This window comes from Streptomyces roseoverticillatus (assembly GCF_000719265.1).
Lineage (GTDB): Bacteria > Actinomycetota > Actinomycetes > Streptomycetales > Streptomycetaceae > Streptomyces > Streptomyces roseoverticillatus.
The window spans coordinates 56264-282680 of sequence record NZ_JOFL01000002.1; the positions used below are offsets into that span (position 1 = coordinate 56264).

Genomic DNA, 226417 nt, shown 5'->3' on the forward strand with positions numbered 1-226417 from the left:
ACGTTCGTGACGCCCTCCCGCACGACCCAGCCCAGCAGGGCCGCGCTCTGCGGCGGCAGCGGGGGCCCGGACTGGCGGATGTCCGGCGTGATGCCGGAGGCCTCCAGGAGGGAGCGGGCGCGGTCGAGTTCGGTGGTGAGGGTGGACTCGCGGTAGCCGGTGACGGCCTCGCGGATCTCGGTGAGCGCCTGCCGGCCCACGGCCTCGATGTCGGCGGCCTGACCTATCGCCGCGTCCAGGTCGCGCGGGGCGAGCCGACGCACGGCCTCCGCCTTCACGACGATGACGGACATGGTGTGCCCGAGCAGGTCGTGCAGGTCGCGCGAGAACCGCAGCCGTTCGCGCTCCACGGCGCTGCGGGCCAGTTCCTCGCGGGTGGCGCGCAGTTGGGCGACCGTCTCGAAGAGGCTGAGGATCGCGGCGGCGATGAAGCCGGAGAGCAGGGTCCCGTAAGCGACGGTCAGGGTCTCCGACGGGCCGCCCCGCATGCCCGCGATCACCCCGGCCGAGCCGGCGAAGGTGAGGACGACGATGCCCAGCCGGCGCCCGCTCTCGGTCAGCCCCCGCCGCAGCACGATACCGGCGGCCAGCGACAGCAGCGGGAAGCACAGCAGCCAGTCGCCGCCGTAACCGATGGTCAGCGCGTACGTGACGACGGCCATTCCGGCGAGCGAGAGGTACGGGGTGCGGGTCGCCCGGTACCGCTGGTCGAGGCCGGTGAAGACCGCGAGGGTGTACAGCACGACGAAGGCCAGCACGCCCGCCCCGCCGAGCCAGGGCAAGGGCACCTCACCCCGGAACAGCCCCTCGACGTCTCCGGTGAGCATGAAGAGCCAGGGGAGGAAGGCCATCTTCCCCGGCGGTTTTTGCCGCTTGATCGCGGCCCTGGCCTTGGCCCTGCGGACGGCCCTGTGCCAGGCCTTGCTCTCAGTCATGGCTCGAACTCTAAGGAACACCGCCCTGAGCTGGGCAGATGCAAGTGTGGGCGGTCACCCGTGACATTTGTCCCGGGCCCGGCTATACATGGGGTCCATCGGATCGGCTAGAACGCGTTCTAGGAAGGTTCCCGATGCCCATCGACGCACGCCAGGCCGTCGCCGCCGCACCCCGCCGCACCTCCCTGACCTGGGACCACAAAGACGTCCTGCTCTACCACCTCGGCATCGGCGCCGGCACCCCGGCCACCGACCCGGACGAGCTCCGCTACACCCTCGAAAGCCGGCTGCACGTCCTCCCGAGCTTCGTCACCGTCGCCGGCGGCGGCATGGCCCAGGCCGGCGGCCTCGCCGCGCCCGGCATCGACATCAACCTCGCCGCCGTGCTCCACGGCGGGCAGTCCGTCGAGGTCCACCGGCCCCTCCCCGCCGGCGGCTCCGTCTCGCACACCTCCCGCGTCACCGCCGTCCACGACAAGGGCAAGGCCGCCGTCATCGTGCTGCGCGCGGAAGCAGCCGACGCCGAAGGGCCGCTGTGGACGAGCGAGAGCGAGATCTTCGTCAAGGGCGAAGGCGGCTTCGGCGGCGAACGCGGCAGCTCCACCCGCCTGGAGCAGCCCGTCCGCACCCCCGACCACACCGTGGAGCGCCCTGTCCGCGAGGACCAGGCCCTCCTCTACCGCCTCAACGGCGACTGGAACCCCCTGCACGCCGACCCCGAGTTCGCCAAGCGCGCGGGCTTCGACCGGCCCATCCTGCACGGCCTGTGCTCGTACGGCATCGCCCTCAAGGCCGTCGTCGACACCGCGCTCGCCGGGGACGTCACCCGCGTCCGCGCCTACCGCACCCGCTTCGCCGGCGTCGCCTACCCCGGCGAGACGCTGCGCGTACGGATGTGGCGCGAGACCCCGGCGCCCGGCCGGATCCAGGTGACCGTGACCGCAGTGGAGCGCGACGACGCGCCCGTGCTCGCGGACACGGTCGTCACGCACGGGTGAGCCCGCGGCCCGCCCGGAGGACGTCCACCGGGTGCGGCCCCGCACGGCCCCGCCGGCACTCCGCGCCGTCCCCGCCCGCCGCCGCCGGCGAGGCGCCATGACGGCGAGCCGCCACGGCGGCGGGGGCCCGGCCCATTCCGCAGCCACCGCAACCGACACGCATCCCGCGTCAGAGGAGTGGTCATGCGCGCAGCCGTACAGCACGAGACAGGACGGCCCGAGCTCGACGTCCGCGACGACGTCGAGGCGGTGGGCTTCGGCCCCGGCAAGGTCCGGCTGCGCATGCGGGCCACCGGGCTCTGCCACTCCGACCTCTCCGCCATGAGCGGGGTGCTGCCCCAGCTCGTCCCCTTCGTCCCCGGCCACGAGGGCGCCGGCGAGGTCGTCGACGTCGGTGACGGCGTCACCGGGCTGCGGGCCGGCGACCGCGTCCTCGTCTGCTGGCTGCCGTCCTGCGGCGGCTGTCCCGCCTGCAAGCGCGGCCAGACCCAGCTGTGCCTGGCCGGCCTCATGTCGGCCGGCACGCCCAACTTCCGCCTGGGCGGCTCCGGCTCCGACCTGTTCGGCTTCGCCGGCACCGGCACCTTCGCCGAGGAGGCCGTCGTGGGCGCGGGCTGCGCCGTGCCCATCCCGGACGACCTGCCCTACGACATCGCCGCCCTCATCGGCTGCGGCGTCACCACCGGCCTCGGCGCCGCCCTCAACACCGCCGACGTGGCCGCCGGTTCCTCCGTCGCCGTCATCGGCTGCGGCGGCGTCGGGATCTGCGCGGTCCAGGGCGCGCGGGCCGCGGGCGCCGCGCAGATCGTCGCCGTCGACCCGGTCGCCTCCCGGCGCGAGGCCGCGCTGCGCTTCGGCGCCACCGAGGCCGTGGCGCCCGACGGGCTCGCCGACGCCCGGGCGCGCGTCACCGGTGGCGAGGGCTTCGACTACGCCTTCGAGGTCGTCGGCACCTCCGCCACCGCCCGCGCCGCCTACGACGCCACGCGGCGCGGCGGCACGCTCTGCGTCGTCGGGGCGGGCGCCATGGACGACCTCTTCCAGGTCAACATGTTCGAGCTGTTCTTCGACGAGAAGAAGATCCTGCCGTCCCTGTACGGCGGCGGCGACGTCCGGCGCTCCTACGAACGGGCCATCAGCCTGTGGCGGGCAGGCCGCATCGACCTCGCGGGCCTCATCACGCACCGGGTCCCGCTCTCCGGCGTCAACGACGCGCTCGCCCAGATGCGGACGGGCGAGGCGCTGCGCACGTGCATAGAGATCTGAGAGGGGACGCGGCATGGTGTCCTTGCGAGGCAGGACCGCGATCGTCACCGGCGCGGGGCGCGGCCTCGGTCGCGCCGAGGCCCTCGAACTGGGCCGGCTCGGCGCCCACGTCGTCGTCAACGACTACGGGCAGCCCGGCCCGGACGGCTCCGGCGAGGCGTCCGCCGGGCCCGCCGAGGCCGTCGCCGCCGAGATCCGGGCGGCGGGCGGCCTGGCCACCGCCCACGCCGGCGACGTCGCCGACTTCGGGCAGGCCCGCGACCTCGTGCGGCTCGCCGTCGAGGCCGGCGGCGGCTCGCTCGACATCCTCGTCAACAACGCGGGCATCCTGCGCGACCGCATGCTCTTCTCCATGGCCGAGGACGAGTGGGACGCCGTGATCCGCGTCCACCTCAAGGGCCACTTCAACACCCTGCGCTTCGCGGCCGCGCACTGGCGGGAGCGGGCGAAGGCGTCCGGGCGGCCGGTGTACGGACGGGTCGTCAACACCTCCTCCGAGGCCTTCCTCATCGGCTCGCCCGGCCAGCCCAACTACGCGGCGGCCAAGGGCGGCATCGTCGGCCTCACCACGTCGACGGCGGAGGCCCTGCGCAAGTACGGGGTGACGGCGAACGCCATCTGCCCGCGGGCCCGCACCCGGATGACGGAGCAGGTCTTCGCCGGCATCGGCGCGCCGGAGGCCGGCGGGCCCGACCCGCTGGACCCCGGGCACGTCGCGCCGCTCGTCGGCTACCTCGCCGCGCCGTCCGCGGCGGGGGTGACCGGGCAGGTGTTCCTCGTGCACGGCGGGATGGTCGCCGTGATGGAGCGGCCGAAGGTCGCGGCGCGGTTCGGCACGGCGAAGGACGTCTTCACCGCGGAGGAACTGGACGGCCTCCTCACCCCGCACTTCGCCGGCCGCCCGCCGGGCGAGACGTTCGCGGCGCCGGAGGTGTGGCGGCTCGGCCCCGGCTGACGGGGCCCCGGAGCCCGGAAACGCCTCGGGCGCCGGGGGTCTCCGCGGAGCGGGACCACCCGGCGCCCGAGGGCTGACCGGAGCCGTGGGCGGCCGCGGTCAGCGGCCTTCCGGCGTACGGCGGTGCTTGCCGTGGGCGGGCGCGCTGTTCTCGTCGGGGGAGGCGGGGCCGCGGTGCCTGCCGGAGCCGGCGGCTGCGGCCTGGGCGGACGCCTCAAGGGGGCGCGCCTCGGTCGTGTCGGTTCGGGCGTCGGGCATGGGGAAAGTCACTCCGTCGGATGGGGATGCGTGCTGTGCGCGTAGGGGGCTGCCACGGCAGTGGCGCACGGCGTCGGTGGACGCCGACACGCCCTCCGCGCACGGCCGTTCGGCTCACGAAACGGTGTCCGCCCGGTACAGCCACGCAACCCCCGCCCGGATTCTAACGGGACCTTGATCGCCGAGGCCACCCGGCCGGGCGGCGAGTCGGCTCCCGCTCCATGCGCCTTCCGGGGCGCCTCGCGGCGCGCCGCTCAGGCCCGGGGCCCCCGGCCCAGCGGGGCCTGCTGCAGGGGCACGGGCCTGGACGCGGCCGCCGACCACGCGCCCGGCATGGCCGCTCCGGGGAGGCCGGAGACGCCGGCGGGGTCCACGGCGGTCCAGACCGAAGCCGGCGACTCGGCGCGCGCCGGGGCGTCGGCCGGGGGCATGGACACGGGCCCTTGCGGACCCGTCTGCGGCACGCCGGGTGACAGCCCCTCATGCGGCCGCTCCAGCAGCGGGCCGTCCTGCGGCGGGGCGGAAACGCGGAGCAACGGCACCTGTGGCGGTGCGGCGGGGGGTGCGTGCTCTGCATAGGCCGGGGGGCCCGACTGCGGCGGCGTGTCCGCCCGGGGCACTTCCCGCACCGGCGGAAGCTGCGGCCCGGGGCACGGCGCGGGGGTGGTCATCGGGCGGGGCACTTCTTGCAGCAGCGGCGCGGGCTGCGGCGGCGTGGCGGGGGCCGGCTCGGGCCGGGACGGCGGTGACACCGGCTGCGGGGCCTCATGCGGCAACGGTGACTGCGGCGGTACGGCGGTGCTCGCCGCGGGGCGGGGCAGTGGCGATGATGCGGCCCGCGGGGCCTCATGCGGCAACGGCGGCTCCGACACCGCGGGAGACATCTGCGGCGGCACGGGCCGCAGGGCCTCACCCGCCGACGGCGGCTGCAGCGCCCCGGAGGAGAACTGCTCCGGCCGAGCCGCCCGCAGCGGCTCAGGTTGCGGGGCCTCACGCAGCAACGGCGCTTGCGGCGACCCGGGGGGCCTCTGTTCCGGCCGGGCCCCGGCGAGGGCCGGCTCCGGCGGCTCGGGCTGCGGGACCTTGTGCAGCGGCGGCGCGCCGAGGGGCGCCCGGCCCGGTGCCGGCTGCGGCATCCCGGGCGCCGCGCGGGGCAGCCCTTGCAGCAGCGGAACTTGCTGCGCGGCAGGCGCGCTGGGCGGCACCGCCGGCTCCGGCTCCGGGCGACGCCCGTCGTGCTGCGTCTGTGCCTGCGGCTGCACTTGCGGCTGCACCCCGGGCGAGGCCGGCTCCGGCCGCGGTGCGTGCGGCGGCTCCGGCCGCGGAACCTCCTGCAGCAACGGCTGCTCCTGGCCGGCCCCCGGACGGGGCACTTGCAGCGACGGCGCCGGCCGCGTCGCCTGGGGCGCCGTTCGGGGCGCTTCTTGCAGGAGCGGAACTTGCTGCGCGGCAGCTTCCTGCGCCGGCGGCTGCTCCTGGCCGGGCCCCGGACGGGGCACCTGCAGCGACGGCTGCGACGCGGGCCGCGAGGCCTCCCGCGGCACCCCCTGCAGCAACGGCTGCGGCGCGGAAGGCGCCCCGGGCGGCTCCGCCGCGCCCCCCGCCCCGGACGGGGCCCCGCCGCGCCCGCCGGTATCCCGTGTTTCCCCCCGCTCGGCTTCCGGCAGCCGCAGGCGGGCCAGGCCGCAGCGCACGTAAGGCGTCACGAACGGCAGCCGCAGTTCGCCGCCGCTGGTCCACAGGCCCGCGCCGACGAGCCAGCCGGCGGGCGCCGGGAACTGCTGGAGCTGTTTGCCCGAGGGGCGCCAGACGCCCACCCAGCTGCCGGTCGCGCCCTCGACCCGGAAGGCGACCGCGCACCCTTCGGGGGTGAGCTCCTGCCCGGGCTGGGTGGCGAAGGGGGTGAGCACGGCGCCCGCGGGGCGCAGGCACTCGGGGAAACGGACGGGCCGGGCGGAGCCGAGCACGCCCCAGCCGAGCCGGTCCTGCCCGGGGGCGTCGGAGCGGACGAGGAGGAGGCCGCTGTACGGGTCGGCGAGGAGCAGCCGGTCGTTGCTGTCCTCGGTGATCTGGAGGAGCGGGCTGGTCTCGCCGCCGCGCTCCAGGTCCACCACGACGGTCTTGGTGCGGCCGTCCAGCTCGCGGTCGAGGGCGAGAAGCCGGCCCGTGCGGTCGAGCCAGGCGCCGCCCGTGCAGCGGCCGGGCACGTCGACGACCCGCTCGGGCCCGAACGCGCCGCCGTGCAGCCGCCACAGCGCGGTCGCGCGCTCGGTGTGGACGAGCCCGTAGACGGAGGCGCCGCCCGGCGCGGGGGGCAGCAGGGACAGCCGGGCGCACTCGACGGCGCCGACCGGCAGCTCCCCGGTGCCGGGGCCGGTGGGGTAGAGCAGCGAGAGCGTGTGCCGCTCGGCGACCCGGCGGCGGATGAGGACCCGCCCGTCGGCGAGCGGCTGGACCTCGCTGTCGGGCTCCTCGGGCTGGCTGCCGGGCAGCGGCACGGCGTACGGCTCGGGGCCGTCGAGGGTCCAGCGCTCGGGGAACCAGCCGCCCGTGGCGCCGTCGAGGGCCAGCCGGGCGGCGTACGAGCCGTTCGCCGTGACCGTGAACGCCGGGCGCCTCATGTCCGTCGAGCCACTCCGCGGGGTGCTCTGCGGGGTGCTCTGGGGGGCACAGACCGTCATGAGAAACGTCACCTCCGGCACAGAACGTAGTTATCGCACTTCCTGCCGAACAATGAGAGTCGGCCCGCTTCACGCGTAAGGGTGGCTCTTGTCCGATTCGCCTGAGGGGTGCGAGGAGGGTGTGCTTCGCGCGTTCCATGCCGTCACGTAAGGTAAGGCGAGCCTAAGTAGTCGCGGGGGGTGGCTGAAGAGGCCCCCTTGACCCACCCGCCGGCCACGACGGCCGGCCGGCCGGACCCGACCCTGGAGTACGTGATGTCCCTTCGCCGCCGCGGCACCGCCGCAGTCGCCCTGTCCGCAGCAGCCGCGCTCTCCCTCGCGGCCTGCGGCTCATCGGACGGCGGGGACGGCAAGGACAACGGCAGCGGCTCGAAGGCCGTGTCGGAGAGCGGCAAGGACTTCGGCAGGGCCGGCGAGCAGACGGCGAAGATGGGCACGGACGCCGCGCCCGGTCAGTTCCCGCGCACCATCAAGCACGCCCTCGGCACGACCGAGCTCAAGGAGCGCCCCAAGCGCGTCGTCGTCCTCGACGTCGGCGAGCTCGACAACGTGGTCTCGCTCGGCATCCAGCCCGTCGGCTGGGCCCCCAGCGAGGGCAGCCAGGAGCTCCCGGAGTACCTGAAGAAGGACGCCGGCGACCCGGAGAACGTCGGCACGATCAACAACCTCAACCTCGAGGCCATCAACGAGCTCCACCCGGACCTGATCCTCGGCAGCAAGCTGCGCGCGGAGAAGAACTACAAGGACCTCGCAAAGATCGCCCCGACCGTCTTCTCCGTCCGCCCGGGCTTCACGTGGAAGGAGAACTACCTCCTCAACGCGGCCGCGCTGGACAAGACCGCCGAGGCGAAGAAGAACCTCGACGCGTACACGGCCAAGGCGAAGAAGCTCGGCGAGGACCTCGGGGAGAAGAAGCCCACGATCTCGATGGTCCGCTACCTGCCGCAGTTCACGCGCCTGTACGCCGGCCAGTCCTTCATCGGCACGATCCTCAAGGACGCGGGCCTGCCGCGCCCGAAGAACCAGCAGGCCGACAAGCTCGCCGTGGAGATCAGCCCGGAGCAGATCGACCAGGCCGACGCCGACTGGATCTTCACCGGCGTCTACGGCGCCCCGGACAAGACCAAGCGCGACACCGTCCAGGACAACCCGCTGTGGAAGAACCTGAACGCGGTCAAGGAAGGCCGCGCCAAGGACGTCGAGGACGAGACCTGGTACCTGGGCCTGGGCGTCACCGCCGCGAACAAGGTCCTCGACGACCTGCGGGGCTTCCTCGTGAAGTGACGCCCGGGATCGGGCGGAGCCCGCGCGGGCACGGCGGACAGGTAGCCTTTCCTCCGTGCCCGCACTGTCTGAAGTCATCGCCGCCCTCGACGCCCTCTGGCCCCCGGAGCAGGCCGAGCAGTGGGACGCCGTCGGCACGGTCTGCGGCGACCCCGCGGCCCCGGTCGGCCGGGTGCTGTTCGCCGTCGACCCCGTCCAGGAGGTCGTCGACGAGGCCGTGGCGCTCGGTGCCGACCTGCTGGTCACCCACCACCCGCTCTACCTGCGCGGGACCACGACCGTCGCGGCCTCGACCTTCAAGGGCCGCGTCGTGCACACCCTGATCAAGCACGACATCGCCCTGCACGTCGCGCACACCAACGCCGACCGCGCCGACCCCGGCGTCTCCGACGCCCTCGCCGGCGCGCTCGACCTGCGCGTCACCGGCCCCCTCGTGCCCGACCCGACGGACCCGGCGGGCCGCCGCGGCCTCGGCCGCGTCTGCGAGGTCGACCCGCCCATGAGCCTGGCCGCGTTCGCCGAGCGCGCCGCCAAGCGGCTGCCCGGCACGGCACAGGGCATCCGGGTCGCCGGCGACCCCGACCGCACCATCCGCACCGTGGCCGTGTGCGGCGGTTCCGGCGACTCCCTCTTCGACGAGGTGCGGGCCGCCGGCGTCGACGCCTACGTCACCGCCGACCTGCGCCACCACCCCGCGTCCGAGGCCCAGCAGCACAGCCCGCTGGCGCTCGTCGACGCGGCCCACTGGGCCACCGAATGGCCCTGGGCGGAGCAGGCCGCCGCCCAGCTGGACGAGATCTCCGACCGGCACGGCTGGGGCCTGCGCACGCACGTCTCGAAGCACGTCACCGACCCCTGGACCGCCCACGCGGCGTCCGCCACGCACGATCACTAACACAGGAGCCCCCAACTGAACGCCGCGCCCGCAGACCAGATCCGCCTCCTCGACCTCCAGGCGCTGGACACCCGCCTCGGTCAGCTCGCCCACAAGCGCCGGAGCCTGCCCGAGCACGCCGAGATCGCCTCCCTCGAGGCCGACCTCATCCAGCACCGCGACCTCCTCGTCGCCGCGCAGACCGAGGAGAGCGACACCGCCCGCGAGCAGACCAAGGCCGAGCAGGACGTCGACCAGGTCCGCCAGCGTGCCGCCCGTGACCAGCAGCGCCTGGACACCGGCATCGGCATGTCCGCGAAGGACCTGGAGAACCTGCAGCGCGAGGTGGCCTCGCTCGCCAAGCGCCAGGGCGACCTGGAGGACGTCGTCCTGGAGGTCATGGAGCGCCGCGAGTCCGCGCAGGAGCGCGTCACCGAGCTGACCGGCCGCGTCAGCTCCGTCCAGGCCAAGGTCGACGACGCCGTCGCGCGCCGCGACGCCGCCGTCGCCGAGATCGACGCCGAGGACGCCTCGGTCACCAAGGAGCGCGAGATCGTCGCCGCCTCCGTCCCGGCCGACCTGCTGAAGCTCTACGACCGGCTGCGGGAGAAGCAGGGCGGCACCGGCGCGGCGCGCCTGAACCAGCGCCGCTGCGAGGGCTGCCGCCTGGAGCTGGACATCACCGAGCTCAACGAGATCCGCGCCGCCGCGCCGGACCAGGTCGTCCGCTGCGAGAACTGCAGCCGCATCCTGGTCCGCACCAACGAGTCGGGCCTGTAAGGCCGATGGCTCCTCGCTTCATCGTCGAGGCGGACGGCGGTTCCCGGGGCAACCCGGGCCCCGCCGGCTACGGCGCCGTCGTCCTGGACGCGGCGACCGGCGAGGCGCTCGCCGAGGCCGCCGAGTACATCGGCACCGCCACGAACAACGTGGCGGAGTACCGGGGCCTCATCGCCGGCCTGGAGGCCGCGAAGGCCCTCGACCCCGCGGCCGAGGTCCAGGTCCGGATGGACTCCAAGCTCGTCGTGGAGCAGATGTCGGGCCGCTGGAAGATCAAGCACCCGGACATGCGGCCGCTGGCCGCCCGGGCGCGGGCGCTCTTCCCCGCGGGGCAGGTCGCCTACGAGTGGATCCCGCGCGAGGAGAACAAGCACGCGGACCGGCTCGCCAACGAGGCGATGGACGCGGGCAAGGCGGGCCGGCAGTGGGACGCGGGCGCCTCCGCGGCGGCGCTCGCCGAGCGGACGGCCGCCCGGAAGGCCGTGCGGGCGGCGGAGCCCGTGGCCGAGCCGCTCGCGGAGCCCAAGGCCGCTCCCGTCGGCTGGGCCGCCCCGGCCGACCTCGGGCCGCCGACCACGTTCGTCCTGCTGCGGCACGGCGAGACGGCCCTCACGCCGCAGAAGCGATTCTCCGGAAGCGGCGGCAGCGATCCGGAGCTGTCGCCCGTGGGCCTGCACCAGGCCGAGCGCGCCGGTGCCGCGCTCGCCGCCCGCGGCACCATCCAGGCCGTCGTCTCCTCGCCGATGCGGCGCTGCCGCGAGACGGCCGCGGCCGTGGCCGTGCGCCTCGGCCTGGAGGTCCGCGTCGAAGACGGCCTGCGCGAGGCCGACTTCGGCGCCTGGGAAGGCCTGACCTTCGCCGAGGTCCGCGAGCGCTGGCCCGACGACCTCGACGCCTGGCTCGCCTCCTCCAAGGCCGCCCCGACCGGCGGCGGCGAGAGCTTCGCCGCGGTCGCCCGCCGGATGTCCCTCACACGGGACAAGCTCCTCGCCCGGTACGCGGGCCGTACGGTCCTGCTGGTCACGCACGTGACGCCGGTCAAGACGCTCGTACGGCTGGCCCTCGGCGCCCCGCCGGAGTCCCTGTTCCGCATGGAACTGTCAGCGGCCTCGGTCTCGGCCGTGGCTTATTACGCGGACGGCAACGCGTCGCTGCGACTGCTCAACGACACGGGGCACCTGCGGTAGGCGGACGGGATTCGGCCCGGGCCGGGCACGGTCCGGCACCGCCGACCACGTACGGGGTGGTCTCTCGCCGCTGCGGCGGAAGAAAATGCCGGCCGCAGCGACGGCTCGGCGCCGCGCACGGCCCGCGGCCGAACGACCGCGCGTCAGTTCAATCCGCGCCCGCCCGCAGGGCCATCGCCTCCTCCAGCGCGGCAACGGCCACAAGCCGCTGCCGCTCCCGCTCCTCGATGTCCTGTGCACTCTCACCGGTCGCCGCGACCCGCGGGCACCGGGGGCACTGCCACCGGTCCGGCGCCCCGAGCGCCGGCGGAGTCATGGCCACCTTGCAATGGGGACAGTTCACGGTCACTCCTTCGACGTGGCCGCACGACGCGCAGACCCACACGGGCCCCTCCGCGTCCTGCTGCCGCCACGCAGTCCTCAGGCACTGCGCGCATCCGGTGGTGACGATCCCGGCCCGGCTCATGACAGGCGGCTCCGGGGTGGTGTCCGCGTACTCGATGATCCGTGCCCTGACCCGGTCGTCCGTGGTGTTGGCCATCCGGAGCAGGTGTGCGACGCGCGAGCGTGCTTCGTCAACGAAATCGTTCATGGCGGCAGCAGGCTACGGCGCGGGGAGCCGCGCCCGGGGGCGGCAGCGCACACGATCACCCTTGCGAGTTCCACCGCCGTGGGTCGAACTGACCGAGCGGCGGGCGCAGCATGAGGCGGCGGACGAGTCGGCCTATAAGCCGGGTTCTGTCTCCCGGGGGCCTTGCGGCCCTCGGGGAGGCGGCCATCCATCTAGGCCTGCCGTTGCCGGCAGGCTCGTGCGGTCTACCCGCGGACTCGGGCGGGCAGCCCTCGAACGTCCGCGCAGGGCCGCCGTGAAGCGGCCCCTCTTGACCTTGCTCCGGGTGGGGTTTACCTAGCCGCCTGAGTCACCTCAGGCGCTGGTGGTCTCTTACACCACCGTTTCACCCTTACCGGAAGCCTTGCGGCCCCCGGCGGTTTGTTTTCTGTGGCACTGTCCCGCGGGTCACCCCGGGTGGGTGTTACCCACCACCCTGCCGTATGGAGCCCGGACGTTCCTCGGGAGATCCGAAGATCCCACGCGGCCGCCCGGCCGGCTCGTCCGCCGTGCTGACCATGCTACCTGGCGGGGGCTGCCACGATCGCCGCCCGGTCTCCGGCCCGGTCCTTGACCTTGCCGCAGCGTCAACGTCTCTACTGGTTCCATGACGGTGATCGCATGAGGATCGGAGAGCTCGCCGCGCCGGCCGGGGTCAGTACCCGGACCGTACGCTGCGCCGGGCGATCCGCATCGTCACGGGAGAGGAGCCGGCCGTATGAGCCTCGCGAGGGCGTTTGCCGTGCATGAGGCCCGCGTCTGGGCCGGGCTCGTGCTGTGGTTCACCCGCCGCCGCGACGGCGTCGGCGACGGCGTCCGGGCACTGCCCTACGCCCGGGCCCAGGCGTCCACGATGTACGCGTTCCTGTTCGTGTGCGTCGTGGAGACGGTGGGGATGTCCTTCTTCACCGCCGCGTACCCCGTCCTGCACTGGGTGGTCCTGGCCCTCGACGTCTACACCGTCCTGCTCGTCCTCGGTTTCCACGCCGGCAGCGTCGTCCGCCCGCACACGGCCGGCCCCGAGGGGCTGCGGATCCGCCAGGGCGCCACCTTGGACCTGCACATCCCGGCGGCGCTCATCGGCGCCGTCCGCCGCGATCTGTTCTTTCCCGGGAGCGACACCCCGGACGGCACCCTTGAGGTGCCCGTCGCCTCCCAGACCTCCGTCACCGTCGAGCTCACCGCCCCCGTCACCGTGGCCCGGCTCTTCCGGCGGCCCCGCGAGGTCCGTACGGTCCGTTTCCACGCCGATGAGCCGCACGCCGCCGTCGAGGCGATACGGGGGATCCTGGCCGCCGAGCCCGCCCGCTAGGCCGGCGTGAACCACACCTTGTCGCGGCCCGGGTCCGCCTCGATCACCCGCACCCGCATCCGGTGCCCCGGCGCCAGCAGCGGCCCGTCCCTGTCCCCCTCGACGTGGCCGATCACGGCGGGCTCGTAGAGGTGGACGGTGCCGGCGGTCGGCCGGTCCTCCTGGACGTCCACCACGTACGCGTCGAAGACCTGGCCGATCCGGTCGCGCAGCAGCGCCGCCTCGACCAGGTCCACGCACTCCCGCTCCACCTGGCCCGCGCGCCGCGCCCCCGTCTCCATCTCGCCGGGCAGGGCGTCGAGGGCGGCCCGCACCCACTCGGGCGGTCCGGCGCCCTGGACGGCGGCGAGGCACAGCTCGCCGGTGTAGCGGTCGACGAGGCGGCGCAGGGGAGCGGTGCAGTGGGCGTACGGGGCGGCGAGGGCGGCGTGGCCCGGATCGGCCGGCACCGGGTGTCCGGTGGGGCGTTCGCGGTCGAAGACGGCGTAGCCGGCGCCCCGCAACAGCGCCGTGCACTCCTGCAGGAAGGCCGCGTGCTGAGGACGGGACGGGTCGAGCGCGCGGATCACCTCTCCGTACGGCATGTCCTCCGGCCAGGTGACGCCGAGGGCGCGGGCCACGCGCCGCAGCCGGCCGACCGCGTGCTCGGACGCGGTGGGGAGCGTGCGCAGGACGCCGGTGCCCGAGCGCAGCATGAGGCCGGCCGCGGCCATGCCGGTCATCAGGGACACCTGGGCGTTCCAGCCTTCCGCCGGCAGGGGAGTGCGATAGGCGAGCGCGTAGTGGCCGTCGCGGCGCACGATCTCCTGCTCGGGCACGTTGAGCGAGATCCCGCCCCGGGCGCGCTCCAGCGCCTCCCGGAGCGGCCCGATCTCGCGCAGCAGGGCCAGCGGCTCCTCGGCGATGCCGGTGTCGATCGCGTGCTGGACGCCCGCGTAGTCGAGCCGGGCCCGGCTGCGGACGAGCGCGCGCCGTAGGTCCGTCCCCGCCACCCGGCCGTCCGCGTCGAGGTCGAAGCGCCACAGCAGGGCCGGCCGGTCGTGGTCGGGGAGGAGGCTGGCGGCGCCTTCGCCGAGGACGTCCGGGTGCAGGGGGACACGCCCGTCGGGGTAGTAGAGGGTCATGACGCGGCGGTGCGTCTCGGCGTCGAGGGCCTGCCCGGGGCGGACGAACGCGGCGACGTCGGCGATCGCGTAGTGGACGCGGAAGCCGCCGCCCGCGCGCCGCTCCAGGTACATGGCCTGGTCGAGGTCCTTCGCGCCCGGCGGGTCGATGGTGAAGAGCGGCAGGCCGGTGGCGTCGTGCGCCGGGAGGCGGGGGTGCCGCGCGGCCTGCTCGGCCTCCGCGAGGACGGCCGCCGGGAAGTCCTCGGTCACGCCGGTGTCCTCACGCAGCCTGCGCAGAGCGGCCCGCAGGGGACTGCCGTCCGCGTCGGTCACGTGCATCTTGCGGCGGGGCATGGGACGAGCGTATTTCCGGTGCGGGCGCGGGGCACGGCGAGCGGCGTGGCGGCGCCGGGCGGGCGGGTGACGGTTGCGGCGTCAGGGATCCGTGAGAAGGAATTAGGCTCGTCGGGGCGTGCGAGGAGCCGTGCCGCCGGTGCCGAGGCCCGTGCGACCCGTGTCCGTAGTGACGCGACCCGTATCCGTACCGATGGGAGAAGACACCGTGCTCGTGCTGTTGCCGCCGTCCGAGGGGAAGGCCGCCGCCGTCGGAACCGGCGCCGGGGCCGTACTGGAGGTCGGTGCGCTGTCGCTGCCGGGGCTGACCGGGGCGCGGGAGGCCGTGCTGACGGAGCTCGTGGAGCTGTGCGCGGGCGACGAGGACAAGGCGGCGGAGGTGCTCGGCCTGTCCCCGGGGCTGCGGGGCGAGATCGCCAAGAACGCGGCGCTGCGGACCGCGGGCACCCGCCCGGCGGGGGAGGTCTACACGGGCGTGCTCTACGACGCGCTGGGCCTGGCCTCGCTGGACGCCGCGGCGCGGGAGCGGGCGGAGCGGTCCCTGCTGGTCTTCTCGGGGCTGTGGGGCGCGGTCCGCGTCGGTGACGCGATCCCCTCGTACCGCTGCTCGATGGGCGTGAAGCTGCCGGGCCTGGGCGCGCTGGGCGCCCACTGGCGCGGGGTCATGGACGCCCACCTGCCGCAGGAGGCAGGCGACGGGATGGTCCTCGACCTCAGGTCGGCGGCGTACGCCGCCGCGTGGAAGCCGAAGGGCGAGGTCGCGGAGCGGACGGCGACGGTCCGGGTGCTGCAGTCGAAGGTCGTGGACGGGGTCGAGAAGCGGTCCGTCGTCAGCCACTTCAACAAGGCCACCAAGGGGCGGCTGGTCCGGGACCTGCTGACGGCGGGCGCGGAGCCCGGCGGGCCCGCGGAGCTCGCGGAGGCGCTGCGCGACCTCGGGTACGCGGTGGAGGGGAGCGCCCCGGCGAAGGGCGGGCGGCCGTGGGCGCTGGACGTGGTCGTGACGGAGCTCTGACGAAGTAGAAGAAGTCCTGAAGCGCGGGGCTGCAGCAGGGGCGGGGCTGCAGCGCCCTGTTGCGCATGATGCAACGCTCGTTGCGCCAGCCGTAACGGGGGGAACAGGATGGCGGCGTGACAGCCTCTGTCCTCGGCCTCGCCCCCGTCCTCCCCGTCGCCGTCCTCTCCGACGCGGCCGACGCCGTGCCCCTCGCCCGCGCGCTCGTCGCGGGCGGGCTCCCGGCGATCGAGGTGACGCTGCGGACGGACGCGGCCCTGGACGCGATACGGGCCGTCGCCGCGGAGGTGCCGGAGGCGACCGTGGGCGCGGGCACGGTCCTCTCCCCGGCCCGGGCCGCCGCGGCCGTACGGGCCGGGGCCCGCTTCCTGGTGAGCCCCGGCTGGACGGACCCGCTGCTCGCGGCGCTGCGGGAGGCGGGGGTGCCGTTCCTGCCCGGCGTCTCGACGGTGTCGGAGGTCATGGCCCTGCTGGAGCGCGGGGTGCGCGAGATGAAGTTCTTCCCCGCGCAGGCGGCGGGCGGCGCCCCGTACCTCGCCTCCCTGGCTTCGCCGCTGCCCGAGGCCCGCTTCTGCCCCACGGGCGGCATCGGTCCGGCCACGGCCCCCGCGTACCTCTCCCTGCCGAACGTCGGCTGCGTGGGCGGCTCGTGGATGCTCCCCGGGGACGTCCTCGCGCGCCGCGACTGGGGGCGGGTGGCGGAACTGGCCCGGGAGGCCGCGGGGTTGCGGCACGGCACGGCCCCGGCCTGACGGGGATCACTCCTGGCGCACCGCCAACTCCCGCCCGTGCGGCACCCCTTCACAGTCACGCCACCCGCGCGCAGTCTGAACGCATGACCCCCCTCTCCGGAAATCCGTTCACCCTCGGAGTGGCCTCCGGCGATCCCCTGCCGGACTCCGTGGTGCTGTGGACCCGGCTCGCCCCCGCGCCCCACGAGCCGGGCAACGGGCTGCCCGCCGACGGCAGCATCGCCGTCCAGTGGGAGCTCTCCGAGGACGACACCTTCCGCCGCGTCGTGCAGAGCGGCACCGCCGCCGCGCCCGCCGCCGACAGCCACACCGTCCACGTGGACCTGCGCGGCCTCGGACCCGACCGCGTGTACTGGTACCGCTTCCGCGCCGACCGCTGGATCAGCCCCGTGGGCCGCACCCGCACCGCGCCCCGGCCCGACGCGGCCGTCGCCACGGCCCGCTTCGGCCTGCTCTCCTGCCAGCAGTTCGACGAGGGCTACTACACGGCCCTCGGCCACCTCGCCCGCGAGGACCTCGACGCGGTGTTCTTCGTCGGCGACTACATCTACGAGAACGCCATCAACGCCCAGGGCGGCGCCCGCCGCCTGGCGGACCCGCTCCCGTCCTTCTACGACCACTGGACGCTCACCCTGGAGGACTACCGGCAGCGCTACGCCCTCTACAAGTCCGACCCCGAGCTCCAGGCCGCGCACGCCGCCCACCCCTGGTACGTCACCTGGGACGACCACGAGGTCGCGAACAACTACGCGGGCGACATCTCGCAGGACAACGACCCCGTCGACCAGTTCCGCGCCCGCCGCGCCGCCGCCTACCGCGCCTACTGGGAGAACATGCCGCTGCGAAGACCGCAGCGCCCCGACGGGCCGGACATGAACCTGTACCGCCGCTTCTCCTACGGGCGGCTCGCCCAGTTCGACATCCTCGACACCCGCCAGTACCGCTCCGACCAGGCCTACGGGGACGGCTGGCACGCCCCCGGGCCCGAGACGCGGGACCCCGCCCGCACGATCACCGGCGACGCGCAGGAGCGCTGGCTCCTCGACGGCTTCCGCGCCTCCACCGCCACCTGGAACGTCGTCGCCCAGCAGGTGGCCTTCTCCCAGCACAAGGAGACGCCGGACGACGACGCCCGGGTCAGCATGGACACCTGGGACGGCTACTCCGCCTCCCGCGGCCGCGTCCTGGCCGGCGTCGGACAGGCCGGCATCCAGAACCTGGTGGTCCTCACCGGCGACGACCACGTCCACTTCGCGTACGACGTGAAGAAGGACTTCGACGACCCGGACTCGGCGACGCTCGGCGTGGAGCTCCTCGGCACCTCCGTCTCCAGCGGCTTCGACGGCGACGAGCGGCTCCCGGACTGGGAGACGACGCTCGCCGCCAACCCGCACCTGAAGTACTACGACGGACGGCGCGGGTACGTGGTGGTGACGCTCGACCCGCAGCGGGTGCGGGGCGACTTCCGTACGATCGCGAAGGTCACGACGCCGGGCGCGCCCATCGCGACCGCCGCGTCGTTCGTCTCGGAAGTGGGCGCGCCGGGGCTCCACCGGGCGTGATGCGCCCCGGAACCAGTGCATCCCGTCACACCAGCCCCCTGAATAACATGTAAGCCCCAAGTATTGGCCGCGGTCATGACACCATGGTTGAACGGACGACAACCCATGGAGCGCGACGCATGACGGATCCCGGCCAGGACACGGCCGAGCAGCAGCAGCAGCAGCCCGCCCGGCCCGCCGAACGGGACCCCGCGGGCCCCGGCATATCCGGGGCCCGCGCCACGAGCCTGATCGTCACCCTCGTCCTCGGCGGCCTGACCGCGCTGCCACCGCTCTCCATGGACATGTACCTCCCGGCCCTCCCGGAGGTCACCGGCGCGCTCCACAGCCCCGCCGCCACCGTCCAGCTCACCCTCACCGCCTGCCTCATGGGCATGGCGCTCGGCCAGCTCGTCGTCGGCCCCATGAGCGACAAGTGGGGGCGCCGCCGCCCCCTCCTCGCCGGCATGGTCGTCTACGTCCTGGCCACCGCCGCGTGCGCCCTCGCCCCCACCGCCGGGCTGCTGATCGGCTGCCGCCTCGTCCAGGGCCTCGCCGGCGCCGCCGGCATCGTCATCGCCCGGGCCGTCGTGCGCGACCTCTACGACGGCGTCGCCATGGCCCGCTTCTTCTCCACCCTCATGCTGATCTCCGGCGTGGCCCCCGTAGTCGCACCCCTCATCGGCGGCCAGATCCTGCGCCTGACCGACTGGCGCGGCGTCTTCGTCGTCCTCACTGCCGTCGGCGTGCTGCTCACCCTCGCCGTGTGGCGCTTCCTCCACGAGACCCTCCCGCCCGAGAAGCGCCAGACCGGCGGCCTCGGCGCCGCCCTGCGCGCCATGGGTGCCCTCCTCGCGGACCGCGTCTTCACCGGCTACATGCTCGCGGGCGGCTTCGCCTTCGCCGCGCTCTTCGCCTACATCTCGGCGTCGCCGTTCGTCGTCCAGGACATCTACGGGGCCTCCCCGCAGACCTTCAGCCTCCTCTTCGGCCTCAACTCCATCGGCCTCGTGCTGGTCGGCCAGATCAACGGCAAGCTGCTCGTCGGCCGGGTGAGCCTCGACAAGGCCCTCACCGTGGGCCTTGTCGTGATCGCCCTGGCCGCCACGGCCCTGTTGCTGATGGCCTCCGGCGTCTTCGGCAAGGCGGGCCTCGCGCCGATCGCGGGCGGGCTGTTCGTCCTGATGTCCGCGATGGGCCTCGCCATGCCCAACACCAACGCCCAGGCCCTGATGCGCTCCCGCGACGCCGCGGGCTCCGCCTCCGCGCTGCTCGGCACGTCCACGTTCCTGCTGGGCGCGCTGGTCTCCCCGCTCGTGGGCATCGCGGGGGAGGGCACGGCGGTGCCGATGGCGACGGTGCAGCTGGTGTGCGCGCTCGCGGCCATTGCCTGCTTCGCGGGGCTGTGCCGCCCCTGGCAGCGGACCGGCTGAGCCGCTCCGGCGGCGCCCACCGTCCCCCGGTCCGGCACCGCCGGTCACGTACGTGGTGGTTTTCCGCCGCTGCGGCGGAGGAATCTTCCGAGGCGGCAGCCTCAACGATCCGCCACGACGTCGCGGCCTGGCCCTGCCCGGGCGGGCGGCCGATGCGCTGAGGCCGCGGCCGTCACATTCTTCCGCCGCCGCGGCGAGTCACCGCGACGGCGGAGTCCGGCGGTGCCGGCCAAGCGGTCTGCCGTGGGTCTTCGCCGTGCGGCCGATACGCAGAGGCTGCCGCCCCGGCAGTTTCCTCCGCCGCGACGGCGAGCCGCCACGACGTCGCGGCCCGGCGGTGCCGGGCCTGTCGTTCGCCGTGGCCTCGGCGGAGCCGCCCCCGGGCCCGCATAGACTCCATCAAATGCACGCCCCCCATTTCCCCCGGTCCGGCGAGGAACTGCGCTCCGCGCTCGCCGGTCTCCTCGACGGTCTGCCGCCCCGCCAGGCCGCACAGGCCGTCGAGCGGCTGATCGCCAGCTACCGGGGGCTGACCCCCACCGACGCCCCCGTGCTGCGCGACCGCTCCGACGTGGCCGCGTACGCCGCCTACCGCATGCCGGCGACGTTCGAGGCCGTCCGCTCCGCGCTGGAGGCCTTCCGCGACCGGCTGCCGGCCTTCGTCCCCGCCTCGCACGTCGACGTGGGCGGCGGCACGGGTGCGGCGACGTGGGCCGTGGCGTCCGCCTGGGAGGGCGAGAGCCGGGAGACGACCGTCCTGGACTGGGCCGCCCCCGCCCTCGCCCTCGGCTCCGAACTCGCCGGGACGGCCTCCGACCCGGCCCTGCGCGCGGCCCGCTGGGAGCGGGGGATCATCGGCGACGGCCTGCGGGTGCTGGACGGCACGGACCTCGTCACCGTCTCGTACGTCCTGAAGGAGCTGACCGACGCCGGCCGGGCCGCGGTCGTCGCCGAGGCCGCCCGCGCCGCGCAGGCAGTCGTGATCGTCGAGCCGGGCACGCCGGACGGCTACCTGCGGATCATCGAGGCGCGCGACCGGCTGATCGCCGCCGGCCTCCGCGTCGTCGCGCCCTGCCCGCACAGCGGGGCGTGCCCCATAGAGCCGGGCAAGGACTGGTGCCACTTCTCGGCCCGGGTGAGCCGCTCCTCGCTGCACCGGCAGGTCAAGGGCGGCTCGCTGGCGTACGAGGACGAGAAGTTCGCGTACGTGGCGGCCGTGCGGGGTGACCTGCCGTCGGCTTCCGCGTCCGTGCCCGCGCGTATCGTCCGTAAGCCGCAGATCCGCAAGGGCCAGGTCCTCCTCGAACTGTGCACGGCCGAGGACGGCCTGACCCGTGAGACGGTGACGAAGCGGCATGGCGACGCGTACAAGGTGGCGCGCGACGCGGACTGGGGTGACGAGTGGTCCGCCCCCGACCGGGGTGTGAGCTGAGCGCTCTGCCGGCTGCGGGCCGTGCGCGGCTGATCGCGCCCATGGCCTCCGTTGCGGCGGGCAGTCTTCTTCCGCCGCAACGGCGTTGAACCACGACGCCGGAGTCCGGCGGTGCCGAACCCGCCGCAACCTCGGCGAAGTTCCGCAGGCCGGGCGCTAGCCGCGTAGCTCCTGCGTGCAGCACTTCACGCTGCCGCCGCCCTTGAGGAGTTCGCCGAGGTCCATGCCGATCGGCTCGTAGCCCCGGGCCCGCAGCGGGTCGAAGAGGCCGACCGCCGCCTGCGGCAGCAGCACGTGGCGGCCGTCGGAGACGGCGTTGAGGCCCAGCGCCGCCGCGTCCTCCTCGCTCGCGACGAGGGCGTCGGGGAAGAGCCGTCTCAGCACTTCCCGGCTGCCCGCGGAGAACGCGCCGGGGTAGTACATGATCTCGTCGTCGGTGGAGTCGTCGAGGACGCACAGCGCGGTGTCGAGGTGGTAGTAGCGGGGGTCGACGAGGTCGAGGCCGATCACCGGCCGGCCGAAGAACTCCTGGGCCTCGGGGTGGGAGAGCGGGCTGCTGCGGAAGCCGCGCCCGGCGAGCAGCCAGGAGGCGGTGACGGCGAAGTCGCCCTCGCCCTCGTTGATGTGCTCGGGTTCGAGCACGTCGGCGTAGCCCTGCGCGCGGAACCAGGCCGCGTGGAGCGCGGCTTCCTCGGCCCGCTCGGGGTGGGCGAAGCGCGCGCCGAGCACCCGGCCGTCCACGACGGTCGCGCCGTTGGCGGCGTAGACCATGTCGGGCAGCTCGCGCCGGGGTTCGAGCTCCTCGACGGTGTGCCCGAGGGCCAGGTAGCGGTCCCTGAGGTCCTCCCACTGCGCGAGGGCGAGGGGGATATCGACCGGCTTGCCCGGATCCATCCAGGGGTTGATGGAGTAGGTGACCCTGAAGTGGGCCGGGGGGCACATCAGATAGCGCCGCGGAGTGGCTGCGCGTGGAGCTGTACTACGCAAGGAGTGCTCCTCACGGTGGTGTCGGGCACGCACGGGATCGTCGTGCGTGCCCAAATAGTCCACGCTGCAAGGGCTTTGGCGCATGAACCGTACGGGTGGTTTACCGCTGGCTCACTCACGCGCCGGAAGTTCCGCTTCGCCCTTCCCGCAACTTCCGCAGCAGTTCCCGCTTCTGGGCCGCCGCGTCGACGCCGCCGCCCGCGCGCCCGCCCCGGCCGCCGCCGCGCAGGGCGCTGCGGGAGAGGTTGCTGCGGGTGCCGCCGACTCCGAGCATGCTGCCCGCACCGCTTCGGCTCATGGGGTTCTCCCTTCATCGGGCGAGACGTTCCGTCTCGCGTTGAGGTGCCAGCATTCAACGAGACGTTGCGTCTTGTCAAGACGATACGTCTCGCTTCAGCGTCGCTAGGATGCCGCCATGACCGACGTCCCCACCCCGACGCCCAAGGCCCCCGACGCCTCCCGCCGCAGCGAGCGCTCCCGCCGTGCGATCCTCGACGCCGCCCTGGAGCTCGTCGGCGAGTCCGGCTTCGCGAAGCTCACCATCGAGGCCATCGCCGCCCGCGCCGGCGTCGGCAAGCAGACCATCTACCGCTGGTGGCCCTCCAAGGCCGCGGTCCTCTTCGAGGCCTGCGTCCCCGAGGGCATCGACCCCGCCTCCATCGAGCTCCCCGACACCGGCGACATCGCCGCCGACCTGAAGACCGTGCTGCGCGCCACCGTCGACGATCTCAACGACGCGCGCCTCGACGCCCCCACCCGCGCCCTGACCGCCGAGACCGCCAACGACCCCGAGCTCGGCCGCGCCCTCACCGAGAAGGTCCTCGAACCCCAGCTCCAGGCCTACGTCCGGCGGCTGCGCGCCGCCCAGGAAGCGGGCCAGGTCGACCCGGACACCGACGTCCGCATCGCCCTGGAACTGCTGGTCGGCCCGCTCTTCCACCGCTGGCAGACCCGCACCCTGCCGCTCACCCACGCCTACGCCGACACCGTCGTCGACCTGGCCCTGCGCGGCATGGCCCCGCGGCTCCCCTAGCCCCTGCCCGGTCCGTCACTCGTCCGGAGGAGCCGCCCGGGGCGGCGGGGAGAAGGGCGGCCCCGCCCGCGCGAGCGGCCGGTCTCACACCCCCTGGATACGTCCGACGGTCACACCAGGCGCAGGATGGTGGCAGCATTGACCGGAGACCGCGGTCGAAGTGAGGGGATAGATGGAACGCAAGAGCAGGTTCTCCCAGTGGCTGCGCCGCCCCAGGAGCGGAGCGGGCGGCGGTACGGGTACCGGTGCGGCGGACAGCGCCGCCCGCGAGGAACTGCTCCTGGCCGCGGCGGCCGCAGGCTTCCCGCTGGCCCCGGCCGCCTACCCGTCCGGGTACGGCTGTTCCTGCGAGCGCATCGGCTGTCCCACCCCGGGCCGCCACCCGGTCTCCTTCGCCTGGCAGACGCTGGCCACCACCGACGCCGAGAAGGTCACGGCATGGCTGCGCGGCCAGCCCGAGGCCAACTTCGTCACCGCCACCGGCATCGCCCACGACGTCCTCGACGTGCCCGTGGATGCCGGCCGGCAGGCCCTGGAGCGGCTGCAGAAAGCCGGCGTCGAGACGGGCCCCGTGGCCACCGTCGCCCCCGACCGCATGCTCTTCTTCACCGCCACCCGCGGCACCCCGGACGACGAGGACGAGTGGTGGCCCTGCGAGCTCGACTGCCATCCCGAGACGATGGACGAACATCCCGGCCTGCGCTGGCACTGCCGCGGGAGCTATGTACTGCTGCCCCCCTCGCGCCTGCCGGAGGACGCCGGAGTCGCCTGGCTGCAGGGCCCCGAGCGGCCCCTGCCGGATCCGCTGACGCTCCTGGAGACCCTCACGGACGCCTGCGCCCAGTACGCGGGGGACCGCCCCGACCACGAGGCGGCCTGGCCCATCGGCCGCTGAGCCGCCGGGACCGCCTGCCCGGCGCTGCGAAGGACCGCTTCTGCCCGGCGCTGCGAAGGACCCGCTTCCGCCCGGCCGCTTCTGGCCGGACTGCTTCCTTCCGGATACTGCCCGGCCGCTTCGGCTCCGCCCGGCCGCTTCCGCCTCTATGCGCCGGCCGCGAGGCTACTCGCCCTGCGCCGCCGTCATCGTGTCGATCCGGTTGAGGAAGTTGATCATCCCGCCGTCCGCGTCCCGCGGAGGCACCTCGACCGCCGCCTCCGAGACCCGCGTGTACGTCACCGAGCGCTTGAGGTCGCCCTTCAGCAGCGCCTTCGTCCGCGGGTCGGTGACCGCGGGCCGCAGCCCCTCGGCCATCGTCCGCTTCTCCCGGTGGTGCGCGGTGAAGAACACCAGCGCGCCGCCGCCCTTGACCCGCAGCGCCGGGGCGGGGAAGGCGGGGGCCTGCTCCGGGGTGTCGATGAACTCCGTCCAGAACGTGGTCGTACGGCGCACCTTGTCGCGCTCTTCCCGCAGCCCCGTCGTGCGCGGCCCCGGCACGAAGTCCCTGCCCCGGCCGGTGCGGAGGAAGTCGGTGTAGGCGGCGCTCACCTTGCCGGGGTCGGCCGTCAGGCCGTGGTCCTTGCCCTTGGCCGCGGGGACGGCCTCCGCGTAACCGTCCTTGTCCGTCACGAACTCCGGGACCTTGCCCGGGTTCACGATCGACAGGTAGGCGGCCTTCCACGGCTCCTTCACCCCGTACCGCGTGAAGACCACGAGCCAGCGGTTGCCGTCGCGGTTGCTGCGCGTGTCGGCGAGGAAGAACTTCGGCCAGCCGGCCTGCTTCGGGACGGTGAACCGGGCGTCGTCCAGGACCAGGGCGGGGTAATCGGGATTGCCGCCGGGCGTCTGCGCGCTCTGCGCCGCCAGGTCGGACCTGCCTATCTCGGCCAGGGCACCGGTCTCGACCCGGGCGATGACGCCCGGGTCGAGCTTGCGGTAACCCTCGTTGTAGCCGCCGGTGAAGGCCTTGAGGGCCTTGGCGGCCTCAGCCTTGTCCACCGACGGGACGATCTCCCGTTCGCCGTGCACCGTCATGCACCCGGTCGCCGTCAGCAGCAGCGCCGCCGCCGTCACGGCCGTTCGCGTCGTGCGCGGTCTGCCGGCCCGCCGTCGTCTCATCGGGCTTCGACTCCTTGGTGGCTGCTCGGTTCGGCGCCACCCTACCCGGGGCGAAGAACACCAGGAGGGTGGGGACCAGATACAGCGCCCACACCGCCACCTGCAGCCAGGTCGGGTCCGGCTGGAAGTTGAACACGCCCTTGAGCAGGGTGCCGTACCAGCTGTCGACCGGGATCTGCTCGCTGATGTCGAAGGCCTTGTCGCCCAGGCCCGGCAGGACGTCGGCCTCCTGCAGGTCGTGGAAGCCGTAGGCGAGCACGCCCGCCGCGACCACGATCAGCATGGCGCCGGTCCACGTGAAGAACTTCGCCAGGTTGATCTTGAGCGCGCCGCGGTAGAACAGCCAGCCCAGCACCACGGCGGTCAGCAGCCCGAGCAGCGCGCCGACCAGCGGCCGGACGCCGTCGTCGGTGGCCTGCACAGCCGTCCAGATGAACAGCGCGGTCTCCAGGCCCTCCCGGCCCACGGCCAGGAAGGCGGTGACGACGAGCGCGGTCGTGCCCATCGCGAGCGCGGCGTCCAGCTTGCCGTGCAGCTCCTTCTTCAGGTGCCGCGCGGTGCGCCGCATCCAGAAGACCATCCACGTCACCAGGCCGACGGCGATGACCGACAGAGAGCCGCCGAGCATCTCCTGGGCCTCGAAGGTCATCGTCTGCGAGCCGTACTGGAGCAGTGCGCCGAAGCCCATGCTGAGCAGCACGGCCACGGCGATGCCGGCCCACACCGGGCGCAGGGCGTCCCGGCGCTTGGTCTTGACCAGGTAGGCGACGAGGATGCACACGACCAGGCTGGCCTCCAGGCCCTCGCGCAGGCCGATCAGGTAGTTGCCGAACATGCGGCACCTCCGTTCAGGAAGGACAGTCGGGTCACGCGAACAGGGCCTTGGCCCACCAGTCGCCCTTGTCGCGGACGCCCGGCGGCACGGCGAAGACCGCCGAACCCACGTGCTGGATGTACTCGTTGAGGGCGTCGTTGCGCGCCAGGTTCGTCTGCAGCGGCACGAAGCCGTCGCGGACGTCCTTCTGGTAGGCGATGAAGAACAGCCCGGCGTCCAGCCGGCCCAGTCCGTCGGTGCCGTCCGTGAAGGAGTAGCCGCGGCGCAGGATCGTCACCCCGTTGTTGCTGTCCGGGTGGGCGAGGCGCACGTGCGCGTCGGGCTTCATGGCCTTCAGCAGCGGCTCGTCGTGCTCGCGCTGCTTGCCGACGGGCGCGCCCTCGGCCTTGTCGCGGCCGAAGACGTCCTCCTGCTCGGCGAGCGAGGTGCGGTCCCAGGTCTCGATGTGCATCCGGATGCGGCGCGCGACCAGGTAGGAGCCGCCGACCATCCAGTCCGGGCCCTCCTTCCCGCCGACCCACACGTGCTTGCCGAGGCGGTCGGTCTCGGTGCCCGCGATGTTCCGGGTGCCGTCCTTGAAGCCCATCATGTTGCGCGGTGTCTGGGCGTCCGGCGTCGTCGAGGACGTCTTGCCGAAGCCGAGCTGCGACCAGCGGATCGCGACCTTGCCCATGCCGATGCGGGCCAGGTTGCGGATCGCGTGCACCGCGACCTGCGGGTCGTCGGCGCAGGCCTGGACGCACAGGTCGCCGCCGCTGCGGGCCGCGTCGAGGTTGTCGCCGGGGAAGGCCGGCAGGTCGATCAGGGCCTTGGGGCGGCGGTCCCTGATGCCGAAGCGGTCCTTGCCGTCCTTCTCGAACAGGCCGGGGCCGACGCCGAAGGTGAGGGTCAGCCGGGACGGCTTGAGGCCGAGGGCCTCGCCGGTGTCGTCCGGCGGCAGCTCGTCGTTGTCCTGGACGGCGCCCTCGCCCACCTCGTGGCCCGCGGTCATCCGCGCGGCGGCGGCCGTCCACTCCTGCAGCATCTTCACCAGGGCGGCGCGGTCGGTCGTCGTCACGTCGAAGGCGGCGAAGTGCAGCCGGTCCTGGACCGGGGTGGCGATGCCGGCCTGGTGCTCGCCGAGGAAGGGCACCGCGTCGCCGGCCGAGGCGGCCGGGGCGGCGTCCTCGCCGAGGCGCAGCGCGGTGGCGGTGCCGCCCGCGACCGCGGCGCCGAGCGCGAGGCCGGCACCGCCCCAGCCGAGGACGGAGCGGCGGGAGGGCTTGGCGGCTGCGGGCGCGCTCTCCGGGGAGTCCGCGGCGGTGGTGCCGGTGCTGCCGGTCGGGTCCGTCGGGTCCGTCGTGTTCGTCTTGCTCGTCTTGTCCGTCATCGGAAGTTCCCCCGTTACTTCGCGACGGCGCCGGCGAGCTTGGACAGGGGCTCCGCGAGGGCGTTCACGGCGTCGGACAGCTTCTTGCGGTCGTCCTTGCCGACGCTGTCGTACGCCTTGAAGGAGTCGCCGTCGCGGTACTCGCCGAGCAGCGTCTTCAGGGCGGCGAACTGCTTGTCGAGCTCCGTGACGAGCGCGGCGTCGCTCTTGGCGGCGACGGGCTTCAGCAGCTCGTAGGACTTCTCGGCGCCCTCGACGTTGGCCTGGAAGTCGACGAGGTCGGTGTGGCTGTAGCGCTCCTCCTCACCGGTGACCTTGCCGGTCGCCACCTCGTCGAGCAGCTCCTTGGCGCCGTTGGCCATGCTGGTCGGGGTGATCTCGGCGGTGCCGACGCGCTTCTGCCAGTCCTTGAGGTCCGTCATCAGCTGGTCGGCCAGCTTCTTGTCGTCCTCGTCGATCTTCTTCTCGTCCCAGAGCGACTTCTCCAGCTTGTGCCAGCCGGTCCACTTCTGGTCCTTCTCCAGGCCGTCCTCGCGGACGTCGACCTTCGGGTCGATGTCACCGAAGGACTCCGCGACCGGCTCGGTGCGCTCCCAGCCGATGCGGGAGACCGCGTAGAGCTTCTTCGCCTCGTCGACGTCGCCGCTCTTGACCGCGTCGGCGAACTTCTGCGCCGCCGGGATCGTCTCGTCGGCCTGCGCCTGGGCGTACTTGCGGTACTCGGCGACCGCCTTGTCCAGCTCCGGGTTCGCCTTCTCCGCCTTGCCGCCGCCGGTCACCGTGATCTTCTGGCGGATGCCGTCGCCCTTCATACCGGGCTTGCAGGCGATTTCGTAGTCGCCCGACTTCTTGATCGTCGCGGTGATCTCGGCCTTGGTCTTCGGGCCTATGTTCTCCCGCTCCGTCACGATCCGGTCGCCCGCGGCGTACACGTAGACCTCGGTGACCTTCGAGCCGGCGTTCTCGATGTTGATCTTTATATGCCCGGCGGGGAACGAGGTCTTCGAGACCTCGCACTTGTCGTCGGAGGCGGTGACCTTGATCGCGTCCGAGTCCTTGCTGTCCGACTTCTCGGCGCAGCCGGACACGGCGGTCAGGGCCGCGGCCGCGGCGACGGCGGCTATGGCGGAGGAGCGGAAGGCGCGCATAGGGGCTCCAGGCGTGCTCGGAGAGGACGGAAAGGACGTACACGCCATAAACGGCATGGCTGAAATGCAGCTGGCCGAATAAGGCCGCCCTAACTTATCTGAGGCTTGCCTACCCTGTTCCCGGAACGGTGCGTGATTCTGCTCTCACGAGGCAAAATCTCGTCCCGCGCGCCACGGGATCACCAATGGTTCACCGGTACGCGGATGATCAATTACCTCCACCGGCTGCAAATAGACACGAGTGAGCAACTCCGCTTCGAGTACGCGGGCCGGCGGGCCCTCCGCCGCGACCTGCCCCCCGTGCAGCACCGCCACCCGGTCCGCGTAGGCGCCCGCGAGCCCGAGATCGTGCAGCACGACCACGACGGCCGCTCCGGCTGCCGCCCGCTCGCGGCAGATCCGCAGCACCAGCTCCTGGTGCCGCAGGTCCAGCGCGGCGGTCGGCTCGTCCAGCAACAGGAGCGGGGTGCGCTGCGCGAGGACGCGCGCCAGCGCGACCCTCGCCCGTTCGCCGCCCGAGAGCGCGGCGAACGGGCGGGAGGCGAATCCGGTCACCTCCGCGGCGGCCATCGCCTCCCCCACGGCCGCGTCGTCCTCGCCCTCGGCGGGCGTCCCGGCCCAGGGCGCGCGGCCCATCCGCACGACCTCCTCCACCGGGAACGGGAACGACAGCTCGGCCGACTGCGGCAGGACGGCCCGGCGCAGGGCGAGTTCGGCGGCCGACCAGGCGGCGGCCGGCTCGCCGTCGATCCGCACCTCGCCGGCCGCGGCGGGCAGGTCGTGCGCGAGCGCGGCCAGGAGCGTGGACTTGCCGGCGCCGTTGGGGCCGACGAGGGCGAGCACCTCGCCCGCGGCGACGCCCAGATCGACGCCGTCGAGGACGGCACGCCCGCCGAGCCGCACGCAGAGCGAACGGGCTTCGGCGAGCACGGTGCCGAGGGGGACGGGGGCGGGAAGCCGCCGCCTCCGGGCTCGCCCGCCGAACAGCGCGAGGGTCATGCGCGGTCTCCTTGCCTGTGCCGGGCGCGCTTGAGCGGCGAGCCGTGCTCTTCCGAGGGCCCTGCGGCCGGTTGCGACTCCTTCGCGAACCGGGCCTCCGGCCCGACGCCCGCCGGCGCCGGACGCCGGTCCCGAGTGCGTGCGCTCACGCCCATCCCCCCTGCTTCCGCCGGGTCCTGCGCAGCAGCCAGCTGTGTCTTCCCGGGGGGGGCAACCCCCGGACCCCCGGCCGAAGCCCGTGCGGCTCACGCCCATCCCCCCTGCTTCCGCCGCGTCCTCCGCAGCAGCCAGCTGTGTCTTCCCGGGGGGCAACCCCCGGACCCCCGGCCGGAACCCGTGCGGCTCACGCCCATCCCCCCTGCTTCCGCCGCGTCCGCCGCAGCAGCCAGAAGAAGAACGGGCTCCCGAAGAGGGCCGTCAGGACGCCCAGCGGCAGTTCCGCCGGCTGGGCGGCCGTGCGGGCCGCGAGGTCCGCCGCGACGAGGACCAGCGCCCCGCCCAGCGCACTGCCCGGCACCAGGAACCGGTGCCCGGGGCCCGCGGCCATCCGCAGCAGGTGCGGCACCAGCAGCCCCACGAACGTGATGACCCCCGCCACGGCCACCGCCGCCGCCGTCAGCAGCGCCACCACCAGGACCATCACCAGCCGCAACCGCTCCACGTCCACGCCCAGGTGGCGCGCGGGCCGCTCGCCGAGCGCGAGGAGGTCCAGCTTCCGCCCGTACAGCGGCGCGACGGCCAGCCCCACGAGGGCGCACGGCAGGACGGCGAGCACCTTCGGCCAGGTCGCCTGCGCGAGCGAACCGAGCTGCCAGAACGTGATCTGGGTGACCTGGGCGTTGTCGGCGAGGAAGACGCCGAGGCCGACGAGCGCGCCGCCGAACGCGTTCACCGCGATGCCGGTGAGGATGAGCGTGATCACTTCCGTACGGCCGCCCGAGCGCGAGAGCGTGTAGACGAGCAGGACGGTCACGAGCCCGGCGGCGAACGCGCAGGCGGTGACGGTCCAGTTGCCGAGGAAGGTGAGCCCCAGGGAGATCGCGGCGACCGCCCCGACCGCCGAGCCCATCGAGATGCCGATGACGCCGGGTTCGGCGAGCGGATTGCCGAACACGCCCTGCATCAGCGCGCCCGCGCAGCCGAGCGACGCCCCCACGAGCAGGGCCAGGGCGACGCGCGGCAGCCGTACGTTCCACAGCACGCTCTCGGGAACCCGGTCCAGCTCGGCCCCGCCGAGCCCCGCCCGGTGCAGCAGCGAGCCCAGGACGTCGCCGAGCGGGATCTCGTACGCGCCGAGCCCGGCGGAGAGCAGGCACGCCAGCAGCAGGGCCGCGGCCAGGCCGGCGGTGAGGAGGGCGGTGGTGCGGCGGCGCGGGCCGGGCGGCGGCTCGTCGCCGGGCCCGGCGGGGGCGGACACGGGGGAGGAGCCCGTGGTCTTCAGGAGGCTCACGTCACTTCCCGCCGTGGATCTGCTCGACGAGGGAGGCGAGGACGGTGTCCGTGCGCGGGCCGAAGTTCAGCAGGATGCCGTCGTCCACGGAGGCGACGCGGCGGTCCAGGCCGGCCGGCGTCTGCCCGACGCCGGGGATCTTCACCAGGCCGTCCACGCCGCCGACGGAGGCGAGGCCCTTGCTCATGACGAGGATGACGTCGGGCGCGGCCTTGGCGAGGGCCTCGCTCGTGAGGGGCGTGAAGTCCTTCTTCAGCCCGGACTCCTTGCCCGCGTCCACCCCGCCCGCGGCCTCGATGAGCGAGTCCGCGCCGGACCCGGCCCCGCCGAGGAGGTAGACGGAGGCCGTGCCGCGCAGGTAGAGGAAGGCGACGCGGGGCTTCTTGCCGCCGTCGTGCGGGACGGCCTGCGCGGCCTTCTCCAGCCGCTGCCGCGTACGGCGGTCGAGCGCGTCGCCGGCTGCGGGGACGCCGAGGGCGGCGGCGACCTTGCCGATACGGGGCCCGACGTCGGCGAGCTTGCGGGCCGGGTCGAGGACGACGAGGGGGACCCCGGCGGCGCGGATCTGCTCGACGGCCTCCGCGGGCCCGGTCGTGGTCTCGGCCAGCACGAGCGTGGGCTTGAGCGAGAGCACGCTCTCGGCCGAGACGTCGTGGGCGCGGGTCACCACGGGCAGCTTCGCCGCCTGCTCGAAGGTGGCGGTGATGTCACGGGCGACGACCCGGTCGCCGAGGCCGAGGCTGAAGACGATCTCGGACAGCGCACCAGTGAGCGGAACGATCCGGTCCGTGCTGCTGACGGTGACGTCGTGGCCGTCCGCGGACCGTACGGTCGCGGGCAGTTGAGCCCTGGGGGTGCCACCTGCGAGTGGCTCGATACGGTCGGCCGCCGGAGCCTTGGCCGCTGCCGCGGACGCTCCTGAGCTGCTCGAACTCCCCGAGGAGCCGCAGCCGGTGAGGGTCAGGGTGAGCAAAGTGAGCCAAGTGAGCAGTGCGGCGAGTAGGCCGGTGTGGCGCGGGGAACGTATCGGAGGGCCCGCCGACTGCCGTTGAAGCACGGTTCTGTCTGCCTTTCGCTCCGGCCGGGGGTTTCCGACCTGATGGGACGTAGCTTAGGTTAGCCTTACCTAAGTCGCCATAGCGCGACGCCTGCTGTCCCGCCCGGAAGGGGCCTCTCGATGCTGCCGCCGCCCAGACCTGCCCGCGCCTCTGTCGTCGCCCTGCTGGCGGCGGTGCTGGCGGGGTTGGCGCCGGGGGCGGTCGCCCGTGCCGACGGGGACTCCGGCCCGGCGAGGACGGTCTCCGGCGGCCGCCTGGACTGGGGCGTGAAGTCCTCCTTCCAGAGCTACGTCACCGGCCCCGTCGCCCAGGGACGCTGGGACCTGCAGGGCGGCGCCGCCACCATCGGCGGCAGCCGCTTCCGCTTCCACTCCGCCAAGGGCAGCTACGACGCGGGCAGCGGAGCCTTCGAGGCCGGCTTCTCGGGCGGCGTGCACTTCACGGGCCACAAGAAGCCCGACGGCTCGTACGAACTCGACCTCACCCTCAGCCGCCCCACCGTCCGCATCGCGGGCGCGAGCGGCACGCTCTACGCCGACATGGTCAGCAAGGCCAAGGGCACGGGCGAGGTCACCCGCGCCTCGCAAGTGCCGCTGGCCGCACTCGATCTGAAGGGCGTGAACATGCGCGGCGCGGGGGCGGCTGTGACGTTGGCCAATGTCCCCGCGACGCTCACGTCCGACGGCGCGAAGGCCTTCGCCGGCTACTACACGGCCGGCACGGCACTGGACCCGGTCGCGCTGTCGGCGGACGTCCTGGCCGGGGCGGGGCCGTCGCCCGGCCCGAGCACTCCCGAACAGCCTGAGAAAAAGGACGCCCCCAAGGGCGAGTTCACCGGCGCCGCCGTCGACTGGGGCGTGCGCCGCACCTTCCGCGAATACGTCACCGGCTCCATCGCCCAGGGCTCCTGGAAGCTGACCGACGGCGCCCAGGACGGCGGCGCGCTCTTCCGCTTCCCGGCAGGCAAGGGCACCTACGACGAGGCCGCGCGCACCCTCGACGCCGCGTTCACCGGCACGGTCCGCTTCACCGGCAACCACCTCGACCTGGCCTTGAGCGCGGTCAAGGTGACGGCCAAGGACGGCAAGGGAACGCTGGCGGCGGACGTCGCGAGCGGCGGCGGCGAGCCGCGTAAGGCCGTTCCGCTCGTCACCTTCGACGCGTCCGGCCTGAAGGAGAAGGACGGCCTCGCCGCCGTCACCGAAGCCCCGGCCGAGCTCACGGCGGAAGGAGCGGAGGCGTTCGCCGGCATGTACCGCAAGGGAGAGGCCATGGACCCCGTCTCCCTCGCCGTTCCTCTGGACGCGAAGGCCGAGCTGCCGCCGCTGCCGGACCTCGGCAAGGCTTCGGCGCCTGCCGAGGATGATCCGACGGCAGGTCAAAAAGCGGATTCCGGCCGTAAAGTGGCCACAAAAAGTGCAACCGACACCTCATCCTCCTCGTCCTTCCCGGTGCTTCCGGTAGTCGCGGGTGCCGTGGGCGTCGTCGTGGTGGCCGCGGCCGCCCTCGTCGTCCTACGCCGCCGCCGGTCCGCCGGCTGAGGCCGTTCACGGCCCCGCGCCGACTGCGGCGCGCTCTTTCTTCTCTTGCTCTAGCTAAGGAGACACCGACGATGACCGTCACCTCCCGCCGGGCGCTTGCCGCGCTCGCCACGGCGACCGTGCTGGGCGCTACGGCGCTGACCGTGCCCGCGTTTGCGGCGGATGCGCCCGGGAAGGCCGGCGAGGCGCCGAAGACGGTGCTCAAGGAGGGCACGCTGGAGTGGGGTGTGAAGGAATCCTTCCGGAAGTACCTCACGTTGCCGTTCGTCCACGGCGAGACCAAGGTTGCCGACGGCGCCAAGCAGGCGGAGAAGAACGGCGTATTCACCTTCACCGGAGGTGAGGGCAAGCAGGATTCCGCCTCGCAGTCGATATCCGCCGCCTTCAAGGGCAGTGTCCACTTCCTCGGCCACCCCAAGCGGGGCAGCGCGGGCTTCGACCTCGACATCACGCTCGCCGACGTGCACGTCACCGCCGACGCGAAGAGCGGCGGCAAGAAGGGCAGCATCACCGCGGACGTCACGACGGGCGACGGCAAGAAGCAGGACGACGTGCGGATCGCCGCGCTCGACCTGTCGGGCGTCAAGCCCGTTGATGGCGCGGACGGCGTGAAGACCTACGCGAAGATACCGGTGAAGCTCACGGCGGAGGGCTCGAAGGTCTTCACCTACGAGGGAAACCCGTTCTACAAGGAGGGTGAGGATCTCGACCCGGCCACGCTCTCGGTGAAGGAGTCCGCCGAAGAACCCTCGAAGAAGGACGAGGGAACGCAGACGGACGACGGCTCGGCCTCGGACAAGGGCACGCAGACCGACGGGGGCACGCAGACTTCCGGGGGCTCGCAGACGGACGGGGGGAAGCAGACTTCCGGGGGTTCGACGGCGGACAAGGGTTCCAAGGCGGACGAGGGGTCGAAGGCGGAGAACGCGGCCGGCACGGACATCGCCGACGGCAACCTCGACTGGGGCGTGAAGAAGTCCTTCCTGGAGTACCTCGCGAAGCCGATGGCCGGCGGCAAGGCGGAGGCAGGGGACGGCGCCCGGAAGTCGGGCAACAACTTCCGCTTCGTCAAGGGCCAGGGCAAGTACGACGCCGCGGCGGGCACGCTCACTGCGGCCTTCACCGGTTCGGTGCACTTCACCGCTCACAAAGGCGAGCTGGACCTGAAGTTCAGCGGCCTCAAGGTCGAAGCGTCGTCCAAGGGCGGCACCCTCAGCGCGGACGTGACGTCCAAGGACTTGGCGGGCAAGACGAGCTCCAGCCGCATCGACCTCGCGAAGCTGCAGCTCACGGCGGACGCCCTCAAGGCCAAGGGCGGCGTCGTGCTGCTGTCCAAGGTCCCGGCGTCGCTGACCGATGAGGGCGCCAAGGCCTTTTCGTACAAGGACAAGCAGGGCAATTCGACGACGTACTACACGCCGGGCACCGCCCTCGACCCCGTGACGGTCGCGGTCGCATTCGACAAGGACGCCAAGCTGCCGGACGACACGTCCGGAACCGGAACCGGCGGCACCGGCACCACTGGTAGCACCGGCACCGGCACCGGCGGTACCGCCACAACCACCGGCACCGCCAACACCACCGGCGCCACCACCGGTGACACCACCTCCCTCGCCAGCACCGGCGCCAGCACCCCCACCGCCCCCCTCCTCGGCGCCGCCGGCGCCCTCGTGCTCGCCGGCAGCGGTGCCGTCTTCGCCACGCGCCGCCGCGGCCGCGGCGGCGCGCAGGGCTGACGCCCCGCGCCCCACAGACCGGCGTCCCCTGCCTCCACTGGCCCCGGCAGGGGGCGCCGTCGTCCGCGGCGGCAACCGGGGCCGAACTGCCGTTCATTCGCGCCCCGTTGGGGTGTAGCCTCGTGGTCCCGCACGTCACGTGAGGCGCGAGAGGGGCAGTGAGGGCGCAGTGAAGGCAACGCTGACGGTCACCAGCCCGGGCACCGGCCCCGGCGGCGGCGCCGTGAACGATCTCCGCCGGTGGCTGCAACGCCATCCGGAGCTGCGGGCGCACATCAGGCAGGAGCCCGCCCCCGAGCCCGCGCCCGGCACCATGGGCGCGGCGTCGGAGCTCCTCACTCTCGTGCTCGCGCCCGGCGGGCTGACGGTCGCCCTGTCGGCCGCGGTCGTCGCCTGGCTGCAGAACCGCCGCGGCAACCAGACGGTCACCATCACCCTGCCCGACGGCGCGCAGGTCACCGTCACCACGGAGAACGTGCGCGATCTGAACGCCCGGGACAGCGGCGAGTTGGCCCAGCGCGTGGCCGAGGCCCTCCATCAGGGCCGGCCCCCGGCAGACGGGGCCTGACCTCCGTGGACGAGGGGCGCGGAAGGGGCCTGACCGGCCCCGACTGCCACGCCCTCGTGGTGGGTACGGGCCGGCACCCCGACGGCGCAGGGCTCGCCGGCCTGCCGAGCGCCACCCGCTCCGCCACGGCCCTCGCCGAGGCTCTCCGCACGGTCGGCGGCATGGCGGACGACCGCGGCGACCGCGTCACCCTGATCACCGACCCGCCCGCGCCGTCGGCCGTCCTGGCCGCCATGAGGGCCGTCACCGACCGGGCGGAGGGCGGCGTCGTCCTCTTCTGCTTCGTCGGCCACGGCCTCCTCGGCCCGGCCGAGCAGCTCTACCTCGCCACCGCGGCCACCGACTCCGCGCAGGACACCGCCGACGCCGTCCCGTACGCCGAGATCAGGAACCTGCTCGGCGAGTCCTCCGCCCGCCCCGTGGTGATCCTGGACTGCTGCTTCTCCGGGCTCGCGGAGGCCGTCCAGCAGGGGCCGCGCCGCGACCCGTACGTCTCGGCCCGCCCCCGCGGCAGCTTCCTCCTCGCCTCGGCGACGCACTACGCCGCGGCCTTCGCCCCGGAGGGCGAGGAGCACACGCTGTTCAGCGGCGAACTCCTGCGCCTGCTGCGCGAGGGCGACGCGGGCGGCCCGAAGTGGTTCACGCTCGCCGGCCTCTACCGCCACCTCGACCGCCGCCTCCAGGGCGCGCCCGCCCGGCCCCACTCCGGCAGCGAGGGCCGGGTCGGCGACCTGGTCGTCGCCCCCAACTCCCGCTACGCGCCCGCGGCCCCGCCCGGTGCGGAGCCGCCGTCCGAGGGCGAGTGCCCGTACCCCGGCATGCGCCCCTTCCTGCCCGAGCAGCACGGCGTCTTCTTCGGCCGCGAGAAGCTCACCAAGGCCCTGGTGGACCGGGTGACAGCTGCCGGACCCTGCGGCCCCGTCGTCCTCGTGGGCCCCTCCGGCGTCGGCAAGTCCTCGCTCCTGCGGGCGGGGCTCGGCGCCGCCCTGGACGGTGGGGGACACGGCTCCGTGCTGCTCGTGCCCGCGCCCGGCGCCCGGCCCTTCCGTACGCTCACGGCGGCCTGGGCGGACGCCACGGGCCGGCCCTTCGGCGACGTCGAACGGGACCTGGGCGCGGGGCGCTTCGGCGGGCCCGCGGACGGCAGGAGGCAGCCCGGCGTCCTGATCGTCGACCAGCTCGAAGAGATCTTCACGCACTGCGAGGACGCCGAGGAGCGCGAGCTGTTCGTCCGCGCCCTCACCGGCGCGGAACCGGCCCCCGGCCCCCGCGTCGTCCTCGGCCTGCGCGCCGACTACTTCGGCCACTGCCTGCGCGACCCCAGACTCGCCCGCCTCGTACGGAACGGCCAGTTCACCGTGCCCCCGATGGCAGGCGGCGAACTGCGCGCGGCCATCGAGAAGCCGGCTGTGCTCGCCGGACTGAGCCTGGAGGACGGTCTGGCCGAGCACCTGCTGCGCGAGCTGGAGGACGAGGACGCCGGTGCGCGCGGAGCCATCGCCCTGCCCTTCCTCGCCCACGCGCTGCAGGAGACCTGGGCCCGCCGCGACGGCAACCGGCTGACCTTCGCCGGCTACCAGGCCACCGGCGGCATCCGCACCTCCGTCGGCACCGCCGCCGAGCGCATCCACGACTCCCTCGACGCCGACGGCCGCCGCGCCCTGCGGGACGTGCTGCTGCGCATGGTCCGGCTGGTGGACGGCGACGGCAGGGCCGTACGGCGCCGCGTCCGCACAGACGAACTCGGCGACCACGCGGCGCTGCTGAAACGCCTCACCGACGCCCGCCTGGTCGTCATCGACGATGACGGCCAAGCCCAGCTGTGCCACGACTCGCTGCTCCACGCATGGCCCCGGCTCCGCGCCTGGATCAACGAAGACCTCGACGGGCTGCTGGTGCGCCGCAGGCTGGGCGACGCCGCCGACGCCTGGGCAGAGGCCGGGCGCCCGCCCAGCGGCCTGTACGCGGGCAAGCACCTGGCGGCGGCCCGTTCCCTGACGGCCGGCGGAGGGCGCGAGCACCTGCCGATGCGCCCGGTGGAACAGGACTTCCTGGCGGCGAGCGGGCGCGCCGAGCGGCGCCGGAAGCGCTTCCTGCGGGCGGGGCTCGCGATCGTCGTCGTCCTCGCGGTCCTCGCGTCCACGCTCGCCGTCCTGGCACGGGGCGCGCAGCACCGGGCGGAGGACCGCGAGTCGGTGCTGCTCTCCAAGCAACTGGCGGCCAAGGCCGGCGCCTTGCGCGACCGCGACCCCCTGGCGGCCCGCAGGCTGAGCCTCGCGGCCTACCGCCTGGCGAGCACCCCGGAGAGCCGGTCCAGCCTGTTCGCCGCGCAGATGTCCCGGGTGCCCGTGGACCTCAAGGGGACGGGCGAGCCCGTGCTTCACGTGGCGTACAGCGGGGACGGCAAGGTGCTGGCGGCGAGCCACCGCGGCGGCAGCGTGCAACTGTGGGACGTGAGCCGCCCGACCGCCCCGCGGAAGGGCGCCGCCCTGGACCTCGGCTCCGCGGCGGTCGTCGCGTTCCACCCCCGTACGCGCTTGCTGGCCGCCCAGACGGCGGGCGGGTTTGCTGTGTGGGACACCGCCGACCCGGCTCGTCCGCGACGCCTATCCGCACGCGGAGCACCCGGCGGGACGGCATCCTCGCTCGTCTTCAGCCCCGACGGCAGGACGCTGGCCGCGGGCCTGGAGAAGGGCCGGCTCCTGCTCTGGGACCTCGCCGACCCCGCCCGGCCGGAGCTGCGCACCGACCGTACGGTCGCCGGACAGGACGTGGTGTCCGTCGCGTTCCACCTTGACGGCCGTCTGCTGGCCGTGAGCAGTGGCACGCTGGGCGCGGAGGACGGGTCCGGCGGGACGGGCGCGATCGGCCTGTGGGACGTACGGGATTCAGCCCGGCCCGCCCTGAAGGACACGGTGACGACCGGCACGGCGACGGTCATCGCCTTCCATCCCCGGCGCGACCTGCTGGCCGGTGCGAGCCGGAAGAGCGAGCTGGCCGGGTGGAGGGTCGAGGGAGGCGAGCGGCTGAAGTTCCTCGCTCCGGACAAGTCCTACGCGTACTGGAAGTTCGACGACCTGCCCGCGCTCGGCTTCAGCAGGGACGGCGTGACCATGGCGTGGGCAGGCAGGCGGGCTGCCGACACGGAGCCGAGCAGCTTGCTCCTGCGGCGCGTCGAGGACAAGGACTCCGCACTGTCCGACACCCTCACGGAGGACGACAAGCTGCCCGTGACCGCGCCCACCCAGGCCGTCGCCTGGGATCCCGGAGGGGCGTACCTCGCGGCGGGAGGGGAGGACGGCACGGTACGGCTGTGGCCGTTGCGGCCGCCCGCCCCGGCGGCGGTCGGTGAGCTGCCCCGCACCGACTTCGGGACCAAGCCCATCAGCCACGACGGCGCCCTCATGATCACGACCGAGCGGAGGAAGGGTTCGCCGGAGGAGACGCAGAGGGTGTGGGACGTCAGCCGGTGGGAGACGCCGCGGCTGAAGTTCACCGTCCCCCGGCCCTGGGAGATCCGTAACTTCCTGCCCGGTACGTCCGTCGTCCTGGCCCACAAGTGGACGCAGAGCACCAAGGAACACGTCTTCCGCCTGTGGGACATGGGCGGGCCCGGCGCCCCGGCCCGGGGCGGCGACATCACCTTCACCGCTCCGGACATCAACCTCGGCTTCAGCCCGGACGGACGGCTGCTGGCCCTTGGGCGGACATTCGACCACCGCATCGAGCTGTGGGATGTGAGCAGGCCGCGTACGCCGGTGCGGCGGTCGGTGTTCGAGGGCAGCACGAGGGACTTCACGGCGAGCATCCTTTTCCTGACGTCCCGGACCGTAGCGGCCTGGGAGGGGAAGGAGAACCTGCGGCTCTGGGATGTTTCCGACCCTGCCCGCCCGCGCCGGGCAGGGGTCGTCACGGGCCTCAAGCCCGACGGGCGCATCGGCTTCTCCAGCTCCAGGAATCTGCTGATGGCGGAGGAGCCCGGCCGGAAGTGGGCGCTGTGGGACCTCTCCGACCCCGGCCGGCCGCGGCACGGCGGTCAGCTGCCGCTCGGTTGGAGCGCCTATCAGGAGATCGGCGGTGACGTGCTGGCAGGCGTCGACCGGAACAACGCCCTTCAGTTCTGGGACGTGAAGGACTTCCGGCACCCGCGGAAGATCCGCACCATGCCCCTGGAGCCGGGCCAGAACCACACGGAGATCTACCGGGGCCCGGACCGCAGCCGGGTCCTGACGGGTAACGATCCGTACCAGATCTGGGAGATCGGGCCCGGCGGGGACTGGCGCACGCCCCACTTCGCCACGCTGGCGCAGGCGAACGAAGTCGTTCTCTTCCCGGACCGGCTGCCCCTCATCGCGGTCTCGTCCGCGAGGGCGGGCCTCGGCGTGCTGACCTTCCTTCTCCACCCCGACACCGACCGGCTCTACGCGGAGATGTGCCGGTCCTCCCCGTCGAGCGTCCCCGAGGAGGACTGGAAGAACCTCTTCTCGGACCTCGCCTACCAGAAGTCCTGCTAGCCGCTCAGGCGCTCACACTCACGCGCTCAGCGGGAACTCCCGCCCCAGATCATGGAACACCGCCGTGTTCAGCGCGAAAGCCCGCTTGCACTCGTCGATGACGCGCTGCTTCTCAAGGTCGTCCACCGGCAGGGCGTCCAGCAGCTCGCGGTACTCGCGCTTGAAGGCGGCCGGGTTGCCTATGGCCTCGAAGACGTAGAAGCGGACGCCGTCGCCCTTGCGGGCGAAGCCCCACGTCTTCTCGGCCGTGCCGCGGATGATCTGGCCGCCGGAGAGGTCGCCGAGATAGCGCGTGTAGTGGTGGGCGACGTAGCCCGCGGGCCACTCGCGGGCGCACTCCTCGACGCGGGCCGCGTACCGCGCCGTCGCGGGCAGGGGCGTGAGGCCGCTGCGCCAGTCCGGGCCGCCCAGGTGGGCCAGGTCGCGCTCCAGCTCCGGCGTGCGGGTCAGCTCGGGGCGGAGGAAGGGCCCGGCCACGGGGTCGTCCGCGAGGGCCTCGGCGGCGGACTCCAGGGCCTGGTAGACGAACCAGAGCTGCTCGGTGTAGCGGCGGTACGCGTCGACGCCGAGGCGGCCACCGAGCATGTCGCTCATGAACGTGGAGTTCTCCGCCTCCGTGTGCTGCTCGTGCGAGGCGGTGCGGATGAGCGTGGAGAACGGCGTGCTGGGGGCGGTGCTGGCGGGCGCGTCCAAGGCGGACCTCCGGGTGACCGAGGGGACGGGCGTGGCGTCGGGAAGCCATCCTGCTACTTAGGCTTACCTAAGTCAATGAGTTCCCGACGTCCCGTCGGTAAAAACGTTAGCGCCCGGACGGCCGCCCCGCAGGGTTACGGGAGAGTGAGGACCTCCGCACCCGTGTCCGTCACCACCAGCGTGTGCTCGAACTGCGCCGTCCGCTTCCGGTCCTTCGTGACGACCGTCCAGCCGTCCTCCCACATGTCGTACTCGTACGTCCCGAGCGTCAGCATCGGCTCGATCGTGAACGTCATGCCGGGCTGGATCAGGGTGTCGTGGTGCGGGCTGTCGTAGTGCGGGACGATCAGGCCGGAGTGGAAGGACGAATTGATCCCGTGGCCTGTGAAGTCGCGGACGACGCCGTAGCCGAAGCGCTTGGCGTACGACTCGATGACCCGGCCGATGATGTTGATCCGGCGGCCCGGCTTGACCGCCTTGATCGCGCGGTTCAGGGCCTCGCGCGTCCGCTCGACGAGCAGGCGCGACTCCTCGTCCACGTCACCGCACAGGTACGTGGCGTTGTTGTCGCCGTGGACGCCGCCGATGAACGCCGTCACGTCCAGGTTCACGATGTCGCCGTCGCGCAGGACGGTCGAGTCCGGGATGCCGTGGCAGATGACCTCGTTGATCGACGCGCACAGCGACTTCGGGTAACCGCGGTAACCGAGCGTGGACGGGTAGGCGCCGTGGTCGCACATGTACTCGTGCGCGACGCGGTCCAGCTCGTCCGTCGTCACGCCCGGGGCGATCAGCTTGGCCGCCTCCTCCATCGCCTGCGCGGCGATGCGGCCCGCGACGCGCATCCGCTCGATCGTCTCCGCGTCCTGGATCTCCGGGCCGGAGTACGGAGTGGGCGCCGCCTTCCCGACGTACTCGGGCCGCGCGATGGAGGCGGGAACGGGGCGGGTGGGGGACAGGGTCCCCGGCGTGAGAAGCGACTGGCCAGACATGTCAGCGAGTGTATCCAGGGCCCATCGGGGAGCATGTGGGCGAGAGAACGGATGTGAGGGAGATCCCGATGGCCCTGTTCAAGAAGCGCCCCGAGGGCAAGCCGGGCGAGTGGTACTACTGCCTGAAGCACGGCAGGGTCGAGGAGGGCCCCGAGTGCCGTGCCGCGGACCGGCTGGGCCCCTACGGCACGCGTGGGGAGGCGTCCCACGCGATGGAGACGGCGCGCGAGCGGAATGAGGAATGGCGGACGGATCCGCGCTGGAACGACGACGTCGACGGTGTCGGCGACGCCGGTGAGGGCCCCAAGGCGGGCTGAGGAGGGTCCGGCGCCGCCGGCGGCGGGGGTCCCCGGGGCGGAGCCCCGGAATCTCTCCCGCCGCAACGGCGAGCAACCCCCCACCGGGTGGCCCGGCGGTGCCTAAGCCGCCTCAGCCACCGCGTCCGCGGCCTTCAGCCGGCGCATCCGCGCCGCATGCTCGTCCGTCCGCTGGTCGTACGACATCAGCTTCGGCAGCGATACGGCCAGCAGCCCCACCGACGCCACGCAGGCCAGCCCGCCGGCCCACACCGAGGCCCGCACGTTCGTCAGGGACGCCATGCCGCCCGCCCGGACCTGGCCCAGCTGCGGCCCGACCGAGTACGAGAGCATCTCGATCCCGGCCAGCCGGCCCCGCAGCTCGTCCGGGATCGTCTGATCCCAGATCGCCGAGCGGAACAGGCCGCTCACCATGTCGCAGCCGCCCGCCACCGCCAGGAACAGCAGCACCAGCCACACGTTGCCCAGCCAGCCCGCGACGGCCATCGCAGCGCCCCAGCCCAGCGCCGCGTAGACGACCATCCGGCCGTGCCGGTGCACCCGCGACGCCCAGCCGCTGGTCAGGCTCACGACGAGGGATCCCACCGCACCGGCCGCGTACATCAGGCCCAGCGCCCACGGCGCCCCCAGATCATCCGCAAGGAACGGGAAGATCGCCGTCGGGAAGGCGAACAGCATCGCCGCCATGTCGATCACGTACGTGCCGAGCAGCTCCTTGCGGCTCCACGCGTACTGCGCGCCCTCCAGGATGCCGCGCAGCGACGGCTTGTCGGCGGCGTGCGAGGCGGGGGAGGGGGCCAGCCCGAAGAGCAGCACGGCGGAGACCGCGTACGAGACGACGTCCAGCGCGTACGCCCACTGCAGGCCCGCGAACGCGATCAGCACGCCCGCGAGGGACGGGCCGGCGATGGCGCCGACCTGCCAGCGCATCGAGTTCAGCGCGATCGCCGCGGGCAGCTGGTCGTGCGCGACGACGCGCGGCACGATCGCCTGCATCGCCGGTCGCTGCAGCCCGCTCAGCGCGCTGACCAGCGCCGCGACCACGTACAGCGGCCACAGCATGGGGTGCGGCAGGAGCGTGTTCAGCAGCAGGAGCGCGGAGAGGACGCCGAGACCGGCTTCCGTCCACAGGATCAGCTTGCGCCGGTCGAGGGCGTCGGCGAGCGCGCCGCCGTACAGCCCGAAGACCACCAGCGGGACCAGCTCGACCACCCCGACCGCGCCGACGGCCAGAGCCGACCCGGTCAGCTCCTTGATCTGCAGCGGCACGGCGATGAACGTCAGGAACGTGCCGAAAACGGTGACGAGACCCGCCACCCACATGCGGCGGAAGTCACGGGAGGCGTGCCACGGCGTCAGATCGGGCAGCAGGGCACGGAGCCGCCGGGGGGAGGAAGGGGAAGAGGGAGGAGGGGGGTCTTGCGCAGTCACGGGAGACCATGGTCCATAAGCGGAGGATCGGCAGCAAACGCTTTTTCGAACCAGGCCCTCCGCTTTACGGCCTACCAGCGGGGCGGAGGCGGCGCCGTCAGCTGATCGGCGAGCCGCGCCAGCCGGTCCCGGAACCGCCGCCGCCCGCCGCGCGGCGCGGGCAGCCCGTTCTCCCCGGCCGCCGCGCTGACCAGATGCTGCACGGTGTCCAGATCGAGCTCCGTCCTCGTCGAACACGGCGCGGGCGGCGGCACGGCCAGCTGGTCGTGCGCGAGCGCCCGCAACTCCGCCCCCGCCTCGGCGGGCGCCCCGTCCAGCGACAGCACGGTCGCCCCGCCCCGCCGCGCGTCGTGCACCCGCTCCAGGAGCCCGCCCCCCGGCTCGTCCGCGGTCACCACGAGGAGGGTTTCGCCCCGCCGCGCCGCCTCCAGCCTGCCCAGGCCGACGGACAGGTGCGCGGGAACGCCCGGCGGCACCTGGTGTCGCACCAGCGTGGGCGACAGCTCCGGCAGCCCCGACCACGCCGCCTCGTCATCCAGATGCGCCGCCAGATGCCACGGCTCGTACCCCTCCGTCCCCACCAGCAACAGCCCCCCGTGCCGCCGCGCCACCGAGGCCCGCAACGCCCCGGCGAACCGGCGCGTGTCCTGCAACCACTCGGTCCCGGCGAGCACTTCCCTCAGCAGCGCGACCCGTACGGCGTCCATGGGTGGGAGCGTTGCGCAAGCACGCGGGCAGAAGGGGGAGTTACGGGGATTCTCACCCGTATGCGGGGTACGGTTCGTTGTGGCTCGTTCACCCACACGTGCGAAGTGGGTTCGAACCCGGCTTGTACCGGCCTTGTCCGCCGTAGCGTCCGCTGATACGGACGAGGTACGGGAAGGGGCGGGGAAGCGTGAACGACAGTGTGCTCTCTCAGCCGCCGATGGCATGGCGGCTCTGCGGGAACCAGGTCAAGCTGTGGAGGACGGAGGCGGGCGTCACCCGCGAGGAACTGGGACGCGAGGCGGGGTACGGGGAGGAGACGGTCAAGTCGATGGAGCAGGGGCGGCGACGCCCCACGCCGGAGTTCCTCCTGGCCGCGGACCAGATGTTCGGCGCGCGGGGGAAGCTGATCGCTACGCAGGAGTACCTGCAGCCGGATCCCTTCGTGCCGTACGCCAAGGACTTCATGGTGTACGAGGCCGAGGCGCTGGCCATCAACTCGTTCCAGCCCCTCCTCATTCCGGGGCTGCTGCAGACCGAGGACACCATGCGCACCCTTTTCAATACGCATTGGCCCCCCGTTGATGACGAGTGGGTCGAGGAGAAGGTAAAGGGGCGTCTTGCGCGGCAGGCCATCCTCAAGACGCAAACCAAGATGTTCACCTTCGCCATTGGTGAGCCTGCACTGTGCAATACCCTGGGCTGCCCCGAGGCGCACAAGCGGCAACTGCTCCACATGCTTGAGGTGGGCGAGCAGCGCAACGTCGTCATCCAGGTCGTGCAGTTCAACTCCGCTTCTGCAGCACTCGATGGATCCTTCCTCGTACTGGAGACGCCCAAGCACGAACGCATCGCGTACGAAGAGGGGCAGACCGGCAGCCTGCTGCATTCGAACCCCGAGAAGGTCAGTGCCCTTGTCCACCGCTATGCGATGATCGCCCAGTCCGCCCTCAGCCCTGAGGAGTCGGCCAAATTCATTAGGGAGCTGGTGGAAAGGCTGTGATACCTGATCTGGCGTGGTTCAAGTCCAGCCACAGTGGCGGCGCGGGTGGGGAATGCGTCGAAGTCGCTCTCCCCTGGCGCAAGTCCAGCCACAGTCAAGGCGACGGTAGCGAATGCGTCGAAGTGGCCACGCTTCCCCGCACCGTCCGCATAAGGGACTCAAAGCAGGCGCAGGGACCCCAACTGGCCGTTCCGGCCGCCGCCTGGGCCCAGTTCGTCCGCGATTTCGCCGGGGGCGGAACCGTTTAACGTCCCCGAACCGCTGCCGCCCTTCTACGCTGAGCTGGTGACCAGCCAAGCGCCAAAGACAGCCGCGGCCGCCGCCCGCGTCATCCCCCTGCGTCCCGCCGGGGAGCCCCTCTCCAGGGAGCCCCTCTGGCGGGACGTCGTAGGAGACGTGCTCCGTCGCGAGCGGCTGGCGCAGAAGCGGACGCTCAAGGACGTGGCCGACGCCGGGCGGATCTCCATGCCGTACCTCTCCGAGGTGGAGCGGGGGCGCAAGGAGGCGTCGTCCGAGGTGCTGGCCGCCGCCGCGCAGGCGCTCGGCCTGAGCCTGGCCGAACTCCTCGTTCTCGTACACAAGGAGCTCATCCGGCTGGCCAGCCGTACGTACACCCATGTGCAGCCCGCCCATGCCCACCCCGCCCGGCAGGGCGAAGTGCGGCTCGCGGCTTGACAAGGCAACGGCGGCCGCACACCCCCGTGGTGCAGCCGCCTCTCCACCTCAGGCGGCAGCCGGCACCGGCAGCGCCCGCCGGCTCAGGACCTCGTCGGCGAGCCCGTACGCCACTGCCTCCCGCGCGGTGAAGATCTTGTCGCGGTCCATGTCCGCGCGGAGGGACGCCACGTCGTGGCCGGTGTGCCGGGAGAGGACCTCTTCCACTTCCGAGCGGATCCGGAGCATCTCCTTGGCTTGGAGGGCGAGGTCGGAGACGGTTCCCTGCCGGCCACCGCTCGCCGGCTGCCCGAGCAGGATCCGCGCGTGTTCGAGGACGAACCGCCTGCCCGGGTCGCCTCCGGCGAGGAGCACCGCCGCGGTGGAGGCGGCCTGGCCGACGCAGAACGTCGAGATGGGGGCCTGGACGAACGTCATCGTGTCGTAGATGGCCATGAGGGAAGTGAAGGATCCGCCCGGCGAGTTGATGTAGAGGGCGATCTCGGTGTCCGGGCTGGACGATTCGAGGTGCAGGAGCTGGGCGATGACGACGTTGGCGACGCCGTCGTCGATCTCCGTGCCGAGGAAGATGATGCGTTCGGACAGCAGCCGGCTGTAGACGTCGTAGGCCCGCTCCCCGTTGGGGGTGCGCTCGACCACGGTCGGGATCGTGTACTGGCTCATATCGTCAGGTCCTCAGAGTCCGATGCGTCGCTTGGTACCGGCCGGGCGGACGTCGTCCAGGGACGCGACGACGTGGTCGACCATGCCGTACTCCTTGGCCTGCTGGGCGGTGAACCACCGGTCGCGGTCGCTGTCGCGGGAGATGGTCTCGTGGGTCTGGCCGGTGTGCTCGGAGAGGAGGCGCTCGACGGTCTTCTTCGTGAATTCGAGGTTTTCCGCCTGGATGGCGATGTCGGCGACGGTGCCGCCGATGCCGGCGGACGGCTGGTGCATCATGATCCGCGCGTTGGGGAGGGCGTAGCGCTTGCCCGCCGTGCCGACGGTGAGGAGGAACTGGCCCATGCTGGCGGCGAATCCCATGGCGAGGGTGGAGACGTCGTTGGGGATGAGCTGCATCGTGTCGTAGATGGCCAGCCCGGCGGTTACGGACCCGCCGGGGCTGTTGATGTACAGGCTGATGTCCGTACGGGGGTCCTCGGCGGACAGGAGAAGCAGCTGCGCGCAGACGCGGTTGGCCGAGACCTCGTTGACCTCCGTGCCGAGGACGACGATGCGCTGCATGAGGAGCAGCGAGGCGAGGTGGTCGTCGAAGCGGGTTGCCGCCGGTGACGGGTCGCCGTCGGTGGCGCGGGGTTCGAGGGCGAGTGGGGACATGGGACCTCCTGGGCCGGGGAGCGGTGGACGATGTCCTCCCACTCTCCGGACACCGGCACCGCCCCGACAGCTTTCTCTGCCCCCGGCAGATTCGCCGACGGCAGAGCGGGTCCCTACGCCACCCGGTCCGGGGCCGGAGCCCGGTTCGTCTCGCCGCCGGCGACCACCCTCGACGGCTCCCTGCCGTCGCGGTCGAGCGCGCCCGACACCACCGCGCACAGCAGGCCCGCCGCGGCGAGGGCCGCGCCGACCAGGGTGGGGGAGGTCCAGCCCCAGCCCGCGGAGATGGCGATGCCGCCGAGCCACGCGCCGCCCGCGTTGGCGAGGTTGAACGCGGAGTGGTTGGAGGCGGCGGCGAGGGTGGGGGCGGACTTGGCCTTGTTCATGATCAGCATCTGCAGGGGGGTGCTGGTCATGGAGCCGGCGGCGCCGATCAGGACCACGGTCGCCAGCGCGGCCCACTTCACGTGCACCGTGAAGTCGAAGAGGACCAGGACCGCCGCGAGCCCGGCCAGCGCCCCGTACAGGGTGGGGCGCAGGGCGCGGTCGGTGAGGGGGCCGGCGGCGAGCACGCCCAGGGTCATGCCGGTGCCGAACAGGGCGAGCACGAACGTGACGGAGGTTTCGGAGAAGCCCGTGACCTCGACGGCCATCGCCGACAGGTAGCTGTAGACGGCGAAGACGCCGGCGAAGCCGAAGACGGTGGTCAGCAGGCCGAGCAGCACCTGGCGGCCGCCGAGCGCGCGCAGCTCGCGGGCCAGGCCCGCGCCCTGCTCGTGCGGCAGGTCGGGGATCAGCCGGGCGAGTGCGGCCATGGCGGCGAGGCCGATGCCGGTCACGACGAGGAACGTCGCGCGCCACCCGAGGTGCTGGCCCAGCAGCGTCGCCGCCGGGACGCCGACGATGTTGGCGACGGTCAGGCCGAGGAACATCATGGCGACGGCCCGCGCCTGCCGCCCCTCGCCCGCGAGGCGGGCGGCGACTACGGAGCCCACGCCGAAGAACGCGCCGTGCGGCAGCCCGGCCAGGACCCGGCCCGCGACGAGCGTCCCGAAGGTGGGGGCGAGCGCCGAGGCCAGGTTCCCGAGCGTGAAGACGCCCATGAGCAGGATCAGCATCCGCTTGCGGGGGATGCGCGAGCCGAGCGCGGTGAGCAGCGGGGCGCCGAAGACGACGCCGAGGGCGTAGGCGGAGACGAGGTAGCCGGCGGTGGGGACGGAGGTCCCCAGGTCGTCGGCGACGTTGGGCAGGAGGCCCATCATCACGAACTCGGTCGTCCCTATGCCGAAGGCCGAGACGGCGAGCGCCAGCAGCGCCACGGGCATGAGGAGGCCTTTCGAACGGGGGTGCGGGGCAAGCCCTCCAGCCTACGGGATGGCCCCGTCGCGTCCGTCCCCGCTGCCACCGCCCGCGCTCCTTTCGCCCGCGCTCTCCTCCCACCCGCGTCCGATCATCCGGAGCAGCGCCGGATACACCCCCACGTACCGGAAGGCCTTGATGCCCGCCATGTACACGGCGCCGAACAGCCCGTTCGGCTTCACCAGGACCGCCATCTGGGCGTGGTAGCCCCCGGACCCGTCCGGGACCCAGCCCAGGTGCAGCACCCCCCGGCAGGTCTCGTTGGACATCTCGGCCGCCCACTCGTCGTGCGTCTGGTAGACGGAGGTGAACTTGCGGAAGTCGGGGCCCCGGAGGCCCTCGCGGAGGTCAGTGGGCAGCCGGTCCCGCAGCCCCGCCTGCCGCTCGCCCACGCCGGTGCCGGGCTTGTCCCAGCCGAGCAGCGCCCCGAGCTTCCAGCGGACGGCGAAGAGCGTGCGCGCCACGGGGGAGTCGACGTAGTCCCCCTTCCTGGTCGAGAACTGCTCCACCAGGTGCGCGAGGTCGTCCGGGCCGCCCGGGGTCGGGAGCGCCCAGACGTCCTCCACACGGAAGTCGTGGGCGATCTCGTGGATGCGCCAGGGGCGGGAGGTGTGTGCGGTGGCCGGCAGCCTCATGATCGGTCCCCCATCTGTGCGATCTATACGATGCCGTACAGGTCAACGGTAGACCCGTCTATACGGTGCCGTATAGGCGGGGGTCACGTGAGGGGAGACACAGCCATGGGCGCCATTCGCACGCCCCGCGACAAGTGGATCGAGGAGGGGCTGCGGGCACTCGCGGAGGGCGGCCCCGAGGCCGTCCGGATCGAGTTGCTCGCGCAGGCCCTCGGCGTCAGCAAGGGCGGCTTCTACGGCTACTTCCGCAACCGGGACGCGCTGCTCGCGGAGATGCTCGACACGTGGGAGCGCGAGGTCACGGAGGTGGTGATCGAGCAGGCCGAGGGCGGCGGGGGAGACGCCCGCGCCAGGCTGGCGCGGCTGTTCGCGATCGTCGCGGCCGCCGACGGGACGCTGCAGAGCGTCGCGGCCGAACTCGCGATCCGCGACTGGGCCCGGCGCGACGAGGCCGTCGCCGAGCGGCTCCGGCGCGTCGACAACCGGCGCATGGACTACCTGCGCTCGCTGTACCGCTCGTTCTGCGCCGACGAGGACGAGGTCGAGGTCCGCGCCCTGCTCACCTTCTCCTCGCGGATCGGCACCCGCTTCATGGCCGCCGACCACGGGGGCCGCAGCCGCGAGGAGGTCATGCTGCTGACCAGGGAGTGGCTCCTGAAATAGCCACTGCCACTCCCCGGGGGGGGGGATCGGGGAGAGGACGGCTCAGATCTTGACCCGGGCGGCCACCGGCAGGTGGTCGCTCTTCGTCGCCGGCAGCGTCCACGCCGAGACGGGGTCCATCCCGCGCACCATGATCTGGTCGATCCGGGCCATCGGGAAGCTCGCCGGCCAGCTGAAGCCGAAGCCGTCGCCCGCGGCGCCCTGCGCGGACCGCAGCTGCGAGGTGACGGGGGCGAGGGAGCGGTCGTTCATGGTGCCGTTGAGGTCACCGAGGAGGACGACGCGCTTCTCCGGCTCCTGGGCGATGGCCCGGCCGAGCGCCTCGGCGCTGCGGTCGCGCTGCCCGGCGGTGAAGCCGGCGTTGAACTTCACGCGCACCGACGGCAGGTGCGCGACGTACACGGCCACCGGCCCCTGGGGCGTGCGGACGGTGGCGCGCAGGGCCCGCACCCAGCCGAGCCGGATGTCGACGGGCTGCACCAGCTCCAGCGGGTACTTGCTCCATATGCCGACCGTGCCCTGCACGGAGTGGTACTTGTACGAGTCCGCGAGCGCCTTCTCGTAGCGCGAGGTGTTGGTGAGCTCTTCCAGGGCGACGATGTCGGCTCCGGAGCGGGCGACGGCCCGGGCGGTGGCGGCGGGGTCGGGGTTCTCGGCGTTCACGTTGTGCGTGGCGACCGTGAAGTTGCCGCCCTTGGCGGTCTTGTCGCTCAAGAGGCCGCCGAAGAGGTTCACCCACGTGACGACCGGGAGCAGCAGCGCGACGAGCGCGGTCGCCGACCGGCGCACGAGCGCGAGGACGAACAGGACCGGGATCGCGAGGCCGAGCCAGGGCAGGAACGTCTCGGTCAGACTGCCGAGGTTGCCGATCTTGTTGGGGAGCTGGGTGTGCAGGAGCATCAGCAGCCCCAGCAGGGCGGCGATGACGGCGAGGACGATGCCGCGCCGCCAGACGTTGCGGTCCCGCCACTGGTCCATGAGGCGCCGGGCCCCGGATCCGGTCCGCTCCGGACCGGTCCCGTCTCGGCCCGTCTCCTGCATGTACGCCTGCGCCATCCGTCGTCCTCAACTCTTCATCCGCTGCGGCCCCGCCCACCAGACCTTAGGTGATCACCCGGTGGGCGTGGCATGCGCCGCTTCCGCTTCTTGCCGGGCACCCGTGGAGGGGGTGTCACAAGGGAGGACGACGCCCCGGCGGAACGGGGTTCCGGTCCGGAGATCCACAGGGCGTGCTGTGACAGAACGGGCATATTCGCAGGTGCGGCATGGGCAGGCGCTCAGCGTGGACGCACGCAGGTGCGGCATGAGCAGGTACTCGGCGCGGACGCACGCAGGCGCGGCATGAGAAGGCGCTCAGCGCGGACGCACGCCCTCCAGCACCGCGTCGACGATCTTCCCCGGGAGGTCCTCCGGCAGCTCCGCCCGGTCGTGGAACATCGCCCGCGACAGCATGGGGCTGACGATGAGGTCGCCCATCAGCTCGACGTCCAGGTCGGAGCGGAGCTCGCCGGTGGCCGCGCCGCGCCGCAGGACGGCGTGGACCGCCTCGCGGCGGACCCTGACGACCTTCTCGTGGTACTCCTGCCAGAGCCCGGGATGGGCCTTGACCTCGGCGAGGACGGTGCGCAGGACGGCGGAGGAGCGCTTGGCCAGCCCGCGCCGCCGCAGCGTCTCCAGCAGCGTCACGAGGTCGTCGCGCACGGACTCCCCGGCGAGCTCGGGGGCGTCGTGCTCCAGGGAGCGCATGACGTCGAGCATCAGCGCCTCCTTGCCGGCCCAGCGGCGGTAGACCGTGGCCTTGCCGACGCCGGCCTCGCGCGCGATGCGCTCCATCGACAGCTCGCCGAGGCCGGCGCCCTCTTCGAGGAGGCGCAGGACGGTCTCGACGACAGCGGTGCCGACGGCGGCGTTACGGGGCCGGCCGCGCCGCTCGACCGCCCGGGGCGCGGCCGCCGGGGCCGGTGCCGGTGCTGCAGCAGCGGCTGCAGTAGTCGCCGTGGTCTCCGTCATGCTCCCGCCCCCGCCTGCTCCTTCTGCCCGTCCGGCCGCGCGGCCCCCGCCGCCGGGCGCACCGCTCCCCGCTTGGGCAGGAACAGCGCGACCACGACCGCGCCGAGCAGCGCCGACGAACTGGCGCACAGGACGGTGACGTGCATGGCGTGGATGAACGCATCGTTGGCCGGGCCGATGAGCGCCTTGCCCTGCGGGCCGAGCCGGGCCGCGGCGTTCAGCGTGGCCTCGATGGACTCGCCCGCCGCGTGCCGGGCCTCCTCGCTCAGGCCGGGCAGGGAGTCCAGCCGGGCGGAGATCCCGTCGCGGTACGTCGTGGACAGCACGGAGCCGAGCACGGCGATGCCGAGCGCCCCGCCGAGCTGCCGGAAGGTGTTGTTCACGGCCGAGCCCGAGCCGGCCTTGTCGCGCGGCAGCGACTGCATGATCGAGACGGTGGCGGGCGGCATGATGTGCGCCATCGAGGCGCCCTGGAAGAACAGCAGGACCTCCAGCACCCACACCGGGGTGTCCTGGTCGAGCAGCAGGAAACCGGCCATGGTCGCGGCGACCATCACCATGCCGCCCGTGCAGACGACGCGCACGCCGAGCTTCGCGACGACGCGGCGGACGCGTACGGCGAAGAACATGTGGGCCGCCGCCAGCGGCAGCATCAGCAGCCCGCTCTGCAGCGGGGTGAAGCCCCGCACGCTCTGCGTGTAGAAGACGGTGAAGAACGTGACGCCCATGAGGGCGAAGAAGACCAGCGCGATCGAGGAGACCGCTGCGGAGAACGCCGGCTTGCGGAACCAGCGAACGTCGAGCGCGGGGTGCCCGGAGCGCCGCTCGTGCAGGACGAAGAGGGCCAGGATCAGCAGGCCTCCGCCGGCCGTGCCGTAGACCTCGGGATCGGTGAAGTCGGCGAGCTGGCCGCCCTTGATGATGCCGTAGACCAGCAGGACCAGGCCCGCGACGGACAGCACCACGCCGAGCGGGTCCAGGCGGCCCGGCTTCGGGTCCTTGGAGTCGGGGACCAGCAGGGACATCGCGATCACGGCGGTGATCACGATGGGCACGTTCACGAGGAAGACCGAGCCCCACCAGAAGTGGTCGAGCAGGACGCCGCCCGTGATCGGGCCTATCGCGACGGCCAGGCCGACGGCGCCCGCCCAGATGCCGATGGCCTTGGGCTGCTCCTCGCGCTCGAAGACGTTCACGATGATGGCGAGCGTGGCGGGCATGACGAACGCGCCGCCGAAGCCCATGACCGCGCGGAAGGCGATCAGCTCGTGGGGCGAGCCGGAGAGCGCCGAGAGCACGGACCCGATGCCGAAGACGGCCATGCCGAAGAGCAGGACCTTCTTGCGACCGAGCCGGTCGCCCAGCAGGCCGGCCGTGAACAGGATCCCGGCGAAGACGAGGGTGTAGGAGTTTATGGCCCACTCGAGCTCGCTCTGCGTGGCGCCGAGGCCCGTGGGGGCGGGGGTGGCGATCGTCTTCATCGCCACGTTCAGGATCGAGTTGTCCAGCACCACGATGAGCAGGCTGAGCAGCAGGACGGCCAGGATCGCCCAGCGTCTGCGGTGGACCGCCTCGGGGACCCGGGGCGGTGCGGCGGGGGAGGCGCCGGAGGGATCGGTTGCCATGCCGACCAGCCTAGATCTTTTTTCGATACGGGCCCGTCTCGTATTGGAAAACCTTTACCCGGATCCGTCGAACGGGCGTGCGTCCCGCCGTAGTCCCGCCGCTGCCACCGTTGTCCCTCCCCCGTCCTTCCCCGTCCTTCGCCGTCCTTCCCCGCCCTTTCCCGTCCGCAGGCGGCGTGTCAGCATGGAGACGATCCGGGGACGCCGTCAGGGCGCCTCGAGACGACACATCACAGGAGCACACCGCCATGACGACGACGCCTGCCCAGAACGCCTCCGACAGCAGCCGCGATCCCAAGGCGCTGTACGGGGGCACCAGCTCCCGGCGCATCACCGTCCGCGACATCGCCGCCGCCAAGGCGCGCGGCGAGAAGTGGCCCATGCTCACCGCCTACGACGCGATGACCGCCTCCGTCTTCGACGAGGCCGGCATCCCCGTCCTCCTCGTCGGCGACTCCATGGGCAACTGCCACCTCGGCTACGAGTCCACGGTGCCCGTCACCATGGACGAGATAGCCGTCCTCTCCGCCGCGGTCGTACGCGGCACCAAGCGCGCCCTGATCGTCGCCGACCTCCCCTTCGGCTCCTACCAGGAAGGGCCGGTCCAGGCGCTGCGCAGCGCCACCCGGCTGATCAAGGAGACCGGTGCGAGCGCGGTCAAGCTGGAGGGCGGCGAGCGGTCCGCCGAGCAGATCAAGCTGCTGGTCGACGCCGGCATCCCCGTGATGGCCCACATCGGCCTCACCCCCCAGTCCGTCAACGCCTTCGGCGGCTACCCCGTGCAGGGCCGCGGCGAGGAGGCCGCGCAGCAGCTGCTGCGCGACGCCAAGGCCGTGCAGGACGCGGGCGCCTTCTCCGTCGTCCTGGAGCTCGTCCCGGCCGAGCTGGCCGCCGAGGTCACGCGCACGCTGCACATCCCGACCGTCGGCATCGGCGCGGGCTCGGAGTGCGACGCGCAGGTGCTGGTGTGGACGGACATGGCCGGCATGACCCCGGGGCGCGTGCCGCGCTTCGTGAAGCAGTACGCCCAGCTGCGGGAGGTCCTCGGCGGGGCGGCCCGCGCCTTCGCGGAGGACGTGGTCGACGGCGCGTACCCGGCCCCGGAGCACGCGTTCCACTAGGCGTGGGCCCCCGTCGCCTTCACGGTGCGGGGTGGCCACGTCTCCCTTCCGCCGCCGCGGTGCTCAGCCCCCATGGTGCTGTCCGGCGTCGCCGAGCCCGGCTGCGGGCAGGTTCGGCACCGCCGGTATCCGCCGTGTCGGTTGCTCGCCGTTGCGGCGGAAGGTTCCCCGCGGCACCGGCGGCAAGGCGCCCGCCTACAGGTCACCGACAACACGCTGTCGGTGACCTGTAGGCGGCTTGTCAGTGGGCGCTGGCACTGTGGTGGGCATGACGCGAAACGACACCACTCGGGGGGCGGGCAGCGGCGGGAACGCCGTCGAGGTCCGCGGCCTCGTCAAGCACTTCGGCGCCACCAAGGCGCTCGACGGAGTCGACCTGGACGTACGCGAGGGCACCGTCCTCGGCGTCCTCGGCCCCAACGGCGCAGGCAAGACCACGCTCGTGCGCTGCCTGTCCACGCTGCTCCGGCCGGACGCGGGCACCGCCCGCGTCGCGGGGTACGACGTGGTGGCCCAGCCCCGGCAGCTGCGCCGGGTGATCGGCCTGACCGGGCAGTACGCCTCGGTGGACGAGAAGCTGTCCGGCTTCGAGAACCTGTACATGATCGGCCGGCTGCTGGACCTGTCCCGCAAGGACGCCCGCCGCCGCGGCGAGGAGATGCTGGAGCGCTTCTCCCTGACCGAGGCCGCCAAGCGGCCCGCCGGGCAGTACTCCGGCGGCATGCGCCGCCGGCTGGACCTGGCCGCCTCCATGATCGGCCGCCCGGCGGTGCTCTATCTGGACGAGCCCACCACCGGCCTCGACCCCCGCACCCGCAACGAGGTGTGGGAGGAGGTCCAGCGGATGGTCGCCGAGGGCTCCACCGTCCTCCTCACCACGCAGTACATGGAGGAGGCCGAGCAGCTCGCGAGCGAGCTGACGGTCATCGACCGCGGCCAGGTCATCGCGGGCGGCCGGGTGGACGAGCTGAAGGCGAAGGTCGGCGGCCGCACCCTGCAGATCCGCCCGGCGGACCGCGGCGAGCTGCACCGCATGGTCGGCGAGGTGGCCCGGGCCCAGCTCGACGGGATCGCCGGCGCCACCGCCGACGAGGCCGAGGGCGTCGTCAACGTCCCGATCATCAGCGACGAGCAGCTGACGGCCGTCGTCGCCCTGCTGGGATCGCGCGGCTTCGCGATCTCCGGCATCTCCACCCACCTGCCGAGCCTCGACGAGGTCTTCCTCGCCGTCACCGGCCAGAAGGCGTCGAGCTCCGCCCCGGAGCAGGACGCAGCCGACACCGACGCACTCCAGGAGGTCGCCGCATGAGCGCGGCTACGCTCAGCGCGCCCGCGGCGGCGCCCGCCCGCGAGGGCCGCATCGGCCTGCGGGCCAACCTGCGGCACATCGGCGCCCTCGCGCGCCGCAACCTGCTGCAGATCAAGGCCGATCCGGAGTCGATGTTCGACGCCGTGATCATGCCGATCATCTTCATCCTGCTCTTCACGTACGTCTTCGGCGGCTCGATGGCCGGCAAGGGCCACGAGAAGGAGTACCTCAACTACCTGGTGCCCGGCCTGATGGCCATGCAGGGCATGAACATCGCCATGGCCGTCGGCACCGGCGTCAACGACGACTTCAAGAAGGGGGTGATGGACCGCTTCCGCACCATGCCGATAGCCCGGTCCTCCGTCCTCATCGCGAAGATCGTGGTCGAGATCGGCCGGATGCTCGTCGCCACCGCCATCCTGCTCGGCATGGGCTTCGCCCTCGGCCTGTCCATCACGACCACCCCGCTGCACCTGCTGGCCGCGGTCGCCCTGTCCGTGGTGTTCGGCGCCTCGCTGATGTGGGTCTTCATCCTGCTGGGCCTGTCCCTGAAGACCCCGCAGGCCGTCCAGGGCATGGCGATGATCATCCTGATGCCGCTCCAGTTCGGCAGCTCGATCTTCGCGCCGACCGCGAAGATGCCCGGCTGGCTGGAGGGCTTCACCAAGTACAACCCGCTGTCCAACCTCGCCGATGCCGCACGGCACCTGATGCGCGGCGGGCCCGTCGCCCACTCGGTGTGGATGACGCTGGCCTGGGCCGTCGCCATCACCCTCGTGACCGCGCCCCTGGCCGTCTCGAAGTTCCGCAAGAAGACCTGAGCCGGTCCGGCGGCGCATGCGTCGTACGCGTCATACGAGGGCGGCGGCCTCCAGCAAGGAGAGGCCGCTGCCCTCGGCGTACGCCTGTTCGTACGCGCCGTCGTCGAGCACCTCCCGCACCCAGGCCTCCGCGCGCTCGTACACATCGCGCTCCACCGACGTCACCGGGAAGTCGGGCGGGCGCAGGGCCTCACCGGCGCCCAGCAGCCGGGCCGCGAGCAGCGCGTGCTCCTCGCGGGCGGCCTGCTCCCCGTGCTCCCCGCCGGCCAGCCCGGCGTGGGCGAAGGCGGAGAAGAGCAGGTGCGTCATCGGCAGCTGCGGCACCGCCAGCGTCGACAGCGGGTCGCCGGCCATCGACAGGGCCTTGCGCAGCCTGGGCAGGGCGTCCGCCGGACGGCCCTCCAGCGTGTCCAGCCAGGCCATCTGACCGCACATCAGGCTCTCGAACATCACCACCGAGCGGATGCCGAAGTCCGCCATCAGCTCGTCGAAGATCTCCCGGGCCTCGGCCGTGCGCCCGGTGCGGGCGACCCGCACGCCGAGCTGCAGCCGCCCGAAGATCGCGGCGTCCGTGTTGCCCTGCTCCGCCTCCGCGATGGCGTCGCGGAGCATCTGCTCGCCCTCCTCGTCGCCGACCGCCCCCGCCTCGACCAGCGCCCCGGCGAGCCGGGCGCGCAGCGCCGGCAGCTGCCCGGTCGAGCCGAGCTCACGGACCTGCTCCAGGGCCTCCCGGTAGTCCTCGGCCGCCAGGCCGTACTGCCCGCGCCGCTCGTGCACCTCGCCCAGGCCCGTCAGGCCCTCCGCCACGCCCCAGGAGTCCCCGAGCCGCCGGAAGATCCGTACGCTCTCCTCCGCGTCCGCGGTGGCCTGGTCCAGCCCGCCGGGGTGGTCGTTGAATATCTTGGAGCGCAGTTGCAGGGAATGGCCCAGCTCCCACTCGTAACCCAGCTCGCGGCAGCGCGCGACCATCGTGTCCAAGGCCCGGTAGAGCGCGTCGAAATCGCCCGTCATGAGGACCGCGAAGAAGACGATGAAGCCCGGCCCGCGGCAGGTCTGCGGCTGCCCGTCGGCGTAGGCCGCGGCGATGGCGCGCAGTCTGTGCTGCGTCTCGGGCGCGTGGACCTCGGCCATGTCCGTGATGCTGATCAGCCGCGTCAGGTGGACCCCGCGCCGCGCCTCCGCCAGCACCTCGGGCGGCATCGGCGGCGGTTGCTCGGTGCACGTCACGTACAGCGGGGCGACCGGGTCGCCCGGCTCGGCGAAGGGGTCGGGGCCCATCGCGCCCACCGTCTCCGCCCAGTGCGCGGCGTCCGCGCGGTGCTCCCTGAGCTGCCAGAACCAGCCCAGGGACAGCACCAGGCACAGCGCCTCCTGCTCGTCCTGCGCGGCGACGGCGCGGCGCAGGGCGGTGCGCAGGTTGTCGTGCTCCAGCTCCAGGCGCTCCAGCCACGTGCCCTGGGCGGGGCCGCGCAGGAGCGGGTCGGCGGTGCGGGCCAGTTCGCGGTACGCCACGAGGTGGCGGTGCTCGGTGGCGGCGCGCTCGCCCGCCTCGTCCAGGCGCTCGGCGGCGTACTCCCCGACGGTCTCCAGCAGCCGGTAGCGCATCTCGCCGTCGGCGCCGGCGGGCGCGGCTACCACCAGCGACTTGTCGACGAGCGAGCCGAGGAGGGCGGCGACGTCCCGGGCCGGGGCGGCGTCCGGTCCCGGCGCGGTGCCGTCCAGGCCGTCCGAGCAGACCTCCTCCGCGGCGGCCAGGTCGCAGCCGCCGGAGAAGACGGACAGGCGGCGCAGGACCGCCCGCTCGGGGCCGGCCAGCAGGTCCCAGGACCAGTCGACGACCGCGCGCAGGGTCTGCTGGCGCGGCAGCACGGTGCGGCTGCCGGAGGTCAGCAGCCGGAAGCGGTCGTCCAGGCGGTCCGCGAGGGTGCGCGGGCTGAGCATCCGCAGCCGGGCGGCCGCGAGCTCGATCGCCAGCGGGAGCCCGTCCAGCCGGCGGCAGATCTCGGCGCAGGCCTCCGGGTCGTCCTCGACGCGGAAGCCCGGGCGGGCCGCGGCGCCGCGGTCGGCCAGCAGCCGCAGGGCCACGGTGTCGGGCAGCGGCTCCACGGGGCGCACCGCCTCGCCGGGCACGCCCAGCGGCTCACGGCTGGTGGCGAGCACCGTGACGCCCGGGCAGTGCGCGAGGAGCGTCTCGGCGACGCGGGCGGCGGCGTCGATCAGGTGCTCGCAGTTGTCGAGGACGAGCAGCATGCGGCGCGCCGCGCAGTGCTCGGCGAGCCTCGCCAGGGGGTCGGTCGCGGAGGCGTCGCTCGCGGCCCGCAGCCCGTCGGTGGTGGTCCGCACCACGGTCTCGCGGCCGCCGAGCGCGGTCAGCACGGTCTCCGGCACGGTGGCGGGGTCGTCGACGGGCGCGAGCTCGGCGAACCACACCCCGTCCGGCCACCCGCCCCCGCCCGCGGCGGCGGCCTCGGCGGCCTCCTGCGACAGCCGCGTCTTCCCGGCCCCGCCGGGGCCGAGGAGGGTGACCAGGCGCTGCGCCCGCAGATCGGCGCCGATGGACACGATGTCGTCCTCGCGCCCGACGAAGGAGGTGAGCCGGGCGCGGAGGTTGCCGGGCGGCACGGCCCTGTACGTGCCCGCGGGACCACCACCGGCGGAAAGACCCCCGCGGGGCGTGCTGACCGCGCCGTACGGGGCGGGTGTGAGGGGGAGCGCGGGGGTGTCGTGGGATGTTGCCGGGTCGTGCGGGGCCGGTGTGCTGTATGCGCTCGTGGTGCCCGGCGGGGTGTCGTGCGTCAGCAGCTCCCCGTGGAGTGCTCTGAGTTCCGGCCCCGGGTCCGTGCCGAGCCGGTCCGCGAGGTCGCGCGCCAGGTCCGCGTACGCCGCGAGCGCTTCCGCCGGGCGGCCCGCCGCGCGCAGGGCGCGCAGGTGGACGGCGCGCAGCGGCTCGTCCAGCGGATGCTCGTCGCACAGCGCCGCAAGCTCCGGAAGGATCTGCTCCGCACGGCCGAGGGCGACCGCGGCCGCGAGGCGCGTGCGCCGGGCGTCCAGGCGGCGTGCCTCGTAGCGCACGGCCAGCGCCGCCCGGCCCGGGAGGTCGGCGAGGACGGGACCGCGCCACAGGGCCAGCCCGGCGTCCAGCAGATCGGCCGCCTTGGCGGGGTCGCCGTCGGCCAGGGCCCGCGCACCCTCCTCGGCGAGCCGCTGGAAGCGGTGCAGGTCGACGTCCTCGGGCCCGGCGCAGAGCCGGTAGCCGCCGGCCGCCGAGGCCACGGCGGCGTGGCCGAGGGCGCGCCGGAGCCGGCCCACGAGGGCCTGCAGCGCGCCCGCCGCGTCGGCGGGCGGCTCGTCGTCCCAGACGGCGTCGATCAGCGCCTCGGCGGTGCGGACGCGCCCCGGGTGCAGGGCGAGCGCGGCGAGGAGGGCGCGCAGCCGGGCGCCGCCGAGGGCGGCGGCCCGGCCGTCGCCGGAGTGGGCCTGGGTGGTGCCGAGGATGCCGTAACGCACCCGCCCATTGTCCCCCGGCCCGCACGGCCGGGTTACGGGCGGGAGGGGTGGAGGAAGTACCGTCACCCCGGTACCTCCCGGTACGTCACGGCCCCACCTCACAGGAGCACAGGTATGTCGACAGCGACCCGCGGCGAACGGCGCGTGAGCCCCGTCTTCCTCGCCCTCGTCGCCATCATGGCGGTCTCCATATGGGCGGTGTGGACGGACTTCTCGGCGAGCCCGGGCTTCGCCGTCTTCCTCTTCGTCGTCTCCGGATGGGTCGTGTCGCTGTGCCTGCACGAGTACGCGCACGCGCGCACGGCCCTGCACGGGGGTGACCTCACGGTCGGCGCCAAGGGCTACCTGACGCTCGACCCGCTGAAGTACACGCACGCCCTGCTGAGCATCGTCCTGCCCGTCATCTTCGTGATCATGGGCGGGATCGGCCTGCCCGGCGGCGCCGTCTTCATCGAGCGCCACCGCATCCGCGGCCGCTGGAAGCACAGCATGATCTCGGCCGCGGGCCCGCTGACGAACGCCGCGTTCGCCGTGGTCGTCACGGCCCCCTTCTGGCTGGGCGCCATGGACGGCGTGCCGGACCACTTCCGCTACGCGCTCGGTTTCATGGCCCAGCTGCAGGTGACGGCCGCGATCCTCAACTTCCTGCCCGTGCCCGGCCTGGACGGCTACGGCGTCGTCGAGCCGTGGCTGTCGTACAAGGTGCGGCGCCAGGTGGAGCCGTTCGCCCCGTTCGGGATACTGGCCGTCTTCGGCTTCCTGTGGATCCCCGAGGTCAACCACGCGTTCTTCGACATGATCGACGCGGTGCTGCGGTCCCTCGACGTCACGCCGTGGGACACGTACTGGGGCCGGGAGCTGTTCCGCTTCTGGCAGGGGACGCCGGACATCCCGCCGCTGTCGGGCCTGGTGTTCTGACAAGTCACCACGTGACCGGGAGCCGGTGCACGCCGTAGATGTTGGCGTGGTGGCGCAGCGGCACCTCCTCGGGCGGGACGGCCAGCCGCAGCGACGGGAAGCGGGCGAAGAGCGCCGGGAAGGCGACCCGCATCTCGACGCGGGCCAGCTGCTGGCCCAGGCACTGGTGGATGCCGTGGCCGAAGCCCAGCTGCCCGACGGCCCTGCGGCTCAGGTCGAGGGTGTCGGGGCCGGGGAAGCGCTCGGGGTCGCGGTTGGCGGCCTGGAGGGAGAGGGTGACCGTGTCGCCGGCCCGGATCAGCAGGCCGTCCACCTCCACGTCCTCCAGCGCCGACCGCACCGTGGTGTGCGCGACCGTCAGGTAGCGCATCAGCTCCTCTACGGCCCCGCCGGCGAGCCCGGGGCCGGCGCGCAGGGCGGCGAGCTGGTCCGGGTTGCTCAGCAGGGCGAAGGTGCCGTGCGCGAGCATGTTCGCGGTGGTGTCGAGGCCGGCGCCCAGCAGGAAGCCGCCGAGGCCGGTGAGCTCCTCGTCCGTGAGGTCGCCGGCGGTCAGGTCGCTGAGCAGGTCGTCGGTGGGCGCGGCGCGCTTGGCCGACACCAGCGCCTGGATGTACTCCTGCAGCCCGGTCCACGCCGCGTGCATCTCCTCCGCCGAGGAGTTCTGGTCCATCAGCGCCGCCGTGTGCCGCTGGAAGACCTCCCGGTCCGCGTACGGCACCCCCAGCAGCTCGCAGATCATCAGCGCGGGCACGGGCTGTGCGAACGCCTCGACCAGATCGAGCGGGCCTCCCCGCCGCTCCATGGCGTCCAGGCGCCCGGCGGTGATCTCCTCCAGGCGCGCGGTGAGCGCGTCCATCCGCCGGACGGTGAACTTCCCGGCGAGCAGCCGCCGGTAGCGGGTGTGCTCGGGGGCGTCCATTCCGGTCATGTCCCCGGTCGGTGCGGGCGGCAGGGCGCCCTCGGGCCCTCCGGGGAGCGGGTAGTGCATGAGCTCGTAGCGCGCGCTGAAGCGGGAGTCGGCCAGGATCGCGCGGACCGCGGACCAGCCGGTGGCCAGCCAGCCCACGTGCCCGTCGGGGTAGCGCATCGGAACCAGCGGCCGTTCTTCGCGCAGGGCGCCCAGACCGGCGGGCGGGTCGAAGGGACAGCCTGCCGGGCGGTCTGTCGGCAGGGATACGGGGGGCTGCACGAGCAGTTCGTCATTCATGACGCCACCATGGCATTGAAGTGGCGCCATAGGCAAGGGTATTGGCGTCAAGACGGGATGGGGGGGCGGGGAGTCAGGAGAGCGCGTCCCCGGGAGACGTCACCCAGTACGTGACGCGCAGGGCGTTGTCGACGTGCACGCCCTTCGCCTGCAGGGCGGCCTCGACCATCCTGTCGCTGCCCTCGAAGCCGATCTGCAGGCTCTGCGCCGTGTAGCCCTCGCCACCGCTGCCTTCGCCCGAGGACAGGATCACGCCGGCGTAGCCCTTCTCGCCCGGCTTGAGCGAGGTGACCGCCTGCGGCTTGCTGTCCTCGATGACCGGCGGGACGGACTGGGCGCCCTCGAACTTGACGACGGGATAGCCCTTCAGGTCGCACATCTTGGAGCCCTTGTTGGTGAGGGTGAGCAGCATGTGGTTCAGGGGGCGGGAGACCGGTGTGGCGACGACCTCCACGTCGGCAGCGCTGCAGTCCACGCGGTTCTCGGGGGCGTACGGGTCGCGAGACGCGCTGCCCTTTCCGCCCTTTCCGCCCTTGCCGGTCCTTCCATCCGTTCCAGCCGTTCCATCCGTTCCGCGGGCGCGGTGGGACGTGGAGGAGGCCGGTGCGGCGGACTTCGCGGCCGACGCGTCCCGCTCCGGCGCCTGCGCCGGCCCGGAGGGCTGCGGGGCCGCGGAAGAGGCCTGCGGGGAGGCGGCGCCTTCCTGGCGGACGCCCTCCCCCTTCCCGTCGGCCCCGCACGCCGTCAGGGAGAGCGCGGCGACGGCGACGGCTGCCATGGCGGCGGCGAGCAGGCGGGGGCGGGAGTCGGAGCGGCGGACGGAGGCGCGCATGGCTGAATCTCTTTCGGTACGGGTGGCCTGCACGGACGGTTGACCGTCCGCGGGCGGCGGGGCGTCGCTCAACCGGATGCGGGAGCGGCGTGCTTGGATGACGAAAGCTTGTGCGGGAACGTGTCCCGGAGGCCAGCGATACGGCCGAGTACGGGACGCGGGAATGCCCGCACAGGCTTTGACCTGGGGAAATGGCCGTTCCCTGGAATGGGGAGCTGGGATGGGGAGTGACGTGGGGGCGGGCGATCTCGCTGATCTGCTGCGAGAGCTGAAGGAGCGTTCGGGCCTGAGCTACGGCGTGCTGGCCAAGCGACTGCACGTCAGTACGTCGACGCTGCACCGGTATTGCAGCGGGGCCGCTGTGCCGGCGGAGTTCGCTCCGGTCGAGCGGCTGGCCCGCTTGTGCAAGGCCACGCCGGAAGAGCTGATGGAGGTTCACCGGCGGTGGATCGTGGCGGACGCGACGCGCGGCCGCAAGCAGCAGGCGGAGCCTGCGGCTAAGGCGGAAGCCGGGGGCTCCGCGGCGCCGGAGGAGCCCCCGGCAGGGGAACGGGCCGAGTCGCGGGAAGGGGCCGAGCCGGAGGAGGAGCCCGCACCGGGCGAGGCGCCGGTGGCGCCACCCGTGGCCCCATCGGAGCAGTCGGCGGCGCCACAGCGCAGGCGGCTGCCCCGTAGAACCGCCCTCGCGGCGCTCGCCGCCGCCGCGACCGTCACCGTCCTGGGCTCCGCGGCGCTCGCCGTCACGCTCAGCGGCGGCGGCAGCAACGGCGGCGGCAGCGGCTCCGGCGACGACAGGAGGGGCCGGATCGTGGAAGCCGCCTCGCCGGGGACGGGGAAGACGCACGCGTCCGGAAAGCCCGGCACGGGCGGCAGCAGCAGCCCGTCGGCCGGGCCGTCCCCCTCACAGAGCCGGGAGCAGGAGAGCGGAAAGGGCAGCGCGTCCCCGTCCCCCGGGAACGGGCCGGAGCCGGAGCCGGAGACCGGCGGCGGAAAGGGCCCCGGCAAGCCCGCCGGCGTTCCCCTGACCGCCCACGTCCGGCCCCACGCCTACGAAGATCCCTGCACCCAGCACTACCTGGTCGACCGGTCGCCCGGCGGCGTCCCGCTGCCCCCCTCGGAGCCGGACGCGCCCGGCTGGGTGTCCCGGGTCGGTGCCGTCCCGGCCGGCGAGCAGTACGTCAAGATCACCCTGCAGGGCACCGGCAAGGAGACCGTCGTCCTCGAAGGACTGCAGGTCCGGGTGGAGGACACCAAGCCGCCGCTCGCCTGGAACGACTACGCGACGGGCGTCGGATGCGGCGGCGACGTCGCGACGCGCTCCTTCGGCGTCGACCTCGACTCCGCGCGGCCCGCCGCCGCGCCCAGGGACGGGCAGCGCGACTTCCCGTACAAGGTGAGCGAGACCGACCCCGAGGTCTTCTACGTCAAGGCGGCCGCCCGGCGCCACGACGTCACCTGGTACCTGGAGGTGCAGTGGTCCAGCGGCGGCCGGCGCGGGGTCCTGCGGATCGACGACCAGGGCAGGCCCTTCCGCACCAGCGGTGCCGAGGGCAGGCCCGCCTACCAGTGGCCGCCGGGCGGGGCGGGCTGGGAACCGGCGCCGCGCGGCGACTGAAGCGGGCCGTGGCCGTGGCCGTGGCCGTGGCCTTGACCGGTCCGGGGCCGCCGTCCGGCGGCCCCGCCCGCCTCAGGCGCTCTCGCCGGCGGCCGCGGCCTTGTCGTTCTTCGCCTTGCGCACGTAGTACCAGGCGATGTTGGACGAGACGCCGAGCAGCAGGATCCAGATGATGCCGAGCCAGCTGCCCTGGGCGAAGGAGACGACGGCCGCCGCGACCGAGAGGACGCAGACGGCGAGGGCGTAGAGGGCGAGGCGGGGCATGGGGGACGGCTCCTGTCCGGGGGCGCATACGGTCACGATCCCGGCCATTGTCGCTCAGGCGCCGTGCCCGCGTCCCCCCGCCCCGTGCCCCGCCGGGGGTGCTTCGGCCAGACGTCGGTTTCAGATGTCGGTTCAGACGTCGGTGACGCGCAGCCCGGCGTGCGCCTTGTAGCGGCGGTTCACCGAGATCAGGTTGGCGACCAGCGACTCCACCTGGTGCGCGTTGCGCAGCCGGCCCGCGAAGACGCCGCGCATGCCGGGGATGCGGCCCGCCAGGGCCTGCACGACGTCGGTGTCGGCGCGCGCCTCGCCGAGCACCATCACGTCGGTGTCGATCGCGTCGATCTCCGGGTCCTGCAGCAGGACGGCCGACAGGTGGTGGAAGGCGGCGGTGACGCGCGAGTCCGGCAGCAGGGCGGCGGCCTGCTCGGCGGCGCTGCCCTCCTCAGGCTTCAGGGCGTACGCGCCCTGCTTGTCGAAGCCGAGCGGGTTCACGCAGTCGACGACGAGCTTGCCGGCGAGCTCCTCGCGCAGCCCTTCGAGGGTCTTGGCGTGGCCGTCCCACGGCACCGCGACGATCACGATGTCGCTGCGCCGCGCGCACTCGGCGTTGCCGGCGCCCTCGACGCCGAGGCCCAGCTCGCCGGCGGCCGCCTGCGCCCGCTCGGCCGCACGCGAGCCGATGATCACCCGCTGGCCGGCCTTGGCCAGCCGGTAGGCGAGGCCGCGGCCCTGGTCACCGGTGCCGCCGAGCACGCCGACCACGAGGCCGGAGACGTCGGGCAGCTCCCAAGGGTCCTTCGCCGGGGCCTTCTTCACGTTCCGGGCGTCATCAGAAGTAGTCATGACAGCGATACTGTCACGCTGCCGTGCACGCACGTACGAGGGAGCGGGCGGCACACTGGACTCATGTGCCGCAGCATCAAGACCCTGCGCCCGCCGATGACGCCCTCCGTCGAGGACGAGGACATCCGGGCGGCCGCCCTGCAGTACGTGCGGAAGGTGTCCGGGTTCCACCACCCCGCCGCGCACAACCAGGCCGTGTTCGAGGAGGCCGTGACCGCCGTGACGGCGGCCACGAAGCGGCTGCTCGACGGCCTGGAGGTGCGGGGCGCGGCGAAGGGGTAGCCCGGCGGGCTCAGACCGCGCAGGCGCCGTCGGCGCAGGCCGCGCCGGCGCCCGCCGCGGCGGTGCCCGCCTCGGCCTCCGCCGCCTCCGCGACCTGCTGGAGGACCTTCAGGAAGGTGGCCGGCTCCTGGCCGCCCTGGACGGCCCACTGCCCCTCGAAGACGAATGTCGGGACGGCCGTGACGCCCCGCTGCCGCGCCTCCTCGATCTCGTCCAGGACCTCGTCGTGCAGGCCGTCGCCGTCGAGGAACGCGGCGACGGGGGCGCGGTCCAGGCCCACGGTGACGGCGGCGTCCGTGAGGTGCTCGCGGTCGCCGATGTCGAGGCCCTCGCCGAAGTGGGCCTCCAGCAGCCGGCCCTTGAGCCGGGCCTGGGCATCCCGCCCGTACTCCTCCAGGACGAAGCGCAGCAGGCGGTGGGCCAGCAGGGAGTTGTTCTCGACGACGGTGTCGAAGTCGAAGACGAGCCCCTCGTCCGCCCCCAGTCGCGTGATGTGGTCGTCCATGGCGACGGACTGCGGTCCGTACTTGGCGGCCAGCACCTCGCGGTGGGGGAGCGGCTCCTCCGGGGCGTGCGGGTCCAGCTGGAAGGGCCGGTAGACGACCTCGACATCGCCCGCGCCGGGGAACGCGGCGAGCGCCTGCTCGAAGCGGCGCTTGCCGACGTGGCACCACGGGCAGGCGATGTCGCTGTAGATCTCGACCTTCACTGCAGACTCACTCCATCAGCATTGCTTGAAAATCAAACAATGCTAACGCGGGCGACCGGAGTCTCGTCAGCCGACGAGCTGGACCTTGTTGCGGGCGCCGAACCCAACGACGCCCGCCTCACCCCGTCTCGCGCCACCGATTGGTGATCGGCAGCCGCCGGTCCTTCCCGAACCCCTTCGCCGAGATCTTCGTGCCCGGCGGGTACTGGCGCCGCTTGTACTCCGCCGTGTCGACCATCCGCAGGACGCGCGTGACCAGCTCCGTCTCGAAGCCCTCGGCGACGATTTCCGCGTGGCCGCGGTCGCGGTCGACGTAGAGCTCCAGGATCCGGTCGAGGACGTCGTAGTCGGGGAGGGAGTCCGTGTCCACCTGGCCCGGGCGCAGTTCGGCGCTCGGGGGCTTGGTGATGGAGTTCTCCGGGATGGGCGGGGTCTCGCCGCGGGTCGCGGCGTCCGCGTTGCGCCACTTCGCCAGGCGGAAGATCCAGGTCTTGTAGACGTCCTTGATCGGCCCGTACGCGCCGACGGAGTCGCCGTAGAGCGTCGAGTAGCCGCACGCGAGCTCGGACTTGTTGCCCGGCGCGAGGACGATGTGGCCCTCCTGGTTGGAGATGGCCATCAGCATCGTGCCGCGCAGCCGCGACTGCAGGTTCTCCTCGGCGAGGCCGGTCAGGCCCAGCGCCCCCATGTACGCGTCGAACATCGGCGCGATCGGGACGGTGCGGAAGTGGAGCCCGGTGCGGCGGGCGAGTTCGTCGGCGTCGGCGAGGGAGTGTTCGGAGGAGTAGCGCGACGGCATGGCCACGCCGTACACGTTCTCCGCCCCGACCGCGTCGCAGGCGATGGCCGCGACGAGCGCGGAGTCGATGCCGCCGGACAGGCCGATGAGGACGCTGCGGAAGTTGTTCTTGACGACGTACGCGCGCAGGCCCGTGACCAGCGCCTGGTAGACCTCGGCGTCGTCGCTCAGGTGCGGTGCCGCGCCGCCGGGCGTCTCCGGCTCGTAAGGGGGGAGCGGGTCCGCGGACAGCGTGACGTGGTCGATGCGCAGCCCGTCGGCCACGACCCCGGACGGCGCCTCGGGGGCGGCCGCCGGCAGGTCGAGGTCGAGCAGGACGCAGCCCTCCTCGAACTGCGGTGCCCGCGCGATCACCCCGCCGTCGCGGTCGACGACGATGGTGTCGCCGTCGAAGACGAGCTCGTCCTGGCCGCCGGTCATGGCCAGGTACGCGGTCGTGCAGCCGGCCTCCTGGGCGCGCTTGCGCACCAGCTCCAGGCGGGTGTCGTCCTTCTCCCGCTCGTACGGGGAGGCGTTGACCGACAGCAGCAGGCCGGCGCCCGCAGCACGCGCCGCGGGCACCCGGCCGCCCTCCTGCCACAGGTCCTCGCAGATGGCCAGCGCGACGTCCACGCCGTGCACCCGGACCACCGGCATGGTGTCGCCGGGCACGAAGTACCGGAACTCGTCGAAGACGCCGTAGTTCGGCAGGTGGTGCTTGGCGAAGGACAGCGCGACCGCGCCGCGGTGCAGCACGGCCGCGGCGTTGCGCGGTGCGCCCGCGGGGCGGCCCAGGCGCGGGCGTGCCTCCTCGCTGCGGTCCAGGTAGCCGACGAGGACCGGCAGCTCGCCGAGGCCCTCGGCGGCCAGGCGCGCGGCGAGGGCGTCCAGCGCGGCGCGCGAGGCGTCCACGAAGGAGGGCCGCAGGGCCAGGTCCTCGACCGGGTAGCCGGTCAGCGCCATCTCGGGGAACGCCACCAGGTGGGCGCCCTGCCCGGCGGAGTGCCGGGTCCAGTGGACGATCGACTCGGCGTTCCCGGCGAGATCGCCGACGCAGGAGTCGATCTGGTTCAGTGCGAGGCGAAGTTGAGGCACGCCGCCCAGAGTACTCGTCTATCTGACGCGATCTCTGAGCGGCGAGGTGCGGCGCTTGACCGTTACTTCCGGTAGCCGAGCAGCGTCATCATCCCGGACTCGGAGTGGTAGACGTTGTGGCAGTGGAGCATCCACAGGCCCGGGTTGTCGGCGTCGAAGTCCACGTCCAGTCGCTTGCCGGGCAGCACGATGGCCGTGTCCTTGCGCGGGCCGCCGCCCGGCAGGGCAAAGGTGTGGCCGTGCAGGTGCATGGGGTGCCACATCGTCGTCGCGTTGACGAACGAGAGCCGCACGCGCTCGCCCGCGGCCACGGGGAGCCGCCGCGAGGGCGCGTACTTCTCCCCGTTGATCGCCCAGTCGTACTTCGCCATCGACCCGGTCAGCCGGAGCGTGATCGTGCGGTCGGGGGAGCGGTCCCGTAGGCGTACGGCCTTGTCCGCCTTGAGCCGGTCGGCGGTGAGCAGCTGCCCGTCCAGCTCGCGCGGGCGCGCCGACGCGCCGGGGGCGGAGCCGCCGCCCGTCCGCAGCAGCGCGAACGCGGCCTCCTTCTTGCCCTCGGCCAGTGCCGTCAGCGGGAAGACCCCGTCCTTCGCCTCGACGAGCACGTCGTAGCGCTCGCCCATGCCCAGCAGCAGGGCGTCGGTCTCCGCGTGCTCGACGGGGAAGCCGTCCGTGTGCGTGACCGTCATCTTGTGGTCGCCGAGGGCCACGCGGAAGGCGGTGTCCCCGCCCGCGTTGACGAAGCGGATCCGGATCCGGTCGCCCGGCTTGGCCGCGAACGTCTCGGGGTCGGCGGGCGCGCGCCCGTTGACCAGGTAGTACGGGTAGGCGACGTCGCCCGCGTCCCCGCCGAGGAGGGGGCTGGTGGCGCCCATCAGCATGCGGGAGGGGGACTTCTCCGCCTCGGCCGCCGTCATCGACATGTGGTGCATGCCGCCCCCTCCGCCGCCGTGGTCCATGCCGCCCATGTCGTGGTCCATGCCACCCCCGCCGTGGTCCGTGCCGCCCATGCCCTTCGACAGTTCGGCCAGCACCGCGTCCGGCGTGCTGCCGTCCACCCCGTCGACCCAGTCGTCGAGGACGACGACCCACTCCCTGTCGTACTGCAGCGGCTCCTTGGGGTCCTCCACGATCAGCGGCGCGTACAGCCCGCGGTCCTGCTGGACGCCCGAGTGGGGGTGGAACCAGTACGTGCCGGGGTGCGTGACCGCGAAGCGGTAGTCGAAGGACGCGCCCGCCTGGACGGGGCGCTGGGTGACGCCGGGAACGCCGTCCATGTCGTTGCGGAGCGCGAGCCCGTGCCAGTGCATGGACGTGGGCTCGGGCAGGTGGTTGGCGAGCGTGAGGGCGAGGGTGTCGCCCGCGGTGACCCGGACCTCCTTGCCGGGCAGCCGGTCGCCGTAGGCCCAGGTGTCGACCGTACGGCCGCCCAGGTCGACCTGCGTGCGGGTCGCGGTCAGCCGGACGCTGCGGACCGGCCCGCTCCCGCGCTTCGCCTCGGCCGCGGCGACCTCCGCGCCGTCCGGCGTGACGAAGGCGGCGGGCGCGGCCGACGGGGAGGAGGAACCGCCCGCGCCGTCGGAGCAGGCGGCGAGCAGACCGCCGCCGGCAGCGGCGAGACCGGCGCCGAGGACGGCGCGGCGGGTGTGTGTGCGGTTGTGCGTACGCATGGGTGAGTGCACCTCTGAGGGGTCGGTGAAGAAGGGGCAGGGACGCGCAGAAGCGCGCTCCTACACCCGCAGCACCGACAGCCGCGCGAGGGACTTGTGCCGTGGAGGCGGCGGGATCGGCCACAGCGACCGCAGCAACCGCGCCCGGGCCGCGGCCAGGGCGGCGGCGGGACGGCGCAGGGCCGCGCTGACCAGCAGCAGGACGAGCGCCAGGAAGGCGGCGCCGAGGACGGCCAGGCAGACCGACATGGGGTCCATGCCGGGGGCGGACAGCGGATCGTCCGCGACGGGGGAGCCGGCGGGGGCGGAATGCGTCTGCGGGTGCGCGCCGGCCGTCGCATGCGTACGAGCCTCATGGCTCATCCCCGCGTGCCCCGTCGGATGCCCCAGCGTGTGCATCGTGACGATGCCCAGCAGCAGGGCGGAGAGCAGCAACAGGCGCCCGCACCACGCGGCCGCCGTCCCCTGCTGTCCGTTGCTGATCCCCCTCGTCACCCTCGCACCCTACCCCTACGGGGTATGCCCGCTCCACGGCCCCGGAAATGGGATTATGGGGCGAAACGTTTGCCGCTCCACGCGCACCACGCACGGCCTGAAGGACGCTCCCCCTCCCATGACCATCACGGAACCGGTGAGGGACGACCGTCCCGTCGCCGTCCCCGCACCGCCGAAGCCCCCGCGGCCCCAGCCGCAGCCCCAGTTCATCTCGTGGGTCACCCTCGCGATGATGACCACGGCCTCCGTGGCCAACCTGCGGCCCGCGCCGTCCATGGCGCTCTACGGACTGGCCGCCGTCTTCCTCTACCTCCTCCCGGCCGTGGTCTTCCTGCTGCCGACCGCCCTCGTCTCCGCCGAGCTGGCCTCCGGCTGGACCGGCGGCATCTACCGCTGGGTCAGCGAGGGGCTCTCCAAGCCGCTGGGCTTCCTGGCCGTGTGGTGCCAGTTCGCGATGACGATCGCCTACTACCCGAGCCTGCTGGCCTACGTGGCGAGCACCTTCGCCTACGTCATCGACCCGCGGCTCGCCGACAACGGCCTCTACGTCGCCATCGTGATCGTCGTCGTCTACTGGGCCGGCGTGCTGATCTCCTCGCGCGGCACGAAGGCCGTGGCCGGGCTGTCCAGCATGGGCCTCGTCATCGGCACCCTCATCCCGGGCGTCGTCCTCGTCGTCCTCGGCCTGGTCTTCCTCGGCCAGGGCAACGCCTCCGCCGCGCCCATGGACAGCGGCCACCTCCTCCCGCCGTGGACCGGCCTCGCCAGCCTCGTGCTGATCGTCGGCAACTTCCTGTCGTACGCGGGCATGGAGATGAACGGCGTTCACGTCTCCTCGCTGCGCGAGCCCGGCAAGCAGTTCCCGCGCTCGGTGTTCGCGGCCACCGGCCTCGTCCTGCTGATCTTCATCCTGCCCGCGCTGGCCATCAGCTGGGTCATGCCGGGCGAGGACCTCAGCCTCACCGCCGGCGTGATGCAGGCCTTCCAGGGCTTCTTCGACCACTTCCACGTGGGCTGGCTGACCAAGGTCGTCGGCGTGCTGCTCGTCGCCGCGGCGCTCGGCGGCATGCTCGCCTGGCTGGCCGGGCCCTCCAAGGGCCTGCTGATGGTCGCCCGGCAGGAGGGCTACCTGCCGCCCGCGCTGCAGAAGCTCAACAAGAACGGCGTCCAGCGCAACATCATGGTCGCCCAGGGCGCGCTCACCACCGTCATCGCGCTCCTCTACGCGTTCATCCCGGACGTCTCCAGCGCGTACTGGATCTTCTCCGTGATCACCACGCAGATCTACCTCGTCGTCTACCTGCTGATGTTCGCCGCCGCCGTCCGGCTGCGCCGCAATCAGCCGGACCGGCCGCGCGGCTTCCGGGTGCCCGCCCTGCACCTCGTCGCGGGCGTCGGCTTCGCGGCCTCGCTCGCCGCCATGTGCATCGGCTTCGTCCCGCCCGAACAGTTCGGCGGCGGCCCGCTCTGGCGCTACCTGCTCACCGTCGGCGGCGGGCTGTTCGTCCTCGGGTTCCTCACCCCGCTCGCCCTCCTGAAGTTCCGCAAACCGCACTGGGTGGCGCCGGAGCACCGGGAGAGCCCCGTCCGTTAGCTTGTCGGAGAGCGACGAGGGGGAGCCCATGAACAGCGCGAACGGCGGCAACGGCGTGAACGGCACGGTGCGGCCGCCGGCGGGGCCCGGCACCGAGCGGCCCCCGGGGCGCATGCTCCGCGTCGGCGGAGTGCCGCTGCACATCGTGCGCGAGGGCTCCGGGCCGGTGTGCGTGCTCAGCGCCGGGCTCGGCATGGGCTGGTTCGACTGGGAGCCCGTCGTGCCGCTGCTCACCCCGCACCGCACCGTCGTCCGCTTCGACCGGCCCGGCCTCGGCTTCAGCGCCCCGCCCCTCGAACCGCCCACCGCCGCGGGCGAGGCCGACCGGATAGCCGGCGTCCTCGACGCCCTCGGGCTGACCGGACCCGCGACGGTCGTCGGCCACTCCCTGGCCGGCTTCCACGCCGAGGCCTTCGCCCGCCTGCACCCGCAGCGCACCGCCGGCATCGTCCTCGTCGACGGCAGCGTCGAGGAGGACCCGCGGCCCGCGCCCGCCCGCGAGCTGCGCACCACCGCCGCCCACGCCCGCGGCCGCGTCCTCGCCGCGGCGGGGCTGCCGCGGGCGCTCGGCCCGGCCCTGCGCCGGCTCACCGTCCGCGCCTCGTCCGTCAGCCGCCAGGACCCGGCGCCCGCGGACCTCGTGCGGCGCACGTACGGCACGGGGCGGGTGGCGCGGGCGCTCCTCATGGAGAACGCCCGCTACCGCGACGTGGCCGCGGAGCTCGGCGCCCTGCGCGAGAGCCGGCCCATGCCGCCCGTGCCGGTGAGCGTGCTGGCGGCCTCCCCGGGCACGGGATCCTGGCTGGAACGCCGCTGGCTGGAGCGGCAGCGGGCGCTCGCCGAGCGGCTCGACGGCCGCTTCGAGGCGGTGGCCCCGGCGGGCCACCTCCTGATGTACGACCGCCCGCAGGCGGTGGCGGCGGCCGTCCTGGCGACGCCGGCACGCCTCCGGCGGGGCGATCCGGCGTAGGGGGCTGCGGCGGCGTCCGGCGGTGCCCGCCGCCCCGGGCCCGTGCGGGGCCGAGCCCCGCACCCGCGGCGGACCGTACGGAACCGGCCCCTCCATCCCGCGTCCACCCGCCCCCCGGCCCCGCGTTCAGAAACTGTCAAACCGGAGAAACCCGGGGTTTTAGCCCCCGGGCAGCGGAAAACCTCGTGGCGCGCCCCACGCACCGCCGATCGAGGGACCGCCATGCCCGTCACGTACGTGTCCGGAACCGCCCCCGGGGGCCTGCCGCTCGTCGGCCACGCCTGGCCGCTCATGCGCCGGCCCCTCGACTTCCTCCGCTCCCTGCCGGCCCACGGCGACCTCGTGGAGATCCGCCTCGGATCCGTCCCGGCCTACGTCCCCTGCCACCCCGAGCTCGTGCACCAAGTGCTCTTCGACGACCGGACCTTCGACAAGGGAGGCCCGTTCTTCACCCGGCTCCGCGACATCGTCGGCAACGGCCTCGGCAGCTGCGCGCACCGGGACCACCGCCGCCAGCGCCGTCTCGTCCAGCCCGCCTTCCACCGCGCCCGCCTCGACGGCTACGCGGGGGTGATGGCGGAGGAGGCCGCCCGCCTGTCCGCGTCCTGGCGCGCGGGGGAGACCGTCGACGTCTTCCCCGCCATGTTCGGCCTCACCCTGCGGACCGTCACCCGCACCCTCTTCTCGGCCCGCCTCGCCGAGGACGACGTGGCCCGCCTCCAGCACTCCTTCGCCGTCGCGCTCAGCGGCCTCTTCCGGCGGATGTTCGTCCCCGGGCCGGTGCAGCGCCTGCCGCTGCCCGCCAACCGCCGCTACGCGCGGGCCCTCGCCGACCTGCACACCACCGTGGACCGCCTCGTCACCGCGTACCGGCGCAGCGGGCAGGACCACGGCGACCTGCTGTCCACCCTGGTCGCCGCCCGGGACGAGGACGGCAACGAAGGCCTGACCGCCACCGAGATCCACGACCAGGTCATGACGATGGTCTTCGGCGGCTCGGAGACCATGGCCGCCTCCCTGACCTGGTCCCTGTACGCCCTGGCCCGGCACCCGGAGACGGCCCGCGAGCTCCACGAGGAGCTCGATTCGGTCCTCGGCGACCGGCCCGTGACGCCCGCCGACGTGCCGCGCCTGCCCTGCACCGGGCAGATCGTCACCGAGTCCCTGCGCCGTTACTCGCCCGCATGGCTGTTCACCCGCGTCACGACCGTCCCGGTGGACATGGCCGGCCGCCGCCTGCCGCCCGGCAGCACGATGGTCGTCAGCCCGCCGGTCGTCCACCACAGCCCCGCCGTGCACGCGTGCCCGGCGGAGTTCCGCCCCGCCCGCTGGCCCGCCGAGCCCGGCCGGCCGCCCCGCGAAGGAGCCGTGATCTTCGGCGTGGGGGCCCGCAAGTGCATCGGCGACGTCTACGCCATGACCGAGGCCGTGCTCGCCCTGGCCACGTTCTGCCACCGATGGCGCATGGAACTCGCGCCGGGCGCCGACGTGCGACCGCCGGCACTGTCCACGGTGCAGTACCCCCGCCGCCTCCTGCTGCGGCTCACGGACCGCCCGCGATAAGCGGAGGCCGGGCCCCCGCTCCGCTCGCCGCCCCGCCGGTGCGGCAACCGCCCCCGAGCAGGCAGTATGGGGGGAGAACCGTACACGCACACGATGCGGAACGTTCGGACCCATGTCTGCAACGCACCCGACATCATGTGGTGGGATGCTCTATGCCCCCGATGTGCCCCGCGGCTTGGGAAGGGGCGGCCTGACCAGCGAGGATGGGTAGCTATGGATAAGCAGCAGGAGTTCGTGCTCCGCACCCTGGAAGAGCGCGACATCCGCTTCGTGCGGCTGTGGTTCACCGACGTGCTCGGCTATCTGAAGTCCGTGGCCGTCGCCCCCGCCGAGCTGGAGCAGGCCTTCGACGAGGGCATCGGCTTCGACGGCTCCGCGATCGAGGGCTTCGCGCGGGTCTACGAGTCCGACATGATCGCCAAGCCGGACCCGGGCACCTTCCAGATCCTGCCCTGGCGCGCGGAGGCCCCCGGTACCGCCCGGATGTTCTGCGACATCCTCATGCCGGACGGCTCGCCCTCCTACGCCGACCCGCGCTACGTCCTCAAGCGCATCCTCGCCAAGACCTCCGACCTCGGCTTCACCTTCTACACCCACCCCGAGATCGAGTTCTTCCTGCTCAAGGACAAGCCGGTGGACGGCACCCGCCCGGTGCCCGCCGACTCCTCCGGCTACTTCGACCACACCCCGCAGAACGTGGGCATGGACTTCCGCCGCCAGGCCATCACCATGCTCGAATCCATGGGCATCTCGGTCGAGTTCAGCCACCACGAGGGCGCCCCCGGCCAGCAGGAGATCGACCTGCGCTACGCCGACGCGCTCTCCACCGCCGACAACATCATGACCTTCCGGCTCGTGATGAAGCAGGTCGCGCTGGAGCAGGGCGTCCAGGCCACGTTCATGCCGAAGCCGTTCTCCGAGTACCCCGGCTCGGGCATGCACACCCACCTCTCCCTCTTCGAGGGCGACCGCAACGCCTTCTACGAGTCCGGCGCCGAGTACCAGCTGTCCAAGGTCGGCCGGTCCTTCATCGCGGGCCTGCTGAAGCACGCCGCCGAGATCTCGGCCGTGACCAACCAGTGGGTCAATTCCTACAAGCGCATCTGGGGCGGCTCCGCCCGCAGCGCCGGCGCGGGCGGCGAGGCCCCCTCGTACATCTGCTGGGGCCACAACAACCGCTCCGCGCTCATCCGCGTCCCGATGTACAAGCCCGGCAAGACCGGCTCCGCCCGGGTCGAGGTCCGCTCCATCGACTCCGGCGCCAACCCCTACCTGACCTATGCGGTGCTGCTGGCCGCCGGTCTCAAGGGCATCGAGGAGGGCTACGAGCTCCCGGCCGGCGCCGACGACGACGTGTGGGCGCTGTCCGACTCCGAGCGCCGGGCCATGGGCATCGAGCCGCTGCCGCAGAACCTGGGCGAGGCCATCGCGCTGATGGAGCGCAGCGAGCTGGTGGCCGAGACCCTCGGCGAGCACGTCTTCGACTTCTTCCTGCGCAACAAGAAGCAGGAGTGGGAGGAGTACCGCTCGGAGGTCACCGCGTTCGAGCTCCGCAAGATGCTGCCCGTGCTCTAGCCGGTGCCTATCATGGCGGCAGTGCGGAGCGAGGGGTGCCGATGACACTGCCCGAGGGTCGTCGCAGCAGCGCGTACACCCGGCTGCTGAAGTACGGCTTCACCGATCCGGCGGCCGCCGAGCGGCGGCTGGAGGCTCCGCCGCTCGCCGCGAGACGCGGCGATCCCGTCCTGCTCGACGCCCTCGGCGCCACCGCCGACCCGGACCTGGCCCTGCACAGCCTGGTCCGGCTCGCCGAGGCGCTGGACGCCCGGCCGGACGGCGACCGGCAGGCCCTGCTGGACACGCTCGTGACGGCCAAGCCGCTGCGCGACCGGCTGCTCGGGGTGCTCGGCGCCTCCGAGGCCTTCGGCGACCACCTGGCCCGCCACCCCGGCGACTGGCACGCCCTCGTCACTTACGAGGCGGCCGATCTCAACCCGGGCGTCCCGGAGTTCGAGAAGGCGCTGGCCGACGGCGCGCGCGCCCGGCGGGAGGCCGGCCTGGGCGCCGCCGACGCCCTGCGCGCCGCCTACCGCCGCTGCCTGCTGACCATCGCCGCGCGCGACGTGTGCGGCACCACCGACGTCGCCCAGACCGCCGCCGAGCTCGCCGACCTGGCCACGGCCACCCTGCGCGCCGCCCTCGCCATCGCCGCCGAGGAGCAGCCCGCGGACGCCGCGGCCTGCCGGCTCGCCGTCATCGGCATGGGCAAGTGCGGCGGCCGGGAGCTCAATTACGTCTCCGACGTGGACGTCGTCTTCGTGGCGGAGGCGAAGGAGGGGACCGCCGAGGGCCCCGCCCTGCAGGCCGCCACCCGGCTCGCCTCCCGGATGATGCGCGTCTGCTCCGACGTCACCCCCGAGGGCACCATCTGGCCCGTCGACGCCAACCTGCGGCCCGAGGGCCGCAACGGCCCCCTCGTGCGCACCCTCTCCAGCCACCTCGCCTACTACCAGCGCTGGGCCAAGACCTGGGAGTTCCAGGCCCTCCTCAAGGCCCGCCCGGTCGCCGGCGACCTCACCCTCGGCGGGGCCTACACCGATGCCGTCGCACCGCTGGTGTGGCAGGCCGCCGAGCGCGAGAACTTCGTGCCCGACGTGCAGCAGATGCGCCGCCGCGTCATCGCCTCCATCCCCGCGGGCCAGGTCGACCGGGAGCTCAAGCTCGGCCCGGGCGGGCTGCGCGACGTCGAGTTCGCCGTCCAGCTGCTGCAGCTCGTCCACGGCCGCTGCGACGCCACGCTCCGCGCCTCCGGCACCCTCGACGCCCTGACCATGCTCGCCGCGGGCGGCTACGTGGGCCGCTCCGACGCCGCCGCCTTCGACGCCGCCTACCGCTTCCTGCGCACCGTGGAGCACCACATCCAGCTCCACCGCCTGCGCCGCACGCACCTGATGCCGGAGGCCGAGGCCGACCAGCGCCGCCTCGGCCGCTCCCTCGCCCGCGTCCTTTCGTGGCCGCCCGGCACCGAGCCCGTAGAAGGCCTCGGCCGCGAGTGGAAGCGGCACGCGCGCGAGGTGCGCCGGCTGCACGAGAAGCTCTTCTACCGGCCCCTGCTGGACGCCGTCGCCCAGCTGGAGCCCGGCGAGATCCGGCTCAGCGCCAAAGAGGCCGGAAACCGCCTGCAGGCCCTCGGCTACGCCGACCCCGCCGCCGCCCTGCGCCACCTGGAGGCGCTCGCCTCGGGCGTGTCCCGCAAGGCCGCCATCCAGCGCACCCTGCTGCCCGTCCTGCTCGGCTGGTTCGCCGACTCCGCCGACCCCGACGCCGGCCTGCTCAACTTCCACAAGGTCTCCGACGCCCTCGGCCGCACCCCCTGGTACCTGCGGCTGCTGCGCGACGAGGGCGCCGCCGCCGAGAACCTCGCCCGCGTCCTGTCCGCCGGCCGCCTCGCCCCCGACCTGCTGCTGCGCGCCCCCGAGGCCGTCGCCCTGCTCGGCGACCCCGAGGGCCTGCGCCCGCGCGGCGAGGAGGCCCTCGAACAGGAGACGCTGGCCGCCGTCAACCGCTCCGAGGGCGCGGAGGCCGCGATCGTCGCCGTCCGCGGCGTCCGCCGCCGCGAGCTCTTCCGCACCGCCGCCGCCGACATCATCGGGGCGTACGGGCGGGGCGGCTCCCACGGCACGGGCGAGCCCAACGGCGAGCGCGACCCCCACGTCCGCGTCGACACCGTCGGCGACGCCGTCTCCGAGGTCAACGCCGCCGCCGTCGCGGGCGCCTTGCGCGCCGCCGTGCGCGCCGAGTGGGGCGACACCCTCCCCACGCGCTTCGCCGTCATCGGCATGGGCCGCTTCGGCGGCCACGAGCAGGGCTACGGCTCCGACGCCGACGTGCTGTTCGTGCACGAGCCGCGCGAGGGCGTCACCGACGAGGAGGCCGCCAAGGCCGCCTTCGCCGTCGCCGGGGAGATGCGCCGCCTCCTCCAACTTCCCACGACCGACCCGCCCCTGCACATCGACGCCGACCTGCGGCCCGAGGGCAAGTCCGGGCCCATCGTGCGCAGCCTCGCCTCGTACGCCGCCTACTACCGGCGCTGGTCGCTCGTGTGGGAGAGCCAGGCGCTGCTGCGCGCCCGCCCGGTCGCCGGCGACCCGGGACTCGGGCAGCGCTTCATCGAGCTCATCGACCCGCTGCGGTATCCCGCCGAGGGCCTCGGCGAGGACGCGGTGCGCGAGATCCGGCGGCTCAAGGCCCGTATGGAGAGCGAGCGGCTGCCCCGCGGCGCGGACCCGACGACCCACACCAAGCTCGGGCGCGGCGGCCTGTCGGACGTGGAGTGGACCGTACAGCTGCTGCAGATGCGGCACGCCTGGGCGGAGCCCGGGCTGCGCACGACCCGCACCCGCGAGGCCCTCGCGGCCGCCTGTGCCGCCGGGCTGCTGAGCGGGGAGGCCGCGGCCATACTGGACGATGCGTGGGTTCTCGCGACGAGCGTGCGCAATGCGGTCATGATCGTCCGCGGCCGGTCCGGGGACACCTTCCCCACGGAGCCGCGGGAACTCGCGGCGGTGGGCCGCTACCTCGGCTACGAGCCGGGGCACGTGGGGGACATGCTGGACGACTACCGGCGGACGACGCGGCGCGCTCGCGCGGTGGTGGACGAGCTGTTCTACGGGGCGTGAGCCGCGGCCGGGGCCGCGGTCGCTACGCCACGTGCTGCCGGAGGCGTCCCGGCGTCGCCCCGAACCACAGGAACGAGGCGGCGAAGCCGAACGACAGGCACAGCAGGCCGCCCACGGCGTCCAGCCAGAAGTGGTTCGCCGTCGACACGATGACCACCAGCGTCGCCAGCGGATACAGCAGGCCCAGCACCTTCGCCCACACGGGCCGCGCCACCATCGCGATGACGACGCCGCACCAGGTCGACCACCCGATGTGCATCGACGGCATCGCCGCGTACTGGTTGGACATGTCGGCGAGGTTGCCCGAGGCCATCGAGCCCCACGTGTGGTGCACGACGACAGTGTCGATGAAGTGCTCGCCGGACATCAGGCGCGGCGGCGCGAGGGGGAAGAGGTAATAGCCGAGCAACGCCACGGCCGTGGTGGCGAAGAGGGCCAGTCGCCCCGCGGCATAGCGGCCGGGATGCCAGCGGTAGAGCCACACCAGCACCCCGATCGTCAGGACGAAGTGCAGGGTGGCGTAGTAGTAGTTCATCCCCACGATCAGCCACGTCACTGAATTCACGGCGTGGTTGACGCTGCTCTCCACGGCGATGTGGAGCGTGTGCTCGGCCCGCCATATCCAGTCCGCGTTGCGGAGCGCGGCCGCGCGCTGCTCGGGAACGGCATTGCGCACCAGTGAGTAGATCCAGTAACTCACCGCGATCAGCAGCACCTCGAACCACAGCCGGGGCCTGCGCGGAGAGCGGAGCCCGCGCAGGCCCGCCCTCCGGGCTGCGGCACCCTCGGCCGGCGGCCGGTCCGCTCGCTCCTCGCTGGGTGGCGGGGCGGCCGTCCGGCCCTCCAGTGTCCTTGCCGTCGCTTCACCCATAGGGAAACAGTCTGCCAGAAACCGGCCTGCCGCAGATCATCCCCAAGTCTGGTCTTCGCCCGCTTTCGGCCGGGTTTCCGGAACCGATGCGGTTGAACCCCGAACCACCAGTTCGGGAAGGAACACGAACTCGCTGTGCGGCGCCGGGGTACCGCCGATCTCCTCCAGCAGCGCCCGCACCGCCGCCTGCCCCATCGACTGCACCGGCTGCCGGATCGTGGTCAGCGGCGGGTCCGTGAAGGCGATGAGCGGCGAGTCGTCGAAGCCGACGACCGAGACGTCCCGCGGCACTTCCAGGCCCTGCTGACGGGCCGCCCGCACGACGCCGAGCGCCATCATGTCGCTCGCGCACACCACGGCCGTGCAGCCCCGCTCGATGAGCGCCGAGGCCGCCGCCTGCCCGCCCTCCAGCGAGAACAGCGAGTGCTGCACCAGCTGCTCGGCCTCGGCCTCCGCCATGCCCAGCTCCTCGCGCATGCTGCGCAGGAACCCCTCGATCTTCCGCTGCACCGGCACGTACCGGCGCGGACCCAGCGCGAGCCCTATCCTGCGGTGCCCCAGTGCGGCCAAATGGGTGACGGCCAGACTGACCGCCGCCCGGTCGTCCGGAGACACGAACGGGGCCCGTACCTTCGGCGAAAAACCGTTGATCAGAACGAACGGAACGCCCTGCGCGCGCAGCCGCTCGTAGCGCCCCATGTCCGCCGAGGTGTCGGCGTGCAGCCCGGAGACGAAAATGATGCCGGAGACCCCGCGGTCCACGAGCATCTCCGTCAGCTCGTCCTCCGTGGAGCCGCCGGGCGTCTGCGTGGCCAGCACCGGGGTGTAGCCCTGGCGCGTCAGGGCCTGGCCTATCACCTGGGCGAAGGCCGGGAATATGGGGTTGTCCAGCCCGGGCGTGATGAGCCCCACCAGGCCCGCGCTGCGCTGCCGCAGCCGCACGGGGCGCTCGTAGCCCAGGACGTCGAGCGCGGCCAGCACGGACTCGCGGGTGGAGGCGGCGACCCCCGGCTTCCCGTTGAGTACCCGGCTGACGGTTGCTTCGCTGACACCCGCTTGGGCGGCGATATCGGCCAGCCGTGCGGTCACAGGACTGGACCTTACCGGTCGCATTTCAGACTGCCCACCAAACACAGGAATCGACGGGGATACGGACCGTACCACCGGTGAATTCCAGGGCGGCCGTGGCCAGCACCGGACGGCCCGGCACCGGCATGCCCACCTCGTCCTCGCCCGTGTTCAGCGTGCACACCAGGCCCGGCCGGGAGAACGCGAGCACCCCCTCGGGCGCCTCCAGCCACGTCATCTCCCCGTCGCCCAGCCCCGGCAGCTCGTGCCGCAGCGCCAGCGCCGAGCGGTAGAGCTCCAGCGTCGAGCGCGGGTCCCCGGACTGCGCCGCCACCGACAGCTCCGCCCACTGCTCCGGCTGCGGCAGCCAGCTGCCGCCCGGCCCGAAGCCGTACGGGGCGGCCTCGCCCGACCACGGGATCGGCACCCGGCAGCCGTCGCGCGTGCCGTCCTGCCCGTCGCCGCGGAAGAACGCCGGGTCCTGGCGCACCTCGTCCGGCAGGTCCACGACCTCCGGCAGGCCCAGCTCCTCGCCCTGGTAGACGTACGCCGAACCCGGCAGGGCCAGCATCAGCAGCGCCGCCGCCCGCGCCCGCGCCAGCCCCCGCTCGCCGCCGCCGTAGCGCGTGGTGTGCCGCACCACGTCGTGGTTGGACAGCACCCACGTCGTCGGGGCGCCCACCGACAGCGTCGCGGCCAGCGACTCGTCGATGACGGCCCGCATCCCGGCGGCGTCCCAGTCGCACGTCAGGAACTGGAAGTTGAACGCCTGGTGCAGCTCGTCCGGCCGCACGTACAGCGCGAGCCGCTCCGACGTCGGCGCCCACGCCTCCGCCACGCCGACCCGCTCGCCAGGGTACGAGTCCAGCAGCCGCCGCCAGGCGCGGTGGATCTCGTGCACCCCGTCCTGGTCGAAGAACGGCAGCACCTGCGCCCCGATGAGCTTCGCCTGCTCGCTCAGCCCGATGTCGGGCAGGCCCGCCGCCTTCACCATGCCGTGCGCCACGTCGATGCGGAACCCGTCCACGCCCAGGTCCAGCCAGAACCGCAGCACCGACTCGAACTCCTCGCGGACCTCCTGGTTCTCCCAGTTGAGGTCCGGCTGCTCCGGCGCGAACAGGTGCAGGTACCACTCGCCGGGCGTGCCGTCCGCGCGCGCCGTCCGCGTCCACGCCGGGCCGCCGAAGACCGACTCCCAGTCGTTCGGCGGCAGTTCCCCGGCCGCCCCGCGGCCCGGCCGGAAGTGGTAGCGCTCCCGCGCCGGCCCGCCCTCCCGGTCGGCCAGCGCCGCCCGGAACCACACGTGCTGGTCCGAGGTGTGGTTCGGCACGATGTCGACGATCACCCGCAGGCCCAGCCGGTGCGCCTCCCGCACCAGGCCGTCCGCGTCCGACAGGTCCCCGAAAAGCGGGTCCACGGCCCGGTAGTCCGCGACGTCGTAGCCGCCGTCCGCCTGCGGCGAGGCGTAGAACGGCGTGAGCCACACGGCGTCCACACCCAGCTCCGCAAGGTACGGCAGGCGGTCGCGGATCCCCCGCAGGTCGCCGATGCCGTCACCGTCGCTGTCCGCGAACGAGCGCACGTACACCTGGTAGATGACGGCGCTGCGCCACCACCCCTCAGTCCCGGATACAGCCTCGGACGGGGAAGCGGCGGCCGGGCGGACGGAGGGCGCGAGGTCCTGGGTCATGTACGTCCTATTCGGATTCGGGTGACGGACTCGGAAGCGGTGGTGCGTGGTGCGCAGTGGTCAATACGGTCAACGACGGCGGGCGGACAAGGTCAGCCCTTGGTGCCGCCCGCGGTGAGGCCGGCCACCAGGTGCCGCTGGGCGATGAAGAACACCAGGGCCGCCGGAATGGTGATCAGCACGGCCGCGGCCGTCATCAGGCCCCACTCGGCCTTCTGCTGTCCGACGAACGTCTGCAGGCCCACGGCGAGGGTGTAGTGCTCCTCGCTGCTCATGAACTGGGTGGCGAAGGCGACCTCGCCCCAGGCGGTGATGAAGGAGTAGAAGCCGGTCACGGCCAGGCCCGGGCGGGCGAGCGGCACGATGAGCCGCCAGAACGTCCCGAAGGGCGTCAGCCCGTCCACCCGCCCCGCCTCGTCGATCTCGACGGGGACGGTGTCGAAGTACCCCTTGAGCATCCACGCGCAGAACGGCACGGAGATCGAGCAGTACGTCACGATCAGCCCGGCGTAGGAGTCCAGGAGTTCCAGCTCACCGAGAATGTTGTACAGCGGCACGATCAGCACCGCCATCGGGAACATCTGAACGACCAGGAAGGTCCACATCAGCGGCCGGTGACCGGGGAAGCGCATCCGCGAGACCGCGTAGCCGGCGGTCGCCGCGATGAGCACGCCGAGGACGGTCGCCCCCAGCGCCACGATCACCGAATTGCCGAACCAGGTCAGGAACTTGGTCTCGCCGAGGATGTGGCTGTAGTTGGAGACGTCGAAGCCGACGAACCGCGTGGGCTCCTGCCAGCCGTCGCGCCCCCGCAGCGAGACGAAGACGATGAAGGCGACCGGGAAGACCGACACCAGGCTCGCGGCGACCAGCGCCGTGTGCAGCGCGGCCGAGGCCGTGCGCGAACGCTGCTCGCGCGGCCGGTGCCCGGGGGGCCGTACGGGCTGGGCGGCGCTCATCGCACGGCCTCCTGTCGGTTGAGCATCCTGCGGTAGAAGACGGCGAAGACCAGCAGCAGCGAGAGGATGAGGATGCCGTACGTGGCCGAGCCCGCGTAGTCGCGGACGCCCTGGAAGGCGAGCCGGTAGGCGTACGTCACCAGGATCTCGCTCTCGGAGCTCGCACCCTGCCCGATCAGCAGGTAGATGACCTGGAACATGTTGAACGTCCAGATCACCCCGAGCAGGATCACCGTCCCGCTCACGGTCTTCAGCCCCGGCAGCGTCACGTAGCAAAAGCGCTGCCAGGGGGTGGCGCCGTCCATCTCCGCGGCCTCGTGCAGCTCCCGCGGGATGGACTGCAGCCCTCCCAGGATCGCGACCATCATGAACGGCACGCCCAGCCAGACGTTGACCGCCACCGCCGACACCTTCTGCAGCGTCGCGTCGCCCAGCCAGTCCACCGGGTCCATGCCCAGCTTCGTCAGGAAGGCGTTGAGCACGCCGTACTTCTCGTTGAACATCAGCCGCCAGGAGAAGGTGGCGACGAAGGCCGGCACCGCCCACGGCAGGATCAGCAGCACCCGGTACAGCGCCCGGAAGCGCATCGGCCGGTTGAGCAGGAGGGCGAGCCCGAGACCGAGCGTGTAGTGCAGGAACACGCACGACGCGGTCCACACGACCGTCCAGCCGAGGCGGGAGTAGAAGTGGCCCTCCTGCCCGGACAGCACCTTCCAGTAGTTGTCCAGGCCCACCGACTTGTAGGTCGCCTCGATGTGGTTGACCCCGATGGTGCGCCCGACGTTCGCCTCGTTGGCGTCGGTGAACGACAGGTAGACGCCCTTGCCCAGCGGGTAGCCGACGAGGACCGCCAGGACGATGACGACGGGCAGCACCATCGCCCACGCGTACCAGTGGGTGCTGAAGGAGCGCCTGACCGTGGTGACGACTGTGGCCATCAGGCCCTACTCCTCGATGCCGTAGTCCTTGAGGAGCGCGGACTGCCAGGCCTTGGCCGTGGCGTCCAGCCCGTCCTTCGGCTCCTCCTTGAGCGTGAGGATCTTCGTGTAGTGCTGGAGCCAGTCCGTGAACAGGTCGCCGCCCTGCGGGATCGCGGGCCGCGCGTGGGCCTTCGACAGCGCCTGGTAGTACGCGCTGCGCACCGGGTCGGCCAGCACCTCCTTGGTGTACGCCGACTTGCGCGTCGGCAGCACGCCGACGCCCGTCGAGGCCTGCTCCTGCTGCGCGGCGTCGGTCATGAAGCGCGTGAAGAGGTAGGAGGCGTCGAAGTTCTTCGAGCCCGCGTAGACCACCAGGTTGTGGCCGCCGACCGGCGCGCCCGCGGTGCCCGTGGAACCGGCCGGGATGGCCGCGATGCCCAGGTTGTCCTTGGACTTGTACGCGTCGCCGCCGAAGATCTCTTTGGTGGCCCAGGGGCCGTCGACCAGCATCGACAGCTTGCCGTTCTTGAAGTCCGTCTTGAGGGCGTTGTAGCCGTCGGTGCCGGCCGGCTTGGGCGCGGCGCCGGACTTCACCAGGTCGACGGCCGTCTCGATGCCCTTGCGGGACGCGGCCGAGGAGATGGTGATCTTCTTCTTGGCGACGTCGACCATGTCGCTGTTCTCGCCGTAGAGGAAGGGCAGCGAGTAGTAGCTGTCCGGGCTCAGGCCGATGCCCTCGGCGCCCGTCTTGTCCTTGATCTTCGCCGCGGCGTCCTTGACCTCCTGCCAGGTGGCCGGCGCCTTCTCGATGCCGGCCTTGGCGAACAGCTCCTTGTTGTAGAGCAGTCCGAGGGTGTCGGTGACCTGCGGGACGCCGTACGTCTTGCCCTGGTAGGCCGCGTTCTTCAGCGGGCCCTCCAGGAAGTCCTCGGGTTTGTCGAGGGCCGGGGTGCCGGTGAGGTCCTTGAGGTAGCCGAGCTGCGCGAAGCCGGGCGTCCAGCCGACGTCGGAACGGAGCACGTCCGGGGCGCCCTTGCCGGTGGCCGCGGCGGTCTTGAACTTCTGCTGGGCCTGGTCGAAGGGCACGTTGACGTACTCGACCTTGATCTTCGGGTACTTCTGCTCGAAGGCCGAGACCAGCTTCTTGAACGCGGGCGCCTCGTTGGTGGCGTCCGAGGTGTCCCACCAGGTGACGGTGCCGCTGACGCTGCCCGGGTCGCTTGCCGCCTTGGCGCCGTCGTTACCGCCTCCGCCGTCACCGCCGCACGCGGTCGCGGTGAGCGCGAGCACACCGACGACGGCAGCGACCGATATGCCTCTTCGCATATGGATCTCCTCATGAAGGAGGCCGACCGTCGCGGGCGGCCCCGAGCTGTGGAGGAAGGTAACAGGCTGCAATCTCTTGCGAAAGGGTTTGCAAGAACGAAACGGCGAGATTTCTCGGTGGTAACCGTCTCGTGTCCAGGGGGTTGACCGGCTCTTACGGGCCTCGTACGGTCTCGTGCGCGGCAGGTTCCGGTTGGCTTGCGAACGGCTTGCGCAAGAACCTTCATTGCTGCCGCGCCGCTCCACGCATCCCCCACCTCCAGGAGCTCGGCATGCCTTCGACACCCCGAAGAGCCCTCGCTGCGGCATTTGTTCTCGCGGCCGCCGCCACGGCGGTCTCCGCCCCGCCGGCCGGGGCCGCCGCGCCCGGCGACAAGGACGTCACGGCCGTCCTCTTCGAGTGGAAGTACGACGCGGTCGCGAAGGAGTGCAAGGACGTGCTCGGGCCGTCGGGTTACGGCCACGTCCAGGTCTCCCCGCCGCAGGAGCACGTGCAGGGCCCGCAGTGGTGGACCTCGTACCAGCCGGTGAGTTACGCGATAGCGGGCCGGCTGGGCGACCGGGCCGCCTTCGCGAACATGGTCAATTCATGCCATAGCGCGGGCGTCAAGGTCGTCGTCGACGCCGTCATCAACCACATGGCCGCCGGCTCCGGCACCGGAACTGGCGGCTCCGCGTATACGAAGTACGACTACCCCGGCACGTACCAGCGCCAGGACATGGACGACTGCACGGCCGTCGTCAGCGACTACCGCGACCGCCGCAACGTCCAGGACTGCGAACTCGTCGGCCTCGCCGACCTCGACACCGGTGAGGAGCCCGTCCGCGCCCGGCTGGCCCAGTACCTGAACGACCTGCTCTCGCTCGGCGCCGACGGCTTCCGCATCGACGCCGCCAAGCACATCCCCGCGGCCGACCTCGCCGCCATCAAGGCGCGGCTGAGCCGCAGCGGCGTGTACTGGAAGCAGGAGACCATCTACGGCGCCGGAGAAGCCGTCCAGCCCGAGGAGTACCTCGGCACAGGCGACGCCCAGGAGTTCCGCTACGCGCGCGACCTCAAGCGGGTGTTCCAGCGCGAGCGGCTCGCCTACCTGAAGAACTACGGCGAGGGCTGGGGCTACCTGCCCGGCGGCCGGGCCTCCGTCTTCGTCGACAACCACGACACCGAGCGCGGCGGCGACACCCTCACCTACAAGGACAGCGCCGACTACACCCTCGCCAGCGTCTTCATGCTCGCCTGGCCCTACGGCTCGCCCGACGTCCACTCCGGCTACGAGTTCACCGACCGCGACGCGGGGCCGCCCAACGGGGGTGCGGTGAACGCGTGCTGGCAGGACGGCTGGAAGTGCCAGCACAAGTGGCCGGAGATCCGGAGCATGGTGGGGTTCCGGAATGCGGTGCGGGGCGCGGCGGTCACCGGTTGGTGGGACAACGGCTACCAGGCGATCGCGTTCGGTCGCGGCGACAAGGGCTATGTCGTCATCAACCACGAGGGCTCCGCGCTGACGCGCACCTTCGAGACGGGGCTGCCCGGTGGCGATTACTGCGACGTGCAGAGCGGACGACGGGTGACGGTGGAAGCGAACGGCCGCTTCACGGCCACTGTGGCGCCGAACACGGCGCTGGCGGTGCATGTGGGCGCGCGTACGTGCGGTTGATTTTCCCTTGACCCCTCCCACCTCAGCCCGGCCGGCGTTTGAGGCCAACGGGTCCGGGGCGGAGCCCCGGTTACGGGAAGGGGCGGGTCAGGGGAGAGCTCTGTCTTTGACCCCAGCCAAAGGAGCACCGTTCCGTGAAACGCCTAGCCGCACTCGTGGCGGCCGCGATCGCCTTCCCTCTGGCCGGCACCGGCACCGGCGCCGCCCAGGCCGCCACCCCGCCCCCCACAGGGGCAAGGGTCCAGTGGATCGACCACACCACCGTCGCCTGGCCGAAAGGCCTCGGCGACCCCACCCACCCCCACCGCCTCCTCCACGACGGCGGCAGCTTCACCCTCACGCCAACCCCCGGCGGCCTCACCCCCGCCCAGCGGGCGAAGTACCCCCACCTCGCGGGATACGACGCCTACCGCGTCAACGCGACCCCGGACCAGGAGCGAACCGCCCTCCGAGGCGCCCTCACGGCCGCCGCCGGCGACGTCACCACCGGTGTGCAGACCCCCGGCGTCCTCGACGACCTGTACGCGGCCGCCGCCGGCAAGGCGACCCTCGGCCCGTCCTTCCGCAACGGCCGCCCCACCCTCTCCGTCTGGGCCCCCACGGCCCGGAACGTGGCCCTCGAACTCGACGGCCGCACCATTGCCATGCACCGCGACGCCGCCGCCGGCGTCTGGAGCGCCACCGGCACCCGCGACTGGACCGGCAAGCCGTACCGCTACGCGGTCACCGTCCACGCCCCGGCCGCCGGCAAGGTGGTCACCAACCTCGTCACGGACCCGTACTCCACGGCCCTGACCGCCGACTCCGCCCGCAGCCTCGTCACCGACCTCGCCGACCCGTCCCTGGCCCCGCCGGGCTGGCGCGGCCTGCGCAAGCCGAAGGCCGTGCCGCTGCGCGACGCGCAGATCCAGGAGCTGCACATACGCGACTTCTCCAGCGGAGGCGGAAGTCAGGGCCAAGGCAGAGGCCAAGGCCAAGGCGGCTACCTCGCCTTCACCGACCGCACATCCCCCGGCATGCGCCACCTGACGACGCTCGCCGCCGCCGGCACGTCCTACGTACACCTCCTCCCCGCCTTCGACTTCGCCACCGTCCCCGAGCGCCGCGCGGACCAGGCCACGCCGCCGTGCGACCTCGCCGCCCTCCCCGCCGACTCGGACCGCCAGCAGGAGTGCGTCCGCGGCACCGCCGCGCGCGACGCGTACAACTGGGGCTACGACCCGCTGCACTACACCGTCCCCGAGGGCTCGTACGCCTCCGACCCGGACGGCCCCGGCCGCACCCGCGAGTTCCGCCAGATGGTCCAGGGTCTGGCCGGCGCGGGCCTGCGCACGGTCATGGACGTCGTCTACAACCACACCGCCGCGGCCGGGCAGGACGACAAGTCCGTCCTCGACCGGATCGTGCCCGGCTACTACCAGCGCCTTATGGACGACGGCGGCGTCGCCACGTCGACCTGCTGCGCGGGCACCGCGCCCGAGCACGCCATGATGGGCAAGCTCGTCGTGGACTCCGTGGTCACGTGGGCGAAGGAGTACAAGGTCGACGGCTTCCGCTTCGACCTCATGGGCCACCACCCCAAGGCGAACATCCTGGCCGTGCGCAAGGCCCTCGACGCGCTCACCCCGGCCAAGGACGGCGTCGACGGCAAGTCCGTGATCCTCTACGGCGAGGGCTGGAACTTCGGCGAGGCCGCGAACGACGCCCGCTTCGTCCAGGCCACGCAGAAGAACATGGCCGGCACCGGCATCGCCACCTTCTCCGACCGCGCCCGCGACGCCGTCCGCGGCGGCGGCCCCTTCGACGCCGACCCCCGCATGCAGGGCTTCGCGTCCGGGCTCCTCACCGACCCCAACGCCGCCCCGCAGGGAACCCCGGCCGAGCAGCGCGCCCGGCTCCTGCACGACCAGGACCTCCTCAAGGTCGGCCTGACGGGCAACCTCGCCGGCTACCGCTTCACCGACTCCGCGGGCCGCGGCGTCCGCGGCGCCGACGTCGACTACAACGGACAGCCCGCCGGATACGCGGCCGCCCCCGGCGACGCCCTCGCCTACGCCGACGCGCACGACAACGAGACCCTCTACGACGCCCTCGCCTTCAAGCTGCCGCAGTCCACGTCGCCCGCCGACCGGGCCCGCATGCAGGTCCTCGCCATGGCCACGGCCGCCCTGTCCCAGGGCCCGGCGCTCTCCCAGGCCGGCACGGACCGGCTGCGCTCGAAGTCCCTGGACCGCAACTCGTACGACAGCGGCGACTGGTTCAACGCGATCCACTGGGACTGCGCCGACGGCAACGGCTTCGGCCGCGGCCTGCCCCCGGCCCGCGACAACGAGGCCAAGTGGTCCTACGGCCGGCCGCTGCTGGCGGACCCGGCCCTGAAGGCCGGCTGCGGGCCCGTCGAAGCGGCCTCTGCCGCCTACCGCGACCTGCTGCGGATCCGTACGACGGAGAAGGCGTTCGGCCTCGCGACCACCGAGGCGGTCCAGGCCGCGCTGTCGTTCCCGCTGTCCGGCCCGGACGAGACGCCCGGCGTCGTCACCATGCGCCTCGGTGACCTGGTCGTCGTCTTCAACACGACCCCGCAGCCGCAGGACCAGCGCGTTGCCGCCCTCTCCGGCAGGCCCTACGCCCTGCACCCGGTGCAGGCGTCCGGCGCGGACACCGCCGTCAAGGCCGCGGCCTACGCGCCCGCGACGGGCACGTTCACCGTCCCCGCCCGGACCGTCGCCGTCTTCAAGGCCGGCTAGGGCATCCGGAACCGCGGGTGCGTCAGCGGGCCGGCTGAGGGGCCGCCGCGCCGAGCCGGTCCACGAGGTCCGCGAACGGCCCGTGGGCCGGCTCGTCCTCCAGGAGGCGGTGCAGCACGGCCGCCATGTCGTCGTCGCCGGCCGCGCCGACGGCGGCGAGCGCCGCGAAGGCGTGGACCAGTTGCACCTCCAGGTCGCCGCGGGGGACGCGGCGGCCGTCGAGCCAGAGCAGGGCCGTCGTCTCCGTGAGGGAGATCCAGGAGCGGAGGGCGAGCTCCAGGCGCGGGCCGGGGGAGGGGATGCCCAGGTGGCCGAGCATCTCGTCGTACGCGGCCCGCCGCACCTTGTTGATCAGGGCGCACGTCCGGCCGGAGCCCGCCACGGGACCGCCGCGCACGAGGGCGGAGAAGCCCGTGCCGTGCTCCTCCACGAAGCCGAAGAAGCGGCCCATCACGCGCAGCAGCCGGGCGCCGAGGGGGCCCTCGCGGGGCTCGTCGAAGAGGGCCGCCAAGTCCTGGGCGGCGCGGCTGAGCGCGGCCTCGTAGAGGCTCTGCTTCCCGGGGAAGTAGTGATAGACGAGCGGCCGGGAAATCCCGGCCGCCGCTGCGATCTCGTCGATGGAGACGTCATCCGGTGAACGATGGCCGAACAGCTCGAGCGCGACCGAGATCAGCTGCTCACGGCGCTGCTCGACACCCATCCTGCGACGTATCCCGGTTTTCATGGCGGTCATCTTAGGGCAGACCGGAAACCGTCATCCTTCCCTGGTTTCCGCTCTGCTGACGCTATTTCAGCTCTTGGACCGGCGCTATCGCAGAGTGGAAATCCGCGTTCCGTCGGCGAGGCGGGCGCTCAGCTCGGCCTGGGCCCCGGCCTTGGCCGGCACGGCCAGCCGGTCGCCGGCGGCGGTGCCGTGGACGCCGCCCGTGGCCGTGATGGACCGGACGTCGCCGTCGCCGGCCGCCAGGGCGTACCACGTGCCGCTCGCCGCCTTCCACAGGACGCCCGCGAGGACGTGCGGGTCGCGGGCCCCGCAGGCGGGCGAGGACTCGGCGCGGGCGACGACGCTGGCCGGCGCCCCGGCCCGCGTGCCCGGCGGCTGGAACAGGGCCAGCGCCCGGCTGCCCGCGCCCCGCCACGTTTCGGCGCGGGTGCACGTCCACTCCGCGCTGCCGGCCCCGCCGGGGAGCTGCTGGGCCGCGAACGGCCAGGCGTTGACCGAGCGCACGCCCTGGCCCCGCATGGTCTGCAGGTGACAGGCGGCGTGGGCCCAGCCGGCCCGGCCCCGGTCGCCGCTGACATCGCGGGCGGCGGCGGGAGTGCCCGCGGTGAGGAGGGCGGGGGCCAGCTCGCCGAGGTCGGTGACGAGGTGGCCGCCCATCTGCAGGGCGGGCCAGCCGTCGCAGTCGTTGCCGGGGGCCGGGCTGGGCGTCGGGTCGGTCACGCCGTCGGCGTCGCGGCGCAGCGGGATCGGGGCGTCACCGGGCTTGAGGAGGTCGCGCACGGAGACCTCGTCGACCCAAGGAGCGGTCAGATAGCGGACGTTGTTGTCGGCGCGGCCCACGACGACGGCCGTCGCGCTGCCGGCGTCCGCGGCGTCCGTCCGGGCGAAGTCCAGGGCCGCGGCGCCGGTGTCGCCGTCCTTAGACTCGGCGTAGCGCACGACGCGCAGGCCGTCGTGGAGCAGTACGACCGCGGCCTGGCCGACCTCGCCCGCGAACAGCAGCTGGGGCGGGCCGGCGGCGGGCCCGGACGGGGTGCCGGGGGTGGCCGTGACCTGCACCGAGCGGCCGGGGCGCGCCCACACGGCGAGCGCGCGGTGCAGCAGCTCCTCGTCGCCGAGGCGGTTGCCGCGGGCGGGCCATGCGGCGAAGCCGGGGCGGTCCGCGGTCTTCCAGGCGCCGGGCGCCGCCTTCGTCAACTTGGCCGGGTCGAGGGCCTGCTGCGCCGCGGCGTTCTGCGCGTAGGGCGGGGCGGCGGCGCCGTCCGGGCCCCAGCCGTTGCCCGGCAGGGCCACGAGGACCCCGCACACCGCTGCCGCCGCGAGGGCCGCGAGCGCCGCCCGGGTGTGGTGCCGGCGGCGCATCAGATCCGTGGGCCGGGCCTGCAGGGAGCAGGGGTCGAACTCCATCGACTCCAGCAGCGAGGCGTCCCGGCTGCCCGCCGGGGCGCGCAGCCCGTCCGCTTCGAGGACCGCCGCCCCCGGGTCCTCGACGCCCGCCGCGGCCAGCACCTGCCGGACGTCACGGTCCGCGGGCAGCTCCAGGGCGCGGAGCACGTACGCCGCCCGGCCGGGGCCGGAGAGGCCGGACAGCGCCTGGTCCAGGGCGAGCTCGTCGGCGCCGCCCGAGCGGGGGAACAGCCGCAGCCCCCACACCTGCGGCAGCAGCGGCGGCAGCTGGCCCGGGCGCGGCAACTGCCAGCGCCCGCGCGGCAGGCCGGCCTCCAGCGCCGACCGCAGTACCCGCAGCCGCACGTAGGAGTAGCCGGGGTCGGCGGGGGAGCCGCCGGGCCCGCGCGGCGCCGGCACCGGGAGCCCGGCCTGCTCGTCCGCCGCGACGCGGTTGCGCGGCAGGGCGCGCTGGACGAGGGCGTGCGCGGTCAGCACGCGGCGGTTGCGGCCCAGCGACGGCGGCAGGACGAGGTACCCGAGGCGCACCAGGCGCGGGTAGTGCTCGATGAGCGCGGCCTCGGCCTGCTCGACGTCGACGGGGGAGGGGAGGGGGCGGGGGGCTGTCGCTTGCTGCTCCACGATCCATAGAACGAGTGAATGGTGAGATGGTCACCTCACCCCTCCGCGCCCCCCGGCCCCGCCCCTCGCGGGGGCCTCAGGCGATGCAGCGCGCCCGGATGCGGTCGACGGCGTCGTCGGGGATGCCGAGGCCGTCGCGGACGTACGCCTCCACCCCGCCGTAAGTGCGCTCCATCTCCTCCAGCGCCGCCGTGAGGTACGCCGAGCGCACACCGAGGATCGCGTCGGCGATCTCCGGGTCGCCGCCCGCCGCGGTGAAGCGGTCGCTGAGCGGGGCGAAGGCGGCCCGTACCGCCGGGTTCACGGCGAGGTACTCGGCGCGGACCGTCTCCTCGTCCGCGCCCAGGAGCAGCAGGATCACGGCCGCCGCCCAGCCCGTGCGGTCCTTGCCCGCCGTGCAGTGGAACAGCAGCGGGCCGCAGTCCGGCTCGGCGAGCGCCGACAGCAGGCGGCCGTAGGCGGAACAGGCCGACTCCGAGGTGACGAAGGAGCGGTACGAGTCGCAGAGCAGCTTCTCGGCCTTGCCGCTGCCCAGGTGCTCCTCGGCGAGGGCGGGGCTGCCCAGCACGGAGTCGAGCCTGGCCGGCACGTCGTCGCCCGAGGCGGCGGCGCGGGCCGCCGCGCTGTCGGCCATCACGTCCGCGACGATCAGCCGGGCGCCGTCCGGGACCTGGTCGGGCCGCTCGTCCCGCTCGTGCTCGGTACGCAGGTCGACGACCGTGTGGATGCCGAGGGCGGCGACCGCCGGGTCGGTGGCGGGGTCGAGCCGGTCGAGCTGGCCCGAGCGCAGCAGCAGGCCGGGGCGGACGGCGGAGTCGCCGGTCAGCGCGATGCCTCCGAGGTCGCGGAGGTTGATGATGGTCGAGGCGTCGAACTGCGGCATGCGGGCGTCTCCTGTGTCTGTAGCGCACAGCGTGTCTGATATTGCTCAGATATTTGCCGTTTATCTACCGTTATTGTGCCTAACAGAGCCCGAGCCCGCGCCTGCGGGGGCGCGTCCGCTGTTCACCAGGCCGTACGGGTCCGGTGGGACCGGCACCGCCGGACACCGCCGTGGGGGCCGATCGCCGCTGCGGCGGAGACGAGAGGCCGGGCCTCTCGACCGCTCGCCGGCGAAATCTCCCGCCGCGACGGTGCGCAACCATGACCGGGGATACCGGCGGTCCCGAACCGGCCTAACGGGCCGTCCCCGCCCCCTGCGGCAAGCGGCCCCCTACCGACCAGTCGGCAAACTGAGCCAGCCCCCGCGCCCCGCTGCCGTCGTTCCCTGCCGTCAGGAACAGGCCCACGTCCTGGGCGGGAGCCACCCCCGGCACCCTCGCCGTGGCGACCGGGAGCCACGTCGTGCCGTCCGTGGAGTACTCCGCGGTGAACACGTCCGGCCCCGTGCGCGTCAGCCGCAGGGAGACCGGGGCGCGGACGCCGGCCACCTGCCGGTAGGCGTCGAACAAGCCGTCGCCGTTCGCGTCGTACGACAGGACGACGCCCTGCCCGGGCGTCAGCGCGAGGTTCACCGCCCCCGCCGACCCCCGCGCGCCGAGCGCGTTCCGCGCCATGATGCCCGCGCGGGCCCAGCTGTTCGTGTCGGTCTGGCTGAGGACCCGCACGCCGACGGCCGCGCCGGCGCCCAGCGCGCCCGCCCGGTACACCGCGCCGAACTCCTCGGTCCGCTTCCACAGGTCGTCGCCGGAGCCGTCGATCCCGAAGCGGTCCTCGCCCAACTGCCCGAAGACGGCCGCGTTGTTGGTGACCGTCCGCCAGCCGTCGGACAGCGGCCCGGCCACGAACAGCGTTCCCGCTCGCACGGCCCGCACGGGCTCCTCGCCCTGCGGCCCGTAGCGCGCGCTCACCTCGTACGGCAGCGGCTGCAGCGGCCGTTCCAGAGGTCCCGCGGGGGCGGTGACGCGCCAGCGTGCCGACACCGTGGCGCCGGGCTCCAGCCGCGGCACCGACGCGGGGCCCTGCGCTTCGGCGGGCAGCCCCGTCACGGCGAGGTCGACGCGGCCGGTGGCGCGGAAGCCGTTGACGTTCGTGAGCGAGGCGGAGAGGGCCGCCGTGCCGCCGGGCGCGACGGCCACCGGGTCGAGCACGGTCGCGAGCGCCCCCTGGTAGGGCGCGGCGGCCAGCGTGTCCCGCACGCGCACCGCCGTGCGGTACGGGTCGCCCGCCGGCCGCACGGGGTGCTCGGTGCGCTCGCGCGTCCAGAACTCCTCTATCGTGAACCAGTCCACGGCCCGCGGCGCCCGCCCGGCCCGCAACGCGTCCTCCAGCTCCTCCAGCCAGCGCCGCCAGCGCGGCAGGTAGAAGTCGCCGACGAGGCCGTGCCAGTCGCGGCTCCCGTAGTCGTGCAGCCTGCCGCCGTCGGACGTGCTCCGCGACCCCCACACGGTGATGAGCACGCGCGCGGTGCGCTCCAGCTCGGCGGCCTCGTCGGCGCCGGAGCCCATCGCCCGGGCGGCCGCGGTCCAGGGGCCGAGCATGAAGGCCTTGTGCGTGCCGGCGATGTCGTCGGCGAGGCGCATCAGCTTCAGCCACAGCGCGGACAGCGCGCGGAAGGCGGCGCGGTCCTTGCGCGCGTACGCCTCCTTGAGCTGGGGGAGGAGCACCCGGCTGCGGTGGGCGACAGCCTGCCGGGCCACGTCGACCAGGTCGTAGCGGTACGTGTCCGCGCCGCGCAGGCCCGCCGCGACGCCGAGCAGCCCGCCGAGGGCGGCGTCGAAGCGGACGGGGTCGTAGGCGGGGGCGCTCGGCGCGTACTCGGCGGCGCGGTCCGCCCCGAGGGCCGGACGGGCGGCGAAGAGGCTGTCGTGCGGGTCGCTGCGCTCGGGGGCGTTCTGCCGGTACGCGGTGTCGCCCAGCACGGTCCACGCCTCCCGCGCCGCCTTGTCCGCACGGCCGTAGCGGAAGGCCGCGTAGGCGCCGAACCACTGGGCCCGGCCGGGCGCGCTGTCCAGCCACGCCAGCTCGGAGAAGTACTCGAAGGCGGCCGGGTCGCGGTCGGCGCCCTCGGGCATGTACGCCGTGCCGGCCAGGGCGCTGCCCGGCTTGTCGCGCCACGCGAAGAACCGCTCGTCCCACACGTGCGTCTTGGCGCCGAGCGTGGTGCGCCCGCCGTAGTTGGGGATGCTGCCGAACGCGTACGGGGTGCCGCCCCAGTCCTTCTCGCGGTCGGGCACGCCCGTGAAACGGTCGGAGACGCCGTCGACGATCAGCATCCGCCGGCGGTCGACGGCGCCGAGCAGCTCGGGCAGCGGGTTGTCCTCCCAGCCGACGATCACCCACGTCGCGTCCGGGTGCGCGGTGCGCAGGGCCTGCTCGACGGCCCGGGCGGCGGCCGCGACGGGCACGTCACCCGCGGTGCCGCCCTCGTGCAGCAGGTCCATCTTGTAGTGCTGCGCGGGGCCGAGGAGACGGGTCTGGTGCCCGTAGAAGGAGGAGGCGACGCGGGCGAACGCGCCGGAGCGCGGGTCCAGCCAGTCGGGGCGCCGGAAGCCGTGCCAGGTGCCCTGCGGGACGACGCGCGCGTCGGCGTTGCGCGCGGCGAAACCTTCCGGCACGGAGCCGTAGTAGCCGGGGAGCACGGGCGCCATGCCCAGCTCGCGCAGCCGTGCGGTGATCCGGGCGCCGAGGGCGGCGCGGGAGTCGATGAGCTTCTGGCCGAGCGGGCCGCCGTAGCCGCTGAGGTTCGAAAGGAGCCACCACGGCTGGTGGGAAGGGGCGGGCAGCCAGTCGCGGGCCTCGGCGTCGCTGTAGCCGAAGTCGAGGAGGACACGCTGGTAGACCGCTTCGTGCCCGCTTATGACGAGGACCTCGTTGCAGCCGTGCAGGGCCAGGACGTCGATCATCCGTTCCCAGTAGGGCCAGTCGGCGTACGGGAAGGTGTAGCCGTCGTTGGTGTCGTTGAGGGCGAAGCGGTGCCGGAGCCTGCTGGATCGTTTCAGCGGGCGGGCCGGGGCGGGCAGGCCGCGCGGCAGGTCCACGTGGCGCGCGCCCCAGGTGATGTGCGCCCCGCACACGTATTTGAGGTACCAGTGCACCCCCGTCAGCAGCACCGCCGGGCTCGTGCCGGCGACCTCGATCCGCCCCGTGCGGCCGGTCACCTCGAACCGGTCCTCGTCCCCGGTGGCCGCGAGCGCGGTCAGCCGGAACTGCTCCGCGTGCCCCTTGCCCAGCAGCCGCACGAGGGCCGCCGCGGCGGGGCCTGCGTCGAAGGGCGCAAGGGCCGCGGCCCGGGCGGGCGGCGCGTGGGTAACGGCGAGGGCGGCTCCGGCTCCGAGCGCACCGGCGGTCCCCAGCAGCAGGCGTCTCGACGGCCTCGGCTGATCGGTCGGCTGGTCTGTCGTCTGATCTGTCGTCTGGCGGGGCGTCTGGCGGGGCGTCTGACGGGTCGGCTGATCGGTCATGGCGCTCTCCACTGTGCTGAATGCGACAACGGACGCGTGCGCGGCGCACGTTAACCGGCGTCACCAGAGGGAGCAATGGGGCGCGCTCGGCGTTCAGCCGTGATCGGTCGGCCGGTCGGCCGGTCAGCCTCCCGGCCGGTCAGCCCTGGCCGGGAGGCGGTCAGCCCCGGTCGAGATACGCCAGCACCGCGAGGACGCGGCGGTTGTCGTCGTCGGACGGCGGCAGACCGAGCTTCCCGAAGATGTTCGACGTGTGCTTCGCCACCGCCCGCTCGGTCACGTGCAGCTGCGCGGCGATCGCCGCGTTCGACCGGCCCTGGGCCATCAGCTCGATCACCTCCCGCTCGCGCGGCGTCAGCCGGCCCATCGGCCGGTCCTGCGCCCGCCGCGACAGCAGCTGCGAGATGACCTGCGGATCCATGGCCGTGCCGCCCGCCGCGACCCTGCGGACCGCGTCCACGAACTGGTCGGCGTCGAAGACCCGGTCCTTCAGCAGATAGCCGACGCTCCCGCTGCCGTCCGCGAGCAGCTCCCGCGCGTACAGCTGCTCGACGTGCTGGGACAGCACCAGCACCGGCAGGCCCGGCGTCTCCCGCCGCGCGGCGAGCGCGCACTGCAGGCCCTCGTCGGTGAACGACGGCGGCAGCCGTACGTCCACCACCGCCACGTCCGGCCGCAGCTCGGCGAGGGCCCGGGACAGCTCGGGGCCGCTCTCCACCGCCGCCGCGATCTCGAAGTCGTACGCCTCCAGCATCCGGACCAGGCCGTCCCTGAGCAGGAACAGGTCTTCGGCGAGCACAACGCGCAACGGGCACTCCAGCGTCTGCGGTTCAGGTGGGGTTCGCCCTCATCGTCGCCGACGCACGTGTCAGCGCAAAGCGCAGGGGATCTCCATCGTGACCAGAGTGGGACCGCCCACGGGGCTGCTCACGGCCAGGACGCCGTCCAGCGTGCCGATGCGCCGCTCGATGCCGGCGAGCCCGGAACCCGCCGGACGCTCCGCCCCGGCCGCGCCTCCGGCCGGGACGCCCGCCCCGCCGCGGCCGTCGTCCGTCACGGAGATCCGCAGCGTGCCCTCCGCGTGGTGCACGTCGAGCCACACCTGCCGGGCCCCCGAGTGCTTGGCGGCGTTGGTGAGCACCTCGCTCACCGCGAAGTACGCCGCCGTCTCGACCGGCTCCTCCGCCCTGCCCGCCAGCTCGACGTCCACCTCGACGGGCAGCGGCATCCGCAGGGCCAGGGCCCGCAGGGCGTCGCCCAGGCCGCGCTCGGCGAGCACCGGCGGGTGGATGCCCCGCACCAGGTCGCGCAGCTCGGTCAGGGCCTCGGCGGAGTCGGCGCGGGCCGCGGCGACGAGCTTCTTGGCGCGGGCCGGATCCTTCTCGATCAGGGCCTCGATCGTTCCCAGGCTCATGCCCATGGCGACCAGGCGGGCCTGCGCCCCGTCGTGCAGATCGCGCTCGATGCGGCGCAGCTCGGCCGCGGAGCTGTCCACCGCGTCGTGGCGGGACTCGGTGAGCCGGTCGACCCGCCGGGCCAGCTCGCGCTCGCGGAGGGTCGCGTGGGTCGGCTGCAGCAACTGCTTGGCCAGCAGGAAGTCCGCGCGCAGCAGGGGCCGGGCGATGAGGACGCCCACGACGCCCCAGACCAGGCCGAGCGCGGCCGCCAGGTTCGCGGTGGACTGGTCGGTGATGTGGACGAAGGTGAACCACAGGCCTCCGCCGGCTTGGTCGATCGGCTTCCAGACACCGAGGGCCAGCACAGCGCCCCAGGGCAGGTAGAGGACGAAGGCGGGCGGCAGCAGGGCCAGCACCGTGCCGGCCGTCGCGTCCACCAGCAGCCACAGCAGGTCGCGCCAGGTGGCGGGGTCCTTGAGCAGGGCCGTGCAGAGCTCCACCTGACCCGCGAGGCCGCGGCGCCGGGCGGGCAGCGGACGGTACGGCTCGGGGATCTCCACGCCCGCCCACGTCTTCGCCTGGCGGCGGCGCAGGGAGGCGTGGGCCCGGAGGGCCGCCACGGCCACGGGGGTGGTGAACAGGCCGATCCCCAGCACCGTGAACACGATCGAGAGCACGGTGAGCACGAACAGCAGGATCGACGTCGCCATGCCGAAGATCGCCAGCCACAGGCCGCGCGCTGCCGTCAGCAGTGCGCTGCTGATCTTCTTCATCCGGTGTTCCCCCTGGTGGTGCGCTCCCGGGCCCGCACCTCGGGCCCGGGAACCAGTGTGGACGACCGCGGCATGATCGTCACGGGGGGTGCCGCCCCGGCCATGGTGTACCTAGCCCCCCTCTGAGCTCGGCCTTTACCTTCGGAGCCGTGGCTTCCGGGACCGCCGGGCCTGCTGGGACCACCGGGCTGGGGGGCCGGGCCGGGGAGCGCCGGATCAGTAGCCGGCCGGCGGCGCGTACTTGTAGCCGACCCGGCGGACGGTCACGATCGACGCGCGGTGCTCGGCACCCATCTTGCGGCGCAGCCGGGCCACGTGGACGTCCACGGTCCGGCCGTCGCCCACGTGACCGTAACCCCACACGGTTGTCACCAACTGGTCGCGCGTGTGCACCCGGTGGGGGTGCGCGACCAGGTGGGCCAGCAGCTCGAACTCCAGGTACGTGAGGTCGAGCGGGCGCCCGGCCACGCTGGCCGTGCGCTGCTCGGGGTCGATGCTCACCAGCGCGTCCCCGTGGGTGGCGGCGGGCGTGGGCTCGGGGGCCTGCTGCTCCGCCGGGACGAGCACCAGATAGCCGATCATCGGCGGCTGGCCGGGCAGCGACGGCACGGTGTGCTGGGGCGCCGGCATCCAGGTGGCCGCGCCGGAGTGCAGCAGCTCGGCGACCGGCGGCACCTCGTCCGGCGAGACGGCCCGGAGCCGGTGGCGGTGCGCGGTATGCGAGGGGTGGGCGGCGTGCGGGGAGCGCGGCGCGGCGTGCGGGGCGGCGGACGCGGCCGTGGCGGTGGCCGCGGTGGACGGGACGGGCACGGTGAGGGTACGGAGGTTCGTCATGGAGAGCTCAGCTCTTTCGCGCGAGAGACCGTCGAGGGGACGTGCATGTGCGCGGGGCCGTTGGCCGGGACCGGGGACCGGCGGCTGACTTCGACGTGGGGGTCAGCGGGAGGAGAGGGCCTGCGCGGAGGTCGCGCGGCAACACACTCGGTCGAAGTCGTCGTGCTGACGGGAAGGCCAGAAGGGCTCGAGGTCGAAGCGACCCGTCGCGGTGTTCTGGAAGCTGGCCATGCCCCTATTGAAGCATGACCTGCGACGGGACAGCAGACTCCGGGGGCAGGCGGATACGCGACCTTGGCGTGATGCCCGCCACCCGTGAAGGGCCCGGAAAATACGGAGCAATCGACTCCGGAAAACGGGGGCGGGCGGACCGGCCCCCGTGCGGCGATCACGCCGCCGGCAGCCGCCTGCGCCACTCCAGCGGCTCGACCCGTATCGCCCGGTCCGGATCACCGTCCCACTTCACGGACAGGCCGGCCGTGGTGAGAGCGGCCACGACCTCCCGCCCCACGGCGGCCGCAGTCTCCTTGCCGCCCTCCTCGCCGTCCTTCCCGTCCTCCCCGTGAGCTCCGTAGGTCAGCAGGAGGCCGCCTCCGTCGGCGGCGTGCCGGGTGTCGTCGTAGTAGAAGAAGACGAAACCGTGGTCGCCCTCGGCGGCCTCGCCGCCGATCTCCGTGAAGGCGCAATTGCCGCAGCAGGCGAAGTGCATCCGGGCCGTGACACCGCTGCCGTTCAGCGCCGCGAACGCCGCCGCGACCCGGTCCGCGTCGGTCACCTCGGGCCAGCCCTCCTGCTCGGCCAGCCGCTCGCGCCACAGGCGGCGCACGATCCGGCGGGCCGCCGGCACGGAGAGCGGAGTGCCGCCGTCGGCGTGGAAGTGGTCGGAAACGGCCTCGGTGATCTCCTCGGCCGTGCCGAACCCGCACCGGATCATCCGGCCCGCCTCTGCCTCCGCCTCCGCCAGCAGCTCCGGATCCGAGCCGGGACCGGGCTCCTCCTCCGCCGGAAACCGGACCCGCTCCCACGCGTACCCGTCCGCCCACCCCTCCTCGCCCCGCGCCCACGCCACGAACACGGCCGTCACCTCGCCGGCGCTCTCCATCCGCACCCCGAAGTGCCGCTCGGCCGTGCCCTCGCGGTACTCCACCTCGTACGGCCCGTCGCCCTCGTGCCAGGTCTGGATGTAGTGGTCGCCCCCGCCCCCGGCGTCCGCGCCGCTTTCGGCGTCCTCCGCGCCCGCCGCCCGCTCCGTGCGCTCGACGACCGCGAACCGGTCGCCCTCCCCGCCCAGCCGGGCGATGATCCCCGCCAGCTCCTCGGCGCCGACGTGCGAACGGACCTCACCGGACTCGGTGTTGACGGTGATGGGCAGCGTCGATGGCAGCATGGATTCCCCCCTTGCTGAAGGGCCGTCCCCCGTTCGGCGACCCGCGTAGGAAGAATCCTGGCACCCACCACTGACAACGAGGCGTGCCGGCCCGTACGCGAGGTCCGTACGTGGCGGTTCAGTACGTGGCGGTTCAGTACGTGACGGTGATCCGGTCAGTACGTGACGGTGATCCGGCGGGCCGGCCCGTCCACCCGCACCACACCCCCGTACGGGATCACCAGCTGCGGATCGGTGTGCCCCAGGTCCACGTCGAACACCACGGGCATGCCCGGCACGTACGCGTCCAGCGCGCGCTCCACCGCCTCCCGCTGCGCCCGCCGGTACGCCGCCGCGTCCTCCCGGCCCAGCGGCCGCTGGAAGGACCACGACTTCGCCCGCCCCATCAGCAGCGCGGAGAACTGCCGCAACAGCCGCCGCTCGCCCATGCAGCGCAGGATGCGGAAGACCTCCTCGGCCGGCGGCAGCTCCTCCGAGGTCTCAAGGAACAGCACGCAGCCCGCGTACGCCTCCGGCGGCCCGATCTCCCGGTCGGCCATCAGCAGCCACGACAGCACTTCGAGGTTGCCGCCCCAAGCGGCGCCTTCCACCGCGGCGCGGCCGGGATTGCGCCACGACCAGTCGTCGCAGGGCGCGAGCACGGGCTCGCTCGCGAAGGTTCCCGGGTCGTCCCAGGGCCGGTCGATGTCGTTGGAGGCGCCCGGCGCGGTCAGTTCGTACGGCCCGGGGGAGAACAGCGCGGCCCGCAGCGACTCCGCCGTCCGGGGGTGCAGCGCACCGGGCCGGCCCAGCTCCACCATCACGCTCGCGCCGTGGAATCCGACGATTCCCGCGTTCCACAGCCAGGCCAGCAGGGCGGTGTTGTCGCTGTAGCCGAAGAACGGCTTGGGGTGCGCCCGGACCAGTTCCCGGTCGAGGTGCGGGAGCACCGTGATCTGATCGTCCCCGCCGATGCTGGCGAACACGGCCCTGATGTCCGGGTCGGTGAACGCCGCGTGCAGATCGGCGGCCCGCTCGGCGGGACTCGCCCCCATTTTGCGGGTCGCCGGGTATTCCACCGGAATCAGCCCGAATTCCGACTCCAGCCGCCGCAGCCCGAGTTCGTACGGGCGGGGGAAGAGGCCCGGCAGCCCCGACGACGGCGAGATCACCGCGACGTGGTCGCCGGGCCGGGGCTTGGGCGGATGACGCCGGGGCGCGGGCGGAGGCTCGGGTGCGTCCATGCGCCACACCCTAGGCCGGTCCGCGCCGGCCGGTTCAGGAATTCCCGGCGACGACCGGGTAGTGGTCGCTGAGGTTGGTGTAGGTGTACTCCTTGCCCCAGCTGGAGACGGTCCACGGCGCGGACGATTCCTTGACGACCGTGTTCTTCCAGGACGCCGGGCGGGCGTGACCGTTGCGGTGCAGGACGTAGTCGAGGTCCTCGCGGCCGTCCGTCGGATAGCGGTAGGCCGCGATCGAATTCTCCTTCGTGTCGAAGGAGTACGGGTGTCCGGTGCGCTCCGTCGCCGGTGCGAGATCGGCATTCGCGAGCATGGACGCGTATTCGCTGCCGTGCGCGTCCACATTCAGGTCGCCGGCGACCATGACCTGCTCGTTCGCGGGAATGTTCTTCGCGTCCAGGAAAGCGTCGATCTGGCGGAACTGCTTCGCTCGGTCGGCAGCCGCCTCCCCCGCCGCGCAGCCGCTGTCGGTCGACTGCGCGTGCGTGCCCACCACGTGCACCTTCGCGCCGTTCACATTCAGCACGACGTAGGCGAAACCCTTGTTGGACCACCAGTCCGCGCCGCACGCGTCCTTGAATATGACCTGCTCCTTGCGGATGATCGGCCACTTGCTGAGCACCGTCACCCCGCCGTCCTCCGGAGTGGTGGAGGAGTAGTTCCCGCTCGTGGCGTCCCAGCCGTCCTTGCTGCGGCCGACGACCGGCGTCTGGTACGGGTACGAGCCGGCCGCATTCGCCTTCAGCGCGTCGGAGGCGCCGTTGTCGAACGCCTCCTGCAGGACGACGACGTCATTTCCCCGGAAGAATCCGGCGGCCGGTATCTCCCGGGCGCGGTGGTCCTGCCCCCAGTTGGGGTACAGGTTCTTGCTCATGAGGAAGGTGTTGTACGTCAGCACCTTCAATTCCGGAACATCGGCGGTCGTGGCGGCCTGGGCGGCCGTCTGCGGCGCCGCGACGGCGAACGCGATGGCGGCGAGCGTGATCGTGAGCGCGGGCTTGAGGTTCGGCATGGGCAACATCAAATCAGCCACTGTTACTTCCCGACATCCTTATGGTGATCAATTCCCCTACGCGGGGAGACGACTTCGTGTCGCGACCGCGCATGAGTCGTTGAGTGCGTTGGAAGAGTGGAAGAGATGCGGTGCCCGACCACCGTGAGGAGTTCTCATGCCCCCGCCCCTGCACCAGGGTCTCGTGCTCGATTTCGGCGGCGTCCTGACCAGCCCGATCGCCGACTGCACCCGGGCCTTCTGCCAGCGCGAGGGCCTCGCCCCCGACGCGTTCCTCCAGGTCATCTCCACGGACCCGGAAGGGCGTGAGATCTACGCGCAGCTGGAGCTCGGCCGGATCGGCCAGCCGGAGTGGAACGAACGCACCGCGGCGCTGCTCGGCGTCGGCTCCGACAACCTGATCGGCCGGGTCCTCGCCGACCTCCGCCCCGAGCCGCTGATGCTCGCGGCGGGCCAGGCGGCCCGCCGCGCGGGCGTGAAGGTGGGCATCCTGTCCAACAGCCTCGGCTCCGGCCCCTACGACCCCTACCGGGGCTACGGCTTCGACACCCTGTACGACGGCGTGGTGCTGTCGGGCGACCACGGCGTCCGCAAGCCGGAGCCCGGGATCTACCCGCTCATCCTGAAGAAGCTGAACCTGCCTGCCGAGGCCTGCGTCTTCGTGGACGACTCGGCCCGCAACCTGCCGCCTGCCCAGGACCTCGGCATGACCACCGTCCTGGACGCCGAACCGGCGGAGACGGTGAAGAAGCTGGAAGAGCTGTTCGGGCTCCCGCTGAGGTGACCCGCCGGCTCCACCGGCTCCACCGGCCAACGCCGAAGAGCCGAAGAGCCGAAGAGAAGGGGAGTAGGGGAGTGTCAGTGCACGTCGAAGGCTCCACCGTGCTCGTGACCGGCGCCAACCGAGGCATCGGGCGGGCGCTCGTCTCCGCGTTCCTGGCGCGCGGCGCCCGGCGCGTCCACGCCGCCGCGCGGAATCCGGCCGCCCTGGAACCGGTCGTGGCCGAAGCCCCGGACCGAGTGGTTCCGCTGGCGCTGGACCTCACCGTGCCCGCCACCGTCGAAGCCGCGGCGGAAGCGGCGTCCGACGTCACCCTGCTCGTGAACAACGCCGGCACGCACGCGATGGGCCACCTCCTGGACATGGACCTCGGCGCCGTCGAGGGCGTGATGCGCACCAATTTCCTGGGCACCCTGCGCGTCCTCCGGGCGTTCGTGCCCGTCCTGGAGCGCAATGGCGGCGGGGCCGTCGCCAACGTCATCAGCATCGGTGCCTTCGCCGGCACCCCGTCGCTCGGCGGATACCCGGCCTCGAAGGCCGCGCTGCATCTGATGACGCAGGCCGTACGGGCGGACCTCGGCCCGCGCGGCATCGCTGTCCACGCCGTCTTCCCGGGGCCCGTCGACACCGACATGTTCGCCTACGCGGCCCGCTGCGAGCCCTCGTTCGGGGAGTTCCCGCCGGCATCCGCTGCCGAGGTGGCCGCCGCTACGATCGACGGCCTGGAGGCGGGCGAGGAGGACATCTTCCCGGACGCGTTCGCCGCCCAGGCCGGACGGGAGTGGAGGGCCGATCCGAAGGCCCTGGAGAAGCGGCTGACGGACATCTGACGGACGTCTGGCGGACGTCTGACGGGCATCTGATCTACGTCTGACCTGCATCTGATCTTCATCGGATGGCCATCCGCGGGCCGGTGCCGCTCAGCGGATGTGCCAGTGCCGCGCCGCCGGCCCGTGGTGCGTGGCCAGGGCGCGGTCCAGGTTCGTGGCGGCGCTGATCAGCGCGAGGTGGGTGAACGCCTGCGGGAAGTTCCCGAGCGCCTCGCCCGCGGGCCCGATCTCCTCGCTGTAGAGGCCGAGGTGGTTCGCATGCGTGATCATCTTCTCGAAGACATAGCGGGCCTCGCCGATCCGCCCGGAGCGGGCGAGCGCCTCGACGTACCAGAACGAGCACAGGTTGAACGTTCCCTCGCCGCTGTCCAGCCCGTCGCTGCCGTCCGTCCGGTAGCGGTGCACCAAGCTGTCGCTGACCAGCTCCTCCTCGATCCGCCGCACCGTGGACAGGAACCTCGGGTCCTTGGGCCCGGAGAACTTCACCAGCGGCATCACCAGCAGCGAGGCGTCCAGCGTCGGGCTGTCCGGGTACTGGCAGTACGCGCCGAGCTCCGGCGACCAGCAGCGGTCCTGCACGAACCGGTACGCGGCCGCGGCCGTGTCCCGCCACTGCTCGACGGGGGCCGGCATGCCGCGGTGGCGCGCGATGCGCATGGCCCGCTCGAAGGCGACCCAGGTCATCAGCGCGGAGTACGTGAAGCGCTGCCGGCCGCCGCGGGTCTCCCAGATCCCGTCGTCGGGCTCCTCCCAGTTCTTCTGCAACCAGTCGAGCTGGCGGGCGAGCGCCTCCCACAGCTCGTAGGAGATCGGCTCGGCGTGCTTGTTGTACAAGTAGACGGAGTCCATGAGCTCGCCGTGGATGTCGAGCTGGGTCTGGCCCGCCGCGGCGTTGCCGATCCGGACCGGGCGCGCGCCGTTGTAGCCGCAGAGGTGGTCCAGGACCGTCTCGGGCAGGTCGGGGCGGCCGTCGATGCCATACAGCACCTGCAGCCCGGTGCCGGGCGGGGCCTGCGCGCAGCGCTGGTGGAGCCAGTCGATGAACGCGGCGGCCTCCTCCGTGAAGCCCAGCCGCATCAGCGCGTAGAGCGTGAAGGCGGCGTCGCGGATCCAGGTGTAGCGGTAGTCCCAGTTCCGGCCGCCGCCCGGGGCCTCGGGCAAGGAGGTGGTCGCCGCGGCGACCAGGGCGCCGGTGGGCTGGTAGACCAGCAGCTTCAGGGCCAGCGCCGAGCGCTCGACCACCTCGCGGTAGCGGCCCCGGTACTGCGACTGCCGCACCCAGCCGTCCCAGTACTGCAGCGTCGTGTCCAGCAGCCGGGTGGCCTCCGCGCAGTCGAGCGGGCGCACCACGCCCTCCCGTACGGCCTCCGCCCCGTCCCACTGCACGGCGAGCTCCAGCGACTGGCCGGGCTCAAGCGTCACCGTCGCGCGTGCGGCGCCGTCGTCGCCCGGCGTCAGCGGCACGGACGAGCGCAGCGCGAGGAAGCCGGCCGGGCCCGCGAAGACGGCGCCCGCGCCCCGTACCGGGGTGACCGTGTGCGGGGCGCGGCCGTAGTCGAAGGCGGGCCGGCAGCACACGTCGATCACCGCCCGGCCGCGCAGCACGCGCACCTCCCGCACGATCTGGCGGGTGCCCGAGGCCGGGCAGGACGGGTGGTCGGGCACCATGAAGTCGTACAGCTCGGCCACCGAGCCCTGGCCGAGGAACCGGGTCAGGAGCACGTTCGAGTCGGGCATGTACATCTGCTTGGTGCGCTCCGTGTCGCGCACCGTGACGGAGAACGACCCGCCGCGGTCGGCGTCGAGCAGCGACCCGAAGACGGAGGGCGCGTCGAAGCGGGGCAGGCAGCACCAGTCGATCGTGCCGTCGACCCCGACGAGCGCCACGGTGTGCAGATCGCCGATGATCCCGTGGTCCTCGATGGGCAGGTAGCCGGGTTTCATGGGCCCCTCCTCGGCGGAGCGGCGTGCCACACCACCCGTTATACCGCCGGGGGAGGCCGGATGCCTGCTGTCAGCCCTCCCGTCAGCCGGTGGGCCGCGACCGCGCCAGGGCCTCCCGTACGGCCTCCTCCGTACGCGCCACGACCGCCGTGCCGTCGTCGGCGGTGATGATCGGCCGCTGGATGAGCTTGGGATACCCGGCCAGGGCCTTGATCCACTGCTCGCGCGCGCCCGCGTCGCGCGGCCAGTCCTTGACGCCGAGCTCCTTCGCCGCCGCCTCCTGGGTGCGCGTGATGTCCCACGGCTCCAGGCCGAGCCGGTCGAGCAGCGCGCGGAGCTCGTCCTCGCCGGGGACGTCCTCCAGATAGCGGCGCACGGTGTACCCGGCCCCTTCGGCATCGAGCAGGCCGATGGCGCTGCGGCACTTCGAACAGGCGGGATTGATCCAGATCTCCATGCCCCACACCGTACCGCGTACCCCTGTCAAATCCCGTCTGAGCTGGGGCGATTGTCAGTGGGGGGCGGTAAAATCGAAGGTATACGAGAGAGGTTGTGAACCCCCTCAGGAGGAACGCCGATGGCCGTAGCCGCACCCACTCTTCCCGATCTCCCGAGCCTTTCCACGCTGCCGAAGAAGCCCATGCCCGCGGGCCGCCCGCGCAGCTGGTACGAGTCCCACAACCGCCAGCTGAAGGCGATGCGCCTCGCGATCGCCCTCCTGCACTCCGGGGTGTACCGCCCGGAGCAGGCGAGCAACCGCCGGATACGGGCCACGGCGGTCCGCATCGGGGTCCACTCGCCCTCCGACACGACGTGCCGGGCGGTGCGGTCCCTCATCCACGACGCCGCCAACTACTGACAGCACTACTGGCAGCACCACTGACAGGCACCACCGGCAGACACCACTGACCGGTGCCCCTGACAGGAGGGGCGGGCCTCTCCCGGTGCCCGCATGCGAACCCCCGAACTTGCCCATAACGTGGCAAGAGGGTCGTCATGTCGTCACTGGGAGAGGCCCATGCCTGCTCGTACGCTCAAGGACAAGGTCGTCGTCATCGGCGGTGCGTCGAAGAACCTCGGCGGCCTCATCGCCCGCGAGATCGCCGCGGACGGCGCCAAGGTCGTCGTCCACTACAACAGCGACTCATCGCGCGACAAGGCGGAGCAGACCGTCGCCGACGTGAAGAAGGCCGGCGGCGACGCCTTCGCGCACCAGGGTGACCTGACGAAGGTCGCCGAGGTCGAGCAGCTCTTCGACGCGGCGGTGCAGGCGTTCGGCAAGGTCGACCACATGGTGAACACCGCCGGCATGGTCATCAAGAAGCCGATGACCGAGACGTCGGAGGAGGAGTTCGACAAGATGTTCGCCGTCAACACCAAGGCGGCGTACTTCATGATGCGCGAGGCCGCCAAGCGCATCGAGCGCGACGGCTCCATCGTCACCATCGTGACGTCCCTGCTCGCCGCCTACACCGGCCTCTACTCCGTCTACGCCGGCAGCAAGGCCCCCGTCGAGCACTTCACCCGCGCGCTCTCCAAAGAGCTCTTCGGGCGCAACATCTCGGTGAACAACATCGCCCCCGGACCGATGGACACCTCGTTCTTCTACCCGGCCGAGACGGACGACTCCGTCGCTTACCACAAGTCCTCGTCCATGAACGGCGACCTCACCAAGATCGAGGACATCGTCCCGTACGTGAAGTTCCTGCTGACGGACGGCTGGTGGCTCAACGGCCAGACCCTCTTCATCAACGGCGGCTACACCACGCGCTGACACGACCGGGCGCCGCGGGGCCGCCGCGTAGGCTTGCACCCCATGTGGCAAGGACAGCAGCCGCCGGGGCGTGGCGGATACCCGCAAGGCGGGCAACCGAATCCGTATCAGCAGCCGGGCCCGTACGGGCCTCCGCCTCAGCCACCGCGAGGCGGAGGAAACAAGACGAAGCTCATAGCCATCGCCGCGGCGACGGCCGTCGTCATCGCGGCGGGCGTCACGGGTTTCCTCGTCCTGGGCGGCGACAAGGACGCCGAGGCGAAGGACCCGAAGCCCGCCGAGCACAGCACGCAGCCCACCGCCTCGGCGAGCGCCGACAACCCCCGCGCCGACCACGACCCCAAGCCGGTCGTCCCCGGCTGGAAGGTCGTCACCAACCCCGCGAAGGGCGTCGCCTTCGACGTGCCCCCCGAGTGGGACCGCAAGCAGCCCGACTGGGTCACCTACGTCGCCGAAAAGGACGACCCCGAAGACAAGCCGCTCGTCGCCATGATGGCACCGGCGATGCTCAACCCGACGTGGTGCAGCTCCGGCAGCGGCGACAAAAAGGAAAACACGGCCCTCGCCGCGGCGGGCTCCCGCGGCGAGCACGCCGGCCAGGAACCGGAGGGCGCCGCCCGCGCGAACGCCGAGGCGTGGATCTACGGCTTCTACACCCAGCCCGACAAGAAGAAGATCAAGTCCGGCCCGGCGGAGCCGTACACCACCAAGTCCGGCCTGTCCGGCACCCTGGTCTCGGCCTCCTCCTCGGGCGCCCCGAAGAAGAACAAGTGCGACTCTGACGGCAAGGCCACCGCCTTCGTCTTCAAGAACCCCAAGGGCAACGAATACACGTCCTGGACGATCTTCGGCGCGAAGGGCGTGAAGGACGAACTCCCGGACGACACCCTCCGCAAGATCCTCAGCACCGTCCGCCTGATGGAGCCCCCGAAGTAGGGCGCCTCGCGGCCGTCAGGTGATCCGCCACGTGATCTCCAGGCGGAACGCCGGGTCGGCCGGGTCGAAAACGATCCCCGCGCCGCCGGCGCCCCGCCCGGGGAGCTTGCCCGGGGCCCCGGTGAACTTTTCCAGGCCGAGGACGACGCGCGCGGCGGACGCCGGGCCGTCGAAGGCCTCGACGAGTTCCTGACCCGCCCTGCCGTCCCAGTTGAAGTCCCCGCCCTGGGACGGAACGAAGACGCGGGCACCACGCCACGTTCCCCGCAACCGGGTCGCCCCGGCGGGGACGGTGTCGATGGTCATGTTGATGAACTGGGACCTGTTGGGGTTGTTCTTGACGGTGAGCTTCACGTCGACGTTGTATGCGGGGACGGCTGCTGCGTCGCTCATCCCGGGCCCCTTTCCTCGGCGTCCTCGGCCGAAAGGCGATTGAGGACATCATGGGGCGGGACGGGCACGGGCGGCGTTAGGCCGAACGGGTGAGACGGAAAAGCCGCCGGCCGTGCCCTTCCCCGAAAGGGAAGGGCACGGCCGGCGGAATTCGCTCTGACCCCTGGGGTTCTTAGATGTCGAAGTACATCTCGAACTCGTGCGGGTGCGGGCGCAGCTGGATCGGGGCGATCTCGTTGGTGCGCTTGTAGTCGATCCAGGTCTCGATCAGGTCGGAGGTGAAGACGCCGCCGGCCTGGAGGTACTCGTTGTCCTGCTCCAGGGCGTCGAGGACGGCCGGGAGGGAGGTCGGGACCTGGGGGACGTTCGCGTGCTCGTCGGGGGCGAGCTCGTAGAGGTCCTTGTCGATCGGCTCGGCGGGCTCGATCTTGTTCTTGACGCCGTCGAGTCCGGCCAGGAGGAGGGCCGAGAAGGCGAGGTAGGGGTTCGAGGACGGGTCCGGGGCGCGGAACTCGACGCGCTTGGCCTTCGGGTTGGAGCCCGTGATCGGGATGCGCATGGCGGCGGAGCGGTTGCGCTGGGAGTAGACCAGGTTGACCGGGGCCTCGAAGCCGGGGACCAGGCGGTGGTAGGAGTTCACCGTCGGGTTGGTGAAGGCCAGCAGCGACGGGGCGTGCTTGAGGATGCCGCCGATGTAGTAGCGGGCGGTGTCCGAGAGGCCCGCGTAGCCCTGCTCGTCGTAGAAGAGGGGCTCGCCGCCGGTCCACAGGGACTGGTGGACGTGCATGCCCGAGCCGTTGTCACCGAAGATCGGCTTCGGCATGAAGGTCGCGGTCTTGCCGTTGCGCCAGGCGACGTTCTTCACGATGTACTTGAAGAGCATCAGGTCGTCGGCGGCGGCGAGCAGCGTGTTGAACTTGTAGTTGATCTCGGCCTGGCCGGCGGTGCCGACCTCGTGGTGCTGGCGCTCGACCTGCAGGCCGGCCTTGTCCAGCTCCAGGGAGATCTCGGCGCGCAGGTCGGCGAAGTGGTCGACCGGCGGGGCCGGGAAGTAGCCGCCCTTGTAACGGACCTTGTAACCGCGGTTGTCCTCGACGGCACCGGTGTTCCAGGCGCCGGCCTCGGAGTCGATGTGGTAGAAGGACTCGTTCGCGGCGGTGTTGAAGCGCACGCTGTCGAATACGTAGAACTCGGCCTCCGGGCCGAAGTACGCGGTGTCCGCGATGCCGGTCGAGGCGAGGTAGGCCTCGGCCTTCTTGGCGATGTTGCGCGGGTCACGGCTGTACTGCTCGCCCGTGATCGGGTCGTGGATAAAGAAGTTGATGTTGAGCGTCTTGTCCCGGCGGAACGGGTCCATCCGGGCCGTGGACAGGTCCGCGCGCAGGGCCATGTCGGACTCGTGGATGGCCTGGAAGCCGCGGATCGACGAGCCGTCGAACGCCAGCTCCTCGTTCGGGTCGAAGGCCGCGGCCGGGATCGTGAAGTGCTGCATCACGCCAGGCAGGTCGCAGAATCGGACGTCGACGAACTTGACGTCCTCATCCGAGATGAACTTCTTGGCCTCGTCGGCGTTCTGGAACATCCAACTCCTCCTAGCCCGGCCGCACGCGGTCGGGGATTGCTTCGGTGGCGCGGTCCGTATCGCACCGGCGCGCTGCGGCCGACCCTAGAGAGACGGGATTTCCCGGGCATGACCCATTTGTTTCGCCGAGGTTAACCGGGGTGCGGCCCGGATGTGCCATGAAACACGCACGGGGAACGGATCGGGGAGCGCGGGCGGGCGACCCCCGGGCCGGGGGGTACGAATGCGGGCGCAGTACCGTGGACGGGTGGACAACAGGCAAGCAATCGGCTCATGGCTCTCCGGCCCGCGCGCGGCCGCCGAGGAGATGGGCGTCGACTTCGGGCACCGGGGCGAGCGCCTCGGGCTCCCGGCGGACGGGCCCGGCTCCATCGCCCCGCTCGGGCGGCGCTTCGGCGCCGTCTTCATCGACTGGGCGCTGTGCATGCTCATCGCCTACGCCTTCCTCGCGGACGGCAAGCCCCAGCAGGCGGGCAACTGGGCCCTGCTGATCTTCTTCGTACTCAGTGTCGTCACTGTCGGTACGATCGGCTGCACCCCCGGGAAGCGTCTCCTCGGGCTGCGGGTCGTCGCCGAGGGCGGGGGACGGCTCAGCCTGCCCCGCGTCCTCTTCCGCAGCGTACTCCTCGCCGTCGTCATCCCGGCCGTCATCTGGGACCGCGACACCCGCGGGCTCCACGACCGCCTCGCCCGCGCCGTCCAGGTGCGGGTCTGACGCTTTCCCCGTCACGCGCCTTCCCCGTCACGCAACGAGGGCGGGGCCGGAATCTCTCGATTCCGGCCCCGCCCTCTTCGCTCGCTCCGCTTCCTCAGCGGCCCTTCGGCATCCGCGCGCCCTTGGGCAGCGGACCCTTCGGGACCGGCATGTTCTTCATCGGGTCGCCCAGCGCCCGCAGCCGGTCCGTGGTCGCCGTGACCTTGTCGCCCGGAACCACCTGCGGCAGCTTCGCCAGCGTCATGCGCATCTTCTTCAGCGGCAGCTGACCCTCGGCGTTGCCGATGATGAAGTCGTGCACCGGGACGTCGGTCACGACGCGCGCCATCTTGCGCTTCTCGGCCGCCAGCAGGCCCTTGACCCGGCCGGGGTTGCCCTCGCCGATGAGCACGATGCCCGCCTTGCTGACCGCGCGGTGGACCATGTCGCCATCACGGCTGAACGCGACGGGGGACGTCGTCGTCCACTTCCGGCCCATCTGCTGCTCCAGGATGGCCGCGGCCGCGCCCACCTGGCCCTCGATCTTGCCCTGGTAGGCCCGCTGGGCGCGCTGCCCGAAGACGATCGCCATCGCGAGGAACGCCAGCAGGACGCCGAGAATGCCCAGGTAGACCGGGTGGCCGATCGCGAAGCCCACGGCGAGCAGGACACCGAGGGTCACGATGCCCACGCCGGCGACGATCAGACCGACCTTCGGGTCAGCCTCTCGCGTCAGCTTGTAGGACTGGACGATCTGCTGCAGTCGCCCCTGCTTCTCAGCCTGATTCTCAGGTGTTGCCTTCCTCGCCATAAGGCGAAGTTTACGTCGCCTGCGGACCGGGGGCCGCCACGGCCTCCAGCACGTGCTGCGCCTCGCGCCGGTCCTTGGCCCGGCGGCGGTCCTCCAGCACCGCGGTCCAGGCGTTACGCCGAGCGGTGCGCTGGCCGCGGCGCATCAGCAGCCCCTCCAGGGCCCGCAGGGCGCCGGTGACGGACGGGGGCCGTACGGAGAGCGTGCTGGGCAGGGTGGAAGCGGTGCGGGTGGCTGTCGCCATGGCTGCGTGGGCGGGCGCGGCCTGCATGTCGTTGTCCCCTCGGGAGCGGAAGTGAACAGTGGGCAGCGGGGGGGGGGCTGGAGGTACGTACCGGCGGGGAAGGGCGTGCGAACGAAGGACGTGGCGTGCGGACGAAGAATGTACGGACTTATGTGCGTACGGGGAACTGCTGTGCGTGCCTCTATCGTCACGGAACGGTGTTACCAATGGATGACCTCTTGGTCAAACGCCTATGAAACGTTGACGCGGCCCGTACCGTCCCCCACCGTCCGGCAGGGGCGGCACGGGCCGCGTCCACAAGCATGCGCAGAGCTGAAGCCGCAGGTCAGACCGCCTGCGTCGACGGGGCGGCGGCGCGCCGCTCCATCGCCTGCTGGTAGAGGCGCCCGGCCCGGTACGACGAACGGACCAGGGGGCCGGACATGACACCGGCGTAGCCGATCTCCTCCGCCTCCTCCTTCAGCTCGACGAACTCCTGCGGCTTCACCCAGCGCTCCACCGGGTGGTGCCGCGGCGACGGCCGCAGGTACTGGGTGATGGTGATGAGCTCGCAGCCCGCCTCGTGCAGGTCGCGCAGGGCCTCGCTGACCTCGGCCCGCTCCTCGCCCATGCCCAGGATCAGGTTGGACTTGGTCACCAGGCCGGCCTCGCGGGCCTTGGTGATGACCTCCAGCGAGCGCTCGTAGCGGAAGCCGGGGCGGATGCGGCGGAAGATCCGGGGGACGGTCTCGACGTTGTGCGCGAAGACCTCGGGGCGCGAGGCGAAGACCTCCTCCAGCAGCTCCGGGACCGCGTTGAAGTCCGGGGCGAGCAGCTCGACCTTGGTGCGGCCGCCCTCGCGCTCCGCGGTCTGCTGGTGGATCTGGCGCACGGTCTCCGCGTACAGCCAGGCGCCGCCGTCGGCCAGGTCGTCGCGGGCGACGCCGGTGATCGTGGCGTAGTTCAGGTCCATCGTGACGACCGACTCGCCGACGCGGCGCGGCTCGTCCCGGTCCAGGGCCTGGGGCTTGCCGGTGTCGATCTGGCAGAAGTCACAGCGCCGGGTGCACTGGTCGCCGCCGATGAGGAACGTGGCCTCGCGGTCCTCCCAGCACTCGTAGATGTTGGGGCAGCCCGCCTCCTGGCACACGGTGTGCAGGCCCTCGCGCTTCACCAGGCCCTGCAGCGAGGTGTACTCGGGGCCCATCTTCGCCCGCGTCTTGATCCACTCGGGCTTGCGCTCGATGGGGGTCTGGGCGTTCCGGACCTCCAAGCGCAGCATCTTGCGTCCGTCGGGTGCGACTGCCGACACGTCCGGCTCCCTATGACTTCGATTCCTCGGCGGACACCAGGGTACGCCCGTTATTTCCTACGCTGGTCATTCCTGTGCCCTGGGCAACTCATGGAGCCCCGGACGCATTCCCCCACCGGCCGGGCTAGCTCGCCCCGGCCGCCACGGGGCGCGGCTGCGGCTCCGCGGTCTCCAGAACCTCCCGCAGGTGCTTCTCCACCAGCGGCAGGGCCTCGGCGATCGTCACCTGCCGGCCCAGCTCGTTCGACAGGGAGGTCACACCCGCGTCCCGGATGCCGCACGGCACGATCCGGTCGAACCAGGTGTTGTCAGGATCACAGTTCAGCGCGAAGCCGTGCATCGTCACGCCCTTGGCGATCCGGATGCCGATCGCCGCCAGCTTGCGGTCCTCGCGGCGCTGGCCGGCGTTGGACGGGGCGTACTCCGGGCCGTTCAGCCGGGGGTCGAACTCTCCCTCCTCGCCCGCCTTCGGCGAGGAGGGGCCCACGTCCGTCCTCAGCCGCGGGTCGAAGTCCAGGGAAAGGCCGCCGATCGCGGGGCGCTCCTCGACGGGGTCGCCCAGCACCCAGACGCCGCTGCGGCCCTCCACGCGCGTGGTCGCAACGCCCAGCTCGGCGCAGGCGCGGATGAGGGCCTCCTCCAGCCGGCGCACGTGCGCGATCACGTCCACCGGGCGCGGCAGCTTGAGGATGGGATAGCCGACGAGCTGGCCCGGGCCGTGCCAGGTGATTTTCCCGCCGCGGTCGACGTCAACGACAGGGGTACCGTCCAGGGGGCGCTCGCTGTCCTCCGTGCGCCGTCCCGCGGTGTAGACCGCCGGGTGCTCCAGCAGCAGGCAGGTGTCCGGGATCTCGTCCGCGAACCGGGCGGCGTGGACCCGCCGCTGCTCCTGCCACGCCTCCTGATACTCGACGGCGTCCGCCCCGAAGCCCAGGTGGACGAAGCGCAGCTCACTCACGGCGGCTCCTCAGCTTCTCTTCAGCCCTTTTCGACGTGCTCCTTTGCCACTGTACGGCCGCCCGCCGACATCCCTGCAGGCGGGCGGCGTACGGCGGGCGGAGGGTGCGCCGCGAGCGGTCCCGGCGGCGAGGGCAGCTCGGCCCGCTGTCCGGGTGTATTTGATCTGTCCTCACACGATCGGATGAATGCGGGGCGAAGGGAGCGATCAGGGCGTTGGGGACCGCTAAGTTCGCGCCGTTCCAGAACGAGATCAGGGAGACCGGCAGGCTGATGACGGAACGACCCCCGCAGCGCATCCCCAACCGTCAGCTCGCCGCGTTGATCGCGGAGGCGGGCTTCTCCAACGCAGGGCTGGCTCGGCGAGTCGATCAGTTAGGGCTTGAGCACGGCCTCGACCTGCGTTACGACAAGACGTCCGTCACCCGCTGGCTGCGCGGCCAGCAGCCCCGCGGAACCACCCCGGCGCTGATCGCCGAGGTCTTCACCCGGCGGCTCGGGCGGCGGCTGTCCGCGCAGGACCTGGGGCTGGACGCCTGCGCCCCGGTGTACGCGGGGCTCGAATTCGCCGCGTCCCCGGAAGAGGCCATTGACATCGTCAGCGGCCTCTGGCGCAAGGACTCCGGCAGCCACACCGAGCTCCGGAAGATCGCCTTCACCCCGGCCGGGCTGGTGGTGCCCAGCCGGGACTGGCTGATCGGCCGGGCCGACGAGCGGGTCGCCCGCGGCGCCCCCGCCTCCGAGGGCGGCCGGGTCCCGGCCCAGGGGCGCGCGCACCAGCCCCGTCAGCGGCACGTCGAGCGCGGGCCCGGCGGCCGGGTCTCGATGGGCGACATCGCGGCGCTCCGCTCGGTCGGCGAGCTCTTCCGCACGCTCGACCACGCGTACGGCGGCGGGCACGCCCGCCAGGCCCTCGTGCGGTACCTGGAGCACGAGGCCGAGCCGATGCTGCGCGGCACGTACGGGGAGGCGACCGGGCGCCGGCTCTTCGCCGCCGTCGCCGACCTCACCCGGCTCGCCGGCTGGACGTCGTACGACATCGCCGCGCACGGGCTGGCGCAGCGGTACTTCGTCCAGGCGCTGCGGCTCGCCCAGGCCGCGGGGGACCGCTCCTACGGCAGCTACGTGCTCGTCACCATGAGCCGGCAGGCGGTCTACCTCGGCCACGGCCGGGAAGCCGTCCAGCTGGCCCGGGTCGCCCAGCAGGGCATCGGGTCCAGCGCCCCGTCCGTGGTGCAGTCGCTGCTGCACGCGGTGGAGGCCCGCGGGCACGGGGTGCTCGGCGAGGTACGGGCCTGCTCGGCGTCGCTGGCGCGGGCGGAGCGGGCGCTGGAGTCCGCCCGCCCGGGCGACGACGTGCCGTACTGGGCCCGCTTCTTCGACGAGGCCCAGCTGGCCGACGAGTTCGGGCACTGCCACCGCGACCTGCAGCAGTACCGGGCCGCGGCGCAGCACGCCGAGCGCTCCCTGCAGCTCCGCAGCCAGGCGTACGCCCGCAGCCGGCTCTTCTGCCGCGTGGTGCTGGCCACGGCGCGGCTCGGCCTCGGCGAGCTGGAGCAGGCGTGCCAGCTGGGGGCGGAGGCGGCCCAGGCGGCGGCCGAGATGCGGTCGGTCCGGGCGCTGGAGTACATCCGCGACTTCGAGCGGCGGCTCGAACCGTACCGGGACGCGGCGGCGGTCCGTGCGTACCGGGAGAAGGTGGCGGTGCTGTAGGCAGGCCTGCGGCCGTTCCCGCACCGCCGGTTCGCCTGCGGCGGGCTCTGCGGCGGGCTCTGCGGCCCTCGGCCGGGGGCGGCTCGGCACCGCCGGGCACCTCCGGTGGGGTCGGGCGCCGTTGCGGCGGGGTGTTCCTGCCTGGTGGCGAAGGGCTTGGGTTCGTGGTCGGGCCTGGGCCCTGTCCGGCACCGCCGGGCTCCGCCGTGTCGGCTTGGCGCCGTTGCGGCGGGGTGTTCTTGCTTGGCGGCAAGGGGCTTGGGCGCGGTCGGGCCTGAGCCCCTTCGGCACCGCCGGGCACCTCCGGTGGGGGTTGCTCGCCGCCGCGGCGGGAACAAGAAGCCGGGCTTCTTGGCTTCGGTGACTTTGCCTGCGGCAGGCAAGTACTTCCCGCCGCAGCGGCGCTCGGGCCCCACCAGAGGTGATCGGCGGTGCCGTACCAGCCGCTTCGACGGCCTTGCCGCAGGCAAGAACATTCCGCCGCGACTGGGGGCACCTCCCAGCGGTAGCTGGGGGAGAACAACCCCCACCGGGATCCCGGCGGTGCCGTGCCGGCCGCACGTGTCGTACGAGAGCCCGGCCGCAGGCCGCTACGCCGCCTGCAGTTCCTCCGAGTCCTGCGGGGCCCGGATGCCCAGGTCGCGGAGGACCGCCAGGGCCGCCCTGCGGCCCGAGAACAGGGCGCCCTGGACCGTGCTCGTGTCGCGGTGGTCGCCGCAGACGTAGAGGCCCGACAGGAGCCGCACCGGGCGGCGGACGTCGTGCGGGGCCGGCATGGCCGGGACGGCCTCGGGGTCGTGGTGGGCGGCCAGGAGCTGCCAGTCGCCGGTGGGGGCGCCGTAGACCCGGGCGAGCTGGGCCCGCGCGGCGCGGTCCAGTTCGGCGGTGGGCAGCGAGGCCGCCGCGCCCAGCACCGTCGAGGTGATCAGGGGCCGCCCCTCGGGCGCCCGCGACGGATCCACCTCGCTGGCCACCATGGTGTGCGCGACGGGCCCGCGCCGCCCCGCGGCGATGATGAGCGAGGCCTCGCGCAAGGGCGGCTCGGGGGCGGTGTGGTGCAGCACGGTCACCGGATGGAAGCCGGGCATCCGCAGGCCCGGGATGAGCTCGGCCGCGGCGCGCGCCCCGGTGGCCACGACGACCGAGCGGCAGCGCAGCTCACCGTGCCCGGCGGTCGACACGGAGGTCGTGCAGGCGGCCTTGGCGTGGACGCCGGTCCGCACCGTGCCGGGCGGCAGCAGCGCGGCCAGCAGCGCCGGCACGGTGTCCGCCCCGCCGGCCGGCAGACAGAGGCGGCCACGCGCGTAGCCCCGCAGCACGAGGTCGGCGCAGCGGCTCGACGTGGTGAGGTCCGGGTCGCACAGCAGGGACGCCAGGAGGGGCCGCAGGAACCCCTCGACGGTGCGGGCCGGCAGGCCGCGCCCGGCGAGCGTCTCGGCGGTGGGCCGGTCGGGCCGGGCGAGGACGCGGTGGGCGGGCAGCGCCGCGAGGCGGCCCAGCGCGGTGCCCAGGCGGGCCTGGTCGAGGCCGCCGGCCCGGGACGCCCGCGCCGCCCGGGAGGCGCGGGCGACGGTCGCGAAGGCCCGTGCCGTGGGGAACGCGCGCTTCGTGGAGCGGGGTTCGCCCGTGCGCTGGTTGCGCCCGTCGGCGTGGACGAGCACTCCCGGGGTGAACGGCCGCAGCACGAGGGCGTCCAGGCCGGGCGTGCGGAGCAGCTCCGGGAAGGAGGTGTTGAGCAGCTGGGCCGTCCGGTCCAGCAGGAAGCCGTCGGCGCGGTCGGTGGTCATCCGCCCGCCGACGCGGGGGGCGGCCTCCAGGACGATGACCGACACTCCCGCGGCCGTGAGCCGGTGGGCCGCTGACAGCCCGGCGAGGCCGGCTCCCACGATGACGACGTCGGCGTCGATGGCGGTGTCGCGTGCGCTGCTGAGCACGTGCCCTCCCGGGTTCGGTCCGCTCGCTCGGTGCCCTGATGCCCTCAACGGGCAGAGGCGATGCGCGATTTGACATGACCGTAGAGAGAAATTCGGTCAATAACAGTCGCGCACGGACAGGGCACGGTCGCACGGTGGGTAGCACGGCCGGCGGCCCCGTGCGCGGTCCGTGGTCACCGTGTGTCCGCCAGCGCGGCCCGTACGGCGCTCTCGATGTCCGGGCACGCGAAGGAGAACCCGGAGTCCAGCAGCCGCCGGGGCACGACCCGCTGACTGCCCAGCACGTCGGAGGCCATCTCGCCGAGGGCCGCCCGGAGCACGGGGGCGGGCACGGGGAGCAGCGCCGGCCGGTGCAGCACCCGCCCCATCACCTCGGTCACCTGACGGTTCGTGACCGGATGGGGCGCGGTCAGATTGACGGGTCCGGACAGCGACGTGTCCTCTAGGAGGTGCCGGAGCGCGGCGACGTGGTCCTGCAGGGCGATGAAGCTCCAGTACTGCCGGCCGTCGCCCATGCGCCCCCCGAGCCCCGCCCGGAAGAGCGGGAAGAGTTTGCCCCACGCCCCGCCCCGCCGGGAGACGACGAGCCCCGTACGGGCGTAGACGGTCCGCACGCCCGCCTCGGCGGCGGCCACGGTGGCCTCCTCCCACCGCTGGCAGACGTCGGCGAGGAAGCCGTGCCCGGGCGGGGTGTTCTCGTCGGCGAGACGGTCGCCGGTGTCGCCGTAGATGCCGATCGCGCTGCCGCTGACCAGCACGCGCGGCGGGGTGTCGAGGGAGGCGACGGCCTCGGCGATCGCGGCGGTGCCGAGGACCCGGCTGTCCCGGATCTCCTTCTTGTAGGCGGCCGTCCAGCGGTGGTCGCCCACGCCCGCGCCCGCCAGGTGCACCACGCCCGTGCAGCCGGCGAGCCCGGCCGCGTCGACGGTCTGGCGCACGGGGTCCCAGGAGACCTCTCCCCGCGCCCGCGCCGGGCGCCGCACGAGGCGCACCACCTCGTGGCCGTCCGCCTGCAGGGAGCGCACGAGCGCCGTGCCGATGAGCCCGGTGGAACCGGTGATCGCGATCCGCATACGGCCCATCCTGCCCGCGGCCCCGTAAAAAATGACACAGGAGGGGCGGTGCGCGCCTGGCACAGTGACCCCATGGAGAAACCGATCATCCGTACGGCCACGGAGGCCGACGACCGCCCGCTGGCGGAGCTCGACGCCCGCACCTGGTCCACGCTGCACGCGGTCCAGCCGCGCCCCCTGCCGCCCTACGAGCCCTTCTTCACCGAGCGGACCCGGCCCGAGCAGATCCTGGTGGCCGAGGCCGGCGGCCGGCCCGCGGGTTACATACGGCTGGTGCCGCCCACGCCGCTCGCCGTCAACGCCCACGTGCGCCAGATCCAGGGCCTCGTCGTGGACGACGCCTTCCGCGGGCGCGGCATCGCCCGGGCGCTGCTGCGGGCGGCGGGCGAGGAGGCCCGCCGGCAGGGCGCGACCCGGCTCACGCTGCGCGTGCTCGGGCACAACGCGCCCGCCCGCAGCCTCTACGAGGCGGAGGGCTTCGCCGTGGAGGGCGTGCTGCCGGGGGAGTTCCTGCTGGACGGCTCTTACGTGGACGACGTGCTCATGGGCCGGTCGCTGACCTGATCCCCTGACAGACCGCGGCCACGCGCGCCGTCACTCCCGGAAGCGCTCCCACAGGCGGGGGAAGCGCTCGGCGAGCGCCGCCTCGTCCTCCGGGTCGAAGGGCGATCCCAGCGGCTCCGCCGGCTGGTCGGGCAGCCCCAGGTCCGGGGTCTCCGCCCCGGTGAGCTGCTCGTACGCCTCGTCGGCCGCGTAGCCGAGGTCCTCGCCGTCCCCGTCGACCTCCTCGTCGAAGTCCTCCAGCAACTCGGCGAGGTTGTCGGGGTCGTGCATGGCCCCTTCGAAGACCTCCCGGCCCCGGCCGATCAGCCAGCACCGGAAGTAGTCGAAGGCGTCGTCGCTCGCGCCGCTGAGCAGGATGGCCGCCGCGCCCCACAGGTCCCAGGTGTACGAGCGGTTGTAGCGGGACTCGAAGTGCCGGGCGAAGTCCACCACGCGCTCGGGGTCGAGCTGCATCAGCCGGTCGACCAGCAGGTCCGCCTGGTCCTCGGCATCGCCCTCGGCCGCCTCGCGCGTGGCGTCGATCAGCTCCCAGAACTCCGTCTCGTCCACGCCACCAGCATCGGGCCAAGCCTCCCGCCCCGCACGCGGAGCGCGGCGGATGCGGCCGTCTCGTTATCGGAGCGTGTCACCGGGCGCGGTGTGACGCATGAAACAGGACAGAGGGTGTCTTGATTCGGTGACAGGGTCACGGCCGTACCGACGAGAGGAGACCCGAGGACATGGGTACGCGCACACAGGACGACCGGCCGCTCGCGGGCAAGGTCGCGCTCGTGGCAGGAGCCACCCGCGGCGCGAGCCGCGCCGTGGCCGTCGAGCTCGGCAGGGCCGGCGCGGTCGTCTACGCGACCGGGCGCACCACGCGCGGGCACCGCAGCGAGGTCGGGCGGCCCGAGACGATCGAGGAGACCGCCGAACTGGTGACGGCGGCCGGCGGCACGGGCATCGCCGTGCCCGCGGACCACCTGGAACCCGGGCAGGTGGAGGCCGTCGTCGCCCGCGTCGAGCGGGACCACGGGCGGCTGGACGTGCTCGTCAACGGCCTGTGGGGAGGCGACCACCTCGTCGGCTTCCCCGACGCCTTCAGCAGGAAGTCGTGGGAGCACGACCTGGACGCCGACCTGCGCATCCTGCGGCTCGGCATCGACTCCCACCTGATCACCAGCCGCTGCGCGCTGCCGCTGCTGAGCCGGCGGCCCGGCGGGCTGGTGGTCGAGATGACCGACGGGACGGCCGGCTACAACGCGAAGTACCGCGGCCACCTCGCCTTCGACCTCGCCAAGTACGCGCCGATCCGCATGGCCATGGGGCTGGGCGAGGAGCTCCGGGACCTCGGCTGCACCGCGGTCAGCCTCACGCCCGGATACCTGCGGTCGGAGGCGATGCTGGACACGTACAAGAAGGTGACCGAGGAGACCTGGCGCGACGCCCTGGAGGAGGACCCGCACTTCTGCATCTCGGAGAGCCCCGCCTACGTCGGGCGCGCGGTGGCCGCGCTCGCCGGCGACGCGGAGGTCGCGCGCTGGAACGGACAGTCCCTGTCCAGTGGGCAGCTGGCGCGCGTCTACGGTTTCACCGATACGGATGGCACGAGGCCGGACGCGTGGGGGTACATCGCTGCCTTGGAGGCGGGTGAGGAGCCGCGGGAGGCGGATTACCGCTGAACCGGGGCGGCCCTCGACCCCCACCGCGCTGAACGCGCGGTGTCTTCAAATGCCGGACGGGCCGGGTGGTTGCCGGGACGGCTGAGGGTGCCGGAGTGGGTGCGGGTCGCCTGGAGGGTTCAGCTGTACAGGGCCGCTGTCCGGGCCGCCGCCTGCGCGAAGCGCTCGCGCAGCTCGGGCGGGGCCAGGGCCTCCACCTCGGGGCCGAGGGCCAGCAGCTGGTCGTAGGCGACCTCCAGGGACTCCACGGCCAGGGTGACCGTGACGCGGCCGAGATCGTCCGCCGGCCCGGCCGCCGCCAGTGCTTCTTCCGCCGCCACGCGGTCCGTCACGTGGGGGAGGCGCCTCGCCCCCTCCGGGGTGAGGCGCAGCCCGGCCCGGTCGCGGAGGATGGAGCGGGCGAATTCCGCCGCCCGCTCCTCCCAGAAGGCCGGCAGGTCGAACGTCTCGTCCCGCTCGAAGCGGTCCGCCCCGGCGGCCACGGCCGTGAAGCGGTCCACGCGATAGATGCGGAACTGCTCGCCGGCGCGCGCCGCCAGGTACCAGATGCCGCCCTTGAGGACGAGCCCGTACGGCTCCAGCTCGCGCTCGGCCTCCCCTTCCCGCCGCCGGTAGCGGGCCGTGATCGGGCGGTCGTCCCAGACGGCGTCCGCGACGGCGGGCAGCAGGGCCGGCGGGTCGCCCTCGCGCCACCAGCCGGGCGCGTCGAGGTGGAAGCGCTGGGCCGCGGACGCCGAGGCGTCCCGGAGCTCGGGCAGGAGGGCGGCGGAGACCTTGAGGCGGGCGGCCGAGGCGGCGTCGGCCAGACCCATCTCGCGCAGCGCGGAGGGGACCCCGGACAGGAACAGCGCCTCCGCCTCCGTACGGCCGAGGCCCGTCAGCCGGGTGCGGTAGCCGCCGATGAGGCGGTAGCCACCCGCGCGGCCGCGGTCGGCGTAGACGGGGACGCCCGCTTCGGACAGCGCGAGGACGTCCCGGGCGACGGTGCGCTCGGAGACCTCCAGCTGCCGCGCCAGCTCGGCGCCCGTCATGGACGACCGGGACTGGAGCAGCAGGACAAGCTTGATCAGCCGTGCGGCGCGCATGAGCAAAAGGGTAGGGGGAGTGGCGACAGGAGCCGGTACGCAGCCAGGGCAGGAAGACGCACGGGCTCCTGTCGTCACTTCTGAGCCGTGCCGCGACACAGGACAGGGCGCACGGACGGCTCGGACGAGACTGTACGCCTCTGATCGATGATCGATCAATCCTTGAGGCCCGATCGAGATCTCAGATCTGCGGCGCGCAGCTCAGCACGTGTGTCTTCAGCAGCTCCCCGATCGCCGGATCGCGCCGCCGGAACGCCGCCACGATCTCCGCGTGGTCCTCGGCGTGCGAGCGCGGCTCCGGGCTCAGCCAGCGGATCGACAGCGTCGTCCACACCTCGATGCCCAGCGACTCCCAGGTGTGCAGCAGCACGGCGTTGCCGGCCGCCTTCACGATCTCGCGGTGGAAGGCCACCGTGTGCCGGACCTGCGCCTCCCCGTCGCCCGCCCGGTCCGCCACGTACAGCGCCGCGACCTCCGGCTCCAGCGCGGAGACGTCCTCGGCCAGCACGGGCGCGGCCAGCTCCGCCGCCACCTGCTCCAGGCCCGCCCGTACGGGATAGCTCTCCTTGAGGTCCGTGGCGGTCAGCTCGCGGACCCGGACGCCCTTGTTGGGCGAGGACTCGATCAGCCGCAGCGACTCCAGCTCGCGCAGCGCCTCGCGCACCGGCGTCTGGCTCACCGCCAGCTCGGCGGCGATCCGCCGCTCGACGATCCGCTCGCCCGGCTGCCAGCGTCCGCCGACGATCCCTTCGAGGATGTGCTCACGGATCTGCTCACGCAGCGAGTGCACGACGGGTGTGGCCATGGGAGGAGCTCCTCAGCGGGGTGACGCGGGGTGGTGCGCGGTGGTGCGGGGGCGGTGCGGTGACGCGGTGCGGTGCGCGGTGGTGCGGGTGCGGCCGTCATGCCAATTATCCCGGCGGTGCACAAGAGCGCGGCCCCGGCTCGTACGAAACGAGCCGGGGCCGCGCCCTGAAGGTGTCCTGCCGGTGCCGCGAGGACTACAGGCCGATCTCGGCCTCGAACTCGGCGGCCTCCAGGAGCTCCTTGATCGCCGTCAGGTAGCGGGCGGCGTCGGCGCCGTCCACCAGACGGTGGTCGTAGGAGAGCGTCAGGTACGTCATGTCGCGGACGGCGATGGTCTCGCCCAGCTCCGGGTGGCTGATGACCACCGGGCGCTTGACGGTCGCACCGATGCCCAGGATGGCGACCTGGTTCGGGGGCACGATGACCGTGTCGAACAGCGCACCGCGCGAGCCGGTGTTGCTGATCGTGAAGGTCGCGCCGGACATCTCGTCCGGGCTGATCTTGCCCGTGCGGACCTTGCCGGCCAGCTCCGCCGTCTTCTTGGCGATGCCCGCGATGTTGAGGTCACCCGCACCCTTGATGACCGGGGTCATCAGGCCCTTCTCCGAGTCGACGGCGATGCCGACGTTCTCGGAGTCGAAGTAGGTGATGGTGCCCTCGTCCTCGTTGATCCGGGCGTTGATGACCGGGTGGGCCTTCAGCGCCTGGACGGCGGCCTTGACGAAGAACGGCATCGGGGACAGCTTGGCGCCCTCACGGGCGGCGAAGGCGTCCTTGGCCTTGTTGCGCATCCGCATGATCTTGGTGATGTCCACCTCGACCACGGAGCTCAGCTGCGCCTGGCCGTGCAGCGCCTTCATCATGTTGTCGGCGATGACCTTGCGCATGCGCGGCATCTTGACCGTCTGACCGCGCAGCGGCGAAGCCTGCAGCGGGGCGGCCTTCGGCGCGGCCGGAGCAGCGGCGGCCGGGGCGGCCGGAGCGGCGGCCTTGGCGGCCTCGGCGGCGGCCAGGACGTCCTGCTTGCGGATGCGGCCACCGACGCCGGTGCCCTGGACCGAGGTGAGGTCCACGGCGTTCTCGGCGGCGAGCTTGCGCACCAGCGGCGTGACGTACGCGCCGTCGGTGACGGCGGCAGCGGCGGCCGGAGCCGGAGCGGCCGGGGTCACCGGGGCGGCCGGAGCAGCCGGCGCGGGGGCCGGAGCCGGAGCCGGAGCCGGAGCGGCGGCGGGAGCGGCCGGAGCCGGAGCCGGAGCAGCCGGGGCAGCCGGAGCGGCGGGGGCCGGAGCCGGAGCCGGAGCGGCAGCGGGGGCGGCCGGGGCGGCCGGAGCGGCAGCGGCCGGAGCAGCGCCGGCGGCACCGATCACGGCGAGCTTGGCGCCGACCTCGGCGACCTCGTCCTCACCGACGGCGATCTCGAGCAGCACGCCGGAGACCGGGGCCGGGATCTCGGTGTCGACCTTGTCGGTGGAGACCTCGAGCAGCGGCTCGTCGGCCTCGACCGTCTCGCCGACCTGCTTCAGCCAGCGGGTGACGGTGCCCTCGGTGACCGACTCGCCCAGCGCGGGCAGGACGACGTCGGTGCCCTCGGTGGCGCCTGCGGCCGGAGCCTCGGCGGCGGGGGCCTCGGCCACGGGGGCCTCGGCGACCGGAGCCGGAGCGGCGGGGGCCTCGGCGACCGGGGCCGGGGCAGCGGGGGCCTCGGCAGCGGCCGGAGCCTCGGCAGCGGCGGGGGCGCCGGTGCCGTCATCGATGATCGCGAGCTCGGCGCCGACCTCGACCGTCTCGTCCTCGGCCACCTTGATGGAGGCGAGGATGCCGGACGCGGGGGCCGGGATCTCGGTGTCGACCTTGTCGGTGGAGACCTCGAGCAGCGGCTCGTCGGCCTCCACGCGCTCACCCTCGGCCTTGAGCCATCGGGTGACGGTGCCCTCGGACACGCTCTCGCCGAGCGCCGGCAGGGTTACGGAAACCGCCATGGTTGCGGTTGCTCCTTACGAATAGTGGGGGTGTGGTGCGCTCGGGACTTAGTCGTGCGAGTGCAGCGGCTTGCCGGCCAGGGCCAGGTGAGCCTCGCCCAGAGCCTCGTTCTGCGTCGGGTGCGCGTGGATGAGCTGCGCGACCTCGGCCGGCAGCGCCTCCCAGTTGTAGATCAGCTGGGCTTCGCCGACCTGCTCACCCATGCGGTCGCCGACCATGTGGACGCCGACCACGGCACCGTCCTTGACCTGGACGAGCTTGATCTCGCCCGCGGTCTTCAGGATCTTGCTCTTGCCGTTGCCCGCGAGGTTGTACTTCAGAGCGACGACCTTGTCGGCGCCGTACAGTTCCTTGGCCTTCGCCTCGGTGATGCCGACCGAAGCGACCTCGGGGTGGCAGTACGTGACGCGCGGCACGCCGTCGTAGTCGACCGGCACGGGGTTGAGACCGGCCAGCCGCTCCGCAACCAGGATGCCCTCTGCGAAGCCGACGTGCGCGAGCTGGAGGGTCGGGACGAGGTCACCGACGGCCGAGATGGTCGGCACGTTGGTGCGCATGTACTCGTCGACGAGGACGTAGCCGCGGTCCATCGCGACGCCCTGCTCCTCGTAGCCCAGGCCCTGGGAGACCGGGCCGCGGCCGATGGCGACCAGCAGCACCTCGGCCTCGAACTCCTTGCCGTCCGCAAGGGTGACCTTGACGCCGTCGGCGGTGTACTCCGCCTTCTGGAAGAAGGTGCCCAGGTTGAACTTGATGCCGCGCTTGCGGAACGCGCGCTCCAGCAGCTTGGAGCTGTTCTCGTCCTCGACCGGGACGAGGTGCTTCAGGCCCTCGACGATGGTGACGTCGGTGCCGAAGGACTTCCACGCGGAGGCGAACTCGACGCCGATGACGCCGCCGCCCAGGATGATCGCCGACTTCGGGACGCGGTCCAGGACGAGCGCGTGGTCCGAGGAGATGATGCGGTTGCCGTCGATCTCCAGGCCCGGCAGCGACTTGGGCACGGAGCCGGTCGCGAGGAGGACGTGGCGGCCCTGGACGCGCTGGCCGTTCACGTCGACGGAGGTCGGGGAGGACAGGCGGCCCTCGCCCTCGATGTAGGTCACCTTGCGGGAGGCGACCAGGCCCTGCAGGCCCTTGTACAGGCCGGCGATCACGTCGTCCTTGTACTTGTGGACGCCCGCGATGTCGATGCCCTCGAAGGTGGCCTTGACACCGAACTGCTCGCTCTCGCGAGCCTGGTCCGCGACCTCACCGGCGTGCAGCAGCGCCTTGGTGGGGATGCAGCCGTTGTGCAGGCAGGTCCCGCCAAGCTTGTTCTTCTCGATCAGGGCGACGTCCAGACCCAGCTGCGCTCCGCGCAGGGCAGCGGCGTAACCGCCGCTACCGCCTCCGAGGATCACTAGGTCGAAAACGGTGCTGGCGTCGTTCGCCACGTCACGTCCTCCATGCATGGATACGCCGGATCCGGTCACCGATGACCGGGCGGCGGCTGTCGTTCGGCCGCGTTTCTTCGGCCCTGTGGTTAGGGGGGCCCTGTCCTGCCGAGACAACATCTTCGCATTTGTTGACGGACGGCGGGACGCCGGGCCGGTTCCGGAGGCGACTGTTGCGTCACCTTCGGGGGTTACTCGCGCGTACGGGCCGGGGTTTTCGTTACGGGCGAACGGAATCCGCCCGGCCCCGGGCAAAAGCCGCGGGGCCGGGCAGCCGTACGGGTCGCGTACGAGCCCCGTACGAGCCTCGCGGGGAGGCTCAGCCGAGGTCGCCGGCGGCGGTCTGCTCCGCGAGCCGGACCAGGGTGCGGATCGCGGAGCCGGTGCCGCCCTTCGGGGTGTAGCCGAACGGGGCGCTCTCGTGGTACGCCGGGCCCGCGATGTCCAGGTGGGCCCAGGTGATGCCCTCGCCCACGAACTCCTTCAGGAAGAGGCCCGCGGCCAGGCCGCCGCCCATCCGCTCGCCCATGTTGGCGAAGTCCGCGACCGGGGAGTCCATCGCCTTGCGCAGCTCGGCGGGGAGCGGCATCGGCCACGCCTGCTCGCCGACCTCCTCGGCGATCTCGTAGAGCGACGTGCGGAACGCGTCGTCGTTGGCCATGATCCCGAAGGTGCGGTTGCCCAGCGCGAGCACCATCGCGCCCGTCAGGGTGGCGACGTCGACGATCGCGTCCGGGTTCTCCTCCGAGGCGCGGACCAGGGCGTCGCCCAGGACCAGGCGGCCCTCGGCGTCCGTGTTGAGGACCTCGACGGTCTTGCCGCCATACATCTTCAGCACGTCGCCCGGGCGGGTGGCCGAGCCGGACGGCATGTTCTCCGCGAGGGCCAGCCAGCCCGTCACATTGACCTTCAGGCCCAGGCGGGAGGCCGCCACGACCGCGGCGAACACGGCGGCGGCGCCGGCCATGTCGCACTTCATGGTCTCGTTGTGGCCGGCCGGCTTCAGGGAGATGCCGCCCGAGTCGTACGTGATGCCCTTGCCGACGAACGCGAGGGTCTTCTCCGCCTTCGGGTGGGTGTAGGCGATCCGCACCAGGCGCGGCGGGGCGTCCGAGCCGCGGCCGACGCCCATGATGCCGCCGAAGCCGCCCTTGAGCAGGGCCTTCTCGTCCAGCACCTCGACCTTCAGGCCGAACTCCTTGCCGGCGGTCTGGGCCGCGGCGGTGAACGTCTTCGGGTCGAGCTCGTTCGGCGGCATGTTGACCAGGTCGCGGGCCCGGTTGACCTCTTCGGCCACGGTCACGGCGCGGTCGGCCGCGGCCTTGAACGCCTTGTCGCGCGGCTTGGCGCCGAGCAGGGCGATCTCGGCGAGCGGGGCGTTCTTCGCGGCCTTGTCGTCCTTCTTCGCCGCGCCGTTGCCGCCCGGACGGAAGGAGTACGCGCCGAGCAGGGCGCCCTCCGCCAAGGCGTTGGCCGCCTCGGCGTCCTCGACGGGCAGGGCGAACCCGGCCTTCTTGGTGCCGGCCAGCGTGCGCGCCGCGGTGCCCGCGGCGCGGCGCAGGGCCTCGTAGCCGAAGGCGTCGTCCTTCGCCGGGGCGTCGCCGAGGCCGACCGCCAGCACGACCGGGGCCTTCAGCCCGGAGGGGGCGGGGAGCTTGGTCGCCTCCCCTTCGGCGCCGGTGGCGCCGAGGGTCTCCAGGACGCCGGCCAGCTTGCCGTCGAAAGCCTTGTCCACGGCTTCGGCGCCGGGGGCGACGACGGGGCCCTTCGGGCCCTTCGCCACGCCGATGACGATGGCGTCCGCGCGCAGCGTCGCCGCACTGGAAGTGCTGAGAGTCAGAGCAGACACGGTGGTGGGGTCCCTACTTCCGTTGAGTTTCCTCGGCCGAGCGGGTGGGCCGGCCGCACCTCGGGCATCGTATGCGGTGCCCTTGCCGGGCGGCTTTGGCGGTGTCGTTCACAGTGCATCGACTTTTTGCCGGTATGGGGTTGCGGCTCCGCCGGGGGCGCGATTTTCTTTCCGCCGCGGGGGCCTTGCAGGCGCCTGGGGGAGGTCTGGGCGGCTGTCCGGTGATGCGGGCGGCGCGCATTGCTTCCGCCGCGGCGATGATCGGCTACCGCGGTGGATTCCGGCGGTGCCGTTGCCGGCTCAGGCGGGTCCGGCACCGCCGGTCCGGTCGTGTCGGGTTCTCGCCGTTGCGGCGGTGGGAGGGTACGCGGCCGGTGATCAGCCGGCCGCGGTGGATTCCGGCGGGGCCGGCCGGGCCGTCAGGTGTGGGGTCTCGTCAGCCCATGGTCAGGACGACCAAGGCCGCCGTCGCCGCCGTTTCCGCGAGCGCGCCGAAGACGTCCCCCGTCACGCCGCCGAACCGGCGCACGCACCGCCGCAGGAGGAGCTCCGCGCACACCAGGGCCACCACGGCCGCCGCAGCCGTGCGGAGCGGCCCGTACGGGCCCAGGAAGGCGCCCCAGGCCGCGCAGGAGGCCGAAACCAGCAGGGCCGCGGCCAGCGCGCCGCGAGGCGGCACCGCGCCCGCCACAGCGGCCCCCAGCCCCTCCGGCCGGGCCGCCGGCACGGAAGGGCGGCACGCGAGCGTCATGGCGCAGCGGGCGACCACGGCCGCCGTGAGCGCCGCGAGCGCGCCCCGTAGCGGCGACGCCGCGTACGCCCCGGAGAGCGCCGCCACCTGCGCCAGCAGGACGAGCAGGAGCGTGACGGCCCCGAACGGCCCGATGTCCGACTGCTTCATGATGCGCAGCGCGTCATCCGCCGGCTTCCCGCTGCCCAGCCCGTCCGCGACGTCCGCCAGCCCGTCCAGGTGCAGGCCGCGGGTGAGGATCGCCGGCACGGCCACCGCCGCCACCGCCGCCAGCAGCGGCCCCGAGCCCAGGGCCGAGAGGGCCAGTCCCGCCGCGGCGGCCCCCGCTCCCACCGCCAGCCCCGCCAGCGGCGCAGCGAGCATGCCGCCGCGCGCCGCGGCGCGGTCCCAGCGGGTGAGGCGGACGGGCAGCACGGTGAGCGTGCCGAAGGCGAAGCGGAGGGCGTCGCCCGCGGTGGCGCGCCCGGGCGGTGTCGTGTCGGTCATCGCGGGCACACTATCCGGCCATCCACGGGCAGTAGGTTGCCGGTGAGGGGCCGATCGGGAGCGGGGCGAGCGTCATGGGCCAGTGGTTGAGCCGCAACATCGTCGAACCGGGCAAACTGCCCCTGCTGCTCGCCCTGACCGCGTTCGTCCTGACCTTCCTGGTGACCCGGATCATCACCCGCCTGATCCGCGCGGGCCGGGGCCCCTTCCGCAACATCAGCCCGGGCGGGCTGCACGTCCACCACGTCGTGCCGGGCGTCGTGCTCACGGTGATCGGCGGCTTCGGGGCCGTCGCCTCGGGCCGGCACGGCTTCGGGGCCATGGTGGCGGCCGTCCTGTTCGGCACGGGCGCGGGCCTCGTCCTCGACGAGTTCGCGCTCGTCCTGCACCTGGACGACGTCTACTGGACGGAGCAGGGCCGCAAGAGCGTGGAGATCGTCGTCCTGACGGCGGCCCTCGTGGGCCTGGTGCTGGCCGGATTCCTGCCGTTCGGGGTGAACGAGCTGACCCCGGAGGAGCTGCACGATCGCGGCCTCGTGGTCGTCAACGTCCTCGTCAACTTCCTGATCGCACTGTTCGCCCTGGCCAAGGGCAAGCCGCGGATCGCCCTGATCGGCGCGGTGGTCCCGTTCGTCGCCCTCTTCGGGGCCGTTCGCCTGGCCCGCCCCGGCTCACCGTGGGCGCGCCGCTTCTACCGCCACCGCCCGCGGGCCCGCCGCAAGGCCCGTGTGCGCGCCTACCGGCACGACGCCCGCTGGGAGGCGGTCCGCAACAGGATTCACGACCTCCTGGCGGGCGCCCCGGACCGCTGACCATGACCGCGCCCGCACGGCGGGACCTCCCCCTCCGCGCGGGCCGCGCGCCGTCTTCGCCGCACCTCGTCCACCCCGCACAGCGCCAGCACCGCGGCCACGGCCGCAATGTGCTCCTTGCCCGCCAGGTTCGACTTGACCGTCACTTCCACCACCATCGCCAGGACGACCGCGCCGCAGGTGAACCAGGCCCGGTAGCGCCAGGACACGAAGATCGCCAGCCCCACGACGGCCGCCGACGGGCCGGTGTCCACGACCTTCGCGGCCTCCGCCGGCAGCCCGAACACCGAGTCCGGCCCGATGTGGATCGCCAGCCGCGCGTACATCGTCCCCGCGAGCGTGGCCACGTACGAGATGGCCAGCGTGCGCCACCTGCCCAGGCAGATCTCCGCGATGCCGAAGACCAGCAGGACCTGCGCCAGCGCGCCCCACACGGGCAGGTCCAGCGCCGGCACGAACAGCGACAGCGGCGTCCGCAGCAGGGCGACCCACCAGGTCAGCTGCGCCTGCACCGAGCCGATTTTCTGCACCGGCTCGAAGCCCCACGACTGGTTCTGGACGATCTGGAAGACGGCCGTCAGGGCGACGGCCGCCAGCGTCATCGGGATCGCCCGGAACCCCTTGCGCACCAGCGCCCGCCGGACGGTCCCGAACAGCGGGCCCCACTCGGTGCGCGCGGCGCGACGCAGCGCCGCACGGCTCATCGCCGGCTCTCAAGGTGCTTGCGGTTGAGCCACTTGGGCAGGCCGGGGGCCTCCAGGAAGCCCTCGGCGCGTGCGCTCGCGATGCCGATCCGCAGCAGATCGCTGCTCTTCTCGAACAGCATGAAACGAGGCTCCCAGATGGGGCGGTATTTCGCATTTGCTCGGTAGAGCGACTCGATCTGCCACCAGCGGGAGAAGAAGCTCAGCAGCGAGCGCCACGCCCGCAGCACCGGCCCCGCACCCAGCCGCGAACCGCGCTCGAAGACCGAGCGGAACATCGCGAAGTTCAGCGACACCTGAGTGATGCCGAGCCCCCGCGCCTGCTGCAGCAGCTCGATGACCATGAACTCCATCAGGCCGTTCTCGGAGTCGCGGTCGCGCCGCATCAGGTCCAGCGACAGCCCCTTGGGGCCCCACGGCACGAAGCTCAGCAGCGCGCGCAGCTCGCCCTCGCCGTCATGGCACTCCAGCATCACGCACCGGCCGTCCAGCGCGTCGCCGAGCCGGCCCAGCGCCATCGAGAAGCCGCGCTCGGTCGCCCCGTCGCGCCAGTCGTCGGCGCGCCGCAGCAACTGCGCCATCTCGTCGTCCGGGATGTCCTCGTGGCGCCGGATCCGCACGGTGTAGCCGGCGCGCTTGACGCGGTTGTACGCCTGCCGCACGGTGCGCATGGCGCGGCCTTCGAGGGTGAACTCCGCGGTGTCCACGATGGCCTCGTCGCCCAGCTCCAGGGCGTCCAGGCCGTGGCGCGCGTAGATCGTGCCGCCCTCCTCGCTCGCCCCCATCACCGCAGGGATCCAGCCGTGCTCGCGCGCCTCCGCCAGCCACGGCTCGATCGCCCCGGGCCAGGCCTCGGGGTCGCCGATCGGATCGCCCGAGGCCAGCGAGACCCCGCCCACCACGCGGTACGTGACCGCCGCCTTGCCACTGGGCGACCAGATCACGCTCTTCTCGCGGCGCAGCGCGAAATAGCCCAGCGAGTCGCGGTCCCCGTGCCGGTCGAGCAGGACGCGCAGCCGCTCCTCGTCGTCCGCCGTGAGCGCGTCGGTGGCGCGCCGGGCCCGGAACGCCGCGTACACCACGACCAGCAGCAGGACCGAGCTCATCACGTTGATCGTGACGTCCACCCAGCCCGGGACGCTCAGGCCCGGGTAGGCGCTCTCGTCGACCTGCAGCGAGATCAGCCGCATGAAGCCGTAGTGCCAGCGGTCGAGGAACGTCGCCCGGTACTCGTCTGGGGCGTCGTTCGCCGCCCGCACCAGCAGCGCCGCCGTCAGCGACGTCACGAGCAGGCCGACGGCCGCGACGATCGCCGCCAGCTTCGGGTTCGACCGGTCGCCCTTGGCGTAGAACTCCTTGCGGCCCGCCACCAGCGCGGCCACGAAGAGGCCCGTGGTCACCAGCGAGAACCAATTCAGCGCGTGCCGGTTGAACTCCCGGGAGTACATGAGCGTCGCCATGAACACCAGGAACAGCCCGGACAGCGCCAGGTTCAGGATCCACGAGGCGCGCTTGCGCCGGCGCAGCGTCACGGCCATCACGAACGACCACAGCGCCGACGCGAAGCCCGCCGTCAGCAGGTACGGCGTGAAGAACTCGTCGTCGTTGTGACGCCGGATGTCCGCGCCGAACGACACCCACACCGCGCTGAGCAGATTGACGAACGTGACGAAGCGCAGGTACCACACGGCGAAAGCGGCGGCGCGCCGTGACCTCTGGCCACCCGGCGCGCCCTCATCCGGAGTCAAGCGGACTTCTCCCATGAAAGACAACCATTCAGGGCACTGTCTGCGACGGAGTCCGTGGTCCTCACGCCGGCCGCCGGGGAGGTCAGCCGCGCTCGGGAAGTTCCGCCGCCAGGGCCGCGGCCGCCTGCACCAGTGGCAGAGCGAGCAGCGCCCCCGTCCCTTCGCCCACAGTGACGCCATGATCGAGCAAAGGGTTGAGCGCCATCCGGTCAAGCGCCTTCGCCTGCGCCGGATCGCTGCTGGCCTGACCCGCGAGCCACCAGTCCGGCGCCCGGAACGCCACCCGCTGCGCGACCAGCGCACACGCCGCGGACACGACTCCGTCGAGGATCACCGGGGTCCGGCGGACCGCGCTCTGCAGCAGGAAACCCGTGGCAGCGGCCAGATCCGCGCCGCCCGTCGCCGCCAGCAGCTCCAGCTGGTCGCCCAGCACCGGGCGGGCCCGGCGCAGGCCGTCGCGTATCGCCGCGCACTTGCGCATCCACGCCAGGTCGTCGATGCCGAAGCCGCCGCGGCCCGTCACCACCGAGGCGTCCGTGCCGCACAGCGCGCCGATCAGCGTGCCCGCGGCGGTGGTGCCGCCCACGCTCAGATCGCCCAGGACCACCAGGTCCGTGCCCGAGTCCGCCTCCTCGTCGGCGATTGCCATGCCCGTACGGAACGCAGCCTCCGCCTCCTCGGCGGTCAGTGCGTCCTCGATGTCGATACGGCCGGAACCGCGTCTTACGCGGTGGCGGGCCACCTCCTCGGGCAGCTCGGCGGGGTCGCAGTCGACGGCCATGTCGACGACGCGCAGCCGGGCACCCGCCCGGCGGGCCAGGACCGCGCCCGCGCTCTCGCCCGCGAGGGCCTTTTTCACGAGCGCCGCCGCGCCCTCCTCCGGGCCGCCGGACACGCCCAGCTTCGCGACGCCGTGGTCGCCCGCGAACACCAGGGCCGTCACCTGCTCCACCGGCCGGACCGGCACGGCCCCCTGCGCGGCCGCGAGCCACTCGGCCAGCTCGTCCAGCCGCCCCAGCGCGCCGGGCCGCAGCCCGAGCCGCTCCCGCCGCTCCTCCGCGTCCCGCCGGACGCCCGGGTCGGGGCGCTCGATCAGCGTGGCGAAGTCATCAAGATTCAGACCGCTCATCCGCCGGAGCCTACCCGCCCTGCGGGCGGCTGGAACGGGCTCGTACGGGTTACTGCCGTTTGGTCACCGCCGGTCACCTCCGGTGGGGGTTGTCCGCGGTGGCGGTGGGGCGTGGCGGTCCGGCCGGTCGAGGGTGCTCGCACCCTTGGATCCGCCGCAGCGGTGCTCAGCCCCCGCCGGGGATTCCGGCGGTGCCGAGCGATCCCGGGGCGGAGGTCTGTCCGGCACTGCTGGGTACGTCCGGTGGGGGTGGCTCGCTGTTGCGGCGGGGATGTGTTGCGCGGCGGCCCCGGCCGGTCGAGGGTGCTCGCACCCTTGGATCCGCCGCAGCGGTGCTCAGCCCCCGCCGGGGATTCCGGCGGTGCCCAGCGACCCTGGGGCGGAGGTCTGTCCGGCACTGCTGGGTACGTCCGGTGGGGGTGGCTCGCCGTTGCGGCGGGGATGTGTTGCGCGGCGGTCCGGCCGGTCGAGGGTGCTCGTACAGCCTCGGAGCGGGCCCCGTCTACGGTCGCCCCCGCAGGGGCAGCGTCGCGTGGACGCGGAAGCCCGCCGTGCCGTCCTCGCGCGGCGCCGCCGTGCACCGGCCGCCCAGGGCCGTGACCCGTTCGCGCATGCCGAGGAGGCCGTGGCCGCCCGCCGACGCCGTGGGCGACGCGCATCCCGCGCCGTCGTCCAGGACGGTCACCGCCAGTGCGTCGGCCCCCCGGGCCAGAGTGACCTCCGCCCGCGCCCCCGGCCCCGCGTGCTTGTGCACGTTCGTGAGGGCCTCCTGCACCACGCGGTAGGCCGCCAGGTCGACCGCCGCCGGCAGCGCGTCCCCGGGCCCGCCGGTGACCGTCACCTCCAGCCCCGCCCGGGCGAACCCGTCGACGAGCTGGCCGAGGACACCCAGCCCCGGCGCCGGCTCCGTGGGCGCCTCGGGGTCGCCGTACTGCCGCAGCAGCCCCACCGTCGCGCGCAGCTCCGACAGCGCCGAGCGGCTGGCCTCCCGTACGTGCGCGAGGGCCTGCTTGGCCTGGTCGGGGCGGCTGTCCATGACGTGCGAGGCGACCCCGGCCTGGACGTTGACCAGCGCGATGTGATGGGCGACGACGTCGTGCAGCTCGCGCGCGATCCGCAGCCGCTCCTCCGCCACCCGCCGCCGCGCCTCCTCCTCCCGCGTCCGCTCGGCCCGTACCGCCCGCTCCTCGATGGCCGCGACGTAGGCCCGCCGGCTGCGGACGGCGTCCCCCAGGGCCCCGGCCAGCGCGGTCCAGGTGAAGAGCCCGAGGTTCTCGGGGGAGTACCAGGGCGGCACCCCGAAGAACATGGCGGCGCAGGTGAGGACCGCGACCGTGGCCACCGCGAACCGCCACGCCGCGGCCCGCTCGGTGCGCGAGGCGATCGTGTAGAGCGCCACGACGACGGCCATGGCGATCTGCGTGCGCGGCTGGCCGCCCCGGTCGGCGACGATCTCGGCCAGGGTCAGCGCCGACGTCACGCCGAGGACGGTGCGCGGGTAGGACCGCCGCGCGACCAGCGTCCCGCAGGCCAGCGCGCCGACCAGCAGGAAGCCCGGCCCGGGCGCGAGCGCCGCGCGGTCGCGGCCCGCGAACGAGCCGATCAGGACGATCCCGTAGACGGCGAGGGCCAGCAGCGCGTCGGCGGCGACCGGATGGGCCCGCAGCCACCGGTGCGGGCGGGCCATGCCGGGGACGGTGAGGGAGCTCATCGGGATCCCGTCTCGTGGCTGCGCCCCCGTCCCGTACGGGGACAGGGGCGCGGCGGGGTGCTGGAGCAGCCGGTACCGGGCGGAGCGGGCCCGGCCGGTCAGCCGGGGATGAGGCCGTCGTCGCTGAGCATCTGCCGCACCTCGTCGAGCGTGGCGTCGGGAGCGGGCAGGATCAGCTCGGACGGCTCCAGGGCGTCGTCGGGCAGCGGCGTGCCCAGCCGGCGCACGGCGTCGAGGAGCGACCCGAGCGTGCGCCGGAAGCCGGACTCATCACCGCTCTCCATCTCGTCGAGCAGCTCGTCATCGAGCTTGTTGAGCTCCGTGAAGTGGCTGTCGGCGAGCTTCCACTGCCCTTCCCCCATGATCCGTACGATCATGACGGTCTCTCCCTCGGTCGGTGCCTGGGTGCGCGGTGAACTACTGCTTCACAGGGAAACTGGGGAACTACTGCTTGTCGAAGCGGGGCCGCTCCTGCTCGGCGTGCGGGGCGGCCTGGCCGCTGCCGGCGTTGCCGCCCTCGATGGCCTGCTTGGGGGCGCTGCCGCCGGCCAGCTCGGCCTTCATCCGCTGCAGCTCCAGCTCCACGTCCGAGCCGCCGGAGAGGCGGTCCAGCTCGGCGGTGAGGTCGTCCTTGGCCATGCCCGTGGGGTCGTCGAGCGCGCCGGAGGCGAGCAGCTCGTCGATGGCGCCGGCGCGGGCCTGCAGCTGCGCCGTCTTGTCCTCGGCGCGCTGGATGGCCATGCCGACGTCGCCCATCTCCTCGGAGATGCCGGAGAAGGCCTCGCCGATCCGGGTCTGGGCCTGGGCGGCGGTGTAGGTGGCCTTGATCGTCTCCTTCTTCGTGCGGAAGGCGTCGACCTTGGCCTGCAGGCGCTGCGAGGCGAGGGTGAGCTTCTCCTCCTCGCCCTGCAGGGTCTGGTGCTGCGTCTCCAGGTCGCTGACCTGCTGCTGGAGGGCCGCGCGGCGGGAGAGGGCCTCGCGCGCCAGATCCTCGCGGCCGAGCGCGAGGGCCTTGCGGCCCTGGTCCTCCAGCTTGGAGGACTGGCCCTGGAGCTGGTTGAGCTGCAGCTCCAGGCGCTTGCGGGACGTGGCCACGTCCGCGACGCCGCGGCGCACCTTCTGGAGCAGCTCCAGCTGCTTCTGGTAGGAGTAGTCGAGGGTCTCGCGCGGATCCTCGGCCCGGTCCAGGGCCTTGTTGGCCTTCGCGCGGAAAATCATCCCCATACGCTTCATGACACCGCTCATGGGCCTCGCGCGCCCCCTTCTGACGGACTTCGGCTCCAGCACACCTTGCAGACCCCACAGTACGGGCCCTGCTTCCATTACCGCACTGTTCGGGCGCGGATGCGCTCCTCCTCCAGGACGATCACGAGGCCGCCGCCCTCCGGCGCAGGGAGTAGACGTGGGACCAGGGAACAACCCGGGGGAGAACCGGGGAACAACCGGGGGAACGGCTGCCGTTGCCGGATCGTTCCCCCGTACGGACCGCGCCCCCCTCCCCGCACCCCGTACCCTTGGGTTTCGTGTTCCGAAGCCGTTCCACTTCCAAGGATGAGCAGGCCGCCGCCGCCAAGGTGACCGCGGGCCGGCCCGAGACGTCCCAGCAGCCCCGTGACCCGCAGGCCCCCAAGGGCCGCCCGACCCCCAAGCGCAGCGAGGCCAATTCGCAGCGCCGCTCGCTGGCGAAGACGCCCGCGAACCGCAAGGACGCGGCCAAGCGCGCCCGCGAGACCCGCCGCGTGGACCTCGCCAAGCAGCGCGAGGCCCTCGCCAACGGCGACGAGCGCTTCCTGCCCGTCCGCGACAAGGGCCCCGTCCGCCGCTTCGTCCGCGACTTCGTGGACGCGCGGTACTCGGTCGCCGAGTTCTTCCTGCCGCTCGCCGTCCTCATCCTGATCCTCAGCATGGTCAACCGCGGCGCGTTCCAGACGTACGTGCTGCTCGCGTGGATGATCGTGATCGCCCTGATCGTGATCAACTCCCTGATCACCGGTCTCTCCCTCAAGCGCGTCCTCAAGCAGCGCTTCCCGGACGAGAACACCCGCGGCGCGGTGGCCTACGGCCTGATGCGCACGCTGCAGATGCGTCGCCTGCGTCTGCCCAAGCCGCAGGTCAAGCGCGGGGAGAAGCCGCGCGGGGAGAAGTCTTGACCGCCTTCGCGCCCGGCTTCGGCGCCGGCGCGGAGGGCTGGCTACGGGGGCTCGGGGGCTTACGGAACACCGTTCGTCAAGAGCTGGTGGCCCGCCAGCTCGACGAGCAGATAAGAGCCCGCTACCCCGTCGGGCGCCGGCTGCGCATCCTCGACGTCGGCCCCGGCCAGGGCACCCAGGCGCTGCGGCTGGCCCGCGCCGGCCACGAGGTCACGGGCCTGGAGTCCGATCCCGTGATGCTCGGCGTCCTCGGCGAGGCGCTGGCCGCCGAGCCGGAGGGCATCCGCGAGCGGGTGCGGCTCATCGAGGGCGACGGCCGCGAGACCGGCGTCCACTTCACCCCGGGCTCCTTCGACATCGTGCTCTGCCACGGCGTCCTGATGTACGTGCCCGCGCCGGATCCGATGCTGGCCGGGCTCGCCCGGGTGCTCGCCCCCGGCGGACTGCTCTCCCTCCTCGTGCGCAACGCCGACGCCCTGGCCATGCGGCCGGGCCTCGCCGGCGACTGGGACACCGCGCTCGCCGCCTTCGACTCTCCCGCGTACACCAACCGGATCGGCCTGGAGGTCCGCGCCGACCGGCTGGAGACGCTCACCGGCACGCTCGCCGGGATCGGGGCGCCGCTGCACGGCTGGTACGGCGTCCGGGTCTTCACCGACCTGGCGGACGGCCGGCCCGCCCCGTCCGGCGCGGAGCTGGAGCGGCTGTTCCTCGCGGAGGAACGGGCGGGACGGACGGATCCGTACCGCGCGGTGGCGGCGCTGCTGCACCTGTGCGGCGTCCGGGGCGGTTAGGGAACCGCCACTGTGGACCGGCCCGTACGGGTGCCGGGCGGTCCGGCACCGCCGGTCACCTCCAACAAGGGCTGATCGCCGCGGCGGCGGAATCAAGGGCGCGGGGCGCCCTTGACCGGGCCGGGCAGCCGGCCCGGAGACCGTTGCCGCGTAACATTCCCCCGCCGCAACGGCGAGCCACCCCCACAGGCGTGACCGGCGGTGCCGAACCGGCCGCAGGACGCCGCAGGGCCGCCGGCACCGCCCGCCCCCGGCACCGTTGCCCCGCAACTCCCTCCGCCGCAATGGCGAGCCCCCCCCCGGGGAGCCCGGCGGCGCCGGACCGGACGGCACCGCCCACACCGCAGGCCGGCGCGCACCGCCGCCGTCCGCGGACCCGGTCCGTACCACCCATTCGTAGGCCGGGCCGGGACAGGCCACCCCGCAGCGGGCGATACTCCGAGCATGGATGGCCCACGCGCCCGCGTCGCGCTTCTCGTGACCGCCGTCGTCTGCGCCGCGGCACTGACCGCCGGCTGTTCCACCACCTCGCCCCGCCCTTCGCAGAAGGAGCCGCCCGCCGCCTCCGGCGCACCCACCGTCCCCGGCTCCGCCGGAGACCTGCAGGCCGCCTACGAGAAGGTGGTCAAGGACGTCCTGCCCTCCGTCGTCCAGATCACCGCGGGCGACAGCCTCGGCTCCGGCGTCGTCTACGACGACAAGGGCGACATCGTCACCAACGCCCACGTCGTCGGCTCCGCGCAGACCTTCAAGGTCACCCTGGCCACCGGCGGCGGAGCCGTCGGCGCCCGGCTCGTCTCCAGCTACCCCGAACAGGACCTCGCCGTCGTCCGGCTCGACGACGTTCCCAAGGCCCTCAAGCCCGCCACCCTCGGCGACTCCACGAAGGTCGAGGTCGGCCAGATCGTGCTCGCCATGGGCAATCCGCTCGGCCTGTCCAGCAGCGTCACCCAGGGCATCGTGTCCGCCGTCGGCCGCACGGTCAGCGAGGGCCGGGCCGGCGGCGGTACGGGCGCCACCATCGCGAACATGGTGCAGACGTCCGCCGCGATCAATCCGGGCAACAGCGGCGGCGCGCTCGTCAACCTCGCCGGCCAGGTCATCGGCATTCCCACGCTCGCCGCGACCGACCCGGAGCTCGGTCAGGGCGCGGCCCCCGGCATCGGCTTCGCGATCCCCGCCGCGACCGTCCGCACGATCGCCGGGCAGATCGTCAAGGACGGCCGCGTCACCGACTCCGGCCGCGCCGCGCTCGGCATCACCGCGCGCACCATCGTCGGCCCCGACTTCACCCCCGCGGGCGTCGAGGTCGTCTCCGTGAACCAGAACGGGCCCGCCGACCGGGCCGGGCTGCGGGCCGGGGACGTCGTCACCCGCGTCGGCAAGAGCGGCATCACCACGATGCAGTCGCTGTCCGAGGCGCTCGCCGGCTTCAAGCCCGGCGACAGAACCGAGGTGTCGTACAACCGCAACGGCGACGCGCGCACCACGACCGTCACCCTCGGCGAGATGTGACCCCGCCCGCCGTCCCCGCGGGGCGGCAGGCGGGTGTGCGCCGGATCAGCTCTCGACCGCCGCGCGCAGGCTCATCACGTAGATCTCCGTGTCGTCCTCGAACAGGGTCACCTGCTCGGCACCGCCGTCCAGGAGGTCCTTCCAGACCTCACCGATCCACGACTCGGCGTCCCCCTGCGTGCTGAACTCCTCCGGTTCCACCGCGGGGGACGTCTCCGTCCCGTCGGCCTTCTCGAACCGCCACACCCACGCCATGTGCGCCTCCTGAGTCCCACCGGAACGTGCTGGATTGGTCCTGCATACGTGCTGTGTTGCGCAGCCTAACGGGCCGTCGGGGGCGAGAAAGGGTGAGCCCCGCGCGCCCGCGGCCCGCGGACGCGAGACGATCAGTGGGTGGAACTGACACTGCTCGGCACCGGAGCCCCCGACGGGCTGCCGCGCCCCGACTGCCCCTGCGCGTCCTGTGCCACCGCCGTCGGCGACGAGGCGCGGGCCGCGACCGCGGTCCTCGTCGACGGGGCGCTGCTGCTGGACCTCACCCCCGGGCCGGCGTTCGCCGCGGCCCGCGCGGGCCGGTCCATCGCCGGCGTCCGGCAGGTCCTGCTCTCCCACCCGCACGACGGGCCCGCCGTGGAGTTCCCGGCGGGCCTGCCCGCGCCCGGCCGGGTGCCGGACGGCCGCGAACTGGCCGTGATCAGCGGCCACCGGATCCGCGCGGTCGCCCTGGACGCCCCGGGCACGGGCTACGAGGTGACCGCCGCGGACGGCGAGCGCCTGCTGTACCTCCCGCCGGGCGCGGCCCCCGCCGGCCTGAACAACGGCCCGGGCCACGGGTCCGCGCCGGGCGTCCGCTACGACATGGTGCTGCTCGACGTGACCGGCCGGCCGGACGCCCTCGCCCGGCTGCGGGCGGCGGGCGCCATCACGGCCACGACGGACGTGATCGCCGTCCACCTCGACCACGACGTGCCACCCGGTCGCGAGCTGCACCGGCAGCTCGCCGCGGCCGGCGCCCGGACCGTGCCCGACGGCACCACTCTCGTCGTCGGCGACTACCACGCGGTGCCGGACCTGCCCCGGCGCACCCTGGTGCTGGGCGGCGCCCGCTCGGGCAAGTCCGTGGAGGCCGAGCGGCGGCTGGAGTCCTTCCCGGACGTGCTCTACGTGGCCACGGGCGGCACCCGGCCGGGCGACGCCGAATGGGCGGCGCGGGTGGCCCTGCACCGCGAGCGCCGGCCGGGCTCCTGGCGCACGGCGGAGACCACCGACCTCGTACCCCTGCTGGCCACCGACGGCCCGCCGCTGCTGCTGGACTGCCTGTCGCTGTGGCTGACCGACGCGATGGACTCCGTGGGCGCGTGGGACGACGAGTCGTGGGCCGACGGCGGCAAGGACGCCCTGGCCGTGCGCGTGGCGGAGCTGGTGGCGGCCGTCCGGGCCACGCCGCGCACGGTGGTGCTGGTGAGCAACGAGGTGGGTTCGGGCGTTGTGCCCGCGACGGCGTCGGGCCGCCGCTTCCGCGACGAGCTGGGCCGGCTGAACACGATGGTCGCCGGGCAGTGCGAACACGTCCTGCTGGTGGTCGCGGGGCAGGCGCTCGCGCTGCGCTGAGCGCTCCGTACCCTTGGGGTCCATGGCTGATCACGAGTGCCCCGTCCCCGTCATCAAGGTTCTCCTCGCCGACGACCAGGCCCTCCTGCGCAGCGCGTTCCGCGTCCTGGTGAACTCGGAGCCGGACATGACCGTCGTGGGGGAGGCCGCCGACGGCGCGGAGGCCCTCGAACTGGCCCGGCGGCACGCCCCGGACGTGGTCCTGATGGACATCCGGATGCCGGGCACGGACGGCCTGACCGCGACCCGGGCCATCTGCTCGGACCCGGACCTCGCGGACGTGCGCGTGGTGATGCTGACGACCTTCGAGGTCGACGAGTACGTGGTGCAGTCGCTCCGGGCGGGCGCCTCGGGCTTCCTCGGCAAGGGCGCCGAGCCGGAGGAGCTGCTGGCCGCGATCCGGGTGGCGCGGGCGGGGGAGGCGCTGCTGTCGCCCGCGGCGACGAAGGGGCTCATCGCGCGGTTCCTCGCCCAGCCGGGCGAGTCCGCGCGGCCGGAGGGCGGCCGGCCGGCCCGGCTGGACGCGCTCACGGGGCGGGAGCGGGAAGTGCTCGTGCACGTCGCGGGCGGGCTGTCCAACGACGAGATCGGCGAGCGGCTGGAGGTCAGCCCGCTGACCGTCAAGACGCACGTCAACCGTGCGATGGCGAAGCTGGGGGCGCGGGACCGGGCCCAACTCGTGGTCATCGCCTACGAGTCGGGCCTGGTCCGGCCGAGGACGGACTGAGCCGCCGGGTCCCGCCGCCGGGACGGGGCCCGCTGCCGGGCCCCGGGACGGCTACGGCAGCGCCAGCATCCGCTCCAGCGCCAGCTTCGAGAACGCCGCCACCTCCGGGTCGACCTCGATCCGGTTGACGACCTTGCCGGCCGCGAGGGACTCCAGCGCCCACACCAGGTGCGGCAGGTCGATCCGGTTCATGGTCGAGCAGAAGCACACCGTCTTGTCGAGGAAGACGATCTCCTTGCCCTCGCCGGCGAATCGATTCGCCAGGCGCCGGACCAGGTTCAGCTCCGTGCCGATGGCCCACTTGGAGCCGGCGGGGGCCGCCTCCAGGGTCTTGATGATGTACTCCGTCGAGCCGACGTAGTCGGCCGCGGCCACGACCTCGTGCCGGCACTCGGGGTGCACCAGGACGTTGACGCCCGGGATGCGCTCGCGCACGTCGTTGACCGAGTCGAGCGAGAAGCGGCCGTGGACGGAGCAGTGTCCGCGCCACAGGATCATCTTCGCGCCGCGCAGCTGCTCGGCGGTCAGGCCGCCGCCCGGCTTGTGCGGGTTGTACAGGACGCAGTCGTCCAGGGACATCCCCATGTCGCGGACGGCGGTGTTGCGGCCCAGGTGCTGGTCGGGGAGGAAGAGGATCTTCTCGCCCTGCTCGAACGCCCAGTTCAGGGCGCGCTCGGCGTTCGAGGAGGTGCAGATCGTGCCGCCGTGCTTGCCGGTGAAGGCCTTGATGTCGGCCGAGGAGTTCATGTACGAGACGGGGACGGTCACGTCCGCGACGCCCGCCTCGGTCAGCACGTCCCAGCACTCGGCGACCTGCTCGGCGGTGGCCATGTCGGCCATCGAGCAGCCGGCCGCGAGGTCCGGCAGGACGACCTGCTGGCCGGCGGTGGTGAGGATGTCCGCGGACTCGGCCATGAAGTGCACGCCGCAGAAGACGATGTACTCGGCGTCCGGGCGGGCGGCCGCGTCACGCGCGAGCTTGAAGGAGTCCCCGGTCACGTCCGCGAACTCGATGACCTCGTCGCGCTGGTAGTGGTGGCCGAGCACGAAGACCTTGTCCCCGAGCTTCGCCTTGGCCGCTCGGGCACGCTCCACCAGGTCCGGGTCGGAGGGCGCCGGCAGGTCGCCGGGGCACTCCACGCCCCGCTCGCTCTTCGGGTCGGCCTCGCGGCCGAGCAGCAGGAGCGCGAGCGGCGAAGGAGCCGGGGCCTGGAAGTCCAAGGGCTGGGCGGTGGTCACGTCACGCACCCTTTCTGTTCTGCGGGACGGCCGGGAAGGGCCTTGTCGTCAAAATGACGCTATCTATCATAACTGCTTCGCGTCAGTTTGACGATGGTGATCGCGTCGATGTGACACATTCCCGATCCGGCGCGGGGTGTGCGAGCATGAAAGGCGGAAAACACCGCAGCAGACCCGGAATGAATCCGGGAGACCGGCGGTTGCAGCCGAGGGCAAGCAGTCCGCACCAAACCCGGGAGTGAAGCAGATGTCCGTTCAGGACGAGAAGACCACTGTGAGCGACGGCATCCTCCTGTCCGACGCCGCCGCCGCCAAGGTCAAGGGCCTGCTGGAGCAGGAAGGCCGTGACGACCTCGCGCTGCGCGTCGCCGTCCAGCCCGGCGGCTGCTCCGGCCTGCGCTACCAGCTCTTCTTCGACGAGCGCTCGCTCGACGGAGACGTCGTCAAGGACTTCGACGGCGTCAAGGTCGTCACGGACCGCATGAGCGCCCCGTACCTGGGCGGCGCCTCCATCGACTTCGTCGACACCATCGAGAAGCAGGGCTTCACGATCGACAACCCGAACGCCACGGGTTCCTGCGCCTGCGGCGACTCCTTCAGCTGAGCCGTCACCTGCTTGTACCGCGAAGGCGGTGCCCCCGGCCGGGGGCACCGCCTTCGCGGTTTTCCGTGGCGCTCCGGCTCACTTCTCCTGCTGCCGCGCCACGGGCTCGCCCGTCGAGGCGTCCACCACCTTGCGGTCGCCCAGCGGCTCGTCCAGCGTCACCGTCTCGTCGAACTTCTTCGCCATCAGCACGCACTCCCGGCCCGGCTGCTTCTCCGTCCCGGTGACCTTGACCGTCACCGCGGCGGCCGACTGCTCGGCGGAGGCCGCGTAGTTCTGGCACACCCCGCCCCAGAAGTGCAGGACGAGCTTCTTCCCGTCCACGCTGTACGACTCCACGTGCACCGGCGCCGACCTCGGCGTGCCCTTCCCCGGGCTCTCCGAGCGGTCCGGGCCGGGGGAGTGCCGCACCAGGAACTCGGGGTCCACCGCGGGCTGCGCGACGGTGACCGCCGCCCCCTTCTCCGCGCCCGGCAGGCGCACCTGGAACAGCCACGACGGCACCAGCGCCTGCCGCCCGGCCACCGACTGCGCCGACAGGCCCGGCACGGCCCCGGTCACCGTCGCGGGCTCGCGCGGCGGGGCCTTCGGCGGGCAGGGCACTGCGAAGCCGCGTGCCCCGTCCCCGTTCGCCTCCGCGCCGCCGTGCGGGACGGGGGAGGCGCAGCCGCCGATCGCGGGACGGCCGGCGCCGCCGCCCTTGTTGAGCTCCTTCAGCGCCTCGTCGGCCGTCACGAGCGGGTACGCCGCCCCCTTCGGCGGGACCTGGAGCTGGCCGCTGCCCCGTACGAGCTGGGCGTCCGAGCCGACCGCCAGCGTCGTCCGCCAGCCGAAGACCGGCAGGCCGTCCAGCACGGGATCGGCGTTGACCGTCCGCACCGCGCCGAAGAGCTGCGAGGCGTCGATCTTGGAATCGTCCTGGCCGAGCGCCTTCAGGACGGGCGCGGCGGCGCTCTTCGCCTTCTCCTCCGGCACGGGCGGCTGCCCGTCCGGGGCCGGCCCCTCCTGCTGCGGGCAGCTCGCGGGCCCGGCCGGGGACAGGTCCGCGGCGGGGTCCGTGCGCGGCCCCGAGCCCGGCGGGTGCACGCACCCCTTGCCGGCGTTGCCGTAGCGCGCGAAGGACCAGTTGCCGGGCCCCTTGCGGGCCACCTGCAGGACCGGCTCGTCCGCCCCGGGCGGGCCGCCCACCCGCCAGGTGTCCCCCTCCAGCTGCGGCGTGCCGGACACGTGCAGGGCCGCGGCGAGGGAGGCCGCCTCCGCGCGGCCCACCTCGCCCTCCGGCAGCCGGACCGCGGCCGTCCGCGGCCCGTCGGGGAGCTTCCCCTCGGCGCGGTAGCGCACGCCGCCCGGGTCCGGCTCGCCCACGGCGATGCCCTGCGAGGGCCCCGTGGGCCCGCCGGCGGCCGGGGCGTCCAGCGCGAGGGGCGGCGGGGAGCCCTCACCGCCCGGCGCCCCACCACCCTTGCCGCCGTCGCCCTCCGACGCCGTGGCGGCCCAGTACGCACCGCCGCCACCGGCCAGCAGCACCGCCGCCGCCACCGAGGCGACCGCGAGCCGTGAACGCTTCCGCTGCTGCTTGCCTTCGGGGCTGCCGCCCTCGGTGCTCACCACATCGCTCCTTCACTCCGCCCAATGTCCGTAGCGCTGCATCCCCCGAGAAGGGGACGCGGCTTGGACGGAGCACAGGAGCGAGCGGTTCCACCCGGCCGCGGCCGGGTGGAACGGGAGCGTCAGTCGCCGTACTCCGACATCCCGTCGATCAGCCGCGCCGACCCGGCCGGCACCGAGACGCCCCTGATCAGCGAGGGCGGCACGGCCGCGGCCTCCGGCCCCTTGCCGGGCGCTCCCGTCCAGTGCGGCGACATCCGTGCGCACAGCCCGCGCAGCTCCGCCAGCGACTCGGGCTCGTACTCGGTAAAAGTGACGTCCTTCACAGGGTTCGGCATAGCGGCACCGTATGCACCCGTAACGCACGATGAAAGGGCTACTATTTGGTAATTTTGTCCGGACGATGGCTGAAACTGTACGCAGGCGCGAATTCCGGACCCGGTAGCGTGGTGTGGCTCGTCCTGATCCCCGTTACCTCGCCCCCGCAGGAGCAGAACCGCCGTGCGTATCGCAGTCACCGGCTCCATCGCCACTGACCATCTGATGACGTTCCCCGGCCGTTTCGCCGATCAGCTCGTGGCGGACCAGCTGCACACCGTCTCGCTGTCCTTCCTCGTCGACGAACTCGACGTCCGCCGCGGCGGTGTCGCCCCCAACATCTGCTTCGGCATGGGCCTGCTCGGCCTGCGCCCGATCCTGGTCGGCGCCGCCGGCGCCGACTTCGCCGAGTACCGCGCCTGGCTGGAGCGGCACGGCGTGGACACCGACTCCGTCCGCATCTCCGAGGTCCTGCACACCGCACGCTTCGTCTGCACCACGGACACCGACCACAACCAGATCGCGTCCTTCTACACCGGCGCGATGAGCGAGGCCCGCCAGATCGAGCTGCAGCCCGTCGCCGACCGCGTCGGCGGCCTCGACCTGGTCCTGATCGGCGCCGACGACCCCGAGGCGATGATCCGCCACACCGAGGAGTGCCGCTCCCGGGGCATCCCCTTCGCCGCCGACCCCTCCCAGCAGCTGGCGCGCATGGACGGCGACGACATCCGCGTCCTCGTCGAGGGCGCCACGTACCTCTTCACCAACGAGTACGAGAAGGCCCTCATCGAGTCCAAGACCGGCTGGTCCGGGGACGAGATCCTGGCCAAGGTCGGCACGCGCATCACCACCCTCGGCGCGCAGGGCGTGCGCATCGAGCGCGCGGGCGAGCCCGCCATCGAGGTCGGCTGCGCCCAGGAAGAGGCCAAGGTCGACCCGACCGGCGTCGGCGACGCCTTCCGCGCGGGCTTCCTCGCCGGCCTGACCTGGGAGCTGCCCCTGGAGCGCGCCGCCCAGCTGGGCTGCATGCTCGCCACCCTGGTCATCGAGACCCTGGGCACCCAGGAGTACGAGCTGCGCCGCGGCCACTTCATGGAGCGCTTCACCAAGGCCTACGGCGACGAGGCCGCCGCCGAGGTCAAGACGCACCTGTCCTGACGGTCACGGCCCCTGCTCCCCTCGGGGGGCAGGGGCCGCGTGCGTCCAGGGCCGGGGGCTACGTGCGCCGCCGCACCACGTACGCCGTGCCCCGCTCCGCCGGGCGTTCCCCCACGTACTCCTGCTCCCGCATGTCGCACCACGCGGGGATGTCCAGCCGCGCGGCCTCGTCGTCGGACAGCACGGTCACCAGACCGCCCACCGGCACGTCGCCGATGGACCGGGCCAGCTCGATCACCGGGATCGGGCAGCGCTTGCCCAGCGAATCGACCACCAGCCCGGTCCCGGACGTCTCCCGGGGGCCCGGCCCGGGTGCCGCCGGCGCGCCCAACTGCTGCCGCACGGACGCCACCACCCCCGGCAGCACGTCGAGGAAGCGCTCGACGTCCTCCTCCGCCGTGCCCGCCGGCAGCGACACCCGGACGTTGCCCTCCGACAGCACGCCCATCGCCTGCAGCACATGGCTCGGGGCCAGGGTGCCGGAGGTGCACGAGGAACCGGAGGAGACGGAGAACCCCGCCCGGTCGAGGGCGTGCAGCAGCGTCTCGCCGTCGACGTACAGACACGAGAACGTGACCAGATGCGGCAGCCTCCGCACCGGGTCGCCCACCACCTCCACGTCCGGCACGACCGCGGGCACCCGCTCGCGGATCCGCTCGACCAGCGCCCGCAGCCGGGCGCCCTCCTCCGCCGCCTCCTGCCGCACGGCCCGCAGCGACGCGGCCGCCGCCACGATCGCCGGCAGGTCGGGGAAGCCCGGCGCCCGGCCCGACTCCCGCTCGTCCGCCGGGCCCTGGAACGCGAACCGCGTCCCCTTGCGGACCGCCAGCAGACCCACGCCCGACGGACCGCCCCACTTGTGCGCGCTGGCCGCGAGCAGCGACCAGCCGCTCGCCACGGGCCCCCACGCGAGCGACTGCGCCGCGTCCACCAGCAGCGGCACCCCCGCGGCCCGGCACTCCTCGGCCACCTCGGCCACCGGCTGCTCGGTGCCCACCTCGTGGTTGGCGGACTGCAGGGCGGCCAGCGCCGTGCCGGGGCGCAGCGCCGCCGCGTACGCTCCGGGCTCCACACGGCCCGCCCGGTCGACGGGCACCTCCGTGAAGCTGCCGCCGGCCGCCTCCAGGGCCGCGGCGCAGGCGAGGACGGAGGAGTGCTCGACGGCCGAGACCACCAGGTGGCGGCCGGTGCGGCGGCGCCCGGCCAGTGCGCCGGCAAGGCCGTCGTGCACCGCGCGGGTACCCGAAGGGGTGAAGACGAGCTCGTCGGGGCGGCAGCCCACGACCTCCGCCGCGGCCTCGCGGGCGGCGTCCAGCAGCAGCCGGGCCCGCCGGCCCTCGCGGTGGAGCCGGGCGGGATCGGCCCAGCCCTCGTCGAGGGAGGCCAGCAGCGCCTGACGGGCGACGGGGTGCAGGGGAGCGGCGGAGGCGGCGTCGAAGTAGGGCACACCCAGAAACTAACGCGTCGCCGGAAGGCAGCTCCGCGCGTACCTTCCGACCTGCGGCGCAGCCGCCTGACGGTCCCCCAGACGGCGGCCGGACCCGTGGATTCCATCCCTTCGGGGAGTGACGCGGCGCGTTGGGCACCCTCCCCGCGCGGCCCCAAATAGCGTCCAGTAGGGTTTGGTCCGCATAAACATCCAAACCCCTGCCCGCAGCGGGCCGGCGACCGACCAGCGAGACGGCCGCAGCCGGCCGCACGGGCGAGACTCTCGGGAAGGCGCTACGTGAGTCCCAACGGCTCCGACCGCTCGTCGCGGCGCCCGGTGCGGCGGAAGCTGCTGCAGGCGCTGGCCGCGGGCGCTGTCCTGGCGACCGCTACCGGTTGCACATCGAAGGACTTCCCCCGCCTCGGAATGCCCACTCCCGTCACGGAAGAGGCGCCGCGGATCCTCTCCCTGTGGCAGGGCTCCTGGGCCGCCGCCCTCGTGACCGGCATCCTGGTGTGGGGCCTGATCATCTGGAGCGTCATCTTCCACCGGCGCAGCCGGACGAAGGTGGAGGTGCCCCAGCAGACCCGGTACAACATGCCGATCGAGGCGCTGTACACGGCGGTTCCGATCATCATCGTGTCGGTGCTCTTCTACTTCACCGCGCGTGACGAGAACAAGCTGCTGACCAACCCGGAGAAGCCCCAGCACGTCGTGAACGTGGTGGGCTTCCAGTGGAGCTGGGCCTTCAACTACATGGAGGACGTCGACGGCAACGCCGCGACCCCGGCGAAGCCGCTCCGGGAGAACAAGGAGCTCGACGCGATCCCGGACCGGTTCCTGAAGAAGGCACCGCAGGGCGCGGAGGGTGTCTACGACATCGGCGTCCCCGGCACGCGCAACGAGCAGACCAACAACCCCGGCCCCACGCTGTGGCTGCCCAAGGGCGAGACGGTCGAGTTCGTGCTGACCTCGCGGGACGTCATCCACTCCTTCTGGGTGGTGCCGTTCCTGATGAAGCAGGACGTCATTCCGGGGCACACCAACAGCTTCACGGTGACCCCCAACAAGGAGGGCACCTTCCTGGGCAAGTGCGCCGAGCTCTGCGGCCAGGACCACTCCCGGATGCTCTTCAACGTCAAGGTCGTCTCTCCTGAGCGCTACAAGCAGCACCTGAAGGAGCTGGCGGCGAAGGGCCAGACCGGCTACCAGCCGGCGGGCATCGCGATGACGGATCACGCGAAGAACGCGGAGACCAAGAACAAGTGAGCATCCTCAACGAACCCCAGGGTGCCGCCGCCGCGACAGCCACGGCAGCACCGCCAGTCCGCCAGAAGCAGCCCGGTATCAATGCGGTCAAGTGGCTCACCACCACTGACCACAAGACCATCGGCACGATGTATCTGGTCACGTCGTTCGCGTTCTTCTGCATCGGCGGTCTGATGGCGCTGCTGATGCGCGCCGAACTCGCCCGTCCCGGCACGCAGATCATGTCGAACGAGCAGTTCAACCAGGCGTTCACGATGCACGGCACGATCATGCTGCTGATGTTCGCGACGCCGCTGTTCGCCGGTTTCGCGAACTGGATCATGCCGCTGCAGATCGGCGCGCCCGACGTGGCGTTCCCGCGGCTGAACATGTTCGCCTACTGGCTGTACCTGTTCGGCTCGGTCATCGCCGTGGCCGGCTTCCTCACCCCGCAGGGTGCGGCCGACTTCGGCTGGTTCGCCTACTCCCCGCTGTCGGACGCCGTCCGCTCGCCGGGCGTCGGCGCCGACATGTGGATCATGGGTCTGGCCTTCTCCGGTTTCGGCACGATCCTCGGCTCGGTCAACTTCATCACCACGATCATCTGCATGCGCGCGCCCGGCATGACGATGTTCCGCATGCCGATCTTCACGTGGAACGTCCTGCTGACCGGTGTGCTGGTCCTGCTGGCCTTCCCGGTCCTGGCGGCCGCGCTGTTCGCCCTGGAGGCGGACCGTAAATTCGGGGCCCACGTCTTCGACGCGGCCAATGGCGGCGCCCTGCTGTGGCAGCACCTCTTCTGGTTCTTCGGCCACCCCGAGGTGTACATCATCGCGCTGCCGTTCTTCGGCATCATTTCCGAGGTCATCCCGGTCTTCTCCCGCAAGCCGATGTTCGGCTACTGGGGCCTGATCGCGGCCACGATCTCGATCGCGGGCCTTTCGGTGACGGTGTGGGCGCACCACATGTACGTCACGGGCGGCGTGCTGCTGCCGTTCTTCTCCTTCATGACCTTCCTGATCGCGGTCCCGACCGGTGTGAAGTTCTTCAACTGGATCGGCACCATGTGGAAGGGCTCGCTGTCCTTCGAGACACCGATGCTGTGGGCCACCGGCTTCCTGATCACCTTCACCTTCGGTGGTCTGACCGGCGTCATCCTGGCTTCGCCCCCGCTGGACTTCCACGTCTCCGACTCGTACTTCGTGGTCGCGCACTTCCACTACGTCATCTTCGGCACCGTGGTGTTCGCGATGTTCTCCGGCTTCCACTTCTGGTGGCCGAAGTTCACGGGCAAGATGCTGGACGAGAAGCTCGGCAAGATCACCTTCTGGACGCTGTTCGTGGGCTTCCACGGCACGTTCCTGGTGCAGCACTGGCTCGGTGCCGAGGGCATGCCGCGCCGTTACGCGGACTACCTGGCCGCCGACGGCTTCACCACGCTGAACACCATCTCGACCATCAGCTCCTTCCTGCTGGGCCTGTCGATCCTGCCGTTCATGTACAACGTCTGGAAGACCGCCAAGTACGGCAAGAAGGTCGAGGTCGACGACCCGTGGGGCTACGGCCGCTCGCTGGAGTGGGCGACCTCCTGCCCGCCGCCGCGGCACAACTTCCTCACGCTGCCGCGCATCCGCTCCGAATCCCCGGCGTTCGACCTGCACCACCCGGAGATCGCGGCCCTGGAGCTCGAAGAGAACCTCGCGACTGAGAAGGCCCTCGCGGGTGGCAAGGAGGCCGGCAAGTGAAGATCCAGGGCAAGATGTTCATCTGGCTCTCCGTCTTCATCCTCGCCATGGCGTGTGTCTATGGCGTGTGGTCGAAGGAAGCGGCCGGCACGACGGCCCTCTTCATGGCCTTCGGACTGTGCGTCATGGTCGGCTACTACCTGGCGTTCACCGCACGCCGGGTGGACACCGGCGCCGGTGACAACAAGGAGGCGGACGTCGCCGACGACGCCGGCGAGCTGGGCTTCTTCGCCCCGCACAGCTGGCAGCCGCTCTCCCTGGCGGTCGGTGGCGCCCTGGCCTTCCTGAGCATCTGCTTCGGCTGGTGGCTGATGTACTTCTCGGCCCCGATCATCCTGGTCGGCCTCTTCGGCTGGGTGTTCGAGTTCTACCGCGGCGAGAACCAGAACCAGTAACGGCGGGCGCAGGCCGAGCCGTACGGGCCCCGCACACCTCACCGGTGTGCGGGGCCCGCTGCGTTCCCGGCGCCCTCGCGCACAACCACCCGTTTGCAGTCACCCGACAGGCCGTACGCCCCGATCGTCCCTACGGTGTGAGCATGACCCAGTCACCTCGACACCGCTTGGCGCTCTGCGGCGCCGTGCTGCTGACCGCGCTGGCGGTGGGGGTCACCGCCTGCGGCGGCTCGTCCAACCCGCTGGCCGACAAGCCCTACGACGCCGGCGGTCAGGTGGAGCTCACCAGCGCCCGCGACGGGCAGAAGGCGGACCCCAGCAAGCCGCTGGAGGTGACGGCCAGGGGCGACGACCGCATCACCGACGTCACCGCCACGGACGCCGCCGGCCGCTACGTCAAGGGCGAGCTCGCCCCCGACGGCTCCCGCTGGCACAGCACCGGCGCCCTCGCCGCCGGAGCCCACTACACCGTCCGCGTCACCACCGAGGACGAGAACGGGGCCCAGGGGCGCCGCACGATCGGCTTCGACACCAATCCGGCGGACCGCCTCCTGCGCGTCACTTTCGGCCCGCAGAACGGCACCTACGGGGTGGGGCAGCCCATCACCGCCGAGCTGAGCACCCCCGTCCAGGACCCGGCCGCCCGCGCCGTCGTCGAACGCACCCTCAGGGTCGAGTCGCAGCCCGCCGTGGAGGGCGCCTGGCACTGGGTGGACAACCGCACCCTGCATTACCGGCCCAAGGAGTACTGGCCCGCCAACTCCACCGTCGACGTGCACGCCACCCTCGACGGCATCAAGGTCGGCGGCGGCCTCTACGGAGGCCCCTCCAAGCCCGTCAGGCTGACCACCGGCGACCGCATCGAGGCCGTCACCGACGCCGGCGCCCACAGCATGACCGTGCTGCGCAACGGCAAGGAGATCCGGTCCATCCCGGTGACCACCGGCAAACCCGGCTACGCCACCCGCAACGGGGTCAAGGTGATCCTGGGCCGGGAATCCTTCGTACGCATGCGCGGCACCAGCATCGGCATCGCCGAGGGCAGCGCCGACTCCTACGACCTGCCCGTCTACTGGGCCACCCGGGTCACCTGGAGCGGCGAGTACGTGCACGCCGCCCCCTGGTCCGAGGGCTCCCAGGGCTGGGAGAACGTCAGCCACGGCTGCACCGGCATGAGCACCGCCAACGCCAAGTGGTTCTTCGACACCGTCCACGTCGGCGACCTCGTCAAGGTCGTGGGCAGCGCGGGCGACACCATGACGCCCTTCGACAACGGCTTCGGCGACTGGAACGTGGACTGGGACGAATGGCGCAAGGGCAGCGCACTCGTCGGGGGCAAGAAGCAGGGGACCGGCCCCGCCGACGCGGCCCGCCTGCGCCCCGAGCTCTAGCCGCCCGGAGCGTCCCGCGAGCCCTCCCGGCCCGTCAGGCGTCCACGGCCTTCCGGCTGCGCAGCAGGCCCGCCAGCGCCTCGGCGAACGCCGCCGGGTCCAGCGGGTGCGTCACGGCCGCGTCCGCGCGGCTCCAGGTGGCCAGCCAGGCGTCCTGCGGGCGGCCCATCAGCAGCAGCACGGGCGGGCAGCGGAACACCTCGTCCTTCAGCTGCCGGCACACCCCCATGCCGCCCGCGGGCGCCGTCTCGCCGTCCAGGACGCACACGTCCACGTGGTGCGCCTCCAGGGCCGCGAGCACGCCCGGGAGGGTCGCGCACTCCACGTACTCGACCGGCGGCACGTCGGGGGCCGGCCTGCGCCCCGCGGCCAGCCGGACCTGCTCGCGGGTGTCCGCGTTGTCGCTGTAGACCAGCACGGTGGCCGTCGGCTGCATCGTTCCTCCAGGCTTGTGTTCGGCACAGCTGTGGATCTGACGTGGAGCTGATCGATGGCCGGACTCTACTCCGCGAACACCCTTCCGGAGGAGGGTCCGTCAGGCCCGCGAGGTGCCCCGGAACGTCCGGTTCCCCCCTTTGGGGGACCCCGGCACTGGGCCGTACGAGCAGCGCACATGCTCTTGACACACCGAACGGCACCCCCCGGAGTGAGCACGAGATAAGCGACCGACATAATGTCGGTCGTGGCGACTGCAACAGCAACAGATACCGGGCACGCACACCCGTCGGTCAATCGACCGAACCTCACCAGCGTCGGAACCATCATCTGGTTGAGTTCCGAGCTGATGTTCTTCGCGGCCCTCTTCGCGATGTACTTCACCCTGCGATCGGTGACGGGTGCCGACCACTGGAAGGAAATGGCGTCCTCGCTGAACCTTCCGTTCTCGGCGACGAACACCACGATCCTGGTGCTCTCCTCCCTCACCTGCCAGCTCGGCGTCTTCGCCGCGGAGCGCGGCGACGTGAAGAAGCTGCGTACCTGGTTCACGATCACGTTCGTGATGGGTGCCATCTTCATCGGCGGCCAGGTCTTCGAGTACACCGACCTCGTCAAGGAGGACGGCCTCTCGCTCTCCTCCGACCCGTACGGCTCGGTGTTCTACCTGACGACCGGCTTCCACGGCCTGCACGTGACGGGCGGTCTGATCGCCTTCCTGCTGGTTCTGGGCAGGACGTACGCGGCCAAGAGGTTCACCCACCACCAGGCGACGGCGGCGATCGTCGTGTCCTACTACTGGCACTTCGTCGACGTGGTGTGGATCGGCCTCTTCGCCACGATCTACTTGATCAAGTAATCGGTCCCGTCCCGCACCGGACCAACAGTCCAGATCGACGCAGAAGATCCTGACACCGGGGTAATCCGTGAAAAAGCTCTCCGCACGACGACGCCATCCGCTGGCGGCGGTCGTCGTCCTACTCTTCGCGCTGGCGGTCACTGGGGGGCTGTACGCCGCGTTCGCGCCGGCGGACACGGCCAAGGCCGATGGAACCGCCCAGTCCCTCGCCATCGAGGAGGGCAAGAAGCTCTATTCCGTGGGCTGCGCAAGCTGCCACGGCACCGGCGGTCAGGGCACCAGTGACGGCCCGAGCCTCGTCGGCGTGGGCGCCGCGGCCGTGGACTTCCAGGTCCGCACCGGCCGCATGCCGCTCCAGCAGCAGGGTGCCCAGGCCCCCCGCAAGAAGGCGATCTACTCGCAGGCGCAGACCGACCAGATCGCCGCGTACATCGCCTCGCTGGGCGCCGGCCCCTCGGTCCCGACCAAGGATCAGTACAGCCCGGACGGCGCGGACATCGCCAAGGGCGGGGAGCTCTTCCGCACCAACTGCGCCCAGTGCCACAACTTCACCGGTAAGGGCGGCGCGCTCTCCAACGGCAAGTACGCTCCGGACCTGACGGACGTCAACCCGAAGCACATCTACGAGGCCATGCAGACCGGCCCGCAGAACATGCCTTCCTTCCCCGACACGACGATGTCGGAGAAGAACAAGAAGGACATCATCGCGTACCTCGACACGGTCAACAGCAGCAAGTCGGAGAGCCCGGGCGGCCTCGAGCTGGGCGGGCTCGGCCCCGTCAGCGAGGGTCTGTTCGCCTGGATCTTCGGCCTGGGCGCGCTGATCGCAGTAGCCATCTGGGTCGCGGCCCACACCGCTAAGGCCAAGAAGTCATGAGTAGCCAAGACATTCCAGAAGAGAACCTGCCGAGCACGCAGGACGCGCACGGCGGCGCCGTGACGAAGACCGCCGGCGACCCGTTCGCCGACCCCGGCCTGCCGCCGCACGAGGCCCGCATCCAGGACATCGACGAGCAGGCCGCCAAGCGCTCCGAGCGCGTGGTCGCCTTCCTGTTCCTGCTCTCGATGCTGGCCACCGTCGGCTTCATCGCCTCCTACGTGAGCGTGCCGGTCGACAAGAGCATCTATGTGTTCCCGATCGGCCACATCAGCGCCCTGAACTTCTCGCTGGGGCTCACCCTGGCGGTGGCGCTGTTCTGCATCGGCGCGGGCGCGGTCCACTGGGCCCGCACCCTGATGTCGGACGTGGAGGTCGCCGACGAGCGGCACGCCATCGCCGCCGAGCCCGACGTCAAGGCCAAGGTCCTGGCGGACTTCAAGCAGGGCGCGGAGGAGTCGGCCTTCGGCCGCCGCAAGCTGATCCGCAACACCATGTTCGGCGCGCTGGCCCTGGTGCCGCTCTCCGGCGTGATGCTGCTGCGCGACCTCGGACCGCTGCCGGGCACCAAGCTCCGGAAGACCGCCTGGTCCGAGGGCAAGATGCTGATCAACCAGAACACGCTGCAGCCGCTGCGTCCGGAGGACATCCAGGTCGGCTCCCTCACCTTCGCCATGCCCGAGGGCATGAAGGAGGAGGACCACGACTTCCAGAAGGAGATCGCCAAGGCCGCCCTGATGATCGTCCGGCTCCGCCCGGAGAACATCAAGGACAAGCGCGAGCTCGACTGGTCGGCGGACGGCATCGTCGCGTTCTCCAAGATCTGCACCCACGTCGGCTGCCCGATCAGCCTCTACGAGCAGCAGACGCACCACGTGCTGTGCCCGTGCCACCAGTCCACCTTCGACCTCTCCGACGGCGGTCGCGTGATCTTCGGCCCGGCCGGCCACGCCCTTCCGCAGCTGCGGATCAAGGTCAATGACAAGGGCTACCTCGAGGCCATGGGCGACTTCGCCGAGCCCGTCGGTCCTGCCTTCTGGGAGCGCGGATGAGCACTACGACTACGAACGAATCCGGCGCCGGCGCGCCGGGGCGCCGCAAGGCACCCGCAGGCGAGCGGGTAGCCGACTGGGCCGACGGCCGCCTGGGGATCTACTCCCTGGCCAAGGCCAACATGCGGAAGATCTTCCCGGACCACTGGTCCTTCATGCTGGGCGAGGTCTGCCTCTACAGCTTCGTCATCATCATCCTCACGGGTGTGTACCTGACGCTGTTCTTCCACCCCAGCATGGAAGAGGTCGTCTACCACGGTCCGTACGTCCCGATGCAGGGCATGCGGATGTCGGAGGCCTTCGCCTCCACCCTGAACATCAGCTTCGACGTGCGCGGTGGTCTGCTCATCCGGCAGATCCACCACTGGGCGGCGCTGATCTTCCTCGCGGGCATGTTCGTGCACATGATGCGCGTGTTCTTCACCGGCGCGTTCCGCAAGCCGCGTGAGGTCAACTGGCTGTTCGGCTTCCTGCTGTTCGTCCTGGGCATGTTCACCGGCTTCACCGGTTACTCGCTCCCGGACGACCTGCTCTCCGGCACCGGTGTCCGCTTCATGGAGGGCGCGATCCTGTCCGTGCCGATCATCGGCACGTACATCTCGATGTTCCTCTTCGGTGGCGAGTTCCCCGGCTCCGACTTCGTGCCGCGGTTCTTCTCCATCCACGTCCTGCTGCTGCCGGGCATCATGCTCGGTCTGCTCGTGGCCCACCTGATCCTCGTGATCTACCACAAGCACACGCAGTTCCCCGGCCCGGGCCGGACCAACAAGAACGTCGTCGGCCTCCCGCTGATGCCGGTCTACATGGCCAAGGCCGGTGGCTTCTTCTTCCTGGTCTTCGGCATCATCGCGGCCATCGCGGCGATCGCCTCGATCAACCCGATCTGGGCCATCGGCCCGTACCGCCCGGACCAGGTGTCCACCGGCGCCCAGCCCGACTGGTACATGGGCTTCGCCGAGGGTTTGATCCGTGTCATGCCGGGCTGGGAGATCAACCTGTGGGGCCACACGCTCGTCCTGGGCGTGTTCATCCCGCTGGTCATCTTCCCGCTGGTGCTCGGCGCGATCGCGGTGTGGCCGTTCATCGAGTCCTGGGTCACCGGTGACAAGCGCGAGCACCACCTGCTGGACCGCCCGCGCAACGCCCCGACGCGCACCGCCTTCGGTGCCGCCTGGATCGCCGCGTACTTCGTGATGCTGGTCGGTGGTGGAAACGACCTGTGGGCCACCCACTTCCACCTGTCGATCAACGCCATCACCTGGTTCGTCCGCATCGGCTTCTTCGTGATCCCGGTCCTGACGTTCATCGCCACCCGCCGGGTGTGCATGGGCCTGCAGCGCCGTGACCGCGACAAGGTGCTGCACGGACGCGAGTCCGGCATCATCAAGCGCCTGCCGCACGGCGAGTTCGTCGAGGTCCACGAGCCGCTCTCGCAGGAGCAGCTGCACACCCTCACGGCGCACGAGCAGCCCAAGCCGCTCGAGCTGGAGCCGGAGTTCGACGAGAACGGCGTGGCCCGCAAGGCCGGCGCCGGCCGGCGCCTTCGCGTGAAGCTCTCCAAGGGCTTCTACGGCGACGGGACCCAGATCCCGAAGGCCACGCGCGAGGAGTACGAGGAGATCACGAGCGGCCACGGCCACCACTGATCTCCGGGTCACTGCCTGATCCACACTGATCGCTGATCGCCACAGCGAGAGCCCCGTCCAGCGCATGGACGGGGCTCTTCGCTGTTCCCGGGGGTGGATAGGCTGGGCGGGCGGAGCCTTGGGACGAACCCGGCTCTCCGGACCGACCACCAGGAGCGTGGACCATGAACGTTGTGACCCCGGCAGGCGGCGACAGCGCGGTGGCCCCCTCCTGGCCGGGCCTGCTGGACGCCCTCCTCACCGGCCGTGACCTCACCGCCGACGACACCGCCTGGGCCATGGACCGGATCATGCGCGGCGAGGCCACCGACGCCCAGATCGCGGGTTTCCTGGTCGCCCTGCGCGCCAAGGGCGAGACCGTCGCCGAGATCTCCGGCCTGGTCCGCACGATGTACGAGCACGCCCGGCTCATCGAGGTGCCGGGCCCCAGCGTGGACATCGTGGGCACCGGCGGCGACGGCGCCAAGACCGTCAACATCTCCACCATGTCCTCGATCGTCGTGGCCGGCACCGGTGCGAAGGTCGTCAAGCACGGCAACCGGGCGGCGTCCTCGGCCAGCGGCGCCTCGGACGTCCTGGAGAAGCTGGGCGTCAACCTCGACCTCACCCCGAAGCGGGTCGTGGAGGTGGCCGAGGAGGCCGGCATCACCTTCTGCTTCGCCGTGAAGTTCCACCCGTCCCTGCGGCACGTGGCCGCGGCGCGGCGCGAGCTCGGCATCCGGACCGTCTTCAACGTGCTGGGCCCGCTGACCAACCCCGCCAAGGTGCGGGCCCAGGCCACCGGCGTCGCGGACCCGCGGATGGCGCCGATCCTCGCCGGAGTGCTCGCCGAACGCGGCTCCTCGGCGCTGGTCTTCCGCGGCGACGACGGCCTCGACGAGCTCACGACCACCGCGACCTCGCGGGTGTGGGTGGTCTCCGGCGGCCGGGTCCGGGAGGAGTCCTTCGACCCGCGGGACGTGGGCATCGACCTCGTGCCGGTGGAGGCGCTGCGGGGCGCCGACGCGTCGTACAACGCGGACGTGGCACGGCGGGTGCTGGCCGGGGAGACCGGGCCCGTACGGGACGCGGTGCTGCTGAACTCCGCCGCGGCGCTGGTGGCCCAGGCGCCCACGGAGGCGCCGCTGGCCGAGCAGATCCGCGCCGGGCTGACGCGCGCGGCGGAGTCGATCGACTCCGGTGCGGCGCGGCGGGCGCTCGACCGCTGGGTGATCGCGAGCAACGCCTGACGTCTCGCCCCGCGGAACGACGGTTCCGCGGGGCGATCACGTGTGCCATACTCCTCGGCAAGGTCACGAGTGACAGCGATCAGGCCCCGGCTTGCTGTCCGGCAACCCTCCGTCCGTGGCGGGGTGCCCCGGGTGATGACCAGGCCGCAGGCAGCGAGGTCTGCGGCAAGCGCGGATCCCTCGCCAGGGATCCTGGTTGTCGAGGGAGATCCTTCCGTGGTTCAGCGAATGCGTTAGGGCTCGAAGAGCCCCTTTTCCGCGCACCTTCCTTTCCTCTTCCCGCGCTCGTCGCGCGGTGGAATTCGCCTGCCTTCTTACGGGAGTTCGCCATGTCCGTCTCCACCCTTGCCACCGATCAGGCCATTTGTGCCCCTCTGCCGGTTCTGGGATGCGATGTCCGCGTCCCGCTGGTCACCGGGGGAGAGGTGACGTACGCGGCGCTGGACTACGCGGCCAGCGCTCCCGCCCTGCAGCGGGTGTGGGACGACGTGGCGGCGTACGCGCCCTACTACGGCAGCGTGCACCGCGGCGCGGGATACCTCTCGCAGCTGTCGACCGAGCTCTTCGAGAACAGCCGGGCCGACGTCGCCGCGTTCCTCGGCTGCCGCGAGGACGACCAGGTCCTCTTCACCCGCTCGACCACCGACTCCCTCAACCTGCTCGCCGCCGTACTCCCCACCGGCACCCGGGTGTTCGTCTTCGAGACCGAGCACCACGCGGCGCTGCTGCCCTGGGAGCGGCGCGCGGACGTCGGCGTGACCTGCCTGGACGCGCCCCGCACCCCCGCGCAGGCCGTCGAGACCCTGGAGCGGGCGCTCGCGGCCCGCGAACCGTACGGCCCCGCGCTCGTATGCGTGACCGGTGCGTCCAACGTGACCGGCGAGCTGTGGCCCGTACGGGAACTGGCCGCGGCCGCGCACGCGCACGGCGCGCGGATCGTGGTCGACGCGGCCCAGCTCGTACCGCACCAGCGCGTGGACATCGCCGAACTGGACGCGGACTGGGTCGCCTTCTCCGGGCACAAGCTCTACGCCCCCTTCGGCGCGGGCGTGCTCGCCGGGCGCGCGGACTGGCTCCGCGACGCGCGGCCCTACCTCGCGGGCGGGGGCGCGAGCCGGCGCGTCGCACGGGGCGCCTCCGGCGAGGTGGAGGTCGACTGGCACGAGGGGGTCGCCCGGCACGAGGCCGGCTCGCCCAACGTCATCGGCGCCTACGCCATCGCCTCCGCCTGCAAGGCACTCACCGAGGCGGGCTTCGACCGGCTCGCGGAGCGGGAGCGGGAGCTGATCGCCCGGGTGCGGGAGGGGCTCGCGGCGGTGCCGGGGGTGCGGGTGCTGTCGCTGTTCGGGCCGGACGCCCCGAGCGTGGGCGTGCTCTCGTTCACCGTCGACGGCTGGAACAGCTCGCACTTCGCGGCGGCGCTCTCCGCGGAGTACGGGATCGGCGTCCGGGACGGCCTCTTCTGCGCGCATCCGCTCGTGCGGACGCTGGTGGGCGGCGCGTCCTCGGCGGACGGCGGGTGCGGCTCCGACGAGGGGGCGCCCCTCAACGCGATCCGGGTCAGCTTCGGGGCGGGCACCCCCGACGAGCACGTCGAGCGCTTCGTGACGGCCGTCGGCGAGCTCGTCCGCCACGGCGCGAAGTGGTCCTACCGGACCGAGGGGGGACGCTGCGTGCCGGCATAACTGCCGGTGGTTTCGGCACCGCCGGTCACGATCGTCGTGGCTGATCGCCGCTGCGGCGGGAGTGAGAGGCCCCGGTCCCACCCTTTCGTCGTCTCCCCCTGCGGGGGGCCGGGGGCTTGCCCCCGGTTTCGGGAAGGGGCGGGCCAGGGGAATAACCTCCGCCGCGACGGCGTGCAACCCCCACCGGCGTGATCGGCGGTGCCGAACCGGCGTACGGCTCTACGCCTCCAGGCCGATCGCGAACGCCGCCTCCAGGTCGTGCTGCGAGTACGTGCGGAACGCAATGTGCGTCTCCGTCGACGCGACGCCCGGCACCTTGCTGATGCGGCCGGGAATGACATCGGCCAGATCGTCGTGGCGGGCCACCCGGACCATGGCGATCAGGTCGTGCGCCCCGGTCACCGAGTACACCTCGCTCACGCCCTCGATCGCCGCGATCTGCTCGGCGATCTCGGGGATCCGGTCGACGTCGGTCTTGATCAGGACGATCGAAGTGATCACGGCGGGCTCCTATCGGGGGTCGGGGGGCAGCCCCGCTTCACTCTAGTCGTACGTCCGTACCTCGCCCACGCGTACAGGAAGCCGAGGGCGAAGCCCACGACGTGGGCGAGGTAGGCGACGCCGGGGCGGTCGCCGGCCGAGCGGGCGGCGAGCCATTGCAGGGCGAACCAGAAGAGCAGTACGGCCCAGGCCGGGAAGCGCAGGGGCAGGAAGAAGAGGAACGGGAAGAGACTGGTGACGCGGGCCCGGGGGAAGAGGTAGAGGAAGGCTCCGAGCACGCCGGAGATCGCCCCGGAGGCGCCGACGAGCGTCCGGTCGGAGCCCGCGTGCACGACGGCGTAGCCGAGCAGCGCCAGCACTCCGGCGGTGAGGTAGAAGACGGCGAAGGCTCCCCGGCCCATTCGGTTTTCGGCCATCGCGCCGAAGACATAGAGGAAGAGCATGTTCCCGAGCAGATGCAGCCAGTTGCCGTGCACGAAGAGCGCGGTGAGCGGGGTGATCAGCTCCGCCGCGGGCCCGTGCCAGAGCTCCTCCGGCACCACGCCCCAGCGCTCGAAGTAGGCGGCCTGCGCGGCCAGGAGGCCGCTGCCGCTGCCGGGGCCGCCGGACAGCGGGACCACGAGGCCGGACGCGGGGCCGAGCAGGAACACCACGCAGCAGGAGCCGATGAGGCCGTAGGTGACGAGGGGAGCCTGTCCCGGCTTTCCGAACATGAGCAGATCATGACGTACCAGCAGTAAAGCGCACAGAGTGCCTCGCCGGGCCGTCGAAGCGGGCCCACGCTCCGCGCCGCATGACCATCAGGCCGTAGGGTTACGGGAAGCACACCCGCAGTTCGATGGACTTGACGAGGACGGACGACACGATGGGCGTTCCCCAGCCGACAGCCGGGACCCGGTGGCGCTGCGCGCTGTGCGGCAATCTGACCCGGTTCGATGTGACGCGTACGACCAAAGCCGTGGAATTCGTCCACCTCGACCTTTCCGGCGAGCCGAGCGTGGAGGAGCGCGAGGTGGTCAGTGAGACCATCGAGTCCGTGCGTTGCCGCTGGTGCAACGCGGTCGACCAGGTCGAGCTGGTGGACCGGCCGGGCGCGAACGCCTGAAGAACGGGAGCGATGGTGGTGGAGCACACGGGTGGCGCGGAGACGGCCGGTGGGCCTGGTGACACCGGTGGGACCGACGGCGCTGCCGAGGTGCTCGACCGACCGTTGCCGGAGGGCGTGCGGCGCCGGGTCATCGCGCTGGTGGCGGAGGCGTTCGGCGGGCTGACCGTGGCCGAACTCCCGGCGGCGCTGCGGCAGTACGCCCGGTTCACGCCGAGCCGTCGGGCCAAGTTCGCGGGCAACGCGATGGCGGCCGCGGTGGAGAACGACGCCGCGTTCCGCCAGCGCGTCTCGGCCCGGCTGCGCGAGACGGGCTCGGAGCTCGCCGAGGCCCTGGACGCGGGTTCCCCGCCGGCGGCCGCCGATCCGGAGGACGTCGCGGCCATGGCGTACGTGCTCCGGCCCGCCGGCTGGGTCAAGCTCGTCACGGCGGCCGGCGAGGAGGCGCTGCGGGCGACCGCGGAGCGCGCCGGCGAGGAGGCCCAGCGCGAACTGCGGCGGCTGCGCGAGGAGCTGGCGGAGGCGCGGGCCGCGGCCCGCGCCGAGACCGAGCGGCTCCGCGCCGAGCTGGACGCCGCCCGCAAGGAATCCGATTCGCTGCAGCGCAAGCTGCGCAGCGCCGTGGCCGACGTGCGGCGCGGCGAGGCAGCCGTGCGCAAGGCGGAGGCCGAGCTGGAGGCCGTACGGGCGGCCGGCGCGGCCGAGAAGGCGCAGGCGCTGGGGGAGACCCGGCGGCTCAGGACGCGGCTGTCGGAGGCCGAGGCCGGGCTGGAGGCGAGCCGCCGGGCGGTGCGCGAGGGCCGCAGCGTGGAGGACATGCGCCTGCGCCTGCTGCTCGACACCGTGCTGGACGCGGCCCAGGGGCTGCGGCGCGAGCTGGCGCTGCCGCCCGTCTCCGTGCATCCGGCGGACACGGTGGACGCCGTGGAGCCCGGCCGGATGACCCCGAAGGACATCGCCACGCGCGCCCTGTCCGAAACCGACCCGGCACTCCTGGACCAGCTGCTGGCGCTGCCTCAGGCGCACCTCGTGGTCGACGGCTACAACGTCACCAAGACCGGCTATCCGACGATGCCGCTGGACAAGCAGCGGCTGCGGCTGCTGGGCGGGCTCGCGATGCTGGCCGCGCAGACGGGCGCCGAGGTCACGTGCGTCTTCGACGGCGCCGAGCTGGCCGCGCCCGTCCTGCTCGCGCCGCCGCGCGGGGTGCGGGTGCTCTTCAGCAAGCCCGGGGTCACCGCCGACGAGCTGATCCGCCAGCTGGTGCGGGCCGAGCCGCCGGGCCGGCCGGTCGTGGTGGTCTCCACCGACCGCGAGGTCGCGGACGGCGTCGCGAAGGCGGGCGCCCGGCCGGTGGCATCGGCCCTGCTCCTCAAGCGACTTGCCCGTACCTGACCGTCAAGCCGCCGTCACCGGCTGTGTCATGTTGGTAAAGCTTCGCTTGGGGCGGGAGATTTTTCTGATGAGGATTTGAACGGATCACTCCGGGGTCACTAAGGTCGGGCCTCGAACCTTCGCCCGGTTGATCATCCACTAGGGGTGACGGTGAAGGTCCCGCCCGAACCGCCGCTTTTCGGCGTGCGGTGGCGGCCGAGGAAGAAGGAGCTCGTCTCCGTGGCGTCCCACCGTCGACCCAAGCAGCCGGGCCGCGCCCGGGTGACCGTCCTGACGGCGACCGCAGCCGCAGCCGTCGCCCTCACCTCCCAGGCCGCGCACGCCGATCCGAAGGCCTCCAAAGCAGAGGTCAAGGAGAAGGTCGACAAGTACTACGAAGAGGCCGAGCAGGCCACGGAGAAGTACAACGGGGCCAAGGAGAAGCAGGACAAGCTCGACCAGCAGGTCACCGATCTCCAGGACAAGGTCGCCCGCGGCCAGGAGGAGATCAACAAGCTGCGCAACGGCCTCGGTTCGCTGGCCACCGCGCAGTACCGCAGCGGCGCCGTCGACCCCTCGCTGCAGCTGCTCCTGTCCTCCGACCCCGACGGCTACCTCGACAAGGCCTCGACGCTCAACCAGGTGAGTGCCAAGCAGGCCAGCACCCTCAAGCAGATCTCCGAGAAGCAGCGCGTGCTCAAGCAGCAGCGCCAGGAGGCCACCGGCAAGCTCAAGGACCTCGCGGAGACCCGCAAGGTGCTGGGCGAGCAGAAGGAGTCCGTCCAGGAGAAGCTCGCCGCGGCCAAGGAGCAGCTCAACACCCTCACCGCCGCCGAGCGCGCCGAGGTCATGGGCGAGAAGGAGAAGGCCGACGGCGGCAAGAGCGGCGACGGCGCCCGCGCCGGCCGCGACGACTCCCGCCCGGACCTCGGCAAGGACGTGCCCACCTCCGGCCGCGCCGCCGCGGCCCTCGCCGCCGCCCAGGGCAAGATCGGCTCGCCGTACGTGTGGGGCGCGACCGGCCCGGGCTCCTTCGACTGCTCCGGGCTGACCGGATGGGCGTACGCGCAGGCCGGCGTCACGCTGCCGCGCATCTCCCAGGACCAGGCCAACGCCGGCACCCGCATCTACGACCAGAGCCAGCTCAAGCCCGGTGACCTGGTGCTCTTCTACGGCGACCTGCACCACATCGGCCTCTACGCGGGCAACGGCATGACCCTGCACGCCCCCAAGCCGGGCGCGAACGTCCGCTACGAGTCGATGGGCAACATGCCCTTCCAGTTCGGCGTCCGCATAGGCTGACGGACCGGCCCGCCACTTAGGCCGAACGGCTGACGCGCCGCCCGTTCGGGCGAATCGCGGTGGCCCGCGCTGACTCCACGCCCCGCCGGTGACCTGCGTCTCCGGCGGGGCGTCCGCATTCCCGTCCCATTCCCACCCCCGGCGGTCTTTGAACGCGGGGTGAGCACGCCGCTACTGTCCGGCGTGCGGTATGACACGTTCCGGACCGCACCCACAGAGCAGCAACGAAGGGAGTGCGGCAGCCCGTGGCGTCCCATCGCCGTTCTTCGCAGTCCGGTCTCACCCAGACCGTCCGGGTCACCGTCCTGTCCGCCGCCGTGGCCACGGCCGCGGCCGCCATGGCGCCCCCGGCCGTAGCGCGGCCCGGCGACACCGCCCGCGACGACCGGTCCGGCGGCACCGTCAAGTCGCAGGTCGACCGGCTCTACGAGCAGGCCGAACGGGCCACCGAGAAGTTCAACCAGGCCGGCGAGCGCGCCGGCGAGCTCCGCCGCAAGGTCGCCGAGGCCACCGACCGCGTGGCCCGCGGCCAGGAGCGCGTCAACCACATGCGCACCGCCCTCGGCATGATCGCCGCCGCGCAGTACCGCAGCGGCGCCGTCGACCCCGCCCTCCAGCTGCTCCTCTCCTCCGACCCCGACGGCTACCTGGAGCGCGCCGCCACCCTCGACCGCGTCTCCGACCGCCAGGGCGAACAGCTCAAGGCCCTCCTCGGCGCCCAGCGCGCCCTCCGCCAGGAGCGCACCGAGGCCGCCCGCATGCTGGGCGAGCTGGAGGACACCCGCAAGGCCGTCGAACACCACAAGCGCGACGTCGAGAGCAAGCTCGCCACCGCCCGCCGGCTGCTGAACGCCCTGCCCGAGGCCGACCGCCGGGCCTACGCGCGGGCCTCGCGCTCCGGCGGCACCCGGACCCTGGACCACCCGGGCGGCGACGGGTTTCCCGGCGGGCTGCAGGACCTCACCGCCGCCGCCGGCCGCGGCGCCGCGGCCGCCATGGCCGTCCGCTCCGCCGTCGGCTCGCCCTACGCCTGGGGCGCGAGCGGGCCGGGCGCCTTCGACTGCTCCGGGCTCATGCAGTGGGCCTACGGGCGGGCCGGGGTCGGCCTGCCGCGCACCTCCCAGGCCCAGCGCAACGCCGGCCGGCACGTCCCGCTGTCCGAGGCCCGCCCCGGTGACCTCGTCATCTACCGCGACGACGCCAGCCACGTGGGCATGTACGTGGGCAACGGGCAGGTCATCCACGCGCCCTACCCGGGCGCCCGCGTGCGCTACGACCCGGCCAACATGATGCCGATTTCGTCCGTGACCCGGCCGTGAGCACGCCCTGAGCGCACGCCGGGGGGCGCGCGGCTCGTACGATGCGGGACGTGACGGGCCGGTGGCGTAGGAGCGGACGCGGGGGCACACGCGCGGGCGGCCATGGGCCGGCCCGCCGGGCGGCGTGCCTCCTGATGGCCCTCCAGGCCCTCCTCGTCTGCCTCACCGGCTGCTCCGGCCTCACCGGCGGGACCGACGGCCGGGACCGGGCCCTGCAGGGCGTCCTGGACCGGTGGGCCGCGGCCGTCCGCGACCACGACGAGAACGCCTACCTCGCCGCCGTCGACCCCGCCGCCGAGGGATACCGGGCCGAGCAGCGCCGCGTCTTCGCCAACCTCGCCGCGGTGCCGTTCGCCTCCTGGGACTACCGGCTCGTGCGCACCGGCGGCTTCACCCCCGAGCGGGGCGACGGCGGCGGGCGGCGCGTCGCCGCCGAGGCCGAGCTGCGGTACCGGCTGGCCGGCTACGACGGCGTGCCCGTCACCACCCGCACCCGGCTCACCCTCGTCGAGCGCGGCGGACGGTGGTACGTGGCCGCGGAGGCCGCCCCGCAGGGCGGCGGGCAGCTGTGGCAGCAGGGCCCCGTCACCGTCGTCCGCGGCGAGCGCAGCCTCGTCCTCGGCGTCGGCCAGGACCGCGAGCGGCTGCGCGCCCTCGCCGACCTCGCCGACAAGGCCGTCCCCGCCGTGGGCGCGGCCTGGCACGCCAAGCCGCGGGAATGGCCCGGACGGGTCGTCGTCGAGATGCCGGCCTCCCTGGAGCGGATGGCCGCCCTGCTCGACTCGCCCGTCTCCAACTACCGCGGCATCGCCGCCGTGACCACCGGCGAGGCGGGCGGCACGGGCGCCGCCGCGCCCGCGGACCGCATCATCGTCAACCCCGAGGCGTACGGCGTGCTCGGCGAGTTCGGGCGGCGCATCGTCCTCACCCACGAGACCGCGCACGTCGCCACCCGCGCCAAGACGACCAAGGCCACGCCGCTGTGGCTGTCCGAGGGCTTCGCCGACTGGGCCGCCTACCGCGGCACCGGCCGCACCGCGCGCCAGGCCGCGCCCGAACTCGCCCGCGCCGCCGCGGCGGGGCGCCTCCCCCGGGAACTCCCCGGGGACCCCGACTTCGGCTTCGCCGGGGAGGCGGGGAAGCTGGCCCGCGCGTACGAGGAGGGGTGGCTGGCCTGCCGCCTGATCGCCGAGAGCTGGAGCGAGGAGAAACTCGTCGCGTTCTACCGCGCGGTGGGCGACCGCGGCCGCCGCGACGGGGCGGTCGAGGGCGCCCTCCGGGACGTCCTCGGCATCTCGCCGGGGGAGTTCACGCAACGGTGGCGCGCGTATGTGGCGGAGCAGTTCGGTTCGGGCTGAGCGGGGTTCGGCACCGCGGTGCCCACTCCGTGGGGGTTGCGCCGGGTCCGGCACCGCCGGTCCACGCCGTGGGGGTTGCTCGCCGTTGCGGCGGGATTTCTTGCCTGCGGCAAGGTGCCCGGCGGGCGGAGAGGCCGCGGCCTCCCGGCAGTGGGTGGTCGAGAGGCCCCGCCTCTCACTCCCGCCGCGGCGGCGACCAGCCACCGCGGCGGTGACCGGCGGTGCCGGACCGGGCTCAACCTTCGCGGAACGGCACTGTGCCGGACCGGTCTCACGCTCCGTATGGGCTCGCCCCCCACCGGGTGGGACCGTCAGCCCGCCACAAGGGCTCGTTCCCGCTCCGCGGGAGGGTCGTCGGGGGAGGGCGCCTCCGGCAGGGACACCGTCCCGCGCCACAGCCGCGCGCACGAGATCAGCGTCGCGACGACCAGCAACCCGTTCCGCAGGGTCAGCGTGGCCACGCCCAGCTTGTCGCTGGCGACCACGTGGGAGAACCAGATCGGGAACTCCAGCTGGGTCAGCGGCGCGGCCAGCAGCACGAGAACGATCGGCAGCCGCTGCCGCGTCGTGCCCATCGTCAGGCACACGGCCGCCAGCCCGAGCAGCCAGACCACGTACTGCGGGCTGATCACCCGGCTGGTCGTGGTGAACAGCAGCACCGCAGCGAACGCCGCCTCGTACGGCGTGCACGCCGTGAACCGCCTGGCCCGCACGCGCCACAGCAGCAGCCAGGCGAACGCCAGGACGCTCAGCAGGAGCGCGAGCCGGCTCATGGTGTGGACGTACGGGCCGAGGAACTCCACGGAGCCGTAGTGCAGCCGCGCGTGCCCGTGCCAGCCGGCGTGCCGCCCGAGGTGGAAGACGAGCGAGCCCAGGGACTCCACCTCGGTGCCCCGGTCCCGCTGGAAGGTCAGGAAGGCCAGCGCGCCCGGCATCGTCGCCGCGAACATCAGCCCGAGCGCCGCGGCCGTCATGGCCGCCGAGCCCCACGCCGCCCGCGTACGGGTCCCGCGCGGCGTGCCGACCAGCAGGAGCACCGGCCACACCTTCAGCAGCGCCCCGAAGGCCGTGAGGGCGCCGGAGAGGCGGGCCCGGCGCCCGGCCGCCAGCAGGGCGGCGACCGCGACGGCCGTCACCATCACGTCGTAGCGGGCGTAGACGATGGGGCCGAGCAGCGGGACGCCGGCCACCCACGCCCACACTCCGGCGGCCGGGCGCCGCCCGTCCCGCACCGCGTACAGCAGCAGCGCGTAGACGGCGGCGTCGGCGAGGAAGCAGACGACGAAGAAGGCGGGGGCGTAGTCGAGGAACGGCAGCAGGCCCGGGGCGAGCACGGCGAGGGCGGCGGCGGGCGGGTACTGCCAGGTGACGTCGTCGTAGGGGAAGGTGCCGGTGCGCAGCACCCCGTACCAGCCCTGGTAGATCACCTCGATGTCGACGGAGACGTCCGACCCCGGCATCACCCACACCCGCAGCACGCACATCAGCAGCACGGCCCGGGTGACGGCCCACACCGCGACCGAGAGCCGCAAACCCCTGCCCGCCATCATCCACCTCGCCCTTCACGGTCCCTACACGCTGTACGCGCGCCGCTACTGCAAGGCATGATGCCGCCCCGGCCGGTCCATACGCGGTGACGTGGCGGGACGGGGCCCCGACTGCCCCCGATCGCACCCGGTACTGTCGGACGGCGATGGACAAGACTCTCGTCGTCACCAACGACTTCCCGCCCCGTCCCGGCGGCATTCAGGCGTTCCTGCACAACATGGCGCTCCGCCTGGACCCGTCGGGCATCGTCGTCTACGCCTCCACCTGGAAGCGCGGCCAGGAGGGCGCGGAGGCCACCGCGCGCTTCGACGCCGAGCAGCCGTTCCCGGTTGTCCGCGACCGCACCACGATGCTGCTGCCGACGCCCCGGGTGACCAGGCGGGCCACGGAGCTGCTGCGCGAACACGGCTGCACCTCGGTGTGGTTCGGGGCCGCGGCCCCGCTCGGGCTCATGTCCCCCGCGCTGCGCCGGGCGGGCGCCCGCAGGCTGGTCGGCACGACGCACGGGCACGAGGCCGGCTGGGCGCAGTTGCCCGCGTCGCGGCAATTGCTGCGGCGGATCGGCGAGGGCACCGACACCCTCACCTATCTGGGGGAGTACACCCGCTCGCGGATCGCCTCCGCGCTGACGGACGAGGCGGCGGCCCGCATGGTGCAACTGCCGCCCGGCGTGGACGAGAAGACCTTCCACCCCGGCTCCGGCGGCGACGAGGTCCGTGCCCGGCTCGGCCTCGCGGACCGCCCCGTGGTGGTGTGCGTCTCGCGGCTGGTGCCGCGCAAGGGCCAGGACACGCTGATCCTCGCCATGCCCCGGATCCTGGCGGCGGTTCCGGACGCGGTGCTGCTGATCGTCGGCGGTGGGCCGTACGAGGACGACCTGCGGAAGCTGGCCGGGGAGACGGGCGTCGCCCACGCGGTCCGCTTCACTGGCGCCGTGCCGTGGGAGGAACTGCCCGCGCACTACGGGGCGGGCGACGTCTTCGCCATGCCCTGCCGCACGCGCCGCGGCGGCCTCGACGTCGAAGGGCTCGGCATCGTCTACCTGGAGGCGTCGGCGACGGGCCTGCCGGTCGTCGCCGGGGACTCGGGCGGGGCGCCGGACGCCGTCCTGGAGGGCGAGACGGGGTACGTGGTGCAGGGCGGTTCGCCGGCCCAGGCCGCGGACCGCATCGTGACGCTGCTGCGGGATCCGGAGCTGCGCGCGCGCATGGGCGCGCGGGGCCGGCAGTGGGTGGAGGAGAGGTGGCGCTGGGACCTGCTGGCCGAGCGCCTCAAGGAATTGCTCTAGACGTCTGCCTCATGCGGGACGGGCCGGATTCGAAAAGAATCCGGCCCGTCCCGCATGAGGGAGGAAAACAACGGGCCGCTACGCGCGGTAGATGGCCTCGATCTCGTCGGCGAAGTCCTTCGCCACGACGTTCCGCTTCAGCTTCAGAGACGGCGTCACGTGCCCCGACGCCTCCGTGAACTGCGCGGGCAGGATGCGGAACTTGCGCACCGACTCCGCCTTCGACACCGCGGCGTTGCCGTCGTCGACGGCCTTCTGCACGTCCGCCAGCAGGTCCGGGTCCTCGGCCAGCTCGGCCGGCGTCGTCCCGGCCGGCTTGCCGTGGTCGGCGAGCCAGCGCGGCAGGAAGTCCTCGTCGAGGGTGATGAGCGCGCCGACGAAGGGGCGGGCGTCGCCGACGACCATGCACTCGGCGATCAGGGCGTGCGCCCGGATGCGGTCCTCGATCACGGCCGGGGCGACGTTCTTGCCGCCCGCGGTGACGATGATCTCCTTCTTGCGGCCGGTGATCGTGAGGTAGCCGTCCTCGTCGAGGGTGCCGAGGTCGCCGGTGTGGAACCAGGCGTCGGACATGGCCTCCTCGGTGGCCGCCGCGTTGTTCCAGTAGCCCTGGAAGAGGTGCTCGCCGTGCAGCAGCACCTCGCCGTCGTCGGCGATGCGCACGACCGAGCCGGGCAGCGGCTGCCCGACCGTGCCGATCTTCGGCCGGTCCCAGGGGTTGAACGTGGTCGCGGCGCAGGACTCGGTCAGGCCGTAGCCCTCCAGGACCGTGAAGCCGATGCCGCGGTAGAAGTGGCCCAGGCGCTCGCCCAGCGGCCCGCCGCCGGAGATGGCGTGGGTCGCCCGGCCGCCGAGGACGGCCCGCAGCTTGCCGTAGACGAGCTTGTCGAAGACGGCGTGCTTGATGCGCAGGCCGAGGCCCGGCCCGGAAGGGGCGTCCAGGGCGCGGCTGTAGGCGATGGCGGTGTCCGCGGCCTTGTCGAAGATCTTGCCCTTGCCGTCGGCCTGAGCCTTGGCGCGGGCGCCGTTGTAGACCTTCTCGAAGACGCGGGGCACGCCGAGGATCAGGGTCGGGCGGAAGGAGGCGAGCTCGTCCGTCAGGTTGCGGATGTCGGGCACGCAGCCCAGGCGGATCGGCGCGAGCATCGCGCAGATCTCCACCAGGCGCCCGAAGACGTGGGCGGTGGGGAGGAAGAGCAGGACGGACGAGTCGCCCGTGTTGAACAGCGGCTTGAGCCGCTCCACGGCGTTGCCGCACTCCGCGAAGAACGCGCGGTGGGTGAGGACGCAGCCCTTGGGGCGGCCCGTGGTGCCGGAGGTGTAGACGATGGTCGCGGGCGAGTCGGCGTTCGCCAGGGCGCTGCGCTCGTCGACCTCCTCGTCCGTGACGTCGGCGCCGGCCTCGCGCAGCCGCCCGACGGCGCCGGCCTCGATCTGCCAGACGTGAGCGAGCTCGGGCAGCCGGTCCTTCACGGACTCGACGGCCGCCTCGTGGCCGGGGGTCTCGACGATGCAGCCGACCGCACCGGAGTCGCTGAGGATCCACTGGATCTGCTCGGCCGAGCTGGTCTCGTACACCGGCACGGTGACGCCGCCCGCGCTCCAGATTGCGAAGTCCAGCAGCGTCCACTCGTAGCGCGTGCGGGACATCAGCGCGATCCGGTCGCCCGGCCGCACACCGGAGGCGATCAGGCCCTTGGCGGCCGTCCGGACCTCGGCGAGGAACTCGGCGGCGGTGACGTCCTCCCACCGGCTGCCGGCCTTGCGGCCTATGACGACGACATCGGGGCGCTGCGCGGCGTTGCGGCGGATCAGATCCGTCAGGTTTCCGTCCGCAGGGACCTCATAGAGGGCCGGAAGGCTGAACTCGCGCAAGACTGCTGCTCCTCGTCGGGCGCCGGCGCCGCCGCGTCTTCGAGGGGCGCTGCTCGGCTGCGGTCCATGATCAGGCAAGGGGGGTAGTGGACTGCCCGGACGTTACCCACCAGTACGGCTTTCGAATAGGGGGCTGCGCCCAGATGTTCTCTGCGTCACATGCCGCGGGACTGCTCCGACGCACCCTAGCCCCTCCGTTTGGTGACCCGGAAGTAACCACGGGAGTAACCGCAGGTCGCAGCCCTTCCGGAGGCCCGGCCGCAGCGCCTAGGGTGATCGGTATGGAGGCGCTATGAGGGTTCACGTGGTCAGCGACGTGCACGGCAACGGCACGGCTCTCGCGCGGGCGGGCGACGGCGCCGACGCCCTGGTCTGCCTGGGCGACCTGGTCCTCTTCCTCGACTACGCGGACCACTCGCGCGGCATCTTCCCCGAGCTCTTCGGGGTGGAGAAGGCCGACCGGATCGTCGAGCTGCGCACCGCCCGCCGCTTCGCCGAGGCCCGCGAGCTGGCCCGCAGCCTGTGGCACGGCATGGACCGGGACGCCGCGATCGAGGGCGCCGTACGCAAGCAGTACGCCGAGCTCTTCGCCGCCTTCCCCGCACCCACCTACGCCACGTACGGAAATGTCGACATCCCCCGGCTCTGGCCGGAATTCGCGCAGGAGGGCACGACCGTCCTCGACGGCGAGCGCGCCGAGATCGGCGGTCTCGTCTTCGGCTTCGTCGGCGGCGGCCTCCCGTCGCCCATGCGCACCCCCTACGAGGTCTCCGAGGAGGAGTACGCGGCCAAGGTCGCTGCCCTCGGTGACGTCGACGTGCTCTGCTCGCACATCCCGCCCGACGTGCCCGAGCTCTGCTACGACACCGTCGCCCGGCGCTTCGAGCGCGGCAGCGCGGCCCTCCTCGACGCCATCCGCGCCACCTCGCCCCGGTACGCCCTTTTCGGCCACGTCCACCAGCCGCTCGCCCGCAGGATGCGGATCGGGGCGACGGAATGCGTCAACGTCGGCCACTTCGCCTCCACGGGCACACCCTGGGTGCTGGAGTGGTGACGGGCAGCGCGATGTAGCCTTCAGCGGCAGACACCAGGCGGCGGACCGGTACGGAGGAGCCACGAAGATGGCGGAACACACGAGCTCGAGCATCACGATCGAGGCGACCCCTGCCGAGGTGATGGCCGTGATCGCCGACTTCGGCCGCTACGCGGAGTGGACCGGAGAGGTCAAGCAGGCCGAGGTGCTGGAGACGGACGAGCGGGGCCGCGCCACGCAGGTGCGCCTCGTGCTGGACGCCGGCGCCATCAAGGACGACCACGTGCTCGCCTACAGCTGGCCCGAGCCCAACGTGGTCAAGTGGTCGCTGGTCAAGTCGCAGATGCTGCGCCAGATCGACGGCTCCTACAGCCTCGCCCCGGTCGCGGGCGGCAAGCACACCGAGGTCACCTACCAGCTCACCGTCGACGTCAAGATCCCCATGCTCGGGATGATCAAGCGCAAGGCGGAGAAGGTCATCATCGACCGCGCCCTCGACGGCCTCAAGAAGCGCGTCGAGAGCGGCACCGCTTCCTGACCCCCGGGCGCACCACCGCTCCCGTACGCGTTACGTCACCGCTGGAGGCTCCCCCTTGCGCACGGTCCTCGTCACCGGTCCCGGCGGCGCGGGCCGCACCACCGCCGCGGCGGCCACGGCCCTCGCCGCGGCGCGCGAGGGGCGGCGCGTCCTGCTCCTCACAGCCGACCGCGGCCCCGCACCCGAAGCCGTGCTCGGCACCGCCCTGCCCGCACCGGGGCCGGGCAGCGGCGCGCTCTGGGGGCCGCCGTCCCTCATAACCTCAACGGCATGGGACGGGCCCCCGTCGTCGGCGCCCGGGCTGTACGCCGCCCGCATCGCCACCGGCGAGCACTTCCAGGACCGCGCACGCGACCTCCAGGAGCGCGGCGCCTCCCTCTTCGACCTGGTCGGCGCGAGCCCCCTCGACCCCGAGGAGCTCACCGAACTCCCCGGCGCCGAACCCCTCGCGCTGCTGACCGCCCTGCGCGCCGCCCACGAGGAGCGCGCCTGGGACCTGCTCGTCGCCGACCTGCCGCCCCTGCACACCACGGTGCGGCTGCTCGGCCTCCCCGAACAGCTGCGCCGCTACCTGCGCCGGCTGCTGCCCGCCGAGCGGCAGGCCGCCCGCGCCCTGCGCCCGATGCTCGCCCAGCTCGCCGGCGTGCCCATGCCCGCCCAGCGGCTGTACGAGACCGCCGAGCGCTGGGAGGCCGAGCTCGCGGCCGTCCAGGACGTCCTCGAAGCGGACGGCACCACCGTGCGGCTCGTCGCCGAACCCGGCCCCCTCGCCCTCGGCGAACTGCGCCTGGCCCGCGCCGCGCTCGCCCTCCAGGGCTGCCGCGTCGACGCCCTCGTCGCCAACCGGCTGCTGCCCGGCACCACCGGCGACGCCCCTCCCGGCGACCCCTGGCTCGCCGGTCTCGCCGCCGAGCAGCTCGCCGCCCACAAGACCCTGTACGAGGAGTTCCTCGTCGACGGCGTCACCGTCTGCGAACTGCCGCACCTCGGCCGCGGCCCGCGCGGCCCGCAGGACCTCGCCGAGCTCGCCGCACGCGCCCGCTCGACCACCATCGGTGTGGCCGCCGCGGCAGGACAGGGCGGAAACGGTTCGGCCCACGGCGTCGGCGTCATACCCGGCGGCGGCCTCACCGACGAGCTCGACGGCTGGCAGGGCACCGGCAGCGCCGCCGGCGAGCGGACCGTCGAGGACCGCCTCGCCACCGACGGCGTGCTGCTGTGGCGCCTCCCCCTGCCCGGCGCCGCCCGCGACGAAATCGACCTCCTGCGCCGTGGCGACGAACTCATCGTCGGCGTCGGCCCGTTCCGCCGCGTCCTGCCCCTGCCCTCCGCGCTGCGCCGCTGCACCGTCTCGGGCGCCGGACTGCGGGACGGGGCGCTGTGCGTGCGCTTCACCCCCGACCCCGACCTGTGGCCGAGACCCTCCTGAACGGCACTGCCTGAACGGCACCCGGCCCTTCGGGTAACGTCGGAGAAAACCCCTGTTGCAGGAGCCAGGAGCCGCTGCCATGAGCGATCACACCGAGCGCCCCGCACCCGAGGCGGCGCCCGACCCCGATGCCTGGGAGCAGGCCTGCGCCGAGGACCTCGCGGCCGAGCGCGCCCGCCGCCGCGCGCAGGGCCCGCAGCCCGGCACCGCCGCCGAGGAGCTGCTCAAGCTCGTCGACGCCGTCGCCGACAAGGTCTCCGGCATCCAGCTGCCCGGCGGCGGCACCGCACAGGGCGTCGTCCAGCAGGTCATCGCCCAGGCCAAGGCCGCCGCCCTGCCCGTCATCGAGCGCAACCCCGACGTCTTCGACCACCTCGCCTCCGCCGGCTCCGAACTCCTGGCCGCCTACCGCGCCGCCGTCCAGGGCCAGGAGGCCCGCTGGACCCGCGACGAGCCCGCCCCCGGCCCCGGACGGCCCGCCGGCCCCCGTGACGACGACGGGGGCAAGGGCGGGAGCGAACGCATCGACCTCGACTGATCTCCGGCTCCGGTACGGTGGGGCCCGGCGGGGTTCGAGCGAAAAACTGAGGGACACATGGGACTCACCATCGGCGTCGACATCGGCGGCACGAAGATCGCGGCCGGTGTGGTCGACGAAGCGGGCAGCATCCTCGCGACGTGCAAGGTGCCGACCCCGCCGACCCCCGAGGGCGTCATCGACGCCATCGCGGACGCGGTGCGCACGGTCAGCGAGGGCTTCGAGGTCGAAGCCGTCGGCATCGGCGCCGCCGGATACGTGGACGACAAGCGGGCCACCGTCCTCTTCGCCCCGAACATCAACTGGCGCCACGAGGCGCTCAAGGACAAGGTCGAGCAGCGCGTCGGCCTCCCCGTCGTCGTCGAGAACGACGCCAACGCCGCCGCCTGGGGCGAGTACCGCTTCGGCGCCGGCCAGGGCCACGACGACGTCATCTGCATCACCCTGGGCACCGGCCTCGGCGGCGGCATCATCATCGGCAACAAGCTGCGGCGCGGGCGCTTCGGCGTGGCCGCCGAGTTCGGCCACGTCCGGGTCGTCCCCGACGGCCTGCTCTGCGGCTGCGGCAGCCAGGGCTGCTGGGAGCAGTACGCCTCCGGGCGCGCGCTCGTCCGCTACGCCAAGCAGCGCGCCAACGCCACCCCGGAGAACGCCGCGATCCTGCTGGGCCTCGGCGACGGCACGGTCGAGGGCATCGAGGGCAAGCACATCAGCGCCGCCGCCCGGCAGGGCGACCCGGTCGCCATCGACTCCTTCCGCGAGCTGGCCCGCTGGGCGGGCGCGGGCCTGGCCGACCTGGCCTCGCTCTTCGACCCCTCCGCGTTCATCGTCGGCGGCGGCGTCTCGGATGAGGGCGACCTCGTCCTCGACCCCATCCGCAAGTCCTTCAAGCGCTGGCTGATCGGCGGCCAGTGGCGCCCCCACGCGCAGGTCCTGGCCGCGCAGCTGGGCGGCAAGGCGGGGCTGGTCGGCGCGGCCGACCTGGCCCGCCAGGGGTAACCCCGACCTTCCCGTTCCGGGGCACGCCGTTCTTGTCCGCCGCGGCGGACATCAACCGCGACGGCGTTCTTCGGCGGTGCCGAGCCGGCCCGAGGTCGGTTCGGCACCGCCGGATATCGCCGTCTTACATCTCGCCGTTGCGGCGGAAGGGATTGGCGAGCGCATGAGTGCAGGCGTCCTGACGGACCTCCCGGCATCGCGGACCGAGCCGGACGGCTCCGTCGTCATCCGCGTGCTCAGTTACAACATCCGCTCCATGCGCGACGACGTCGCGGCCCTCGCCCGGGTGATCCGGGCCTGCCGGCCCGACGTCGTCTGCGTTCAGGAGGCGCCGCGCTTCTTCCGCTGGCGCAAGGCCGCCGCCCGCCTCGCCCGGACCTCCGGGCTCGTCCACGTCTCGGGCGGCGCCACCGCCTCCGGCCCCATGATCCTCACCTCGCTCCGCGCCCACGTGGAGCGCACCGAGGACGTCCTGCTGCCCCGTACCCCCGGCCTCCACCAGCGCGGCTTCGCGACTGCCGTGCTGCGGTTCGGCCGGGCCCGGCTCGGGGTCCTCAGCGCTCACCTGAGCATCAAGGACTGGGAGCGCTACGAGCAGGGCCGGCTGCTCCTCGACCGGCTGGCCGCCCTGGACGTGCCGCACGCCGTCGCCGCGGGCGATCTCAACGACCGTCCCGACGGCCGCACGTTCGGCCTGCTCGCGGACGCCCTGCAGGACGGCTGGGCGACGAAGCCGTGGGGGCGGGAGCACACCACCCGGCTGGGTGATCCGCTGCAGCGGATCGACGCGGTCTTCGCGACGGAGGGGGTGGAGGTGCTGGGGTGCGGGGTGCCCATGGGATTGCCCGGCGTGGAGGAGCGCGACCTCCGGGCCGCGACGGATCACCTGCCGGTGCTGGCGGCTTTGCGGGTGCCGGCCGCATAGGTCCGTCGCCCGGCCGCGGCGGAAAGAATGTGCCCGCCGCGACGGCGAAGTGCCACCGCGGCGAGAGTCCGGCGGAAGACACGGCCGCCGTAGCCGTACGTGATCGCGCTAGACGACCGCGCCGCGCCCCGGGTCGTCGTCCTCCTCGTCGCTGTCCTTCATCCGCAGGACGAGCGTCGCGAAGCCGCCCAGGAAGCCGCCGATGCCGATGGTGGTCAGCCACCAGGTGAGCGGCTGCTGCAACAGGACCATGATCAGGAGCAGCAGCGGGCCGCCCAGCACGGCGATCCAGGCGAAGCGGGCCGTGACGTCGCCGGTGGGCAGGGGCGGCGGCTCGGGCGGGACGAAGTGCCCCTCGTCGGCTCCGTCTCCCTCGTCTTCCTCGACCGCGTCGTCGGGGGGCTCCGGCGTGCTCCAGTCGCGGGGGCCGACGCCGGGCGCGTAGACGATGAAGCTGCCCGGCGGCTCCTCCCGCGAGGGGGGCGGCGGCGCGGCGGAGGCGTCCTTCTCCGCCTCGCCCTCCCCGGCCCCGGCCCCCGCCCCGGCAGGGGCGTTGTCGCCGCCTGTGGCGGGCCAGCGGCCCTTCTCCGGATCGGGCTGTTCCCCGTATGCGGCGACGAGCTCCGCCCAGGCCGCGTCCTCGTCGAGCGGGTCGCGGCTCTCGTCGCGGCCCGCGTCACGCTCAGCCACGGGCGGCCGTCCCCTCCTCGGAGCCGACGCCGGAGAGCCGGCCGATGAACGCGTAGGTGTCCGCGAAGATGCGTTCCGCGTCGTTGTCGAGCGTGGCCACGTGGTAGCTGTGCTCCAGCAGCCGCTCGGTGACGTCCCGCGAGGAGACCCGGGCCAGGATGCGGGCCGAGTCGGCGGGCGGCACGACGTGGTCCTCGGGGCTGTGCATGAGCAGCAACGGCTGGGTGACCTGGGGCAGTTCGGCGTCGACGAGCCGGAAGAAGCGGCGCAGCGAGTGCGCGGCGTGCAGCGGCACCCGGTCGTAGCCGGTCTCCTCGGAGCCCGGCTTGGCGATGTCGCTGGCGATACCCTTGGTGGAGCGCACGAAGTGGCGCACGACGGGCAGCGCCTTCGCGGCGACGCCGTGGACCTTGTTGCCCGGGTTGACGAGCACGATGCCGCTGACGGCATCCCCGTGGCGGGCCGCGAGCCGCAGGGCCAGGGCCCCGCCCATCGACAGGCCGCACACGAACACCCGGGAGCAGCGCTCCCGCAGCTCCCGCAGCGCGTGGTCGACCTCCGCGTACCAGTCCTGCCAGCCGGTGAGCTGCATGTCCTGCCAGCGGGTGCCGTGACCGGGCAGCAGCGGCAGCGAGACGCTCAGGCCGCGCTCCGCCAGATGGTCCGCCCAGGGCCGCACGGACTGCGGGGAACCGGTGAAGCCGTGACACACGAGGACGCCTACCTCTCCGCCTTCGTGGCGGAACGGCTCGGCTCCGGGGAGGAGCGGCACCGGGATCTCCGATCGGTGGAACGGGGGTAAGGGAGGACACAGGGGGTCCGGCCCTCAGCGTACGCGGAGCGCCGCACGGCGGGTAGGCAGGTTAAGGTCTCCTCGTCACACACAGGAGGTTCTCGGTTGTTCTACGGCGCTATGAAGGTGTCCATCGGCGGGTCGCTGAAGCTTGCCTTCCGGCCGTGGGTGGAGGGCCTGGAGAACATCCCGGCCGACGGGCCCGCGATCCTCGCGAGCAACCACCTGTCGTTCTCGGATTCTTTCTTCCTCCCGGCGGTGCTGGACCGCAAGGTCACGTTTATCGCGAAGCAGGAGTACTTCACCTCCCCCGGAGTCAAGGGGAAGCTGACGGCGGCGTTCTTCAAGGGCGTCGGCCAGCTGCCCGTGGACCGTTCGGGTGCCCGCGGCGCGGGCGAGGCCGCGGTCAAGAGCGCCATGGAGGTGCTGGAGCGCGGTGAGCTCTTCGGCATCTACCCGGAGGGCACGCGTTCCCCCGACGGCCGCCTCTACCGGGGCAAGCCGGGCGGGCTCGCCCGGGTGGCCCTGCTGTCGGGGGCGCCGGTGATCCCCGTCGCCATGATCGACACCGAGAAGGTGCAGCCCCCGGGCAAGGTGCTGCCCAAGATGGTGCGCCCGGGCATCCGGATCGGCGAGCCGCTGGACTTCAGCCGCTACCACGGCATGGACGGCGACCGCTTCATCCTGCGCTCGGTGACCGACGAGGTCATGTACAAGATCATGGAGCTGTCGGGCCAGGAGTACGTGGACATCTACGCGACCGCCGCCAAGCGGCAGATCGCGGAAGAGGCGAAGCGGAAGGCCGAGGAGGAGAAGGCGGCCAAGGCCGCCGGGCTCGACAAGGCCGACCAGGGCGACCAGGCCGGCAAGTAAAGGGGAAGCGGCAGCCGGTGCGCGGGGCGCCCGGCTCGGGGGTTGGTCGATGACACCGCGCAGCAGGAAGCCGCGCGTCGTACGGATGTCGGTGGAGCTGCCGCTGTGGCGCGCGCTGACCGGCTACCGCGTGCTGACGCTCTGCTACGCCCTGACGATCTTCGCCGTCAACTACCACGAGTACGCACATCCGCTCGGTGGCGCCGTCTACATGGGCGTACTCACCGGGTGGATGGCGCTCACGTGGAACCGGACCTCGGTGCCCGAGCGGTGCACGAAGCGGTTCCTCACGGCCGACCTGGCCGTCGCACTCGCCGGAATCCTGGTGACCGCCGCCGTCGACTCCCCGGCGCGGATCGACGGCGGTGCGGCCACCCTGCCGTCCATCTGGACCGGTGGCGCCGTACTGGGCCTGGCCATCAAGGGCGGCTGGCGCTGGGCGGCCGTCGGCTCCACCCTGGTGGCCTTCGCCAACCTCGCCGAGCGCGGCAGCCCCGCCCGGGACACCGTCCACAACGTGCTCCTGGTGTGGGTCTCCAGCATCGCCATCGGCTACATCGTCGAGGTCGCCCGCGCCAGTGAGCGCACCCTCGCCCGCGCGCTGCGGATCGAGGCCGCCACCCGCGAGCGCGAGCGGCTCGCCCGCGACATCCACGACGGCGTCCTGCAGGTGCTGGCCATGGTGCAGCGGCGCGGTGCCGCGCTGGGTGGCGAGGCGGCCGAGCTCGGCCGGATGGCCGGCGAGCAGGAGATCGCCCTGCGCACCCTGGTCGCCGGGGGCCTGCTGCCCCCGCAGCGCTCGGCCGGAGAGCCGGCCGGGGACGCGGAGCCGGCCGGCGCCGGGCCGGACGCCCCGCGCATCCCCGCCGGCCCCATCGACGTGGGGGCCCTGCTCGCGCCGCACGCGGGCGCCGACGTCTCCTTCGCCGGGCCGGGCACCCCCGTCCTGCTGGAGGCGGCCGCCGCCGCCGAGCTCGCCGCCGCCGTCGGCGCCGCCCTGGACAACGTGCGCAAGCACGCGGGAGACGGGGCGCGGGCCTGGATCCTGCTGGAGGACGAGCCCGACGCGGTGATCGTCAGCGTGCGCGACGACGGCCCCGGCATCCCCGAGGGCCGCCTCGCGGACGCCGAGCGCGAGGGCCGCATGGGCGTCGCCCTGTCGATCCGCGGGCGCCTGCGCGACCTGGGCGGCAGCGCCGAGCTGGTGTCCGTCCCGGGCCAGGGCACCGAAGTCGAACTGAAGGTCCCACGGGGGAACGGAAGAGAACAGCGATGAGCGAAACCACAGCGGACACCGCAGCACAGCACCCGGTCAGGGTCATGGTCGTCGACGACCACCCCATGTGGCGCGACGCCGTGGCCCGTGACCTGGCCGCCGCCGGCCACGACGTCGTGGCGACCGCCGGCGACGGCCCCGAGGCCGTCCGCCGCGCGAAGGCCGCCCGCCCCGACGTCCTGGTCCTCGACCTCAACCTGCCCGGCCTGCCCGGCGTGGCCGTCTGCAAGGAACTCGTCGGGGAGAACCCCGCCCTGCGCGTCCTCGTCCTCTCCGCCAGCGGCGAGCACGCCGACGTCCTGGAGGCCGTGAAGTCCGGCGCCACCGGCTATCTGCTGAAGTCGGCCAGCACGGAGGAGCTCGTCGAAGCCGTCCACCGCACCGCCGCCGGAGACCCCGTCTTCACCCCCGGCCTCGCCGGACTCGTCCTCGGCGAGTACCGGCGGCTGGCCGCCGACCCCGCCCCGGCCGCGCCCGACGAGCCCAAGGCGCCCCGGCTCACCGACCGCGAGACCGAGGTGCTGCGCCTCGTCGCCAAGGGCCTGTCGTACAAGCAGATTGCCGAGCGGCTGGTTATTTCCCACCGCACGGTGCAGAACCATGTGCAGAACACCTTGGGCAAGCTCCAGTTGCACAACCGCGTGGAGCTCGTGCGCTACGCGATAGAGCGAGGTCTCGACGACGCCTGACCGCGCACTCCGGCCGCGGCGGCGTCCTCCGGCTGAAGGAGAGTGTCATGCGGATCGGAGTGCTGACCGGCGGCGGTGACTGCCCCGGGCTCAACGCGGTCATCCGCGCCGTCGTCCGCAAGGGCGTCCAGGACCATTCCTACGAATTCATCGGCTACCGGGACGGCTGGCGCGGCCTCCTCCACGGCGCCGTCTCCCGCCTCGACATCCCCGCCGTGCGCGGCATCCTCCCGCGCGGCGGCACCGTGCTCGGCTCCTCGCGCACCAACCCCTTCAAGGAGCCGGGCGGCGTCCGGCGGATCCGCGAGAACCTCGCCGAGGACGAGGTCGACGCCCTCATCGCCATCGGCGGCGAGGACACCCTCGGCGTCGCGGCCCTGCTCTGGAGCGAGCACGGCATCCCGTGCGTCGGCGTCCCCAAGACCATCGACAACGACCTCTCCGCCACCGACTACACCTTCGGCTTCGACACGGCGGTCGGCATCGCCACTGAGGCCATCGACCGGCTGCACACCACCGCCGAGTCCCACATGCGCGTCCTCGTCGTCGAGGTCATGGGCCGGCACGCCGGCTGGATCGCCCTGCACTCCGGCCTCGCCGGCGGCGCCAACGTCATCCTCATCCCCGAGCAGCGCTTCGACCTTGACGAGGTCTGCGGCTGGGTCACCTCCCGCTTCCGCTCCAGCTACGCCCCGATCGTCGTCGTCGCGGAGGGCGCCGTGCCCAAAGACGGCGACCTCGTCCTCAAGGACGGCACGTCGCACGACGCCTTCGGGCACGTACGGCTGTCCGGGGTGGGGGAGTGGCTCGCCAAGGAGATCGAACGGCGCACGGGCAAGGAGGCCCGGACCACGGTCCTGGGCCACGTCCAGCGGGGCGGCACGCCCAGCGCGTTCGACCGCTGGCTCGCGACGCGGTTCGGGCTGCACGCGATCGACGCGGTGCGGGAGCGGGAGTTCGGGCGGATGGTGGCCCTGCGGGGGACGGACATCGTCCGCGTGCCGCTGGCCGAGGCGACGGCCCGGCTGAAGACCGTGCCGGCCGAGCGGTACGAGGAGGTGAAGGTCTTCTTCGGCTGAGCAGCATGTTGCCTGGAAGCGTCATGACGCTTCCAGGCAACATCTGGGGAAGTCAGACCAGCACTGCCGCCAGCAGCTCCGCCACGATCGTGGCCCCGTCCAGGGTGAGGACCGACTCGGGGTGGAACTGGACGCCCGCAAATCCAGGCCCCCGCAGGGCGTGCACGTCCCCGCTCACGGGATCCCGGCTCAGCTCCACCCGGTGCATCGCGAGCTCCGCCTCCGCGGACGCGGTGCACCGCGCCGTGAACGTGTTGTAGAACCCCACCGTCTCGGGCCGCCCGAAGAAGTCGATCCGCTCCTGCGCGCCCTGGAACGGCACGTCCTTGCGGACGACCTCCAGCCCCAGCTCGGCCGCGAGCAGCTCGTGCCCCAGGCACACCCCCAGCAGGCCCTGCCGGTGGCTGCGCAGGAGCTCCGCCGCCAGGCCGCGGAGCAGCCGCATCTTGGGGTCGGCCGCGTCCGCGGGGTTGCCGGGACCGGGGCCCAGGACGACGGGTCCCTCGTGGGCCGCGGCGGCCTCGCGGAGACCGGGCTCGTCGTAGCGCCGCACGGTCACCCGCAGGCCGGACGTGCGCAGCAGGTGGGCCAGCATGGCCGTGAAGGTGTCCTCGCCGTCGATCACGAGAGCGTGGCCGGTCAGCCCGGCGGTCGAGACGGTGTCCGCGGACTGCATGCGCAGCCAGAAGGGGGCGAGGTCCGCGCGGCGGGCGTCGAGCGCGGCGCGCACCTGCGGGTCGTCGGCGAGCCGGGCGGGCGGCCCCGCGGGCCGGGGCGTCCGCGGGGCGCGGACGCCGAGGGCGGCGAGGACGCCCGCCGCCTTGGCGTGGGTCTCGGCGACCTCGGCGTACGGGTCGGAGCGGCGCACGAGCGTGGCGCCGACCCCGACGCGGAGCCGGCCGCGGCGGTCGATGTCGGCGGTGCGGATGAGGATGGGCGAGTCCAGGGTCCGGGCCCCGCCGGCGTCACGGCCGATGAGCGCGAGGGCGCCCGAGTAGTAGCCGCGCCCGCCGGGCTCGTGGCGCTCGATGACGCGGCAGGCGTTCTGCACGGGGGAGCCGGTGACGGTGGCGGCGAACAGGGTCTCGCGGAGCACGTCGCGCACGTCCAGGGAGGAGCGCCCGCGCAGTTCGTACTCGGTGTGGGCGAGGTGGGCCATCTCCTTGAGCCGCGGGCCGACGACGACGCCGCCCATGTCGCCGACGGTGCACATCATCTTCAGCTCCTCGTCCACGACCATGGACAGCTCCTCGACTTCCTTGCGGTCGTGGAGGAAGGCCAGCAGGCCCTCCTTGTCGGGGCCGGAGGCGGGGTAGCGGTAGGTGCCGCTGATGGGGTTCATGACGACGGTCCCGCCGGACATGCGCACGTGCACCTCCGGGCTGGCGCCGACGAGGGTGCGGTCGCCGGTGTGTACGACGTACGTCCAGTACGCGCCGCGCTCGCCGGCCAGCAGCCGCCGGAAGAGGGCCAGGGCGTCGGCGGGCGCGAAGCCGTGGATCTCGCCCTCGAAGGTCCGCCGGATGACGAAGTTGGCGCCTTCGCCGGTGCCGATCTCGTCCTCGATGACGCGCCGGACGATGTCCGCGTAGGCGTCGTCGCTCACGTCGAACGCGCCGCCCTCGACCCGTACGGCATGGGCCGGCAGTGCGGCGGCCACCTCGTCGAGGGGCAGTTCGTGGCTCTCCTGCGGGCGCAGGACGAGCAGGGGCGTGCCGTCGTCGCGGACGTCGAAGCCGCGCTCGCGGATCTGCCGGAAGGGCACGAGGGCGAGGGCGTCGTGGACGGGGCGGCCCCCGCCGGGCCGGCCGCTGGGCAGGGGGATGCCGGCCAGGCGCCCGGCCTCCTCGACGGGGCCGAGGAGCAGCTCGACGGTGCCGCCCGCTCCGTCCCCGGCGCCGCGGGGGAGGCCGGGCGTGCGGCGGTGGAGGAGGGCGAAGGGCGGGCAGCCGGGGCCGGTCAGCCGGGCGAGCAGGGCGGCGGTGCCGGCGGCCGGTGCGGTGACGCTGGTCATGGGGGTTCCTTCCGGTGAGGGAGGAACGGCCCGGGAAACACGGAAGGCCGCCCCTCGGGCGGCCTTCGCGATGCGTTTCGTGTACGCGCGATCAGTGGGCCGCCGGTTGAGCGGTCCACCACCAGTTACGGGTCTGCTGCGCGAACATGCTGGGCACCCTACCCGAAGCACCGCCGCTACCGACGGGTAGCGGACGGCGCCGGCCCGCCGGAGCAGGAGCTTTCGGGGCATGCGGCGGGCGCGCGGCACCCCCGGTGAGTCGCACCCCTCGTCTCGGCACGTGTCTCAAAGTGCGGTCCGGCGACCGGGACAGGAGTCGCGACCCCGTAGGGTTGGAGCGTGACCGTGAACGCTGAAATCCACGCCGGTGGCAACACCTGGCGCTCCCTTCCCGCGGCGCAGCAGCCCGAATGGCCGGACCAAGAGGCTCTGCGCGATGTGATCGCCGAGCTCGAGTCCTATCCGCCCCTCGTCTTCGCGGGCGAGTGCGACCAGCTGCGCCAGCGCCTGGGAGCGGTCGCCCGTGGAGAGGCGTTCCTGCTCCAGGGCGGCGACTGCGCCGAGGCCTTCGACGCCGTCGGCGCCGACCAGATCCGCAACAAGCTCAAGACGCTGCTCCAGATGGGCGCCGTGCTGACCTACGCGGGCCAGGTGCCCGTCGTCAAGGTCGGCCGGATCGCCGGTCAGTACAGCAAGCCGCGCTCGAAGCCGACCGAGACCCGCGACGGCGTGACCCTGCCGACCTACCGCGGCGACTCCGTCAACGGCTTCGCCTTCACCGCCGAGGCCCGCACGCCGGACCCGCAGCGGCTGAAGCGGATGTACCACGCGTCCTCGGCCACGCTGAACCTGGTGCGCGCCTTCACCACCGGTGGCTACGCCGACCTGCGGCAGGTGCACGCCTGGAACCAGGACTTCGTGAAGTCCTCCCCGTCCGGGCAGCGCTACGAGGCCCTGGCCCGCGAGATCGACCGCGCGCTGAACTTCATGAACGCCTGCGGGACGGACCCGGAGGAGTTCAAGACGGTCGAGTTCTACTCCTCGCACGAGGCCCTGATCCTCGACTACGAGTCGGCCCTGACCCGTACCGACTCCCGCACCGGGAACCTGTACGACGTCTCCGGCCACATGGTCTGGATCGGCGAGCGCACCCGCCAGCTGGACGGCGCGCACATCGAGTTCGCCTCCCGGATCCGCAACCCCATCGGGGTGAAGCTCGGCCCGACCACGACGGCCGAGGACGCCCTCACCCTGATCGAGCGGCTCGACCCGGAGCGCGAGCCGGGCCGGCTCACGTTCATCACCCGCATGGGCGCGGGCAAGATCCGTGACCACCTCCCCGAGCTGGTGGAGAAGGTCACCGCCTCCGGCGCCCAGGTGGCGTGGATCTGCGACCCGATGCACGGCAACACCTTCGAGGCGGCCTCGGGCCACAAGACCCGCCGCTTCGACGACGTGCTGGACGAGGTCAAGGGCTTCTTCGAGGTCCACAAGAGCCTCGGCACCCACCCGGGCGGCATCCACGTCGAGCTCACCGGTGACGACGTCACCGAGTGCGTGGGCGGCGGCGACGAGATCTTCGTCGACGACCTGCACCAGCGCTACGAGACGGCCTGTGACCCCCGCCTCAACCGCAGCCAGTCGCTGGACCTGGCCTTCCTCGTCGCGGAGATGTACCGCGACCAGTAGGCGTGACTGTTAGAAGCTGGTGACACGGAACGGCCGGTGGGGCGCGGATCGAGTGATCCGCGCCCCACTGCGTTGTTTTTCCGCCACCGCGCCGGGTAAGGTTAGGGTTACCTTATTGATCAATCCGGCTGGGCGGTGAACCGCGTGTACGTCTGCTCGTGCTTCGGCATCACGGAGCAGCAGGTGCGTGACCACGCGGACAAGGGCGCGTGCACGCCCCGGCAGATAGCCTCCGCCTGCAAGGCGGGCACCGACTGCGGCGGCTGTGTGCGCCGCATCCAGGCACTGCTCGGCCGCGGTGCGTGCCCGCGCCGCGAGCTGGCCGACCAGGGGGACCCCGGCGTGCTCGGCGCCGGGATATCCGCACTGCCGCAGCCCCAGGCGGCCTAGCGGCTCCCGCGGGTCAGTCCGCCCCGCCGTTCTCCTGCTCGATGAACTGCGCGATGTACAGCGCCTCACCCAGCTTCTCGATCAGCTCCAGCTGGGTGTCCAGGTAGTCGATGTGGTCCTCCTCGTCCGCGAGGATCGACTCGAAGATGTTGGCCGAGGTGATGTCGCCCTTGGCCCGCATGACCTCCACCCCGCGCCGCAGGCGGTCGATGGCCTCGACCTCCACCTGCCGGTCGGCCTGGAACATCTCGGTGATCGTCTGGCCGATCCGGACGTGGAAGAGCCGCTGGTAGTTGGGCAGGCCCTCCAGGAAGATGATCCTGTCGGTGAGGGTCTCCGCGTGCCGCATCTCGTCGAACGACTCGGCGCGCGTGTGTGACGCGATCTTCGTCCAGCCGTGGTGCTCCTGCAGCTTCGCGTGCAGGAAGTACTGGTTGATGGCGGTCAGCTCGGCAGTCAGCTGTTCATTCAGGAACTCGATGACCTCGGGGTCGCCCTGCATCGCAGAGGCTCCTTCCAAGCAGGGGTGACTGGCAGGTTGCGCGCATCCTCGCACCGCCCTTCGAAACCGTCCAGTAAGTGCACACTTAGTGGGAGTTGTCCGTATAGAGGAACCCCTGGTCAACGGCGCCCCGAAAGGTCTGACACCATGGAGGCATGGGGCCCTCGAAAAACGCCGAAAGCCGCAAAGGGGAGCTCCCCCAGCTGCCGCCCGGGCAGCGACTTCAGCGCGGCTGGCCGGTGACGCACTACGGCCCGGTGCCGAGGTTCAGGCCGGACCGCTGGGAGTTCCGGGTCTTCGGCTCGACCGCCGACGGCGACAAGCACTGCTGGACGCACGACGAGTTCACCGCCCTGCCGTACACGACGGTGGTGGCCGACCTGCACTGCGTCACGAAGTACAGCGTGCTCGGCGCCGAATGGGGCGGCGTCTCGGCCCGCACGGTGCTCGAACTCGCGCCGCCCGCACCCGGGGTCACCCATGTGATGGTGTGGGCCGAATACGGCTTCAGCTCGAACCTGCGGCTGGCCGACTTCGCCGCCGGGCAGACGATGTTCGCCACGCACAAGGACGGTGAGCAGCTCACCGCCGAGCACGGCTTCCCCGTCCGCCTCGTCGTGCCGCACCTGTACGCCTGGAAGGGGCCCAAATGGGTGCGCGGCGTGGAGTACATGACCGCCGACCGGCGCGGCTTCTGGGAGGAGCGGGGCTACCACAACGTCGGTGACCCCTGGCGCGAACAGCGCTACTCCTACCAGGAACAGCCCGGCGAGGGCCCCGAGCTGTAGGCCTCGCGGCCCGCTAGAGCACGCCGTCGCGCAGTTCCTTCAGGCGGGCCACGTCCGCGGCGTGGCCCGCGGGACCGCCCGGCGTCTCGATCGTCAGCGGCACGCCGGCCGTCGCCGGGTGGCGGAAGAGCTCACCGAACGGGTCGGCGCCGATGTGGCCGGCCCCGATGTTCTCGTGCCGGTCCAGGTGCGCGCCCACGGCGGCCTTCGAGTCGTTGGCGTGGATCAGCTTCAGCCGCCCCTCGCCGGTCACGGAGACCAGCTCGTCGAGCGTGCGCTTCATGCCGCCCGGCTCGGCGAGGTCGTGGCCCGCCGCGAAGACGTGGCAGGTGTCCAGGCACACCCCCAGCTTCGGGTGGTGCTCCAGTGCTTCGAAGTAGGGGCCGAGGTCCGTAACGAGCGAGCACAGGGAGGAGCCCTGGCCGGCCGTGGGCTCCAGCAGCAACCACGGGTCGTCGTCGTGGGTCAGCTCGTCCAGCAGCGGCAGCAGCCGCTCGTGGACCTGCTCCAGGGCCGCGCGGCGCGGCCGCCCGCCCGTCGCCGAGCCCGTGTGCACGACCACGCCCCGCGCGCCGATGGCCCGCCCGCGGCGCAGCGAGTGCCGCATCGACTCCGCGGACAGCTCGACCGTCGCCCCGGTGTGCGAGCCGAAGTTGATCAGGTAGGGGGCGTGCACCCACACCGGCAGGGACTCCTCCGCGCACGTGGCGCGGAACTCCTCGTCCTGGCGCGGGTTGCCCGCCGGGGTCGCCCAGCCGCGCGGGTTGGCGACGAAGACCTGCAGGGTCTCCGCGCCGATCTCGCGCGCGTAGGCGAGGCCCACCTTGGCCAGGCCGCCCGCCACCGGCACGTGGCCGCCCACGGGGTTGCGCAGCCGCCCCGGGGCCGGCTCCTCCACCGCTGCCACCGCTACAGACCGCCCTTGAGCTTGATGGTGATCGTGTCGCCCTTGGCGGCCTGCTCGCCGCCCTTGACCGACTGGCTGTCCACGGAGTCCTGCGGGAAGAAGAACGGCTTGTCGACCTTCACCTTGAAGCCCGCGTCGGTCAGCAGCCGCTTGGCGTCGGCCTCGTTCTTGCCCGTGACGTCCGGGACCGGCACCATCTCCTTGCCCTTGGAGACGGTGAGGGTCACGGTGTCGCCCTTGGCGGCCTTGTCGCCCGTGCCGGGGGACTGCTCGGCCACGGAGCCCTTGGCGCGGTCGGAGAACACCTGGGCGTCCGACACCCTGGCGTCGAAGCCCTTGTCGCGCAGGGCGGCCGTCGCGGCGTCGACGGACATGCCCCGTACGTCCGGCACGTCCAGGGGGGCGCCCTTGCTGACGGTCAGCGCGACCGGCGCGTCCGGCCGGCGCTGCTCGCCCGGCTTCGGGTCGGTGGCCAGCACGGAGCCCTGCGGGGTCTCGGTGCTGAACTGCTTGCCGACCTCGCCCACGGTCAGCCCCGAGCCCTCGATCTTCTTCTTCGCCTCGTCGAAGGGCATGCCGACGACGTTGGGCACCTCGGCCCGTGCGGGCCCCCGGGACAGGGTGATCGTCACCTTGCCGGTGTTGCGGATGCGCTTGCCGGGCGCCGGGTCGGCGGCGATGACGTGGCCGCGCTCGACGGTGTCGCTGAAGTCCTCCTTCGCGCGCACCCCGAGCCCAGCGTCGTCCAGCGTCTTCTCCGCCTTCTCCCGGGTCATGTCCAGGACGGCGGGGACGGTCGTGAACTGGCCCGCGTTGATGTACCAGACGCCGGTGCCGATCAGCACGGCCAGCAGGGCCGCCACCACGGCGATGACCCCGCGCCGCGGCACCTGCCGGAACCGGCCGCCCGGGCCCGCCGGAGGAGCCGGCGGTGCCGGGGGCGCGGGCGGGTGCGGAAGGCGCGTCGTCCGGTTCAGCTGCTGCTCGCCGTCCTCCGCGGGCAGCGGACGCGCGGCGGGCCGGGGCAGCACGCTCGTCCGGTCCTCGGGGCCCGCCGCGCGGCGGCCGGTGGCGGCGTCGTTGAGCGCCTGCGGCGGCAGCGCGTCGAGCTGCTCGTCGCTCAGCCCCTCGCGCACCGTGCGGGCCAGGCCGAGCAGCGCGACCGCGTCGGCCGGGCGCAGCTGCGGGTCGCGGGACGCCGCCTCGGCCACGAGCCCGTCCAGAGAGGCGGCCAGCCCCGGCACGGCCTCCGACGGCGCCGGGACGTCCGCGTGCAGGTGCCGGTAGAGGACCTGGGCCGGGGTGCCCCCGGTGTGCGGCTTGGCGCCCGTCAGCATCTCGTAGAGGACGACGCCGCACGCGTAGACGTCCACGCGCGGATCGGCGGTGCCGTGCTCCAGCTGCTCGGGGGCCAGGTAGGACACCGTGCCGAGGACGGAGCCGGTGGAGGCCGTGGTGTCGGTGTCCACGGCCCGTACGAGCCCGAAGTCGGCGACCTTCACGCGGCCGTCGTCCCCGATGAGGACGTTCTCGGGCTTCATGTCGCGGTGCACCAGCCCCGCGAGGTGGGCCGCGCCGAGCGCGGCCAGCACCGGCTCCAGGATGTCGAGGGCGGCGCGGGGCTGCAGGGCCCCGCGCTCGCGCAGCACGTCGCGCAGCGTGCACCCGGGCACGTACTCCATCGCCAGATAGACGTACGGGCCGTCGGTGCCCTGGTCGTAGACGCCCACCACATTGGGGTGGTCCAGGCGCGCGACGGACTTGGCCTCGCGGATGAAGCGCTCCACGAAGGCCGTGTCCGAGGCGAGGCCGGGGTGCATCACCTTGACCGCGAGCACCCGGTCGAGCCGGGTGTCGAGAGCGCGGTAGACCGTGGCCATCCCGCCCACGGCGATGCGGGCCTCGACCCGGTAGCGGCCGTCGAGCGTGTGCCCGACCAACGGGTCCCCTAGCGTCGTATCCACGCGACGAGTCTAAAAGGGGCGGGGACGAAGCCCTGACCCGGCAAAAATCAGCCCGTCCGGCGATTGAGGGCAAAAGGGTCAGAGGCGGTGCCCCTGCTACTGAGCGAACTCCGGACGTTCCGGATCGAGACGCGCCAAGCCCTCCGCAGGAGAAGACGCCTCGGCGAAGTGCCGCCGCGGTATCCGCCCCGCCCGGTGCGCCAGCCGCCCCGCTTCCACCGCGTGCCGCATCGCCTCCGCCATCAGCACGGGCTCCTGGGCGCGCGTCACCGCCGAGGCGAGCATGACCGCCGCGCAGCCCAGCTCCATGGCGAGCGCCGCGTCGGAGGCCGTGCCGGCGCCCGCGTCGAGGATCACGGGGACCCCGGCCCGCTCCGTGATCAGCTGGAAGTTGTGCGGGTTGCGGATGCCGAGGCCGGAGCCGATGGGCGAGCCCAGCGGCATGATCGCCGCGCAGCCGACGTCCTCCAGCTTGCGGGCGAGGACCGGGTCGTCGTTGGTGTACGGCAGCACGGTGAAGCCGTCGTCGACGAGTATCTCCGCGGCGTCGAGCAGCTCGATCGGGTCGGGCAGCAGCGTCCGCTCGTCGGCGATCACCTCCAGCTTGACCCAGTCCGTGCCGAGCGCCTCGCGGGCCAGCCGGGCCGTGAGGACGGCCTCGCCGGCCGTGTAGCAGCCGGCCGTGTTCGGCAGCACCCGGATGGAGTGCTTCTGCAGGACGGAGAGCACGGAGCCGCGGACGCTCGCGTCGAGGCGGCGCATCGCCACGGTGGTCAGCTCGGTGCCGGAGGCGAGCAGCGCGCGCTCCATGACGTCCAGGCTGGGCGCGCCGCCGGTGCCCATGATCAGCCGGGAGCTGAAGGTGGTGTCGGCGATGGTGAGCAGGTCGTCGGCCATCGGGCTGTTCACCCTCCCTGCACTGCGGTGAGGACCTCGACGCGGTCGCCCGCGCCGAGCTGTGTGGCGGGCCACTGGCCGCGCGGCACGACGGCCTCGTTGACGGCGGCGGCCACCCCGCCGGGCGCGGTGGTCATGCTCGCCACCAGGCTGCCGAGGGTCAGGCCGTGGGGCACCTCGCGGTGCTCGCCGTTGACGCTGATGGCCATGTGGGCCGCGGGCGTGTCGGTGGGGTCGGTGGGGTTCATGCGGGCAGCTCCTGGAGCGCGTTCGAGAAGCGTCGGGGGGAGAAGGGGCGGGCCTCCTCGGGGAGGCGCCCCGTGGTCAGCACCTCGGCCATGACGTCGCCGGTCAGCGGGGCGAGCAGGACGCCGTTGCGGTGGTGGCCGGTGGCGGTGTGCAGGCCGGGCAGGGCGGTCGGGCCGAGCAGAGGGGCGTTGTCGGGGGAGCCGGGGCGCAGCCCGGCGGAGGTCTCCACCAGGGGCAGTTCGGTGATGCCGGGCACCAGCTCGTGGGCGTCGCGCAGCAGTTCGTAGACGCCGCCGGCGGTGACCGTGGTGTCCCAGCCGAGCTCCTCGGTGGTCGCGCCCAGGACCAGCTCGCCGTTCTCGCGCGGCACCAGGTACACCGGCCCGCCGCGGACGACCGCCCGCACGGTGCGGGAGAGGAAGGGCGCGTACGCGTCCGGGACGCGCAGCCGCAGCACCTGGCCCTTGACGGGCCGCACGGGCGGCAGGACGCCGGCGGGGACGCCCGCGAGCGTGCCGCTGTGGCTGCCCGCGGCGAGCACGACCTGGCCGGCGGGGACGCGGCGCCCGTCCGCGAGCTCCGCACCCGCGGCCCGGTCGCCGGCGAGGAGCAGCCGTACGGCCTCGGCGCGGTGGAAGGCGACCCCGGCCCGCTCGCAGGCCGTGAGCAGCGCACGGGCGAGCCTGCGGGGGTCGGTCTGGTGGTCCCCGAGGGCGTGGAGGCCCCCGCGTACGCCGGGCGCGAGCATCGGCTCCAGGCGGCGGCACTCGCGGCCCGTGAGCCACTGCGCGTCCAGGCCGCAGCGCTGCTGCAGGGCGTGCAGTTCGCGCAGGTGCTCCCGGTCGTCGGCGTCGAGGGCGACGGCCAGCGTGCCGCACGCGCGGTAGCCGGTGGCGACGCCGCTCGCCTCCTCCAGCTCGGCCGTGAAGCCCGGATAGCGCTGCGCGGAGGCCAGGTTGAGGGCGAGCAGCGCCTCCTCGCCGTAGTGCAGCTCGGTCACCGCGGCGAGCATCCCGGCGGCGACCCGTGCCGCGCCGCCGCCCGGCGCGGGGTCGGCGACGGCGGTGCGCAGCCCGCGCTGTGCCGCGCGCCAGGCGGTGACGAGGCCGATCAGGCCGCCGCCCACGACGAGGACGTCGCAGGCGGGCACGGCCGGAGTGCGGTCCGATGTGTCCGTTGTGGTGGTAGACGCGTCCATGAGGCGTCCAGCCCCTCCCTTCGCCGGCATGACCCGGATCAGGTTCGTACGGTCGGAGGCCGGTCAGCCTCCCTCTCAGCCCGGTCGTCCGGGCTCCCGCGAGTGCGTTGTACCGGCCACCCTAGTACGCGCCGCGACGCCCGGGCGAGGGCCTGTCGGACGACGGTGCAGCCGTGCCCGCGCATTCCGCCGGCCCCTCGCCGCGGGGGCTCGCCGCCGTCGCGGCGGGCGATTTCCTTCCGCCGCGACGGCGATCAGCCACGACGTGGTGGTCCGGCGGTGCCGAACTGCGGCTCGCCGCAACGTGGCAGAGACCCGCCCGGACGGGCCCCTGGCCCCGGTGCGGGAGCGCCACCGCCCTACAGTGATCGGGTGAGCGAGCACCGGGAAGAAGCACTTGCCGCCAGTGAGCGGAGCGTCGTCATCGTGGGTGCCGGGATGGCGGGCGTGCAGACCGCCGTCGCCCTGCGCGAGTACGGCTGGACCGGCACCGTGACCGTGCTGGGCGCCGAGCCGCACCCGCCGTACGACAGGCCGCCGCTCTCCAAGGCCGTCCTGCTCGGCAAGGCCGAGGGCTCCGCGTTCGAGGTGGACTTCGCCTCGCTCGGGATAGACCTGCGGCTCGGGCGCGAGGCCACCGGCCTGCGCGCCGCCGAGCGCCTGCTGGACACCTCCGCCGGGCCCGTCCCGTACGACGTCCTGGTCATCGCCACCGGCGCCGAGCCGGTCCGGCTGCCCGGCTGCGAGGGACTGTCCAACGTCCACCTGCTGCGCACCCTGGACGACGCCGTGCGGCTGCGGCCCGTGCTGGCCGCCCAGCACGACGTCGTCGCCGTCGGCGCGGGCTGGATCGGCGCCGAGGTCGCGACGGCCGCCCGGGAGGCGGGCTGCGAGGTGACCGTGGTCGAGGCCGCGGACCGCGTGCTCGCCGGCGCCATGCCCGCCGAGATCGCCGAGCGCATGGCCCCCTGGTACGCCGAGAGCGGCGCCCGGCTGATGCTCGGCGCGCGCGTGAGCACCGTGGAGCCCGGCGCGGTCGTGCTCGCCGACGGCACCCGGCTGCCGGCCGGCGCCGTGGTCGTCGGCATCGGCGCGCGGCCCGCGACCGGCTGGCTGGAGGGCTCCGGCATCGAGCTCGGCGAGGACCGTGCCGTCGTCGCCGACGAGCGGCTGCGCGCCTCGCTCCCCGGCGTCTACGCGGTCGGTGACTGCGCGTCGTTCCCGTCCGCGCGCTACGGCGAGCGGCTGCTCGTGCACCACTGGGACAACGCCATGCAGGGGCCGCGGACCGTCGCCGCGAACATCGCGCTCGGCACGGCCGAGGGGCCGGTCTACGACCCGGTGCCGTACTTCTGGTCCGAGCAGTTCGGGCGGTTCGTGCAGTACGCGGGCCACCATGCCGGCGCCGACGAACTGCTGTGGCGCGGGGACCCGTCGAGCGCGGCCTGGAGCGTGTGCTGGCTGCGCGACGGGGTCCTGGTGGCCCTGCTGGCCGTCGGCCGGCCCCGGGACCTGGCCCAGGGCCGCAAGCTCATCGAGAAGGGCGCCGCCCTCGACCGGGCGAAGGCCGCCGACGCGTCCGTGCCGCTGAAGTCCGCCGTGCTCTGACGGGCGCGTCGCACCGCCCGCGGCCCCGCCGCGGCGGCGTGACGCGCCCGGGTCGGGTCAACCCGGCTACCGGCTGTCAGTGTCAGATGGCAGGCTTGTCCTGTGACCGAGATTGACGCAAAGATCGACGCGCTTGTTCCCGCCTGGCTCAACCTCCCCGACATCGCCGAGATGCTCGGCGTGGAGGTGACGCGCGTGCGGCAGCTGGTGAAGGAGGGCCAGCTGATCGCCGTCCGCCGGGGCGAGAACCGGGTGCTCATGGTGCCCGCCGCCTTCATCGGCGAGGGCAAGGTCGTCAAGGGCCTGGCCGGGACCCTGACGCTGCTGCGGGACGACGGCTTCAGCGACGAGGAAATGCTGGAGTGGCTCTTCACCGCCGACCCGACCCTGCCGGGTACCCCGGCCGACGCGCTGCGGGAGAACCGCGGCACGGAGGTGAAGCGGCGCGCCCAGGCGCTCGCCGTCTGAGCCGACGGGCCGACCGGAAGTCTCAGCCGTAGTAACCGGGCGCGGGTGACCGCGCCCTTCAGACCTGCCACAACCGTCCGGTGCACGGGCGGGGCCCGCCCCCGCCCGTGCACCGCCGACCCGGGGGGAACCACCCGATGTCCGCCGCCACCGCCCGCGAGCTCCTTGCCGACGCCCGGCTCTATCTGTGCACCGACGCCCGCAAGCGCCAGGGCGACCTGCCGGAGTTCCTCGACGCGGTCCTCGCCGGCGGCGTCGACATCATCCAGCTGCGCGACAAGGGCATGGAGGCCGGCGAGGAGCTGGAGCACCTCGCCGTCTTCGCCGAGGCCGCCCGCCGCCACGGCAAGCTCTTCGCGGTCAACGACCGTGCGGACGTCGCCCACGCCGCCGGTTCCGGCGTCCTGCACCTCGGCCAGGGCGACCTGCCGGTGCCCGCCGCCCGCGCCGTCCTCGGCGAGGACGTGCTGATCGGCCGCTCGACGCACGCCGAGGCCGAGGTGGACGCCGCGGCCGCCGAGCCCGGCGTGGACTACTTCTGCACCGGCCCCTGCTGGCCGACCCCCACCAAGCCGGGCCGCCACGCCCCCGGCCTGCCCCTGGTCCGCCACGCGGCGGCCCTGGGCACCGCGCGCCCCTGGTTCGCCATCGGCGGCATCGACCTCGGCAATCTCGACGAGGTGCTCGACGCGGGCGCCCGCCGGGTCGTCGTGGTCCGCGCGATCACCGAGGCGGACTCCCCCGGCGAGGCCGCGGCGCAGCTGGCCAAGCGGGTCCGCGAGCGCCTCTGAGGCCGGCGCGGCGCGCGGCCCGCCGCCGTCCCCGCGGCGGGCCGGCCCGCGAGAGTGTCAAAAAAACATGAAGAACCCGTCCGGCATGCGGACAGGAGACCGGCTTATCGGGCAAATCGCAAAAGTGTGATTGGGGGCCGCGGGAACCGCTGGTTAACTTGCCGGTATGGCCCTTGGCACCGCCTCCACCAGGACAGACCACGCGCGCACGGTGCGTGAGCTGCTCGCCTCAGGCGAGCGCTCGTACTCCTTCGAGTTCGCCGCTCCGAGGTCCGAGAAGGGGGAACGCACCCTCTGGGACGCCATCCGCCGGATCGAGGCCGTCGGCCCGACCTTCGTCTCCGTCACCTACGGCGCCGGAGGCTCCTCCCGCGAGGGCACCGTGCGGGTGACCGAGCGCATGGCGACCGACACGACGCTCACGCCCGTCGCCCACCTGACAGCCGTCAACCACTCCAAGGCCGAGCTCCGCAACATCATCGGCCAGTACGCCGACGTCGGCATCCGCAACATGCTGGCCCTGCGCGGCGATCCGCCCGGCGACCCCATGGGGGAGTGGGTGCGCCACCCCGAAGGACTGGACTACGCCGCCGACCTCGTCCGGCTCATCAAGGAGTCCGGCGACTTCTGCGTCGGCGTCGCGGCCTTCCCCGAGATGCACCCGCGCTCCACCGACTGGGACACGGACATCCGGCACTTCGTGGACAAGTGCCGCGCGGGCGCGGACTTCGCCATCACGCAGATGTTCTTCTACCCCGACGACTACCTGCGGCTGCGCGACCGGGTCGCCGCCGCCGGCTGCGACACCCCGATCATCCCCGAGATCATGCCCGTCACCAACGTCCGCCAGATCGAGCGGTTCGCGCAGCTCAGCAATGCCGCGTTCCCGCCCGCGCTGGCCGATCGGATCCTCGCGGTCAAGGACGACCGGGCCGCTGTACGCTCGATCGGGATCGAGTACGCCACGGAGCTGTGCGCTCGGTTGATGGCCGAGGAGATTCCCGGGCTGCACTTCATTACCCTGAACCACTCCACGGCGACGCTGGAAATCTACGAGAATCTGGGACTGCACCAGCGGTCCTGACGGCCGGCCCCTCGAAGGGCTGCGGCCACGAGAGGGGCGTAAATGGGCTGGACGGTCCTCTACATCGCGTTCGGCGTCGTCGCGCTCTGGCTGCTCGGCGAGGTACTGCTGCAGTACAAGGCGCGACTGCGCTGGCGCCTCCTCGCCTTCGCCGGGTTCCTCGGCGTCGTCGCGGGAGTCGTCATCCCGTCCGTCGCGGTCATCGCGGTGGGCGCGGTGGCGTTCGCCGTCGGGCAGACCTACGTGACGCTCTCCTTCCGCCGGGGCTTCTCCCGCGGCTGGGCGCTGCGCCGGGACGGCCGGGACGGCGGCAATGCGGCAGACGGCAACGGCGAATCCGGCAATTCTCGTAAGTCCGTCAAGGCCGGAAAGTCCGGCAGAGGTGTCAAGTCCGGTAAGCGCGCCGGGAAAGCGGCCGCCGAGGACGACGGCGTGAAGGAGCCGCGGGCCGGCCGGCGCCGCAAGGGCGGCGAGCGCACCGAGGCCCCGCCCGCCCCTCCGCTCTCCGCCGCCGCGCCGCTCGACGAGACCGCGGCCATGCCCGCCGTCCCCCCGCTCCAGGAGCCCGCGGGCGACCCCGTCATGCCCGCCGCGCAGCCGCCCCTGGCCGAAACCGCACCCGCACCCGACGCCGGCGCGGGCTACGGAGGCTACGGCGACGCCGGCTACGCCACCGCCCCGGCGCAGGACGGCGGCTACGCCCCGTACGGCGACGCGTACGGCACACAGGCCCAGGCCGCCCCGGCGGCCCCCGGCCAATTCGACTACGGGCAGGGACAGTACGCGGCGTACTCCGACCCCTACATCGGCAACCGGCAGCAGGGATACGACCCGTACGACTCCTACGGGCAGTACCAGCAGCCGCAGACGGCGGCACAGCCGTACGGCATGGGCGGCCATCCCGCCGACGCCTACGCCCCGGCCCAGCAGTACGACATGGAGACTCCGCCCGGCGGGGTCTGGGTGCCGCAGCAGCGCGACGGCGACCTGCCGCCCGCCCCGCAGGGCTACCCGCACGCGTACCCGCAGCAGCCCCCGGCCCAGGGCCAGGGCTACGGCGAGCAGTACAACGAGCAGCACCGCTACTGAGCCCCGGCCCGGGCCCGCCCCGGGCCGCGGCCCTACTGGGAGCCGCGCCAGTCCGCCCCGGAGACGATCAGGCCCGCGGCCATCGTCCCGGACATCCCGGCGTGGGCCAGCCCCCCGCCGGGATGGGCGAAACCGCCCGCGAGGTACAAGCCGGACAGCGGCGTCGCGTTGGCCGTGCGGAGGAACGCGCCCCCGCCGCCGGCCAGCACCGGCGCCGGAACGCCCCCGCCCTCGGCGCCCGTCGCCCGCTCGGTGTCCGCGGGCGTGCGGACCTCGTGCCACAGCAGCCGGTCCCGCAGGCCCGGCAGCAGCCCCTCCGCCGCGTCCAGCATCCGCTCCGCGAAACCGGCGGCCGTCGCCTCGTCAGCCCAGTCCGCACGGCCGTGCGAGGCGACCGTGGCCGTCAGCGTGACGGCCTCGTGGCCCTCGTCCGGGCGGACGTCCGGATCGTCCGGGCGCAGCACCGTCACCGTCGGCCGGTAGCGCAGCGCGGCGGGGCCGCGCGCGCCCTCGCCGAAGACGCCCGCCAACTCCGCGCCGCGGTCCGGGGCGTGGACCACCGTGCGGTGGGCCGCGCCCGCGGCCCGCGCCCCGCGCAGCGCGAGGAAGACCGTGAACCGGCCGGGCGGCACCGGCGGTCCCGGCCGGACGGCGGGCCCGCAGGCCGCCGGCGCGATCCGCCGCAGCACCCCGGGCGAGACGCCGGCGACCACCGTGTCCGCCTCGTCCACGCGGCCGTCCGCCAGCTCCACGCCGACGGCGCGGCCGTCCTTCTCGGCGACGGCCACGACCTCCGCGCCGAAGACGAACTCCACCCGGCGCTTGCGGCACCGCTCGTACACGGCGTCCGCCAGGCCGCGCATGCCGCCGCGCACGTACCAGCTGCCGAAGGTCTGCTCCATGTACGGCAGCACCGCCGCGCTCGCGGGGGCCGTGCGCGGATCCAGCCCGTACGCCAGGGCGTGGCTCTCCAGCAGCGCCGCGAGCCGCGGGTCCTTCAGCTCCCGCTCGGCGACCGCGGCCAGCACGGGCGGAGTGCTCCGCCGGAACAGACCGCGCTTGCGCAGCCCCGGATACGGGTCGTGGCCCAGGGCCTCCAGATACTCCGGGTCGGCGAGCAGCGGCTCCTCCAGCAGGGGGCGGCGCGTGGCGTCCCACACCACGCGCGCCCGGTTCACCAGCTCGCTCCAGCGCTCGCCCGCACCCGCGCCCACGGCCTCGTCCAGCGCCCGGACCACACCGGCCCGGGACGCGTTGGGCAGCGCCACGGACGTGCCGTCGGCGAAGACGTGCGCGCTCGCCGGGTCGACCTGGACCAGGCCCAGGCTCTGCTCCAGCGACTCCTTGCCCGTCTTCACGAACAGGTCGCGGTAGACGGCCGGCAAGTGCAGCAGCCCCGGTCCCGTGTCGAAGGCGAAGCCGTCCCGCGTCATCCGCCCGACGCCTCCGCCGTGCGTCGCCGCGCGCTCGTACACCGTCACCCGGTGGCCCGCGACGGCCAGCCGGGCAGCGGCCGCCATCGCGCCCATCCCGGCGCCGATCACCGCAATCCGTGCCATGGGCACGACTTTATCCGGCGGCACCGGCAGCGCCGTTCCGCGGCGTCGGCAGCCGCTCGCGGCGGGGCTGAACACCAGGGGCTGAGTACCCGTACTCAGAGGAGGAGATGAGTAGGTGCACGGATGGGCCGCGGCCCGCCGCGCGGAAGAGTGGTGCGCACGGAAGGGGCGCGGCGCCGGCACCGCCGGCACGGGGCTGCGGAACGGCGCGGCACCCCCGACGTGACCGGGGGGACGGGGGTCCCTGCTGGGGCCCGGGGGAGTACGGGGGAACGCGGGCGCGGTGCAGGCCGAGGGGGATCGGCCCGCACCGCGCCCACCTCCGGAGGGCCGCCGCCGAACCCGGCGGGGTCTAGCGGACGGCCCCGTTCAGGCGGCCCTGCAGGAGCCGCGACAGCGCCGCGTGCACCTCGTCCACCGACCGCTCCGGCTGGAACGACCGCCAGTCCAGCGCGGCCACCAGCACCATCCCGAACACCGCCGACGCCGTCAGCGGAATGTCGCTCTCCGAGACCGGGTCGCCCTCCGCGCCGGCCTCCCGTAACGCGGACTCGATCACCTCGACCGCCTGCTGCCGCACCCGTGTCAGCGTCGGCTGCCAGGCCCGGTTGGTCCGCCACAGCTCGGCGACGTAGAGCTGGGCCAGCGACGGGTGGCGGGCGACGAAGTCCAGCTCGGCGCGGATCATCGCGTCCAGGGCGCCGGACCGGCCGCCGCCGCGCTCGGCCGCCTCCTCGGCCGCGGCCCGCAGCGACCCGGTCAGCAGCTCCATCCCGTGCCGCAGCAGCTCCTCGAACAGGTCGGTCTTGCTCGCGAAGTTGTAGTAGACGGTGCCCTTGGCCACCCCGGCCCGTTCCGCTATCTCGTCCACGGTGGTGGAGGAGAAGCCCTGTTCGGCGATGAGGGTCACCGCGGCGGCGAAGAGCTTCCGCCGGGTGTTCTGACGGCGCGTGCTGCTGCTGTCCATGAAGTGATTCTCCCTGTCCGCCCCGCCGCCCCCGCGCCCGCGTCAACCCCGGGTGGCCGCACGGGCATTCGTGCAGGCCGGGCCCTTCCGGTCGGGCCCCGGAGGGGCGCCGCGGCGCGCTCGGCCACCGCGTCGGCCTCCGCCCCGCCCGGGCGCATTAGGCTGGGGCGGACACATTCGTCCGCCGATCCACCGCTGAGGAGCCATCCGCCGTGTCAGACCCGCTGCGCCCCCGGGCCTCCCTGCGTACCGCCGTGGTCTGGGAGGTCCTGCGCGACGCCCTGGACCGCCGGGTGAAGGCCGCCGCCCCGGCCGGCGGCGTGCTGGACGTGCTCGACACCGGCGGCGGCTCCGGCAAGTTCGCGGTGCCGCTGGCCGCCCTCGGCCACCGCGTCACCGTCGTCGACCCCAGCCCCAACGCCCTCTTCGCGCTGGAGCGCCGGGCCGCCGAGGCCGGCGTCGCCGAGCGGGTCCGCGGCGTCCAGGGCGATGCCACCGGCCTGTTCGACGTGGTCGAGCGCGGCTCCTACGACGTCGTGCTCTGCCACGGCGTCCTGGAGTACGTGGACAACCCCGCCCAGGGCGTGCGCAACGTGATCGAGGCGCTGCGTCCCGCGGGCACCCTGAGCCTGCTGGCCGCGGGCCAGGGCGGCGCGGTCCTCGCCCGCGCGCTCGCCGGGCACTTCACCGAGGCCCGCCAGGTCCTCACCGACCCCGCCGGGCACTGGGGCGCGGGCGACCCGGTGCCGCGCCGCTTCACCGCCGGGCAGCTCTCGGAGCTCGTCGAGGCCGCGGGCCTGGAGGTCGGCTCCGTGCACGGCGTCCGGGTCTTCGCCGACCTGGTGCCCGGCGTGCTGCTCGACGCGGAGCCCGGGGCGCGGGAGGCGCTCGCCCAGCTGGAGGCGGCCGCGGCGGCGCTGCCCGCCTTCCACTCCGTGGCGACCCAACTGCACGTCCTGGCCGAGCGTGGCTGACCGCGCGCTGTAGGTCACAGGCCACCCGATCAGCCGGTTCGCCCCGTATGATCGGGGGACACCGTCCGGCATGGCCGATCGGCGAACCGGGAATGTACGTCCCGACGCCACCGGTCGCCACACGGACATCGGTGGGCGGATTGGCGCAGAGGGGCGGGTTTCACGGGGGCGATTCCCTGCCTATCCTGAAAGGGTCGCACCCGGTCGCCCCCCGCGACCGACGAGTAGGAGGACTCCGTGCCGCTCTCGGAGCACGAGCAGCGCATGCTCGAGCAGATGGAGCGAGCGCTGTACGCCGAAGATCCCAAGTTCGCGACAGCGCTCGAGGGCAGCGGCCTGCGCACGTACACCCGGCGACGGGTCTACCAGGCGGTCGCCGGGTTTCTGGTGGGTATCGCGCTCTTGATGACCGGCGTCATGATTCAGGGGCAGTACTGGATCAGTGTGGTCGGCTTCCTCGTCATGCTGGGCTGTGCGGCCCTGGCCGTCACGGGCTGGCGCAAGGCGCCGCGGGCCGGTGCGCAGCAGGGGGCGGGCCCGGCGGGGCAGCTGGGCGGCCACGGTCAGATGCGCCCGCGCCGCAGCATGATGGACCGCATCGAGCAGCGCTGGCAGCGCCGCCGCGACGAACAGGGCCACTGAGCCTGCACAGTCCTTCTGTGAACCCTTGAGTGAACGCAGACTCTTCATGGCGTGGGGTCGGGAGCAGGTCTCCTGACCCCACGCCATATTCGTCTCCCGCGGGTGCCGTTCAGGCGGCCGCCGACCGGCGCCGCGAGAAGCTCCGCAGCCGCGCGAGCCCCCACAGCAGCCGCGCGGACGAGCGCGGCAGCAGGACGGCGCGCAGCCGGGCGCCCCGGCCGGCGGCGGCGTGCAGCCCGGCCCGTACACACTCGACGTCCTCCGCGAGCCCGGGCACCGGCCGGGGCCGGGGCGCGTACAGCACCTGTTCGACCGCGGCGGCCACTCTGCCCGCGGACTCGGCGGCGGCCCCCTGCAGGGCGCCGGCGGTGACGATGCGGGCGGCGGCGCCGCGTGGGGAGCGGGAGTCGTCGGGCGGAATGCCGTAGTCCCAGGCGGAGTCCGTCAGTTCGCGCCAGGCAGCCAGCGTGTGCCCGGCGGCCAGGGCATCCACGGGGGCGTCCGCGGGGGCCGCCGCGGCGGGTGCCGTGCCCGGCCCGCCGAGCCTGCGGGCGCGCACCCGCCTGCGCCACAGCATGGGGAGCAGGGGCAGCCCCAGGACGGCCAGCGCGGCCACCGCGACGCCCGCCACCGTGCCCGCCGACGGGCTGCCTGAGGCCGGTCCGGAGCCTTCGACGGGCGCGGCGGGGGACCGGCACTCGCCGAGCTTCTTCTGCGCGGGCGGGCAGGCGTCCGTGCCCTTCGGCGCCGACGGGGGCACGGCCGTCCGGTCCGGGAGCTGGGCCGGACCGCCGCCCGGCTCGGCGCCCGGCGAGGGCTCCGCAACGGTGTACTCGGGGGTGGTGCCGCGGCTGGGCGTCGGCTCGAAGCGCGTCCAGCCGATGCCCTCGAAGTACAGCTCGGGCCAGGCGTGGGCGTCCTTGGAGCCGACCGACACCGAGCCGTCCGCCATGGGGGTGCCCGGCATGAAGCCGACCGCCACGCGCGCGGGGATGCCCAGCGTCCGGGCCATCGCCGCCATCGAGAACGAGAAGTGGATGCAGAAGCCCCGCTTGGCCGCGAGGAACCGGGCGACGGCCTCGGCACCCGTGCCGGACGCCACCTGCGTGTCGTACTGGAAGCCGCCGCCGACGGAGAACCAGTCCTGCAGCATGACCGCCTGCTGGTAGGCGTTGGCCGAGCCCGCCGTCACCTTCCGGGCCGTCTGCGCCACCACCGGCGGCAGCGACGACGGCACCCGGGTGTAGGCGCGCAGGATCTCCTCCGGCGGCGCCGGAGCGCCGGCGAGCTGGGCGGCGCTGGGCTCCACCTGCAGGCTGGAGACCTGGTAGCGGATCCCCCGGGTGGTCTGGCCGCGCTCGCCCACCAGGGCCCGTCCCTCCTGCTCGTAGCGCCAGCGGCCCTCGGCGCGGACCTCCTCGGCGGGGTAGGGCAGCGGCAGATAGTTCTGCGCGTAGCCGTCGGAGGCCGTGAGAGTGGTGTCGACCCGCGACGTACGGACCCCGGCGGCGAGGCCCGCCGGGGCGGGCAGGACCGCCGGCAGCTCCGTGAGGGGGCGCTCGGTGGTCTGCCACGCGGCGCCGTCGAAGCGGTCGAGGGCGACGATGCGCAAGTACAGGTCGCGGGTGTTCTCGGCGGAGGAGCGCAGGCGCAGCAGCTCGCGGTTCTCCGGCTGGTTGAGGCTGTCCTGGAGGGCCACGAGCGGCTTGACGGACGTGGTGCCGCCGGGGCCGGAGCCCGGGGCGGCGCCCCGCCCGGCGGGCTCGAAGAGCCCGCCCTGCATCGAGGGCAGCGCGGCCGGCACGGCCAGGGCGATGCCGAGGGCCAGCGCCCCGATGCGCCGGCCCGTACGGACCCGGGCGAGGCGGCCGCCGCCCGCCGTGGCGGGCCCCGGGGCCGGGGGAGCCGTCCGGCCGCCGCTGAGGACGCGGCCCCACCGGGCGAGCCGCTCCCGCCCCTCGGCCAGGAGCAGCAGCAGATAGCCGCTCGCCGCCGCCAGGAACCAGAGCGGGCCGTAGCTGCCCTGGCCGAGCCCGGCGGCCACGGAGTACAGCGCGAGGAGGGGCAGCCCGGCGGGCGCGGCGCTGCGGTACGTCACCGCCACGGCGTCGACCGCAAGACCGACGACCAGCACGCCGCCGACGAGCAGCAGCCGGATGCCGGCCGTCGCCGGCGCGGGGATCGCGTACCGCCCGACGTCCTCGGCGCCCTCCTGGACCAGCTGCCCGAACTCGTGGAAGACCTCGGGGCCCGGCAGCAGCCCGGCCACCGCCTGCTCGCCCGCGAACGCCACGGTGAGCAGCAGCAGCCCGGTCAGCGCCTGCACGGCCACGGTCAGCGGCCTGGCCAGCGGGACGCGGCGCGCGAGGACGCCGGCCGTGCTCTGGAGGGCCAGCAGGAAGGCGGCCTGCAGTATCCACACGCTCTTGTCGACCAGCGGGAGCATCGCGCAGGAGGCCGCGAGCGTGGCCACCGCGGCGCTCACCGTCAGGCGCGCCTGCCCCGTCACGGCCGGCCTCCCGCCGCCCCCGCCCCGGAGGGGCCGGAGGAGGGCGCGGGCGCCGCGGGGCCCGGCCCGCCGGCCAGCTGCCACAGCTCGGGCAGCGAGGCCCCGGGACCGGCCGGCAGCGCCGTCCAGCCGGCCTCGCGCAGCACCTGCAGCCGCTGCTCGGCCGCGCCGCGCGCCCGGGGACCGGGATCGCCCCGCCAGGCGGCGGGGTCCAGGACGAAGGCGACGGCCGCGCCGCCGCGCCCGCGCATCCGGGCGGCCAGGGCCGTCTGCTCCTCGTCCATGCCGCCGAGGAAGGCCACGAGCAGCCCCTCGCCGCCGCGCAGGGCAGCGAGCGCGGAAGAGAGGCACGTGCTCTCCGACTGCTCCACCTCCGCGAGGATCTCCAGCATCAGGCCCGCCGCCTCCGCCGGGGCGTGCGGGGAGGCGGCGCGGCCGTCCGGGCCGGGCGCCGCGCTCCCGGCGTCGGTGAGCAGCCGCACGGAGAAGCCCTGCTCCAGCAGGTGCACCGCGACGGAGGCGGCCCCCGAGACCGCCCACTCGAAGGGTGCGCCCGGCCCCGCGCCCTCGTAGGCGGCGCGGCGGGTGTCCAGCAGGATCGTGCAGCGGGCGCGGCGCGGCTGCTCCTCGCGGCGCACCATGAGCTCGCCGTGGCGGGCGGTGGAGCGCCAGTGGACCCGGCGCAGGTCGTCGCCGTGGCGGTAGCCGCGGGGGATGACGTCGTCCTCGCCGGCCAGGGCGGGGGAGCGGCGCAGGCCGTCGCCGTGGCCCGGGCTCGCGCCGCCCGGGCGCACCGGGGGCAGCGGCTCGGTGTGCGGCACGACCGTCAGCGTGTCGTACGCGCTGAAGCCGCGGGTCAGCTCGCACATGCCGAAGGGGTCCGTCAGCCGCAGCTGCAGCGGGCCGAGGGGATAGCGGCCGCGCAGGTCGGAGCGGACGCGGTAGGAGACCTCGCGCCGGCCGCCGGGCTCGATCCGGTCCAGCACGAAGCGGGGGCGCGGGCCCAGCACGTAGGGCACCCGGTCCTGGAGCATCAGCAGGCCGGTGGGGAGCCGGGAGACGTTGTCGATCCGCAGCTGGACCCGGGCGTCGGCCGTGACGGGGATCCGCGCGGGCGTGAGCCGGCGGCTGCCCGTGACGCGGTGGCGGGTGCGGTGCAGCACCACCACGCACAGCAGGGGCAGCACGGCCAGTAACAGCCCGACCCGCAGCAGGTCGGCCTGCCCGAGCACGTAGGAGCACACGGTGGCCGCGATGCCGGCCGCCAGGAAGGAGCGCCCGCGGGTGGTCAGCCCGCCCAGCGCCGTCCACAGGCCGCTGCCGCCCCCGGCCCGCAGGACGGGCCCGGGGCCCGTGCCGTCCCCCGGGCCCGTCACAGCCGCCGCGCCTGCCGCCACGCCTGCGCCGACGGGTCCGGCACGGGGGTGCGCTGGAGGATGTCGAGGACCGCGTGCTCGGCGCCGCGCCGGCCCAGCTGGGCCTGGGCCGTGGGCAGCAGCCGGTGGGCGAGGACGGCCGGCGCCAGCGCCTGGACGTCGTCCGGCAGGACGAACTCGCGGCCCGCGAGGGCGGCCGCGGCCCGGGCGGCCCGCACCAGGTGCAGCGTCGCCCGCGGGGACGCGCCGAGTCTGAGGTCCGGGTGGTGGCGGGTGGCGGTGACGAGATCCACCGCGTAGCGCCGCACGGCGTCGGCCACGTGGACCGTGCGGACCGCCTCGACGAGCTTGACGATCTCGTGGGCGTGGGCGACCGGCTGCAGGTCGTCCAGCGGGGAGGCCTGCTCGGAGCAGCCGTGCGCGTCCAGCATCCGCAGCTCGGCCTCGGGGCTGGGATAGCCCATGGAGACCCGCGCCATGAAGCGGTCGCGCTGGGCCTCGGGCAGCGGGTACGTGCCCTCCATCTCGACGGGGTTCTGCGTGGCCACCACCATGAAGGGCCTCGGCAGCTCGTAGGTGTGCCCGTCGACGGTGACCTGCCGCTCCTCCATGGACTCCAGCAGCGCCGACTGCGTCTTCGGCGAGGCGCGGTTGATCTCGTCGCCGATGACGATCTGGGCGAAGACCGCGCCCGGCTTGAACTCGAAGTCGCGCCGCTGCTGGTCGAAGACGCTCACGCCCGTGATGTCCGACGGGAGCAGGTCGGGCGTGAACTGGATGCGCCGCACCGAGCAGTCGATCGACCGGGCCAGGGCCTTGGCGAGCATCGTCTTGCCCACGCCCGGCACGTCCTCGATCAGCAGGTGGCCCTCGGCCAGGAGCACGGTCAGCGAGAGCCGTACGACCTCCGGCTTGCCCTCGATCACGCCCTCGACCGCCCCGCGGATCCGCTCCGCGGTGGCGGTCAGACTGCTCAGGCTGGCTCGCTCGTCATAGGTCGTCACCCGGCCCTCCTCGGCCCGTCCTGCGGGCCCCCGGTCCATGGGTCACGGACCGGGCACCCGCCCCGGAATACGGACACCGCGCCCCGTGCGTCACACGGGGACGGCGTCCTCTCCGCATTCTGGCCGCCCGCGCGGCGCCGCGTCACCGCCTGTGGACAATCAGTGCTGCGGGTCGATCTCGCGCAGCAGGCCGGTCGTCACGTCGAAGATGAAACCCCGGACGTCGTCGGTGTGGGGCAGGAACGGCGAGGTCCGGACGCGCTGCATGGACTGCCGGACATCCTGCTCCAAGTCCTTGAAGGCCTCCACCGCCCACGCCGGACGCTGCCCGACCTCGGCCTCGATCTCGTGGCGGAAGTCCTCGGTCAGGGTGAGCAGGCCGCAGCCCGTGTGGTGGATGAGGACGACGGAGCGGGTGCCGAGGGCGCGCTGGCTGATGGTCAGCGAGCGGATGATGTCGTCGGTGACGACGCCGCCCGCGTTGCGGATGGTGTGGCAGTCACCGAGCTCCAGGCCCAGGGCGGCGTGCAGGTCGAGCCTGGCGTCCATGCAGGCGACGACGGCGACCTTGAGGACGGGCCGCGCGTCCATGCCCGGGTCGGTGAAGCGGGCGGCGTATTCGGCATTGGCCTGAACGAGACGGTCGGTGACCGTCGGCTGCCGGGTGCTGTCGGGGCTCTGGGGCGCCGGCTGGGACGCGGATATCGACATATGAACGACGGTAGTCGGCGCTGCGGCCCCGGGCCCGTTACGGGGACCACAAAATCCTCCCCATAACCTGGTCTGTGAGGTAAGCCACAGGGGTGGCGGCCCCCCTGCCGTCCGGGTGAACGGGGTCATTCCCGCCAACATCACGGGTAACGGGCGGCCGCGCCGCGCCCGGGCCGGGACGCGCTGGCCGGTTGATTGACCGGCGGGACGAGTGGACTAAAGTGGCGCGAAGTGGGAGGCCCGACGCTCCCCCTGGACACCGAAAACCCGCACGTGCGCGACGCGGACGCACCCCTCGGCCTCCTCCCGCTCCCCGGTCGTCCGGCGCCCCTTCCCCGGTGCCGGGCAGGCCGCTTCCCCTTTGGAGCGGGCGGGGACCCGGGGCTGCGGACCGCCCGCGCGCGCCCCGGGCACCCCGAACTCAGAAGGGCGCATGAGCAGCAACGCGCGACACGTCCCCGTCATGCTCCAGCGCTGCCTGGACATGCTCGCTCCCGCACTCACCGAGCCCGGTGCCGTCGTCGTCGACTGCACCCTGGGCGCCGGCGGGCACAGCGAGGCGCTGCTCAAGACCTTCCCCGAGGCCCGGCTCGTCGCCCTCGACCGCGACCCCACCGCCCTGGAACTCGCAGGCGAGCGGCTCAAGCCCTACGGGGAGCGCGCCACGCTCGTCCGGGCCGTCTACCACGAGCTGCCCGAGGTGCTGGAGCGGCTCGGCATCCCCAAGGTCCAGGGCGTCCTCTTCGACCTCGGCGTCTCCTCCATGCAGCTGGACGAGGCCGGCCGCGGCTTCGCCTACGCGCAGGACGCCCCGCTCGACATGCGCATGGACCAGACGACCGGCATCAGCGCGGCCGAGGTCCTCAACACGTACGCCCCCGGCGACCTCGTGCGCATCCTGCGCGCCTACGGCGAGGAGAAGCAGGCCCGCCGGATCGTCGAGGCCGTCGTCCGCGAGCGCGCCGCGGAGCCGTTCACCAACAGCGCCCGGCTCGTGGACGTCATCCGCGAGGCCCTGCCCCAGGCCGCCAAGCGGCACGGCGGCAACCCCGCCAAGCGCACGTTCCAGGCCCTGCGCATCGAGGTCAACGCCGAGCTCGCGAGCGTCGAGGCGGCCGTCCCCGCCGCCGTCGCCGCGCTCGCCGTCGGCGGCCGCATCGCCGTGCTGTCCTACCAGTCCCTGGAGGACCGCATCGTCAAGCAGGTGTTCGCCGCCGGCGCCGCCACCACCGCGCCGCCCGGCCTGCCCGTCGTCCCCGAGCGCTACCAGCCCCGCCTGAAGCTCCTCACCCGCGGCGCCGAACTGCCCACCGAGGAAGAGGTCGCCGAGAACCGGCGGGCCGCCCCCGCGCGGCTGCGCGGCGCCGAACGCATCCGCGAGGACATCCGGTGACCCCGGCCGCCCGCCGGGGCACCCGGCTGGGCCGCCTGGTGGGTCCCGTCGGGGCCAAGCGCACCCCCTTCGTCCTCCTCGTGGTGGTGCTGCTCGGCTCCGGCCTGATCTCGCTCCTCCTGCTGAACTCCGCCCTCAACCAGGGCTCCTTCGAACTCTCCCGCCTCCAGCGCAAGACCACCGAGCTCACCGACGAGCAGCAGGCCCTCCAGCAGGAGGTCGACCAGCTCGCCGCCCCCGACGCCCTGGAGCGCCGCGCCCGCGAGCTCGGCATGGTCCCCGGCGGCAACCCCGCCTTCCTCAGCCCCGACGGCACGGTCCGCGGCCAGCCCTCCCCGGCCGGCGACGGCACGGTGGCCTACCGCGCGCCCGCACCCGCGGGCCCCGGACCGCGGCCCGCCCTCATGCCCGCGCCCGCACACCGCCCGGCGCCCGTGCTGAGGCCGGTCCCGGCCGCCGCCCCCGTACCGCCCGCCGCCGGCGCGCCCGCCCCCGTACCGCCGCCGGCCCCCGCGCCGGCCCTCGTGCCCGCTCCCACGGCAGTGCCGACCACCCCGACCTCCGGCAGGTGACGCTGTGCCGCAGAACCCCGGGGGCCGGCCCCCCAGGCAGCCCGGGCCGGCCCGCCGCCGCGTCCCCGAACCCGCCCGCCCCCCGGCCCGGCCCGCGCGCCTGAAGGGCGCCGGCGACCGGCCCCTGCGGCTCGGCAGCCCCCGGCCCCGGCTGCGCATGGTCGGCTTCGGCCTCACGCTCGTCCTGCTCGTCTTCACCGTCCGGCTGCTGCAGGTGCAGGCCTTCGACGCGAGCGCCTACGCGGCCCGCGCCAACGTCAACCGGTACATTCCGGTCACCCTGGCCGCCGAGCGCGGCACCGTCACCGACCGCTCCGGGGTGGACCTCGCCACCACCGTCGACGCCTACGACATCACTGCCGCGCCCGACCTGCTCACCCCCGAGCGGATCAAGACCGCGGGCGCGGCCCGCCAGGCCGCGGCCCTGCTCGCGCCCGTCCTCGGCGAGCGCCCCGCCGTCCTGGAGCAGAAGCTCACCGCCAACCCCAAGTCCAAGTACGTCGTCCTCGCCCGCCGGCAGCCCCCCAGGGTCTGGAACAAGATCAAGGAGCTCAAGAAGGCGGCCGCCGCCCGGGCGCAGCGCAAGGAGGGCGCCGACGTCCTCGCCGGGGTCAACAGGGAACCGCACAGCAAGCGCGTCTACCCCAACGGCGGCCTCGCGGCCGGGATACTGGGCTTCGTGAACGCGGAGGGCCGCGGGGGCGGCGGCATCGAGGCCCAGTTCGACCGTGTCCTGGCCGGCCGGGACGGCAAGCTCGTCTACGCCCAGTCCGGCGGCCGCCAGGTGCCCACCGGCGACGTCAAGGAACAGCCCGCCGTGCCCGGCTCCGACATCGAGCTGACCATCGACCGGGACATCCAGTGGGCCGCCCAGAACGCCATCGCCCGGCAGGTGGAGGAGTCCGCCGCCGACCGCGGCTACGTCGTCGTCCAGGACAACCGCACCGGCGAGATCCTCGCCATGGCCAACGCCCCCGGCTACGACCCCAACGACCTCGCCCACGCCGACAGCGACGCCCTCGGCAACGCCGCCCTGCAGGACGCCTACGAGCCCGGCAGCGTCAGCAAGGTCATGACCATGGCCGCGGTCCTGGAGGAGGGCGCCGCCACCCCCATGACCCACGTCGAGGTGCCCAACCGGCTGCCGCGCGCCGACCGCTCGTTCGCCGACGACGTCGACCACTCCACGTGGCACCTGACGCTCAACGGCGTGCTCGCCAAGTCCAGCAACATCGGCACGATCCTGGCCGCCGAGCAGCTCGGCAAGGACCAGGGCCAGGCCAACCAGGTCCTCCACTCGTACCTGCGGAAGTTCGGCATCGGCGAGCCCACCGGCCTGGGCTTCCCGGGCGAGACGCCCGGCATCCTCGCCCCGCCGGCCAAGTGGCAGGGCTCCCGGCAGTACACCATCCCCTTCGGGCAGGGCCTCTCGCTCAACGCCGTCCAGGCGGCCTCCGTCTACTCCACGATCGCCAACGGCGGCGAGCGCATCCGGCCCACCCTCGTCCGCGGCACCAAGGGCCCCGACGGCCGCTTCACCCCCGCGCCCGTCCCCGAGCGCACCCGGGTCATCAGCGACCGCACCGCCCGGGAGCTCGCCACGATGCTGGAGTCCGTCGTCGACGACCGCGAGGGCACCGGCACCAAGGCCAAGATCCCCGGCTACCGCGTCGCGGGGAAGACCGGCACGTCCAACCGGGTGGACCCGCAGACCGGCCGCTACCACGGCTACACCGCCTCCTTCGCCGGCTTCGCCCCCGCCGACCAGCCGCGCCTCACCGTCTACTGCGCCATCCAGAACCCCACCAAGGGCAGTTACTTCGGCGGCCAGATCTGCGGACCCGTCTACAAGCAGGTGATGGAGTTCGCCCTGAAGACCCTGCAGGTACCCCCGTCCGGCACCCAGCCGCCGCGGCTGCCGGTGAGCTACGACGACGAGTGAGCCGGGGGCCGGCGTGACGACCATCACTCCCGATCCCGGGAACCGCGGCGCGGGGCGCCCCTCGCTTCGCGACGGGGCGGGTGCGCCCGGTACGCTCACCGCCGTGCCACACGCTGATCAGTCCCACCCCAGCCCCCAGGGTGCCCCCGCCGCGTCGCAGGGTGCGCCCCGCCCCACCCACGTCCGCCCCGCGTCCCTCGCGGTGCTGGCCGGTCAGCTGGGCATCCCCGCGCCGCAGGGCCCCGAGGCCGCCGTCACCGGCATCACCCACGACTCGCGCGCCGTGCGCCGGGGCGATGTCTACGCCGCCCTGCCCGGAGCCCGCTTCCACGGTGCCGACTTCGCCGCCCAGGCCGCGGGCCTCGGCGCCGTCGCCGTGCTGACCGACGCCGCGGGCGCCGAGCGCGCCGCCGCCACGGGCCTGCCCGTGCTGACCGTGGCCGACCCGCGCGCCGTCATGGGCGAGCTGGCCGCCACGATCTACGGCCGGCCGGGCGAGGAGCTGCTCCAGATCGGCATCACGGGCACCTCCGGCAAAACCACCACGGCGTACCTCATCGAGGGAGGACTGCGGGCGGCCGGCGCGAAGACGGGCCTGATCGGCACCGTCGAGTCGCGGATCGGCGACGAGCGGATCAAGTCCGAGCGCACCACCCCCGAGGCCACCGACCTGCAGGCGCTCTTCGCCGTCATGCGCGAGCGCGGCGTCGCCTCGGTCGCCATGGAGGTCTCCAGCCACGCCCTGCGGCTGGGCCGCGTCGACGGCTGCGTCTTCGACGTCGCGGTCTTCAACAACCTCAGCCCGGAGCACATGGAGTTCCACTCCGGCATGGAGGACTACTTCCAGGCCAAGGCGGAGCTCTTCACCAAAGCCCGCAGCCGCGCCGGCGTCGTCAACCTCGACGACGAGTACGGCCGCCGGCTCGCCGCCGGCGAGTCCGAGGTGCCCGTCACCACGTTCTCCGCCGAGGGCCACCCCGACGCCGACTGGCGCGCGGCCGACGTCGAGATCGGCCCGTTCGACTCCGTCTTCACGATCCTCGGCCCCGGTGGCGAGCGGATCCGGGCCCGGGCGCCCCTCGCCGGCCCGTTCAACGTCGCCAACGCCCTCGCGGCCGTCGTCGCCCTCGTGGCCGCCGGGATCGACCCGCAGACCGCCGCCGACGGCGTCGCCGCCGTCCCCGGCGTGCCCGGCCGCCTGGAGCGCGTCGACGCCGGCCAGCCCTACCTCGCCGTGGTCGACTACGCCCACAAGACGGACGCCGTCGAATCGGTTCTCCGCGCGCTGCGCAAGGTCTGCGAGGGCCGCATCCACGCCGTCCTCGGCTGCGGCGGCGACCGCGACACCACCAAGCGTGCCCCGATGGGCGCGGCCCTCGCCCGGCTCGCCGACACGGCGGTGCTGACCTCCGACAACCCCCGATCCGAGGACCCGCTCGCGATCCTCGCCACGATGCTGCAGGGCGCCGCCGAGGTGCCCGTCCACGAGCGCGGCACCGTCCTCCTGCTGGAGGACCGGGCCGACGCCATCGCCGCCGCGGTCGCCCGCGCCCGGCCCTCCGACATCGTCCTCGTCCTCGGCAAGGGCCACGAGCAGGGCCAGGACATCAACGGCGTCGTCCGCCCCTTCGACGACCGCCAGGTGCTGCGCGAGGCCGTCGAAGCCGCGCAACAGCGCTCGTTGACCACGCACCGGAACGACCAGGGATGACAGACCGCCATGCGCGCACAACCCTCCCCCCGGAAGCTCTCCCGAACGGCCGGAGGTAAATCTCAGTGATCGCTCTGTCCCTCGCCGAGATCGCCGCCATCGTCGGCGGGCAGCAGCACGACATACCGGACCCGGACGCCCGGATCACCGGTCCCGTCGTGATCGACTCCCGGGCGGTTCTGCCCGGCAGCCTCTTCGTCGCGTTCGCCGGGGAGCACGTCGACGGCCACGACTACGCCGAGCGCGCCGTCGAGGCGGGCGCGACGGCCGTGCTGGCCGCCCGCCCCGTCGGCGTCCCCGCGATCGTGGTCGCCGACGTCGAGCGGGCGCTCGGCACCCTGGCCCGCGCCGTCGTCGAACGGCTGGGCACCACCGTCGTCGGCATCACCGGCTCCGCCGGCAAGACCAGCACCAAGGACCTGATCGCCCAGCTGCTGGAGCACCTGGGCGCCACCGTCTGGCCCCCCGGCTCGCTCAACAACGAGATCGGCCTGCCGCTCACCGCGCTGCGCGCCACCGAGGAGACCCGGCACCTGGTCCTGGAGATGGGCGCCCGCGGCATCGGCCACATCCGCTACCTGGCCGAGCTCACCCCGCCGCGCATCGGCGTCGTCCTCAACGTCGGCACCGCCCACGTCGGCGAGTTCGGCGGCCGCGAGCAGATCGCCGTGGCCAAGGGCGAGCTCGTCGAGGCGCTGCCCGCAGCCGTTGACGGCGGCGTCGCGGTGCTCAACGCCGACGACCCGCTCGTGCGCGCTATGACCGCCCGCACGAAGGCCCGCACCGTCCTCTTCGGCGAGGCCCCCGACGCCGACGTGCGCGCCGAGGACGTCCACCTGACCGCCACCGGGCAGCCCGCCTTCACGCTTCACACACCCACCGGGTGCGCCGACGTGACCATGCGGCTGTACGGTGAGCACCACGTGTCGAACGCGCTCGCCGCGGCCGCCGTCGCCCATGAGCTGGGCATGCCCGCAGAGGAGATCGCCTCCGCGCTCTCCGGGGCGGGCCAGCTCTCCCGTTGGCGCATGGAGGTCACCGAGCGTGCGGACGGCGTGACGATCGTCAACGACGCCTACAACGCGAACCCCGAATCCATGCGAGCCGCGCTGCGCGCGCTGGCCGCCATGGGCGCAGCCGCTGCGGCGAAGGGGGCGCGCACGTGGGCGGTGCTCGGTCAGATGGCCGAGCTCGGTGAGGAATCGCTCGCCGAGCACGACGCGGTCGGGCGGCTCGCCGTCCGGCTCAATGTCGGCAAGCTCGTGGCAGTCGGGGGCAGGGAAGCGGCCTGGCTGCAGATGGGCGCCTATAACGAGGGTTCGTGGGGTGAGGAGTCGGTGCACGTGTCCGACGCGCAGGCGGCGGTCGACCTGTTGCGCAGCGAGTTGCGCCCGGGTGACGTCGTGCTGGTGAAGGCGTCCCGGTCGGTGGGGCTGGAGTGGGTGGCCGAGCAGCTGCTCGCCGTCGACGGCGAGGTCGCCGGCTGATGAACCAGATCCTCTTCGCGGGCGTCATCGGTCTCTTCCTGACCCTCATCGGCACCCCGCTGCTGATCAAGTTCCTCGCCCGCAAGGGCTACGGCCAGTTCATCCGCGACGACGGCCCGCGCGGCCACGCCGGGAAGAAGGGCACGCCCACCATGGGTGGCATCGCCTTCATCCTGGCCACCCTGATCGCCTACGCCCTGACGAAGGTCATCACCAGCCACGAGCCGACCTTCTCCGGCCTGCTGGTGCTGTTCCTGACGGCGGGCATGGGCCTCGTCGGCTTCCTCGACGACTACATCAAGATCGTCAAGCAGCGGAGCCTGGGCCTGCGGGCCAAGGCGAAGATGGCCGGCCAGCTGATCGTCGGCATCGCCTTCGCCGTGCTCGCGCTGCAGTTCGCGGACACCCGCGGCCAGACCCCGGCCTCCACCCGGCTCTCCTTCACCCAGGACTTCGGCTGGTCCGTCGGCCCGGTCATCTTCGTGGTGTGGGCGCTGTTCATGATCCTCGCGATGTCGAACGGCGTGAACCTCACCGACGGCCTCGACGGCCTCGCCACCGGCGCCTCCGTGATGGTCTTCGGCGCGTACGTGTTCATCGGCACCTGGCAGCACGGCCAGTCCTGCGGCAACCCGCTGACCGCCGGCGCCGCCTGTTACGAAGTGCGCGACCCGCTCGACCTCGCCGTCGTCGCCTCGGCCCTGATGGGCTCCTGCTTCGGCTTCCTGTGGTGGAACACCTCGCCCGCCAAGATCTTCATGGGCGACACCGGCTCGCTCGCCCTCGGCGGCGCGCTGGCGGGTCTGGCGATCTGCTCGCGCACCGAGCTGCTGATCGCCCTCCTCGGCGGTCTGTTCGTCCTGATCACCATGTCCGTGGTGATCCAGGTCGGCTCGTTCCGGATGACCGGGAAGCGTGTCTTCCGGATGGCTCCGCTGCAGCACCACTTCGAACTCAAGGGATGGAGCGAGGTCCTCGTGGTGGTCCGGTTCTGGATCATCCAGGGCCTGTGCGTGGCCATCGGCCTCGGAATCTTCTACGCGGGATGGCTGGCCATCAAGTGACCCCCACTTCCGGCTCTTCCGGCCCCTCCGCCTGGAGCGGCAAGAACATCACCGTCGCCGGCCTCGGCGTGAGCGGCATCAGCGCCGCCCGCGCCCTGGCCGGCCTCGGCGCCCGGGTGACGGTCGTCGACGGCGGCGACAGCCCGCGGCTGCGCGAGCGCGCGGCGGCCCTGGAGGCCGAGGGGATGACCGTCCGCCTCGGCGACGCGGAGACCCTGCCCGAGGGCACGGAGCTCGTCGTCACCTCCCCCGGCTGGAAGCCGTCGAGCCCGCTGTTCGCGGCCGCCGCCGCGGCCGGTGTGGACGTCGTCGGCGACGTCGAGATCGCCTGGCGCCTGCGCGGCGAGAACGGCCGCAAGCCGGCCGCCTGGCTCGCGGTCACCGGCACCAACGGCAAGACCACCACGGTCCAGATGCTGGCCTCGATCCTGAAGGCCGCGGGCCTGCGCACGCGCGCCGTCGGCAACATCGGCACGCCGATCGTCGACGTGGTGCTGGGCGACGAGGAGTACGACGTCCTCGCCGTCGAGCTCTCCAGCTACCAGCTGCACTGGGCGCCGTCGGTCCGCGCCCACTCCGGGGCCGTCCTGAACCTCGCCCCCGACCACCTCGACTGGCACGGCTCCATGAAGGCGTACGCCGCCGACAAGGGCCGGATCTACGAGGGCAACCAGGTCGCCTGCGTCTACAACGCCGCCGACCCCGCCACCGAGCACCTGGTCCGCCAGGCCGACGTCGAGGAGGGCTGCCGCGCCATCGGCTTCACCCTCGGCGCCCCCGGCCCGTCCATGCTCGGCGTCGTCGAGGGCATCCTCGTGGACCGCGCCTTCGTCGAGGACCGGCGGACGACCGCCCAGGAGCTCGCCGAGGTCTCCGACGTGAAGCCCGCGGCCCCGCACAACGTCGCCAACGCCCTCGCTGCCGCGGCCCTGGCCCGCGCCTTCGGCGTCGAGCCGCAGGCCGTCCGGGACGGCCTGCGCGCCTTCCGCCCGGACGCCCACCGCATCGCCCACGTCGCGGACGTCGCCGGCGTCGCGTACGTGGACGACTCCAAGGCCACCAACACCCACGCCGCCGAGGCGTCCCTCGCGGCCTACGAGTCGATCGTGTGGATCGCCGGCGGCCTCGCCAAGGGCGCCACCTTCGACACCCTCGTCACCAAGGCCGCCAAGCGGCTGCGCGGCGTCGTCCTCATCGGGGCCGACCGCGCCCTGATCGCGGAAGCGCTGGCGCGACACGCCCCGGATGTCCCGGTCGTCGACCTCGACCGGACCGACACTGGGGCGATGGCCGCGGCCGTGCGGGAAGCCGCCCGGCTCGCCGGGCCGGGGGACACCGTGCTCATGGCCCCGGCCTGCGCCTCGATGGACATGTTCACCGACTACAACAAGCGCGGCGAGGCCTTCGCCGAGGCGGTGCGGGACCTGGCCGGCCAGGAGCCCGGCGCCTCGGGCGAGTAGCCGCCCGGTCCCTGCGGCGGGCTGAGGAGGAGACTTCCCGCTCCCGGGAAGTCTCCGGGGCAGGCCCCGGCGGTGTGCGACCGGGTGCCGCCGGAGACCAGCGAAGGGGACACCCGGATGCACGCGGACGACACCCTGGGGCCGTCCGGCCCCTGGACGGCCCTGCGCGGCCCCGTCGCGCGCTCCGGGCCCGCCCGGACGGCCCGCCCGCGCCCCGCAGGGGCCCGTGGAGGCGGCGCGGGGCGCGGGGGGCCCGGACGGCCCGGCCCGCCCCGCGGCAGCCTGCTGGGCGGCCTCAGACAGCTCCACAGGCGCGCCAAGCGGGCCTGGGACCGCCCGCTGACCGCCTACTACCTGGTGATGGGCGGCTCCCTGCTGATCACCGTGCTCGGCCTGGTCATGGTCTACTCCGCCTCGCAGATCAAGGCCCTGCAAAACGGCCTGCCGCCCACCTTCTTCTTCCGCAAGCAACTGCTGGCGGCCGCGATCGGCACCGTGATGCTGCTGGTGGCCGCGCGCATGCCTGTACGGCTGCTGCGGGTCTTCGCCTACCCCGCGCTCGCCGGGTCGCTCTTCCTGCTCTGCCTGGTGCAGGTGCCCGGCATCGGCCAGACCATCAACGGCAACACCAACTGGATCTCCCTCGGCGGCCCGTTCCAGCTGCAGCCGAGCGAGTTCGCCAAGCTCGCCCTGGTGCTGTGGGGCGCCGACCTGCTGGCGCGCAAACAGTCCAAAAAGCTGCTCACCCAGTGGAAGCACCTGCTGGTGCCGCTGGTGCCCGTCACCTTCGTGCTGCTCGGCCTGATCATGCTGGGCGGCGACATGGGGACCACCGTGGTGCTCACCACGGTGCTGCTCGGGCTGCTGTGGGTGGCCGGGGCGCCCACCCGGCTCTTCGCCGGGGTCTTCGGCGTCACCGCCGTGCTGGCCGTCCTGTTCATCAAGACCAGCGCCAACCGGATGTCCCGGCTGGCCTGCATCGGGGCCACCGACCCCGGCGACCACGACCAGTGCTGGCAGGCCGTGCACGGAATCTACGCGCTGGCCAACGGCGGATGGTTCGGCGCCGGACTCGGAGCGAGTGTGGAGAAATGGGGCGAACTCCCCGAACCTCACACGGACTTCATCTTCGCCATCACCGGCGAGGAGCTGGGTCTGGCGGGGACGCTGTCGGTGCTCGCCCTGTTCGCGGCTCTAGGCTATGCGGGTATCCGCGTGGCCGGACGCACGGAGGACCCCTTCGTGAGGTACGCCGCGGGAGGTGTGACCACCTGGATCACGGCCCAGGCCGTGGTCAACATCGGTGCGGTGCTCGGCCTGCTGCCGATCGCCGGTGTCCCCCTGCCGCTGTTCTCCTACGGAGGGTCCGCCCTGCTGCCGACCATGTTCGCCATCGGGCTGCTGATCGCCTTCGCGCGCGACGAACCCGGTGCACGGGCGGCGCTGGCCATGCGGCAGCCTGGGGTGAGATGGAAGACGATGAGACGGCGCGTCAAGAAGCGACCGTCCGGAGAGCGGTGAATTTCGGTGCATGTCGTACTCGCCGGTGGGGGGACCGCCGGCCACATCGAGCCCGCGCTCGCCCTCGCGGACGCCCTGCGCAGGCAGGACCCGACCGTGGGGATCACGGCGCTCGGCACGGAGCGGGGCCTGGAGACCCGGCTCGTGCCCGAGCGGGGCTATGAGCTCGGCCTCATCCCCGCCGTACCGCTGCCCCGCAAGCCCACACCCGAGCTGATCACCGTCCCCGGGCGGCTGCGCGGCACGATCAAGGCGGCCGAGCAGATCCTGGAGCGCACCAAGGCGGACTGCGTGGTCGGCTTCGGCGGCTACGTGGCCCTGCCCGGCTACCTGGCCGCCAAGCGGCTCGGCGTGCCGATCATCGTGCACGAGGCCAACGCCCGGCCCGGCCTCGCCAACAAGATCGGCTCGCGCTACGCCGCCGGGGTCGCGGTGTCCACCCCGGACAGCAAGCTGCGCAACGCCCGCTACGTGGGCATCCCGCTGCGCCGCACCATCGCCACGCTGGACCGGGCCGCCGCCCGGCCCGAGGCGCGGGCGTACTTCGGGCTCGACCAGAACCTGCCCACGCTGCTGGTCTCCGGCGGCTCGCAGGGCGCCCGCAGGCTCAACGAGGTCATCCAGGCCGTCGTCCCGTTCCTGCAGCGCGCCGGCATCCAGATCCTGCACGCGGTCGGCCCGAAGAACGACCTGCCGCACGTGGACAACATGCCCGGAATGCCGCCCTACATCCCGGTACCGTACGTGGACCGGATGGACCTCGCGTACGCCGCGGCCGACATGATGCTCTGCCGCGCGGGCGCGATGACCGTCGCCGAGCTGTCCGCCGTCGGGCTGCCCGCCGCCTACGTCCCGCTGCCCATCGGCAACGGCGAGCAGCGGCTGAACGCCCAGCCGGTGGTCAAGGCCGGCGGCGGACTGCTGGTGGACGACGCCGAGCTGACGCCCGAATGGGTGCAGCAGCACGTGCTCCCGGTCCTCGCCGACCAGCACCGGCTGTACGAGATGTCCCGCGCCGCCGCCGAGTTCGGCCGCCGGGACGCCGACGACCTGCTCGTCGGCATGGTGTACGAGGCGATCGCCGCCAAGAGAAGGGGCTGAGCCCCGGAGCAGGAGGCTGGACAGTGGCCGGACCGACGACCGCCCGGCGCGGTGGCGCGAAGAGCAAGAAGTCGGTGCGGCCCGGATCCGGCGGCAGGGCGGCCCCTTCCCGGTCGGCGGGAAGGCCGGCCGGGAAGCCGCCGGGGCGCGGTCCGCGCCGCCCCGGCCTCCGCTCCGGACTGCCGCGCGGCCGCCGCCTGGTCCTCTGGGCGGTGGCCGCCGTACTCGCCGGCGGTGCCGCCGGATGGGCGCTCTACGGCTCCACCTGGCTGCGCGCCACCCGGGTGGAGGTTTCCGGCGTCCGCGTGCTGACGCCCGATGAGGTACGGGCCGCCGCCGACGTGAAGCTCGGCGGCCCGCTGGTCTCCGTGGACACCGACGCCATCGAGGAGCGGCTGCGCGCCGCCCTGCCACGGATCGAATCGGTCATTGTCGAGCGCTCCTGGCCACATGCGGTCGGCCTGAAAGTGGTCGAGCGGCAGCCGAAAGCGATCGTTCAGGACACTTCGGACTCCGCGAAGCGCGGGAAGTTCATCGAAATCGACGGCGCGGGCGTGCGGTTCGCCACAGTTGATCAAGCCCCGCGGGGCGTCCCCAGGCTGACCGTGGAGCCCTCGGCGACCGCCGAGGCCAGCCTGCGCCGGTTCGGCCCCGGGCGGCTGGAGCGCGAGGGCGTCCGGGTCGCCGAGGCCCTGCCGGCCGAGGTCCGCGCGGACACCCGGGCCATCCGCGTACGCTCATACGACTCCATCACCCTGGAGCTGACGGGCGATCGGACGGTCGTGTGGGGGAGCGGCGAGCGGGGTGAGGCGAAGGCGCGCGCGCTGACCGCTCTGCTGAAGGCCGCGCGGGGGGCCGACCACTTCGATGTGAGCGCCCCCAGCGCTCCCGCGGCGTCGGGGAGTTGACGGCCGGGGTGGCCGGGCAGCACCCTGACTGGCTACGGCTATGGGTGATCACATAGGGTGAAAAGAAAAACGGGAGGTTCGGCGTGTTCGTTGAACGCGCGCGGCTTGTCGACTTACTGTCCTGTTCGGAGAACCCCAGCGAACAGCGGCACAGGTAACCCTAAACTTCACGTTGAGGGTTCGGGTCGGCACTGAACCGTCCCCCAGGCATACGTAACTCGAGGCGAGAGGCCTTCGACGTGGCAGCACCGCAGAACTACCTCGCAGTCATCAAGGTCGTCGGCATCGGCGGCGGTGGCGTGAACGCCATCAACCGGATGATCGAGGTCGGTCTCAAGGGCGTCGAGTTCATCGCGATCAACACCGATGCACAGGCCCTGCTGATGAGCGACGCAGACGTCAAGCTCGACGTCGGCCGCGAGCTCACCCGCGGCCTCGGCGCCGGCGCCAACCCCGACGTCGGCCGCAAGGCCGCCGAAGACCACCGCGAGGAGATCGAGGAGGTCCTCAAGGGGGCCGACATGGTCTTCGTGACCGCGGGCGAGGGCGGCGGCACCGGCACGGGCGGCGCCCCGGTCGTCGCCAACATCGCCCGCTCGCTGGGCGCCCTGACGATCGGTGTGGTCACCCGCCCGTTCACCTTCGAGGGCCGCCGCCGCGCGAACCAGGCGGAGGACGGCATCGCGGGTCTGCGCGACGAGGTCGACACCCTCATCGTGATCCCGAACGACCGGCTGCTGTCCATCTCGGACCGTCAGGTGAGCGTGCTCGACGCGTTCAAGTCCGCGGACCAGGTGCTGCTGTCGGGCGTGCAGGGCATCACCGACCTGATCACCACCCCGGGCCTGATCAACCTCGACTTCGCGGACGTCAAGTCCGTGATGTCCGAGGCGGGCTCGGCGCTCATGGGCATCGGCTCGGCGCGCGGCGACGACCGCGCGGTGGCCGCGGCCGAGATGGCGATCTCCTCGCCGCTGCTGGAGGCGTCCATCGACGGCGCCCGCGGCGTCCTGCTCTCCATCTCCGGCGGCTCCGACCTCGGTCTCTTCGAGATCAACGAGGCCGCCCAGCTGGTCAGCGAGGCGGCCCACCCCGAGGCCAACATCATCTTCGGCGCCGTCATCGACGACGCCCTGGGCGACGAGGTCCGGGTCACCGTCATCG

General features: G+C 73.0%; 200 protein-coding genes, 1 other RNA gene, 1 pseudogene and 2 riboswitches (2 of these 204 cut by a window edge). Of the genes and pseudogenes, 101 read left to right on the top strand and 101 right to left on the bottom strand.

Translation table 11 applies throughout. The features are described from left to right. Positions 1-935, bottom strand: the 5' portion of a protein-coding gene (locus IF61_RS0102490) for a sensor histidine kinase (protein ID WP_030364514.1). 265 nt of this gene lie to the left of the window's left edge; 935 of the gene's 1200 nt are visible here — the first part of the coding sequence; its start codon is at positions 933-935; its stop codon lies off the left edge, out of view. A gap of 134 nt (positions 936-1069) precedes the next feature. On the opposite strand from IF61_RS0102490, the gene IF61_RS0102495 reads away from it, so the two are divergent. The 3 genes from IF61_RS0102495 (at position 1070) to IF61_RS0102505 (ending at position 4154) form a co-directional block, all read left to right on the top strand. Then, positions 1070-1933, top strand: a complete 864-nt coding sequence (locus IF61_RS0102495; protein WP_030364515.1) for a MaoC/PaaZ C-terminal domain-containing protein — start codon at positions 1070-1072, stop codon at positions 1931-1933. A gap of 183 nt (positions 1934-2116) precedes the next feature. Next, on the top strand, positions 2117-3199 hold the full coding sequence (locus IF61_RS0102500) for a zinc-binding dehydrogenase (RefSeq protein ID WP_030364516.1): 1083 nt from the start codon (positions 2117-2119) through the stop codon (positions 3197-3199). A gap of 13 nt (positions 3200-3212) precedes the next feature. After that, positions 3213-4154: a 3-oxoacyl-ACP reductase gene (locus tag IF61_RS0102505; RefSeq protein WP_030364517.1), complete on the top strand. Its 942-nt coding sequence runs from the start codon at positions 3213-3215 to the stop codon at positions 4152-4154. A 99-nt stretch (positions 4155-4253) separates the two neighbouring features. On the opposite strand, the gene IF61_RS36175 is transcribed toward IF61_RS0102505, so the two are convergent. Both IF61_RS36175 and IF61_RS37545 read right to left on the bottom strand, forming a co-directional pair. Then, a complete protein-coding gene (locus tag IF61_RS36175) occupies positions 4254-4412 on the bottom strand; it encodes a hypothetical protein (protein ID WP_169748794.1) in 159 nt (52 codons plus the stop codon). Positions 4413-4666: 254 nt separating this feature from the next. Next, a complete protein-coding gene (locus IF61_RS37545; RefSeq protein ID WP_342667956.1) occupies positions 4667-7033 on the bottom strand; it encodes a hypothetical protein in 2367 nt (788 codons plus the stop codon). A 315-nt stretch (positions 7034-7348) separates the two neighbouring features. On the opposite strand from IF61_RS37545, the gene IF61_RS0102520 reads away from it, so the two are divergent. The 4 genes from IF61_RS0102520 to IF61_RS0102535 are packed head-to-tail and all read left to right on the top strand — an operon-like array spanning position 7349 to position 11218. Further along, entirely contained in the window at positions 7349-8377 is a 1029-nt protein-coding gene (locus IF61_RS0102520) for an ABC transporter substrate-binding protein (RefSeq protein WP_030364519.1), read from the top strand. A 55-nt stretch (positions 8378-8432) separates the two neighbouring features. Beyond that, positions 8433-9272, top strand: a complete 840-nt coding sequence (locus tag IF61_RS0102525) for a Nif3-like dinuclear metal center hexameric protein (protein WP_030364520.1) — start codon at positions 8433-8435, stop codon at positions 9270-9272. A 15-nt stretch (positions 9273-9287) separates the two neighbouring features. Continuing rightward, positions 9288-10031: a CT398-like coiled coil hairpin domain-containing protein gene (locus IF61_RS37550; RefSeq protein WP_030364521.1), complete on the top strand. Its 744-nt coding sequence runs from the start codon at positions 9288-9290 to the stop codon at positions 10029-10031. A gap of 5 nt (positions 10032-10036) precedes the next feature. Beyond that, positions 10037-11218 carry a bifunctional RNase H/acid phosphatase gene (locus IF61_RS0102535; protein WP_030364522.1) on the top strand — a complete coding sequence of 394 codons (1182 nt, stop codon included), beginning with the start codon at positions 10037-10039 and terminating at the stop codon, positions 11216-11218. A 148-nt stretch (positions 11219-11366) separates the two neighbouring features. Here the strand turns inward: IF61_RS0102535 and IF61_RS36805 are convergent, their stop codons facing one another. Together IF61_RS36805 and rnpB are read right to left on the bottom strand one after the other, a co-directional pair. Further along, complete coding sequence (locus tag IF61_RS36805; protein ID WP_245684374.1) at positions 11367-11810, bottom strand: hypothetical protein; 444 nt, start codon at positions 11808-11810, stop codon at positions 11367-11369. A 119-nt stretch (positions 11811-11929) separates the two neighbouring features. Then, an RNA gene (rnpB, locus tag IF61_RS33170) (RNase P RNA component class A) lies at positions 11930-12331 on the bottom strand. Between the two features lie 215 nt (positions 12332-12546). On the opposite strand from rnpB, the gene IF61_RS0102550 reads away from it, so the two are divergent. Then, entirely contained in the window at positions 12547-13140 is a 594-nt protein-coding gene (locus IF61_RS0102550; protein WP_043187584.1) for a hypothetical protein, read from the top strand. Here IF61_RS0102550 and IF61_RS0102555 read toward each other — a convergent pair. Beyond that, complete coding sequence (locus IF61_RS0102555) at positions 13137-14600, bottom strand: RNB domain-containing ribonuclease (RefSeq protein ID WP_030364525.1); 1464 nt, start codon at positions 14598-14600, stop codon at positions 13137-13139. The two genes, IF61_RS0102550 and IF61_RS0102555, sit on opposite strands and share 4 nt — an antisense overlap. Before the next feature lie 208 nt (positions 14601-14808). Between IF61_RS0102555 and yaaA the strand changes: the two genes are divergently transcribed. The 5 genes from yaaA (at position 14809) to IF61_RS0102580 (ending at position 20773) form a co-directional block, all read left to right on the top strand. Next, positions 14809-15615: a peroxide stress protein YaaA gene (gene yaaA, locus IF61_RS0102560; protein WP_030364526.1), complete on the top strand. Its 807-nt coding sequence runs from the start codon at positions 14809-14811 to the stop codon at positions 15613-15615. A 116-nt stretch (positions 15616-15731) separates the two neighbouring features. Then, the gene (gene eda, locus IF61_RS0102565; RefSeq protein ID WP_030364527.1) at positions 15732-16367 is read left to right on the top strand and encodes a bifunctional 4-hydroxy-2-oxoglutarate aldolase/2-dehydro-3-deoxy-phosphogluconate aldolase; all 636 of its coding nucleotides are present in this window, start codon (positions 15732-15734) and stop codon (positions 16365-16367) included. Positions 16368-16450: 83 nt separating this feature from the next. Next, positions 16451-17929: an alkaline phosphatase D family protein gene (locus tag IF61_RS0102570; protein ID WP_043187588.1), complete on the top strand. Its 1479-nt coding sequence runs from the start codon at positions 16451-16453 to the stop codon at positions 17927-17929. 119 nt (positions 17930-18048) lie between these two features. Next, positions 18049-19341, top strand: coding sequence for a multidrug effflux MFS transporter (locus IF61_RS0102575; RefSeq protein ID WP_107042960.1), 1293 nt, complete (start codon positions 18049-18051; stop codon positions 19339-19341). Between the two features lie 403 nt (positions 19342-19744). Next, positions 19745-20773, top strand: coding sequence for a small ribosomal subunit Rsm22 family protein (locus IF61_RS0102580; protein WP_030364530.1), 1029 nt, complete (start codon positions 19745-19747; stop codon positions 20771-20773). A 156-nt stretch (positions 20774-20929) separates the two neighbouring features. Here the strand turns inward: IF61_RS0102580 and ddaH are convergent, their stop codons facing one another. Both ddaH and IF61_RS31995 read right to left on the bottom strand, forming a co-directional pair. Next, positions 20930-21760 (bottom strand): dimethylargininase, encoded by an 831-nt coding sequence (gene ddaH, locus IF61_RS0102585; RefSeq protein WP_342667957.1) that lies wholly within the window; start codon positions 21758-21760, stop codon positions 20930-20932. Positions 21761-21875: 115 nt separating this feature from the next. Next, positions 21876-22058, bottom strand: a complete 183-nt coding sequence (locus IF61_RS31995; RefSeq protein ID WP_043187591.1) for a DUF6243 family protein — start codon at positions 22056-22058, stop codon at positions 21876-21878. Between the two features lie 117 nt (positions 22059-22175). On the opposite strand from IF61_RS31995, the gene IF61_RS0102595 reads away from it, so the two are divergent. Next, a complete protein-coding gene (locus tag IF61_RS0102595) occupies positions 22176-22793 on the top strand; it encodes a TetR/AcrR family transcriptional regulator (RefSeq protein ID WP_030364532.1) in 618 nt (205 codons plus the stop codon). A 172-nt stretch (positions 22794-22965) separates the two neighbouring features. Further along, on the top strand, positions 22966-23688 hold the full coding sequence (locus IF61_RS0102600; protein ID WP_030364533.1) for a bifunctional DNA primase/polymerase: 723 nt from the start codon (positions 22966-22968) through the stop codon (positions 23686-23688). A 165-nt stretch (positions 23689-23853) separates the two neighbouring features. On the opposite strand, the gene IF61_RS0102605 is transcribed toward IF61_RS0102600, so the two are convergent. The 7 genes from IF61_RS0102605 to IF61_RS0102635 form a co-directional block, all read right to left on the bottom strand. Beyond that, on the bottom strand, positions 23854-24804 hold the full coding sequence (locus IF61_RS0102605) for an SCO2278 family lipoprotein (RefSeq protein ID WP_483855227.1): 951 nt from the start codon (positions 24802-24804) through the stop codon (positions 23854-23856). Continuing rightward, positions 24716-25684: an iron uptake transporter permease EfeU gene (efeU, locus tag IF61_RS0102610; protein ID WP_030364535.1), complete on the bottom strand. Its 969-nt coding sequence runs from the start codon at positions 25682-25684 to the stop codon at positions 24716-24718. Before efeU ends, IF61_RS0102605 begins: the two co-directional genes overlap by 89 nt. Before the next feature lie 31 nt (positions 25685-25715). Then, the gene (efeB, locus tag IF61_RS0102615) at positions 25716-27053 is read right to left on the bottom strand and encodes an iron uptake transporter deferrochelatase/peroxidase subunit (RefSeq protein WP_030364536.1); all 1338 of its coding nucleotides are present in this window, start codon (positions 27051-27053) and stop codon (positions 25716-25718) included. A gap of 14 nt (positions 27054-27067) precedes the next feature. After that, positions 27068-28201 (bottom strand): iron uptake system protein EfeO, encoded by a 1134-nt coding sequence (gene efeO / locus IF61_RS0102620; RefSeq protein ID WP_030364537.1) that lies wholly within the window; start codon positions 28199-28201, stop codon positions 27068-27070. A gap of 144 nt (positions 28202-28345) precedes the next feature. After that, positions 28346-29200 (bottom strand): heme ABC transporter ATP-binding protein, encoded by an 855-nt coding sequence (locus IF61_RS0102625; RefSeq protein WP_030364538.1) that lies wholly within the window; start codon positions 29198-29200, stop codon positions 28346-28348. A gap of 343 nt (positions 29201-29543) precedes the next feature. Continuing rightward, the gene (locus IF61_RS0102630) at positions 29544-30641 is read right to left on the bottom strand and encodes a FecCD family ABC transporter permease (protein ID WP_078659946.1); all 1098 of its coding nucleotides are present in this window, start codon (positions 30639-30641) and stop codon (positions 29544-29546) included. Positions 30642-30651: 10 nt separating this feature from the next. Then, positions 30652-31707 carry an ABC transporter substrate-binding protein gene (locus IF61_RS0102635; protein ID WP_043187594.1) on the bottom strand — a complete coding sequence of 352 codons (1056 nt, stop codon included), beginning with the start codon at positions 31705-31707 and terminating at the stop codon, positions 30652-30654. Between the two features lie 120 nt (positions 31708-31827). Here IF61_RS0102635 and IF61_RS0102640 point away from each other — a divergent pair, with 120 nt between their 5' ends. From IF61_RS0102640 to IF61_RS0102655, 4 genes are all read left to right on the top strand, one after another. Beyond that, positions 31828-33249: an HtaA domain-containing protein gene (locus IF61_RS0102640; protein ID WP_030364541.1), complete on the top strand. Its 1422-nt coding sequence runs from the start codon at positions 31828-31830 to the stop codon at positions 33247-33249. A 71-nt stretch (positions 33250-33320) separates the two neighbouring features. Continuing rightward, entirely contained in the window at positions 33321-34985 is a 1665-nt protein-coding gene (locus tag IF61_RS0102645) for an HtaA domain-containing protein (RefSeq protein ID WP_030364542.1), read from the top strand. 169 nt (positions 34986-35154) lie between these two features. After that, the gene (locus IF61_RS36180; protein WP_052392347.1) at positions 35155-35553 is read left to right on the top strand and encodes an effector-associated constant component EACC1; all 399 of its coding nucleotides are present in this window, start codon (positions 35155-35157) and stop codon (positions 35551-35553) included. A 5-nt stretch (positions 35554-35558) separates the two neighbouring features. Next, on the top strand, positions 35559-40067 hold the full coding sequence (locus tag IF61_RS0102655; protein WP_030364543.1) for a caspase, EACC1-associated type: 4509 nt from the start codon (positions 35559-35561) through the stop codon (positions 40065-40067). Between the two features lie 18 nt (positions 40068-40085). Here the strand turns inward: IF61_RS0102655 and IF61_RS0102660 are convergent, their stop codons facing one another. Both IF61_RS0102660 and map read right to left on the bottom strand, forming a co-directional pair. Continuing rightward, on the bottom strand, positions 40086-40760 hold the full coding sequence (locus IF61_RS0102660) for a biliverdin-producing heme oxygenase (protein WP_030364544.1): 675 nt from the start codon (positions 40758-40760) through the stop codon (positions 40086-40088). 134 nt (positions 40761-40894) lie between these two features. After that, positions 40895-41752, bottom strand: a complete 858-nt coding sequence (gene map, locus IF61_RS0102665) for a type I methionyl aminopeptidase (protein WP_030364545.1) — start codon at positions 41750-41752, stop codon at positions 40895-40897. 68 nt (positions 41753-41820) lie between these two features. Between map and IF61_RS0102670 the strand changes: the two genes are divergently transcribed. Further along, entirely contained in the window at positions 41821-42069 is a 249-nt protein-coding gene (locus tag IF61_RS0102670) for a hypothetical protein (protein WP_030364546.1), read from the top strand. Between the two features lie 102 nt (positions 42070-42171). Here the strand turns inward: IF61_RS0102670 and IF61_RS0102675 are convergent, their stop codons facing one another. Both IF61_RS0102675 and IF61_RS0102680 read right to left on the bottom strand, forming a co-directional pair. Then, on the bottom strand, positions 42172-43500 hold the full coding sequence (locus IF61_RS0102675; RefSeq protein WP_052392348.1) for an MFS transporter: 1329 nt from the start codon (positions 43498-43500) through the stop codon (positions 42172-42174). A gap of 71 nt (positions 43501-43571) precedes the next feature. Next, positions 43572-44207, bottom strand: a complete 636-nt coding sequence (locus tag IF61_RS0102680) for a hypothetical protein (protein ID WP_030364548.1) — start codon at positions 44205-44207, stop codon at positions 43572-43574. A 188-nt stretch (positions 44208-44395) separates the two neighbouring features. Here IF61_RS0102680 and IF61_RS0102685 point away from each other — a divergent pair, with 188 nt between their 5' ends. The 3 genes from IF61_RS0102685 to IF61_RS0102690 are packed head-to-tail and all read left to right on the top strand — an operon-like array spanning position 44396 to position 45883. Continuing rightward, positions 44396-45208, top strand: coding sequence for a helix-turn-helix domain-containing protein (locus tag IF61_RS0102685; RefSeq protein WP_245684376.1), 813 nt, complete (start codon positions 44396-44398; stop codon positions 45206-45208). Further along, positions 45205-45456 (top strand): DUF397 domain-containing protein, encoded by a 252-nt coding sequence (locus IF61_RS33860; RefSeq protein WP_078659930.1) that lies wholly within the window; start codon positions 45205-45207, stop codon positions 45454-45456. Before IF61_RS0102685 ends, IF61_RS33860 begins: the two co-directional genes overlap by 4 nt. Before the next feature lie 37 nt (positions 45457-45493). Then, entirely contained in the window at positions 45494-45883 is a 390-nt protein-coding gene (locus IF61_RS0102690) for a helix-turn-helix domain-containing protein (RefSeq protein WP_030364550.1), read from the top strand. A gap of 48 nt (positions 45884-45931) precedes the next feature. On the opposite strand, the gene IF61_RS0102695 is transcribed toward IF61_RS0102690, so the two are convergent. The 4 genes from IF61_RS0102695 to IF61_RS0102710 form a co-directional block, all read right to left on the bottom strand. Further along, entirely contained in the window at positions 45932-46546 is a 615-nt protein-coding gene (locus IF61_RS0102695) for a ClpP family protease (RefSeq protein WP_030364551.1), read from the bottom strand. 12 nt (positions 46547-46558) lie between these two features. Next, the gene (locus tag IF61_RS0102700) at positions 46559-47200 is read right to left on the bottom strand and encodes a ClpP family protease (RefSeq protein WP_030364552.1); all 642 of its coding nucleotides are present in this window, start codon (positions 47198-47200) and stop codon (positions 46559-46561) included. Positions 47201-47313: 113 nt separating this feature from the next. After that, positions 47314-48525, bottom strand: coding sequence for an MFS transporter (locus tag IF61_RS0102705; RefSeq protein WP_030364553.1), 1212 nt, complete (start codon positions 48523-48525; stop codon positions 47314-47316). Positions 48526-48567: 42 nt separating this feature from the next. After that, positions 48568-49194 (bottom strand): DUF2867 domain-containing protein, encoded by a 627-nt coding sequence (locus IF61_RS0102710; RefSeq protein WP_052392349.1) that lies wholly within the window; start codon positions 49192-49194, stop codon positions 48568-48570. 105 nt (positions 49195-49299) lie between these two features. On the opposite strand from IF61_RS0102710, the gene IF61_RS0102715 reads away from it, so the two are divergent. Further along, a complete protein-coding gene (locus IF61_RS0102715; protein WP_030364555.1) occupies positions 49300-49857 on the top strand; it encodes a TetR/AcrR family transcriptional regulator in 558 nt (185 codons plus the stop codon). A gap of 42 nt (positions 49858-49899) precedes the next feature. On the opposite strand, the gene IF61_RS0102720 is transcribed toward IF61_RS0102715, so the two are convergent. The 3 genes from IF61_RS0102720 to IF61_RS0102730 all read right to left on the bottom strand — a co-directional run bounded on the left by IF61_RS0102720 (position 49900) and on the right by IF61_RS0102730 (position 53492). Then, on the bottom strand, positions 49900-50835 hold the full coding sequence (locus tag IF61_RS0102720) for an endonuclease/exonuclease/phosphatase family protein (RefSeq protein WP_397945238.1): 936 nt from the start codon (positions 50833-50835) through the stop codon (positions 49900-49902). Positions 50836-51210: 375 nt separating this feature from the next. Then, entirely contained in the window at positions 51211-51867 is a 657-nt protein-coding gene (locus IF61_RS0102725; protein WP_030364557.1) for a TetR/AcrR family transcriptional regulator, read from the bottom strand. Next, positions 51864-53492 carry an MFS transporter gene (locus IF61_RS0102730; protein ID WP_030364558.1) on the bottom strand — a complete coding sequence of 543 codons (1629 nt, stop codon included), beginning with the start codon at positions 53490-53492 and terminating at the stop codon, positions 51864-51866. The genes IF61_RS0102725 and IF61_RS0102730 overlap by 4 nt, the downstream gene beginning before the upstream one ends. Before the next feature lie 248 nt (positions 53493-53740). On the opposite strand from IF61_RS0102730, the gene panB reads away from it, so the two are divergent. The 3 genes from panB to IF61_RS0102745 all read left to right on the top strand — a co-directional run bounded on the left by panB (position 53741) and on the right by IF61_RS0102745 (position 56743). Then, positions 53741-54613 (top strand): 3-methyl-2-oxobutanoate hydroxymethyltransferase, encoded by an 873-nt coding sequence (gene panB / locus IF61_RS0102735; protein WP_030364559.1) that lies wholly within the window; start codon positions 53741-53743, stop codon positions 54611-54613. A gap of 268 nt (positions 54614-54881) precedes the next feature. Beyond that, complete coding sequence (locus IF61_RS0102740) at positions 54882-55922, top strand: ATP-binding cassette domain-containing protein (protein ID WP_030364560.1); 1041 nt, start codon at positions 54882-54884, stop codon at positions 55920-55922. Next, positions 55919-56743 carry an ABC transporter permease gene (locus IF61_RS0102745; RefSeq protein WP_030364561.1) on the top strand — a complete coding sequence of 275 codons (825 nt, stop codon included), beginning with the start codon at positions 55919-55921 and terminating at the stop codon, positions 56741-56743. Before IF61_RS0102740 ends, IF61_RS0102745 begins: the two co-directional genes overlap by 4 nt. 30 nt (positions 56744-56773) lie before the next feature. Here the strand turns inward: IF61_RS0102745 and IF61_RS0102750 are convergent, their stop codons facing one another. Next, positions 56774-60250 carry an AfsR/SARP family transcriptional regulator gene (locus tag IF61_RS0102750; RefSeq protein WP_030364562.1) on the bottom strand — a complete coding sequence of 1159 codons (3477 nt, stop codon included), beginning with the start codon at positions 60248-60250 and terminating at the stop codon, positions 56774-56776. 114 nt (positions 60251-60364) lie between these two features. On the opposite strand from IF61_RS0102750, the gene IF61_RS0102755 reads away from it, so the two are divergent. Continuing rightward, entirely contained in the window at positions 60365-61168 is an 804-nt protein-coding gene (locus IF61_RS0102755; protein WP_030364563.1) for a site-2 protease family protein, read from the top strand. A 4-nt stretch (positions 61169-61172) separates the two neighbouring features. Here IF61_RS0102755 and IF61_RS0102760 read toward each other — a convergent pair whose 3' ends face one another. Together IF61_RS0102760 and IF61_RS0102765 are read right to left on the bottom strand one after the other, a co-directional pair. Next, positions 61173-62375: a cytochrome P450 gene (locus tag IF61_RS0102760; RefSeq protein WP_030364564.1), complete on the bottom strand. Its 1203-nt coding sequence runs from the start codon at positions 62373-62375 to the stop codon at positions 61173-61175. A gap of 73 nt (positions 62376-62448) precedes the next feature. Further along, the gene (locus IF61_RS0102765; RefSeq protein ID WP_030364565.1) at positions 62449-63207 is read right to left on the bottom strand and encodes a DUF4232 domain-containing protein; all 759 of its coding nucleotides are present in this window, start codon (positions 63205-63207) and stop codon (positions 62449-62451) included. Between the two features lie 220 nt (positions 63208-63427). On the opposite strand from IF61_RS0102765, the gene IF61_RS0102770 reads away from it, so the two are divergent. After that, positions 63428-64822: a helix-turn-helix domain-containing protein gene (locus IF61_RS0102770; protein WP_030364566.1), complete on the top strand. Its 1395-nt coding sequence runs from the start codon at positions 63428-63430 to the stop codon at positions 64820-64822. A gap of 72 nt (positions 64823-64894) precedes the next feature. On the opposite strand, the gene IF61_RS0102775 is transcribed toward IF61_RS0102770, so the two are convergent. Both IF61_RS0102775 and npdG read right to left on the bottom strand, forming a co-directional pair. After that, the gene (locus IF61_RS0102775; protein ID WP_030364567.1) at positions 64895-65086 is read right to left on the bottom strand and encodes a hypothetical protein; all 192 of its coding nucleotides are present in this window, start codon (positions 65084-65086) and stop codon (positions 64895-64897) included. Between the two features lie 132 nt (positions 65087-65218). Then, positions 65219-65932 carry an NADPH-dependent F420 reductase gene (gene npdG / locus IF61_RS0102780; protein WP_030364568.1) on the bottom strand — a complete coding sequence of 238 codons (714 nt, stop codon included), beginning with the start codon at positions 65930-65932 and terminating at the stop codon, positions 65219-65221. 63 nt (positions 65933-65995) lie between these two features. Between npdG and IF61_RS0102785 the strand changes: the two genes are divergently transcribed. Further along, positions 65996-66214, top strand: a complete 219-nt coding sequence (locus tag IF61_RS0102785; RefSeq protein WP_030364569.1) for a DUF2277 domain-containing protein — start codon at positions 65996-65998, stop codon at positions 66212-66214. A gap of 10 nt (positions 66215-66224) precedes the next feature. Here the strand turns inward: IF61_RS0102785 and IF61_RS0102790 are convergent, their stop codons facing one another. The 4 genes from IF61_RS0102790 to IF61_RS0102805 form a co-directional block, all read right to left on the bottom strand. Beyond that, on the bottom strand, positions 66225-66923 hold the full coding sequence (locus tag IF61_RS0102790) for a DsbA family oxidoreductase (protein ID WP_030364570.1): 699 nt from the start codon (positions 66921-66923) through the stop codon (positions 66225-66227). A gap of 118 nt (positions 66924-67041) precedes the next feature. Next, positions 67042-68796: an NAD+ synthase gene (locus IF61_RS0102795; RefSeq protein ID WP_030364571.1), complete on the bottom strand. Its 1755-nt coding sequence runs from the start codon at positions 68794-68796 to the stop codon at positions 67042-67044. A gap of 62 nt (positions 68797-68858) precedes the next feature. Next, positions 68859-70466, bottom strand: coding sequence for a multicopper oxidase family protein (locus IF61_RS0102800; RefSeq protein ID WP_030364572.1), 1608 nt, complete (start codon positions 70464-70466; stop codon positions 68859-68861). A 60-nt stretch (positions 70467-70526) separates the two neighbouring features. After that, entirely contained in the window at positions 70527-70961 is a 435-nt protein-coding gene (locus IF61_RS0102805) for a DUF6153 family protein (protein ID WP_245684377.1), read from the bottom strand. Positions 70962-71190: 229 nt separating this feature from the next. Between IF61_RS0102805 and gadC the strand changes: the two genes are divergently transcribed. The 5 genes from gadC to IF61_RS0102830 all read left to right on the top strand — a co-directional run bounded on the left by gadC (position 71191) and on the right by IF61_RS0102830 (position 79767). After that, positions 71191-72555 (top strand): glutamate/gamma-aminobutyrate antiporter GadC, encoded by a 1365-nt coding sequence (gadC, locus tag IF61_RS0102810; protein ID WP_235485837.1) that lies wholly within the window; start codon positions 71191-71193, stop codon positions 72553-72555. Positions 72556-72667: 112 nt separating this feature from the next. Further along, positions 72668-73525 (top strand): alpha/beta fold hydrolase, encoded by an 858-nt coding sequence (locus tag IF61_RS0102815; RefSeq protein WP_043187674.1) that lies wholly within the window; start codon positions 72668-72670, stop codon positions 73523-73525. Between the two features lie 222 nt (positions 73526-73747). Beyond that, a complete protein-coding gene (locus IF61_RS0102820) occupies positions 73748-75088 on the top strand; it encodes a cytochrome P450 (protein WP_030364576.1) in 1341 nt (446 codons plus the stop codon). A 213-nt stretch (positions 75089-75301) separates the two neighbouring features. Continuing rightward, entirely contained in the window at positions 75302-76663 is a 1362-nt protein-coding gene (gene glnA / locus IF61_RS0102825; protein WP_030364577.1) for a type I glutamate--ammonia ligase, read from the top strand. 41 nt (positions 76664-76704) lie between these two features. Continuing rightward, entirely contained in the window at positions 76705-79767 is a 3063-nt protein-coding gene (locus IF61_RS0102830) for a bifunctional [glutamine synthetase] adenylyltransferase/[glutamine synthetase]-adenylyl-L-tyrosine phosphorylase (RefSeq protein WP_030364578.1), read from the top strand. A gap of 22 nt (positions 79768-79789) precedes the next feature. Here the strand turns inward: IF61_RS0102830 and IF61_RS0102835 are convergent, their stop codons facing one another. From IF61_RS0102835 to IF61_RS0102860, 6 genes are all read right to left on the bottom strand, one after another. Beyond that, on the bottom strand, positions 79790-80638 hold the full coding sequence (locus IF61_RS0102835; protein ID WP_030364579.1) for a phosphatase PAP2 family protein: 849 nt from the start codon (positions 80636-80638) through the stop codon (positions 79790-79792). 36 nt (positions 80639-80674) lie between these two features. Beyond that, positions 80675-81727, bottom strand: coding sequence for a LacI family DNA-binding transcriptional regulator (locus tag IF61_RS0102840; RefSeq protein ID WP_030364580.1), 1053 nt, complete (start codon positions 81725-81727; stop codon positions 80675-80677). Between the two features lie 25 nt (positions 81728-81752). Further along, positions 81753-83396, bottom strand: coding sequence for a glycoside hydrolase family 13 protein (locus IF61_RS0102845; RefSeq protein WP_030364581.1), 1644 nt, complete (start codon positions 83394-83396; stop codon positions 81753-81755). Between the two features lie 92 nt (positions 83397-83488). Next, complete coding sequence (locus IF61_RS0102850) at positions 83489-84355, bottom strand: sugar ABC transporter permease (protein ID WP_043187603.1); 867 nt, start codon at positions 84353-84355, stop codon at positions 83489-83491. Then, positions 84352-85293 carry a carbohydrate ABC transporter permease gene (locus tag IF61_RS0102855; protein ID WP_030364583.1) on the bottom strand — a complete coding sequence of 314 codons (942 nt, stop codon included), beginning with the start codon at positions 85291-85293 and terminating at the stop codon, positions 84352-84354. Before IF61_RS0102855 ends, IF61_RS0102850 begins: the two co-directional genes overlap by 4 nt. A gap of 6 nt (positions 85294-85299) precedes the next feature. After that, positions 85300-86601, bottom strand: coding sequence for an extracellular solute-binding protein (locus tag IF61_RS0102860; RefSeq protein ID WP_030364584.1), 1302 nt, complete (start codon positions 86599-86601; stop codon positions 85300-85302). A gap of 272 nt (positions 86602-86873) precedes the next feature. Between IF61_RS0102860 and IF61_RS0102865 the strand changes: the two are divergent. Together IF61_RS0102865 and pulA are read left to right on the top strand one after the other, a co-directional pair. Next, a pseudogene (locus IF61_RS0102865) lies at positions 86874-88253 on the top strand (alpha-amylase); the annotation flags it as partial. A gap of 140 nt (positions 88254-88393) precedes the next feature. After that, positions 88394-91006, top strand: a complete 2613-nt coding sequence (gene pulA / locus IF61_RS0102870; protein WP_078659932.1) for a pullulanase-type alpha-1,6-glucosidase — start codon at positions 88394-88396, stop codon at positions 91004-91006. A 22-nt stretch (positions 91007-91028) separates the two neighbouring features. Here the strand turns inward: pulA and IF61_RS0102875 are convergent, their stop codons facing one another. The 11 genes from IF61_RS0102875 to sph all read right to left on the bottom strand — a co-directional run bounded on the left by IF61_RS0102875 (position 91029) and on the right by sph (position 104787). After that, complete coding sequence (locus tag IF61_RS0102875) at positions 91029-91730, bottom strand: TetR/AcrR family transcriptional regulator (RefSeq protein ID WP_043187681.1); 702 nt, start codon at positions 91728-91730, stop codon at positions 91029-91031. Positions 91731-91814: 84 nt separating this feature from the next. Then, positions 91815-93758: a hypothetical protein gene (locus IF61_RS0102880; RefSeq protein WP_052392350.1), complete on the bottom strand. Its 1944-nt coding sequence runs from the start codon at positions 93756-93758 to the stop codon at positions 91815-91817. 76 nt (positions 93759-93834) lie between these two features. Beyond that, positions 93835-94641, bottom strand: coding sequence for a tyrosine-protein phosphatase (locus IF61_RS0102885; protein WP_030364589.1), 807 nt, complete (start codon positions 94639-94641; stop codon positions 93835-93837). Between the two features lie 292 nt (positions 94642-94933). Further along, positions 94934-98161 carry an alpha-N-acetylglucosaminidase gene (locus IF61_RS0102890; protein WP_078659933.1) on the bottom strand — a complete coding sequence of 1076 codons (3228 nt, stop codon included), beginning with the start codon at positions 98159-98161 and terminating at the stop codon, positions 94934-94936. A gap of 160 nt (positions 98162-98321) precedes the next feature. Further along, positions 98322-98969 carry a LuxR C-terminal-related transcriptional regulator gene (locus IF61_RS0102895; RefSeq protein ID WP_030364591.1) on the bottom strand — a complete coding sequence of 216 codons (648 nt, stop codon included), beginning with the start codon at positions 98967-98969 and terminating at the stop codon, positions 98322-98324. Between the two features lie 60 nt (positions 98970-99029). After that, positions 99030-100331, bottom strand: a complete 1302-nt coding sequence (locus IF61_RS0102900) for a sensor histidine kinase (RefSeq protein WP_030364592.1) — start codon at positions 100329-100331, stop codon at positions 99030-99032. A 216-nt stretch (positions 100332-100547) separates the two neighbouring features. Next, positions 100548-101165: a winged helix-turn-helix domain-containing protein gene (locus IF61_RS0102910; RefSeq protein WP_030364593.1), complete on the bottom strand. Its 618-nt coding sequence runs from the start codon at positions 101163-101165 to the stop codon at positions 100548-100550. Positions 101166-101267: 102 nt separating this feature from the next. Beyond that, complete coding sequence (locus tag IF61_RS37400; RefSeq protein WP_268829747.1) at positions 101268-101396, bottom strand: hypothetical protein; 129 nt, start codon at positions 101394-101396, stop codon at positions 101268-101270. A gap of 157 nt (positions 101397-101553) precedes the next feature. Further along, entirely contained in the window at positions 101554-102552 is a 999-nt protein-coding gene (locus IF61_RS0102920; protein WP_030364594.1) for a DUF6891 domain-containing protein, read from the bottom strand. A 155-nt stretch (positions 102553-102707) separates the two neighbouring features. Beyond that, entirely contained in the window at positions 102708-103775 is a 1068-nt protein-coding gene (locus IF61_RS0102925) for a S66 family peptidase (protein ID WP_030364595.1), read from the bottom strand. 34 nt (positions 103776-103809) lie between these two features. After that, on the bottom strand, positions 103810-104787 hold the full coding sequence (gene sph, locus IF61_RS0102930; protein ID WP_030364596.1) for a sphingomyelin phosphodiesterase: 978 nt from the start codon (positions 104785-104787) through the stop codon (positions 103810-103812). A gap of 157 nt (positions 104788-104944) precedes the next feature. Between sph and IF61_RS0102935 the strand changes: the two genes are divergently transcribed. Continuing rightward, on the top strand, positions 104945-105571 hold the full coding sequence (locus IF61_RS0102935; protein WP_030364597.1) for an HAD-IA family hydrolase: 627 nt from the start codon (positions 104945-104947) through the stop codon (positions 105569-105571). A gap of 71 nt (positions 105572-105642) precedes the next feature. Then, positions 105643-106398, top strand: a complete 756-nt coding sequence (locus tag IF61_RS0102940; RefSeq protein ID WP_052392351.1) for an SDR family NAD(P)-dependent oxidoreductase — start codon at positions 105643-105645, stop codon at positions 106396-106398. 90 nt (positions 106399-106488) lie between these two features. On the opposite strand, the gene IF61_RS0102945 is transcribed toward IF61_RS0102940, so the two are convergent. Then, entirely contained in the window at positions 106489-108342 is a 1854-nt protein-coding gene (locus IF61_RS0102945; protein WP_052392352.1) for a glycoside hydrolase family 15 protein, read from the bottom strand. Between the two features lie 82 nt (positions 108343-108424). After that, positions 108425-108799: an ArsC/Spx/MgsR family protein gene (locus tag IF61_RS0102950; protein WP_030364600.1), complete on the bottom strand. Its 375-nt coding sequence runs from the start codon at positions 108797-108799 to the stop codon at positions 108425-108427. A gap of 120 nt (positions 108800-108919) precedes the next feature. Between IF61_RS0102950 and IF61_RS0102955 the strand changes: the two genes are divergently transcribed. The 3 genes from IF61_RS0102955 to IF61_RS0102965 all read left to right on the top strand — a co-directional run bounded on the left by IF61_RS0102955 (position 108920) and on the right by IF61_RS0102965 (position 111052). Next, complete coding sequence (locus tag IF61_RS0102955) at positions 108920-109201, top strand: hypothetical protein (RefSeq protein WP_030364601.1); 282 nt, start codon at positions 108920-108922, stop codon at positions 109199-109201. A gap of 159 nt (positions 109202-109360) precedes the next feature. Next, positions 109361-110116 carry an SDR family oxidoreductase gene (locus tag IF61_RS0102960; RefSeq protein ID WP_030364602.1) on the top strand — a complete coding sequence of 252 codons (756 nt, stop codon included), beginning with the start codon at positions 109361-109363 and terminating at the stop codon, positions 110114-110116. A 42-nt stretch (positions 110117-110158) separates the two neighbouring features. Continuing rightward, complete coding sequence (locus IF61_RS0102965; protein WP_030364603.1) at positions 110159-111052, top strand: DUF8017 domain-containing protein; 894 nt, start codon at positions 110159-110161, stop codon at positions 111050-111052. Positions 111053-111067: 15 nt separating this feature from the next. Here the strand turns inward: IF61_RS0102965 and IF61_RS0102970 are convergent, their stop codons facing one another. Beyond that, the gene (locus tag IF61_RS0102970; RefSeq protein ID WP_030364604.1) at positions 111068-111445 is read right to left on the bottom strand and encodes a hypothetical protein; all 378 of its coding nucleotides are present in this window, start codon (positions 111443-111445) and stop codon (positions 111068-111070) included. Positions 111446-111617: 172 nt separating this feature from the next. Next, the gene (gene glnA, locus IF61_RS0102975; protein WP_030364605.1) at positions 111618-113027 is read right to left on the bottom strand and encodes a type I glutamate--ammonia ligase; all 1410 of its coding nucleotides are present in this window, start codon (positions 113025-113027) and stop codon (positions 111618-111620) included. 247 nt (positions 113028-113274) lie between these two features. On the opposite strand from glnA (IF61_RS0102975), the gene IF61_RS0102980 reads away from it, so the two are divergent. Beyond that, positions 113275-113742, top strand: coding sequence for an RDD family protein (locus IF61_RS0102980; protein WP_078659934.1), 468 nt, complete (start codon positions 113275-113277; stop codon positions 113740-113742). Positions 113743-113836: 94 nt separating this feature from the next. On the opposite strand, the gene IF61_RS0102985 is transcribed toward IF61_RS0102980, so the two are convergent. The 4 genes from IF61_RS0102985 to lipB all read right to left on the bottom strand — a co-directional run bounded on the left by IF61_RS0102985 (position 113837) and on the right by lipB (position 117025). Beyond that, positions 113837-114532 carry a DUF4191 domain-containing protein gene (locus IF61_RS0102985; protein ID WP_030364607.1) on the bottom strand — a complete coding sequence of 232 codons (696 nt, stop codon included), beginning with the start codon at positions 114530-114532 and terminating at the stop codon, positions 113837-113839. Between the two features lie 10 nt (positions 114533-114542). After that, complete coding sequence (locus IF61_RS0102990) at positions 114543-114803, bottom strand: SCO2195 family GlnR-regulated protein (RefSeq protein ID WP_030364608.1); 261 nt, start codon at positions 114801-114803, stop codon at positions 114543-114545. 298 nt (positions 114804-115101) lie between these two features. After that, complete coding sequence (gene lipA, locus IF61_RS0102995) at positions 115102-116067, bottom strand: lipoyl synthase (protein WP_030364609.1); 966 nt, start codon at positions 116065-116067, stop codon at positions 115102-115104. 124 nt (positions 116068-116191) lie between these two features. After that, positions 116192-117025 carry a lipoyl(octanoyl) transferase LipB gene (gene lipB / locus IF61_RS0103000; protein ID WP_030364610.1) on the bottom strand — a complete coding sequence of 278 codons (834 nt, stop codon included), beginning with the start codon at positions 117023-117025 and terminating at the stop codon, positions 116192-116194. A gap of 272 nt (positions 117026-117297) precedes the next feature. On the opposite strand from lipB, the gene IF61_RS0103005 reads away from it, so the two are divergent. Beyond that, the gene (locus IF61_RS0103005; RefSeq protein WP_030364611.1) at positions 117298-118737 is read left to right on the top strand and encodes an NsdA family TPR-like regulatory protein; all 1440 of its coding nucleotides are present in this window, start codon (positions 117298-117300) and stop codon (positions 118735-118737) included. A 590-nt stretch (positions 118738-119327) separates the two neighbouring features. Here IF61_RS0103005 and IF61_RS0103010 read toward each other — a convergent pair. After that, the gene (locus IF61_RS0103010; RefSeq protein WP_030364612.1) at positions 119328-120671 is read right to left on the bottom strand and encodes an NAD(P)/FAD-dependent oxidoreductase; all 1344 of its coding nucleotides are present in this window, start codon (positions 120669-120671) and stop codon (positions 119328-119330) included. Between the two features lie 173 nt (positions 120672-120844). Next, entirely contained in the window at positions 120845-121753 is a 909-nt protein-coding gene (locus IF61_RS0103015) for a TIGR01777 family oxidoreductase (RefSeq protein ID WP_030364613.1), read from the bottom strand. 63 nt (positions 121754-121816) lie between these two features. Between IF61_RS0103015 and IF61_RS0103020 the strand changes: the two genes are divergently transcribed. Then, on the top strand, positions 121817-122308 hold the full coding sequence (locus tag IF61_RS0103020; protein ID WP_030364614.1) for a GNAT family N-acetyltransferase: 492 nt from the start codon (positions 121817-121819) through the stop codon (positions 122306-122308). A gap of 30 nt (positions 122309-122338) precedes the next feature. Here the strand turns inward: IF61_RS0103020 and IF61_RS0103025 are convergent, their stop codons facing one another. Beyond that, entirely contained in the window at positions 122339-122857 is a 519-nt protein-coding gene (locus IF61_RS0103025) for a DUF4240 domain-containing protein (RefSeq protein WP_030364615.1), read from the bottom strand. 170 nt (positions 122858-123027) lie between these two features. Here IF61_RS0103025 and IF61_RS0103030 point away from each other — a divergent pair, with 170 nt between their 5' ends. Continuing rightward, positions 123028-123969 carry an SDR family oxidoreductase gene (locus IF61_RS0103030; RefSeq protein ID WP_030364616.1) on the top strand — a complete coding sequence of 314 codons (942 nt, stop codon included), beginning with the start codon at positions 123028-123030 and terminating at the stop codon, positions 123967-123969. A gap of 119 nt (positions 123970-124088) precedes the next feature. Here IF61_RS0103030 and IF61_RS0103035 read toward each other — a convergent pair whose 3' ends face one another. The 6 genes from IF61_RS0103035 to IF61_RS0103060 all read right to left on the bottom strand — a co-directional run bounded on the left by IF61_RS0103035 (position 124089) and on the right by IF61_RS0103060 (position 132363). Further along, positions 124089-125054, bottom strand: coding sequence for a helix-turn-helix transcriptional regulator (locus IF61_RS0103035; protein WP_030364617.1), 966 nt, complete (start codon positions 125052-125054; stop codon positions 124089-124091). Positions 125055-125235: 181 nt separating this feature from the next. Beyond that, entirely contained in the window at positions 125236-125859 is a 624-nt protein-coding gene (locus IF61_RS0103040; RefSeq protein WP_030364618.1) for a GntR family transcriptional regulator, read from the bottom strand. Between the two features lie 196 nt (positions 125860-126055). Beyond that, complete coding sequence (gene sucB, locus IF61_RS0103045) at positions 126056-127840, bottom strand: 2-oxoglutarate dehydrogenase, E2 component, dihydrolipoamide succinyltransferase (protein ID WP_030364619.1); 1785 nt, start codon at positions 127838-127840, stop codon at positions 126056-126058. Between the two features lie 48 nt (positions 127841-127888). Further along, complete coding sequence (gene lpdA / locus IF61_RS0103050) at positions 127889-129277, bottom strand: dihydrolipoyl dehydrogenase (RefSeq protein ID WP_030364620.1); 1389 nt, start codon at positions 129275-129277, stop codon at positions 127889-127891. 319 nt (positions 129278-129596) lie between these two features. After that, positions 129597-131126 carry a leucyl aminopeptidase gene (locus IF61_RS0103055; RefSeq protein ID WP_030364621.1) on the bottom strand — a complete coding sequence of 510 codons (1530 nt, stop codon included), beginning with the start codon at positions 131124-131126 and terminating at the stop codon, positions 129597-129599. A 436-nt stretch (positions 131127-131562) separates the two neighbouring features. Continuing rightward, complete coding sequence (locus tag IF61_RS0103060) at positions 131563-132363, bottom strand: adenosylcobinamide-GDP ribazoletransferase (protein ID WP_030364622.1); 801 nt, start codon at positions 132361-132363, stop codon at positions 131563-131565. 74 nt (positions 132364-132437) lie between these two features. Between IF61_RS0103060 and IF61_RS0103065 the strand changes: the two genes are divergently transcribed. Then, positions 132438-133175 (top strand): hypothetical protein, encoded by a 738-nt coding sequence (locus IF61_RS0103065; RefSeq protein WP_030364623.1) that lies wholly within the window; start codon positions 132438-132440, stop codon positions 133173-133175. On the opposite strand, the gene IF61_RS36475 is transcribed toward IF61_RS0103065, so the two are convergent. The 6 genes from IF61_RS36475 to IF61_RS0103095 form a co-directional block, all read right to left on the bottom strand. Continuing rightward, a complete protein-coding gene (locus IF61_RS36475) occupies positions 133142-133879 on the bottom strand; it encodes a hypothetical protein (protein WP_030364624.1) in 738 nt (245 codons plus the stop codon). The two genes, IF61_RS0103065 and IF61_RS36475, sit on opposite strands and share 34 nt — an antisense overlap. Beyond that, positions 133876-135642 carry a phosphatidylglycerol lysyltransferase domain-containing protein gene (locus IF61_RS0103075; protein ID WP_030364625.1) on the bottom strand — a complete coding sequence of 589 codons (1767 nt, stop codon included), beginning with the start codon at positions 135640-135642 and terminating at the stop codon, positions 133876-133878. Before IF61_RS0103075 ends, IF61_RS36475 begins: the two co-directional genes overlap by 4 nt. Before the next feature lie 67 nt (positions 135643-135709). After that, complete coding sequence (gene cobT / locus IF61_RS0103080) at positions 135710-136756, bottom strand: nicotinate-nucleotide--dimethylbenzimidazole phosphoribosyltransferase (RefSeq protein WP_030364626.1); 1047 nt, start codon at positions 136754-136756, stop codon at positions 135710-135712. Positions 136757-137258: 502 nt separating this feature from the next. Further along, positions 137259-138467, bottom strand: coding sequence for a sensor histidine kinase (locus IF61_RS0103085; protein ID WP_030364627.1), 1209 nt, complete (start codon positions 138465-138467; stop codon positions 137259-137261). A gap of 98 nt (positions 138468-138565) precedes the next feature. Beyond that, positions 138566-138844, bottom strand: a complete 279-nt coding sequence (gene pspAA / locus IF61_RS0103090; protein ID WP_030364628.1) for a PspA-associated protein PspAA — start codon at positions 138842-138844, stop codon at positions 138566-138568. A gap of 67 nt (positions 138845-138911) precedes the next feature. Next, the gene (locus IF61_RS0103095; protein WP_078659935.1) at positions 138912-139712 is read right to left on the bottom strand and encodes a PspA/IM30 family protein; all 801 of its coding nucleotides are present in this window, start codon (positions 139710-139712) and stop codon (positions 138912-138914) included. Between the two features lie 278 nt (positions 139713-139990). On the opposite strand from IF61_RS0103095, the gene IF61_RS0103100 reads away from it, so the two are divergent. The 3 genes from IF61_RS0103100 (at position 139991) to IF61_RS0103110 (ending at position 142926) form a co-directional block, all read left to right on the top strand. After that, positions 139991-140617 (top strand): DUF3043 domain-containing protein, encoded by a 627-nt coding sequence (locus IF61_RS0103100; protein WP_043187693.1) that lies wholly within the window; start codon positions 139991-139993, stop codon positions 140615-140617. 86 nt (positions 140618-140703) lie between these two features. Further along, positions 140704-141411, top strand: a complete 708-nt coding sequence (locus tag IF61_RS0103105) for a class I SAM-dependent methyltransferase (protein WP_030364631.1) — start codon at positions 140704-140706, stop codon at positions 141409-141411. Between the two features lie 444 nt (positions 141412-141855). Continuing rightward, positions 141856-142926: a S1C family serine protease gene (locus IF61_RS0103110; RefSeq protein ID WP_030364632.1), complete on the top strand. Its 1071-nt coding sequence runs from the start codon at positions 141856-141858 to the stop codon at positions 142924-142926. 45 nt (positions 142927-142971) lie between these two features. Here IF61_RS0103110 and IF61_RS0103115 read toward each other — a convergent pair whose 3' ends face one another. Continuing rightward, a complete protein-coding gene (locus tag IF61_RS0103115) occupies positions 142972-143181 on the bottom strand; it encodes a hypothetical protein (RefSeq protein ID WP_030364633.1) in 210 nt (69 codons plus the stop codon). A gap of 138 nt (positions 143182-143319) precedes the next feature. Between IF61_RS0103115 and IF61_RS0103120 the strand changes: the two genes are divergently transcribed. Both IF61_RS0103120 and IF61_RS0103125 read left to right on the top strand, forming a co-directional pair. Beyond that, positions 143320-144537: a bifunctional adenosylcobinamide kinase/adenosylcobinamide-phosphate guanylyltransferase gene (locus IF61_RS0103120; RefSeq protein WP_030364634.1), complete on the top strand. Its 1218-nt coding sequence runs from the start codon at positions 143320-143322 to the stop codon at positions 144535-144537. Positions 144538-144559: 22 nt separating this feature from the next. After that, positions 144560-145264, top strand: a complete 705-nt coding sequence (locus IF61_RS0103125; protein WP_030364635.1) for a response regulator — start codon at positions 144560-144562, stop codon at positions 145262-145264. Positions 145265-145315: 51 nt separating this feature from the next. Here IF61_RS0103125 and nadA read toward each other — a convergent pair whose 3' ends face one another. Then, positions 145316-146503 (bottom strand): quinolinate synthase NadA, encoded by a 1188-nt coding sequence (gene nadA, locus IF61_RS0103130; RefSeq protein WP_030364636.1) that lies wholly within the window; start codon positions 146501-146503, stop codon positions 145316-145318. A gap of 247 nt (positions 146504-146750) precedes the next feature. Between nadA and IF61_RS0103135 the strand changes: the two genes are divergently transcribed. Then, positions 146751-147107, top strand: a complete 357-nt coding sequence (locus IF61_RS0103135) for a HesB/IscA family protein (RefSeq protein WP_030364637.1) — start codon at positions 146751-146753, stop codon at positions 147105-147107. 78 nt (positions 147108-147185) lie between these two features. On the opposite strand, the gene IF61_RS0103140 is transcribed toward IF61_RS0103135, so the two are convergent. Together IF61_RS0103140 and IF61_RS0103145 are read right to left on the bottom strand one after the other, a co-directional pair. Beyond that, positions 147186-148715 carry a hypothetical protein gene (locus tag IF61_RS0103140; RefSeq protein WP_030364638.1) on the bottom strand — a complete coding sequence of 510 codons (1530 nt, stop codon included), beginning with the start codon at positions 148713-148715 and terminating at the stop codon, positions 147186-147188. A gap of 122 nt (positions 148716-148837) precedes the next feature. Continuing rightward, complete coding sequence (locus tag IF61_RS0103145; RefSeq protein WP_030364639.1) at positions 148838-149053, bottom strand: hypothetical protein; 216 nt, start codon at positions 149051-149053, stop codon at positions 148838-148840. Between the two features lie 163 nt (positions 149054-149216). On the opposite strand from IF61_RS0103145, the gene IF61_RS0103150 reads away from it, so the two are divergent. Next, a complete protein-coding gene (locus tag IF61_RS0103150) occupies positions 149217-150191 on the top strand; it encodes a carbohydrate kinase family protein (RefSeq protein WP_030364640.1) in 975 nt (324 codons plus the stop codon). A 58-nt stretch (positions 150192-150249) separates the two neighbouring features. Here IF61_RS0103150 and IF61_RS0103155 read toward each other — a convergent pair whose 3' ends face one another. Then, positions 150250-151638 carry a cysteine desulfurase/sulfurtransferase TusA family protein gene (locus IF61_RS0103155; RefSeq protein WP_030364641.1) on the bottom strand — a complete coding sequence of 463 codons (1389 nt, stop codon included), beginning with the start codon at positions 151636-151638 and terminating at the stop codon, positions 150250-150252. Between the two features lie 279 nt (positions 151639-151917). Here IF61_RS0103155 and ctaC point away from each other — a divergent pair, with 279 nt between their 5' ends. From ctaC to IF61_RS0103175, 4 genes are all read left to right on the top strand, one after another. After that, positions 151918-152889 carry an aa3-type cytochrome oxidase subunit II gene (gene ctaC / locus IF61_RS0103160; RefSeq protein ID WP_030364642.1) on the top strand — a complete coding sequence of 324 codons (972 nt, stop codon included), beginning with the start codon at positions 151918-151920 and terminating at the stop codon, positions 152887-152889. Then, positions 152886-154613, top strand: a complete 1728-nt coding sequence (gene ctaD, locus IF61_RS0103165; RefSeq protein ID WP_030364643.1) for an aa3-type cytochrome oxidase subunit I — start codon at positions 152886-152888, stop codon at positions 154611-154613. The genes ctaC and ctaD overlap by 4 nt, the downstream gene beginning before the upstream one ends. Continuing rightward, positions 154610-155008 (top strand): cytochrome c oxidase subunit 4, encoded by a 399-nt coding sequence (locus IF61_RS0103170; RefSeq protein ID WP_030364644.1) that lies wholly within the window; start codon positions 154610-154612, stop codon positions 155006-155008. Before ctaD ends, IF61_RS0103170 begins: the two co-directional genes overlap by 4 nt. A gap of 143 nt (positions 155009-155151) precedes the next feature. After that, positions 155152-156399, top strand: coding sequence for a L,D-transpeptidase (locus tag IF61_RS0103175; protein ID WP_030364645.1), 1248 nt, complete (start codon positions 155152-155154; stop codon positions 156397-156399). Positions 156400-156433: 34 nt separating this feature from the next. Here the strand turns inward: IF61_RS0103175 and IF61_RS0103180 are convergent, their stop codons facing one another. After that, on the bottom strand, positions 156434-156835 hold the full coding sequence (locus IF61_RS0103180; protein ID WP_030364646.1) for a response regulator transcription factor: 402 nt from the start codon (positions 156833-156835) through the stop codon (positions 156434-156436). A gap of 237 nt (positions 156836-157072) precedes the next feature. Here IF61_RS0103180 and ctaE point away from each other — a divergent pair, with 237 nt between their 5' ends. From ctaE to IF61_RS0103210, 6 genes are all read left to right on the top strand, one after another. Beyond that, the gene (ctaE, locus tag IF61_RS0103185) at positions 157073-157693 is read left to right on the top strand and encodes an aa3-type cytochrome oxidase subunit III (RefSeq protein WP_030364647.1); all 621 of its coding nucleotides are present in this window, start codon (positions 157073-157075) and stop codon (positions 157691-157693) included. Positions 157694-157760: 67 nt separating this feature from the next. Continuing rightward, complete coding sequence (gene qcrC, locus IF61_RS0103190; RefSeq protein ID WP_030364648.1) at positions 157761-158570, top strand: cytochrome bc1 complex diheme cytochrome c subunit; 810 nt, start codon at positions 157761-157763, stop codon at positions 158568-158570. After that, positions 158567-159622, top strand: coding sequence for a cytochrome bc1 complex Rieske iron-sulfur subunit (gene qcrA, locus IF61_RS0103195; protein WP_030364649.1), 1056 nt, complete (start codon positions 158567-158569; stop codon positions 159620-159622). The genes qcrC and qcrA overlap by 4 nt, the downstream gene beginning before the upstream one ends. Then, complete coding sequence (qcrB, locus tag IF61_RS0103200) at positions 159619-161268, top strand: cytochrome bc1 complex cytochrome b subunit (RefSeq protein ID WP_030364650.1); 1650 nt, start codon at positions 159619-159621, stop codon at positions 161266-161268. The genes qcrA and qcrB overlap by 4 nt, the downstream gene beginning before the upstream one ends. A 164-nt stretch (positions 161269-161432) precedes the next feature. After that, positions 161433-162497, top strand: coding sequence for an anthranilate phosphoribosyltransferase (gene trpD, locus IF61_RS0103205; RefSeq protein ID WP_030364651.1), 1065 nt, complete (start codon positions 161433-161435; stop codon positions 162495-162497). Positions 162498-162558: 61 nt separating this feature from the next. Beyond that, a riboswitch (SAM riboswitch) is annotated at positions 162559-162675 on the top strand. 151 nt (positions 162676-162826) lie between these two features. After that, positions 162827-164182 (top strand): aminotransferase class V-fold PLP-dependent enzyme, encoded by a 1356-nt coding sequence (locus IF61_RS0103210; protein ID WP_030364652.1) that lies wholly within the window; start codon positions 162827-162829, stop codon positions 164180-164182. A 219-nt stretch (positions 164183-164401) separates the two neighbouring features. Here the strand turns inward: IF61_RS0103210 and IF61_RS0103215 are convergent, their stop codons facing one another. Continuing rightward, on the bottom strand, positions 164402-164683 hold the full coding sequence (locus tag IF61_RS0103215) for an Lrp/AsnC family transcriptional regulator (protein ID WP_030364653.1): 282 nt from the start codon (positions 164681-164683) through the stop codon (positions 164402-164404). Then, positions 164680-165396 carry a rhomboid family intramembrane serine protease gene (locus IF61_RS0103220; protein ID WP_052392353.1) on the bottom strand — a complete coding sequence of 239 codons (717 nt, stop codon included), beginning with the start codon at positions 165394-165396 and terminating at the stop codon, positions 164680-164682. Before IF61_RS0103220 ends, IF61_RS0103215 begins: the two co-directional genes overlap by 4 nt. A 152-nt stretch (positions 165397-165548) precedes the next feature. On the opposite strand from IF61_RS0103220, the gene IF61_RS0103225 reads away from it, so the two are divergent. From IF61_RS0103225 to IF61_RS0103245, 5 genes are all read left to right on the top strand, one after another. Further along, complete coding sequence (locus IF61_RS0103225; protein ID WP_030364655.1) at positions 165549-165788, top strand: hypothetical protein; 240 nt, start codon at positions 165549-165551, stop codon at positions 165786-165788. 12 nt (positions 165789-165800) lie between these two features. Then, the gene (locus IF61_RS0103230) at positions 165801-167183 is read left to right on the top strand and encodes an NYN domain-containing protein (RefSeq protein WP_030364656.1); all 1383 of its coding nucleotides are present in this window, start codon (positions 165801-165803) and stop codon (positions 167181-167183) included. Positions 167184-167402: 219 nt separating this feature from the next. Next, a complete protein-coding gene (locus IF61_RS0103235) occupies positions 167403-168464 on the top strand; it encodes a C40 family peptidase (RefSeq protein WP_030364657.1) in 1062 nt (353 codons plus the stop codon). Between the two features lie 245 nt (positions 168465-168709). Continuing rightward, complete coding sequence (locus IF61_RS0103240; protein WP_030364658.1) at positions 168710-169783, top strand: C40 family peptidase; 1074 nt, start codon at positions 168710-168712, stop codon at positions 169781-169783. 134 nt (positions 169784-169917) lie between these two features. Continuing rightward, positions 169918-171141: a hypothetical protein gene (locus IF61_RS0103245; protein ID WP_052392354.1), complete on the top strand. Its 1224-nt coding sequence runs from the start codon at positions 169918-169920 to the stop codon at positions 171139-171141. 311 nt (positions 171142-171452) lie between these two features. On the opposite strand, the gene IF61_RS0103250 is transcribed toward IF61_RS0103245, so the two are convergent. Continuing rightward, the gene (locus tag IF61_RS0103250; protein WP_030364660.1) at positions 171453-172688 is read right to left on the bottom strand and encodes a glycosyltransferase 87 family protein; all 1236 of its coding nucleotides are present in this window, start codon (positions 172686-172688) and stop codon (positions 171453-171455) included. Between the two features lie 146 nt (positions 172689-172834). Between IF61_RS0103250 and IF61_RS0103255 the strand changes: the two genes are divergently transcribed. Further along, positions 172835-173977, top strand: coding sequence for a glycosyltransferase family 4 protein (locus IF61_RS0103255; RefSeq protein ID WP_030364661.1), 1143 nt, complete (start codon positions 172835-172837; stop codon positions 173975-173977). Positions 173978-174055: 78 nt separating this feature from the next. On the opposite strand, the gene IF61_RS0103260 is transcribed toward IF61_RS0103255, so the two are convergent. Further along, positions 174056-175852 carry an AMP-dependent synthetase/ligase gene (locus IF61_RS0103260; protein WP_030364662.1) on the bottom strand — a complete coding sequence of 599 codons (1797 nt, stop codon included), beginning with the start codon at positions 175850-175852 and terminating at the stop codon, positions 174056-174058. A gap of 292 nt (positions 175853-176144) precedes the next feature. Between IF61_RS0103260 and IF61_RS0103265 the strand changes: the two genes are divergently transcribed. The 6 genes from IF61_RS0103265 to IF61_RS0103290 all read left to right on the top strand — a co-directional run bounded on the left by IF61_RS0103265 (position 176145) and on the right by IF61_RS0103290 (position 181314). Beyond that, positions 176145-176906 carry a metallophosphoesterase family protein gene (locus tag IF61_RS0103265; protein ID WP_211264828.1) on the top strand — a complete coding sequence of 254 codons (762 nt, stop codon included), beginning with the start codon at positions 176145-176147 and terminating at the stop codon, positions 176904-176906. Positions 176907-176973: 67 nt separating this feature from the next. Continuing rightward, on the top strand, positions 176974-177423 hold the full coding sequence (locus IF61_RS0103270; protein WP_030364664.1) for an SRPBCC family protein: 450 nt from the start codon (positions 176974-176976) through the stop codon (positions 177421-177423). Between the two features lie 55 nt (positions 177424-177478). Beyond that, complete coding sequence (locus IF61_RS0103275; RefSeq protein WP_030364665.1) at positions 177479-178852, top strand: ArsA family ATPase; 1374 nt, start codon at positions 177479-177481, stop codon at positions 178850-178852. A gap of 79 nt (positions 178853-178931) precedes the next feature. Further along, on the top strand, positions 178932-179390 hold the full coding sequence (locus IF61_RS0103280; protein WP_030364666.1) for a DUF5304 domain-containing protein: 459 nt from the start codon (positions 178932-178934) through the stop codon (positions 179388-179390). Positions 179391-179447: 57 nt separating this feature from the next. Further along, a complete protein-coding gene (locus tag IF61_RS0103285; protein WP_030364667.1) occupies positions 179448-180389 on the top strand; it encodes an ROK family glucokinase in 942 nt (313 codons plus the stop codon). A 163-nt stretch (positions 180390-180552) separates the two neighbouring features. Next, complete coding sequence (locus IF61_RS0103290) at positions 180553-181314, top strand: endonuclease/exonuclease/phosphatase family protein (RefSeq protein WP_030364668.1); 762 nt, start codon at positions 180553-180555, stop codon at positions 181312-181314. A gap of 108 nt (positions 181315-181422) precedes the next feature. On the opposite strand, the gene IF61_RS0103295 is transcribed toward IF61_RS0103290, so the two are convergent. Both IF61_RS0103295 and IF61_RS0103300 read right to left on the bottom strand, forming a co-directional pair. After that, entirely contained in the window at positions 181423-182004 is a 582-nt protein-coding gene (locus IF61_RS0103295; protein WP_030364669.1) for a hypothetical protein, read from the bottom strand. Further along, complete coding sequence (locus tag IF61_RS0103300) at positions 181997-182776, bottom strand: alpha/beta hydrolase (protein ID WP_030364670.1); 780 nt, start codon at positions 182774-182776, stop codon at positions 181997-181999. Before IF61_RS0103300 ends, IF61_RS0103295 begins: the two co-directional genes overlap by 8 nt. A 141-nt stretch (positions 182777-182917) precedes the next feature. Here IF61_RS0103300 and IF61_RS0103305 point away from each other — a divergent pair, with 141 nt between their 5' ends. Genes IF61_RS0103305 through IF61_RS0103320 form a run of 4 tightly spaced genes read left to right on the top strand, consistent with a single transcriptional unit; the run spans position 182918 to position 186714 of the window. Continuing rightward, on the top strand, positions 182918-183670 hold the full coding sequence (locus tag IF61_RS0103305) for a lysophospholipid acyltransferase family protein (RefSeq protein ID WP_030364671.1): 753 nt from the start codon (positions 182918-182920) through the stop codon (positions 183668-183670). Between the two features lie 49 nt (positions 183671-183719). Then, entirely contained in the window at positions 183720-184946 is a 1227-nt protein-coding gene (gene macS / locus IF61_RS0103310; protein WP_245684378.1) for a MacS family sensor histidine kinase, read from the top strand. Beyond that, positions 184943-185635, top strand: coding sequence for a response regulator (locus IF61_RS0103315; protein WP_030364673.1), 693 nt, complete (start codon positions 184943-184945; stop codon positions 185633-185635). The genes macS and IF61_RS0103315 overlap by 4 nt, the downstream gene beginning before the upstream one ends. 47 nt (positions 185636-185682) lie before the next feature. Further along, entirely contained in the window at positions 185683-186714 is a 1032-nt protein-coding gene (locus IF61_RS0103320) for a 6-phosphofructokinase (protein WP_030364674.1), read from the top strand. A 52-nt stretch (positions 186715-186766) separates the two neighbouring features. On the opposite strand, the gene IF61_RS0103325 is transcribed toward IF61_RS0103320, so the two are convergent. Both IF61_RS0103325 and IF61_RS37685 read right to left on the bottom strand, forming a co-directional pair. After that, positions 186767-188728 carry an anthranilate synthase family protein gene (locus tag IF61_RS0103325; protein ID WP_030364675.1) on the bottom strand — a complete coding sequence of 654 codons (1962 nt, stop codon included), beginning with the start codon at positions 188726-188728 and terminating at the stop codon, positions 186767-186769. A 91-nt stretch (positions 188729-188819) separates the two neighbouring features. Beyond that, positions 188820-188876: a trp operon leader peptide gene (locus IF61_RS37685; protein WP_359097210.1), complete on the bottom strand. Its 57-nt coding sequence runs from the start codon at positions 188874-188876 to the stop codon at positions 188820-188822. A 191-nt stretch (positions 188877-189067) separates the two neighbouring features. Between IF61_RS37685 and IF61_RS0103330 the strand changes: the two genes are divergently transcribed. Both IF61_RS0103330 and IF61_RS0103335 read left to right on the top strand, forming a co-directional pair. Then, positions 189068-190417 (top strand): class II 3-deoxy-7-phosphoheptulonate synthase, encoded by a 1350-nt coding sequence (locus IF61_RS0103330; protein ID WP_030364676.1) that lies wholly within the window; start codon positions 189068-189070, stop codon positions 190415-190417. Positions 190418-190552: 135 nt separating this feature from the next. Then, on the top strand, positions 190553-190807 hold the full coding sequence (locus IF61_RS0103335; RefSeq protein ID WP_030364677.1) for a (2Fe-2S)-binding protein: 255 nt from the start codon (positions 190553-190555) through the stop codon (positions 190805-190807). Positions 190808-190820: 13 nt separating this feature from the next. Here the strand turns inward: IF61_RS0103335 and bfr are convergent, their stop codons facing one another. Then, on the bottom strand, positions 190821-191309 hold the full coding sequence (gene bfr / locus IF61_RS0103340; protein ID WP_030364678.1) for a bacterioferritin: 489 nt from the start codon (positions 191307-191309) through the stop codon (positions 190821-190823). Between the two features lie 155 nt (positions 191310-191464). Here bfr and IF61_RS0103345 point away from each other — a divergent pair, with 155 nt between their 5' ends. Continuing rightward, positions 191465-192097 (top strand): sulfite oxidase-like oxidoreductase, encoded by a 633-nt coding sequence (locus IF61_RS0103345; RefSeq protein ID WP_030364679.1) that lies wholly within the window; start codon positions 191465-191467, stop codon positions 192095-192097. A gap of 13 nt (positions 192098-192110) precedes the next feature. Here IF61_RS0103345 and IF61_RS0103350 read toward each other — a convergent pair whose 3' ends face one another. From IF61_RS0103350 to thiO, 5 genes are all read right to left on the bottom strand, one after another. After that, on the bottom strand, positions 192111-193004 hold the full coding sequence (locus IF61_RS0103350) for a deoxyribonuclease IV (RefSeq protein ID WP_030364680.1): 894 nt from the start codon (positions 193002-193004) through the stop codon (positions 192111-192113). 2 nt (positions 193005-193006) lie between these two features. Then, positions 193007-194968: a Stk1 family PASTA domain-containing Ser/Thr kinase gene (pknB, locus tag IF61_RS0103355; RefSeq protein WP_030364681.1), complete on the bottom strand. Its 1962-nt coding sequence runs from the start codon at positions 194966-194968 to the stop codon at positions 193007-193009. Between the two features lie 96 nt (positions 194969-195064). Beyond that, a complete protein-coding gene (locus IF61_RS0103360) occupies positions 195065-195865 on the bottom strand; it encodes a thiazole synthase (protein WP_030364682.1) in 801 nt (266 codons plus the stop codon). Positions 195866-195873: 8 nt separating this feature from the next. Further along, a complete protein-coding gene (gene thiS, locus IF61_RS0103365) occupies positions 195874-196074 on the bottom strand; it encodes a sulfur carrier protein ThiS (protein ID WP_030364683.1) in 201 nt (66 codons plus the stop codon). Positions 196075-196109: 35 nt separating this feature from the next. Next, positions 196110-197312 carry a glycine oxidase ThiO gene (gene thiO, locus IF61_RS0103370; RefSeq protein ID WP_052392355.1) on the bottom strand — a complete coding sequence of 401 codons (1203 nt, stop codon included), beginning with the start codon at positions 197310-197312 and terminating at the stop codon, positions 196110-196112. Continuing rightward, positions 197311-197422: riboswitch (TPP riboswitch) on the bottom strand. It overlaps the preceding gene by 2 nt. A gap of 328 nt (positions 197423-197750) precedes the next feature. Here thiO and IF61_RS0103375 point away from each other — a divergent pair. The 5 genes from IF61_RS0103375 (at position 197751) to IF61_RS0103395 (ending at position 202352) form a co-directional block, all read left to right on the top strand. Next, a complete protein-coding gene (locus tag IF61_RS0103375; protein ID WP_107042966.1) occupies positions 197751-198920 on the top strand; it encodes an NAD(P)/FAD-dependent oxidoreductase in 1170 nt (389 codons plus the stop codon). A gap of 102 nt (positions 198921-199022) precedes the next feature. Beyond that, the gene (locus tag IF61_RS0103380; RefSeq protein ID WP_030364686.1) at positions 199023-199388 is read left to right on the top strand and encodes an Rv2175c family DNA-binding protein; all 366 of its coding nucleotides are present in this window, start codon (positions 199023-199025) and stop codon (positions 199386-199388) included. 137 nt (positions 199389-199525) lie between these two features. Next, positions 199526-200179, top strand: a complete 654-nt coding sequence (thiE, locus tag IF61_RS0103385; RefSeq protein ID WP_030364687.1) for a thiamine phosphate synthase — start codon at positions 199526-199528, stop codon at positions 200177-200179. Positions 200180-200345: 166 nt separating this feature from the next. Continuing rightward, a complete protein-coding gene (gene metF / locus IF61_RS0103390) occupies positions 200346-201263 on the top strand; it encodes a methylenetetrahydrofolate reductase [NAD(P)H] (RefSeq protein WP_030364688.1) in 918 nt (305 codons plus the stop codon). Positions 201264-201305: 42 nt separating this feature from the next. Next, on the top strand, positions 201306-202352 hold the full coding sequence (locus IF61_RS0103395; RefSeq protein WP_030364689.1) for a hypothetical protein: 1047 nt from the start codon (positions 201306-201308) through the stop codon (positions 202350-202352). A 32-nt stretch (positions 202353-202384) separates the two neighbouring features. Here the strand turns inward: IF61_RS0103395 and IF61_RS0103400 are convergent, their stop codons facing one another. Beyond that, positions 202385-203911 carry a phytoene desaturase family protein gene (locus IF61_RS0103400; protein WP_030364690.1) on the bottom strand — a complete coding sequence of 509 codons (1527 nt, stop codon included), beginning with the start codon at positions 203909-203911 and terminating at the stop codon, positions 202385-202387. Positions 203912-204263: 352 nt separating this feature from the next. Continuing rightward, on the bottom strand, positions 204264-204878 hold the full coding sequence (locus tag IF61_RS0103405; RefSeq protein WP_030364691.1) for a TetR/AcrR family transcriptional regulator: 615 nt from the start codon (positions 204876-204878) through the stop codon (positions 204264-204266). Positions 204879-205090: 212 nt separating this feature from the next. On the opposite strand from IF61_RS0103405, the gene IF61_RS0103410 reads away from it, so the two are divergent. Continuing rightward, complete coding sequence (locus IF61_RS0103410) at positions 205091-205852, top strand: methyltransferase (RefSeq protein ID WP_030364692.1); 762 nt, start codon at positions 205091-205093, stop codon at positions 205850-205852. A gap of 237 nt (positions 205853-206089) precedes the next feature. Further along, positions 206090-206494 (top strand): DUF3040 domain-containing protein, encoded by a 405-nt coding sequence (locus IF61_RS0103415; RefSeq protein ID WP_030364693.1) that lies wholly within the window; start codon positions 206090-206092, stop codon positions 206492-206494. Positions 206495-206603: 109 nt separating this feature from the next. Here IF61_RS0103415 and IF61_RS0103420 read toward each other — a convergent pair whose 3' ends face one another. The 4 genes from IF61_RS0103420 to IF61_RS0103435 all read right to left on the bottom strand — a co-directional run bounded on the left by IF61_RS0103420 (position 206604) and on the right by IF61_RS0103435 (position 212094). Beyond that, a complete protein-coding gene (locus IF61_RS0103420) occupies positions 206604-209003 on the bottom strand; it encodes a transglutaminase TgpA family protein (RefSeq protein ID WP_078659947.1) in 2400 nt (799 codons plus the stop codon). Next, complete coding sequence (locus IF61_RS0103425) at positions 209000-210379, bottom strand: DUF58 domain-containing protein (protein ID WP_078659948.1); 1380 nt, start codon at positions 210377-210379, stop codon at positions 209000-209002. The genes IF61_RS0103420 and IF61_RS0103425 overlap by 4 nt, the downstream gene beginning before the upstream one ends. Then, a complete protein-coding gene (locus tag IF61_RS0103430) occupies positions 210376-211383 on the bottom strand; it encodes an AAA family ATPase (RefSeq protein ID WP_030364696.1) in 1008 nt (335 codons plus the stop codon). Before IF61_RS0103430 ends, IF61_RS0103425 begins: the two co-directional genes overlap by 4 nt. Before the next feature lie 159 nt (positions 211384-211542). Then, on the bottom strand, positions 211543-212094 hold the full coding sequence (locus IF61_RS0103435; protein ID WP_030364697.1) for a beta-class carbonic anhydrase: 552 nt from the start codon (positions 212092-212094) through the stop codon (positions 211543-211545). A gap of 433 nt (positions 212095-212527) precedes the next feature. Between IF61_RS0103435 and rsmH the strand changes: the two genes are divergently transcribed. The 11 genes from rsmH to ftsZ form a co-directional block, all read left to right on the top strand. Continuing rightward, complete coding sequence (gene rsmH, locus IF61_RS0103440; RefSeq protein WP_030364698.1) at positions 212528-213487, top strand: 16S rRNA (cytosine(1402)-N(4))-methyltransferase RsmH; 960 nt, start codon at positions 212528-212530, stop codon at positions 213485-213487. After that, complete coding sequence (gene ftsL / locus IF61_RS0103445) at positions 213484-214059, top strand: cell division protein FtsL (RefSeq protein ID WP_030364699.1); 576 nt, start codon at positions 213484-213486, stop codon at positions 214057-214059. Before rsmH ends, ftsL begins: the two co-directional genes overlap by 4 nt. 4 nt (positions 214060-214063) lie before the next feature. Beyond that, positions 214064-216001, top strand: a complete 1938-nt coding sequence (locus IF61_RS0103450; protein ID WP_043187618.1) for a peptidoglycan D,D-transpeptidase FtsI family protein — start codon at positions 214064-214066, stop codon at positions 215999-216001. Positions 216002-216014: 13 nt separating this feature from the next. Beyond that, complete coding sequence (locus IF61_RS0103455; protein WP_078659937.1) at positions 216015-217712, top strand: UDP-N-acetylmuramoyl-L-alanyl-D-glutamate--2,6-diaminopimelate ligase; 1698 nt, start codon at positions 216015-216017, stop codon at positions 217710-217712. Between the two features lie 65 nt (positions 217713-217777). Further along, positions 217778-219199, top strand: coding sequence for a UDP-N-acetylmuramoyl-tripeptide--D-alanyl-D-alanine ligase (locus tag IF61_RS0103460; RefSeq protein WP_030364702.1), 1422 nt, complete (start codon positions 217778-217780; stop codon positions 219197-219199). Then, the gene (gene mraY / locus IF61_RS0103465; protein ID WP_030364703.1) at positions 219199-220263 is read left to right on the top strand and encodes a phospho-N-acetylmuramoyl-pentapeptide-transferase; all 1065 of its coding nucleotides are present in this window, start codon (positions 219199-219201) and stop codon (positions 220261-220263) included. The genes IF61_RS0103460 and mraY overlap by 1 nt, the downstream gene beginning before the upstream one ends. Then, the gene (gene murD, locus IF61_RS0103470; RefSeq protein ID WP_245684379.1) at positions 220260-221723 is read left to right on the top strand and encodes a UDP-N-acetylmuramoyl-L-alanine--D-glutamate ligase; all 1464 of its coding nucleotides are present in this window, start codon (positions 220260-220262) and stop codon (positions 221721-221723) included. Before mraY ends, murD begins: the two co-directional genes overlap by 4 nt. Positions 221724-221840: 117 nt before the next feature. Further along, positions 221841-223244, top strand: a complete 1404-nt coding sequence (gene ftsW, locus IF61_RS0103475) for a putative lipid II flippase FtsW (protein ID WP_030364705.1) — start codon at positions 221841-221843, stop codon at positions 223242-223244. Positions 223245-223250: 6 nt separating this feature from the next. After that, positions 223251-224345, top strand: a complete 1095-nt coding sequence (gene murG / locus IF61_RS0103480) for an undecaprenyldiphospho-muramoylpentapeptide beta-N-acetylglucosaminyltransferase (RefSeq protein ID WP_030364706.1) — start codon at positions 223251-223253, stop codon at positions 224343-224345. 23 nt (positions 224346-224368) lie between these two features. Beyond that, positions 224369-225253: a cell division protein FtsQ/DivIB gene (locus tag IF61_RS0103485; protein ID WP_078659938.1), complete on the top strand. Its 885-nt coding sequence runs from the start codon at positions 224369-224371 to the stop codon at positions 225251-225253. Between the two features lie 239 nt (positions 225254-225492). Further along, positions 225493-226417: the 5' portion of a cell division protein FtsZ gene (gene ftsZ, locus IF61_RS0103490; RefSeq protein WP_030364708.1), read on the top strand. It continues 311 nt past the right edge of the window; the window shows 925 of its 1236 coding nt (coding positions 1-925); the start codon lies at positions 225493-225495; its stop codon lies beyond the right edge, outside the window.

Bases quoted from the DNA above. Each gene is read 5' to 3' on its own strand.
- IF61_RS0102495 (WP_030364515.1), top strand. From the start codon at position 1,070: ATGCCCATCGACGCACGCCAGGCCGTCGCCGCCGCACCCCGCCGCACC.
- IF61_RS0102500 (WP_030364516.1), top strand. From the start codon at position 2,117: ATGCGCGCAGCCGTACAGCACGAGACAGGACGGCCCGAGCTCGACGTC.
- IF61_RS0102505 (WP_030364517.1), top strand. From the start codon at position 3,213: ATGGTGTCCTTGCGAGGCAGGACCGCGATCGTCACCGGCGCGGGGCGC.
- IF61_RS36175 (WP_169748794.1), bottom strand. From the start codon at position 4,412: ATGCCCGACGCCCGAACCGACACGACCGAGGCGCGCCCCCTTGAGGCG.
- IF61_RS37545 (WP_342667956.1), bottom strand. From the start codon at position 7,033: ATGAGGCGCCCGGCGTTCACGGTCACGGCGAACGGCTCGTACGCCGCC.
- IF61_RS0102520 (WP_030364519.1), top strand. From the start codon at position 7,349: ATGTCCCTTCGCCGCCGCGGCACCGCCGCAGTCGCCCTGTCCGCAGCA.
- IF61_RS0102535 (WP_030364522.1), top strand. From the start codon at position 10,037: ATGGCTCCTCGCTTCATCGTCGAGGCGGACGGCGGTTCCCGGGGCAAC.
- IF61_RS36805 (WP_245684374.1), bottom strand. From the start codon at position 11,810: ATGAACGATTTCGTTGACGAAGCACGCTCGCGCGTCGCACACCTGCTC.
- IF61_RS0102550 (WP_043187584.1), top strand. From the start codon at position 12,547: ATGAGCCTCGCGAGGGCGTTTGCCGTGCATGAGGCCCGCGTCTGGGCC.
- IF61_RS0102555 (WP_030364525.1), bottom strand. From the start codon at position 14,600: ATGCCCCGCCGCAAGATGCACGTGACCGACGCGGACGGCAGTCCCCTG.
- IF61_RS0102570 (WP_043187588.1), top strand. From the start codon at position 16,451: ATGACCCCCCTCTCCGGAAATCCGTTCACCCTCGGAGTGGCCTCCGGC.
- IF61_RS0102575 (WP_107042960.1), top strand. From the start codon at position 18,049: ATGACGGATCCCGGCCAGGACACGGCCGAGCAGCAGCAGCAGCAGCCC.
- IF61_RS0102580 (WP_030364530.1), top strand. From the start codon at position 19,745: ATGCACGCCCCCCATTTCCCCCGGTCCGGCGAGGAACTGCGCTCCGCG.
- IF61_RS31995 (WP_043187591.1), bottom strand. From the start codon at position 22,058: ATGAGCCGAAGCGGTGCGGGCAGCATGCTCGGAGTCGGCGGCACCCGC.
- IF61_RS0102595 (WP_030364532.1), top strand. From the start codon at position 22,176: ATGACCGACGTCCCCACCCCGACGCCCAAGGCCCCCGACGCCTCCCGC.
- IF61_RS0102600 (WP_030364533.1), top strand. From the start codon at position 22,966: ATGGAACGCAAGAGCAGGTTCTCCCAGTGGCTGCGCCGCCCCAGGAGC.
- efeU (WP_030364535.1), bottom strand. From the start codon at position 25,684: ATGTTCGGCAACTACCTGATCGGCCTGCGCGAGGGCCTGGAGGCCAGC.
- efeB (WP_030364536.1), bottom strand. From the start codon at position 27,053: ATGACGGACAAGACGAGCAAGACGAACACGACGGACCCGACGGACCCG.
- efeO (WP_030364537.1), bottom strand. From the start codon at position 28,201: ATGCGCGCCTTCCGCTCCTCCGCCATAGCCGCCGTCGCCGCGGCCGCG.
- IF61_RS0102625 (WP_030364538.1), bottom strand. From the start codon at position 29,200: ATGACCCTCGCGCTGTTCGGCGGGCGAGCCCGGAGGCGGCGGCTTCCC.
- IF61_RS0102640 (WP_030364541.1), top strand. From the start codon at position 31,828: ATGCTGCCGCCGCCCAGACCTGCCCGCGCCTCTGTCGTCGCCCTGCTG.
- IF61_RS0102645 (WP_030364542.1), top strand. From the start codon at position 33,321: ATGACCGTCACCTCCCGCCGGGCGCTTGCCGCGCTCGCCACGGCGACC.
- map (WP_030364545.1), bottom strand. From the start codon at position 41,752: ATGTCTGGCCAGTCGCTTCTCACGCCGGGGACCCTGTCCCCCACCCGC.
- IF61_RS0102670 (WP_030364546.1), top strand. From the start codon at position 41,821: ATGGCCCTGTTCAAGAAGCGCCCCGAGGGCAAGCCGGGCGAGTGGTAC.
- IF61_RS0102680 (WP_030364548.1), bottom strand. From the start codon at position 44,207: ATGGACGCCGTACGGGTCGCGCTGCTGAGGGAAGTGCTCGCCGGGACC.
- IF61_RS0102695 (WP_030364551.1), bottom strand. From the start codon at position 46,546: ATGAGCCAGTACACGATCCCGACCGTGGTCGAGCGCACCCCCAACGGG.
- IF61_RS0102700 (WP_030364552.1), bottom strand. From the start codon at position 47,200: ATGTCCCCACTCGCCCTCGAACCCCGCGCCACCGACGGCGACCCGTCA.
- IF61_RS0102705 (WP_030364553.1), bottom strand. From the start codon at position 48,525: ATGCCCGTGGCGCTGCTGGCGCTCGCCGTCTCGGCCTTCGGCATAGGG.
- IF61_RS0102710 (WP_052392349.1), bottom strand. From the start codon at position 49,194: ATGAGGCTGCCGGCCACCGCACACACCTCCCGCCCCTGGCGCATCCAC.
- IF61_RS0102715 (WP_030364555.1), top strand. From the start codon at position 49,300: ATGGGCGCCATTCGCACGCCCCGCGACAAGTGGATCGAGGAGGGGCTG.
- IF61_RS0102720 (WP_397945238.1), bottom strand. From the start codon at position 50,835: ATGGACCAGTGGCGGGACCGCAACGTCTGGCGGCGCGGCATCGTCCTC.
- IF61_RS0102725 (WP_030364557.1), bottom strand. From the start codon at position 51,867: ATGACGGAGACCACGGCGACTACTGCAGCCGCTGCTGCAGCACCGGCA.
- IF61_RS0102730 (WP_030364558.1), bottom strand. From the start codon at position 53,492: ATGGCAACCGATCCCTCCGGCGCCTCCCCCGCCGCACCGCCCCGGGTC.
- panB (WP_030364559.1), top strand. From the start codon at position 53,741: ATGACGACGACGCCTGCCCAGAACGCCTCCGACAGCAGCCGCGATCCC.
- IF61_RS0102740 (WP_030364560.1), top strand. From the start codon at position 54,882: ATGACGCGAAACGACACCACTCGGGGGGCGGGCAGCGGCGGGAACGCC.
- IF61_RS0102745 (WP_030364561.1), top strand. From the start codon at position 55,919: ATGAGCGCGGCTACGCTCAGCGCGCCCGCGGCGGCGCCCGCCCGCGAG.
- IF61_RS0102755 (WP_030364563.1), top strand. From the start codon at position 60,365: ATGTCGACAGCGACCCGCGGCGAACGGCGCGTGAGCCCCGTCTTCCTC.
- IF61_RS0102760 (WP_030364564.1), bottom strand. From the start codon at position 62,375: ATGAATGACGAACTGCTCGTGCAGCCCCCCGTATCCCTGCCGACAGAC.
- IF61_RS0102765 (WP_030364565.1), bottom strand. From the start codon at position 63,207: ATGCGCGCCTCCGTCCGCCGCTCCGACTCCCGCCCCCGCCTGCTCGCC.
- IF61_RS0102770 (WP_030364566.1), top strand. From the start codon at position 63,428: ATGGGGAGTGACGTGGGGGCGGGCGATCTCGCTGATCTGCTGCGAGAG.
- IF61_RS0102775 (WP_030364567.1), bottom strand. From the start codon at position 65,086: ATGCCCCGCCTCGCCCTCTACGCCCTCGCCGTCTGCGTCCTCTCGGTC.
- npdG (WP_030364568.1), bottom strand. From the start codon at position 65,932: ATGACTACTTCTGATGACGCCCGGAACGTGAAGAAGGCCCCGGCGAAG.
- IF61_RS0102785 (WP_030364569.1), top strand. From the start codon at position 65,996: ATGTGCCGCAGCATCAAGACCCTGCGCCCGCCGATGACGCCCTCCGTC.
- IF61_RS0102800 (WP_030364572.1), bottom strand. From the start codon at position 70,466: ATGCGTACGCACAACCGCACACACACCCGCCGCGCCGTCCTCGGCGCC.
- gadC (WP_235485837.1), top strand. From the start codon at position 71,191: ATGATGACCACGGCCTCCGTGGCCAACCTGCGGCCCGCGCCGTCCATG.
- IF61_RS0102815 (WP_043187674.1), top strand. From the start codon at position 72,668: ATGCTCCGCGTCGGCGGAGTGCCGCTGCACATCGTGCGCGAGGGCTCC.
- IF61_RS0102820 (WP_030364576.1), top strand. From the start codon at position 73,748: ATGCCCGTCACGTACGTGTCCGGAACCGCCCCCGGGGGCCTGCCGCTC.
- glnA (WP_030364577.1), top strand. From the start codon at position 75,302: ATGGATAAGCAGCAGGAGTTCGTGCTCCGCACCCTGGAAGAGCGCGAC.
- IF61_RS0102830 (WP_030364578.1), top strand. From the start codon at position 76,705: ATGACACTGCCCGAGGGTCGTCGCAGCAGCGCGTACACCCGGCTGCTG.
- IF61_RS0102835 (WP_030364579.1), bottom strand. From the start codon at position 80,638: ATGGGTGAAGCGACGGCAAGGACACTGGAGGGCCGGACGGCCGCCCCG.
- IF61_RS0102845 (WP_030364581.1), bottom strand. From the start codon at position 83,396: ATGACCCAGGACCTCGCGCCCTCCGTCCGCCCGGCCGCCGCTTCCCCG.
- IF61_RS0102850 (WP_043187603.1), bottom strand. From the start codon at position 84,355: ATGAGCGCCGCCCAGCCCGTACGGCCCCCCGGGCACCGGCCGCGCGAG.
- IF61_RS0102855 (WP_030364583.1), bottom strand. From the start codon at position 85,293: ATGGCCACAGTCGTCACCACGGTCAGGCGCTCCTTCAGCACCCACTGG.
- IF61_RS0102860 (WP_030364584.1), bottom strand. From the start codon at position 86,601: ATGCGAAGAGGCATATCGGTCGCTGCCGTCGTCGGTGTGCTCGCGCTC.
- IF61_RS0102875 (WP_043187681.1), bottom strand. From the start codon at position 91,730: ATGAAAACCGGGATACGTCGCAGGATGGGTGTCGAGCAGCGCCGTGAG.
- IF61_RS0102885 (WP_030364589.1), bottom strand. From the start codon at position 94,641: ATGCCGCAGTTCGACGCCTCGACCATCATCAACCTCCGCGACCTCGGA.
- IF61_RS0102890 (WP_078659933.1), bottom strand. From the start codon at position 98,161: ATGACCGATCAGCCGACCCGTCAGACGCCCCGCCAGACGCCCCGCCAG.
- IF61_RS0102900 (WP_030364592.1), bottom strand. From the start codon at position 100,331: ATGAAGAAGATCAGCAGCGCACTGCTGACGGCAGCGCGCGGCCTGTGG.
- IF61_RS0102910 (WP_030364593.1), bottom strand. From the start codon at position 101,165: ATGACGAACCTCCGTACCCTCACCGTGCCCGTCCCGTCCACCGCGGCC.
- IF61_RS37400 (WP_268829747.1), bottom strand. From the start codon at position 101,396: ATGGCCAGCTTCCAGAACACCGCGACGGGTCGCTTCGACCTCGAGCCC.
- IF61_RS0102920 (WP_030364594.1), bottom strand. From the start codon at position 102,552: ATGCTGCCATCGACGCTGCCCATCACCGTCAACACCGAGTCCGGTGAG.
- IF61_RS0102925 (WP_030364595.1), bottom strand. From the start codon at position 103,775: ATGGACGCACCCGAGCCTCCGCCCGCGCCCCGGCGTCATCCGCCCAAG.
- sph (WP_030364596.1), bottom strand. From the start codon at position 104,787: ATGCCGAACCTCAAGCCCGCGCTCACGATCACGCTCGCCGCCATCGCG.
- IF61_RS0102935 (WP_030364597.1), top strand. From the start codon at position 104,945: ATGCCCCCGCCCCTGCACCAGGGTCTCGTGCTCGATTTCGGCGGCGTC.
- IF61_RS0102945 (WP_052392352.1), bottom strand. From the start codon at position 108,342: ATGAAACCCGGCTACCTGCCCATCGAGGACCACGGGATCATCGGCGAT.
- IF61_RS0102950 (WP_030364600.1), bottom strand. From the start codon at position 108,799: ATGGAGATCTGGATCAATCCCGCCTGTTCGAAGTGCCGCAGCGCCATC.
- IF61_RS0102955 (WP_030364601.1), top strand. From the start codon at position 108,920: ATGGCCGTAGCCGCACCCACTCTTCCCGATCTCCCGAGCCTTTCCACG.
- IF61_RS0102960 (WP_030364602.1), top strand. From the start codon at position 109,361: ATGCCTGCTCGTACGCTCAAGGACAAGGTCGTCGTCATCGGCGGTGCG.
- IF61_RS0102965 (WP_030364603.1), top strand. From the start codon at position 110,159: ATGTGGCAAGGACAGCAGCCGCCGGGGCGTGGCGGATACCCGCAAGGC.
- IF61_RS0102970 (WP_030364604.1), bottom strand. From the start codon at position 111,445: ATGAGCGACGCAGCAGCCGTCCCCGCATACAACGTCGACGTGAAGCTC.
- glnA (WP_030364605.1), bottom strand. From the start codon at position 113,027: ATGTTCCAGAACGCCGACGAGGCCAAGAAGTTCATCTCGGATGAGGAC.
- IF61_RS0102985 (WP_030364607.1), bottom strand. From the start codon at position 114,532: ATGGCGAGGAAGGCAACACCTGAGAATCAGGCTGAGAAGCAGGGGCGA.
- IF61_RS0102990 (WP_030364608.1), bottom strand. From the start codon at position 114,803: ATGCAGGCCGCGCCCGCCCACGCAGCCATGGCGACAGCCACCCGCACC.
- IF61_RS0103005 (WP_030364611.1), top strand. From the start codon at position 117,298: ATGACGGAACGACCCCCGCAGCGCATCCCCAACCGTCAGCTCGCCGCG.
- IF61_RS0103015 (WP_030364613.1), bottom strand. From the start codon at position 121,753: ATGGGCCGTATGCGGATCGCGATCACCGGTTCCACCGGGCTCATCGGC.
- IF61_RS0103020 (WP_030364614.1), top strand. From the start codon at position 121,817: ATGGAGAAACCGATCATCCGTACGGCCACGGAGGCCGACGACCGCCCG.
- IF61_RS0103030 (WP_030364616.1), top strand. From the start codon at position 123,028: ATGGGTACGCGCACACAGGACGACCGGCCGCTCGCGGGCAAGGTCGCG.
- IF61_RS0103035 (WP_030364617.1), bottom strand. From the start codon at position 125,054: ATGCGCGCCGCACGGCTGATCAAGCTTGTCCTGCTGCTCCAGTCCCGG.
- IF61_RS0103040 (WP_030364618.1), bottom strand. From the start codon at position 125,859: ATGGCCACACCCGTCGTGCACTCGCTGCGTGAGCAGATCCGTGAGCAC.
- sucB (WP_030364619.1), bottom strand. From the start codon at position 127,840: ATGGCGGTTTCCGTAACCCTGCCGGCGCTCGGCGAGAGCGTGTCCGAG.
- IF61_RS0103060 (WP_030364622.1), bottom strand. From the start codon at position 132,363: ATGACCGACACGACACCGCCCGGGCGCGCCACCGCGGGCGACGCCCTC.
- IF61_RS0103065 (WP_030364623.1), top strand. From the start codon at position 132,438: ATGGGCCAGTGGTTGAGCCGCAACATCGTCGAACCGGGCAAACTGCCC.
- IF61_RS36475 (WP_030364624.1), bottom strand. From the start codon at position 133,879: ATGAGCCGTGCGGCGCTGCGTCGCGCCGCGCGCACCGAGTGGGGCCCG.
- IF61_RS0103075 (WP_030364625.1), bottom strand. From the start codon at position 135,642: ATGGGAGAAGTCCGCTTGACTCCGGATGAGGGCGCGCCGGGTGGCCAG.
- cobT (WP_030364626.1), bottom strand. From the start codon at position 136,756: ATGAGCGGTCTGAATCTTGATGACTTCGCCACGCTGATCGAGCGCCCC.
- IF61_RS0103085 (WP_030364627.1), bottom strand. From the start codon at position 138,467: ATGAGCTCCCTCACCGTCCCCGGCATGGCCCGCCCGCACCGGTGGCTG.
- pspAA (WP_030364628.1), bottom strand. From the start codon at position 138,844: ATGATCGTACGGATCATGGGGGAAGGGCAGTGGAAGCTCGCCGACAGC.
- IF61_RS0103095 (WP_078659935.1), bottom strand. From the start codon at position 139,712: ATGAGCGGTGTCATGAAGCGTATGGGGATGATTTTCCGCGCGAAGGCC.
- IF61_RS0103110 (WP_030364632.1), top strand. From the start codon at position 141,856: ATGGATGGCCCACGCGCCCGCGTCGCGCTTCTCGTGACCGCCGTCGTC.
- IF61_RS0103115 (WP_030364633.1), bottom strand. From the start codon at position 143,181: ATGGCGTGGGTGTGGCGGTTCGAGAAGGCCGACGGGACGGAGACGTCC.
- IF61_RS0103125 (WP_030364635.1), top strand. From the start codon at position 144,560: ATGGCTGATCACGAGTGCCCCGTCCCCGTCATCAAGGTTCTCCTCGCC.
- IF61_RS0103135 (WP_030364637.1), top strand. From the start codon at position 146,751: ATGTCCGTTCAGGACGAGAAGACCACTGTGAGCGACGGCATCCTCCTG.
- IF61_RS0103145 (WP_030364639.1), bottom strand. From the start codon at position 149,053: ATGCCGAACCCTGTGAAGGACGTCACTTTTACCGAGTACGAGCCCGAG.
- IF61_RS0103175 (WP_030364645.1), top strand. From the start codon at position 155,152: ATGACCCAGTCACCTCGACACCGCTTGGCGCTCTGCGGCGCCGTGCTG.
- IF61_RS0103180 (WP_030364646.1), bottom strand. From the start codon at position 156,835: ATGCAGCCGACGGCCACCGTGCTGGTCTACAGCGACAACGCGGACACC.
- ctaE (WP_030364647.1), top strand. From the start codon at position 157,073: ATGTCGGTCGTGGCGACTGCAACAGCAACAGATACCGGGCACGCACAC.
- qcrA (WP_030364649.1), top strand. From the start codon at position 158,567: ATGAGTAGCCAAGACATTCCAGAAGAGAACCTGCCGAGCACGCAGGAC.
- qcrB (WP_030364650.1), top strand. From the start codon at position 159,619: ATGAGCACTACGACTACGAACGAATCCGGCGCCGGCGCGCCGGGGCGC.
- trpD (WP_030364651.1), top strand. From the start codon at position 161,433: ATGAACGTTGTGACCCCGGCAGGCGGCGACAGCGCGGTGGCCCCCTCC.
- IF61_RS0103210 (WP_030364652.1), top strand. From the start codon at position 162,827: ATGTCCGTCTCCACCCTTGCCACCGATCAGGCCATTTGTGCCCCTCTG.
- IF61_RS0103220 (WP_052392353.1), bottom strand. From the start codon at position 165,396: ATGTTCGGAAAGCCGGGACAGGCTCCCCTCGTCACCTACGGCCTCATC.
- IF61_RS0103225 (WP_030364655.1), top strand. From the start codon at position 165,549: ATGGGCGTTCCCCAGCCGACAGCCGGGACCCGGTGGCGCTGCGCGCTG.
- IF61_RS0103230 (WP_030364656.1), top strand. From the start codon at position 165,801: ATGGTGGTGGAGCACACGGGTGGCGCGGAGACGGCCGGTGGGCCTGGT.
- IF61_RS0103245 (WP_052392354.1), top strand. From the start codon at position 169,918: ATGGCCCTCCAGGCCCTCCTCGTCTGCCTCACCGGCTGCTCCGGCCTC.
- IF61_RS0103250 (WP_030364660.1), bottom strand. From the start codon at position 172,688: ATGGCGGGCAGGGGTTTGCGGCTCTCGGTCGCGGTGTGGGCCGTCACC.
- IF61_RS0103255 (WP_030364661.1), top strand. From the start codon at position 172,835: ATGGACAAGACTCTCGTCGTCACCAACGACTTCCCGCCCCGTCCCGGC.
- IF61_RS0103265 (WP_211264828.1), top strand. From the start codon at position 176,145: ATGAGGGTTCACGTGGTCAGCGACGTGCACGGCAACGGCACGGCTCTC.
- IF61_RS0103270 (WP_030364664.1), top strand. From the start codon at position 176,974: ATGGCGGAACACACGAGCTCGAGCATCACGATCGAGGCGACCCCTGCC.
- IF61_RS0103280 (WP_030364666.1), top strand. From the start codon at position 178,932: ATGAGCGATCACACCGAGCGCCCCGCACCCGAGGCGGCGCCCGACCCC.
- IF61_RS0103285 (WP_030364667.1), top strand. From the start codon at position 179,448: ATGGGACTCACCATCGGCGTCGACATCGGCGGCACGAAGATCGCGGCC.
- IF61_RS0103290 (WP_030364668.1), top strand. From the start codon at position 180,553: ATGAGTGCAGGCGTCCTGACGGACCTCCCGGCATCGCGGACCGAGCCG.
- IF61_RS0103305 (WP_030364671.1), top strand. From the start codon at position 182,918: ATGAAGGTGTCCATCGGCGGGTCGCTGAAGCTTGCCTTCCGGCCGTGG.
- macS (WP_245684378.1), top strand. From the start codon at position 183,720: ATGACACCGCGCAGCAGGAAGCCGCGCGTCGTACGGATGTCGGTGGAG.
- IF61_RS0103315 (WP_030364673.1), top strand. From the start codon at position 184,943: ATGAGCGAAACCACAGCGGACACCGCAGCACAGCACCCGGTCAGGGTC.
- IF61_RS0103320 (WP_030364674.1), top strand. From the start codon at position 185,683: ATGCGGATCGGAGTGCTGACCGGCGGCGGTGACTGCCCCGGGCTCAAC.
- IF61_RS0103325 (WP_030364675.1), bottom strand. From the start codon at position 188,728: ATGACCAGCGTCACCGCACCGGCCGCCGGCACCGCCGCCCTGCTCGCC.
- bfr (WP_030364678.1), bottom strand. From the start codon at position 191,309: ATGCAGGGCGACCCCGAGGTCATCGAGTTCCTGAATGAACAGCTGACT.
- IF61_RS0103345 (WP_030364679.1), top strand. From the start codon at position 191,465: ATGGGGCCCTCGAAAAACGCCGAAAGCCGCAAAGGGGAGCTCCCCCAG.
- IF61_RS0103360 (WP_030364682.1), bottom strand. From the start codon at position 195,865: ATGGCCGACGACCTGCTCACCATCGCCGACACCACCTTCAGCTCCCGG.
- thiS (WP_030364683.1), bottom strand. From the start codon at position 196,074: ATGGCCATCAGCGTCAACGGCGAGCACCGCGAGGTGCCCCACGGCCTG.
- thiO (WP_052392355.1), bottom strand. From the start codon at position 197,312: ATGGACGCGTCTACCACCACAACGGACACATCGGACCGCACTCCGGCC.
- IF61_RS0103375 (WP_107042966.1), top strand. From the start codon at position 197,751: ATGGCGGGCGTGCAGACCGCCGTCGCCCTGCGCGAGTACGGCTGGACC.
- thiE (WP_030364687.1), top strand. From the start codon at position 199,526: ATGTCCGCCGCCACCGCCCGCGAGCTCCTTGCCGACGCCCGGCTCTAT.
- metF (WP_030364688.1), top strand. From the start codon at position 200,346: ATGGCCCTTGGCACCGCCTCCACCAGGACAGACCACGCGCGCACGGTG.
- IF61_RS0103395 (WP_030364689.1), top strand. From the start codon at position 201,306: ATGGGCTGGACGGTCCTCTACATCGCGTTCGGCGTCGTCGCGCTCTGG.
- IF61_RS0103400 (WP_030364690.1), bottom strand. From the start codon at position 203,911: ATGGCACGGATTGCGGTGATCGGCGCCGGGATGGGCGCGATGGCGGCC.
- IF61_RS0103405 (WP_030364691.1), bottom strand. From the start codon at position 204,878: ATGGACAGCAGCAGCACGCGCCGTCAGAACACCCGGCGGAAGCTCTTC.
- IF61_RS0103435 (WP_030364697.1), bottom strand. From the start codon at position 212,094: ATGTCGATATCCGCGTCCCAGCCGGCGCCCCAGAGCCCCGACAGCACC.
- rsmH (WP_030364698.1), top strand. From the start codon at position 212,528: ATGAGCAGCAACGCGCGACACGTCCCCGTCATGCTCCAGCGCTGCCTG.
- mraY (WP_030364703.1), top strand. From the start codon at position 219,199: ATGAACCAGATCCTCTTCGCGGGCGTCATCGGTCTCTTCCTGACCCTC.
- ftsW (WP_030364705.1), top strand. From the start codon at position 221,841: ATGCACGCGGACGACACCCTGGGGCCGTCCGGCCCCTGGACGGCCCTG.